Source organism: Rickettsia endosymbiont of Ceutorhynchus obstrictus (assembly GCF_964026565.1).
Lineage (GTDB): Bacteria > Pseudomonadota > Alphaproteobacteria > Rickettsiales > Rickettsiaceae > Rickettsia.
Genome location: NZ_OZ032162.1, coordinates 1,658,436 through 1,838,929 on the forward strand (window position 1 = coordinate 1,658,436; position 180,494 = coordinate 1,838,929).

Below are 180,494 nucleotides of genomic sequence, written 5' to 3' on the forward strand. Positions count from 1 at the left end.
TTCTTTATCCTTAATGGCGCCGATTCTTCTTATATCAAGCCGTATGGATGCATAAAATTTTAACGCGTTACCGCCGGTCGTAGTTTCCGGGCTACCAAACATAACGCCGATTTTCATCCTGATCTGATTGATAAAAATAACAATACAATTTGTTCTGGAAATCGAAGCCGTAAGTTTCCGCAGTGCCTGACTCATGAGCCTTGCTTGCGAAGCCATATGAGAATCGCCCATTTCTCCCTCTATTTCCGCTTTCGGCACTAACGCCGCCACGCTATCTATTACTACCATGTCAATAGCTCCGGAGCGTACTAAAGTGTCGGTAATCTCAAGAGCTTGCTCGCCGGTATCGGGTTGAGAGATAATCAGCTCGTCGATATTTACCCCTAGTTTCTTGGCATAAGCCGGGTCTAACGCATGTTCGGCATCGATAAAAGCACATGTGCCGCCTTTTTTTTGTGCTTCGGCAATTAAATGAAGTGTTAACGTAGTTTTTCCCGAACTTTCAGGTCCAAAAATTTCAATAACTCTGCCTTTCGGTACGCCTCCTATCCCAAGCGCAATATCAAGCCCAAGTGAACCGGTGGATATAGCTTCGATATCAACATTCGGACGTTCGCCGAGCTTCATTACCGAGCCTTTACCGTAACTTTTTTCGATTTGCGCAAGCGCCGCCGCAATAGCTTTGTCTTTATCCATATTTATCCATTAATATAATTTAGGTGCATAGAACCTCGATTTAAAATATAGGTTAAGCTATAAAAAATCAAATTTATAATTGATATAACATAAAAAAAGTCATGCTAAGGTAAACTTAACATGACTTTTTAGTTATTGTAAAACGAGGCGTTGTTGCGTGGCTACAAATTTATAGCAAATTCCACGATGTCATTCCGTGATTTATTCACGGAATCCAGGAAAATATATAAACAATACCATTATAAGTTGCTTTTCTGGATACCGTGGACAAGCCACGGTATGACAGTTGAGGTCTTTTTAAGAGCCATGCCACGCCGCTTAACAGCGGCTCGCAATGATGAGTATAAATATTTTCTGGATGCCGTGATCAAGTCACAGCATGACAGTTTACCTTAGAAATTCACCCTAATTTTTACACTACCTTGTTGAGCGAAATACTTACTTGCGATATTCGCGTCGTAATTAATGCCGTATTCCATCATCTTATACTTAGCAGTCACGCCGGCACCAACATTCCAAGTAGTTCTAACAGGCTTAAATTTACTTGCCGGGAAAGGAGTAGTCATTCCTTGCAATCTTGCATCAGGAGTTGGCAGTTTGTTCTTAAAGCCATAGTCTAACATCCCATAAATTTCAGGGGTTAATATCATATGACCCGTATTAATATCTTTTGACAGTTTTACTCCAGCAAGACCATTCACAAGATTATAGTTTTTGCCTTTAACAATTAGATTTTGCAGCGTTGTACCTGTTTCGGTGTAACCACTATCCTTAACTTTAGAATATCTAAGCCCTACCATCGGCGTTAACTTAACTGCTTGCGGTGCTACATAATCATACCCCGCCATAATCTGCCCGGTAAAGCCACGTGACTTGTAATTACCATTTGCTATTTGCGTAGCTAGGGTATTACGCGCTACCGGTTGATAACGCTGTGAGTAGCTCTTTATTCTACTATCACTATATGAACCTACAGCTTGGAAGAATAAATTATTATTTGGTAAGTTATATAATCCATAAATAGAGTAAATATTACTTTTTACTTTACTGCTATCACCAATTTTATCATTCTTCTGCTTAATCTTAGTCCCCGCTCTAGTATACGCAACCCCAAGAACTACTTGATCATTTATCATACCGTCAAAACCAACTGTGGCACCGCCAAAGTTAGTTTTGTTACCATTTATATTGTTACGCATTTTTTGCGTACTATTACCTACAAACGGCGTAGCCCATACACCGAATTTAGCTTCATCTTCATCACCGGAAGCAACCGCTATAGGTTGGTTAACAGCTTGGAAACTATTCATCCTAGAGTTTAATGAACCCATTGCACTTACAACAGTATTAGTAACTGCAACTGTCGTATTATTAACTGCATCACTAGATGGAACTTGGTCTTGGCTATCACCCACAGCTTTCATTACCTTGGTTGTTAACTCTTCATTATCCAAAATATTTCCCATAGTTACTTTAAACTTGAAACCTTCTGAATTAGGATCAGTAGCAGTCTCTAAAGCTCTAATATCTGCTTTCACCCCTAGCGACGCATCTTTCAAGTCTCCTGTGGTTAGTTCCTCTTCTATTCTATCATTTACGTTATCCACAATAGAAGGTGATAACACTAAAGATGTCGGATTAAGAGTCCATTTAAGGAATTGGTTTTCCTGAGCCCCAATATCAGTTTCGATAGCATCGGCTGATGCTAATTGCTTTAAAGTACCCTCAGATGCAGCCGCAGCTAAAGTATACTGAGTGTTTGGATTTATGTTATTAAGATCAAAATTTGTGGTAGAAATAACTACTTTTAATTTTGTTACCCCTGATAAATCCATTTCACTACCAGCACCAGTAATTAAGATATTACCGCCGGTATTTGCTGTTCCATCAAAATTGGTATTTAAAGTTAATTGATCGGTAAAGGCCGCCTGAGTTCCCGCTGATAATAGCAGCTGATTTGAACCAAGAGTAATAGTAGTACCGCTACCGGTTAAATTAGTACCGCTAATTGGCATAGGTGCATTAATTATCATAGTAGCATTATTTGCTACCATGCTAGTTGCTGTTATTTGCTTATTAAATGTATTTATCGATTGTGCCGCTAAAGTAACTGCTCCCGTATTATTAAATGTATCGGCAAAACTTGTTGTTCCGCCAAATGTCGCAGTACCTTTTGCATTAACGCTGCTTGCAAAACTTGTAACACCCGCCGTGGTAATATCACCAACCGAATTAGCCGCAGTCCCTACAACGCCGCTGACGCTACCACCGTTAGTAAAGTTCAGCTTTAATGCTTTCCCCCCGGTCGAGTTTATGCTACCTGTTAACTTAAAGTCCGGTCCCAAGGTTAAAGTATCAGTGCCGGTTCCTTGAATTTCAGTGATTACGGTAGGACCGCCGGCCGTAAGAGTTACCGCTCCGGCTCCGACTTTTAACATAGCAAGGCCGGTAATATTACCGCCGATCGTGCCGGTACCCTCAAAATTTATGGTTCCGTTGTTAGTAGGAGGTGCAACAGTGTTGGTTACGGCGCCGGTAATATTTGTGCCGTTAGCCATATTTATGATGGCATTCTTACCTTTGAAATCTACGCTAGCAATGTTTCCGGTCTCTGTTAATATTGTGTCTCCACTAAACTCTAAATGCTGAGGAACATCGTCAAGTGTTACTGCCTTAACGCTTAAGTCAAGATTTGTAGCAAAATATTTTGTTCCTGTTAGCACAATCTCTCCGTTACCGGAAAGCTTCAAGGTTTGTAACTTATTTGCATTAGTACCAAGAGTTTTTCCGCCGTTAATAGTTAATTTGTTAGTAGCGGCATTAAGCTCAACTATACCACCAGCTCCGTTTGGAACATTTCCTTCTATACTATTAGTCAAAGTTACAGTTTTATCAAACGCAACAGTATTCTGTATTTTCAATGTTGAACCGGCATCTTTAAAGATAACGTTATCACCTAAAAGATTAACCGCCGCACCCGCTGCAGTACTTACATCGATCACATGCACTGCTGCTCCGGTTGCAGCTCCGCCTGCAAGATCAGCGCCAATATTTATTGCTGCTATTGTTGCGGATGTTGCGCTTTTATCGGTAAATGTAGCACCATTATAAACATCTAATACCTGGGTATTGCTTATATCCACCGCTTTGCCCGCTGTACCTACTATTGTAACCTTACCGACAATACCCAGTGCTGATAATGCATTTCCACCAGCACCGAATGTCTCTCCGCCGGTCTTACTTTGAACTGTTAATGTATTTGCATTAGTGCTAGTAAGAAACACTTTACCACCATTGTTCGCTGCGTTGCCTGCATCGTCATCATATCCGCCAGCAAGCGTATTCTGTAATGTCACCGTAGTATCTTGAGCATTTACTAAATTTTGTATTTCATATGCTGAATTTGGATCTCTAAACACGATTTGATCCGCTACTGTTAATAAATTTATTGCGCCCGCCGGAGCATAGCTTACATCTATTGCATGAGCTGCTGGACCTGGGGTATCACCAGCCTGCCCACGGTTTTCACCAATAAATATATTTCCTGCTATTAAATCTGAAGTAGCACTTTGATCAATAAATGTAGCACCATTAAATACGTTTAATATAGGAGTTCCGCTGATGTCTAGTTTATTATAAGTAGCTGCTCCTGGAGTAGGATTACCAGTAACTGTAACTTTTCCAGCAATATCAAGTACTGTTAAATCGTTAATATCACCGATCTTTGCTTTTATAGTATTTTCACCACTTACTGTTAAAGTGCCACCACCGCTGCTCTCTAAGAAAACTCGACCACCGCCGCCAGCAACACCTACTACGTGATTCTGGAAAATCACTTGTTGATCTGCTGCTACTGTATTGTAAATAGAAAATGTCGAAGCAGCATTAAGAAAGGTTAAAACATTTGCTGCCCCACCATTATTTAAAAGATTAATTGCAGCTGGAACACCTGCTACTGCCGCTAAAGCTGCTTTCGTGCTCACATCAAGTCTATATTCTCCATCTCCATCAATATTTATTGTTTTTATTGATGCTGAAGTACTACTCCGGTCAATAAAAAATGAATCATTACCAACAGTTAATAAATCAGACCTGCTAACATCCAGTGCATTATAATTGACTCCAGCAGTATAATTACCAGTGACTATAACATTTCCGGTAATATTAAGCTCTGCTAGATTATTGGTATTGCCAAGCTGTGCTTTCTTTGTATCAGCACCACTTACTGTTAAAGTACCCCCATTATCGCTGATTAAGCTTACTGTACCACCACCATTGCCGGCGTTATTAATACCTATTACGTGATTTTGGAAAATCACTTTCTGATCTTCTGCTGCTACATTCAGAATACCAAATATCGAATCAGCACTTAAGAAGGTTAAAACATTTGCTGGATCTGCGGCTGATAAAAGATTAATGTCAATTGGTACTCCTCCTGCCGCTACTGCTGCTGCTCCTGCTACTGCTGTTGAACTCACGTTAAGGCCATAGATAGCTTTTCCGGCACCACCTCCGGCAGGAAGCGCTCCACCGATATTTATTTTTTTTATGCTTCCTGATGTAGCACTTTCATCAACAAATGTTGCGTCTTTATAGATACTTAATAAATCAGATCTACTAAGATCAAGTGCATTATAACCGGCTCCAGGAGCATAATTTCCTAAAACTTGAACTTTTCCTGTGATATTAAGCTGTGCTATATTATTGGTATTACCAAGTTGTGCTTTCTTAGCATCAGCACCACTTACTATTAAAGTAGTAGCAGCATCAGTATTGATTAAGTTTACTATCCCCCCCCCAGCTGCTCCACCTGTATCAAAGCCTTTTACGTGATTTTGGAAAATCACTAGTTGATCTGCTGCTGCTGTATTTTGAATAGTAAATTCTGAAGCAGCAGATAAAAAGCTTAACACATTGTTATTAGCAGCATTTGATAGAAGATTGATTGGTGCTGCTGCATTTGCTGCCGCAAAACTACTCACATCGAGGATATATTTAGCTGTTCCGACAGGCAGAGCAGGACCGGTAGCAGCGCTGATGGGTCTTGCCGCACCGACATTTATCGTGGCTATTCCTCCTGAGCTAGCGCCTTCATCCGTAAATGTTGCACCGTTATAGAGATTTAATAGATCGGCACCGCTTACGTCTAGTCTATTCTGCCCGGCACCGGGAAAAACCCCTGAAATCGTAACTTGCCCATCGACATTTAATGCTTTGAAATTAGCTCCGGTTCCAAGTTTTTTAGTCCCGTCAATACTATTTAATGTTAATAACTTATTTCCCTTACTTTGTAGCGTGACTATTCCTACATTTCCACCAGGATCTAAATCATCATTAAAGGTAATTGTTCTATCATCAGTAGTGCTACTATTAGTTAAGACTAACTGAGAATTGTTTCCTACAAAACTAAAGTCAGTTATTACAAACGCAACATTTCCTAGTTTTGCATCTACTGCAAAAGCCTTCTGATCATTTATTTTAACTCTACCGATAAAACCGATAGAGCTATCTGTTGCTGTTAAAAGAGCAGTATTAACAGTTATTTGACCATTGTCTGCATTCTCCGCTCCTGTAAGAGTAGCGGCAAATGTATGGCTTGCATTAGCGGTAGCATCATTAAATTCAATAATACCACCGTCACCAAAAGCAGCACCATTTCCCGTAAATGTTACTGCACCTGCAAAGTTACCGGTAATTTTTACTGTTGCTGCTTCATTTGCAGCATTTTGAGTAAATTTTAAAATTTGTGTATTAACATTACCTTGCAGTATTACTGCTGTATTATTATCACCCTGGATATCAATATAATTAATAGCCTTCGTAGCTCCAATATCCTGAGTTACAGTACCATCTCCTATAAATACCAATTTACCTAAATTACCGGCTCCTGTACTACTATCAACTGTACCGGTAATAGTTTGCTCATCTTCTAAAGTAACTGTTCCATCTTGCCCATTAAAATCCACATTACCGGTTATGCCGTTATTAGCTGTTAACGCACCATCAGCTGCAAAATTCACTGCCCCGGTTATCGCTCCGGCTTTTACTAGCGAAGCATTATTTCCTGCATCCTCTCCTATAGTTACTGTCGTTGCAAATATATTGCCTGCCGTACTTCCTCCAGCAGCATTTCCGTTATTAAACGTTACAGCCAGCAAAGTTTTGGTTCCACCTATTACACCGGTAAAGTTTGTTGGCGTAGTAACTGTTACTTCGCCGTGATCATTGGCATCACCATCTATAGTCCCGGCAAGTTTTGTTACTACTGCCGGAGCAGCTGAGGTAATAGTTAATCCTGCAGTTGCTCCTCCGAGTGTTATATTACCAAGACCGGTATAAGTTTGAGCAGCTACGCCAGCGCCGGCAGTACCGGTTAAGGTTAACGTAAAGGTATCACTAACAGTAACAGGGAACGCAGCACCACCAGCAGCAACACTACCAACAGCACCTAAAGAAATAACTTCATTTACCGTAAATAAGCCAGGTGCTTTACCGTTTACATCTATTGCTGCAATATTTACTGCTAAATTAGCATTCACTGTAAAAGCGTCATCTGCATATTGTAATGTAGAGTCAGTGACAAAAACCCCACCACCATTAAGACCTACCCCTGTACTAAATGTTGCATCTGCATCTACGGTTCTTGCACCAGCACCCAATGCACCAGTACTACCTAGCATTAATGCTGCGGTTGAGGCGGATACTAGCCCGGTTTTAAGTATTTTATGAAAAAGTTTTGAAGAATTGTCGGTCATTATTATATACCTTATATTGTTGAATTCTTGACAAAAGTTAATTTGTTTATTAAAAAATAACATAATATTACTATATAAGAGTTGTTTTGTCTATATATAAAGGTAAGGTATAGGATAAATTTCTAAGATTGTGTTAATAATGTTATCAAATTTTAAATATTAAGTACGGCAGGGAAGAGGCTGGGGTATGGTTAAAATCGCTTAAAATTGTCATACCGAGGCCCCTCCCACGGTATCCAGAAAAAATCTTAGTAAAAGACTGGATACCGTGGTCAAGCCGGCGTTGTTGCGTGGCTCGAATTTTCGATGTCATTCTAGCTAAAGGCGGGAATCCAGAAAAATTATAGTCATCCTGAATTTATTTCAGGATCTTTGTGTAATGGCTTTGTTGCGTGGCTACCAGAATCGTCATTGCGAGGAGGCATTTATGCCGACGCGGCAATCAAGTATAAACATATTTTTATACTAAACTTGTTTAGTATTCTAATTAAATCCCTCATTACATTCGGGATAGCCTGGATTGCCGCAACCACTTCGTGGCTTCGCAATGACGAGTTTTTTATTAATTTTCGAGCCATGCAACAACGCCGGTCAAGCCCACTACTGTACGAACGTTTAAATAAAGAGGTAAAAATTCTGTCATTCCGTGGCTACGACCACGGAATCCAGCTTATAATATCATAAAAAGATTCTAAAATAAGTCTAATATGGCTTTATTTTCCTGGATGCCGTGATCAAGTCACGGCATGACACAGCCTTTTTTCAACGTTCGTACAGTAGTGGGTCAAGCCACGGTATGACACCGAAACACTTTGCAAAAATTTGAGCCATGCAACAACGTCGAAATAAATTCAGGATGACAGAAAAGTGTTTTTTCCCGGATTGCCGCGTCGGGACTACGTCCCTCCTCGCAATGACGATTCCGGGAGCCACGCAACAACGCCTGCAGTCGCTCGCAATGACGATTCCGGTAGCCATGTGAGCATTGCCTCCTCGCAATGGCGTCATCAAATTACATCAAATCGCCGATATTTTCTAAAAACAACCTCGCTCTATGCGATGCCGGTTTAACAAAAAATTCCTTAACGGGTTGATTTGCTAAAATTTGTCCTTGATCCATGAAAATTATCCGATCGGCTATGGCTTTAGCAAATTTAAGATGATGGGTTACAACTACCATCTTCATTTGTTCTTTTAATAAAGTTATATTTTCTATAACGTCTTTAATATTTTCCGGGTCTAATGCCGAAGTCGGCTCATCAAATAAAATGATTTCGGGATTCATCATCAACGCCCTAGCTATTGCCACTCTTTGTTTTTGACCGCCCGATAAATTAGTCGGGAAATAGGTAATTTTTTGCTTCAAACCGAATTTCCCAAGCAAATCTTCCGCCTTAAGGGTAGCCTCAGCTTTTTGCATCTTTAAAACATTAATCGGTGCATAAATTAAATTATCGCAAACATTTAAATGCGGAAAAAGATTAAAATTTTGAAAAACCATCCCGACTTTTAGCCGAAGTTTTCTTCGAGCTTTCGGGACTAATCTTTTACCGTCCACTAATAAATAACCGTTAGTCGGCTCTTCTAAATTATTTAAAATACGTAGCAAAGTTGATTTTCCGCTACCGGAAGGTCCAATTATTACCACGGTTTCTTTAACGCTAAAATCTAAACTAATATTTTTAAGTGCGTAAGCTTTACCGTAACGCTTACAAACTTTATCAAGAGCAATCATATATATCTTCCTGTACAATGAAAAACCGGTATACTCACCCCGCTTGAAGAAAGTAAGGTGCTTCGGAGCGGCGTTGTTGCATGGTTCTAAAAAAGTGCCGTATGTCATTCCCGCGCAGGCGGGAATCCAGAAAAATTATAGTCATCCTGAATTTATTTCAGGATCTTTGTGTAATAGATGCTGAAACAAGTTCAGCATGACAAGGATGGATTCCCGACTGCGCGGGAATGACATCGAAAATTCGAGCCATGCAGCAAAGCCCTTCAAATGGTGCGAGTATACTAAATCGTAAATTTATAGCCGTCATAAAGCGGTTTGATGTTACTCGGTAAAATTTCCGTAATTTTATGATAATCGATTTCATGGCGCATATTAGTTAACAATATTTGCCCCGGTTTATAGATTTCATTCCATTCTAAAACTTTATCAAGTCCCGCGTGATTTATATTAGAGGTATAATCCATACAATCTATAACCCATATTTTTATATCTTTTAAAAATTCCTTTGCTTCGGGAGGAAAATCGCTTACATCGCAAGAATAAACAAAATTTCCTATCCTTAAACCCAAACTATTAATAGCTCCATGATATTGTTTAAAAAACTGTATTTCTATGGTTTTGATCTTAATTTTTTCAAAAAAATCAATAGGCTTAGTTATTAGCTGTCCGGTAGTAAATAAATATTCATATCGTTTGTGTAATACCATAGAAGTAGCATTATCGGTAAAAATTTCTAAAGGCTTATTTTGAATAAAAGAAAATACTCGCAAATCATCTATACCGTTAACATGATCCGAATGATCATGTGTTAATATCGCAGCGTCTAAAGCTTTTATCTTTTCGCGAACTAGCTGATATTTAATATCATAGCCGAAATCAACAAGAATTTGACTATTTTCGTCATTAATATATATTGCCGATCTAGTTCTTTTGTTATAATTTGAGCTTGAAAGGCACACATTGCAATCGCAGCCGATAACCGGTACGCCGATAGATGCCCCACACCCTAATATTGTTACTTGCAACATAAAATATTTAAATATAGGTTAATTTTGGAATGGTAGAAGCTTTTTATAATTTTCACGGCTTAAATCAAGAAATATTTTTATTTCTTAATAGAATAACAAATATCGGCATATTACCATATTTTTTGCAAATTATATCCTTTTGTTTTAATATTACAAATTTTGCCGTAATATATATTTTATATTGTATATATTTTTATATTCAATTAAAGAAAATTAAAAATTTAAATGAATTGCACAAGATATACTCAAATGATTTGGATAATTGGAACGTAAAACGAGAGGTGAGCGCGCGCAGCCTAGATAAACTAGGTGAGTACGCGAATTCCTTAAAGTTTTACGGAGCCGATTCTTCAAAGCAGAAGAGTATGTTTTGGGATAAATATAATAAACTAATAGAGATTGGGATAGTTTATACAATCTTTGGTCTAACATTTACCGCGCTAAAATTTTTGAGTAACTTCCCTAGACCTTTTTGTAGCCTAGCTTTAGATAATTTTGTAACAATTACAAATGTGCAGCTTGAAAGATGCTTATCGAGCTTTCCAAGCAGTCATGCAGGTCTTGCCGTGTTGGTTACTTACTTTGCTTGGTCTTATATTAATTTGCCGTTAAAAATAATCATGGTTTTTGTTGTTATGCTGGTATCATTGGCACGTATAAGTTTAGCCATGCATTACCCGGCCGATATAATTTACGGGATTATTATTACGGCTATAGTTATAGTAATCGGTAAACAAATTTATAAAATTTTTGCCGGTAATATAGTAAGGTCTTTAGGGGAATTTATTGAAACGTCAATTTAAAACAAAAATGAAGTTATAACCGGCTTGCAAGCCGCGTTATCGTGAGGAGGCAATAATCTGTGTGGATAGGCTTTGTTGTATGGCTCGAATTTTCGATGTCATTCCCACACCCCATTATGTCATTCCCACACCCCATTATGTCATTCCCGCGTAGGCGGGAATCCAGAGAAATACTTAAAATAAGTAAAATTATATAATAAATTACTATTTAATTTGCTCATATTAACTTTTTAACTTTCTGGATTCCCGCCTACGCGGGAATGACACCCTTTTCATGGCAATTTTCGATCCATGCAACAACGCCGGCTTGACCACGGCATCCAGTCTTTTTATTAAGGTTTTTCTGGATGCCGTGGTCAAGCCCACTACTGTACGAACGTTTAAATAAAGAGGTAAAAATTCTGTCATTCCGTGGCTACGACCACTTCAGTCCAGCTTATAATATCATAAAAAGATTCTAAAATAAGTCTAATATGGCTTTATTTTCCTGGATGCCGTGACCAAGTCACGGCATGACACAGCCTTTTTTCAACGTTCGTACAGTAGTGGGTCAAGCCACGGTATGACATCGTACTTATAATAACCATAATACGGTAAATTATTAGCCATGCAACAAAGCTATTGCCACGCGAGAATGACATTTTGGATAGTTTCGTCCAATACATAACAAAAAAGGAGCCTTGTTTAAGACTCCCTTTTATAGTTTCGGTTAGAGAATAATATATAATATTATATATCGAATCTTATACCTGCTGTTAAGCTATTACCCTTATAGCGTGTACTGCCTGTTTGGAAAGTTGTATTTTCAAATTGAACATTTTTAGATTTTGTTTTACCGTTATCTAGATAGCTATAAACTAGCTCCGCTTTTACGCCGTCGACAACTTCAGCTGAAGCTCCTAAAGATGCTTGCCAGGCAAAATTATATGTTTTCTTGCTAGAAGTAGAAGCAGTTACATTATTTACCGTCCAAGTAATTTTATCTTGTAGCGAAGCAACACCGATACCGGCACCTGCAAAAAGTTTAAACATACTTACGTCAACAAAATCTACATAGCCGTTAAGTAATAGATTGGCAAAATTATTAAGCTTATGCTTAACTGAGGCGGTAGAACCGTTATATCTTCCTGTAGTTACAGTAGCGGTTTTTTTCAATTGCCCGCTAGCTATTGTACCGAGTGTTAAATCGGTTCTTACATTTTCCATGATGTAGTAACCTGCGCCGATTGAACCGGTAAATGCAGTATTAGACTTCATTTTTACACCTGTAGAGCCGTCTTTTGCTTTATCAAAAATTATTGCACCGGCATTGGCTTTAAGATACCATTTATTTTCATTTTGAGATTGATTTGTATCCATTGCACAGTCTGCAAATGATAAAGTAGATGATAAAATTGTTGCACTTGCTGCGGCAATTAAAAGTAATTTTTTCATATTGTAGTTGTCTCCTTAAATATTATTAGTTTTATATTGTTATTATATATCGAATCTTATACCTGCTGTTAAGCTATTACCCTTATAGCGTGTACTGCCTGTTTGGAAAGTTGTATTTTCAAATTGAACATTTTTAGATTTTGTTTTACCGTTATCTAGATAGCTATAAACTAGCTCCGCTTTTACGCCGTCGGCAACTTCAGCTGAAGCTCCTAAAGATGCTTGCCAGGCAAAATTATATGTTTTCTTGCTAGAAGTAGAAGCAGTTACATTATTTACCGTCCAAGTAATTTTATCTTGTAGCGAAGCAACACCGATACCGGCACCTGCAAAAAGTTTAAACATACTTACGTCAACAAAATCTACATAGCCGTTAAGTAATAGATTGGCAAAATTATTAAGCTTATGCTTAACTGAGGCGGTAGAACCGTTATATCTTCCTGTAGTTACAGTAGCGGTTTTTTTCAATTGCCCGCTAGCTATTGTACCGAGTGTTAAATCGGTTCTTACATTTTCCATGATGTAGTAACCTGCGCCGATTGAACCGGTAAATGCAGTATTAGACTTCATTTTTACGCCTGTAGAGCCGTCTTTTGCTTTATCAAAAATTATTGCACCGGCATTGGCTTTAAGATACCATTGGTTATCATCCATCCCGTCGGCAAATGAAAGAGTAGAAGATAAAATTGTTGCGCTTGCGGCAGCGATTAAAAGTAATTTTTTCATATTAGTACCTCTGATTTATTAATTAATTATATTTAACTTATTAAGTATGTTAAGTAAAATTTTTTTATTTTAATCTTATCTCATGCAGATATAACATAACATATTTTCTATTGCTAGGTTAATTGAGGAATAAACTTATATATATGATAATTATAAAAAGATTTGTGATAATAAAAACACAATTATTGAAATCTCAATTAAGCATTGATCACTAAAGGTTAGTAACTTGGAAATTCTACGTCATTGCGAGCGTTGTTGCATGGCTCGAATTTTCGATGTCATTCCCGTGAAAACGGGGCGTTGTTGCATGGCTACCAGAATCGTCATTGCGAGGAGGCATTTATGCCGACGTGGCAATCCAGTTAAACATATTTTTATACTAAACTTGTTTAGTATTCTAATTAAATCCCTCATTACATTCGGGATAGCCTGGATTGCCGCAGCCACTTCGTGGCTTCGCAATGACGAGTTTTTTATTAATTTTCGAGCCATGCAACAACGCCTGAAAACGGGAATCCAGGTTTTTTTTGTCATGCTGAACTTGTTTCAGCATCTCTATAATAGATCCTGAAATAAATTCAGAATGACATACAGCACTTTTTTAGAACCATGCAACAAAGCCGGCTTGACCCACTACTGTACGAACGTTGAAAAAAGGCTGTGTCATGCCGTGACTTGATCACGGCATCCAGGAAAATAAAGCCATATTAGACTTATTTTAGAATCTTTTTATGATATTATAAGCTGGACTGAAGTGGTCGTAGCCACGGAATGACAGAATTTTTACCTCTTTATTTAAACGTTCGTACAGTAGTGGGCTTGACCACGGCATCTAGTCTTTTTACTAAGATTTTTCTGGATACCGCGGGAGGGCCACGGTATGACACCGGATTGCTTTGCAAAAATTTGAGCCATACAACAACGCTTGCAGCGGCTCGCAATGACGATATCTATCTTTAGTTAGCAATGCTTACAATTAAGTCCTTACTTATATATTTATCGAATTTATCTTTTTCATTTTTATATTTATCTGCTTCGGGTAACGGCAGTTTTTCTTTGGTAATGTTTGGCCACTTACTAGCAAATAATTTAGCTCTTTCTACCCATTCGATTAACTCCTCTGATTCCGGTTTTATAGCATCAATGGGACATTCCGGTTCGCATACGCCGCAATCGATGCATTCTTCGGGGTTAATAACTAACATAAACTCACCCTCATAAAAGCAATCTACGGGACACACTTCTACACAGCTAGTATATTTGCATTTTACGCATTCATCGGTTACGACATAAGTCATTTTATCGCCGGTTTTTAAGTTTAGTAATTAATGTAGAAGTTTGTAATGTCAATATAAGCAAGAAATACAATATAAAGCTTATAAACATAATGATTAGAGGTTGTAACATAGAATTATGAATAGTAGGCGCTCCGAGCCTTAAAACGCTTGCAGGCTGGTGCAGACTATACCAAATATTTACCGAAAATTTTACAATCGGGATATTTACGGCGCCGATAATAGCAATAACGGCAGCCGGTTTTTCGGCGCGTCTTATATCATCAGCGCTATTAACTATGATAATATAACTTAAATATAGTAAAAATAATATCAACATAGAGGTTAGTCTTGCGTCCCAAACCCACCATGTTCCCCAAATCGGCTTTCCCCATAAGGAACCGGTTACTAAACTAATCAAAGTAAAACCGGCTCCCGCATAGCTACTAGCAACGGCGAGTAAATAAGACATTTTAGTTTTCCACACCAAGCTAGTAAAACTACATATTGCTATGAAAGTATAAATCCCAAGCGCCATCCACGAAGCCGGCACGTGGACATACATAATTCTGACCGTTTCACCTTGTTGATAATCCGGCGGTGAGACTATTAGGCTTAAGTAAAGCCCGATGCTCATCGATAAAAGCGTAGATACTGCCAAAATAGGTATTAAAATGCTTGATATTTTACTGAAATAATAAGGATTTAGTAACTTTAACACCATAAGAATTACTTACGACCGAATAAACGTTCAATATCTTTTAGCTTAAGTTCTATATAAGTCGGTCTTCCGTGATTACATTGACCGGAAAACGGCGTAGCTTCCATTTGTCGCAGTAAGGCGTTCATTTCTTCCCCCGATAATTTTCGCCCCGCTCTGATGGAATAATGGCAAGCATATGTTTCCGTTACGTGTTCGATTAGTTCAATTAATGAAATATTTTCGTTTGTATCTAGTAAATGATCGGCAAGGTCGTGTATTAGCTGCCGGACGTTGATATCTCCGAGCAAGCTTGGAATTTCCGTAACTATAATTGATTTTTCGCTGAATTTTTCTATAGTTAAACCGAGCTTAGTTAACCTTTCTTTATTCTTATGTAAATAATCGGCTCTTTTTTCATCGGGTAATTCAACTATTTCCGGTATAAGTAACCGTTGTTTAATTAATTCTTCTTTTGCTAGAAATTGTTTGATTTTTTCATAACCTAGACGTTCATGTGCCGCGTGTTGATCGGTTATAACTATACTATCCTCTGTTTGGGAAATAATATAAGTAGTATGTAATTGAGCCTTCGCCGCTCCGAGTCTAAAACTATCTTTTTGAGATATTTCCGACTCTTTTTGCAAATGCCGCTCTACTGCTATTTCGATTTTGGCATGCGGTAGTGTATCGATCAGTTTCTGACAAGAATTATCTTGTGGGGTCTGAGCTTGAGGTCTGTAACTACTTGGCTTATCCGCAACACGGTTTGTAGCGTTGTTGCTTGGAGCTTTTGCGGTAACATTATTATTAGTAAACGGGTTTTTAAACAATTGCAAAGTGCTATCGGCAATGGCGGTAGAAGCTATATGGCTTTTGCTGCGCAGTGCATCTTTAATCGCATTAATTAATAAGTTTCGCACCGTATTCGGATCGTGAAATCTTACTTCCGCTTTCGCCGGGTGGACATTTACGTCGACTAATTGCGGATCGATTTGCAAAAATACGGCGCATAACGGGTGTCTATCTCTAGCTAAATAATCTTGATAGGCTATCCTTAAAGCTACTTGTAATAATTTATCTTTTACCGGTCTGTTATTAATAAACAAAAATTGATCTTCAGTCGAAGCTCTGTTAAATGTCGGGATAGTTGTATAACCGTAAATAGATAATTCGGGAGTTTTAAAGTCAAGATAAGCGGCATTTTGGATAAAATCCTGTCCGATTATCTCGATTATTCTTTGCTTTAGGTTACTATCAAAATCTTTATTTTGCCCTTTTACTTTTATAAGGGTTTTGCCTTCATGCGATAAGCTAATAGAAATCTCCGGATGAGCCAAGGCAATTTTTTTGATGACATCAATTGAAGCTACCAGCTCGGTTTTATCGGTTCTTAAAAATTTAAGCCTAGCGGGCGTTGCAAAAAACAAATCGCGTATCTCAATTTTAGTACCTTCGTTATGAATAGACGTAGTAACTTGTTTCTCTCTGCCGCCGATTAGTTTAATTTGATATGCTTTATCGCTGCCTTTCGGTCTTGAACTGATAAGCATCTTGCTAATAGCACCGATAGAAGGCAGGGCTTCACCGCGAAAGCCGAAAGTATGAATGTTTAAAAGATCACTTTCATCAAGTTTAGAAGTAGTATGACGTTCAACGGCAAGCTCTAAGTCCTTATCCGACATCCCGACGCCGTCATCCGAGATAATAATTAAATTTTTCCCTGCTCGCTCTAAAATTACATCTATTTTTGTGCTACCGGCATCAACGGCGTTTTCAACAAGTTCTTTAACAACGGAAGCAGGGCGCTCAATAACCTCACCAGCGGCTATTCGATTTATGGTATTTTCAGAAAGTAATTTTATAATCATTTTTTAGCTCTTTTCAACAATCTTTGCAACTAATTGAAATTTTTTACTGCAATAAGGGCAAATAATATACTGCTCCTTTGGATCAATTTCCAAATAAACTTTTGGATGATCATACGGAGGTTCTTTGCCCACACAAGATACAGACGTAAAAAAACTATCAACAATTTCCATGAATTTATCAAATATTTCTTTAAGTAATGTCTAGCATAAGTTACTTTTATAGAAAATACAAATATGAATTTATCAATAGGCAAAACATGAAAGATAAAATAGTAATTATTACCGGTTCAACTAGCGGAATTGGGCTTGAAATAGCCAGGCACTTCGCGAAACTGCAAGCAAAAATTATTATTAACGGTTTTGCTGCCGTAGAAGAAGTCGAAAAAATATCGGCAGAGCTAAAAGCTTTAGGCGCTAGTGCAATTAATTATCAAGGGGCAAATCTTGCAAATCCGACTGAGATAGCTAAAATGTTTGAAGAGATAATAAAAGAGTTCGGTAAAATAGATATATTAATCAATAACGCGGGCATCCAGCACGTCGCTCCAATCGAAGATTTTCCGGCAGATAAATGGGAGCAAATCTTGCGCATAGATTTAATAGCGTCTTTTTATACTATAAAATATGCGCTGCCTAGTATGAAAAAAAACGGCTTCGGACGTATCGTAAATATTGCTTCGGCGCATGCTTACGTCGCCTCGCCCTTTAAATCGGCATATGTTGCAGCAAAGCACGGGATTCTCGGTCTTACCAAAACCGTGGCACTAGAAGTAGCAGAGAATAATATTACCGTAAACGCTATTTGTCCGGGCTATGTAAAAACCCCGTTAGTGATGAATCAAATAGCGGATACCGCCAAGGCAAGGCATATAACTGAAGAATCGGCATTAAGAGACGTAATACTTAAAACGCAAGCTACCAAAAAATTTGTCGAAGCCGACGAAATAGCCAATTTAGTAGTATTTTTATGTGACGAAAAAGCCTCGTCGATAACAGGTAGCGGATTGCTGATAGACGGGGGTTGGACGGCGCAATAAATAATTCTCGTACAGCTAAATTCAGAAAGCATAAGAGCTGATGAATTTAAAGACGAGCCTGCGCAAGCAGTCAAAAGTACGTGAGCACAGACGAGTTCTGAGAAATTCGCTTGCATCAAGCTTTCCGAATTTAGCTGTACCGTCTTAGTGTCGGCTAATAAATAGGTTATTAATAATATTATTAATAACCTATTTGAGTTTAAAGAGATGGTTGCGGATATTAGATTTGTTAGAGAATTGAAAATTAGGTTACATAAATTAAATTTAAACTTGCCGGCTGATAAAGAGACATATGAATTAATTTTATTAAGCTTTATAAAAGCCAATGAAGGGGAACGGTTATACGTATATTTAGATATTAAAAAAAATCATACGATAGGAATCGGTTTTAATATGGATAGCCCTTATGCCGAAAGAATTTGGCAAGAAATATTCGGCTATGCTATTTCTTTTTACCGAGTTAAAGAGGGAAAACAACCAATTACTAAAGAACAGTCACGGTTATTATTTTCATATGTCAAAACCAGTAACCGCTTAGAGTTAATAACTCTTTACCAAGTAGCGTGGCATCGGCTTAAAGCTAATGAACAAGCGATGATTGAAGATTTATATTGGAATGGCGGCGGTAAGTTAGTCGGGAAAAAGACTAATTTTTATAAAAATATAATTTTGTATATAACAAGTTCAGAATTAAAATATTTAAAGACCGCCTTATTAGAAGTAAGAGAAAATTCTAACCCGGAACGTAATCGCGGCATACAAAACCGCCGAAACATACAAGCCGAGATGGGCGAACCTTATAATAACTTCGATCATTAAGGTCTATACATAGTTTCAGGAATAAAATGTAGGTCGTCATTGCGAGCGACCAAAGACCTTGTTGCGTGGCTCGAAATCGTTACAAAAAACACCGTCATTGCGAGGAGGTGCGGGCTTTGTTGCATGGATCGAAAATTGCTATATTTTGGGTATTCTTTAAAAGTACCGCGGTGTCATGCCGTGGCTTGACCACGGCATCCAGACAGGCTTTTTAATTTTTTCTGGATACCGTGGTCAAGCCACGGTATGACAAGTTTTAAGCGATTTTAACCATCCATGCAACAACGCCGCCGCTGTAAGCGGCGTGGCAATCTAGAGAAAAAATTAGCAAAAAATGCTATGAAAATTATTATTTTCTAGATTGCCGCGCTCCTTTCAGTCGCTCGCAATGACGTTTGGGGTATCCACGCAACAATGCCTGTCAAGCCAGGGCATGACACCGCGGTACTTTTAAAGAATACCCGAAATATAGTAATTTTCGATCCACACGGGCATTGCCTCCTAGTAATGACGGAATTTAGAAGCCTTTCCTAAAGTTACTGATTTTTATTGGTTGGATAAAAACGACATAATAGCTATAATAGAATCTGCAAAGTAATTAGTTAAAAAAATTTATATGAACTTTATTGATGAAGCTAAAATATATATAAAGGGCGGTAACGGCGGCAATGGCTGCGTTAGTTTCCATAGAGAAAAATTTATTGATAGAGGAGGACCGGACGGCGGAGACGGCGGTCGCGGCGGCAGTATTATTTTCAGAAGTAATTACCACCTTAATACTTTAGTGAATTTTAGATATAAGCAACATTTTTTGGCCACAAGCGGTGAGAACGGCAAAGGTTCAAATAAAAGCGGTAAATCCGGTAAATCCTTAATTCTTGACGTGCCAATAGGTACGCAAATATTTTCGGAAAACGGCGATATATTATTATATGATTTTACGGCAGACGGGCAAAGCTTTGAAATAATTAAAGGCGGTAACGGCGGGCTTGGTAATAGCCATTTCAAAACATCGGTCAATCAGGCTCCAAGGCGTCGAACGGAAGGTGAAATAGCCGAGGAAATGTGGATTAATTTAAGTCTTAAATTACTCTCCGACGTTGGGCTTGTCGGCTTGCCGAATGCCGGTAAATCCACCTTCTTATCAGTTGCTACTGCGGCAAAACCTAAAATAGCCGATTATCCGTTTACTACTTTAGTGCCTTATCTTGGAGTAGTATATGTTGATGAGGAGGAATTTGTGCTAGCCGATATTCCGGGATTAATCGAAGGTGCGCATCAAGGGCATGGGCTTGGAGATAAATTTTTAAAGCATATTGAGCGATGTAACGTATTAATTCATTTGATAGACGGAAGTAGCACGAATGTTGAAACGGATTATAAAACCATTCGGCAGGAATTAGAGTCATATTCCGATTTATTAAAGGATAAAATCGAGATTATTTGCCTTAATAAGTGCGATATTTTAACCGATGAGGAAATCCACGAGAAGGTAAAGAGCTTACAAAAAATTACCGACAAAGAAATTTTTCCTATTTCTACTTATACTAAAACCGGTACCGATAAAATAATTAAATTAGCCCTTAGGACTATAAAGGATCAAAGATTGTAATTTTATTTTAAACGAGAAGTAGAAAATACCAAATAGTATATAACGGTTATACAGCTAAATTCAGAAAGCTTTAGACAAGATAAATTTAAAGACGAGCTAAGCTACCGTACTAAAATACGTGAGTACAGGCGAATGTCGAAAAATTTGCTTGTATCACGCTTTCTGAATTTAGCTGTACGTCACTATCTAACATAAAATTAATTATAACTTTAAACTTATTTAAATTTAGAGTAAAATCCCCGTTACGGGATTTTAAATAAAAAATAATAGCCTTAATGTTTTACGATACTATATTTAGCAGCCATATAGATAAAATTAAAAGCGAAGGAAGATATCGAGAATTTAAGGCGGTAAGAAGGCAAGCCGATAATTTCCCGTTCGCTCGGTGCGGCGATAAAGATATAGTAATGTGGTGCATTAACGATTATTTAGGTATGAGTCGGCACAAAAGCGTTATTGAAGCTTCTATGGATGCTTTAGCAAAATACGGCGTCGGTTCCGGCGGTACGCGAAATATCGGCGGCAATAACAGCTCTATCATTGAATTAGAGCTAGAACTTGCCGATCTACACGCTAAAGAATCAGCGTTAGTTTTTACCTCCGGTTATGTAGCAAATGATACAACGCTTGCTAGCCTTGCTAAAATCATGCCTAATTTGGTATTTTTTTCAGATAAGTTAAACCACGCCTCTATTATTGCCGGAATTTCAAACGCTAAAGCGGAGAAGCATATATATCGGCATTTAGATATCGATCATCTTGAAGAATTGATACAAGCAGTAGATATTAATAGACCGAAAATCATTGTTTTTGAATCTGCTTATTCTATGGACGGTCTTTTTTCCCCCATTAAAGATATAATCCGCTTAGCTAAAAAATATAACGCTTTAACTTTTATCGATGAAGTTCACACTGTCGGGCTATACGGTAAACGAGGCGGCGGCATTGCCGAGCTACTAGATTGCAGCAATGAGATTGATATTATTCAAGGTACGCTCGGTAAAGCTTACGGCACTATCGGTGGGTATATTACGGCAAATTATCATTTAGTGGATGCTATAAGGCTTACGGCTCCGGGTTTTATTTTTACGACTTCATTGCCGCCGGTAATTTCTGCGGCTGCCGCGACTAGTATCAGACATCTTAAAGAATCGAGTGAAGAACGCCAAAAACATCAAGAAGTGGTTTTCAAGCTTAAAAATTCTTTTGACCGTTTTAATATCCCGTATTTAAAAAATGAAAGCCATATTATCCCGATAATTATCGGTGACCCGATCAAAACTAGCAAAGCTTCCGATATGTTGCTTACCGAATACGGTATTTACGTTCAGCATATTAATTTTCCAACCGTGCCAAGAGGTACGGAGCGTTTAAGAATTATCCCAACGCCTGCGCATACGGATAAAATGATTAATGATTTATCTGTCGCCTTGGTTAAAATATTCTTCGCTCTCGGTATAGAACTATCTTCTACTAGAGAGCTTAATGAAGAAATCCTCTTAAATCTTACCGCTTGAGAAGCCGGTGTCATACCGTGGCTTGACCGGTGTTGTTGCATGGATGGTTAAAAACGCTCTCGACGTCATTGCGAGGAGGGACGTAGTCCCGACGCGGCAATCCAGACTATCCGGAATGTAATGAGGGATTTAATGAGAATGCCAAAAAGTTTATAAGGTGGCAAGTTTAGTATAAAAATATGTTTATACTTGATTGCCGCGTCGGCACTTTGTGCCTCCTCGCAATGACGATCCTTACTTCGCAGGAATAACATTAAAAAATTGTAAATACTATATGGAACTAGGTAATAAATTATTAAACTACAATAGCAACTACCCTGCAGAAATTAATAATAAAATAAAAATGCTGGAGTTTTTGAATAATTATAAGAATCCGTTTAGCAGAAAATTAGCAATCGGACATTTTACCGCATCGGCTTTTTTGCTTAATTCCGATAAAACTAAATTTCTATTAATGCATCATAACAAGTTAAACAAATGGATTCAACTAGGCGGGCATTGTAACGGTGATAGCGACGTATTAGCGGTAGCGATTAAAGAGGCTAAAGAGGAATCGGGTATTGAGGAAATTGAACCGATAAGCACGGAAATTTACGATCTAGATATTCATTATATACCTGAAAGACATCAGGAATTAGCACATTATCATTATGATGTAAGATTTTTATTAAAAACAATTGATAATGATAATTTTGTCAAAAATGATGAAGCAAGTGAATTAAGATGGATCGAATTTTCCTCTTATTCTCTTAAAGATTTTTCTTTAGAGGAGTCCGTTACTAGGATGATAGAAAAATATCAAAAAATGAAGTCAAAAATAGAACAAGTAAATTTGTAATTTAATTACAAGCTTTATAAAAAATCAAGTTGGCTTGTGTAAATATTTAGCTAAAATCACGATTGGAATAGCTGCAAGGCTGTTCCGGGGTGCCACAACTCCTGTCAGTAGGCGTTATTGTAAAAAGTATTGCCTTGAGTATTTAAGGTTTCTGCTTTCTGATCATTTTCTTTGGCTAACTTAATATTTCTTTGTACATATCCCTTAATTTCCTTATCTCCTGCTATCCTATTTGGTTATCCCCAAGATTAAAGATAGGTGAGAATAGTATTGGTTTTTAAGGCTTCAGCGATAACCTTAGCCCCTGCAGCTCCTATATTTATGTCATAAAGGTTAAGAGTAGTTGCTCCGCTCCTTAAACTATTAGCTTGCTCGGTCAATCCTTGATTTTCTAACCACTCTATTAATTTCTCATGCGGCGTTTTCGTTTTTGTTAACATCTCCCATAAAAACATAACTACCTCCTTAGCTTGTATATTAATATTTTCTAAAATAATTATAAGTATATCGGTAACAAGTCAAATAAAAAAAGATTAACAAATTAAATATAACGTTAAAAAGTAAGGCAATAACCGGAGAATATTATGTTAAGATGTCATTTGGGTTAGCTTAATCTAAATACTCGGCTAGTTGTTTCTGTGAGGAATAAGCCGTAAAGTTCAGGATATTCAGCTTTGGTAAGGTCTAGGCTGCTACGTACGCAGTTTTTCCATGAGATGAGGGGTTTTTGTTAAGGGTTAGCAGGCTATATAACACCGGGTATCTTCTAGTTAAAAATTATGCTTTCTCAGAAAACCTTTTAACCAGATGCATGTAAATATCTAAAGTATCCCGTTCGTCTTTATTAAAAATATATGGAATCTTCGGGTAAATAAGAGTTTTTTGATTCTTTTGATTTATTTTATCGCGAGGCAAAAATACGTATAACCTGTGAACATACGCAGGTTCAGTATTTAATTTTCGGTCTAAAACTTTGTATAAAGCCTTTATATCCCCTTCTGGTTCAGATAAAAAGGCAGCAATAGAAGTATCTAATTTCTCTTTAAATAAAAAACTTAGCTCTTTATCCTTATCCAGTTCTTGAACCGATATTATTCTCGCATCATCTAATTTAAAATAAAATTTAATGTCTTCAAAAAAAGAATCAGGGCATTCTTACTACGATTCGATTAAGCCACGCTTCATTTTTTTATCGCGGAATGCGATATTTTTTATTGACTTTCAATAGAAAATATTTAATTTCATTTATAATTTAACTAAAATGTAAAGAAATGTTAGGCTATCAAAAAGAACAGAGAAGTTTAACAAAAGAAGAAAAAGAAGCTATTGGATTATTATCTATTGGTACCTTCCTTGAATATTTTGACTTTATGCTTTACGTACATATGGCGGTACTGCTTAATCAATTATTTTTTCCCGAATACGATTCTCGTACTGCCTCAATGCTCTCTGCTTCTATTTTTTGTATAACATTTGTAGTTCGCCCCCTAGGCGCTCTTATATTTGGTTGGATAGGTGATAATATCGGACGTAAAGCAACAGTAGTTATAACTACCATTATGATGGCTTGTTCTTGTGTAATAATGGCAATATTACCGACTTATAATCAAGTAGGGGTAACGGCTTCATGTATAATGGTAATCTGTCGTATAGTCCAAGGGATGTCTTCTATGGGAGAAATAACAGGAGCAGAAATTTATTTTACTGAAACAATAAAACCACCATTACAATATGTAGTCGTATCAATCTTAGCTTTCTTAGCCGCCTTAGGAGGTGTGGCAGCCCTAGGTATAGCATCTTTTAGTACTGTTGAAGGATTTAATTGGCGATATGCTTTTGGGATTGGCGCAGTAATTGCCTTAGTAGGTGGAGTAGCACGTACTCGACTTAGAGAAACACCGGAATTTGCAGATGCAAAACGTAGAGTGCAAAGTATTTTAGAGCAGTTTGGAAAAAATCCAAAGTTAGTCAATAATAATTATATAGTAAAAGAAAAAGTTAATAAAAAAACTATTCTTGCTTTACTTTTAATAAATTGCGGGTGGCCGGTATGTTTTTATATTGCATTCATTCATTGCGGTAATATACTTCAGAATTCTTTTGGTTATACTCCGGATCAAGTAATCCATAATAATTTTTTTGTCGGATTAGTAGAAATGCTAGGAATTTTACCCCTAATATACTTAGGATACTATATTTCTCCCTTACTTATATTAAAAATCAGGTTAATAATCTATTCTATATTTATTTTAGCATGTCCTTATTTATTAAATAATATTAGTACTCCTTCAGGAATATTTTATTTTCAATGTTTTGCTATGTTTTTTGTTCTAGACACTACACCAGCAAAATCAATTTTCTATCAGTATATACCAATTTTTAAAAGATTTACTTATACGTGAGCGTTCACGCCAATTTTAGTAAATGGCAGAAAGGGTTAATGCCTTGGAGTTTAGAAGTAGCATAAAGTGACTTAATCCTTTCTAAGAATCTGTCGCCCCTTAGTGACCATGTAAAAAAAGAATTCTTTCGATATTTAACAAAATGCTTTATCTGTCGTTCTGCCAAGTTATTAGTTAGCTCTATTTGTGAATCATCTAAAAAGAGCCATATCATATCGAATGATTTTAGTATATTATTTGCTACTCTTTGGGCTTGTAAGTATTCAGTATTAGCGACATCTTGCAAGTAATACAGCATAATCTTTTTAATTTTCTGCATTACTGCTAAATATCGAGGTTTATCTAACTTATTTTCTTTATGTAAATTATAAAGCCTAAATATCGTATCAGTTACGCAAAGAAGGTCTGAACCAATTTTAGCAAGAGAGGCATTGTGACTATGAGCGAATCTTTTAAAATCTCTACGCAAATGAGCTAAACATATTTGACGATTGCTGCTGTCAAACATATTATAAGCCGCATATCTATCGCTTATTATTTTCCCTTCATATTCAGGTAAAAAACTTTCTAATATCTTTTGTCCTCTTGAATTAGCTAGCTTAAATACCGTAAAAGCTTTGTTCGTAGCTACCCAGCACCAATGTCTACTGCCTTTATTATTAGAACTTGTCTCGTCTAAATGAAGGTAACTGCTTTCTTCAATTTTATTCAATAATTCATTATATTTATCTTCTAACTTAACTGATATTCTGTTCTCAGTATTAGAGATCAAGCCAAGACTAATATCAAGGTTAAATATTTGGTTTAATATTGATTGTACTTCTCTCTTACTATTATTAAAGAATCCACTTAAAGAACTAATTATACTTTCAGCGTTCTTCCCTAATAATCGGTAATTATCTAGTTTTGCTTTATATCTTCTATTACATAAAGAGCATACTTTCCTATACAACCTATATTCCGTAACAACAGGTTTGATAACAGGAATTTCTATTTTTTGATGGGTTCTATATTTTTCTTCTAATAACAATGAACCACCGCACTTACAAATCTCTTCATCGGGCATAATATCAACATTGATATCTGACGTTTTTATTTGATAAGCGTTATATTTATGACCTGCTTGTCCCCCGGGATTTTTATCACTCTTGGGTCTTGTCTTCTTCTCTATCCGGTATATATCTTTAGAGCTAGGAAGACCAGAATTGCTAGAATTCTTATTTAGCCTATCTTCCAACTCTATTAGCTTAATCTTTAATTCTTTATTTTCTTGTAAAAGCCGTTGATTGGTTACTTCTAGTAATTCTACTAGCTTTTCTAACTCTATAATTCGATCGGATAGAACATTATTCATTGATGCTGCTACTTATTCTTGTCCTATCTATTTCTATACAATTCTATAACCTTTTTCAACTCCTTATTTATTTTTTATTTATATCCGTGAACGCTCACACTTATACTTGTTTTACAATTGCTATATCAAGAGCTATTACTTATGTAATTACCTCTTTTGGAATTATTTATTTAGTAAAGTATTTTAATAACTTTGGATTACTAATTATCATGATTCCTATAGCTTTAGGCACTGCGTTTGCTATAAATCATTTTGAAACGTTAGGAAAGAAAACTAACAACTATTAATAATAGATTTTGCAAAATTTAGCTGTTTCTTGTGCTATGTGAGGTAGTTTTAAATATTCCGCGAGAATTAAAAAGTCCTCTAGAGTTTCATCTATTATTTTTTTAGCTTTTTCAGGAGACTTTACTTTCAAAGTTTGGATATTATGAAATCTATCAAATAATTTAATAATTAGTAACTTTTTCTCTAAATTATGATATAATAATTTTAACATTTCTGCCGAGGTTATTTTCCCGTGTGGTTTGATTCGAGTTAAACCTTCTACTTGAATAGCTATCTCTCTTCCAAAAATTTTTGTAATCATTTCTTCGTTAAGCTCCGTATCCTCAATAGTATCATGAAGCAAACTAGTAATGATTATATCAGCAGTAAAAAAATTTTGCTCCATGTAAGCCGTATACTCCGCTACCATATATGCAACTTCTATCGGGTGAGAGTAATACGGGTCGCCTGATTGTCGCATTTGTGCGCCGTGATATTTCCGTGCGTAGTAAATGCCCTTCTTAACTTCTCGAATGTCTATTGGATATTGTACTAATTTGTTTAAAGAAGTAATTTTATCCAATAGCCTTGCGGCATAACCGCACATATCAAACTTTTCTTCCCAGCAATTGATATCTTCCACAAAAATTAATCCAAATTTATTAGATCAATCTTTATAACATTTTCTATTAATAATTTAAAGTAATAAATTGCAATGAGCAGTATTTTTTTAATCCTGCAATTTAATAATAATTTTTAAATAATACGAAATATAAAGCTTGAGTTATGTTAATATAATCTAAAATCCTACGAAGTTGTATATTATCTGCTTTATTTTCGCAACAAAAAATTTTGTAATTTAATTTAAAATATTATTTTAGCTTTTCAGCCGCTTCTTCTGCGTCTAGCTCGGCTTCTATTTGTTGCTCTTCTAATGCCATTTCTTTAGCGTGTCTTTCTATTAAATAACTATTGAGTATCCGCATGGGAATCATAACAACAATTAAAGCCGGTATAATAATTTTAAACATATCTTTGCTGTCTTTCCAAACTCGTGCATTTCTTTGCCTTTTTTCTTCCCTATATTCTTCCTCTGACTCTTCTTCTACAACAGAAATAGTGTCAAATTATTTAAGTTGCAAAAGTAAGTTAAAACATAGCTAACAATTATATTAATTATTCTTAATAAAAAAGTGCGGCGTTATTGTATGGCTACCGGAATCGTCATTGCGAGCATTTGCGCGGAGCGCGGCAATCCAGGAAATAATAGTCATCCTGAATTTATTTCAGGATCTTTTGCAAGAGATGCTGAAACAAGTTCAGCATGACAAAGACTCGATTGCTGCTCTAGACTACGTCCCTCCTCGCAATGACGGTGTTTTTTATAAGGATTTCGAGCCATGCAAACAATGCCTCGAAAAATGGCGAATGGCGTACCCTAGTGTATGATTTTCTAACCTCTGATAAATCTTTTAAAGTTAATATTGCTCTCTTTTATATTAAACAAAATTATAACGATAGGTCAACAATATGTTGACCTAAGTCAATTAAATATTATATACTATAAATAATTCTTATTGTATTTTACCATGGCTTATAAGTTAAGTTTTTCTAAAACTGCATTAAAAAATTTGCTCAAGATTTCTGCAAATAAAAGGAGCATTATATTAGAAAAGTTAGAGGTACTAAAATTAGACCCATATAAGGAAAATAATAATATAAAAAAGTTGACAAGTTATGATGGTTATAGATTAAGGATTGGGAATTACCGTGTTATATACAGGATAGATAAAGGAAAGGTAGAAATTCTAGTAATCAATATTGATGTTAGAGGATAAATATATAAATGAGCAATAAACATATAATAGAGTATCAGGGGAAGCCTGCTTTTGTGGTCATACCTTTTAGCGAATATCAGGAGCTTATAAACTTTAAAAAGCACCATATTACCGATGAAGAATTATATGCTGAAGGAATAGCTAAAAATGAGGAATATTTTCCTGAAGAATTAGTGCAAAAAATTCTAAACGGTGAGAATCCAATTAAAGTTTATAGAAAGTACCGTGAGCTTTCTCAAGAGCAACTAGCAATCAAAATCGGTAAAACTAAGCAATATATCTCAGCTATTGAAAAAGGTACAAGACAAGGCACAATAGATACTCTAAAAAAGCTCAGTACTGTTCTAAATATTGATTTGGATATGCTTAGCTAAACAAAATATTATTAGCGCGCCGTAGCGGACAATTTTAGACAAATTTACGAGCTTCGTATAGTCATTATTTACTTGTCTGCGGATATTAATTATATTGCTAACTAATAAAATCTATTCAACAAGCGGGGGCAAACTGCCCCTTTCTTTATATAGTACTATCACCCCCAATATAGTAGCATCATCATTTATATTTTGATGGTCTATTGTTTCGTCAAGCTGCTCTTCTACCGCAATAAGCTTTGACTTCATAAGCTCTTGCATATTATTTGTTATCTGCTCTATATCGGTTTTATTTACTAGAGCTTGTTCTTCATATTTCTTTGCTGCATTTGTTTTATTAGTAACGTACAAAGGCTTTTTGCTAGTGGCTATTGCCTCGTTATATTTTTCTATTGCCTTGTCATATTCACCTTTATTGGGCGTTGTTGTATGGCTCAGAAATTAATACAAAGTTAAAGGGGTAAATAATATACTAATATCATCTACCGTGAGCTTAGAAGACGTTTGAGCTGTAGGGTCAAACAGATTATTCATTAATTCTGCTTTTTTCTTTTGCATTTCTATGATTTTTTCTTCGACCGTTCCTGCAGTGATAATTTTATATACAAATACCGGTTTATCTTGTCCGATGCGGTGAGCGCGGTCGGTAGCTTGGTTTTCTACTGCCGGATTCCACCAAGGATCATAATGAATTATTGTATCGGCAGCAGTAAGATTAAGCCCGGTACCTCCGGCTTTTAAGCTGATTAAGAATAAAGGTACTGAGCCTTCTTGAAAGCTTCTTATAGGTGTTTCTCGGTCTTTGGTTTGTCCGGTAAGTTTAACATATGATATTCCTCTCAAGTTTAATTGTTCTTCTATTATTTGTAACATACTAGTGAATTGTGAAAATAATAATATTTTACGTCCTTCTTCCAGCATTTCCGTTAACATATTTATTAACTCCAACCGCTTTGCGGATTCGGTTATATTTTTTGCAGCATCCATCTTAAGTAAACTTGGATCACAACAAACTTGCCTGAGTTTTAGTAAAGCATCAAGTACTATAATATGGCTTTTTTCCATACCGTGCCGTGCTATTTCTTTTTGCACTCTTTCATGCATACTTACACGAATAGTTTCATATAAATCACGTTGCGCACCTTCGAGTTCTACGGTGCGAATGATTTCGGTTTTAGGGGGAAGCTCCGTTAATACTTCTTGTTTAGTACGGCGTAAAATAAAAGGTTTTATTCTTTCCGTTAGAATTTTTAATTTTTGATTATTGCCGTCTTTTTCAATGGGATTGCGAAATAAAGTAGTAAATTGTTTACTAGTTCCAAGGTATCCCGGTAATAGAAAATTAAATAACGACCATAATTCTCCTAAATGATTTTCTAAAGGAGTACCTGTTAGGCATACTCGATGAGTAGCCTTTATCTGACTAACTATTTGAGTAATTTTCGCATTGGAATTTTTAATAGTTTGTGCTTCATCAAGAATAATTGTATGATATTCATGAGATAAAAGAATATCTTTATCACGCAGCAATAAAGGATAAGTAGTTAGTATTAAGTTATATTTACTTATATCATTAAAATGTATTTTACGCTTAGCACCATGCAGAGTTAATACTTTGAGGTCGGGTACAAATTTTTCTGCTTCTAGCCGCCAATTACTCATAAGACTAGTAGGCGCAATAACTAAAAAAGGGTTGTTCAAGGATTTTTCAGCTTTTTCGGTGGCAATATGGACAAGCAGCTGAACGGTTTTTCCAAGTCCCATATCATCTGCAAGTATTCCGGCTAATTGATATTCACGTAAAAACTGTAACCAATTTAATCCTTCCTGTTGATAATTACGTAACTTCCCTTGAAAATTTGGAGGAATTGTTATCGGTGTAATACTGTTAAAATTTTTAAGTTTTTTTCCTAATTCCCGTATTTTATCTCCGCCGAACCAACGTATATTCAGAGCTTGCAACGCAGCTTCCATTTCTGCAAGCAGTGCTGCTTCTGAAAACTGCATTTTGAGTATGCCGTTTTCATCAATGTTATTTTGAAAACTAAATAAATATTGAATAGTACTAAGCAATGTTTTAATACGTTCAGGAGGAAGTGCTAAACGCTTACCGTCGGACAAAGGAATTAGAAAAGGTTTTTCGTTAGAAAAATTTTCAAGGTTAGCATAAATATTATTATCTTTTTTTAGCAAATTTAATAATATCGGTATTAGATTTAACTTATTACCTTCAATACTTACACCTAGCTCAACGTTAAACCATTGATTATCATTATCTTGGATTTCTCCATACCATTCTTTATCTGCATATACTATATTATACGGGAAAGACGGTAGCATTTTAATTTGCCAACCTTGCTCTTTAAGGCGTGTTATATCTTGCTTAACAAATTTTTCCCAAGCTTGTGCTATAATTTTATCTTTATGAAAATTTTCTTTCTTCTCTCCTATAGTTATATAGTCATAATAATCCTTTCTTATATTATAATAATTAGTGATATTCTTATATTTAATACCAAAACCTAAAAGCTGCAAGTAATCCATTATTCCTTTTTCTATTGAGATTTTACGAGGAATAATTTGTACCTCTCCTCCTTTAAAACGGCTGAATTCTAGACTTGGATCATCGCAAGCAATAATTTTCCCTCCATAATCAAAGGATAAACTAGCAGCTGCTACAGTAACAGGCTCTCCTATAGCACGTGCAGTCCAGCCGTTAGATTTTTGTGGTTGGATCGTAATTCCCATAAGCTTTAATATCGGTATCGGCTCTATATCTAATTTAGATATAGGAAGTTTTGTTGGGAGCAGCTCACCTGCATTATTCCCGAATATAGATATTAGTTTCTCGGTTAAGGCTTCCACTTGCTGTGGTTTAATATTAGGTGCTTTCAGAAGGTGAATTATTTGTTTATCAGGAATATCTAGCTTTATATCTACTATTCCTATTTTTCTTGAGATAGGACATATATAATGAAGCGGAGCTAAAGAAAGTATAACAGGTGCAGTAATATTCTCTACGGTAATATTTAAAGTTTGCGTACCGTCTGATTGCGTTTTCCAAATTAATTTAGCACTACGAGTTTCTCCAAATCTTAAGAAATTTTTGGGTGATTCCTCATCTTTTAAATAACAGCGTTCTGATTCAATAAGAAGCTTGAGTAAAAATAATACTTCCTCACCGCCTGAAATTGTATAGCTAGATCTAGAGCTATAGCTAGGAGTAGAAGTTAAGCCTGAAATTAAACGCAATATCACTAGATCATTATCATTAATATAATTGGGACGACCATATGACCAAGTGGTATCCAATCCACAACTTTTTCTACTACCAAATACACCTATTTTTTTAATATAAGCGATAGTAGGTGATACGGTAAGTGTTCCATGATTTCTAGAAAATTCTAAACTATAAATTAAAGTGTTTTGGGAATTAGAATCTAACTGTTTTTTATCCGCTTCTTTAAAACTTTCTAGCCATATGTTTAAATTTTGATCAAATGCTGAAGAGTCAATATTTGGAGATTCCGAAAATAATTTCTTTCCTTCTAACAATGTTGCAACTATATGCTTACAATCAAAGCCTACAGGACAAGAACAAATTCCTTCAAATATTTTACTGTTATCCTCACCTGTAATAATCTCGACTTCTACTTGATAAGGTTCATCTCTTGACCCCTGTACATCAGCTAATAACTTACCGTTATTAAATGATAGATTTTTTACGTATCCTTGTTTTGCATATGCACTGCCGCGCAAATAATCTTTATCCGGGAAATTATTGATAATATCTTCGGTAGTATAAAATTTTTTAAATGACATATTTTATTCTCTTTACTTATTATTAAATCTTTCTGCTGTTGTAATTTTTACTTTAATATTCTAATTGTTTTCAAAGATAGTAAAATAATATTTTCAGAGTTTTTCATTATCTATAATAAAATGGTTAATTACCGTTTATTTATAAAAATAAATTTTAGCACATTAGGTAAAATTTTTTAAACTCAATTCTCTGTTTGCAATAAAACTATGATTCTTTCTTTTCGTAGTGGCGTTGTTGCATGGCTCGACATCCTTATAAAAAAACACTGTCATTGCGAGGAGGGACATAGTCCCGACGTGGCAATCCAGGAAAAAATAGCAAAAAATGCTATGAAATTTATTATTTTCTAGATTGCCGCGCTCCTTGCAGTCGCTCGCAATGACGTTTGGGGTATCCACGCAACAATGCCTTCCGTAGTTCAAAAAGAAAATTTTTATATAATAAATGAAATTTTGTACCTAATACTCGAAATTTCATGATATAATTTATCTATGTAGATAATTATACTAAAAGGCATAAAAATTATGAAAGCTATTATTAAACGTGAACATTACCTACAAAAGATAGAAACACAATTTCTAAGTCATATAATAGTAGCTCTCTTAGGGCCAAGGCAATGCGGTAAAACTACTTTAGCCCATCAATTTGCTCATGCAAAAGAAGAAGTACATTTTTTTGATTTAGAAGATACAAGAGATTTAGCTGCATTAGAAAATCCTTATATAACATTAAAAGATAAAAAAGGCTTAATTATTATTGATGAAATTCAACGCTTACCCAATTTATTTCCTACACTACGAGTGCTAGCGGATGAACAGAAAGAACGATATTTCCTAATATTAGGAAGTGCTTCAAGAGATTTAATTAAGCAAGGCTCTGAAACACTTGCAGGCAGGATATCTTATATAGAAGTACATCCTTTTTCTTTATTAGAAGTTAGTAATATCAATCATCTTCATTTGCTTGGCGGGTTCCCTAAAAGCTATCTTTACCCGAAAACAGGTTTTGATTGGTTAGAACAATATATCAGAACATTTTTAGAGCGTGATATTCCAAATCTTGGTTTTTCTATACCGCCGATCACATTACGACGTTTTTGGACAATGCTTGCTCATTACCATGGAAATATTTTTAACGCTTCTGAAATTGGAAAATCCCTAGGAGTAAGCGATCATACCATAAAAAATTATTTAGATATTTTAACCGGTACTTTTATGGTACGCCAATTATATCCTTGGTTTGAAAATATTTCTAAACGTCAAAAGAAACGACCTAAAATATACTTCACCGATTCAGGTATATTTCATCATTTGATTGACATACACTCACAAGAGCAATTATTAAAACATCCGAAATTAGGTGCTAGCTTTGAAGGATTTGCCTTAGAACAAATAATACGACTTTTTGATAAACGAAGTGAAGATTGTTATTACTGGGGAATACATCAAGAAGGAGAACTAGATTTATTTATAAGATATAAAGGTTTAAAGCTGGGTTTTGAATTTAAGTTTAACGATGCTCCTACCCTTACCTCTTCAATGTATAAAGCAATAGAATATTTAGCCCTAGATAAACTATTTGTTATATACCCCGGTGAAAAAAAATATCAATTAGCGGATAATATAACTATTATTCCTATTAAGGAAATAAAAACAATTTTATAATATTGTTGATTACAATTTAACCCCAACTACGGATAAGGAATTATCCATAGTTGGCGTTATTTATTGAGATAAAAATTAATAATAACTAAATATCATTTCATTTAAGCTTAAAGGATGCGAATACCCTCCTAATCATACTCGGAATTTTAAATATTAATTCTTTCTTATCTCAATGATCAATGAAGCATTTTAAGTTAATGCTTCATTCTTTTTCTTGTCTAACATAAAATTTCTATTGACTTTTAATAGAAAAATCATAAATCTTTACAGCTAGAAATTTAGAATAGTAAAATAATAGTAAAAATATTATGAAAAAATATATATTAGTAATAATTATGCTTTTAACGAATAAGGTTGTATCTGCACAAGAGCAAATAAATAATCTTGTTGTACCGGTTAGTTATTTTATTAATCACGTATCGCAATTGGAAAAGCTGGGAAGTAATCTAACTAAATATAAGCAGTCTAGCATAGTAGGGATAAGCGGTATGGGTAAAACGCAGCTTGCTAGAATGTATGCTTACGAAAATAAAGCAAATTATGATCTTATTTGGTTTATTGATTGCAATCTAGATATTGAGCAACAATTACTAAGATTAGCAAAATCTATTAATACCCAATTAAAATCTCCGATGATTTCAGAAGATGTCGCAATAGTAAGGAAGGATTTAATGACTTATCTAGCAAGTAAAGATAGATGGTTATTGGTGTTTGATAATTTAAAAATAAAGGAAAATAAGAAAGTAGCAGATTTTATTAATTGGGAGCATAACGGGAATGTTATATTCTGTTCTCAAGATAGTGAGCTATTACCTCATATAATAAAAGTAAACGCTTTTAGTAAAACAGAGTCTATAGCACTTGCAAAAAATATTTTAGAAAATAAAAACCCGGAATCAATAGAGTTTTTAGCCCAGGAATTCGGAGGTTATCCGATACTTATGGTTCAAGGTGCCCAACTATTAAATCAGGTACAAGGTTTAAACCTCGAGGAATATAAGAAAAAGATACGGGCATCCGATGATAAAATTGAGCTAAATATAAAGCTTGCCATTAATGAATTAAAGCCAACTGCTAAAAAATTATTAAATGAAATAGCTTTAATAAATAATCAAAGTTTTTCAAAAGAATTATTAAACTCTATTACTGAAGATAAAAATACTCTAGATGATGACATTTATCAGCTTTCTAAATTTGCATTGATCTCAAATATTGATCCTAATGAGGTTAACCCGGTATTTGAGATGCATGATATTATAGTTGAAAAAATATTACAAATAAATGGAAGTAAAGAGAACAAAAAACATCTTGAGCAGCTTGCTACTAACCTATTAAATTCTATACCTAAAAGTGTAGTGAAGGGTCGTATTTTTAGGAATGCTAAAACTGTGTCAGAAAATATCGAAATAATCACAAAAAATGCAGAAAAGTATGATGTCTCAATATATAAGCTTCTAGAATTAAAATTACATCTAATTGTACAAGCTATTAATTCTTCTAATTTAAATAATGCTAAAAAATTAGTAGATTGGTTGGATAACAAGGATCAAGAAAAGAAGTTTAAACTATGGAAAATGAATAATGAAGAAAAACGTGACTATGCGGCATATTTAGGGCTTATAGGATGGTATTATAGAAATTGTGCAGATCATCAGGAGGCAATTAAGTATGATAAGAGAGCAAAAGAAGTATTTGATGAAGTTAAAGGATATGATTCTTTTAAATGTAATGTAATTTATGGTTCAGCTATATCTAACATTGAGCGTGGAGATATTAATGAGGCAGAAAAAAATATTCAAATAATAGAAAATATGTTTAATCAAAATTTAGTAGATAAAGCCGATATTGCAACTTTATATTATGCCAAAGCTAAATTATTTTTTATTCAAGGTAAATATGATGAAGCATTAAAGCAAATTGATAATTCTATAAATATATGTGTGGAAAATGGAGTGAATTCTAAAGACTTATTCCTGACAGGATATTATATATTTAAAGTAGAGATATTAAATAATCTTGGTAGATATCAAGAAGCTTATTCGCAGGCAGAGCAAGTATATAATATGAATAAGCCGAGCAAGAAAGAAGACCATCAAATATTTGGGCGTATTTTTACTCAGATGTCTAGAGCTGAACTAGGACTTAAGAAAGCTAAAGAAGCTTTAGAATATGCCAGAAAAGCTAAAACAATCTACATTAATGATCCAATGAGACCTAACAGTAATATTATTACATCGCCGGACATATATTTAGCCAAGGCATTTGTTGCAGAAGGGGATGCTTTAGCCGCTCTTAATAAAAATGAAGAAGCAGTTACGTCTTATGCAACAGCAGAAAATATATATTGGAATAACTATCGAGATAATATGAAAAATGTCGATGAAATAAGTATTATGTATCTTGCAGCTGCTAAAGCTAGTTGCGGCGTACCTAAAGACAGTGCTATACCTCAAAAATTTTGGTACAAGAAATTTCGTAATCATCATATAGAAAAATTTGGAGGTGATCACCCACGAAGTAGAGAAATTTTAAATTTGAAATGTTATAGCCCAAGTTACTAATATATTAAAAAATCTAATTGACTTTTAGTGGCGTTGTTGCATGGCTCGAAATCCTTATAAAAAAACACCGTCATTGCGAGGAAGGGCGTAGTCTAACATACCTTAGATATAAGTATATCCTGCTTTGAAAGTTATAAAATTCTTACCTCGAATAAATGTTATTTATCTAAGAATTATTTCGTAAATGTAACATGCTTACAAACGATTGAATCTCTACTTAAGTATTACACCGGCTTTATACCTCAAAATATTACCTTATTATTTTTCATTATGCTTTTCAGTTAGTTTCTTTTCTAGATAACACCGATTTACAAAAATTTTTTAAATATCGATTAAAGCACGCTTTAAGTAGACATATAACAGATTATACCTTAGGTAATTTAAACTCTTACTTAAGGTACCAACTAAAAATAAGGATAATATTTTTATGAATAGGGTAGAAACAAGAATTTTTAACTATGGAAAAAATATAGATGCAAATTTAAAAAACATTTCTAAACAAATAGATGAAATAAAGGAATTACTAGATATACAGCTAAATTCAGAAAGCTTCAGACAAGATAAATTTAAAGACGAGCTAAGCTACCGTACTAAAGTAGGTGAGTACAGGCGAATGTCAAAAAATTTGCTTGTATCAAGCGATCGAGATGACGCGGTATTTCCGGCAGATAAAGGGTTTATAAGTGAATGGGATGATGAAGATGATGAGGATTACTTAGATGATAAAGGATGGATAAAACTTCCACCGGCAAAATCAGAATGAATCTATATTTTTTCATGCTTTACAAAAGCTTCTATTAAGATGATGAATAATAGATAACTAGAACTCATAGAGAGATTATACACTTATTATCCATAGATACTCCTATACGTGTTATCATGGTTCCTTCACCATTATCTTTTTGATTTAATAAACGCAACTTTAGCACAATATTTATCTACTATATAAAATAATACAACTAAATCAGTGTTTAAAAATATTTCCTTTACTTTATAAATAATTAATATGTAATGTGCGTTTTTAATTTAATAAAAAATTAACAATTCTAGCACCTAAACTAGAATGGTGACCCCTACGGGAATCGAACCCGTGTTACCACCGTGAAAGGGTGGTGTCCTAACCGCTAGACGAAGGGGCCTTTATTTAAAGGATAACAAGCTAAAGTTTTATACATCATCCTTGAAAATATTGCAAGCATGAAATTATGGGTATTTAGGAGCTATGTTAACACGAACTATGGATAAGTTCTTATCCTAAATTCGCGTTATTAAGGTCTATACATCAAATTTCGCGAGTCTCGCTTGTACTCAACTAGTAATCTAACGCGAACTATGGATAAGTTTTAGCTCAAAAACTTATCCATAGTTGGTTACTCTACGCGTAGCGTACGGCTAAATTCAGAAAGCTTCAGACAAGATGAATTTAAAGGTGAGCCTGCGCTAGCCGTTAATAATAGGTGAACACAGGCGAATCCAGAAAAATTCGCTTGTATCAAGCGATCGCGATGACGCTGTAGCTCGCTCTAAAATTTAACGTCTATACCTTTAACGTTGACGTATTGAGGATGATCTCACATTATTAGGAGTGCTAGGCGGCATGAGTGAGGTAGAGATGTCTACGGCAGCAGGATGATCCGTCCGAATTTTACGGATAATTTGTTGTTGTTTAAGATTATTAATTTTTTGTATCCCGGCATTTGCTATGGATTTAGTGATTTTAGCAGTTTCTGCTAATAATTCCTTTGAGCTTTGTAGTCGGTCGATTTGTTCATAATGATTTTTAAGAAATTTTTCTTTAACCCTATTATCGACTCCTTTCAATTCGGCATATGTTTTGTATAATCCCTTTAAATTTGCTTTAGTTGTTACCATTTGTTTTTCAGGAGATTCTTTAAAGATTGACTTAATAGAATTTATAAAAATACTACCTATTTCTTTGATTATATCTATTGCAGGTGATACTATTTCCTTTATTCCTTCGTAAATTTTTTGTAAGCCATTAGTAATAATGTTTGATACTTTAGCTTCGTATTCTTGAGGTATAGGAGATATGTTAGCAATTATATTACTCATTTCTTCAAGTTTACTAGCTAGATTAGTTAATGATTTCTTTTCTTGTACATCGTTATATTGATGAGCAAATGCATCAGCTATACCCGTTTGTACGTCAAGGTTAGCTGTGATGATTGATTTAGTATCATCAAAGGAAAATCCTACAGGTGTTTTTTTGTTAGTCTCATTAGAAGGATTATGAGTGATATATGATAAGTCTGTTGCTGATGTTTTTTGTCTTATGGGACTATCAGCTTTTAGTCTGTTCAGTCTATCACGTAGTGCTTGATCTTGTCGGTTACCTAATTCTTTACTTTTTGCTTCGAGTTTAACCTCCGACTGTATTTGCGCTAGTAATTTATCTACTTCATCATCGGAATGCGAATCTTTACCCCATAATTTATCTAATCTTGCATTAAATTGATCAAAGTTGTTCATCTCATTTTGTAAATCTTTTTCTGATCGTTCTGTAAGTTTTGCCACTCTTGCTTCCAATTCTTGCAATGATCTAGCATTAAATATTTCATTATTTCTTTTAGACATTTGTTACCTTTAATATTACTATTTATTCAACCTAAAGTAGCTATTTAAGTCGAATCAAAAAATCAATTAACTATTTTATATCATTAATATTTATTATTTGTAATAAATATCAGCTAAGTTCTATAATTAAGTTTTGTCGGTATTGACCATTATTATACTTTTTATTAGTTGTGGCGTTGTTGCATGGCTACCGGAATCGTCATGGCGAGCAACTGCAAGGAGCGCGGCAATCTAGTGTTTGTCATGCTGAACTTGTTTCAGCATCTATTAAAAAGATCCTGAAATAAATTCAGGATGACAGAAAAGTATTTTTCCTGGATTGCCACGTCGGCACTTTGTGCCTCCTCGCAATGACGGGGTAAGATCGAGCCATACAACAAGGCTCTTAATAACTAATATAGTAATTTTGATCTTTAAGACTACCTAAATGGTAAGAACGGTTATATATTACCGACGGTGCGGTGTTCTTCCGCTTCTAAAAACTTCTCTAATTCATTTCTAGTATATTTTTTTTCAACAAGCTTTACTTCCTTATCAAAAATATGCCGAACGGCTTTTTCTTCTAGAGCCGGTCCTTTAAGCTGTTCAACTGCCTTTTGATTATTTTTATAAAATTCAAATATCATATTTTCTTGCCCCGGGAAGTTTCTAGCTTGGGACATAATCACGTTTCTAAGATCATCCGACTCTATCCGTAAATCTTTAATTTTTACGTACTTTGCTAGCATTAAGCCGATTTTCACACGGCGCAGCGCTAGTTTATTATAATATTCGTTTATTTCTTCCGGCGATTTACCTTTAAATAACGATTCTTCGCCATCGCTTCCGTTGGTTTCATTCTTGTCGGTTTCGGACTTTAAAATATTCTTTTCTTGAACAAGTAAAGATTCCGGTACATCAAAATTTAACAATTTATCTAGCTGATCGAATAAACTCATTTTCATGATAGTATTAATAGCTTCTTCCGCTTCGCTTTCTATTTTTTTCGTGAAATGCCCACGTAATTCTTCTAAACTATTAGCGTGAAATTTTTTGGCGAATTCATCATTGACAACGGTAGGCTCGGCGGTATGCACCGCTTTTATCTGTACTACAAAACGAGCCGGTTTACCGGCAATATCTTTTGCATGGTAATCTTCCGGAAAAGTTACGTTTACTTCTACTTCGCTTCCTACTTTTGAGCCGATTAGTTGTTTTTCAAAACCGGGAATAAGACTATTACTACCGATTACTAATTTATAATCGGTAAGTTTACTACCTTCAAAAATTTTATCGTCTATATATCCGATCGCATCAATAGTAGCTTGATCGCCTTTTTTAATTTTCGCCGTGCTTTCTTTACTATAGCTTTTTGTTAATTCGGCAAGTTTGTTGATTTGTTCGTTAACATCATTTTCTTGCACTATCAATTTTGGTCTATCAATAGAAATTTTTGTAAAATCAGGAATTGCAATTTCAGGTAATAACTCTAGTTTTAAAGTAAATTCTAGGTCTTTGTTATTCTCATTTTGTAAATCTTCAATCTTTGGATTACCGATAATATTTAACTTCTTATCTTCAATAACATGGCTAACATTATGGTTAATTTTATGTTCGACTATGTCTTGCCTAACTGATTTTTCGTATTTTTGTTTAACGATGGCAATAGGTACTTTACCGGCGCGAAAGCCCGCAAGCTTAACTTTTTTTGTTAAATTAAGTAACTCTTTTTGAATCTCATCGTTAATTTCATTTGAAGGAATTGAAATTTTTGCATGAAAATCCAATCCTTCGCTTTTCAGTACGGTAACTTGCATTCTATTAATCTCGTCAACTAAATATTATAAATTTATGGTACGCCGTAGTGTACAGCTTGCTAACCAATATAGACCAAAGAATAGGAATTTGCAACACTTTTAGCATGAAAGAAGGTTATACGTAATTGTAACAAAAACCTATTCAACAAGCGGGGGCAAATTGCCCCTTCTCTTTATATAGTACTATCCACGCCCAATATAGTAACGTCATCATTTATATTTTGCGGCTCTATTAATTTGTCAATTTGGTTTTCTATAATCATAAGCTTTAATTTTGTAGATTTATCAACTATAAGCTCTTGCATATTAGCAGTTATTTTCTCTATATCGGTTATATTATTAAGTTCTTTAGCTTTGTGTATTATATCCTTTATAGTGTCTTTTATTATAGCTTTATCTTTTGCATTTATTACAATATTAGTAGCTACTTTATCGTTTATTCCATCAGCCAACTTTTGAAAACTCATTAAATTTTTATTTCGCTGTAGGTATTTCTCAATTATAACTTCGTTTTGTTGACCTATATTATTTTGTCCTAAATCTAAATCCGTAATAATAATATTTTCTCTCAAAGCTTTTATAATTGCTTTTGTCCCTTCATAAGTTATATTATTCAATGCAATAACGAGATACTTTAAACTATTGTTGTTTTTCAGGAATTCACTTATTAGCTTTGCTCCTTCATCACCTATATTATTATTGTGTAAATCTAAATATACAATAGTATTATTTAATTTTAGGGCTTCAATAATTGCCTTAATTCCTGTAATACCTATCTTATTTTCGCCAAGGTAAATATGTGTAAGAGTATTAACCTGTAAAATTTCAGCTAATATCGATATTTTTTGATCGCCTAAGTCACTACAACTAAAACTAAATTTTTCTAGCCGCTTATTTGCTAAAGCTTCGGTAATGATTTTTATACCTTTATCGCTTATTTGAGTACCAAAAAAACTAACCTTAGTGATTGTAGCAATATTTCTTAATTTATTCGCCATTAGTTTTGCTGCTTCATCACTTATTGTTGGAAAACAAATATTTACAGAAATATCATTATTAGAAAAACTATTTACTAATTCGTTAAGCTCATTATTTAAGGAATCTGTAAGTATTTGTGCGTGTTGTTCTTCATATTTCTTTACTGCATTTGTTTTATTAACTAGATTATCTTTTTTATTCGTTAATAAATCACATATATTTTTAAAGCCATTTTTTGTAGCTAAACTTAAAGCTGTATCACCATTTTTATTTACGTGATTAATAGCTTCATTAGACATTTTAAGAATAAGCAATTCACAAACTTTGTCTAAACTATTACTAGCAGCCCAAGTTAAAGCCGTATTGCCATTATTATTAACTTGATTAATAGCCTGATCGGTCATTTTAAGAATAAGCAATTCACAAACTTTGTCTAATCCCTTATGTGCAGCCAAAATTAATGCCGTATAGCCGTTATTATTAACTTGATTAATAGCCTGATTAGACATTTTAGGGATTAATAGCTTACAAACCTTTTCTAAGCTCTTACTGGCAGCAAAAGTTAAAGCCGTATCGCCATTGCCATCAATTTTGTTAAGTATATCACCATTTAGCTTTTTAACTAAATTTTCTACTTCTTCTGCTTTACCTTTTTTTATTGCTAAAATTAGTTGATTATATTTTAGAGCTTGTTGTTCTTCATGTTTCTTTTCTGTGTCTGCTTTATTAGCTAAATTATCTTTTTTATTTGTCAATAAATCACATATATTTTTAAAACCGTTTTTTGTAGCTAAACTTAAAGCTGTGTTACCAGTATTATTAATCTGATTAATAGCTTGCTCCGTCATTTTCGGCATAAGCAGCTCGCATACCTTTTCTAATCCTTTATTTGCAGCCCGAGTTAAAGCCGTTTCACCATTACTAGTAGTAACCTGATTAATAGCCTGAACAGACATTTTAGGTATTAGCATTTCGCAAACATTACTTAAGCCGCTACCCGCAGCCAAAGTTAAAGCTGTAACGCCATTACCATTAACGTTATTAATAGCCTGATCGGTCATTTTAGGTATTAGTAGCTCACAAACCTTTTCTAAGCCTTTCCCAGCAGCTGCAGTTAAAGCCGTTTCACCGTTACTATTAACGTGATTAATAGCCTGATCAGTCATTTTAGGTATTAGTAGCTCACAAACCTTTTCTAAGCCATGACCTGCAGCCGAAGTTAAAGCCGTATCGCCGTCTTTATCAATCTGATTAATAGCCTGGTCGGACATTTTATCAATAAGTAATTCACAAACTTTGCCTAAACTATTACTAGCAGCCAAAATTAGAGCCGTATCGCCGTTACTATTAACGTGATTAATAGCCTGATCGGTCATTTTAGGTATAAGTAGCTCACAAACCTTTTCTAATCCCTTACCGGCAGCCAAAGTTAATGCCGTATTGCCGTTACTATTAACGTGATTAATAGCCTGATCGGTCATTTTAGGTATTAGTAGCTCACAAACCTTTTCTAAGCCTTTATTAGCAGCCAAAGTTAATGCCGTACTGCCGTTATTAGTAACCTGATTAATAGCCTGATCGGTCATTTTAGGTATTAGTAGCTCACAAACCTTTTCTAATCCCTTACCGGCAGCCAAAGTTAATGCCGTATTGCCGTTACTATTAACGTGATTAATAGCCTGATCGGTCATTTTAGGTATTAGTAGCTCACAAACCTTTTCTAAGCCTTTATTAGCAGCCAAAGTTAATGCCGTACTGCCGTTATTAGTAACCTGATTAATAGCCTGATCGGTCATTTTAGGTATTAGTAGCTCACAAACCTTTTCTAAGCCATGACCTGCAGCCGAAGTTAAAGCCGTATCGCCGTCTTTATCAATCTGATTAATAGCCTGGTCGGACATTTTATCAATAAGTAATTCACAAACTTTGCCTAAACTATTACTAGCAGCCAAAATTAGAGCCGTATCGCCGTTACTATTAACGTGATTAATAGCCTGATCGGTCATTTTAGGTATAAGTAGCTCACAAACCTTTTCTAATCCCTTACCGGCAGCCAAAGTTAATGCCGTATTGCCGTTACTATTAACGTGATTAATAGCCTGATCGGTCATTTTAGGTATTAGTAGCTCACAAACCTTTTCTAAGCCTTTATTAGCAGCCAAAGTTAATGCCGTACTGCCGTTATTAGTAACGTGATTAATAGCCTGATCGGTCATTTTAGGTATTAGTAGCTCACAAATCTTTTCTAAGCCTTTACTAGCAGCATAAGTTAATGCCGTATTGCCATTGTCTTTAGTAACAACATTAATAGCGTGATCGGTCATTTTAGATATTAGTAGCTCACAAACCTTTTCTAAGCCATTACTTGCAGCCAAAGTTAATGCCGTATTGCCATTGCCTTTAGTAACAACATTAATAGCCTGATCGGTCATTTTAGGTATTAGTAGCTCACAAACCTTTTCTAAGCCTTCACTAGCAGCATAAGTTAATGCCGTATTGCCGTGATCTTTTTCAATAGCATTAATAGCCTGGTCAGACATTTTAGAAATAAGCATTTCACAAACTTTTTCTAAGCCTTTATAGGCAGCCCAAATTAAAGCCGTATCACCGTTATTATCAACTTTACTTAATTGAGTAATATCCATTTGTGCAATTAAGTTTTGCGCTTCTGTTATATTTTTTTCCTTTATAGCTTCTATTAGTCTCTCATGTGACGTTTTTGTTAACGTATTCCATAAAAACATAACTACCTCTTTAGCTTGTATTTATTAATATCTGTTAACCATAAGTTAACCTTTATATTTGCTAAAATAATTACAAGTATACCGGCAACAAGTCAAATAAAAAAGGTTAAAAAATTAAATATAACGTTAAAAAGTGAGATAATAACTAGAGAATATTATTGTAAGATTTCATTTGATTAGCTTAATCTAAATACTCTACTAGTCGTTTCTGTGAGAAACAGCCCGTAAAGTTCGTGATATTCGGCTTTGAAAGCTGCAAGGTCTAGACTGCTACGAGTGCAGTTTTTCCATGAGATGAGGGGTTTGGTGTTAATGGTTAAAATGGTGTGTAGCCCCATATAATTTGTAACGATATCTTTTAAGTCATCTTCTTTAGCATGTAGTATTTGCTTTAGCTCCTGGAGTTTGTGGAGGTCTTGGACTATTTTAGCTATTTCTTTACTAGCTTCGATTATATTATCATCTATATTTGTTTGCGGCTCCGGTAGCTTATCAGACATATCAAACGGCATTATTGCATTGCATGAATCAATTGAAGCTTCAATTGTCTCTTCTGTTGCTTCTAACAATCTATCCATTTGTTATTTATGCCCCAAAGCAGGAGCAACCCCTTTGAATCTGCCGAACAAACCTTTTATTGAACTCGCAATAATACCGGTTATGCTATTGCCGTAATGCTTACTATCGTCTTGCATATTGTCCCTAGTTATCGCTCTTCTATAGCTCGGCAAATATAAATTCACCTCATTTAAGAATACTGCTCGCTCTAATGCTCGCCGTTTCACTAAGCCGTTAAGCCTGACACCTCCAGAGTGAACCCACTTAAGCAGCTCATCGGCAGCACTAGAATATTCACCGCGATTGAGCTTTTGCCGCAAGGTTGATGCCTGAAACGCCCCGCTGCCGCAATTAAAGATAAACGAGATTAAGGCGGCTTTTTGGGGTATGCTTAAATAAACGCTGCAATATTTATATAATATTCTTTGCGCTTGTGTTACGTCTTCCTCAAGTAACCGCTCGGCTTGTTCTTTGCTGATACTCTCACCTATTTTGGCTTGTTCATGCGGCTTTATCACATGCCCGTAGCCGATTGTTTTAACCCCCGCAGGACAGAGGTAAGCGTTAAGCCTCAAACCTTCAAATTGTTTAATTAAATCTTTGGCGTGTTTTCTAGAAGCCATTAATATTGTCCTTATTTCTTATATTTGCTAATGGCACGATTGCCGAACCAGAAGCATATAACAGTGTTAAATATTCCCTGATCTTCTTCCGTCCATATTTCGACTATCGTACCTTGATATTTATGTTTAAAATAAACATACGATAAAACGAACATGAAAGTAATTAAAGGACGCACTAAAGCCGCTAACGCATCAACCCACTTAACACTGCTAGGCGCGGCATGTAAGTATAAATATTTACTTTCCTCCGTATCCGCTTGGATTTTCACCGCGGCCAGTTTTGAAGTTTGGTTTGCTTTTGCCGCTTCTATTTGTAAATTGATTAGCTTTAGCTCATGCTCTTTGTCCTTCTTGTCCTTAACGAAATTTAAAATTTCCGGCACAAAGCTACTAAGGAAGCCTATTAAACTGCCGATAATTGTTAACATATTAATTTACCCGTTATTTTCATCATTGATATTTTTATACTATTAGCTTATTATATTGCTCTTGAGATCGCCATATTTGAAAATGTTTATTATCAAAATTAGCATCTCTATAAACTCTAAATGAACCGGTAAACCATCTTACCCTAAATTGTACGGCATCGCCTAAATCGGAACACATATACACCTCTCCGCCTTGCCTTATCATATCTAACTTATATTTAGCATCGAGAAATTTACGATTATTAACGTCAGCTTCATACTGTATATTTCGTATTTGCTGCGTTAAATTATTAGTTTGGGTTTGCACCGAAGCAAGTTGATTAGATATATTAGTATATTGATTATTTTTTTGACTAAGCTGATTATTTAAATTACTTATTTCCAGCTGTTTTTGATTTATTTGTCCGTTTAGGTTATTTATTTGTATTTGTAAATTGCTAATTTGGCGATTCTTGGCGGTTACGTCATTTGCCGCATTATTATAATTGTTTTTTGTACTCTCTAACTCCTGCCGCAACTTATCTATTTCGGTTAATAACATTTCTTCGTTATCTTCCGAGAAACTGCTACCCGTCCAACTATAATCTTCCATGACTTCGGTAATTACTTCCGGTTGTTCCGTTGCCGGTAATGGGGATTGCGGTATAATTGCCGGCTCCCTAGCGGTGCTTTGAGTAGTATCAAGATAACTTTGATTACTACCCTAATTGATATTAACATGTATCGTATAAGTTAAACTTATCGGCAGCAGCGGAATTTTACTAGTTAAACTTTTTAATGCTTCCCTGCCTCCGTTTGAACTAATAGACCAGGGCAATACTATATATTGATCTTCTATAACGCTATTATTATCGACTTGCGAAAAAGGCGGAGTAGCACCGGTTAAAAATGTTAATGAGTTATGGGGAAGGGTAATTAATTCTTTACCGATTAAGCTGTTAATTTCTATCTCAATTTTTTCTACGTCTTTCGGTATAATATTCTTCTTAAGATTTAATTTGGCTATTTCCGCTAAGTGGTTCGATTTGGCTTTATAAACATCTTTCATTAGCTTTTTAAGCTTTCTGATCTTTAGCGGTGATTTAAATGTTTTAGTTATCTTACGCATGGCAAACTTCCCCTTAACTATCTGTATTTATATAACTTTATTTATAGTTTTATTATACCATAAACAGGGGGGATTTGCATTAAATAAAACACTTATAGGTAGTATTATTTTAAGTAATTCTCAACCGTAAACAAGGCGGGAGTAAGGTAAAACAAATTACGCCCCGGGACGTTTCTTTTCAGCATTCTAGTTAATAATTCTTGTGCTTTCGGGTCGCCGTTTCTTGCCATCGTATAGATTTTGCCGATATCGATTAAATCGCCGCCGATCGGTCCGGCTAAGCTTTCTACTAGATTATGCCCGTAACGATCATATTCGCCAAAGATAAAATCACCGTATAAACCAAGCCCGCCGCCTTTCATTAGAGAAGCAGCAAATACGCCTTCCTCGTTTAAACCTACCGGCTCTTGACCCTTTAATAACCTTCCGGCGTTAAGCGATAAATAACCAAGCCCCGTAGTACCGAGCATTAGCTGCGGAAATATCTTAAGAGTAGTGGGGTTACGCATTGTTTTAGCTACGTCTTGCCAGGTGCCTTTGTCAAATAACCCATAGCCTCGTTGCTCATGAATCGGTATTTGATCAATCGTTACAGCTTTTAATGGACGAATTACATAACTATAAGGAAAAGTTTTAAACTGCATCAAACACTTAATAACTGCCGCCATCGGTGAGCCCGGTTTTATGCCAAGACCTGCCAACTGCATTGCGCTTTGTTCTGCCGTATGAGGGGTAGGAATAGCGGTATCTACTCGGTCAATAAAATATCGTTGTAAATTGTTGGTTAGGTCTTGTTTTAATCTTGTTCTATTTAGTTCATTTACTATTTTGCCTTGCGCTTTTAAATGTAGGTCTATTATATTATCAGGTAACAAATTAATATCCGGTATTATATATTGATTGCCCTTGACGCTTTGGATAAGATTTTTATATAAATGCCAATTACTTTCACCAATTCCGTAACGTGTAAGGAGAGTTTGCAAATTTTGCTGTATCTCGTTAAAAGATTTGGCAGTTGATATTTTTTTAGCCAAATTATGCGATAATAAAATACCCATTCTTTCTTTTCCTTTGGATTAAAAGCGTTAGTTAGTATTTTAAGACTACTAGCGTAAGACTCAAGGAAAGGCATACCGTTATTTTGTAGCTCGGTTATAAAAGTAGCAATATCGGGGAATGAACTAATAAGCGTGCTGCCTAAACTCGACATGCATTTTAACGATCGGTAATTACCTAAAATACTGTCAACTAAAGGTATCTCCGGACGTACCCCCAGCATCAACTGTAACTGGTTATCAAATTTACCTGCTCTTTTTAAAGTTTTAAACTGGCTAAAAAAACCGTGATTCACGGTTGCTTTTTCTTGCAACTCTCTAATAGAACTATTACGTAACGAGGTCAGCATTTCCTGCGGCTTAGAACCCATCACCTCCATTATGCCGATAGCTCGCCCCATTTTAGTTAAGTCGCTTACAATTGACTCGGCTAAAAAAGACCTTTCAGGTAAAAGCGGGCTTAAAACTTTATCGACAATATTAGGTTTGGAATAATTACCGAACTCATATAAATATTTTAATTCTGCTTCAGCAGTTTTAAAACGTAACTCTCTATTTGCTGAAACTACCTTAGCAATGTTAGCGCCGTTACTTCCCGGAATATTTTTACTAAACGACGTACTTAAATGTTCGTCTAAATCTTTTAAATGCGTGCTAGTAGCTAGATCATTATATATTTGCCTAAAATCAACTTCCCCGGTTTTTTTCAAATCAAGCAGCGGCGTTATAAATTCAAGCCATTTGTTAAAGCCTGCCGCTCTTAGTTTCTCGGCGTTATGAGTGCGCTTTGTTATATAACCGGGCAAAAAATTTATGTGTGCGCCGCCGAGATTTGCCCTATTAGCTGCGTATGTGTGCCATTTATGGATTATTCCCGCCGCCGCTTTAGCTTGATTGCTGCCGCTATCTATTTTATCCGGATGGGTGATATTCCATAATTCTTGCGCTATTGCTTGCTCAAAATTTTTATCTCTATATATTTCAACTAATTTAGCTTTTTCTAAGTCGTGGATAAAGCCGTGTAATATTTCTCTCTCGACGGCGTTTTGTCTTAAATCTACTTGCTTTAAATATTCAAAAATACCTTTAATTTTATTGGTAAATCTACGTACAAAGCTCTCACTATCCGCTAGCTTGATTAAATTTAATGCCGTATTTCTTCGCTGTAGAAAATTCTTACTTCTTAAATTAATGCTAATTGTCTCTAAAGTTTTATTCCGCTCTAATTTGCTTAATTTCTTTTCGCCGATATGTTTTTTATAAATACTAGTTAATTCCCCGGCTAACTCCGCATCAATTCGTGATAGCGCATTAAGTAGCTTCTCAATATCTTTTTCCTTACGACCTTGTTTTATTTTTGTTATAGCTTCGTCGACTATTTTAATTGTTGCATCTAGAGTAAACAGCTCTTTATTATATTCTGCTATATATTCTTGCGGCAAAGTTGCTATATCATTCTCAAGCGATGCTAGTTGTTCCGGTAAACTTGTCGTTTCCGTATTAACAATTTTATCGTCTACCTTGCCGCCTCCCTCATAAAACGATTCGGCATTTTCAGGATTGTCTAAATTTATATGCTTACCCTCGTTTAATTGCGATCTTGCAATATATAAATCTTCTATAGATAAATTATAGCCTTTTAAATCAAATTGCTCTTTTCTTAAATTAACTATTATTGCCTTGTCTAATTCCCCTGCTTTATTTAAATATTCTAAAAATGCCGGTTCATTAACATATTGCTCTTTTAATAGCTCTAATTTTGTTTGCTCATTTTGTAGCCTTGCCTTTAAATGACTAGGTACGGCTTTAATGTTATTATCGGTGTAAAACTTTTCATGTAAATTTTGCTCTAAAATTGCTACTTTCTTATATTGATTAAAATACTCGGGAAAATGCCTATCGGCTTTTAACGTTAATTCTAATTTTGCCGCTTGTAACTGATGCAGAGTAGAACCGCTTAACGGCGCAGTCGATAATTGCCCAGGATCGGATTCATTAAGTACTGCCTGAATATTTGCCTTAAATTGACTATCTACTACCGCATGACCGGTTTTTATTTCCGGGGCTAAAGTTTCAGGGGTGGCAAAATAACGATTTTTTAAATATTTAGCTGAATAGCCGAGACCGTGCAAAGCTGAACCGAATAAACCGCTTTGTAAAATATTTATGGCACTATCCTTTAAGCTATATTCCCTTTGTTCAAAATTTCGCTCTTTATATAAAAAAGGCTCTATTGCCGCTTGTCCTATAGCTCCGCCGATAAATCCTTTAACTAAACCGGTTTTAAATCCGCCATATTTAAACGCTGCAACTGCCCATCTAGCTTGTCCGCCGATCGGCATAAAAGAAGCCGCTATATTTATCGGTGATAAGTTGCTTGCCACCACCTCCACGCCAAATTTGCCGATCGCCTCAACTACTCCGCCTTTGCCTTTAGCAATGATATACTCGTTAATCTCTCGTTGTTTGCGTCGCTCTAAAATATCGTCTATTTTTTCTTTAGTAAAATTAGCGTCATACTCTAATCCCGAATCTTTATAATCTGCTGTAAACTCTTCCTTAGTGATTCTTTTCTTATCAAAATACCCGTCTTGTCCTAATTGTTGAATGTCGGCAAACTCCGGATCGCTAAGATATTTTAAATTCTCGGGATCCCACAAACTGCTTATGCTTGGACTATCCGCGTAAGCTTGACGTGCTGCAGCCTCCCACACATCCATTTTGCTAACGCTTAAAATATCAAATACGTTGCGATGTGCTGCCGATTCAGGTATTAAAAGTTGTGGATGTCTTCCGAACATTATTAAATCTATTAAATTATTATTACTATTAAACTTTCGCTTTATTGGCCAAATTTATTATATATCTCTAAACTCATTTGCTCAAATTCCCGCTTTTGTCTCTCTAATCCTTGCGGGTTATTTAAATCTATCAAATCAAATGTTAATATTTTTCCTTCTTTCTCCATTAATGGCTGATAAGTACCTTCTTCAGTTAAAAAGGTAAAATATGCACTTTTCCCGTCAGGCGTTAATTTCCATTGACCTTGTTGTAATGCCTTTACTATGAGACTCTGCCCATCTTGCCAATTTGCGCCAAAATTAATATGATAATCGTAATTAATATTGCCGTTAATAATATTACTGTGCCGCTCCGCAAGATTAGCCTCAATATAATCTTCATCCAAATTATGGATCATATTATTTGTTATTAACTGTTGCGGTATTTGTAGCTTATCCTTGGTAACCGACATATATCGCTGCTTAATAACGATCTCGGTAGCTTTTTCTATTGCCTCTTTAGGCTTTAATTGCCCGTTTCTAGCGTAATGCAGAGCTAAATATTTGATTTCTTGTTTTCTTTCGCTGATTTCATTAGTATTTTGCTCACCTTGCCGGAATATATTACTTTGCCATTCTTGCAGCGTTTTATTTTCAGCAATAAATTTATTATATTCTCTTTCTTCGCCGGCATTAAATAACTGCCCTTTATAAGGAATCATCTTTAAAAATATATCGGCAATATTGCGGTTATATAATCTATTATCGGCGTAAAGGCTTATAAATAATTCGCTATCCGTGCCGCTAAAAATCTCCTCCATAATAGTTAATCCGTAATTATTGCCGTTCTCGTCTTTCAGTCCGATAATACTATCGATAGTATTTTTTACCTGATTAATATTGTTGCCGCCGCCTTCAATTCTTCTTAAAAACTCCGCTTTCTCATCATTGGTTAAACATCTTTGCGCATATTCCGGTATGCCTTTTTGTTGCTGATATTGCTTGCGTACTACACAACGCTCCGCTAATGATGAGCTTTGCGGCATTTCTTCACTAAATAACTCTTCTATATATTTTGCGGGATCGCTTAAGGCAGTCTTAAGCCCGTCATGATGATTTTGTACTAATATATGATGCATTCGTTCCCTATCTAGATAATCAATTTCACCGCCTTTGGGCGCAATCTCGGCTAATATCTTATTCCCTTCGCTTAAAGGTGCTTTTTTTAGTTGCTCGGCTACCTCTGATGCTTGTTTATATAAAGCTTCATCCCGTTTAATCTTTAACAAATTCGGATCATTCGGCGCAAAGCTACTATTAAGTAAATTCTCAAAACCGGTAACGCCCGAACCTGTTTTAAGGATGCTAGCATAGTGAGAGGGTAAGGCAGATTTTATTTGCTGTTGTTTTATAGCTTGTTTTTGCTGTAATATATTATCGGCGTTATTGCCTAATTTTATTTTTTGTTCTAAACTTAAATGCTGTAACCATAAAGGTTGTGCTTCAGGCGGTAATCTGCTTTGATTAATTAAAGTTTCCGGCGATCTCTTTAGCATACTATTTGCTGAAGCTGCCGCTAATGCCGATTGTGATTGATATATTAGCTGCTCTTTCTCTTGTAGCGGTAGCGATAATAAATTTATTGCCGTAAAAGAATCTTGTAAAAAACTCCCGTAAAGTTCAGGATTATTATAAACTGCGTTTTTTGATTTCTCTATTGATTCAATCGCCATATGGTGACGCTTGCCGTCAATTAATTTTATTTCCGTATGATTGATTTGATTAGTTAGGTGTATGCGGTAATCGCCGATCTTGCTTTGTAGAGATCTCCGAGTAAAAGGATTTTTAACATTTGCCAGATACCCCACCGCTCTTTGATCGTATTTATCTAACGCATAATTAATAAATTGCTTACCGCTTTCCAGATGATCGGGGTGTAACTCGTCAAATTTAGTTACTACGGCAAAACCGCCTGTTTTACCGCTCGGCGATATTTCAATATTACTTTGTGAATTGTGTAAATGCCCGCTAGTCTCGGTAATAAAATCAGCCCATAAATGCGGCACTTCAGCGCTCGCGTCCTTTTCAAGCTTACGAACTAAATAGCCCTTAGCTTCTTCGTTAATTTGACCGGTAACATTGGCGATTGCTTGCCATTTCATTTGTCTATTCTCCAACCTTTGCAATACTAGCTAAATCTCTAATGCCGCCGACAATACTACCTAATTGTTGCCAAGGCGCAGCTGATTTAATACCGGCAATATTGCGGTTTATTGCCTCATTATTAAGCCCTAACATTGCCGGATTTATGTTTGATCGCGGTCTATTACTATAATATTCGGCTTCAACGCTTCTAGCTTTCATCTCGTCCATATAAGCCTGATGACGCAATAATAAACCTGCCGAATCCGTAGCAGTAATACCGATACCGCTTTTGAGGATATTAAACCCTAATTGCTGCCGATTCGATAATTGGTTTTGTCGCAGCATATCGACGTGATAGTTGCATATTTCGCTATATTCCGCTTCTCTTTCCTTTAACTGTCGTGCGTCAAATCTATAATGTTCTTGGTTAGCCCTTAAAGCGTGTTGCTGTTCATATAAAGCTTGCCGATTCCTCTCCTTATTAGCTCGTAATTGCGCATAGCTGTTAACTAACGAACTACCTACCGCAAACACTCCCGCACCGCCGGAACTGCCGAAAAAATCTAAAAAGTTAAACATTTTCCTACTTGCATAATAAATTATTATATTATAGATTAAAATTGAGCTAAAAACTCAAACCTAAAGTACAAGCGTTATAGTTCTTTTTTCCTATGAGAGCTATAACGTTTATTGTTGTTACTCTACTTTCTTGTCTTATTTATTATTTTGCTATATTATTTATATTGGACTGGGGAACTCGGTTGGCATCTAACCACTGTGGATTGCGGTGGTTTTTTGCTTTTTAATAAATTTCTTTATTTTCCCCTCACTTTATAATCCCTTATAACTAGCTAGTATTTTCGCCTTGGCATATATCTTTAAAATACTTGCCGGATAAGGCTTATTGACGACAAAAGTAAAATCTACGTCGGTGTTAATTTGACTATTTAAAACAAAATTTACCCAGCCTGATTTGTACGGCGTGGCAAGGTTACTCGTTACTTCCTTAATAGCTAAATATTTCTTACCATTGGCAAACCTGACTAAATTGTCGGTATCTAAATAGCTACTATTAATATGCTGCTTGTTAATTTCGCCGTTGGCTAGCTTTTCCTCGATATAACCGCCTTTACTGTTAAAAACTTTCAAACCGATCTCAACGCTGCTTTTAGGCGCATGCTCAACCTCATCCGGAAAGATAAACGGAAATGTCTGTAACACCGAACTATAATTAAAGTCTACCGATAAAAACCTTACCGGCTGTTTTAGCTTTATCAGCTCGTTATCGATAATTTTAATATCTTGTAACTCTTCATCGCCGACAATCGCCGCCATATTATTTTGATAAATCGGCAGTAACCAGGACGCGCTAATTTGATCAAAGGACGGCAGACAATGCCGAGCTATTACGCCAAGCTCATACTGCCCGATATTTGGCAACATCTTTTTAAATAACGGCATATATTTTTTCGATAGCAATAAATACTTTTCTAGCTTAATGCTTTTTTCGTCTTCTAATATGCTTTTCAGCAATATCGGGTGAGTATTCGGCATAATTAACGTACAATACTCAATTATCGTACTATGAAAGCTTTTTAAATTCTGCCGCATATCTTGCATTAAATTATATACTTTAACGCTTATTGCTTGTTCCTCGTCGGTCTCGCTTTCTACTCCCTTTGATCTATCGCTTGCGTCACTCTCATAATTAAGGGATGTATCGTTTTCAATAACTTCTTCAATATGTTCGTTTAACTTATCGGTCAGTAAAAAATTCTTACTTCTTTCCTCTAAATTTTTCTCTAGAAGAATACTACGTAATAACTCGCAAATCTCTTCTTGTCGTTTACCGGTAACAATCTCCTCGGCTCTTCTTGCTTTATGTTTTTCTTCTAATTTTCTAACTAGCTGTTTTACTATTAAAGTAATTTTTTCTTGCAGCTGTTCCTTATTAGTATTTTGGTTAATCGTTATTGCTTGTTGTTTTATTAATTCTTTTAGCTCATTACTAAATAAATATTTTGTTAAAGTCGGATGAGTAACATCTAGCATTGCGCCGTAAAAGCCTATAGCCTGATGATTAAAGAATTTCTTTAAATTAACTAACAGTTCTTTTTTATTATCATTATTTTTATTAGCATAATATAACAGTAATTTATTATTAAGCTCGGCAACGCTCTTATGCATTTCCTTTAGCTCCTTAGCTTCTTCAAATTTTATATCGATAACGCTTTTGGCGGCTTTTATGATTTCTTTACTTACTGTTACTATGGATTTAATCAAATTTATATCTAGCTGTTTAATCTTCTCACAAATAGTTACATTAAATGAAAAGGCATTATTAGCTACATACTCAATTATTCCGCCGTTATTATTATCATTAAAGATTTGCGCAATATTTAAGTTTTGTGCCGTTATATTATTTATTGTTTGTATTATATCGTTGCTAAGCCTTTCCCCGTCATTAACTAGCTGCTCCGCTATTGCCAGACTTTCAGGCTCACCGCCAAAAATATTCTCAAATGTTACGTAAAAACTGCTAAATATCCGATAAAAAGCAAATGAAGCTCCCATAAGCTCCATAATTGCCGGCATTTGCTCCTTATAGTATTTCGTTAGAAAAGTTTTTATTGCTTCACTCTCAACGCCGTAATCTCTAACTAATTTATTGCCGTATTTAAAATTATTATCGATATCAATATTGTCGATGTTGAGTTTTAAAATATTCGCCGCTTGTGATTGTATTATATTCTCAAGCTTAGTAGTGTCGCCGCGAAACTCGACGCTGCTATCATCTTTTATAGCTTGCATAATATTATGATTTAATGCCTCTTCATCGGGGCGGGTAATATTAACGTAACAATCTAGATAAACCGGCTTATGCATCTCATTATTTTTGGCAGTAAAATATTTAGGATGTAACACTTCTAGATATTCTTTGCTGCCTTTACCTATATCATCCGAACGCCGAACGTGAAAATATAACTTATCTTCATTATCGCCGTAAATGGGAGTAATACTTAGCACTGTAGCGTTATTACCGCCGAGCATTTGCGGCGTCCAGCCCATGATTTTTAAATCTTGCGAATAGGTAAAGCTAGCAAAAGAGCCGTCCTTAAGTACCGCGAAAATCATCGAGAACGGGCTATTAATGCCCACTATTTGCCTGATGCCGCTAGTAAATATATGTTCCGCATAAGCTGTTATATCGTATAACTGAAAGCCGCCCTTTTCTTGCGAGTAATAGAGGCTATTGATTTTCGAGCCGCTACCTTCAACGAAAAATATCGTTTTACCGATGATAACCGGCTTTATCGGCGATACGGGTATATCTAGCTCTTTCTGGATTTTGATAAATTCGCCTTTACTCCGATCACCTTCTTTAATTAAATAAATGCCGTCGCTAGTACCGAGTAATAGCTCACTAGAGAAAGGAATAGACCATAAGACGTTATCAAAGGTAGCCGATGAGAAAGTCGCGGAAAATGAAGTTAACGGATTACGTGCCTCAAGCAAAGTTTTATATGCCATACGAAAATCGTTAAAATCGCCTTTATAGCTTGCCCAAATTGCATGAATATTTTTATTAGCTCCGAAACACCATAAACGATTTTCAAAAGTAACGACTGAACTACAATATAATTGTTGTTGTTGCTGTTCATAGACGTTGTTACTTGCTTGACTATGTAGTCTTTTAAGCTCATCGTTTATTTTATCGATTTCGGCGTTATAAATAACTTCATTAAAAGGTCTTTGTATTGTCTTATTATTTTGTATTTGCTTATAATAATTTACATGTGCCTTTAGCGGCTCAATAATAAATAGCTTATCCTTTTCTAGAAAATTTGCCGCCGTTTCAGGAGCTGCTGCTATAGTACCGCTAGCAGGGGTTAATTGTTGTTGTGCTGCTAAATGAGTATAAAACTTTTCGACAATTTCCGGATCGACTGAAAACTTAAATATCGGTCTGTTAATGCCGCTTTCACCGCTACCGAAATTTATATAAGCTATTCCTTGAAAGCAACAATAAGAAAAATCTTTAATCCTAAAACGAAAATCCTGACCTTGATCCTTTAATATTTTAGTCGTTAAAAACAAGCTGCCGTTAACAAAAAACGAACAACTAGTTTTAAGCGGATGAGCCTCGAAAACTAATAAATATGATAACTTCCTTGAGAACATTATACTTATTATTTTCCGCGGCACATTCTCCTTAAACAAATGCACAAAAGGCGTGCCGTGTCTGCGCATAATACCGCCGGAAGGCAAAATTACGTAATTTAATAATTTCTTTGCGCCGTTTTGATATAGTCCAAGCTCGGTGCGTCCTTCAATGGTCGGCGTTAGTTCCCCGCCTGAAAAATTGTTTTTTTGTGAATAGATAAATTGCTCGCCCATAAGACTTTTTTAAAATTACACTTCACCGGAGTTAACTAGATTGTAACCGATAGAGTGGATACGCCTTGCTTCCTCCAGCCTGATTAAATATTGCCTTTTTAAGCCGTCGGCAAATAAACTATCCGAATACATCGCAAAAGCTACTTGCGCAGCTAAACCGAGACTAGCAAGGAGTTTAAAACTCTGCGGTACGTTTTGCCAAGCTATGCCGTCACCGGTAAGTAGTAACTCAATCACTTTGCCGGAATAGTAAAAAATTGAAGTAAGGCGATTACCTTTAAAATATATTCTACCCGCTTCAATATAAAATTCCAAATTAGACGGCACTATCACCGCTACTTTGACACAGTCGGTAATATCCGGGAGTAACTTAAACCCTGTTGCTTCTCCTTCGATATTATCAATTCGCTTTAAAGCAAATCCCCATTTAACCGATAATATACTTTCCTCAATAGAAGCTTCTACAAACTCCTCGCAAAGATTTTCCGCCTTACTGGCAGCATTACCGTTTTGGATACTACTCTGAATGTTGCTACTTGACCCCAAAACTACTATAGCCTTGCGGATTATTTCTTGTTTCATTTTAACATCACTTCAATAATAGCGCTTCTAAAGCCTCAACTGCAATATTTGCCGTATTATCGACATTACGACATTGCGCTCCTATCATCTGCTGTGGGACGATACTTGCATGTACTGCGCCGTTAAAATGTGCATTGTCTGCTGCCGCCTTCCAATGATCGCCCACATGTCCCGCGCTATCTGCAGGCTCTAAACATTTAATGCAAACAATTTGCCCCTCTTCGGTTCTAGTTGCGCCGAAACTCTCGGAATAGTATAAGCTAGGTGCATAATGATATTGCACTAACCTATCTATTTGCCGCTCCACCGATCCCGTAACAGTGCCGAACCTTATAGAGCTTTCCGTAAAGGCGTAACAATCTCTTATGGAGTTTGTCGTGCCGCTAATACCCCCTAGCATCTCGGTAATGATAAAGTTGAATCCGGCAAAGCTATTTACCTCACCGCTAACCAGTGCTTTAACGCTGTTATAGTCATAGCTTGTTACTTGACTGTCTCGTAGCAAATTGCCTATTTGATGAGAGGAGCAAACTAAATAATATTTTTCATCAGCCCCGAAACTATGTTTTTTAAGTAATTGATGAGCTTTAAGTAGCTTCTCGACTGTTAACCCGCCGGCTTGCATTGCTTCCTTGGCGTTTGCTCCCTGCTGTCCGTTATGAACTCCTGCCAAACTATTTGCATGCAGTGCAAGGGTAGTATCAACAAGCTTAGCACCGACCGGAATAACGTTATTTACTACGTCAAAGTAAATAATATTTTGCCCCGTTCTGCCGCCGTTAACAGCTCCGGCAAAGCTATTTATAATTATCCGGTCTTGTTTTCTGCCGATCGCCCAGCCGGCAAGTTTCGGGAATTTACTAGTCGGATCGCTAAGCAGATTAAGCTTATCGTTTCTATCCATGGCAGCCGTCCAATAATAGGCTTGCGCTGTTGCTTGGCGTCTAGTAATTCTTGGAGTTTTAAATTCGGTTAGTTTTTCAAGTTTATTCTCATTACCGTCACCGGGTTCATGATAGCCTGCCGCCGTTCTATGTCTCGGCAAAGCTTCGTGGGTGTGCATCGTTTCAAATTGGATGACTTCCGTATCCTGTGACTCGTTCGTAACGAATTTACGGAGTTTTGAACCTTCTTGCTGGATGACTAGTTGAATGTTGCGGGCGAATTCTTCTTTTAGCCCTTCGGTAATTTGTTCCATATTTGTAACCTTTTAAAAATTTGTTAACCTTAAATAAATATCTTCTTTAATATTATTCGTGGCTTCTTTTTAAAAGGTTACCGCTATGTTTGCGACCTAATCGAAGTTATCACTCGTGAATATTATCACTTCTTATTAAAAGCGATATCGTATAATTGCCGCCTTTGGGTCACTGCTTCACTGTGTCCCGTATGGCTTTTATCCTTTAATTTTATCATAAAACCCTCATCGGATTCAAGTCTTTTTATCTCTTTTAATGCCGATTCTGCTCCTGTAATTACGGCTTTTTCGCTACCTGTGACAAGTGAGTCGGATTTTAACGTTTCACCGACTTTAACAAGTAAATCAACCAGCGGCGGACTGTAATGTGATTCCTCTATTAAACCGGCTAATTCTTTCGTGCCGAATTTACTAAGTGCCGCTTGCATCACCTGCATTTTACTATCAAAGCCGTCGTTATAATGTTTCTTTAACCACTCAACATTTGAATTGCGCAAGCCCTCTAGCTCTTCCTGCTGTTTCTTCTGCAAATCCATAGAATAATTATATAACCCTGCAAGCAACTTCTCGCCTTGCCGCTTACTTAAGCCGCTTTGATAAAACATTTCTTCATATTGTTTTACATATGGCTCATCTTCTGCCGTTCGATTATCCGTATATTTTTTATCTTCCGGCAAGCCTAAACGAGCATAAAATTTATGCCAATCTTCATCGGCTGCCTCGGCTTTCGGAATCGCCACACGGCTATTTAAGCTTTTCTCTGCTTCTAAATAGCTACTTGCTAGTGCCGGTATATCCTTGAATTTGCTTAAAGATTCAGAACTGCGTAAATTATCCGGTAAAGAAGAAAGCCAAGAGGTCGCAGCTTCCCCTATATTATCGTCTTGTAATGTATTTTGTTCTTCTAGCATATTTTTTATTCCTCATTAAAAGAAGGTTATTTTTTCAACCTATCTATAAAATAATTCTTGTGGGTTGAATTGTTTAGTATTATAATAAATCTATGTCGTGACTGCGTCGTTTTGCAGGTTTGGGCTTTTTTGCTCAACACGGCATCCTTTTATGGTCGTTTTACTGCGTAGCGGGGAGCGACCTACCTAAATATAAGTTATTACTCTTTTAGCTCCTTTATTTCCTCTACCGATAACCCTGTTATTTCCGATATGGTATTTATATCTATATTTTTAACTAATAAATTCTTTACTATTCTTATTTTCTCTTCAGCTATTCCTTTCTCAATACCTTCTTCAACACCCTTTTCAAAATGTTCAGCTAAAGCGATTTCTTCAGCATCTTCTAATAATTTTGCTCTTATATATGCGTCGTACTCTTCAGGAGTAAGGTTATGTAATTCTATAGCGTGATAAGCCTCTAACACCTTCTTGCTTTTAATATTTGCCGGGGGTTTATGTTCTTTTTCTGCACATTTAAATAAATGTAACCACTCATCGGCAATATTAGTTAATTGATCTTTCTTAAACTTTTTAAGCTCAATAAATACATATGAAAAATCAAATAAATATTGTTTATTCGTTTTAGTTTCTGTCATTTTATGAAAACTTATATAAGGTACTTCATTGTCAAATACTTTAGTCTTCATTAAGGAAATAACTACCACCGGCAATAAATCTTTATGTGTTATTCCTGCCGTAAGTTGTTGAGTATATGAATGAGCGGAATAATATTGTACTCTTTTTAAATAATCGCTTTCGTTTCTTTTTTGCATCTCAATAATATACCAATTACCCGATTCATCTTTTACTTTTAAATCAAATACGCTCCTCTTTCCTCTGTCAATATTAGGTAATTGCTCTACCGGTATAAATTCTATTTCTTTAATTCTATAACCTTCCGGCAAATCAAGTATATTATTGATAAATTCCTTTAGTCTTCCCAAATCATGAAAAATTTTTTTAAATAAGCTATCATTTGTAGGGTCTAAATATCTTTGTGTTTGCGTATTCATAAATTACCTTCCATATTATTTATATCATTTTCCAGCTGCGAACAGATATATAAGAACAAAGCCCTCTGTCCTTCTAAATAAGCCGTGTCCCTATCATTATCGACTATAAAGTTGCTGCGATACATGCCGCTCATATTTGCCAAATCCTCTAAGATCATTATACCATCCTTTGAGGTAAATATTCTACTATAAATTTCAGTTAAATCTTTGGCTTTTTTTATAGTAAGGTTAATATCTGAATTATCTAGCTCCGTACTAGCTGCTTCAATTAAAATTTTCATTGCCTGCTTGTCCCATTTGTTGTTGTTGCATCTGCAATTTACGTTGCTGCCTTAGCTGCATTACTTCCCGGTCGCTCTTTAATACCGATTGCGGCGCGCCTCGTAGCTCAAAGAATAATTTAAAACATAAATCCCAGTTGATATTGTCGTAAACTTCGGGGCATAAATTAATAATGCCGCTCCGTTGGAAAAATCCTATAACCTGCTCCATACTGCTAATTGCCGATGACTTTTGCGCTCTCGTTAGCGGTGAAGTATAAGCAATATCTATTTGCGTATTCTCTACGCCTTCCAATAACGGCAATTTATTATATTTAAGCAATATCCCGTAAATAGTTCTAATTAGCGGATTTAAAAACTCCGTTTCAATTCTGCCGACCATCGGCGACATTAGCCGCATTTGTTCCTCATTCCTTATTTGCACTTCTAAAGCGGTCATTTCTTTATTTTCTTTCTGCATGCGAAAGATATCAATATAGAAGGCTTTAAATACGGCATCCCGACATTGGTTTTGTTCTATCTCGGTCGGTAAGATATTCTCCATACCGGTAAGCGGTACTATTTTATCCGCCATGCCGTTACGATAGAAATTAACCGATCCCGGTGTAGTATAGAGAGGCAAATAATAGCCATCCTTAGGCACTAATAAAGGCGGGTCTAGTTGCTTCTGCGCTACTTTCAGCGTAATTTGTCTCAAGGAGTTTAACAGCTTAACATCCGGCAACACGTGATGAGCAGGAGCATAGCCGTATACTTCCCCTTCTTCCTTGATCCAGCGTGTTACAAAGAATGGAAAATATGAATATCCCCCTTCCGAAATTACTTGTTGTTCGGCTAAATAAATATATTGTGATGTATAAGCTAAACTTTTCTTTTTACCGCTGTCATCTGCGGGGGCGACGATATGCAATATCTCTATTTGTTCGTCAGGGCTTTTAAGCAGCTTATCCTTAAACGGTGCAAAATCTGCCCATTTGCTAGCGGCTGTTTTAACGTTCATATTAAACAAACGATACATCGAATTAACAAAACCGTATTTATCTTCCTCAAAATAACATTCTCTTAAACTGATATTGCGAAAGAATAAACCCGATTGCAAGCTCGGCTCTTCTTCAACGTAAAATATACTTGTCCCGAATGCCGCTAAATTTAAAAAAAACTCGTGTATTTGATTATAAAAATTTGATCCGGGATTATTAAAAACATTTAATATATTATTCTCTACTATCTCCAGCCATAATTTAACTTCCGGTAGCTCGTTTAATTGTTGTTCGTCTTCGCCGCCCCCGCTTTGTTCTAACAAATTAATACTAAACCATTTAATAGCTCGATTAACCATTAAGCTTTGTAGTCCTGAAGCTAATTGCTCCCTTGACCATATGGCAGTAGAGTCAAATATTTCCTTATTAGTTGCGGTTTGCGGGCAGACATATTTTTTTAGCTCGTCCCAGACAGTTCCCCATTTTTCCCGTTTGGTCTTTATTGTCTCAAAATATTCTATTTTACTACTTAATTCATCACGCATAAATTACATTACTCCTATTATTATTTGCCGCTGCTATATTTCCCTTTAAATACGGCACTCCTAATTTGTGCGAGACTTTTTTAAGTTTCTTGAGAAAATCCGCACTATATAACACTTCCGAGCTGTATTTTTTGCCGTCCGCCGAAGTCATTTGCGGTAGTCCTAAACTTAAAGTTTCAATATCTCCGAGTGAGGTAATTTTACCTAAAGACTCGCTTAATTGCGGCAAGTCCTGTATCTTCGGTATAGTCGGCATATTAAAATGCGATAGCGATTGTTTTAAGCCGCCAAGTTCAGGAATAGCGATTTTGTTACCGAATAACCCGTATTGCCCTAAGGAAGCGGAATTATTATAGCCTCCTGCTCCTCCGCCGTCCAATATTGTTCTATCCCACCCCCCAAGGCTTTTGCCTTTATTCATCATATTTATATAATGACCGATACCAAGCAAAGGCGCGGCATATTGTAAGCCCGTTCCGAGTGACCCAAGCATAGAAGCACCGAAAGACCCGGATGTAGCAGCTCCGGTTGCGGCAGCTCCGGCACCGGTTGCAGCTGCTCCGGTCGCACTACCCGCGGCAGCGGCAGGAGCTAGATACATACCCGCACCGAATGTTAAAGCTGCAAGTGCTGCTCCTTGAGTTAAACCGGTTAGCCTGTTAGCTTTCTTAAGTTTATTTGCCCGAAAACCTACCGCATTCCCCAAATTATCTAAATGCGTTTGCGCTTCATTAGTATAATTATCTAGCTGACTATTTAGGCTTTCAGTCTGCGACTTATGACTGTTATATTCATTTTCTAATTTTTGTTGTTCATTCTGATAATTTCGGATAACACTCGCTAATTGAGTACGGGCATTATTAAAATTGCCGGTATCTTGCAATAGCCTATTTTGCTGCGAGCTATAGGAGGACAACCTATTTTCTAAATTAGCTTTTTCACTCTCAAGCCCTGTATGCTCTTTGGTTATGGCGTCCATCTGCCGGCGTATATTATTCTCTGCTTGTTCCCTCTGCTTCTTTAAATTATCCACGCTAGCGTGATATTTATTTATCTCGCCGCCTGCTTCTTCTTCGGTTAAGCCCCTAAGCCTATCCTTTTGCTGCAAAACCGACTCGAACATCTGCCGGAAATTATCGGGGAGTTTCTGCATCTCGCTTATTTTGCCGGCAAGCGACGGAGCTTTACTTTTAAAAGCTTCAAAAGCTGCCTGCAATTCGTTTGCTTCAGACCCTAGACCCATCTTTTGCTGCTCTAAACTCTGTAAGCCTTGTTGATATTGCTCCACCTGATTATGTAAGTGTCCGCTATTCTGTCCATGCTGATATTTCTGTTGCTCGATACTTTGCAGTCGCTGCGCCGATTCGTGTAATTGCTTGTTTAAATTATCAATAGCTGCTTGCGCCTCCGTTGCATAACTATTATAAGCATTTAAGGCATTGTTATAATGGAATTTTTGCCTTTCGGTTTCTCGACCGGTTAAATATTTTCCGCCGGGAACAAATTTACTTACCGCTCCGGTAATTGCCTTAAGAGGATTTTTAAAGAATCCCATATTTTTAATCCTTTTATTTATTATCTCTTATCTTTCTAAAGCGTTATAGTCACTAATTACCTTATTATAGCGTAATATGTTAATGCTAAACATTTCTTTCTCTTTCCCTGTTTTTGCGTCCATTGCTAAGTAACAAAAGCTTTCCGCTATGTCCGTGCATCTAGTCGAACTTGCATGTGTACCTCGCTTACTGGCGTCAAACTCATAAAGTCCGTTAATACCATCACGGCATTTTCTGTTATCTATCCGGCAGTAATTACTGCTTAATAACTTCCGTGCCTCATTGATCATTTCCTCCCGTAAATATTTTCTTCCTAAATCGAAAGGCGCAAAACCTAGCTTCTCGGCTATTTCGTTTGCTTGGCTAAGCCTGGTGTCTAGGGTCGGCATTTGTCGCCTGCTCATGTCGTGCGGTAAGACGTTCCGCCCGTATTGATAGGGACGTAGTCGCAAATGATTTAAATAGAACTCTAAGCCTTTGCCGCGATTAATATAAAAATCAATAATATCAATCGACTCTTGTTTTTCCTGCACAAACCAGATTGCCGTATAATCGACTATGCCGATATCCCAGTAGGTGTTGACCTTATAAGCCGCATCATGCGGCACGTAATTTATGCGTCCTTCGGCTTCGGCAAGCCTTAATTGCTCAACAAACGTCCCGCCCTGATCGGCGCGTTTGTAACGATAAGCTTCAAAGTCGCAATAAAATTCTCGCCGTATTTCTTCAATGGTCATATCCACCGACTTTAAACTTTCCGTTTTTACTAACGGCTTATTGTCGTGGTCGGTAGTATCTTCTATTGTTTTGATTTCGCAAAATGCCGTTTCATCGTCTTTATATTTTAAATATAGCTCTTCACCGTGCGTTAGCTTTGCGTCATCGGCAGGGGTATATAAATATAATAACCACGCATTGTTACGGATTGCCATCGGCTCAATTACCGAACTCATCGCCCTTGGATCGTGATAAGAATATTCAGAGATTACCGCCCCTTTGATACCGCTACCCCTGATACTAGCGTAGCGATCACTCCCGACAAATTGAATTACCGAACCGTTTTTAAATACTATTCGCTGTTTATATTGTTGGCTTTTAGCAATTGCCGCCGGCGGAATAAACGACATATACGCCCGACCTTCTAAAGTCATGCCGTCCCAGACCGACATTTTAGCCTGGTTGTAGGTCGGGTAGACATACCAGTAAATGCCGACTTCTCTAAGAGCTGCCGCCGTAATCCAGTTAATGCCCATAATATCCTTGCCGGCTCTTCTATGCCAGACGGCTATAGCTTTCTTGCCGCCCTTATATAAATAACGCCACAAAGGTAATTGAAACGGATAAGGCGACCAATTTACCGGAAATTTAAAGCTTTTATTATTCCGTCCTTGTTTCTGTATCGTTGTCACTATCCGCTCCGTATGCCTCCACTTCAAAATTACCGATCTCGCTTAATTGTGATGTCTTGCCGTTATCCTGCGTTTTAGTATTAATAGCCTTGTTATTTTTATTGCCGCCTTGATATTTAGGAGAATTAGCCTTTAGATATTCCAGCAAGCTTTTAGGGCAATATTTCTTTTTGCGGGCGATACATTCCCCTTGCTCATTGTAGGTTAGTTCCTCATAGCCGTTAATAGCTCGATCGTATAAAACCGCCTCCGCCATTTCTGCCGAGTAATTTTTAGCCAGTCTAACGCATTTGCTTAAATGTCGATCATTGTGAATAACTTTATGTAGCAGCAGTGGAGAGACTAACGGCGACAAGTCAGTTATCTTTTTCGCCGCCAGCCCCACGTGACCGGTATCGCATAGCTCTTGCAGAAAAATTATAACATTCTCCAGTGAGCCGAATTTATCAATAGTAGCTTTAGAGATTTTACTTAAATATTTATCAAACAAGCCGTAGTTTTTAGAGCCGTATTTTACACTCATAAAAATATCATATTAAAACTTTAAGTTGTAACTATATAAATTTTATTTATTGTATTTATTATAGCTGCTTTATGAGCTTTTTACAAATGATATTAACAGGGATTTGCTACTTTTAGTGTAATTAATTTAATATTAAAAAATAATTGTTTCATTTACAAATTATGGTATAAGTCAGTAGTAATAACTAAATGAATAAAAACATGAAAAGAATTACAAAAGCTGAAGATGCTTACGAATTTAGGGGGGCAGTTGTCGCATTTACACCTAAAAGCTATTATTACGGTAATAGCAAAGGAAGCATATTTAATAATGGAGTAGTATTTGCAAAAAATGAAATAGAATTAGCACATATTGATAAAATACATACACTTGATATTTTAAATAACATTTTAATTTTTGTCCCTAAATCTCTGACACATATTTCACCTATAGGATTAAAAATCGTTGACGATTACGTTACATACATTAAAGTATATGAAAATAAAGAATTAAAACCTACTAACTTAATCGGTGAAAATCTAATTGATTTTTTATAAAAGTATTTAAATATTAATTAAAGTCACTTAGGGTTTTATTAGCAAATTGTACTATTCTAAACGATAAAACAAAAAACTAGAAAATTTTGTTATTAAACGATTAATCTCCTTAAAACCACTGCTGCAACTTTCCCCCCTATACCCCTACTTTAAGCACTCTACCCCCCTATCTATTAGCTACACGGAATTCTGACAAAAACCGCCCCGAAACGCCCCGAAACGGCGGAAAAACACCGCGAAATGCGGGGGATTTGTTAAGGCGTACTAGCATATGAATAGCGCAGATAATAATTTACGAGTTACTTATGCCCTTTAAACCCCTAGAGATAAGGGAAACTAGCGAGAAATATCTATTAACTAGTATTCCTGCCTAGAACCTAAGGGATGTTTACACAATGGTTAAGAAACGTTAATAATATGGGCAGGGGGTGGCTTTTCTGCCAATAGTACAATTATGTTATTACCGATTAGTTATATAAGTAATAGGCGTAAATTGGAGTTATAAAGCTATTTATAGATGCAACTTAAGTAGTTAAAGTAGGTATGTAGCTGTTGGACGTAAAAGGATATAAAAAGGCTATTTATGTGAATTGTCCAGATAACCGATTTATGTTATAGAATGCTGCAAGGATAATAACAAAAACTTACAAGGGAGTTAATAATATATCGGCTTGTTTTCTTGAGCCTGGAAGATAAATATAACACTGATAAGAAGGAGCGCGGTAATATTATGAATACCGAATATGAACGAATAAGTCGAAAGCTACAGGCATCTATCAGGCGGCTACATTGCCGTATGCATATGTATTAAGCGAGTGTACGACCGTCTCGGACATTTCCCGCATTTTAATAAGACCGGCTAACGAATCGTTATTAATAAGATGATTAAAGGATGACTCGCTTAGTATTTTGCTAATGGTGTTACTACTGTCGCTTATAGATTGGCGTAACTGTCGGAATAAATCGTTATCTTGCGGCTTGGTGCCGCTAAATACTGCCATTGCGTTTGTAGTTACGTCTCTAAACTTTTTTACCGCTACACTCTCGATAATATCGTATATCTCTGTAGTTTTCAGAGCTTCATGGCCTAAAACTATGCCGATTACTTCACGATCAGCGTTTGCTGCTAGCCTCATCCATGTCCCGTAAGTTCTACGCAAATCGTGAACTATTATTTTTTTAAGACCGGCAGCGTTACACAGCTTACTCCAAGCATATTGCGAGCTTTCTATATGTCCGCTTTTGCTTTTTTTGCTTGGAAAGACAAAACCATTATCGTTAATGTTTGGGTCATTAGCGTTTTCTTGCCGTCTTCGGCGTAATATCTCAACTACTGCCGGCGATAAATGTATTTCTTGCGGCTTGCCGTTCTTAGTGCGTTCTATTTGCCACACCGAACCGGCAAAACTGATATTATCCCAACGCATCGCCGCAACGTTGCCGCGTCTGCAACCCGTAAATAATGCCATTAAGAAAAAGTCCGCCATAATGCGGTTCTTCCCTTCTTCTACGGCTTTAAAAAACTTCGGCATTTCTTCCTTGGTAATATAACGGATACGAGGTTTATTTGCCCGATGACGTTCAACCGAAATAGCCGGATTCTTCTCAAGCAGTCGCCACTTAACGCCTTTATTCAATACCGCATTTATTAACGTTAAAAACCTATTAGCCGTTACTTTGCTTATCCTCACGGTCAAGTCATTAAAAACGCTTTGTATGTCTTCCGTCGTGATATCTAACAACTTCCTATCATACAAAGTTTTTGCTTGCCTATTCATCTGCAACACAAGGCGTTCCCAGGTTACGACGTTATGCTTAGCGTAATCATCAATATACCGATTAAAAAGCTCTCTCAAACTCAAGGTACCCTGCAACGCGGCTTTTTGGGCTTTCTTCTCCTTTACGGGATTGATGCCTCTTGCTACTTGGGTTTTTAGCTCAATTGCTTTTATTCTCGCTTCATCGATGGTAATGTAAGGGAATTCACCGAGCTTTATCCTTTCAGGCTTACCGTCAATGGTTTTGTACAGATAAAAAACTTTACTACCGCCGTACGATGCAATAAGGATAAGCCCACGCTCTTTGCTGTCCCTGTAAACCCGTATACCGGTTGCAGGTATAGCAATCTTCGTAAGCCTTTCTTTGGTAAAGTTTATTAATTCCGACATTGCCGCGCTCTTAGTTGATTTCGTTGTTTATTCTTCCCTAGATTGTAAAATGCTAGCAGCTTTTATTTTCAATGTCTAGTAGAAAATACAATAATTTTTAAAAATTTTTTTGTTACGCGAAATAACCCGTTTACGTAGTATAGGGACTTTTACAGTCCTATATACTTTTAAGTATAGGGTGTTATTTTCCAAACTTGAAACACCCCCTTTAAACCCTAATACTAATAAGCTTTGCAGCAGTTCCAAACTTGATTTTTTGCATATAAATATTTCCTAAACTTGAATCCCTGTAAGCTGTTGATTTTCTGGGGTTTTTTAAGGTTTCAAGTTTTGGTTAAGTTTGGGTACTTTCCTAAACTTGATTTCCTTAGTTTTCCTTATCTTCTTGCCTATTCCAGGGCTTTTTTACTATATTTTAATTTCAAGTTTGGGAAACTTCCTAAACTTAAACATAAACTTAAAACCTAAACTTGAATTTTCCTTATTCTTAAGCATGTTCCACGGTTTTCAAGTTATGTTCCACAATTCTAAACTTAAAATTCTTCATTTTCCTCTTCGTTTATTTCTTCTTCGTAAACTCTCCATATTTTAGGGTTTTCTATCGGATGTAATTCCTCGAATTCATGATGTAAATAATGAGTAGGCAAAACTTTTTTTCTGTGTTTCTTACCTAACTGCATATTTTCAAAACACATTAAACCATAATTTGATGTACATTTACCAAAACCATAATCCATAGTGTTTTTAAAAAACTTAATATCCCCTTTCCTTGTTAAAACTTTAATTCTCGACCTAATAGAGTCCTTACTACCTAAACCCTTCTCGCCGTCAAATGCTTCACAAAAGGCATTAATTGAATATGCACGCCCCTTAACGGCTTCTTCCTCCAAGATATCCATAATTAGTTGTTCACGGCGATCGCGCTCGGCATTTAATTTGCTACTATAATGCTGCTTTATAAGCGGTATATTTAAAGGATTTACCTCAACCCATACGCCATTAGTTTTATTAATTATCTTAGTAGGAATTTCTTTGCCGTTACGTAGCTCAAATATTAGGTGCTTGTTATCATTTTCCGGTTCCGGCTTATATAACAATGCTCCGGTAGTGTAGTATCCTCGCAAACTACTTGCGCCGCTAAAAGCTTGAAACGGATCATCTTCAAACTGCATGCGGTTAATCTTTTTTGTATGATGAACTAAAATAACGCCTGCCTTAGGGTTTAATTGATCCCTTAAGGCTTCTATTCTTTCCCGAAGGAAAAACAGCATTGCGTCGTTTTCATTCTCTGTTGCTCCGTCTCTACCGCCGTCAAAAACATTGCGCAATGGATCAACGGCGATGATATCGGGAGCATCATTTAAAACTTTCTTTACGTCTGCCGCTATTATATTTATTCCTTCAGCATCTAATAACAACTTACTAGCCGGTGTAATGTATAAGTTAACTCGTGCCTTATCCATTAACTCCTTAGGTAATTGCATATTTTGTAATCTTTCACGCAAATAGTCATATTCTACTTCCGTTTGATAATAAAATATCTTTAATGGACGAACGGGCTTAAAGCCTAAAAACTCTTGCCCTGCTGCCAAATGCACAAATAACGACAACAAAAAATCACTCTTACCGACCTTAGGCGCACCGCCGAAGACTAATATACCGCGAGGCGTTAATATACGTGGTGCTATTAAATCTTGCGGCAATTCGCTTTGATCTTCTAAAAATCGACCTAGCTGAAATATACTAATTGTTCGACGAGATGCATTATTAGTAATCTTTTTAGCTTCTCCGTATTTCTGTAAATGCAACTTCCATAAGCCGTTAACCTCTTGTTTTATTTTCTCTAACGACCAAGAAGGAACAACATTGGCTAAATTATAGCTATGTATTTCCTCTAAGGTTTGTGCTTCAGTAATTAACCCGTCATGGCAGCGGCGCAACCAGTAGCCTATTATCCTGCTTAACCGGTTGAAACGGCTAGCTTCAACGCTGCCGCCTTCATACACTTTGCTTGTCAAAATATTATTTAAAGGTAAGGAAATATTGTTAATGTTTGGTAAGTTTTTAGTAAAATTCTGGAGATCTAAAGTATTAACACCAATTAACTTTTTAATTCCCTCTACTAATTCCTCAAGCGTATACTCCATGCGACTATATGACCTAATTTTAACAAGCTTCGCAACTCCGCCTTTGTAATAAACCGAGCCTGCTACCCTAATTGGTTGATGCGCTAGCTTAAAATGTAAATCACCGCCCACGGCTAAAGCTATTTTGTGCCGCAACTCTAATAAAATTTTTAAATCCTCACCGCTCGCAGCCTCCATTAATTGCCAATAAACATGCAGCTTAGTATGTCCCTCGCTAGTCATACCTCCCGACTCAACAACCATGCTAGCCTTACCTAAAGCGTTTTCAAGTAATGCTAACTTGCTTTCGGTATCCCCGTCGTCAATATCAATCAGTAGAACCTGCATTTGCTTTATATTGATACTTCCTGCTTCCCCTGTATTTTCAACCACTCCAGGAATTACGTAAAATGCCGTTTGTCGTTGGTTTGTTGTCATAGCAAAATTTAGAGCATTAACAGCCATATCGTCATTTGCTTCAATCCAGATATTGGCAGGGGGCTTATGACTAGCCCCGCCTTTCTCTGCAAATGATCGCAACGGAATTAACCCGTCTAAATAACCGAAGACCAGCCAAAAATAACCTTTAATGTCATCTTTTACGGGTAAAATATCACTCACGGCTTAATCCCCCCAGCATTTAGTTTGATAAGGGCATATTTTGCAGTCAAAAACCTCCTTACTACTAAAGCCCCTAGGTAATGTTTCCCCCGCTTCGGTAGCTTTGATAATGTTAACAGCCTTATCGCTCATCCTTTGCGCTAACTCGGCATCAAACGGGATCAGCTCGGCGTATATTTCGGCAGTATCCTTATTAATTGCCGTAAATAAACAAGGATTCTTAGAAATACCGCAAATTGTTTCCTCCATATAAGCCTGATATAAAGCAATTTGTGCAGCATAGACGGGCTTAGATAATACTAAACCCTTTGTAAATGTCTCTCGCCAGCTCTTATTATTCATGCTTTTAGTTTCCCATAACATCGGGCAAGATATTTTTAAATCTTTATTTTCACGATTTAAATCTTTTATATCAACCGGAACATCTAATATAATGCCGTCAATATGTCCGGCTATTTTGCCGCCTGCTACTGCAAAGCCCAATTGCTTTCCTTGTTCGTCATAAATCAAAAGTTTAAAGCCTGAAAGCTTTAGCCAATCTATCATTAAACGCTCGAATAAATGCCCTATCTCAAAGTTACGTATACGATCGGCATCGTCAATAATTCTAACCTCGCCATTAACTGCTTCAAGATATTCATATTGCAAAGCTCTAAAGCAAGGCACGCCAAGACGTGACGCACCTAAATATTTACGTAGCGGCTCTAAGCTTTTTTCATAACTAAGAGCTTGATTAAGTAACATATTCAAAGTTATCATTACGCCGTTATTTTTAGCGTAATATTTTAAAATCCGGTTAAAATCTAATCTTGTCATATGCGCACCTCTTACCTCCACCCTGCTATGTCTGTTATATTGGCGTTGTTATCCATAAACTTAACATAATCCTTATGGCATGGGTCTAAAGCAACCTTAATAACGTTTTTTTCATTGCCCGACTGATCGACTTCTATATCAATTCTAACTATAAAAAACTCTAACTTCTCTAAATCACCGAAATTGTTAATCTTACGGGCATATTTGGCATGTTCCGAATCCTCCTTATCGCTAAACCCTCTAGCAGAGTTGAGAATAGAGCGTATAAAGCTCCTACCTATCTCGCCCCAGCGGTTATTATTCTTCTCGCTATAAAGTCCGATCATGCTCCAAACTCGACGCTTAGCATATTCACCTGTTAAAATGGTAAATTCGCAATCTAAGTAAATCGCTCCGCTTATATCGTTTTTAGTGGCGTAGCCGCCCGTCCAACCGCTTTCGGCATCGTTATAACCGCCGCGTTTTATTCTAAGATTTACCTTGGCTATTGTCCCTTTCGGGATTAAATCAAAGTTTGCTTGATTAGTCGCAGTATTAAAATCGTAATAGTCCATAATGTTACTCCTTGATTAATTGTTGTTTTTAAAAGCTCGTCATTGCGAGGAGCGTAGCGACGTGGCAATCTAGTTTTAATTTTATGAGATTGCCACGCTCCCTTTAGTCGCTCGCAATGACGACGGGTTATGTGATTTGATTTTGTCCATTAAATTACCCAAATGCGGCGGCTCGATCATTTCCAGCTTCCCCGACCGATCTTTAGCAGGGTAGCCGTAAGGGTTTAAAGTGTGATTAATGAAAGCCCGCGATTCCCCGTTTTCGGTTTTTACCTGTGCCATAGTAATAACCTGGTCAACTATCCCCGGTAACTCATTAGCCGTTTTGCTGCCGTCTATCTGCAAGCCGAATGTCCGACGATTATATTCGTCTTGCTTCTCTTCCAATATCCCGACAAACCAGATATTTTTATTTCTGGCATGTTGTAGATGCGTTAGCCAGGTGATCATTTCTTGACCGTGCAAGCCGTACATACTCCGCACATCTTCCCTGCCGGTTTTCTCACTAATGGCTTGCGGTTGAGATTTACACCATTGCAAACATAAGCGTCCTGCAACTGTTATCGAGTCAATAAAAATAGTCTCGTATTTATCAATAGCGGCAGAATCCCCAAACCTACGGCAAACATCTTCATAATGTGCTTTGCCATAAATGCCGTTGTCCTTAACAGAAGGATTAGCACCGCCGATAAATACCGCAAAGTCTCGGCATCCCTGCCAGGTGCGAGGTCTAACAGAATCACCTTGCCAGCCTTCAACTGCTAAATCCCCAGCCTCAAGATCGAAGAATAACGTAGTTTCCGCCGGTAGAGTCCAGAGAAGGCTAGTTTTGCCGATGCCGTACCCGCCAAATATACAACCCTTAATCCCTCGTTTTTCCGCTAAACGCTCGTCGGCACTAATAATAGGTAATTTACTCATGGCTTACCCCCCATTCCGACATAAGTTGATCTAGCGTAACTGTTTCAAACTTATCATCCTTTAGTTTGGTAAGCTTATAAACAGGGTTGCCGTGTCTAATTATTCTGGCCGGTAGCAGCATATCCTTAAATACCGGCGGTAAGCTGTTATATTTAGCTTCCGGCACGTGGTAATGTACCTCAATATAATCCGATAACTTTCCGCCTCTGGCGAGTATATTGCCGGCAATTTTACTAAGTACGCTTTGCCGCCACTCAACTTGTTTCGGTACGTCGCTAGTTACCTTAAAGCCTCTATCCTCAAGAGAAATAACGCCGGTATCCTCCCCGCAATAGTTACGTTTATTTTGTATACGTGCCTTATATTTAAGAGCTATTGCCCCTTGTAGCCATTGTTTAAGCCGCTTAGCTTTTTCTAGCTCCTCGATAGCTTTCACTAAATGGCGGTGTAAGTCTTCAACGTCATATTTTATTAGTAACCCAATGGGTACTTTTAAAATATTTACTTTTAAAATATTGATGTCGGCTAGTTCTTTCTTCATGTGTTACCTATTTTTAATTGAATTGCGGTAACCGATAGAATGCCGATTTTTTAAAACTTTTCAACCACATGTCAGTTTAATTGACGGAGCTTTCCCTAACGGAAGCCAAATTACCCCCTGAATCTGTCAATTAAATTGACAGATTCACACAAAGTGATTTTTTTAGTTTATATATGATTACAAGGAGGGCAGTACATAGTTGTAAAAGTTGTAAAACGAAAGGTTTTAAAAACTTGTAGGTGTAGTAGATAAGTATCACTGGTTAAATTCCTTAACCTGCAACTAAAATTAAGGTGATTATGAATCTATTAACGTATGCGGACATATATAAGTTGAAACCTTTAGAAGTAGCAAGGTCGCTTGATATGTCACATAGCGAAACTTATAACTACATGTATGAAGGAGTAATACCCAGGCGTATTCCTATGCTAAAGATTGCCGTAAAAACACATGGGTTAGTCGATGCTAATGGTTTTTACGGGATTACTGAACAATTTTTAACGAGAGCATTAAAAGACCCTGAATTTTTAGAAAAGGTATTAAACGACCCAAGATATTTAGACGAAGTATTTAAAGAATAATCAAGAAAATCAAAAGGAGGATTAACATTATGAACCACAAAACAATATTAGCCCTAGACCTCGGCACTATAACCGGCTGGGCTTTACACTACAATAACGGCAGCATTACCTCGGGTACGGAAAACTTTAAAATGGATAATTTTGAAGGCGGCGGGATGGTATTTGTACGCTTGCAACGATGGCTTTCAGAGCTTAGAAGCACTACAAAGGGGTTTGATGAAGTTTATTTTGAACAGGTACGCAGTCACAAGGGAACAGATGCCGCTCATAAATACGGCGGTTTCGTAGCCCACGTAATGGCTTTTTGTGAAATTCATCAAATACCTTATAGAGGTGTGCCGGTCGGTACTATCAAGAAACATATAACAGGCAAAGGCAACGCTACCAAATACGCCGTAATCGATGCAGTCAAAAGCAAGGGCTTTAGTCCCAAGGATGACAACGAAGCCGATAGCTTGGCTTTATTACACTGCATTTTAGCAAAATATAACAAAGGGGAATTATGAAAAACGACAATATAACCACATATGAACAAGCTAGGCAAGATAAACCGGATGGGCGTAGTAGGGAAGAAATTTACGAGTCGATCGTTGAAAATATAAGGAAAATGTATAACGGCAAATTATCGGAAGTAGAAGCACACGAAGCAGCAAGAAGATTAATAGAGTTTTGTAAAATTCTTATGAAGGTACACATTAGATTAAAAAAAGAAAAAAAATAATAAAGCTTAATTGACTTTTTAGGGGAGTTGTATAAAATCATACTCGGAGTAGTTGTAAAACTATTCTGGGGTGTAAGAACCTTAGCATAACCGGTTATAACATCAACCGTATAAAATGATGTTATCCTAGACTTTCTTAGGGTCTGGGAGATAATAGTCATACCAGGGTTTAAGGTACTATACTTTAGACCTAAAAACTATTATAGCTGTGTTATGCGGTTTTCTTAACTCCCCGACCACCTTAAAGCAATTTTTGGTGGTTAAAACTTAATAACTTTAAGTTTAATCAAAATGGGGATATCCAAATGACCGATCAAAATAATCAATCAAATCTAATAACTCCAAAACCTATATTTTCAGCTCCCAAAGCTATAATTTTCTTACACCCTCCTTATGGGCTTGAAAGTGATAAGCTTAGGCAAGGTATTTCTATCAGCTGCAAAAAAGGAAAGCTAAAAATATTAAAAATTATCCAATCTAAAGACTCTTACGATTACCGCGCTTTTTGTAAATTAGTCCGTCGTATAAGCACCTGCCATAACAAACCCGTCACAGTTATAATTGACGACGAGCTTTTAAATACTCCGGTTAATACCATAATGTGGGCGGTATTCGGTACTTTACTCGCCGCAAAGCTCATTACAGTCGTTACTTATAACAAGGATGGCTCTGATATAATATTACGTAAATTAACCAAGTATGAAAGTCGTTTTTTACATCAGGCTACAGCTTATTTTGAAAAATATTATTGTTTTAATTGGAATAAAACTATGGGGAGGGGGTAATAATATGTACGAAAGAAAAAAAGCAACTGAAGCAATTATATTATGTAGGGTATCCTCTAAAGAGCAGGAAGAAGGCTATTCAACCAATGCCCAAAAATATCGTTCACAAGAATATTGTACCCGTAAAGGGTTAGGGATTTTAAAAATCTTTGAATTTACTGAATCGTCCACCGTAGGCAATCGTAAAAAATTTATGGAAGCCATAGAGTTTGCTAAAAAGCAGAAAAAAATAATTGCAGTGGTAACGGATAAGGTGGACAGGCTACAACGTAGTTATAAGGAGACTCCTTTATTAAACAACCTTATCGAAAAAGAAAAAATAGAGCTACATTTTCACACGGAAAATTGTATTATCCATAAATATTCTACATCACAGGAGCGTATGATGTGGAATTTGTTTACTATGATGGCGCAAAATTACGTTGATAGCCTTAAGGATAACATAAACCGCAGTATAGCGCAAAAATTACGAGAAGGTAAATGGGTAAGTACTGCTCCCATGGGTTATCTGCATACTAACGATAAAAAGGGAACCATAGTAATTGACCTTGATAGATCACCTTTGATAAAAAAGATATTTGAAACCTACGCAACAGGCAATTATAACTTACCGGAAATATTGAAAAAAACCAAAGAGTGGGGACTTACTAATGCAAGAGGCAATAAAGGTTATTTAAGTAGATCGCAAATTTTCGAGCTTATTAAGAATCCTTTTTATTATGGAGTAATGAGATTAAAAAAACAGGGCAAAGATTCCCTCATATTTACCCACCAATTATAAACAAAGAGTTATTTGATAAATGCCAAAAGGTACGGCTAGGATGGAAAAGAACGCCGTATAAATTCAGGAATAAGGAATCAATATTTAGAGGCTTAATTAAATGCGCTAATACCGGTAGGGTAGCAACTCCTGACATACGGAGCAAAACTTACAAGAATGGAGAAACTGCAGAGTGGCGATATTTAAGAATATGGGTATCAAAGGAATCTACACAGGCAATATATGTGCCGGAAGAGATAGCCTTAAAGGAAGTGGAAAAAGTCTTTGCATCAATGCAATTATCGCCGCAGATGTTAAGCGAAGTAATAACATATACTAAAGCTAGCGCAAATGCGGAAAAAGATTTTCATAAACGCCGTGTAAGTGAACTTTATAGCGAAGATACAAAAATTAAAACGCGTATGGATAATTTAATGAATTTATTACTTGATGGTGAAATAGACAAAAAAACGCACGAAGAAAAACGCCAGCAATTAATAGAACGACGCAACGATGTAATGAGAGAAATCGGAGCTTATCACAATGCAGATGATGAGTTTACAAAAACGCTAATTTCCTTGGTAGAATTAGCTTCTGACGCCCATAACAAGTTTATAGGTTCAACTGTCGAGGACAAAAGGAGTTTAGTAAATTTAGTATTTGCTAACCTAACATTGAGCAGCGAAAAACTTGATTACTCTCTACGTCCGCCGTTCAATACCGTCGTAAATTTGTCCGAAAATGTCGAATGGTACGGGTGGAGGGACTTGAACCCCCACGCCTTGCGGCACAAGAACCTAAATCTTGCACGTCTACCAGTTCCATCACACCCGCAAAACTTCTTAAGTTAGGAATTTTGTCAAAGAATTATAATACACATCGTATAATTTTTGTAAATCAGTAATTTTTGTATATTCATTAATTTTATGAGCTGTTTCGGATAATAAACCGAATTCAACAACCGGGCAATAGCTTTTAACAAATCTAGCATCGGAAGTACCGCCGCTAGTTGAGAATTTAGGTTTTATATTAGTTGTGCTTGCAACTATTTCGGCGAAATCGGCTATTCTGTCTATAGGGTCTTGAATAAAGCTTTCGGCTGAACTTTTAGCGGTTAATTCATAATTTAATTTATATTCGGTACAATATTTTTCGACAATTCGCTTTATTAGATTTGTTAGACTCTCAGCTGAATGTAGCTCATTAAACCGAATATTAAATCGTGCGGAAGCTTCACCCGGAATTACGTTAGTTATATTATTACCGACATCAATTGAGGTAACGCAACTATTCGAGTGATCAAAAAATGCACCGCCTTCATCAAGTTTAATATTGATAATATCATGCATTATTTTTATTAAACAAGGAAGAGGGTTACGTGCTTTTTGTGGATAAGCAACGTGCCCCTGTTTGCCGTGTAAGTTTAAGTTAAAATTTACGCTACCGCGCCTACCTATTTTAATCGTATCACCTATTTCTTCTTCATTTGTCGGCTCACCGACAATAGCAAAATCAATTTTATGACCTTGATTATAGATGTGTTTTAACATTTCTTTAGTGCCGTATTTTGCTTCACCTTCTTCATCGCCGGTAATTAAAAAACTAATCGAGCCGTTAAGGTTCGGATTATGCTTTATAAAATCCAAACTTGCCGCTAAAAAACAGGCTATCGCCCCTTTCATGTCAACAGCTCCTCTGCCGTATATTTTATCGCCAATTATGTGAGCCGAGAAAGGCGAAGCGTGCCAAAGAGTAAAATCACCGGCAGGTACGACGTCTACATGCCCGACAAAACAAATATTCGGTTTTTTATTGCCGTAAAATCCGTAAAGATTTGTAACTTGCGAGGAGGAGCCACCGAATAATTTTATTTCGGTTTGAAAGCCGTTCTCTTGGAGGAACTTGTCAATATACTCAATAGCTCCGTCACTCTGAGGAGTTACAGACTTAAAACCGATCAAATCTTTTAGGTAGTTAATGTACATCTTTTATTGCCAAAGTGAATCTAGTTTGGTTTTTAATTTTTCTTCAAAAAGCTTTATGGTTTCTTTATTTGCTTCGATCATTGTACGTTCCTTCTCAATTTGCTCTATTATTTCTTGTTGAATATGTAAGGGAGGAATTGGAATTCTATAATTTGATATTTCAGGCACTGTTAATTGTGGCGTACTCGTGCCTAATAATTTAAAATCCATTTTGTTCAAAATATATTCTAGATATTTTACTTCAACATCTTTTTTAGGTATTAATACAATTAATCTAATTATAGGACAAAAAGCCTCATTACGTGCTACTGCATACCCTATAGTTCCTCTCGCAGAAATTGTTACGCATGGTTTATCTACTTTTATAATATTTGTATATCCATATAAACCTTTATTAGTAGTTCCATTTGAATAAATTGGTATTTTATATTTTATAGTTTTATCTTTTGAATAATTATCTTTTGGAACATCACCGCCAGCTTTTAAACTTTCTGCTATATCTGAAATTTTTAACACCTGCCATTCAGAACTTATTTTAAAATTAGGTTTCCAATTATCTATTGCTTGCTTAAGCCCATCTATTATTTTTTGATAACTATCCAATTCCTCAACTATTTTTTGTTGTTCTTCAAAAGGAGGAAGAGGAAGTTGTAGGTTTTGTAAAAAATCAATTCTAATTGAAGGGTAGCTGTCATTTAATATGATATTTTTTGCATCAACACCGACTAATAGGTAAAACAAAAATGCTATCAGAATTTTTGTTTTGTCTACAGTAATGATTGCTAAGTGCGAAGTAACATATCCATCACAGCCCATAATTGCACGATGATTGAGTAAAGTTGAGGCACCACTTTTAGGAAAAAGAATAGAACTTTTTTTAAATAATTTTAATCCTTTTACTCCTTCGTCGTTTAACTTATCAGCAGTTTCTAAAAGGTTGCCAGATATATGAGGCTTTGCAATATCTGAAACCCTGAAAAACGGGTAAATACCATTTTCAAATAAATTATTATTTTGAGGTGCAGAGTTACCGCTTTCAACCTTACTTATCTCTCCAAGTTTTACAAATTTATATTTATTGTTTTTCTGTAATTCCTTATAAAAACTTCCAACCAAATTATACCCGTTATTCTTCACTTTCTCTAAATCTATTATTTCAAACCCGAGTTCAAACATATTAGTCTTTAAGTCAGGATTTTTGTCTACTTTACCAATATCCGAGGAATCAATTTTGTTTAAATCATTTATGCCGTTAATTTTTCTTTTCTTATTGTCTAAGGTAATCCCAATATTTTTGACTTCATAAAACCAATATTCTTTTTGATTATTTGGTTTATGTGCATCGGTAAAATAAAGTATCGATGTTTTTACTCCTGTATAAGGTAAAAAAGTACCTTGCGGCAGAGAAATAACGGCTTGTAGTTTTACTTTCGATAATAAAAATTGTCGTACGGCAGCAATATCTTTTCTGAATAGAAACCCTTCAGGTACTACTAACGCCATCCTGCCGCCTTCTTTCAAATTATGAAGACAATGTAAAACGCAAGCAGCATCACCGTTATTTTTAGCAATACCGTTATAATAAAGAGGAGCTATATAATTCTCTGTTACGGTTTTGCCGTTTTTAATAGTCTTTTTAGTAATTTCCTGGGAGAAAGGCATATTAGTAACGATTATATCAAACTTTAACTGCTGATTAGTTAAAGGTTTAATATAATTAGGATTTTCAAGACTATTTATTTGTTGAATTCCGCTATGTCCGTCACCATGCAAAATCATATTCATTTTGGCGATTCTAGCGGTTGTAGTTATTTCTCGCCCATATAACGTATCAAATTTTAGTCTTTCTAAATCTTCTTGAGTATTAATTATAGTATTTTCTTTAATATAGTTAAAAGCTTCGGTTAAAAACCCACCTGTACCGCAAAAAGGATCATAAATTGTTTCTTTAAATTTAGGATCCACAAGGTTAATAATGGTTTTAACAACATTTCTAGGGGTAAAATATTCTCCTAAGTCATTCTCGGTTGAGGTAGTTTTTTCAAGGAAATATTCAAATGCATCGCCTTTTATATCCGTGTCTATTGTCGATAAAATAAGAGGATCGATTGCATCGATAATATGCCGAAGCGTTTGAGGGTTACCGATAGAAATAGGCGTAAAAACGTCACCGCCATACTTATTTTTAATTTGTTCTATGACATAGCCGTTTATGTAACCGATAATATCTTCATTTGACTGTGCTTTAATAGTATTCCACCAAGATTTTTCATTATTCTCACTAAGCAATTTCAGGAATAATATATTAGCAAATTCACCAAATCTTTCTATTCCGGCTCGCAAGCCTTCGCTTCTTAAAATATTATTTAGATTTTTGAATATCGATATCAACTCATCTCGTGAAACTTTAACTTCCTTAGGGATCGTCCAAGCTTCATTACTATTTGCTTCTAAAAAAGTTAATATCTCTTTTTCTCGCAGTAACTCTCTTACTTCTTCGCCGTTTAATATAAGTTCTTTATTATTTGGAACAAAACGAGCTTCACAATAAGCGCCGTTCATAGCAAATACTAACGGTACATTCAGGGCTTTTGCATATTCCGTAGCTTGTTCTAATGCTAATTTTAAGTCTATTCCGCCTTTTTTCGCTTCAATAATTGCAATCGGTATATCCGTATTACTTTATATATAGTATATAATCCGGTTTTTTTCTGTTTAATTTTTTTCGTTCTGTTTCTAGTTTCGGCTTTTGAAAATAAACATTTTTTTTATTACTATTATCTATATGCCAACCTTTATTTACAAGATTGTTGTTTATAATCCACTCGGTTTGTTGTTCTGCTAGCATGAAATAGCCTGTTTTATGGTAAATTAAACTGTAATATAAAGCATCCTTCTCTACAAGAAACCCTATATACTTTGACAATAATACTTTATTAATCTAAATAATGAGGATTACTATATAGATAATTAAAATTATCTCACCATTATATAAAATATGATTATAAAAGCATAGTAGCTTTGACTTTTTCAATAAACTTAAAATATTATCTAAACTAACAAAGATTACCGATAATAAATATGTCTATAAACAACAAATTAAGAGAATTAATTAAATCCGGTAGTTTTGCCGGTATATTACTCATTATAACATTTGCCTTGGCACTCGTCATTAGCAATAACAGTTTTTTAAATAAATATTATGTTGCATTTGTCTATAGCAATATATTCTTATCGGTAGGGAATTTAAGCCTGCAAACCACTTTTATAGAATTGATTAATGACGGTTTCATGACATTTTTCTTTTTATTAATCGGTTTGGAGATGAAATTTCACTTAGTAGAAGGAGAATATAAAAACAAGAAGAAATTAATATTACCGAGTGCAGCAGCTTTAGGGGGAGTAGTAGCACCGGCATTAATTTACGTATATTTTAATTTTGATCAATCAACGTTAAAAGGCTGGGCTATTCCGATAGCAACCGATACAGCTTTTGTACTCGGTATTTTATCTTTTTTTCATCGTTATACTTCTTTAGAACTTCGAGCTTTTATTATCGGTTTCTCGCTAATTGACGATGCTTTTGCTTTAATTATACTTGCTTTATTTTATACTAAAACAATCTATATGGTGGCCTTATGCGCTTCCTTAGGAATTATAGTTATTTTATCGATACTTAACTATTATCAAGTACAAAAAACCCTTTATTATATGGCAATAGGATTATTGTTATGGATTAGCATGGTTGAGGCCGGTATTCACGGCACATTATGCGGTGCTATTATCGCCCTCTTTATCCCTGTTAACACGGGTAACGTTATTAATAGTTCTTTTAAAAAATTAGAAGAATTAATACGTCCTTTTGTAAATTATTTTATTTTACCTCTATTTGTGTTTATGAATTCCGGTATCGTTTTAAAACATTTTTCGTTTAAGAGCGTATGTTCTAACGTAACCTTTGGAGTAATATTCGGGTTATTTATCGGGAAACAATTAGGTATTATGCTATTTTCATATCCGTTTATTCGGTTAAAATTTTGTGCTTTACCAAAAGATACGTCATGGTTAAAATTCTATGCCATAGCAATTCTCGGCGGCATCGGTTTTACTTTAAGCTTATTTATCGGTAGTATAACTTTTGAATCGGGTTGCCCTTCTAATGCTATGAGAATAGCCGTAATAATAGCCTCTTTGCTATCTGCTTTATTTGGCGTTATAATTTTAAATTATGCCGTTAAATACTCTGCCGATTCAAAATTAGAATAATTTTTTAGATTAGACTTCTTTTCAAACTCGCTTATAGGGAGGAATTTGAAGGAGACACGGAGCGCAGAACCGCAGCATACACGCAAGTAACGTGAGGATTCGAGCCTAGGTGCGACGTACAAATTACCCCTAGAAGTAGAGTTTCGGAAGAAGTCTATTGACAAATTTTTATTTGCTTAATAAAATTCCCCTTATAAAACTTAAATTTCAAAACTTAAATTAAGGCAAATAATTATGCGTTCAACACTTATTACTTTTACATTAATAGCAGTAGCCTTTTTAACCAGCGCCTGCAATACCATGCAAGGTATGGGAAAAGATATGCAAGCAGGCGGGAAAAAGCTTGAGGATTCTGCCGAGAAAAATAAAGGTAAAACGAGTTGTGGCTGCCCAAGGCAATAATTCTATTTTTTAGGGCATGGCTTTCGTTAAGTATTCAAAAGCATTCTTGCAAGAGCAATGTTTGCGTGAAACACAAGCGTTGCAAAAACACCGTCATTGCTAGGAAGCATTGTTGCGTGGATAGGAAATTAATAAAAATCCGTCATGGCGAAGCCACGAAGTGGCTGTGGCCATCCAGGCTATCCCGAATATAATGAGGGATTTGATTAGAATACTAAATAAGTTTAGTATAAAAATATGTTTAACTGGATGGCCACGGCGCCAAAAGGCGCCTCGCCATGACGGTTTGAGTATCCACGCAACAATGCCTAGCGAGAATGACATCGAACACGCTTTAACTTATCCATGCAACAATGCCTTTGCAAGCATAACATCATAAGGTTTATTGTGTAGAAACGCTGTTTTCTTCCCTAAATTCTACAAATCATCCTTATCTTTATCCTTCATACCGTCTTTAAAGGCTTTAAGGCCTTTGGCTAAATCTGCCATAACCTGCGGTAATTTACCAGCACCGAATAATACAAAAATAATCAATAAAATTATTAGAAGGTGGCTAAAACTCATTCCCATTATATTAATTTTCTATTAGAGTTATAAAAAGTTATTATATAACCATTATATAACGAGTTAAGATTAAATATCAATAGAGAAAGAAATGTTTACTAAAAAACAAATAGCAGAGTTTTTTGCAACTTTTTTTTATATAGGCAAAATAAAATACTGCCCGGGTACTTTCGGCTCTCTGGCGGCTTTTCCGCTATGTTACGCCGTTATGTATTTTATTATTACTAGTAAAATCATCTTTTCATTTCCTGCACTTACCCTTGGTGAAGCACAGCTTATAACCTTATTTATAATAACTTTCGGTATATGGGTGATATTATTAATACTAGGCTGTTATTTTACTAAAATATATATAGAATATACAGGACGAGAAGACCCGCAAGAGGTAGTAATAGACGAAGTAGTCGGGCAAATGTTAACTTTAACCCTTTGTTTTTTCTCGGTAGTATTTGTCAACGAATCAAACATAATAAAATATTTAAGTCCTTTAAAAATTAATTTAATTGTACTTTTTATTTTACCGTTTTGTCTATTTCGCATTTTTGATATAATAAAACCATGGCCGATTAATTGGCTTGACCGCAATATTCACGGTGCTACCGGTGTTATGCTGGACGATATAGTAGCCGCAATATTTGCTGCGGTAATGCAATATGCTATTATATTCGTATTAATAGATTGGGCGTAATATACGTCCATTTTCATAGGGCAATTTAAAAGTCGCAATCAATGTAAACCTCGATGTCATTCCGGCAACAAAGCTTCCAGTCGCTCGCAATGACGATCTCTTAAATTAACACCCATGCGCCTGCGCGGAAATAACCCCGGAAATAGTAAAAGTAATGTCGATCAACTTTAGAATAAGACAGCTTATTAAGCAAAGCGGCTATATTAGCTGCGATCAATTAATGCGTGAGGCGCTTTCCTTGAACCCGTCTTCTTACTATCAACATAAGGATATTTTAGGTATCGAGGGAGATTTTATAACCGCTCCTGAAATTTCGCAGTTATTCGGTGAAATTATAGGCTTATGGTGTATAAAAGAATGGCAGAAAATTGGTTGCCCTTCAAGAATTAGTTTAATTGAACTCGGTCCTGGTAGAGGACTATTAATGCGTGATTTACTACGAACGGCAAAGTTAGTACCGGAATTTTATCAAGCTCTGACGATAGAATTCATTGAAATTAACCCCAATTTTATTGCTCATCAGCAAACAAATTTACAAGATATTAATTTACCGATTAATCATTATACAACTATAGAAGATATAGTAAAAATCCCTTCTATAATCATAGCTAATGAGTTCTTTGATACCATGCCGGTAAAACAATATATTAAAGTTAAAGAATTATGGTATGAGTCGGTACTCGTTATAGAACCGATAGATAATAAAATTAAATTTGATAAAATTGCCGTTAATAAAAACTTACAAGATTATTTGTTACAAACCCACTTAGAAGCAAATGACGGCGCAATAATAGAAGAATCTTACGAATCTATAAAAATTATGCAATTTATTAGCAATCATCTAAAAAAATTCAGCGGTAGCTGCTTGGTTATAGATTACGGTTATGATATAAATCCAAATCAGAGAACTAGAAATCAATATAACGCAACTATTCAAGCTATAAAAAATCATAAATATTATCCGCTTCTTGAGAGTTTAGGGTCAGCTGATCTTTCGGCGCATGTTGATTTTTACGCCTTAAAAGCAGTAGCAAAAAATACCGGTTTAAATATATCCGAAACAATGTCGCAACGGGATTTCCTAACTCAAAACGGTATTTTATTGCGTAGTAAAATATTGCAGGATAAAATTACTCCTAACCACGCAGCTATAATAGAGCGGCAAGTGGATAAATTAATCTCACCTAAGCAAATGGGAACATTATTTAAAGTGCTGCAGGTTAGTAGTCACCATTAACCAATATTGTCGTATAGATAGGGTAAAAGCCGTCTCTATGTCATTCCCGTGAAAACGGGGCGTTGTTGCATGGCTACCGGAATCGTTATGGCGAGGCGCCTCTTGGTGCCGTGGCCATCTAAGTATAAACATATTTTTATACTAAACTTGTTTAGTATTCTAATTAAATCCCGAATGTAATTCGGGATAGCCTGGATGGCCACAGCCACTTCGCGGCTTCGCCATGACGGATTTTTATTACTTTTTGAGCCATGCAACAACGCCCTAAGAAAGTGAGAATGACATCGGAAACGTTTTGATTATCAACGTGAAATACCTCTTTTAACTTAGAAACTAAAAATTATGATTATACTCGGTATCGATCCGGCTCTTACTAACCTCGGCTGGGGAGTGGTTCGTAAAGAAGCGACAAAGCTAACATATATAAATAGCGGCGTGATAAAAACAAATAGCAAAGATGCCCTGCATATAAGACTTGCTTTTATTACTACTTGTTTAGAAAAAGTAATATTAGAACATAAACCAAACGCGGTAGCCCTTGAAGAAACTTTTGTTAATATGAATAATTTAACATCTTTAAAACTCGGCTATGCAAGGGGTGCTATTATGGCACTTATCGGCAGATATAATATTGATTTTCGAGAATTTAAACCTAATACGGTAAAAAAAACGGTAACGGGTTACGGGCATGCTCAGAAACATCAAATTCTACATATGATTAAACTGCTCCTGCCCGGCACTTATTTAATTACTAGTGCCGACGAAGCCGATGCCGTTGCAATTGCCTATACTGCTCTTGTAATAAAAATTTAGACTATAAGATGACCGAAGAAAATAAATTTTCTAAACCTATAATAATCTTAGTCTGTCCTCAAATGGGAGAGAATATCGGAGCTACGGCGAGAGCAATGAAAAATTTTGGTGTAGACGAGCTAAGAATAGTTAACCCACGAGACGGCTGGCCGAATGAGCAAGCAAGAAGCACTGCCGTCGGTGCGGTTAACGTTATAGATAACGCAAAAATTTATGATACTCTAGAAGAAAGCATTAAAGATATTGAGTATCTCTACGCTACAACTTGTACAAAACGCACCATGAATAAAAATTATGTATTCTCACAAGATTTATCGTTAAGCTATCCATTAGCGCAGAAAGTGGGAATAATGTTCGGACGAGAAAATAACGGACTGAGTAATGAGGAGGTTTCTCTTGCTCATAAAATTATTACTATTAATACAAGTGAGTTTAGCTCTTTAAATATTGCCCAGGCGGTTATTATAATATGTTATGAGTTATTTCGTAATAAGCCTTATGATGGTAATATATCTATTTGTAATACTCAAAAACTTGCAACTAGAGGAGAACTTAATTATTTCTTAGAACATTTATTTAATGAGCTAGGTAAGAAAAACTTTTTTAAAGTTCCGGAAAAAACCTTAATGATGCAACAAAATATTACTAATATTTTCACTCGTATAGATAAATTATCCCGCGCAGAAGTTCAAACGCTACGCGGTATTATAAAAGCGTTAGATTCTTAATATCTAAATTTTTTTATTAAATTTTGTTTCAAAAATTTCATTTATTTTTTTGCGAACTTTATCTATTAGTACTTCATAATCTTTTTCCGGATTAACTAAAATTCTCTGATTCCAAATACTACAATATAGTTCATCATCATTATCTACTTTTTTAATATAGTCTACTAATTCATCTTGCGTAGAAAAATCTCCGCCAAAAATAACCGCTTTACTATTTATATCTTCTAGAACACTTCTATCTGCGTTATATATCGGTATAGAGCCTGCGAACCAAGCTTGAAAAGCTTTTTCGGTAATGTATCCCGGATAATATTGATTTTCATAAGCTATAGTGAATTTACATTGTGATAACCAATCTTCTGTTTTTTCTTGCTCAAACGACACTCTTTCTCCTATATTATTTAAAAGCTTTCCGCCGCTTAAAACTTTTTTATATAAAGATAGTCTATGAAATAACTTAGCACGCTCTCTCGCTCCATCAAATGTAGGTAGCCATTCGCCGTCATTACTAGCTAGAAAACATGCAAAATATTTTTTTTCGGAAGGGTTACATTCTCCTCGTTTTCTATCATAGTCATGTCGCATTCTTTCCTTATGGCGATGATAAGAAAAAGGGAATCTTATATAATTAGGTTGATCTATATAATCAAATCCTAATACTAAATCTTGAGTTTGTAATTGATCTTGTACACTTCCTGTATATAGTTCAGAAGTATAATATATTTTAATTACTTTAGGATTTTTTGTAATCGGTTCTCTACTTAAGCAACCGTTTAGCAATACATCTTCATTCTTATTTACAAATTTCAAATTATAATTTTCTTCAAGTATTTTTGTTAAAAATGGATTGGCATCATTTTGATTTTCTGCGTCAAAATTTATTGCTTTTACTCTTAAAGTTGGTTTGGTTGACTTATTATTTAATTTATAAAACCCTAACCCAACCGTAATAACGGTTATCAGAGTTATTATATAAAAAAGGTAACGTTTCATAAATTTAATCCGAATAAGAAGTTACTTATAGGCTTCAATTTTGAGTAAGTCTAGTCAACTCAAGTAATTTCTTTACTTTTTCTTCAGGACTATTCACTATTATTAATTTATTTGGGTCTGTTTTTTTATCAAAAGAATATTTATTTTTTTGATCTATAATAATCCAATCCGAGTTCTGGATAAGATAATTATGCTCTAAGCTTTTTATATGATTGTTATCAACATATTCATATATAATTAATATGTTATTAAAATGCTTTTTTAAAGCAAAAACATCCTTACATATAGTTTTATCCAGGCATTGGATAATAAATAAAGAATTTTGTAAAAATTTCTTATACCTAGCTTCAAAATCAGCTATTGAAAAATATTTATAATAAAGCAATTCTAGTAATGTATGATCAGTATTAAAGAATAATGCGTTTCTTTTCACGGTATTTTTAGCAGTGATTGTAGAAGATATAGTGTTAAAGTTGATAAAAAAAGTTTTATAATTATTTTCAATAAATTTTAAAACTTTTTCCCTGTTATCTTTTCCTTTATTTAAATTATCAATGCTCGTACCGGAAAGGATAAAGCATAAACCTTTAATATTTCTTTTAGTTATTTCAATTTCTGCTTGTTTTTGCAAAAATTTCTTATAATTCTTTTTTAATATATTCCATTGCCAACCCAAGTTTATATTTGGCTCAAGAATATAACTAGAATAGAAATATGGCCATAATCCTAATTCAAAATTAGCAATCATATAATTAAATAATTTCTTTTTCGTGGCTTCTAACGTTGTTGGATGTTCCCATAATAGAAAAGCTTTCTTATTAAAGACCCAAGTTTTAGATTCTTTTTTATATTTATAGCAAAATAACGTATCTTCTCCGGCATATGTTAGATATTCCGGATATTTTCCAATTTTTAATGCTATGTCTTTTTTATACACTAAACAGGCGCCATAAGGTTCTACGCGAAATTCAAAATGCTTAACCGGCGATAAATAAACGGACCAAGTATATTTATGTTTAGGATAGTGTACACCACTTACTAAATCTAAATCTTTGTATTTATAAAATGGTCCTATAGTATTAGCAGCATAGTTTTTATTTAAATAAGTTCCTGCATCAACATTCATTAATAAATTATTTCGGGAATGATCTATTGCCATATTTCTTTGATGACCGATATTTTGTTCGGATGAGAATAATAACAAAATATCTAACTTAGATGATTCTTTATATAAATTTATTTTTTTTACTGTTTGATCGGAAGAACCTCCATCAACAATAATAACTTGATCTGGTTTTAAACTTTGTTCTTCAATAGATTTTAATACTTCAATAATATTATTTTCTTCATTTAGCACCGGAGTAATAATAGTGTATTTCGGGAATTGATCATTGACTGAATAATCTTTATCTATAATATGTATTTTTAGATCATTTGAATAAAGTGAGATATGCTCATAGATATTGGGATAAGTATGGATAAATATTTTAAGTATTTTTTTAATAAATGCATGAGCGTATTTTGCATATCGGTAAAAAATATAATAACAGTGTACAAATAATACTTTTAAATATTTCAGTAATATTCGTTTTAGTATAATTTTTAAATTTTGTATCTGCATTTATTGTTACGTATTTAAGTTTATACTTTCATTAATACTCAACTCTTTTGTCAAAATTTTCATTATATATTCAGTCGCTTTACCGTCCCCATAGGGGTTGTGTGTTTCCGCCATTGTCTTATAATAATCGTTATTATCTAACAATTTTGTTGTTTCGTTCAAAATATTTTCTATATTCGTCCCGACTAATTTAGCGGTACCAGCCGTTACTCCTTCCATCCTTTCGGTTACATCACGAGTAACCAAAAGCGGTTTGCCGAGAGTCGGAGCTTCTTCTTGCAAACCGCCCGAATCGGTAATAATGATATAGGCTTTCTCCATTAACCAAATCATAAAAGAATAATCAAGGGGATAAATAAGAAAAATATTTTTGATATTAGCGAGTCTATTATTGACTATATTCTCCACATTGGGGTTAGGGTGTACCGGATAAACAAACTGCACATCTCGGTATTTTGCCGCTAATAATTCTAAGGCAACACAAATATTTTCTAGCGGCTTCCCAAAACTTTCCCTTCTATGCATAGTAATAAGGATAATTTTTTTGCTAAAATCTAAAAACCTAAAATAATCATAATATTTTTCTTCGCCGCTATTTTTAATTAAGCCTAAACCCAGTAGTAAAGCGTCTATTACGGTACTACCGGTAACATATATATTATTTTTAATATTTTCTTTTTGCAAATTAAGTTTAGAATTTCCGGTCGGTACAAAATGATACTCGGCCAAGTCGGCGGTAAGAGTTCTATACATTTCTTCAGGATAAGGGGAAAATTTATCACCGCTTCTAAGACCCGCCTCAATATGAGCAACCGGTACTTTATGATAAAAAGCCGAAAGCGCTCCGATAAATGCCGTAGTAGTGTCACCTTGCACTAGGATTAAATCCGGTTTTACCTCTGTAATTACTGATTTGAGTTTATTTATAGCGTTACTAGTTAAGTCAGATAAATCTTGATTAGGTAGCATTAAATTAAGATCGTAATTGGGGATAATTTCAAAAAAATTTAAAACTTGATCAAGCATTTCACGATGTTGAGCAGTTACGCAAACTATAGTTTCAAAATTTTTATTTTTCTGAGATTTTTTAATCAACGGCGTCATTTTTATGGCTTCCGGTCTAGTCCCAAAAATGAAAAGTAGTTTTTTTGCCATCTTTAATTTACCACCTTACTAACGCGCTTCCCCAGGTTAAGCCGGCACCGATGGCAGTAAAAAGAATAATATCACCTTTTTTTAAGTTTCCCGAAGCTTTTAGCTCACTTAGAGCTAGAGGAATAGAGGCGGCTGAGCAATTAGCATGATTTTTTATCGTTTTTACTATTTTGCTTTGCTCCAAATTTAAGGCTTCAGCAAGTTTATCGATAATTCTAATATTAGCTTGATGAGGAACAAAATAATCAATATCATTCACCGTAAGGTTATTGTCTTTTAATATTTCCTCTACCGATTGCCCCATTTTCTCGACTGCATGGCGAAATAATGCTTGCCCCTGCATGACGATTTTACCGCTATTACCGTTCATACTTACGCCGCCGTTCGTATAAAGCATTTCGGCATAGCTACCGTTTGAGTAAATTTTACTATCTATTATACCGGAGCTATCTTCACTACGCCGTAATATCACGCTCCCTGCTCCGTCGCCGAATAAAACACAAGTCGATCTATCTTGGAAGTCAAGCAAAGAGGTCATTTTTTCGGCTCCTATAAGCAAGATAGTCTTATATTTACCTGAATCAATAAAAGCATTTGCTACTTGCAACCCGTACACAAAGCCGGCACATACCGCTTGTAAATCAAAAGAAGGGATATTATTCGTAAAACCGAGATATCCCTGCAATTTGGTAGATACGGAGGGAAAGCTGTTATCCGGCGTAGTAGTGCAGGTAATAATCAAATCTATATCGGATACTGCTATATTAGCGTCTAATATAGCTTTTTCTGCAGCTTTTAAAGCAAGGTGGGAGGTATATTCATCACTTGCCGCAATATGGCGCTGCGATATACCCGTTCTTGTCTTAATCCACTCGTCGTTAGTGTCTACATACTTTGCCAGCTCGTCGTTACTAACTACTCGCTCCGGTAAATATCCACCGCAACCGATAATTTTACAGGTCATATATAATAAGCTTTATGCTACTTCTTCTTCGTCGACTTCTTTTTTCTTCACGACAACTTGACGACCGTTATATGTACCGTCAACTGCGGATATATGGTGAGGAAGTTTATATTCTCCGGTTTGTGAGTCAACTATTACGTTAACTTTACCGACCGCTAAGTGAGAACGACGCATATTACGTCTTGATTTAGATGTTTTTTTCTTTGGAACTGCCATATTAGCCCTATCTTTAATAAATCTATGATATGTAAAAAAAAGTATTTGTCAAATTAGCAGAGCAGTATATTATAATCCGGTAATAAAATCTAGGTATTTCAAATTAAATTTATGAAATCTTTTATAATTCATGCTTTCGGTATATTGATTTTCCTACTGCTCAGCGGTTGTCAGACCATTGAAACCAGAGGTCAATTTATAGACAATACTTTACTTTCCCGCCTAGAAACTCAAAAACTTAATAAATCTGAAGTAACGGAATTAATCGGCAGCCCGACGATTATACCCGATTATTCTCCAAATAGTTGGTATTATATCGAGAGAACTATGTCGAAGCGGGCTTGGTTTAATCCAAAAGTCGAGCAGCAAAGAATAGTAAAAGTTACGTTCGATACTCGTAATTCAGTACAAGAAGTTATAGTAATTAACGATTCTCATAAGGAAGATATCGAAGTGATTCGAGAATATACTAAAACATACGGTACGGAACTTAACGGGCTACAAAAATTTGTTAAAAATTTCGGCAGATTTAATGCAACTACTAAGAGCAGCAAGAAAAAGAAATAAAAGTTGTTGTTTGCTAAGAAATTGTTAAGGTTATTGCGATCCCAAACGTCATTGCTATGGAAGCTATATTTTATCAAGGAAGAATTAACCGTAGATGCCTCGACGGTGAGCCGACAATTCAAAAAACGTTTCGGTATGACCTGTGTGGAATATGCGGCGTTGTTGCATGGCATCCAGTCTTTTTACTAAGGTTTTTTCTGGATACTGCGGGAGGGGCCCACTACTGTACGAACGTTTAAATAAAGAGGTAAAAATTCTGTCATTCCGTGGCTACGACCACGGAATCCAGCTTATAATATCATAAAAAGATTCTAAAATAAGTCTAATATGGCTTTATTTTCCTGGATGCCGTGATCAAGTCACGGCATGACACAGCCTTTTTTCAACGTTCGTACAATAGTGGGAGGGGCCTCGGTATGACACCGTACTTGTAATAACTATAATGCGGTAAATCATGAGCCACGCAACAATGCCTCCTCGCAATGACGGTGTTTTTTTATAAGGATTTCGAGCCATGCAACAACGCCGGAACATGCACAAGCAAGAAGAATGGGGATTGCCATGAAGCAAATTCGGGAAGGAAAAGCGGTAATTGATACGCAACTTAATATGGGCTATGAATCAAGCAGCGGTTTTAGAGATGCTTTTTCTAAAATTATGGGGGCAGCACCGACAAAATTCAATAATCATCATAATATCCTAAAAGCCGACCGGTTAGATACGTCGCTCGGTCCTATGCTTGCTATTGCCGATGAATATGCATTATATCTTTTAGAATTTGTCGATAGGCGCGGGTTAGAGCGCGAAATAGAAAAATTACGTATCAAAACCAAAGCGGCTATTATCCCCGGTAGCAACGCTCCGCTGAAATCAATTAAAACAGAACTCAAATTTTATTTTGCAGGTAGTTTAAAAGAGTTTAAAACTCCCTTACATCTTTTAGGTAGCCCGTTTCAACAACTCGTTTGGCAGGAATTAATGCGTATTCCTTACGGCGAAACAAGAAGTTATGGCAAACAGGCTACGGCAATCGGTAAACAAAATGCCTATAGAGCCGTAGCGAACGCCAACGGTGCCAATCAACTTGCTATCGTGATCCCTTGCCACCGCATTATCAATAGCAATGGAGAACTCGGCGGATATGGCGGCGGCATTGCTCGTAAAAAATGGCTTATTGAGCATGAACAACGAAATTAAAATATTTAGATTTCCTAAAGTTTTACAACTAATTTTATTAAAAATGCCGAAATATTTATTTGCTATTTTTTTTATAATATATACTACTATGTCATTTGCAAATGAGTACCTAGAACAAGCTAACAATTTAGTTAAAGCCGAAAAATATGATTTAGCTTTAGAAACTTATAATAAAGCTATAGAGCTAGAGCCGAATAATTATATTATACATTTTTATAAAGGACTTACTTTAAGGAAAATAAATAAGGATGAGGAGGCTATAAAGGCTTATGATAAAGCAATTGAATTAAATCCTCAAAATTCCCGATTATATTTTGTAAAATTTGATTCTTTAAATAATTTAGGTAAAAGGGATTTAGCTTTAGAAACTATTGATAAAGCTATCAAACTTAATCCAACTGATGCTACTGCATATTATAATAAAGGTATTATTTTAGAAGATTTAGATAAAGACGACTTAGCTTTAATAGCTTATGACAAAGCTATTGAGATTGATCCTAATTATGCTTTAGCTTATGTTAATAAAGGTGTAATATTAAATAAACTAGGGAAAATTGATCTAGCTTTAAAGGCTTATGACAAAGCTATCGAGATTGATCCTAATTATTACGGAACTTATTATAATAAAGGTTTAATTTTATACAAATTAGACAAGTATGAAGAAGCTTTTGAAATATTTGATAAAGGTATAAAAGTAGCTTTATCTGATTCCTCTACTCCTGAGACCTACATAAAAGCTATGTCATATGCAAAAGCTGCTATTTTAAATAAATTAGGAAAATATGAACAAGCAGTAGAAGCCTATGATGAAACTATTAAACTTGATCCTAATAATTTTGAATTATATTATCAAAAAGGTTTAGTTCTAAGTATTTTAAAAAATAACGAAGAGGTTATAAAAGCATTCGATAAAGTTATTGAACTTAATCCTAATGACCCTGAAATTTATTATCATAAAGGTGAGGCACTTGAAGAACTAGGTAAATTTACCTTAGCTCTGGAATCATATAATAAAGCTATAGAGCTAGACCCTACAATGTATTTACCTTATCACGGTATAGCTACTACTTTAATGCAGCTAGGTAAATATGATTTATCATTAGAAGCTTATAATAAAGCTATTGATATTAATCCTAATGACTATAGAATTTATTATAATAAAGGCATAGCCTTAGAGTCTATCAGTAAATAAGTGTTAACAAATCAGTTTATTAAGCATTAACCGAATCATAGCAATATAAATCTGATTAGTAGCAGATTTGACAGTATGTTCGTAATGTTTACTTAACCTTCTGAAATGAGAGTATTTTTTTAACTGTGTCATAGTAAAAAAGTCACTGTTTAAAATTTAGTCTATCCGGGAAGAAAATATCGAGTTGTGATATAGTCAAAGCCCAGTTTTGCAGAGGCTGACTCCATTTAGCAGTTATCTGTTTTATAGCACAAAAAACTAGCTTAAATAAAGCATTTTCTGAAGTAAAAGCTCCCTTGGTTTTGGTATATTTTCGTATCTGCCTATGGAATCCTTCCACTACATTAGTCGTATAAATTAGCCTCCTGATGTCGCTAGAATACTTAAAATAAGTAGATAAATTTCCCCAATTTTGTTGCCAAGATTTTATTACCATTGGGTATTTATTGCCCCATTTTTCATCCAATCTTAACAAGTTATATTCAGCTAAATCCTTTGTTTCCGCTTTGTAAATTGTCTTTAAATCAGCCATAAATTCTTTTTGGTTCTTACTTGCTACATACCTTAAAGAATTACGAATTTGATGTATAACACAAAGTTGTACTTCAGCCTCAGGAAAACAAGCATTTATTGCCTCAGGAAAACCCTTTAATCCATCAACACAGGCAATCAAAATATCCTTTACTCCTCTTGCTTTTAAATCATTTAATACTGATAACCAAAAGTGCGATGCTTCGCTTTCACAGCTATAAAACCCCAATATATCCTTATGTCCAAATTCGTTTATACCCATTACATTATATAACACTTTAGTACTTACCTTACCGTCCTGCCTTGCTTTAAAAAACATTGCATCTAAAAATAATATTGGATAAACAGATTCAAGCGGTCTATTACGCCACTCGGTTATTTGCGGTAATAACCTATCTGTTATCGCTGCAATGGTACTTGTTGATACGTCTACTCCATATATTTCCTGTAAATGAGCGGTAATATCATCATAGCTTGTGCCTAAACCATAAAGGGCTAATATCTTATTATCTAATTCTTCGTTTAATATTGTTTGACGCTTCTTAATGATTTGCGGTTCAAAACTCGAATTGCGATCCCTTGGTACTTCTAAATCAAATGAACCGCTACCGCTTCGAATTCTCTTACTGCTTATTCCATTACGCCTGTTCCCGCCTTCTTCTAAGCTATTCTCCTGAAGATGAGCAGACATCTCTCCTTGTAATGCTACTTTGGTTAAATCTTTTACCAAGTTTGTAAGTAAACCTTGATTCCCAAGTAATGGCTTCCCTTGATATATACCTTTTATTATTTCTTCTAATGCTCCGTTTTGTATCGATGGCAGCACTTTTACTTGCTGCTCTATCCTTTCTAATTTTCTTTCTTCTGTCATTGTCAAACCTTTTTTTATCTGTATTTTTTATTTATTCTAAATACTTTTTTTCAGTTTGACACAGTTTTTTAAACACTACCTCTGAAATTATTTAACCAACCAAAAGTACGCTCTACTATCCATCTAATCGGTAAGATTTCAAATTTTTCTGATTTTCTCTTTACTACAGATAACAATGATTTTGTATTCAAAAAACACCAATTTTGTAAATTACCACTATAGCCTCCATCTGCAAAAAATCTTTCAATTGATGGATATTTATTCTTTGCTACAAGCAAGCTTTCTTTAGCACCGTCCCTATCTTGTATACTTGCTGAATGTACATTAACAGCTAGTAATAAACCATTTGCATCTGTTACTATATGACGCTTTATTCCTTTTATCTTTTTACCGGCATCATACCCTTTTACTTCACTTCTTTGCGTATTCTTAATTGATTGCGAATCAATTATTCCAATTCTCGGATTTGCTTTTTTTCCCCATTGATTCTCGGCATCTTGAAACCAGTTCTTCATTTATCTTTTGCCATAATCCTCTACGATTCCATTTATTATAATATTCATTAACTATTTTATAATTTGGATATTCTTTTGGTAAATATTGCCACTGACACCCTGTACGGCTCTGATAAAATATTGCATTTACTATTGATCTTCTATCTATTTTTATTTTCCTGCCTTTCTTCTTATAGGCAAAATATTCTTTTATTATTTCCCACTCTTCATCCCGTAATTCACTTGGATAGCTCATAGTTCTTTTGCTTTTTTGCTACCTTATATAACATTTCTTCTTCTATTTTTCTACTCTTTATTCTTTAATTTTTATTTACTGATAGGCTCTTAGAGAAATTAGGTAAATATGACCTTGCAACGGAAACCTTTAGTAAAGCTACCTCGTTAGTACCTGCCGGAATTAAGATAGAAAGAGTAAATGATACGTTTTTTAAAGTTTACACAATGAAAAATTAATTATTCTCTTCTTCTGTTGGGACCTTTCTACCTATTACTTCATCCATAGAGCAGTTAAAATAGTCGGCTATTTTTAATATCGTATCTATTTCGGGATTAAATTCTCGACCGGTTCCAGCTTCGGCTTTCATAATTCTAGTAACGGTAGTATAAGGAACACCACTTTCCTTAGCAAAATCCTTACGGCTTAATTCATATTCTTTAAATTTTTCTTTTAAAAATTTTTTTATTTTAGTAGCGAGTGACATATGAAATTTCCATTTTTATTAATTTAATTTCAAAAAACGAGCGTATAAGTTACCAAGCGTTTTTAATAATTATCGGCAATTTGTAGGGTCTAACAATTATTAAATCAAACCTAACGTTATAACTGCTATATTTAGAGTTATTGCTTAAAAATAGTTCGGCAGCTCGTTTAATTCTTTTTTGTTGCATTAAAGATAGAAATCTATCGTCAATTTTAGAACTCCTAGCTTTTACCTCAATAAAAACAATTTCTTTATTGCGCAATGCTATAATATCAATTTCTCCGACATAATAACGTTTGCGGTGATGAAGAATTTGATAAAATTTTAACTTATAGATAATTATACATATATATTCGGCTATTAGACCGAAATAATTCTTATTCATATTGCTGCTCGTCTTTCAAAAATTGCTCTTTCATTTTATCGGAGATTCACGTCCTCACCTATTAAGTATAGGCTGCGGGCGCTCACTCCTCAAAATAAAATGAGGGTTCTTGAAATACTTCACTCATACTACTCACTCTATGTCATTCCCGCGAAAACGGGAATCCAGCCTTTTTTGCTTTTGTCATGCTGAACAAGTTTTGCGCATCTCTTATAGTAGATCCTGAAATAAATTCAGGATGACTTATAATAGTGTTTTTCTGGATTCCCGTTTTCACGGGAATGACATCGAAAATTCGAGCCACGCGAGCATTGCCTCGCAGAAATGACATCGACATCCCTATTTTTTCGGTAGTAATATTTGGACAAACTCGGTTCTAGATAAATCAACAGCCATATCAACGACAACTTCTTTTTCCGTTACTTTACCGGCATAACCTACTAAAATTCCGGAAGGATAAATATTACCGTGTCCGGAGGTTATTATTTTTTCGTCTTTTTGAATTAAATGATTGTCGGGTAAATAGAGTATTTTACTGCTATTGCCGTTACCTGCTAAAATGCCTTTTTCTCTTGATGAGCCGGCAGTGATAGGAACCCTAGAATTAACGTCGTTAATTAGCATAATTTTCGAGTAATTATTACTTACTTCCGTTATTCGCCCTACTAGTCCTTCAGCATTGGTAACAATTTGATCAACCTCTATACCGTGATTTTTTCCGGCAAATATTAAAGCGGTTTTAGAAAAAGGATTTAATGAAACGCTTAATAATTTGGCAGTTACATATTCAAATTCTTCTTCTCTGGTTACAGTTAAAAGATCCCGCAAAGCGGTATTTTCGGCTCTTATAGAATCTATATTATTTTGCATACGTTGTAATCTTGCAATTTCAAGCTGCAATTCGACATTTTTTTTGGCTAAGTCCTGAAAATAAACTAATTTTTGAGATATCGAATTTATATATTCAAATATATTTTCATAAATTATTAAGCCGGTCGATAAAAAACCTCCCGTTACTTCAAGCGATATATTAGAAATTTTTTTTGGAGCGGCAATAAACAAATATAATGATAAAGTAAGAAAAAATAAAATAAGAAGACGTTTAGCAAGAATTACTATAGATTTAATAAATTCCGAAATATTTGACGAAGTTCTTACTCTATTCGCAATTATTGCCATCTTTAATCCTGCTTAAATAATACATGCTTTAATTTTGCAAAATCCTCAAGTACTTTTCCGGTACCAAGTGCCACACATGATAGAGCTTGATCTGCTACTATCACCGGTAGTTTAGTGGCTTCACTTAGTACATAATCAAGATTTCTTAGCAACGCCCCACCGCCCGTTAAAACAATTCCTTTATCGACAATATCGGAAGATAATTCCGGAGGGGTACATTCTAGTGCTACCTTTACCGCTTCAATAATTTGGTTCACCGGCTCAACTAAACTATCGGCAATTTGTCTTTCGTTCAATACCATTTCTTTAGGTATACCGTAAATTAAGTCACGTCCTTTAATTTCCATCATTCTAGGCTCGACATTTTCGTCTACGTAAGCCGTGCCGATTTCCTGTTTTATTTTTTCTGCGGTAGCTTCGCCGATTAATAAATTATAATGTCTTCTAATATAGGAAATAATGGCTTCGTCCATTTTATCACCGCCTACCCTTACCGATCTTGCGTAAACTATGCCGCCAAGCGATAAAACGGCTACTTCCGTCGTACCTCCTCCGATATCGACGATCATTGAGCCGGTGGCTTCCGTAACCGGCAATCCTGCCCCGATTGCGGCGGCCATAGGTTCTTCAATCAAATATACATCTCTACCGCCTGCACTTTCAGCTGCCTCTTGAATGGCTCTACGCTCAACCGGAGTGGAACCTGAAGGAACGCATATTACGATTATCGGACCGAAAAAAGATCGACGATTATGAACTGTTTTAATAAAGTACTTAATCATTTCTTCAGCACCTTTAAAATCGGCAATAACTCCGTCTTTCAGCGGTCTTTTTGCTTCAATATCGGTTGGGGTACGTCCTAGCATCATTTTAGCTTCATGACCGAAGGCGTAAGGCTCAAAAGAACCTTTCTTCTTTATTAAAGCTATTACGGACGGTTCGTTAAGCACGATGCCCCGACCCTTTGCGTATACGATGGTATTAGCCGTGCCTAGGTCTATAGCCATATCTGAGGAAAATCTTCCCCAAAATTTTGTGAACATATTTATTTTTTCTCCACAGTTTTAACTTTAATTACAGAATAAAATATTACTCTAATGTTTCAATAAAAATAAAGTAAAATTTTACTTTATTTTAGGCGTTGCCTAGTACCGTGTCATTGCCAGCATTTGTGCCTCCTCGCAATGACGATTCCGGTAGCCATGCAACAACGCCTTTGGTCGCTCGCAATGACGTAGAGTTTTTAATCCGCACAACAACACCTCCTAGCAATAGTTTTTTCTAAATTTCCTTATAATGTAAAATAATAAAATTACTAATAAAGAATACTAGCATACTAGGTAATAAAATAGCCGCAATAAGAGAAAGATTATTATAAGCAAGTATTTTAAGCAAAATTTCCGATAATGAATATACTATAAAGCCGATAAATAAACCGATTATTAGTATTTTTTCTTGAGAATTATCGCGTTGCCTAAGGCTAATAAAACAACTTGCTAAAATAACCGTCGCAACCATCATTATAGGCTTAAATAATTGTTTATAATAGTAAATTTGATAATTAATAACCGGTACGCCGGAATTTAATAACTGTTTAATTAACTTCGGTAATCTCCAAATAGAAACCATTTCGGGCAAGGCAAATTTTTCAGCTAAATGGTCAATTGATAAATTTGTCGGAATAGTCAAGTTATCATAGGTCTTAAGGGTTCCATTAGTAAAAGCTTTTACGGTTTTTAAGCTTAAGTTACCCTTATTTGCTATAGCATATTTCGCATCAATTCTTTTAAGGAACGAATTATTGTCGCTAATAAATAAGATCGTAATATTATTTAACTTTTTCTCCGGCAAATTAATAGATTGAGTTTGAATTATTTGATTATTGCCTTGATAAGATTCAAAAAATAATAAGCCTGATTTAGATATCGTAACTTCAGTAGCTTTTTTCTTTAATAATTTTGTTTCTAACAGTTCATATTTTTGTAGTCCTAAGGCTCCTATAGGATTTAGTATAGCCGTAAACCCTATACCTAAAATTAATGCCGTAAAGGCCGGTATGATCAGAATGCGCCAAATATGGATCCCGCTAGATAAAATTGCTATTAACTCATTGTTTTTCGTTAAATTTTTAAGAAAAAACAACATAGCGGTGAAGCTTATCAAGGAAGCTATTTGATTTAATAAGTAAGGAATTTTATATAACGTGAATCGCCAAAAAAAGTGAAACGGAACATAAATATTTTTAAATTTCTGTAAAAGATCAAAAATATTTGAGATAATTAATATGCCGATTAAAAGGAATAAAATAGTAAGAAAATACCCGCAATATGATCTAAAAAGATACCAAGAAAGTGTTTTAAGATTAATCATTTTGAATATTAAAAGGATGATCAGGCATAGTCTACGGTTTGCTAATCACTATAACCCACAGAACCGAAATATACAACACTTTTTCCATCAAACAAGGTTATACGTAACTGTAACAAAACCTAGTCACAAGATGGGAGCAATTTGCCCCTTTCTTTAATATAGTACTATCCTATACCCAGTATAGTAGCATCATTTATATTTGTATGGTCTATTAATTCATTAAGTTCATTATTCTCAAAAGTTATAAGTATTTTTGTTGGCTGTGCTTCATAATCCTTTTCTATATTTGTTTTATTTTGTTCATTTGATTTTAAAGTTAATAAATCACATATATTTTTAAAATTGTTTTTTATAGCTAAACTTAAAGCAGTTTCACCGTTATTATTAATGTGATTAATAACCTGATCAGACATTTTAGGAATAAGTAGCTCACAAACTTTTTCTAAGCCTTTCTCGGCAGCCCAAGTTAATGCTATATCGCCGTTACTATCGATTTTGCTTAACTCGCTCTGACTCATGCGTTCGATTAAGTTTTGCGCTTCTTCTACCTTACTTGCCCTTATCGCTGTTATTAATTCTTCACATCATGGTTGTATTAATCCTTTAAATAAAAACATAATTCCCTCCTTAGCTTGCATTTATTAATATTTGCTAACCATGAGTTAACCTTTATATTTACTAAAATAACTACAAGTATATCAGTAACAAGTCAAATAAAAAAGATTAACAAATTAAATATAGCGTTAAAAAGTGAGCTAATAACTAGGGAATGTATAAGATTTCAGATGTGTTAGCTTAATCTAAACACGCGGCTAGTTGTTTCTGTGAGAAACAATCGGCATTGTTACGTGGATCAAAATTCCCCGTCATTGCGAGGAGGGACGTAGTCCCGACGTGGCAATCTAGGAAAATAGTCATCCTGAATTTATTTCAGGATCTTTTTATATTAGATGCTGAAACAAGTTCAGCATGACAAGAGTTAGATGGCCACAACGTCAAGAGGCGCCGGCGTTGTTGCATGGCTCCAAATTTATAGCAAATTCCACTATGTCATTCCGTGATTTATTCACGGAATCCAGGAAAATATATAAATAATACCATTATAATTTGCTTTTCTGGATACCGTGGTCAAGCCCACTACTGTACGAACGTTTAAATAAAGAGGTAAAAATTCTGTCATTCCGTGGCTACGACCACGGAATCCGGCTTATAATATCATAAAAAGATTCTAAAATAAGTCTAATATGGCTTTATTTTCCTGGATGCCGTGATCAAGTCACGGCATGACACAGCCTTTTTTCAACGTTCGTACAGTAGTGGGTCAAGCCACGGTATGACAAATTTGGCACTTTCTGAAGCCTAGCAACAACGCTAGAGGGGCCTCGCAATGATGAGCTTGGTAGCCATGCAAATGCCGTTTCGCCATGACGATTCTAGTAGGGTTGAGTAGCTACTAATTTCTCCCCACTTGCGTCTTTTTTGTGGATTGGCTAGTTAATAAATCTTGCCACGATGTATTATTGTCTTTCTTTACTCCTTTCATGCTTATCATTCCTGCAGGTACCGGTTTAGAACTATTTAAAGCTTTTTGCGTGAATTTTCTAGGTATATGGCTAACTCCTGTATCATGTTTCTGCCGGCTTTCTAGAGCTTTTTCTAGATTAGTTACGTGGTTAGTGCCGACGCTAGCAATTACATTATACCCTTTACTGCGAACTTCACTAATTACGTCCGTCATATATTGTTCACGATTTTCATTATATAAAGCAGAATCTTTTGTATGCTCTAAATTTCCACCTTCCAAGCTTATAACCTTAATCCCTTTTTCTTTAGCTACTTTATATAAAAGCGCATCTTGGAATATAGGAGCATTCTCTAACTCTTCAGGCAGTTTTAAAGGGTTGTCAGGATTTTTTTCGTTATGTTCTAGTATATTAGCTATTTTAATTACGTCCTTCATACCGAGATTTTCGCCATATTGCTTGCGCTCAATAGCTATTACCGTATTTTTATCAATTGTACCCGCTTGAATTTCTGCAATTAAAGCCTGATTGTTATTACCGTGATCGGTTGAATGATTATGCTCCGGTCTAATTTCTACGGAACCGGTTTTTTCGGTTTCTGCAGATTTTTTCGCATCGATTACCTTAAAATCTATATTTGCCGTAATTACCGCTTCCCTATCAAACTTATTCAGTAACGCCCGGTTATCATTTACGGCGGCTAAACGATCATTTAAGTTATATTTTCCATTGCCGTTTAGTTCTTCTTGTAGTATGAGGTTTGTGAGGTTTTCTTTTTCAGTGTGAGTGAGATGTTGGTTACCTGTAGTTGCTGTAATACCACTAGATATTGAGTTATTATTGATATTAGCTAAATTTAAAGAAGCAGAGTAATTTTCAATAATTTTTCGTACTGCTATATAATGACCTTCATAATATTGTTTTTTAGCTTCTTTAGAAGCTTGCATGGCACTATTAGTAACCTCCATCAACTTTGATAAACTTGAAATTTTATTGTTTGTGATTTTTGCAATATTTTCATTTATTGCATTTTCTTTTTTTTTGTATTGCTCATTAATTGGTTTGAATATATTTGAGAGATTTTTTTCTTCCTTTTCTATTTCTGCCGTTAATTCATTTTTTTTATTTTCAAATTCAGTATTACTAGCTTTAAGAGTATTATTACTCTCACTACGCTCGTCTATAGCACCTTGCGCTCTACGTTGGTTTGCAGAACCTGGTTTCATGTGCTTCATTTCTTCATTTTTAGTCTGTATTGCATTATTATTGTCTTTAATAATTGAGTGGTTATTGCTAATAGTTAAGGATGCTTTAAAATTTTTTTTATATAATTCTTCAAGCTTATTAGTAGAAGCTTCTATCTGAGAATAATTTTTAAAAATTTTCGACTGTAATTCTTTTCTGCTTTTCCTTAAATTATTTATTTCTTGTTCATTATCTTTTATTGCGTTACTTAAATTTTCAGCTTGTTTTTTATTACCTACCCCTTCTTCTATGCTCTTGTCATACTCTTTTTTAACCTGATCCTTTAATAAATGCTTTATTTTTTCATTAATTGTATTATGCTCATCTATATTGCTTACTCGCTGCAAAAACATATCAAAACTTGGTATTATTTCTTTTGCGTTCTTTTCGAGATTTTTATATCCTGTAATTTCATTTCCTAAATCTGAAATTATATTGTGAGCCACTGCCTGTTGTTTAAGCATTTCGATATTGGATTGCTTTAAGCTTACTATTTCTTCTTGAGCTTTAGACACATCAATAGCAAATTTATTTAAGGTAGTATTCTTAAACATCTTAATTTCAACCATGGTTACTGGATCTTGATTCTTAAGTAAAATGTTTATTTCCTCTTTAACCTCCTCAATTTTTTTATCTTTGTTGTCTTTGCTTAATGTATTATCCTTTTCTATTTCATGTATTTTGCTTTGTAAGTATATTTTGTTTAGGTTTGATTCATCTTTAATTATTTCCTTAAGTTCTTGCAAACTCTTTTCAAGATATTGGCAATAACTATCCAAGTATTTAGGGTTATTTTTTATAAAATCCGGTATTTTATAATCCTTATCACCTGGAAAGTTAGTAGGGGTATGAAACTTAACACTAATATTATAACCATTAGCATTTAGGGTTTTAATAATTGCTGTACAAGCTGCACAACTAGCAGGATCCTGACCTATTAGAGTTAACTTATCATTGAAAGCAGCTAATCCTAAATACATTGATTTAGATAGTTCGTCATTCATTTCTCCAAACTCATGTTCGGTAAGCATCTTGATAGGCTCAGCAATTGCTATTGCATCTGGATGATTTCCTGTAGGTCTATAACGCTTGATTTCAATCTTCAATTCTTGAACATTTAACTCTGTTAGCAACTTCTGAAAAGCAGGCTTTTCTTTCAGTTTTTCTGGATCTATTTTAGGGACTTCCTGCCCTTCTTTACCGCTACTCTGAGCAATGTATATTGTATTATCTCTAAGCACTAGAGCCGAATAAGGAAAAGAAGGAACCTCTTTTGCTAGCTCATTTAATTTCGTTAATATTGGTGAGTTTTGATTTTCCCCAAGCCCTAGTCTTTTAGTCGATTTTCCGGCTTCTCTTAAACCAAACTTTGGAATAAAATCTATCCCATTCTCACCAACTGGATTCAAATTTGGCAAATCACTATCTATCAAAGGTTTACTTTTACTCATATATCCACTCCTTTTATTAAGCTTTGTATAGTTATTTATAAAAATTGAAGTGCGAAGCAACTTGTATTTTAAATGTAGTAACTATTCATCCACTCCTCGTCCAATTCTCCTATCAATTTTTCTATACTTTCTTCTGCATATATAGGAGTAAAAATTTTTTTTACAATTGCCCAAGGGTATTTCTCATAACTAGCTTCATGCATTACTTGAGAAATTCTTTTTATGGAATCATCGTCAAGCACAAACTTCTTTGTTAAAATTGTAGGGTTTATTTCTGGAGCTATATCTATAAAGGTTCTAATTGCTTCTATGCATACATCTTGTTTTAAAGCATAATAAATAGGAGTGTTACCATACTTATCTGTTGTTACTATCGATTCAAGATTAAATTTTTCTTTAAAATATAATAATTTTCTTGGAAGATGGAATAATATTTTTGTATCTAAGTTTACATCATAACTATTAATAAATTTACTTAAACCAATGCTAATTACATCCTCATCATTTAAAAAATTATATGTTTTTTTATATTCAGTAATAAATTCTTCTAATTTATCGCTTTCTACCGCTTTCAATAATTTATTATAATCTTCATCTGACATTTCCATATTTAATTTAGGAGGGAGTATTCCATTATTTTTAAAGGAGGGTATTTCATTATTTGTTGTATTTATTGGCATATGTTTAATCCTTAAGTGTTTATGTTAATTAATAAAATTAGCTATCTTACTATTTGATATTTAACGAAAAACTTAAACTTAGATTTTAAAGAAGATGTATTGAAAATGTTATATTTTGCCTTTGATGTTTATTTACGAAACAATTTCAAAGCAGGCGTATTTATGCTTATAAAAGTTGAGTAGTTTCGTAAAGAATAGTGCAAAATATAAATTAATTAGGAACTTTCGAGGAGATTAAACAAGTTAGTAAATAATTATTTATACAGCTATCTTCTTTTTATTATTTATTAAAAAGTGAAACGTGATTAATTAATTTTTGAGTTACTAAACTTAATTTATAAGCTAATCGTTAATTATTAAATAGTAAAGGCACCATACTTGATTTTACCCGAAAAATCAATAACTGTTTCAGATATGTCACATAAGATATTTTAGAGGAATTGCTTTGTAAGCTTGTTGGGGAAAGGAAATAAAAGAGGTTTTCGTAGTGAATATAAAGATGATTTATATATTAGAATCAGAAATGCGTAGTCAATAGTTATAGAACTAAGCTTTGCCGGCTATTTTTTCCAATAGACCTTTCTGTTCCTTATCTTGTACGAGAAGCTTGGGGGGAAGCTGATCTACTACGAACACGATCAGTGAATGATTCTTGCTTACCGGCAGACTTTGCGGTGTTATCTACCTGTTTCTCGATAGGTTGTTCTAATTTAGCAGCTAAAGCTGGCGCTGATCTGGAGCTAGGTATTGAATTTATAATTATTTGATATTCTTCACGAGTAGGTATTAGCTTTCCATATTCAGGTAAATGTTCTTTTATATGATCTGTAAATTCTTGATTAACTTTTGCTAATATCTGTTGTTCAGGGATAGTTATCTTTTCTGGTTCGTTAAAATTTATTATTTTCATTCCAAGAACTAAATCTTCTAAATTATCTCTTAATTTATCATCTTTCATTATAGTTTCATCTTCTTTAAATTTATTAACTACTACTTCTACGAATGAAACTATATTATCTTTTGTAACAGAAGCTGCTTCTCGTTTTCTTTCTTCATCCCTATAATTTGTAAATTTAGTGAGTAACTCTGGATTTATTTCTGAAGCACTATCAATAATTTGTGACCATGTCCCTTGAATACATGCACTATTATCCTCACCATAAGTTGTAGCTGCTACATAAAGCTGCTTAGCAAGCTTAAACCTTTGTTGCTCTTTCCAAGTTTCATCTATATTAAGACCACTGACATCATTAAATAATTTACTTAATTTATCCTCACTAATATTATTTAGTAATTTATGTAGCTCGGGTCTATCCTTTATCTGTTCTAAGGAAAGATTAGAATCATTAAAGACTTTTTTTACTTCAGGGAATTTTTCTTTAACTAATTCGGGATTTTTTTCTAAAAGAGTGACGCATAATTCCTGTTTATCTTTTCTAGAAATATTTGCGGTATCTATTAATTGGTCTATTAAACCAATAGATTCAGGTATAGTAATTTTTTTCTCCGCTCCCTCCGTCCAATCATATTGCAGAAGAGCAGTTGAATAGCCGCTTCGGTATTCGCCGTTACTTTTGCTTAAATACTTGCTTTCTAATACATTTAATGACTTCTCTTTTACTTGCTGAACAAAGCTTTGATCATCCGGTATTTTATTACTTCCTAAAGTCTTCTCCATTACACTCTTTTTTTCTGCTTCAGTTAACTCAAGAAGCTTAATAGTTAAAGGATTTTGATCCTTAAATAATTCAGGAAGTATTTTATCTTTGTATTCTTCCGCTTTTTCTTGCAGCTTACCTGTTGATAGCTGAGCCGATTGTACTAACTCATTAGTAATAAAATTTGTCTTTTTCACAGCGTCACTATGGTGTACGGATTGTTGCCCCTGAGCCATCTCCCGTAATGTTGGATCCTGCTCCTTAGACTCAGGCTTTGGAACCATGCCGTGATTAAACAAAAATTGTTGCATTTCAGGAGAATGAGTATAAAAATCAGCTAAATCATATTCATCTTTAACTGAATTGATTGCAAAATGGTACTTTGCTGAATTTTCTATTATATACTTGATTACGTTACCTTGCTCATCAGCCGGTGCTATATTAAACACCATATCTTTTACAGCTTCTTCTAATTTAAAACCTGCTTTATCCTTATTATCTCTGATTTTACATAAGCCGTCGTAAAGTTTTTGCTCATTTATTGGAAATCTGATATTTTTAAATGGGTTTTTTTCTACGAACATCTCTATTGTAGTGCCGGTTATATTACAGCGAAACAAATCAAGATCAGTAAGATTTTTTAAATACTCAGAGCCTACTAAAAACTTTATACCTTCATCGGTTATATTATCACAATAGGCCAAATCAAGATTAGTAAGATTTGTGAAATTCTTAGAAACCGCTAAAGCCTCTAAACCTTTATCAGTTATATTATAACAGCTAGTTAACTTAAGATTAGTAAGATTTTTGAAATTCTCAGAAGCGGCTATTGCCTTTATACTTTCATCTGTTATACCATTACAAAGGGATGAATCAAGATTAGTAATATTTCTAAAATTCTCAGAAGCAGCTATTGCCTTTATACTTTCATCTGTTATCTTATTACAACCAGTTAGCTTAAGATTGGTAATATTTTCGAGATTCTTAGAAGCGGCTATTGCTTTTATACTTTCATCGGTTATACCTCTGCAAAAGGATAAATCAAGATTAGTAATCTCAGAATGTTTATTTAAATATTCTAATAGATTTGGGATATCGGTATCATTTAATTTACCTTTAAAATCTAGCACTTCACCGTTTTTATAATCATCAAAATTCATATAATTACCTAATTTTGTTTTCAGTATTTATTTAACTAAATGTTAACTATAATTAATTTAGCGATCCAATTTTATTGCTTATTATTTGTTTTAGAAGCTTAAAAATATTTTTTTTGTAATAAAAATGCAATTGCAGCGAAGTAATTTACGCTCAATTTAACTTGTATATACTACCGGAATCGTCATTGCGAGGGGGGAGTAGTCTAGAGCGGCAATCTAGAGAATAATACTTTTATTGTCATGCTGAACAAGTTTGCCGCATCTATTAGACTTCTTTTGAAACTCTCTACTTCTAGGGGTAATTTGTACGTCGAGCCGGTACTCGAATCCTCACATACACTAGAGTACGCTGCGGTTCAAGGTGAAGTGTCTCCTTCAAATTCCTCCCTATAAGCGAGTTTGGAAAGAAGTCTATTGAAAAATATCCTGAAATAAATTCAGGATGACTATTTTTCCTAGATTGCCACAGCTACTCCGTGGCTTCGCAATGACGGGGTTTTTATTAATTTTTGAGCCATGCAACAAGGCTAGTCCGATACGTGCATGAATTTGCTGAAAAACGCTGGTGGGCTCGGCAGGACTTGAACCTGCGACCACACCGTTATGAGCGGCGTGCTCTAACCAACTGAGCTACGAGCCCTTCTATTTTAAAATAACCTACTTAACGCGAACTATGGATAAGAATTATCCATAGTTGGGGTTACTTACTGTCAAAGTTTATATAATTATTATATTCCCAAGTCCAGAAAAATTTTTAAATCTTGGCAAACATTTTTAAGTAATTGTAAAGGTTAGATAATTCGTTGATGATAAGGGTTACCTCAAAACTAAATCTTTGAAATACTTGCTATATTTATTACTTAGTATCGGTATTTTCATCTCCATGATTTTTTGCTGAAGAAAGCTCTAATTGTGCTATTATTTTGTTTAATTCTACTTGGCTGCATATCCCAAGCAACACGGGATCACGCGCGTGGATACTTTTCATATTCCAGTGACTGCGATCTCTAATAGCCGCTATAGTAGATTTAGTAGTACCGATTAATTTAATTATTTGATTATCCAGGATCGTCGGATAATTTCGCAATAACCAATAAATTGCATCCGGCTTATCTTGACGCCTAGCAATGGGGATATATTTGGCGCGTTGTTTTTTCTTACTATCCATCAACTCATAAGCCGAGCTAATCAGAATTTGTAAACTACTCTGCGGATCTTTACTGCAACGCTCAATCTCTTCTAAAGTCAACTGACCGTTGGCGACAGGGTCTAGTCCTTTAATAGATTGCGCCACTTCCCCGTCCGCCATACCTTTTATTTCAAATTCATGAATACCGCAAAAATCAGCAATTTGTTTAAAAGTTAAAGAAGTATTTTCAATTAACCATATAGCTGTGGCTTTCGGAAGAAGAGGGAGTATTTTTTGCGCATTCATGATAGTTAATGTTAATTTAAAAAATGTTTGTGAGTATACTGTTCATAATTGATATCATTCCCGCGTAGGCGAGGCGTCGTTGCATGGTTAATAATTTACCGTATTATAGTTATTATAAGAAGTGTCATACCGTGGTCAAGCCCACTACTGTACGAACGTTGAAAAAAGGCTGTGTCATGCCGTGACTTGATCACGGCATCCAGGAAAATAAAGCCATATTAGACTTATTTTAGAATCTTTTTATGATATTATAAGCTGGATTCCGTGGTCGTAGCCACGGAATGACAGAATTTTTACCTCTTTATTTAAACGTTCGTACAGTAGTGGGTCAAGCCACGGTATGACACTTCTTCAGATTAACAATAGTTATATACTTTTAACAAAACATTAGCTTCAAGTCAATCATCATTTAAAAACTTAACGATGTCTTCAATAACTTTCTTAGCATCTCCGAATAACATTAAAGTATTATCATGATAGAATAATTCATTTTCTATGCCGGCATAGCCTGGGGCCATTGAACGTTTTATAAATAAAATTATTCGAGCTTTTTCTACGTCAAGTACCGGCATCCCATAAATCGGACTAGCCGGATCATTCTTAGCGGCAGGATTTGTTACGTCATTTGCGCCGATCACTAGCACCACGTCGGTATTGGCAAAATCTCGGTTAATTTCTTCAAGCTCTAATACCTTTTCATAATCGATATTAGCCTCGGCAAGTAGCACATTCATATGGCCGGGCATTCTACCCGCAACCGGATGTACGGCAAATCTTACGTTAATATCCGCACGCTCTAATATATCAACCATTTCTTTTATAATATGCTGTGATTGAGCAACCGCCATCCCGTAACCCGGAACTATTATAATAGATGAGGCATTACGTAATAAACCGGCAGCATCTTCGGGACAGCTTACTTTTGCCACTTTATCGTTATCGATGTTACCGCCGGAACTTTTGGGCGGTGATAAAAAAGCGCCGAAAATAACTTTAATAAGCGAGCGATTCATCGCCTTACACATTATATAACTAAGTATCGCGCCGCTACTGCCTACCAATGCACCGGTAATAATTAATAAGCTATTACTCAGCGTAAAACCGATTCCCGCCGCCGCAAAACCGGAATAAGAATTTAACATTGAGACGATAACAGGCATATCGGCCCCACTGACCGGTATTATTAATAATACGCCCGCTAGTAATGATAAAATTATTATCAGGTTAAATAAAAATATATTTTCCGAACGAATAAATAATATTATTAAAATTAATAACATTCCGATTGCTAGCAAACATATATATTGTTGACCGTCAAATTTTATCGGCGCACTTCTCATTAATCCTTGTAATTTCAGGAAGGCTATTATCGAGCCGCTAAAAGTTAAAGCACCGATAGATACACCTAAAGAAATTTCTATCAACGAACTAATCGGTAAATTGCCGGCTATGCCGATCGCAAAATTTTCCGGAGATAATATTGCGGCATAAGCTACAAATACCGCAGCGAGACCGACAAAAGAATGAAAACCGGCAACTAATTGCGGCATTGCCGTCATTGAGATTTTTTTAGCGATACTACCGCCGACCATTCCGCCGGCTAGAATAATTATTATAATAGGAAGTTTATGAGCAAAATCGGGAAGAAAAAAAGTAATACCGACCGCTATTATCATACCGCCGATACCGACATAACTTCCAAGACGAGCTTGTTTCGGTGATGATAAAAACTTTAACGATAAAATAAAGCAAACGGCAGAAACTAAATATAATAACTGGATAATTTGTAATGACATATTTAGATATTCCTTGTACGCTGTCATACCGTGGCTTGACCCACTATTGTACGAACGTTTAAATAAAGAGGTAAAAATTCTGTCATTCCGTGGCTACGACCACTTCAGTCCAGCTTATAATATCATAAAAAGATTCTAAAATAAGTCTAATATGGCTTTATTTTCCTGGATGCCGTGATCAAGTCACGGCATGACACAGCCTTTTTTCAACGTTCGTACAGTAGTGGGCTTGACCACGGTATCCAGTTCTTACTTTCTGGACCCCGTGATCAAGTCGGCGTTGTTGCATGGATGGTTAAAATCGCTTAAAACTTGTCATACCGTGGCTTGACCACGGTATCCAGAAAAAATTAAAAAGCCTGACTGGATGCCGTGGTCAAGCCACGGCATGACAGCGCGGTACTTTTAAAGAATACCCAAAATATAGCAATTTTCGATCCATGCAACAAAGCCGGTCAAGCCACGGGGTGACAGCGAAACACTTTGCAAAAATTCGAGCCATACAACAACGCCGCATTTGTGCGGAACGCGGCAATCTAGAAAATAATAAGTTTCATAACATTTTTTGCTATTTTTTCCTGGATTGCCACGTCGGGACTACGTCCCTCCTCGCAATGACGATTCTAGTATCTACGCAACAATGCCTCCTCGCAATGACGAACTTTATGGACCTTTATCGCTTAAGTTGATACCCCCATCCGTCTTTAGCTAGAACGACATAAAGAACGTTCTTATCGATCCACACATTAAAAATTAAAGCCTATACCTGCTGAAATTACTAGGGGATTAAGCTTAACCTTAGAAGTTACGTTATTAGTGCCGACTAAATTTGATTTATAAGTAACTTTCGGACTTAAGAAAAATTGCCTTACATCTAAATTGATTAACGTATCATCCTTAGCATAGAAATCTATTCCTATTTGCGCGACTGCTCCGTGACCGTTTTTAATTTTAAAAACTTTTGATTGAGTAAGTAAATAAGAACCGTGATAACCGACTCCTACATAAGGTCTTACACCTCCGTAAGGTGCAATATGATATTGTCCGGTAACGGTTGCCGGAATCATATATAAATCTTTTCTTTTTCCAAGGTCGCTATTAACGCCGTAATTATTTGCTATATTACCTAAAGAAGAATATTTAGTACGTAAGACATTTACCCCTAGTGACAGCTCTGCGGCAAGATAGCTATTAAAGAATATAGTAGTCGAGGCATCTCCGCCATAACCGTTTTCAACAAATTTGCCGACTGAAACCGGCGTGCTACTCGTCGGAGGCGGTAAATTTTTCTGCGATGCACTAGACTGTATTCCCGCTAGCCGGACTTTGAACGTTAGGCTTCCTTCATTTTCATAATAATCCGTATCATAATTCGATGTAGAATCTACATCATCATAACTTGTAGATTTTGCAAAACTATTAATACTTATACACGCAACAAATACAAATATCCCCAATTTTTTAACTATTCTTATCATAAATTACAACCTTTTCTTGCTTAAAATAGATTGCTGTATTATACATAACCTTTTTGAAATTTTTATATAAACACACGGCAATTGTCATAAAAGATAAAATTCTTCTATCATAAAAGCAAGACATTTAAATAAAAATAATTATAAATTGAGAGTAGATTAATGAATAGTGCGCTAAAAACATATCTTACCGGTATTAGCTGGTTTTTATTAAGCTTGATAAGTAGCGCTGCCAACGATATAACTACTAAATATCTCGGTATCCGCTTACATAGTTTTGAAGTAGCTTTTTTCCGTTTTCTTTTCAGCGCACTAATTTTATTACCGTTTGTTGCGTATTACGGCAAGGATACCTTAAAAACTAGCCGCCCGTTCGTTCATATATTAAGAGGAGTGTTATTATTTTTCGGTATGACGTCTTGGACTTACGGTCTTAGCATTGCTCCGGTAACTACCGCAACCGTTATTAGCTTCTCAATACCTTTATTCACCTTAGTACTTGCTATATTTTTTCTTAACGAAAATATTATTTGGCAGCGATGGGTAGTAACTTTAATCGGTCTTCTCGGCGTTGTAATAACTTTAAAACCGCATACTAGCGACTTTAATCCTGAAATATTATTTTTTGTTCTGGCGGCTATATCATTTGCCATGCTGGATATTATCAATAAAAAATTCGTAGTAAAAGAATCGATGATTAGTATGTTATTTTATTCGGCGATAGTTACCGCCATAGTGTCCGTACCGCCTGCAGTACAATATTGGCAAACTCCGACAATGTTTGAGTTACTATTATTATTTATTTTGGGATGCGGCGGCAGTTTAATTTTATTCTTTTTACTTAAAGCATTTAGCTTAGTAGATGCTACCGCTACTGCTCCTTATAGATATTTAGAATTAATAATTTCAGCTCTAGCGGCTTATTTAGTATTTAACGAATTGCCTGAAAAAAGTACTTTGCAAGGTGCTTTAATAATAATTCCCGCAACACTCTTTATAATATATTCAGAAAAGAAAGTTATGAGTAAGAAAAATAAAGATATGGCGTAACTTAGAACTATGTCATTCTCGCCTGCGCGGGGCTTTGTTGCATGGCTCGATAAAAGCAGCAGTATGTCATTCTAGCTAAAAGCGGGAATCCAGAAAATAATAATTCCCATAGCATTCCTGGCTATTTTTTTCCTAGATTGCCACGTCGGGACTTTGTCCCTCCTCGCAATGACGATTCCGGTAGCCATGCAACAATGCCTGCACTTCCTCGCAATGACGGCTTACGTTTTTGCTCCTTAAGGTGACATCCATGCGCGAGGGAATGACATAGTTGTATTTTTTAACTAAGAACCACATCAAAATGTAAAAAATGTAATAATAATGAATAAAAGTAAGTTAATTTTTTCTACCGGTATTGCCAATACCTTTGAGTGGTATGATTATTTTTTATTTGGACATTTTGCACCTATTATAGGAGTCAAATTTTTTCCGAATAATGATCCGAATGTTTCATTACTGCAAGCTTTCTTCGTATTTGCGGTAGGTTATTTAATGAGACCGGTCGGAGGGATATTTTTCGGCATTATCGGCGATAAATTCGGCAGAAAAATAGCCTTAACTAGTGCTATATTTTGTATGTCCGTCCCGACCGTATTAATCGGCATATTACCGACTTACCACATGTATGGACCTCCCCAATAATGCAAGAAAAAAATAATATTTAATAGTCAACAAGCAAATGCAGTCATGTATTCGGCTTATAATTGATAAATTACTTTAAATTTATCACTTTAAATTTATCAATTAGCCCTGATGGAATTCGCTACCTACTAACTTTTACTTATCACTTTTCCGGCTTCATTAGAGCCTGTGCGGTAATCAGTTTTTTTGTAGGTTAAGGTTTGTCTTATTTACCATCAATATTATTATCTCACGCATATTTCAGGTTGGAATATATTAGTCTCTATTTTAGAGTAATACTTATTAATATTTTATTTACTAAATTTTGTTAACTTATCAGTTACAAACTTTAGTTTCATTATAATCATTGCCGGTGCGTAATACTGCAAATACTACTCGTGCTAATTTATTCGCTATTGCAACAGTAGTTTTATTATGCCCACATCGTTCTAATAAATTAAACATCCATTTAGTAAATTTACTAAAATCTTTTTTATTTTTTTGTGCTTCAGTTGTAAACCTTAGCTTAGCATTTAATACCGCTCTTGCTCCTTGAATTAATAAAGTACGTAAATAAGTATCACCTCTCTTGCTTATACTAAGTAACCTTTCTTTACCTCCACTCGAATATTGTTTTGGTACTAAACCAAGCCAAGTTGATAATTGTCTACCATTACTAAAATTTTTTGCATTACCTATCGAAGCTATTAATGCTGTAGCAGTAATTAAACCTATACCGGGTATAGCTGTTAATCGTTTATATTCTTCTAACTCACCTGCTAGTATTTTTAATCTTTTTTCTAACTCTATTATTTTTTTATCATTATCTACAAATTCTTCTTTCAACTCGCTAAACGTTTGATAACTAAGACGGCTTAAAGTTTCACTATCTAAAATCTCTGTTAATTTACTGATAACTTTATTTATCCCTTGTGGAATAATTAAGCCAAATTCATACAATAATCCTCTAATCTCATTAGCTAGTGCAGTACGATTTCTTACTAGCCTTGCTCTTATTCTATGAATTGATAAAATATCCTGCTGCTCTACACTTTTGATTGGTACAAATCTCATATTTGGTCTCGCTACTGCTTCGCATATTGCTTCTGCATCAGCTTGGTCGTTCTTATTAGTTTTAACATATGGTTTTACAAATTGTGGTGCTATCAATTTAACCTCATGTCCTAATTTTGTTATTTCTCTTCCCCAATAATTAGCTCCGCCGCATGCCTCCATTCCTACTAAACATTTTGGTAAATTAGCTATAAAGCTTAATACTTGATCCCTAATCAATTTTTTCTTTAATATTGTCTTGCCGTTTTTATCTACTCCATGTATTTGAAAAATTCTTTTTGCAATATCTATGCCAATTGTGTTAACTTCCATTTGGACCTCCTTATTGTTGTCTAGGATTAATTTCCTATTCTAGAACTATAACTACTGTTATTGATTCTGTATATAGGGAGGTCCATTCCATTACTATAGGTATTACGGCAACTATATTAATGTTCCTGGTACGCATACTGCAGGGTCTTTCAATGGGCGGCGCGCTTACTGGTTCTATTTCCTTTGTTATTGAACATACGAATAAAAAACAACGAGGTTTTACCGGCAGTATTTCGATGTCTAGTATTTGTACGGGGTTATTACTCGGCTCTTTTGTTTCCTACCTCACTAAAAATGTTTTAACTACCGCTCAATTTGACAATTTCGGTTGGAGAATCCCGTTCTTGCTAGGCTTTTTTATCTTATTTGCCGGACTTTATATCCAAAAACATACTCCTGAAACTCCGGATTTTAAAAATCTCAAAAAACATCATAAAATTTTAAATTCTCCTCTAAAAAGAGTTATCGTTAAGCATTGGTTCGATATATTAATATCTATATTTATTAATGCGCCCGGGTCATTAATATTTTATCTGCATGCAATTTATTTGGTATCATTTTTAAAAATTAACCGCGGCTTTACGGAAAATGAAGTAAATAGCCTTGCTAGCATATGCTATATAATTATGATAGTTATAACTCTGCTTAGCGGCTATTTATCGGACTTAATAGGACGCAGACGAATTTTTGTCATAAATTTATTCATTATTATTGCAGCAACACCGTTTTTGATTAAAATATTTGAAACCGGCAGTTTTACCGAAGTAATTATTTCACAAATGATAATGGCGGTTTTAGCAGGTAGCTATATCGGACCGGAGCCGGCCTTACAAGCAGAATTTTATCCAATAAATATCCGTAATACTGCGCTTTCCTTGTCTTATAACACGGCAACTAGTATTTTTGGCGGAACTGCTCCGCTTGTTGTAGAGTATTTAGTACAAAAAACAGGGCATGTAACTTCGGCGGTTTACTATATAATGTTATTAAGTATATTGGGACTAGTTGCATTATCTTTTTATAAAGATCGTTCAGAAATGGAAGAATTATAAAAATAAATGATTTTCAATTAATTTTTCCTTGACCTATATAATAATATATGGCAAAAGAGTTTTAATTGATGTTATTCTCATGGGGTGTTGTTGGGGGATAAATTTAAAGCAGTTGGAATGTCATTCCCGTAACCTTTTATGTCATTCCCGCGCGGGCGCATGGCTCATAATTTACTGTATTATGGTTATTACAAGTATGGTGTCATCTAGTTGCTTGACCCACTACTGTACGAACGTTGAAAAAAGGCTGTGTCATGCCGTGACTTGATCACGGCATCCAGGAAAATAAAGCCATATTAGACTTATTTTAGAATCTTTTTATGATATTATAAGCTGGATTCCGTGGTCGTAGCCACGGAATGACAGAATTTTTACCTCTTTATTTAAACGTTCGTACAGTAGTGGGCTTGACCACGGTATCCAGAAAAAATTAAAAAGCCTAACTGGATGCCGTGGTCAAGCCACGGCATGACACCGCGGTACTTTTAAAAAATACTCAAAATATAGTAATTTTTGATCCATGCAACAAGACCGGCTCGCAATGACGCCTTTCTTAAATTTCAGCTGCCATAGCTCAGCGGTAGAGCACATCATTGGTAATGATGAGGTCGGGGGTTCAAATCCCCCTGGCAGCACCAGTTCCTATCGGGTTTTCAGGGCTTTTTTATTCTCTTTCAAATTTCATATGTTCCTTTTATTCGCCTTTCGGCTTAATTTTCGATCTAGGTAATACCTCGCCAAGCCTCTTCTTAACTGGGTTTCAGAAGGAGGGCGTATGCAAAAAATAGTTACACCTTTTCCTACTTCCACAACTGTAAATGATACTATTTTTTATAATTTAGTCGGTAATTTTATACCGCCTGAATGGCGTAATTTGACTTCTAGCGACGGTAAAGTTTTAAGTAAAACCGCTCGGCAAGTTTTATCATTGATAGTTTCGCTATTACAAAATGATCAGATTTTAGAGAGGGCAAATGATGAATTAAATGAATTGCAAAAAAGTTATTATTATTTTGAGCAACTACTCGGAGTTTGTCAGCGTCGTATTAGGCAGTGCTTGCTGGAATTGCGTGACGGCGTTTTATTCAACTTACTTTAAATACGGTGATAAAAAATTACGTAAAATGCCGTAACGTGCCATGTATAAAACTTGTAAAAAATTTTGAGCCTTACCGACAAAATTTTTCAGCTGAACCTGAAAAAAATTGCAGCTGTGCCTGTAAAAATTTTTACCCAGACAATATAATAGATAATAGTATATCTATAAATAAATCTAGATATCTCGGCGAATCTAATTTTATAAATAAAAATTTAGAAATAAATAATAAAAATGACCTTGCCGAGAATCCTCTACCTTCACCGGAGGCTAATCCTCATTCAGCCGATTCGGCTATTTCCTCTAATCCGATTTCTACGCTTATCGATAAGGCAAAACAATGGTGCGGCGGTAAGAAATTATCCGAATTCCATCCGTTAACCGAAGAAGATATAGGCATATTACAACTTAGATCAAACCGAGAATTTAATTTAAATTTCACTAATCAATTACTGCTGAAACTTGCTGAGCAATACCCAAATAATAAATTTTATAACAAAAAAGCAGTTTTAAATTACATGGCTAAAGCTTTAACTTATGAGCTGCGACAAGCTCCGGTTGTGAATAACGACGGCTTTAAGTTTAAAGTGGATGAGGTTACTAAAGCACGAGATGAATATTTAGCTGAAAAAGAATATAGCTTGGATACGAGTCAAAAGGCGTTATTAGAGCGAAAGATAGCGGCAGTTTTTGAACCGGATATCGCTGACCATTTATTACGCTCTTGTGAGTTTTCTAAAATTGCCTCGGAGGCTTATCAACTAAAATTAACAAAAAATATTACTTTGTCCGATTATGTTAAAACTCGATTGCTTCAAGAAATACAAGCGGTGTATGGGCGGGAAATACAGCGTTTGGAAATCTTACCTTTTACCGGCAATGCGCCTAAACAAACAGCAAAAACGCTTAGCAACGGCTATATCGGGCTTGCGGGGTTAAATCCTAATTCGATATGGTATAAAGTAAGGCAATATTTGATAGCACATTACGGCGAGGCTGTGGATAAATCTTGGTTTAGTAGATTAGAAGCGGTTGAAGAAAATAACGATTCAAAACAAATAAAACTTAAACCGGAAACCCCTTTTATAGGGGCGTGGATCATCGGTAAATACTCTACGGCATTAAGGCTAGCTTGTGAAAGTTATAATTTTACTTTTGAATTAGTAAAAGCCTAATTCTCTTTAGTTTTATTGTTAAGAGTTTTTGATACTTTTAAATATATTTTTAGGATTTTCTCGGCTAGGTTTTTGTCCATAAGATTTTTGAAATTCTTAGAAATCTTACCCGTAGAGGTAAAAAAGTTACCTCGGTTATTAATTATAATGTTCGCTAATAATTCATAATTTCCTAGCCAAGCGATTAACTCCATTCCATAACAGGGCGAAGCTAACATACCCTTTTTATTATATTTAATAGGTATTAAGTCGCATTCAAAAGCTATTATTTCGTTGAAAATTAAAGGTTCAAAACATATATGATAATCTAAGTTATTACTACAAAATATTAAATCAAGCCTATCCTCCGGCGAATTATTCTTATTAGTTATTTCCGGCTTGTCTTTGTAATACGTAGTAATTAATTCGTCGTTATATTCTAACGCTTCAGCCTTGCCATTAGTTGTAAAGTCTATTTTACGTTCTTTAGAAATAATCATAAATTAACCTCGTTTTTTATTGTTAATTATTAATTGTTAAGTTTATTAAAGTTTTAAATTTCACAATTTATTAATAGTTAAGTTGTTATTGTGATCTATTTACTTCATAACGATAAAAAAATATTTTTTTATAAATTTATTTATTACTATTGTTAGTGTAATTTTTTTACTTATATATAATTATTAGTTTTTTTGTCGTTATCCTATCGATGTCATGAAGTAATTTTGAAGTCAAGGCGGGAAATCATTATTTTTATTATTATTGTAATTATTTTTACTACTGTCTCTTTTTGGCGGTAAAAGGGTAAAAACCTGATAAGAATAAGGATTTGTAAGTTTGTTACAAACTTTATAAAGTAGGAAAGATAAGTATTTACGATTTTTTATTACTATTTTATTGTTATTATAATTATTTTTATTAGTGTCTCTTTCTTGCGGCAAAGTTAGGGAATTTAAATATTTGGGCTATATTTTATTATAAAAACTATAAAATAATAAATTTGCTATTTTTCGTTAGCAATTAAATATAGCTAGCAATTATTAATTACTAGCTATATTAATACTAATTATTATTTAACTTATAATTTTTTATTTTTAAAAGAAGAATTAGAAGATTTTTATTAAGAAATGTTTAATATTTAATTACTAAACATAATAAGGATATTATTTATATTAATAGTTAATGATAAGTAATTCATAAATTACTTATCTGTTTATAGATTAATTGTATTACTTAAGTAAAAAAATAATTAGGTTACTACCCCCGAAACAATAACAACGCTTATATAATATTTTGTGCTAATTAAATTATTATTATTAAATAAAGCTTAAATTAAACTTATATAGTGCTTATAAAAGAAAAGTTAAGCTTATAAATTAGCTTAACTTTAGGCTTTTTTTATCAACGATAGCTATTTAAATAAAATACTTTATCATTGTAAACTTCGGTACTTTTTTTAGTTACTTGTTGAGCGTATTTTTCTAATTGCGTTTCGTAACAGTGAAACCAACCATCATTTAAATCTCTACATAAAGCGATCAAGTTTTTACCCTCATAACTAAAAGGAAGAAAACCTTGCTTCATAATTAATTCTTCTTTAAAAGTTTGGGTTTCATGTGGTTCATAATATATATTCCAAGCAGTCAAATCCTCATAAATTTTTTGGTATATATTATTAAAATGTTTATTTTTTCTGTAATATTCTATTATTAATTTAAAATTAAATTCTACTTCGCCTTGAAAAAAAGCTCTAGTCAAATCATGTTTGTCAATATTATGAAGCTTATAAAAATTAGTACCGTCAATTTTAACGTTAAACATAAAAAACCTATTATTAATTGTTAAGTTTATAGTTAGTAATTATTAATATATAAAACGTTATTAGTTAATTAACGCTTTAGACCACCATTACCGTGGGAAATTTTGGAAGTACAGCGGATAAAATAATAATTTTTATAATTTTTTTAATATTTACCAAAATTATAAAAATTTTGTGACTTTTCAACGGCAATAAGAGGAACATTGAACAAAACAACGAAATAATAAAGAATAATACTAATTATTATTAACTTATAATTTTTTATTTTTTGAAAGAAAATCAGAAGAGTTTTATTAGGAAATATTTAATATTTAATTATTAAATATAATAAAGATATTATTTATATAAATAGTTAATAATAAGTAAGTAGTTATTTATATATTTATAGATTAATTGTATGAGCAGGAAGAAATTATAGTAATTATAATATTTATTTTCCCCGTTATTCGTTGCCCGGAACATATAAGGAGCATATGAAACTAAAAGCCTAATCAAATCCTTATAGTTATTAGGGTTCTAAGTGTTTAGCCCTCTGATGGAGCAGCAGAGGGCTAAGGATAATTTAACAAATTAAGGCAAATATTGTTGTTTTTTAGCCACTTTTTGCCGTTTTTTCTTATTTTTTTGCCGGATCTGAGACTTAAATCTACGGTAGGGGGTAGTTTGGCTTTAGGAAGGGGGTTGGGGGGAGTTTGAAAAAATTTTTGCGGAGGGAATTAATCGGTTAATAAAAAAAAATTTTCCGTTTTTTGATAAATTTATATTTTTGTAAATAGCTAATCTATTCAAATAATAATTTAACATTCAACCTTGCTATAAAACAGATAATTAACAGCTAAAATTGCTTGGATAAGGTTATGTTTATTTAAAGCAAAATTCCGATGGTTAATTTCAGTAAATAATTCGTTCTTATTCTTTTGTATTCCAAAGCCGTTAAGTGTCGTTTCTAAAAATTTTTGTCTAGCAGGAGAGTCCAATGCATATCCTGATTGCTCTAAATCTTCAAGAGTATAACTATCATCAGTCAGGATATAATAGTCTTTTTCCTGCTTTAGATAAATTTGGATATAATCATTATGTCGATCAAGGTAGGGAGTAGTGATCTCTATGCAATTTGTTAATTGCTGCCAATCTGTTTTATCTTTTAACCATGTATGATAATCATCTATAAGAGTTCTAATGTCCCTAGCCATACAAATACCCCTCTTTAGAAGTGTGGTAACTCAATTTAGTAAGTATATTATTTATCCAAGTTTACTGTAACCCCTTTTACTTGCAGCTAGTTCTTCTTTTGCTTTTAAAAGCTGCTCAGTAATATCTTCAGCAGGTACTCCACTATCATAACTCATCCACCATTCATCATCTTCTATATACTCTTCATCATTTTCTGCTGCAGTATTTTTTAATTCATCTATATTTTTTGTTTCGTCTTTAGAAGGTTTCTGCATTTCTCATTCATTATTACAATTTACAGATGAATTATAACACAAACGCAGTTTAATAAATAGAATAATTTAAGGCAATAACTATAAGTTAGCATATAATTAGCTCTTCCATTTGTAATCCATGGTAAAAACCTCTATAATACAGGGATTGGAGGTATTTTTGTGATTAAAAATTATAGCTCAAAAAATTACAAATTATTTGATAAACATTTAAATAAAATAGCAGCTAGCACGATTGATAAATTCGGCTCTAAGGATAATATTATAATTTTTCTGCAAGAGCTATGCGAAATAGGCAATATCGGTCTTGCTGCTAAGAAGGTAATAGTCGGGTCTCCTATACATTTACACAAACTAATTCATGATGACAAATATTTAACTAAATGCGTCAGTCTTGCGCTTAGATACGCATCCGAAAGAGCTGAAGCCGTACTCTATGATCGGGCTATTAACGGCTATGAAGAGGTAACCTATAACCAAGACGGCGAATGTATAGTCCGCAAAAAGAAATATTGTTCTAAGAGTTTACTAGAATATCTTAAGGCTAATTCGCCTAAATATCAAAGCAGCGGTAAGAACGGCAACGCAGTTGAGAATAAGAAACACGATAACGATAAGACAAAACAATTAAGCGAAATCGGTAATTTTGAAGTAGAATCTTACGGAGCGGATAGTGACAACGATACAAAAACAAACACGGACTAATAAAGAAGAAAATAAGCAAAACTTAAAGAATAATAAAAGCTTAAAATTTCCGGTTGATTGGTCGCCCTATCCGTTTCAATTGCCTTTATGGCGTTATTTATATAAGGGAGGTAAGAAGGCAATAGCCGTGTGGCATAGAAGAGCCGGTAAGGATATTATGGGCATTAACTGGATAACAGCTAGCGCATTGCGGGAAGTCGGCATATACTGGTATGTTTACCCGACCTATAACCAGGCTAAAATGTCGGTCTGGGACGGCATGACCTTAGCGGGACGCTCTTATATGTCATTTATTCCGGAGGCAGCTATTGCTAAATCACAGCAATATAAACAGCGAATAGTATTTAAAAACGGTTCGGTAATTCAGTTTGTCGGTAGTGATCGCTATAGTAGTATTAGGGGAAGCGGTATTAAAGGAGCAGTGATTTCCGAATATTCTTATCACGACCCAAGGGCGATGAGTTCGGTAATAGAGCCGATGGTAATACGCAATAATTCGTGGCTGCTTTATTTATATACGCCTGCCGATGATCCAAAATTAATACACGGCGAAGAGTTATATTTAAAATATAAAGATGATGAAAACGCTTTTTGTGAGATTAAAACCATTGAAGATACTACGGATCATGATAGCAAGCCTTTAGTGGCGGTTGCAAGCCTTAAATCAGTAGACATGACAACTGAAGAAATCCGCCGAGAATTTTATTGCGACTTTGAAGCCTATCGTTACAAACGCGCCGATCAAGGCGGTACGTTTGTCGAGCAGTTAAGACTTGCCGAAGCGGAAGGACGCATAACTCAGCTGCCTTACGATCCGGCTTACAAGGTGAATACTTATTGGGATATCGGCATAGTTGATTACACTAGTATTTGGTTTGTACAGGAAAAGAAAAAGGGTCTAGATATTATAGATTTCTATATTAACCGAGGCAAAGGCTTAGAGTTTTATTTAAATCATTTAAGGCTTCGCCCCTATAATTATGGAAGAAATGTGCTGCCTCATGATATGGCTAGGCGTCAAATGCCGACCTTGGATACACGATTACAACAAGCAAACGAGATAGCGGAAAAGCTAGGCTTTGTACCTTTTGAGCTAGGACGAAAATACTTACGGGAAGAAATGATAAACAAAGCCCGTAATTTACTTACGGCGAGTTATTTACGAATAGACGAGAGAAAATGCCGAGAAGGGTTAAACGGCTTATATGAGTTTGATGCGAGTAAGCGTGGTACTCATTCAAGCTCGACTAGATGTACCGATATAGTAGAGAGTTTTTGTTATCTGGCAATGGATGCTAAAACCGGCACGCAGCAGGAAAGCATAAGTCGCAATTATTTACGTTATAATAAAGTTATTAGTGATTATAACGCTTTAGAAAGATAAAAAATAATAAATAAAAGAGATTTAAAAAATGGGAGGAATATTTAAAAAGCCGTTTAAGGCAATTACCGGAGCGATAAGTAAATACGTACCGGGCGGCAAGTACTTAACCGGTAGAGAAACCGAGAGGCAAAAATTCCATTATAACAATGCCTTAAATGAATATAACAGCTATGCCTCGGAAGCACAAACTGCTATTGATAATTTAAGCAACCAATTATACGAATCGGCACAGAGATTGCAAAGTATCGAACAACAAAAATATCAGCATGGACAAAGTAGCGGGCATTTACACCGGCAGGCGGAGCAATATCAACGAGGCTTACAAAATCTAGAGCAGCAAAAGGCAAGTTTAGGATCGGAAGCAAACGAATTGCAGGCAGCCTTTGAAGCTTTTAAAAGTAAAGCCCCATCGCTTGCCGGTAAAATAAGCGAAATGCAGAAGCTGCCGGGTAATTTCCAATCAATGTTCGAGTCGGTTTTACAGCAAAAGGATAGGCTTAGAGGTTTAACCGAAGAAGAAGCCGGCGGCGAGATAAATAAATATCACGCTAGCGTGGATAATTTAAAGAAGCAGCGAGAGCAAGCAGAGAATAACATACGTCAGCAGATGGATGCTATAACCAAAGAACATACGGGGCTTGAGAGTGAAAAAGCTAATTTAGAAAATAGATTGTCCTCCTATAGCTCGCAACAAAATAGGCTATTACAAGATACCGGCAATTTTAATAATGCTCGCAGTACACTAGAGAATGTTATCCGAAATTATCAGAATGAACAACAAAGATTAGAAAATGAATATAACAGCCATAAATCACAGACTGAAAACCTAAATAGTCAGCTAGATAATTACAGCAATAGCGCCCAAGCACATTTAGATAATTTGGGAAATGCGGTAGGTTTTCGGGCAAATAAACTTAAAAAAGCTAGCAGACTAACGGGTTTGACGCAAGGAGCAGCACTTGCAGCTTTAACATTCGGTGCAGGTATGTATCTTGCTCCTGCCGCTGCCGCGGGTAGTGCGACCGGAGCAGCAGCAACCGGTGCCGGAGCTACGGCAGGTGCAGCCGCTACATCCGGGTCTTTCGGTGCTTCTATGCTTGGGTCACTCGGAACGGGCTTACAATATGCCGCGCCTTTGCTCGGTATCGGTCATTATATGAATATGATGAATAAAGGCAAAAGTCTTGGAGGGCTTGAGAGAGTAACGTTTGAGAGAGGAGCAAGAGGATACGGTAATACGCCTTTCTCACGGCAGCAGGATTTATTCGGTAACAAAACCGCAATTCCGGAGCTTGGCGGCTTAAAACAATCGCTATCGCATTTTAATATGCCGACAATACCGAAGCTGCAAGATTTACCGCAGCTTGGGGAGTCGTTAGGTAAAATTACCTAACTCGGAGATCTTGAAACTCTAAGTTTAGGTTTACCGCAAATGACTTCGGCAGACGGCAAAAAATACAGCTCGGAAGTATTATATGATATGAATTTTTTGAAGAAACTTAAAAAAGTATCGAGAAGTTTAGGAACACCTTATTTAAGAGCAAATACAAATTATCCCTATTCCCAAAGAGTAAATAGTTATGCGTGATGAATTAAGTAATAAAATAGAATATTTTGAGACGCTAAAGACCAAACGAGAGAAATGGAACGCCGTGTGGGACGAATTAAAAAAATATGTCTGTCCGCAAACCACCGGCAATAAGGAAATATTTGATTCAACCTCTATTTGGTCAAGGGAGCAATTAGCTTCAGGCTTGCAAAGTTTAATGGTTAATCGAGCTATTAAATGGTTTAATATTAATTTGTTAGAGCAAGAAGGTAGCGAGGATGAACAACCATTAAACGAGCTACCGGAAGTTAAATTATGGTTGGAGACGATAGAAAACACTATCTTAAATATTTTTAATAATCCGGGATCGAATTTTTATAATCAAATACACGAGTTTTTTTTAAATCTTGCTGCATTTGGCACTAGTATATTTTATGTCGAAGAAGAGCCGGATTTGCGGTCAGGGCTGTTTTTTCGCAATATTAGTCTAAAAGAATGTTATTTTGAAGAAGATAAATACGGCTTTGTTAATTCGATGTATCGACTTTTTACGGTGAACGTCAAGACGGCGGCAAACAAATGGTCTGACTTTGCGCCGTTTAAAGAGAAGCTACTAAAAGACCCCGATGAACAAATAGAGATATTACATATCGTAGCTCCTGCCAATGAAAAGAGCAAAACTAATCGTAAAACCAATCAGCACGGCTATAGCTCGGAATATATTTATTTAGCTGAGCAAAAAATTATCTCCGAGTCCGGTTATTCCTACTTTCCGTTTTTCGTCACCAGGTGGATTAAGGAGGAAGGTGAAGTATACGGCTATGCGCCTGCTCATCACGTTTTACCGGATATTAAGCTGTTAAATTCCTTTAGAAAAACCGGCATACAAGTTGTACAAAAACAGGAGCAACCTTCTTGGTTAATACCGAAGGACGGCTATCACTTGCCGCTTCGTGATACGCCGGGAGCGAGTAATTTTTTTCGCAACGGCACGCTTGACAAGATAAGCCCGCTAAATAGAGTGGAAAATCCTATGTGTACGGAGCTGCAACAAGATAAATGCCGAGATGCGATATTTAAGGCTTCTTATATTGATATATTTCGCATGCAGAAAGAAAATAAAGAAATGACGGCTACGGAGGTGCAAATAAGGAATGAGGAGCAAATGCGGATGATGTCGCCGATGGTCGGCAGAATTGAAACGGAGTTTTTAAATCCGCTAATTAGAGCTATTTACGGGATATTAGCCAAATATAACAAATTACCGATATTAGAAGGAATAAATGCTCTACCCGACATTGAAGTTAGTTATGTCTCACCTTTAACTAGGGCGCAAAAATCATCGGCGGTTAATAGTATTGAGCAAGTAATAGGATTCTTCCAACGTAGCGGTATTAGTAATTTCTGCCCGGAGATTTACGACAATATCAACTGGGATTTATGTTTTAAACTACTTGCCGAACATAGAGGGATACCGCAATCGATCCTTAGACCCGACAAAGAAGTAATGCAAATCAGACAGCAGAGAAAAGCAGCGCAAATGCAACAACAAATGCAGCAAATGGGAGCGGGAAATGAAAATTTTAATTGAAGCAGGTAAAGCAAACGAACTAGATGAAACCGATATTAATCTTACTATAAAAAAGGCAAATGATTTAATTAAAATTTATAGTAGAATTTTTACCTCAAATGATGGTAAAATGATCTTAGAAGATCTAGCGAATATGAGCGGCATGTATCGCAGTAACTTTATAGCCGATAATGATAGGCACACCGCTTATTTAGAAGGACAGAGGGCTTTGTTTTTATATATCTGTTCGCAGTTGGAAAATAACATTAATAATATGGAAGAAAATTTATGAGTAATATAGTCAGTTTTGATTACGCTATTAAAAATTTATTAAGAAATAAAGGCGATTATGACATAGTCGAGGGGTTTATTTCGATTATTCTTAAAGATGCAGGATATAGTGCAGTAAAAATAACAGCAGTACTTGAAAGTGAAAGTAATAAGGAAAAAGAAACATTAAAGTCTAGTGTAGCAGACGTCGTAGTTGAAGACGAGCAAGGGCATAAATATATAGTGGAAATAGATCGCTCACATACTGATCTTTTCCTAAAAAAAGCTTGTTTTAACAGCAGCCGTTTAATCGTCGATAGTATTTCTAAAAGCGAGGACTACTCTACTATCAAAAAAGTATTCCATATTAATTTATTATATTTTCCGTTTGCCAATATGAAAGTACCGTTATATCACGGAAAAACTGTTTTTAGAGAGGTTGACCACAAACATCCTATGCACTTGCACTTAGCCGACATGGGCGGCAGAATATTTGACAATTATAATTTGTTTCCGGAGTATTTTGTAATATCTGTACCTTTATTTGATGATGTTGTAAAAGATGAAATGGATGAATGGCTATATATGGCAAAACATTCAGAAGTAAGAGAAGATTTTAAATCACCTTACATGAAGAAAATAGCCGAGAAGCTTAGCATACTTAAGATGACTCCTAAAGAATTAAAAGCTTATCGAGACTATATGAACAAAACCTTAAAGGAGCGTGATTATATTGTTTCTGCTGAAGAAAAAGGGAAAACTGATTTAATAAAAATTATGTTACAAAAAGGTAATTCGGTTGAAAAAATATCTGAACTTACAGATATACCAATAGAAGAAATAGAGAAGCTAAAAGAGGAAAGAGATGAGTGAAAACCAAGATACTATACAAAACGATTTTGAGGCGGAGGGTGTTACCTCATGGCTTTCCACTTTGCCGGAAGATCTGCAAAAAGCAGAATCGTTGAGTAAGTTTAAAGATGTTTCTTCTTTGGCAAGCAGCTATTTGGAAGCCGAGAAGGGCTTAAATAGTCGTGTTGCTATTCCAAAGAATGATGCAGCTGATGAAGAATGGAATAAGTTTTATGCTCGTTTAGGTTTGCCTGAAGATAAAAAATATACTGATAAAAGAACTACGGAAGATGAAGAGTATCTGAGTAAATACGAAGAGATGTTTTACCAAAGCGGCTTAAGTAAAAGACAAGGAGAGAAGCTACTTAATAGTCTATATAATTATTCTGTAGATATTCAGAAAAAACAGCAGGAAGAGCTAGAAGGATTACGCAATTCAAATGTTGAGTGGTTAAAGAAACATTACCAGGGCGGGTTTGATAGTAAAATGCAGGTGATGCAGGCGGCTTTGTCTAAATTCGGCACGAAAGAATTGGCGGGATTAATAGAAGAATCAAGCTACTCTCCTGCCCTGGTAGATCTGTTAGTTAAAGTCGGCGAAACGTTAAAATCCGATTCACTTATAACAGGAGCAGAGAAGCCTATAATTACAGGAGCGGAATCGGCATTAAAAGAGATTAAAAGACTTGAATCCGATGAGGGTTTTATGGTAAAATTTAAAGATAAAAATCATACCGGTCACACTGAAGCAGTGAATCAGATGGAGCAATTATACGATATTGCTTACAATAAGAAGTGATAAATCACGAGTGATAACTTCTCGTAAGGTCGCTAACATAGCGGTAACCTTTTAAAAAGAAGCCACAAATAATTATCAACGTATTAATATCAAGATATTTTAATATCCGGATATTTAATTATTTAGGTTTAACAATTTTAAGAGGTTACAGACATGGAACAAATTACCGATGGTCTAAAAGAGCAATTCGCTCGCAATATCGGACTCGTTATTCAACAAGAAGGCTCAAAACTCCGTAAGTTCGTTACAAATGAAACTCAAGAGACGGAAGTAATATATTTTGAGACGATGCACACCCACGAAGCTTTGCCGAGGCATAGAACGGCAGCAGGCTATCATGAACCCGGTGACGGTAATGAGAATAAACTTGAAAAACTAACCGAATTTAAAACTCCAAGAATTACTAGACGCCAAGCAACGGCGCAAGCCTATTATTGGACGGCTGCCATGGATAGAAACGATAAGCTTAATTTGCTTAGCGATCCGACGTCTAAATTCCCAAAACTTGCAGGCTGGGCAATAGGTAGGAAACAAGATCAAATTATTATCAATAGCTTTGCCTCGCCTGTTAACGGCGGTAGAACGGGGCAAAATCTCATCTACTTTGACGTAGCAAATAACGTTATTCCGGTAGGAGTAAAACTTGTTGATGCGACGCTTGCACTGCATGCAAATAGCTTAGCAGGCGTTCATAACGGGCAGCAAGGAGCAAACGCCAAGGAAGCAATGCGAACCGGCGGATTAACAGTCGAGAAACTACTTAAAACTCAACAATTACTTAAAAAACACAGTTTCGGTGCAGATGAAAAATATTATTTAGTTTGCTCCTCTCATCAAATCGGCAATTTACTCCGAGATAGCCAAGTAACAAGCTACGATTATAACAGCGTTAAAGCCTTAGTAAGCGGGGAAATAAACTCATTTGTCGGCTTTAATTTTATCATTACCGAGATGCTAGGAGGCATAAGAGGTACGACCAACTCCATAAGAGATTGTTACGCCTTTACGGAAAGTTCTATAAGATTCGGTAGTGTTACCGGTTCAGTTGAGCGGCAAATAGATAGGTTAGTGCAATATCACTATGCACCGAGTTTATACTATTCCGAAAGCTTTGGGGCTACTCGTACCGAAGAGGGGCAAATAGTTTGCATTAAATGCTTAGAGCCGGCTGATGTTGCAGGACATACGGGAGAACATTGGCAGGCAGCAGCAGATGATGCGCATTTTAACGGTGCAGTGCATGCAAGTATCGTCCCACGGCAGATGATTGGAGCGCAATGTCGTAATGTCGATAATACGGCAAATATTGTAGTTGATGCATTAGAGCCGTTACTATTGAAATAAAAAGCCGTAAATTATGAAAGAAGAAATAATCCGCAAAGCATTAGTATTGTTAGGTTCAAATAGTAATATTCAGGGTAATATTTCCGGCGGCAATGCTGCTAATAAAGCCGAGAATCTTTGTGAAGAGTTTGTAGAAGCTTCTATTGAGGAAAATGTCTTGTCGGTTAAATGGGGATTTGCATTAAAACGTATTGATAACATCGAAGGGGAAGAAAGTAGCTTTAAGCCGATACCGGGGATAAATGACTGTGTAAAAGTAGCAGTGATAGTTCCTTCTAACTTAGAGTTTTATATTGAGAGTGGAAGAGTATATTTTAAAGGCGGCAAATTGACTTCGATTTTTTATTACTCGCAGCAGAGCATAGAGCTTTTACTTGATAATGATAAAACGGCTTGGCGTCAGATACCGCAAAGCTTCAAATTGCTTTGTAGTTTAGGACTTGCCTCGCAAGTAGCTTTTGCGATGTATTCAGATAGTTTATTTGCCGACGGCTTAAAAAGACAATATTTAATCAGGCTTGAGGAAGCAAGACGTATCCACTCTATCGGTTACAATTTAATCAATTCCGGTGAAATATAAAACCGTATTTCATGGATAATTTCAAACTATCAATATTCTTATTTGCGTAACTGATAAATAACTTTTATGCCTGAGCAATTCATCTATTCACAAAAAAATAATTTTTCGGGTGGGGAACTAACGCCGACTATTGAAGGACGCACGGAGCTTGGACTATATCAAAACGGCGTGAAGAAATTAATTAACTTCATGCTGTTACCTTCAGGCGGTATTATGCGCCGGCACGGTACGCAGTTTGTACATTTATTTAAGGATAATGTACCACGGAAAATAATAAGTATAATGTTCTCAAGGAAGTTATCTTATTTGCTGATTTTTGAGGCTCATCGAGATAAAACGATCTGCTCGTTTTTTGTCGGCGGTGAACTGTTTTTAACAACTAAAATACTTAAAGATAACGGCGTAGATTTTACCTTCCGAATTAAGGATTTTTCCTATTGCTGCTTTCAAGGAATAGCCTATATAAGTTTTGGTATCAATAGACCAATATTTAAATTCTCAGTCGATCCAGCAATTGTTGAAAAGTTTTATACTCATATTCAAAATTCAAATCAAGCAACGCAGGAAGCGGGTTATAACAGTAGCATAGATAGAGCTATAAATTTCCCTGATAAAGATAAGATGTTTATAATCGAACCGCTTAAATGTCATGTGAATTATTATAAGCAAAATAACCAAGCAATACAAAAACCGTTTAACGAAGTAATATATAATGCTGAAATTGATAAAATAAACGATGAACTAAAAAAGCTGCATAGCCAAAGTGCCGCTAATATCTATGAACAACAGCAAGCACAAATATATGCCACTCACCTAGTAACATTTGAGAATCGCTTATGGTGCTTTGGCGTTAATAAAAATATTCACTCAATTTGGGCAAGCTATAAGGGCGACTTTAGCGATTTTCGTATGGCGTATAAAACTTTGCTAGAAGCCCGTAATCCGTTAACAGCCTTCTCTGCTACTTTTTCCTCTGCGACCTTTGATAACGTCTTATGGTCAATTCCTTTTTCTTCGGAGTTATTGCTGGGGACAACAGACGGCATATATTTAGTAAAAGAAGGGGATCGAGCTAAAGGCGAGTTTATCAAAATCAACAAGGAGCTAGACATACCCGTCTCACCTATAAAACCGATAGTGGTAGGCAAGACTATATTTTTTGTCGAAGGCAGTAATTGTAAAATTAACAGTCTCTATTACTCACAGGAAAAAGGCGGCTTTCAACTATCCGATATTACCGCTTATGCCGAGCATATATTTAGTAGCGGTATCAGGCAAATAATAGGAATTAACAGCCCGTTTTCAATGATTTTCGCAGTACTTAAAAACGGCTCATTTGCTAGTTTTACCTATTCGCAAGATTTAAAAATTATGGGCTGGACACCCCAATTACTCGGCGGTAACAATGCTCTCGTACTAAGTGTTGCACCAATTTATGGCGATAATGAAGATAAATTATATTTTCACGTACGAAGAAATGACGATATAGGTGTTGGCACAAAAGAATATCTAGAAGCACTACACCCTAAATATTTTACTGCTAAAAATAATGAGATGCATAAGCCTATATATGCAGACTGTCATATTAATATTAGTAGACCCGGCGAGCAATTAATAGATCATACTATCATGCAAGCTTTAAAGGATGATAGTAGTGTAGAATTTAGAGGCGGCATTACTAAGCTGGAAACTATAGTCCAATCTCAAGCAGCAAATATTTTAAAGCTAAATATTGATAATATCGATATCGATAATAATTTTAAATACGGCAATAAATTAGTGAGAGATTACGGCGTTGAGAGTGAAGCAATAAAAACTTTTCTAACGAAATACTACAAAGAGCAAATGCCGGCAATTATGGAGCTGCTTGGCGTTTCTTTTGCCTTTTATCGTATTTTCTCAAAAATCTATGCCAATTTAGAAAATGTTTTTAGCGGTGAGCCTGCAAGTTTAGCTGAAGCCGAGCAATTACTTTATGAAGGGGAAAAACTTGTCGGTGATATAATCCAAACTATAAATAATATAATACAACAAAATTGGCAAGTTCCAACAAGTTTGAGTAATAACGAATTAATCGAATATCTACCGAATAGTGCATTTGCATTTTATCCTGCCATCTGTCTAAAAATCAAACAATTAAATCTTGATTCTATAAAAGCTACTTTACGACTTGCGAAAGAAATAATTAAAGCCGCAAAAACTGTTATTAATCTACAGTTTGAGCAGGAACACGAATTAAACGAACTACGTAGAAGCGTTGCAAAATTAAATAAAAAATTACTGCTATATTATGCAAATCGGGATCATGATAATAAGCAGGAGTTATCGGTTAATATAAAAAAATTCTTTAAACAAAAAACGATCGGTTTTTATAGTGAGTTGTTAAATATCACTCATCCGACATTAACGGAGTATTTATTTGGTAGTGATATTAAGAAGTTTATAACGGAGCATTTGACAGATATTGATCAAAATACCAACGAAGAGCAGTTAAAGGAAAAAATTACCGCAATAGTTAAACAGCTCCTTACCAAGCTTGAACAAGGATACGGCAATAGAAAATTTGAGGAAATAGTATCTGATAAAAGACGGGAAGAGATATATAAGTTATTGCAGTCAATAATGCTAGAGAAAAACTTAAATGAAAAAAATAAAGAGTTTTTACTTAATGATCAATTAAGCGAAATTATCAATGAAATAGTTGAAAGTTATGAATTTGTTGAACCAATTTATGGCAGTGAAAGAAGTGACGGGTCAGAAAATGCCCAAAGCGGAGATGATGAAGAGGAAAAAATAAGCGATGAAGTATATACTTTCATGCAAGAGCTAAAGGAAAATTTAAGTAATTTTCAGCGAAGTATCATTGAATATTGCGGGCTGATTATGCCAAATAACAATGCTGCTTTACTTAAAAATATCTTAGAAGATGAAAATAGCATCAAGCTTGAGAAGTATTTATTACTATCCAAAAAATATATGCCGTTATTTAAAAAGATGTTCCCACGCTTAGGACAACATGAAATAGGAGTAATAGCCAAGCATTGCCTGCCGTCTTTTCAGCAAGTTCAGCTTTCGGGTATTTTACAGATCTATCAAAATAACCTAGTTGCTATTATCGGCGATGAAGAACTGCACGGCATAAAGATTTTAGATAATGAACTAATTAAACTAAAATATCCTGTTAGGTTTTTGTCATTAGGATTTAACTATTCTTCGGTGTTACAGACATTTCCGTTTATTTTCCCTGATGAAGTTGAGCATGCGCCTAAAGGCAGCGTTGAGATCGGCTTGAAGCTATTTAACACTAAAGGCGGCTATATTGAGGAAAAACTACCTAACGGCGAGATTAATAAGCAGCATATTAACAGTAGCTACTTAGATACCGACAATTTAATCAGATTCGTCAATGAAAAGAAATACTTAGCTACCAAGGAAGTTACAAATGTCCTTGCAACGCCTTATAAATCTGGGTGGGTAAATTTTGTTTTAAATTCCGGAATTCAAACCGATGTAGATTTTACTTTTGTCGTCAATAAACCTTATCCTGCCAGCATTCTAAAAATATATGCTAAGGCAAAAATATTAGCTAATTATAAGGGGTTATGAAAAATAACTAATCGTCATTGCGAGGAGACATTTATGTCGACGTGGCAATCTAGAAAATATTATGAAACAACCAGTAGTATATATTATTGCAAACAAAAGAAATGGTACTCTCTATACTGGTGTAACTTCTAATCTTATAAAACGCATATATGAGCATAAAAACGGACTTTTAGAGGGATTTTCTAAAAAGTATAATTGTAAAATTCTAGTATTTTATGAGTTACATGACTCTATGGAATCAGCCATAACAAGAGAAAAACAAATTAAAGCAGGTTCAAGAAAAAGGAAAATGGAATTTATTGAGCAACTGAATTCAGAATGGAGAGATTTATATGAGGAAGTTATTTAACTGGATTGCCGCGTCGGTACTTACGTACCTCCTCGCAATGACAGGTATGCATAAGGTTAATTTTTATGTTTAATTTTCTGGAATTTTTTGGCGGCGGTGCAGGGGTGTTTGCCACGGGAGCGTCTTTACTTAATAGCTATGCACAATTAAGGGCTAATAAGGAGCAAGCAGCAAATGCTTTATACAGCCAAAGACATGCGTTAAGAGTATTGAGAGAACAAGAAAGATTTGACTCAAGGCAATCACAGGAGCGTAAAGCAGAATATAGCGAGATCTGTAATTATCACGTTGATATGCTTCGGCAAAACCAATTATCGAATCGGCAGCAGCTAGGGTATAATATCCTCAAAAGCGGTATCGGTATTACTAGCACGGATTCGGCAGGTTTATTATTGCGTCATCAGGCTTATATGGACGAAATGAAAGCTCGGTCTGTCGAAGCCGAATATTATAGTGGCAGGCCAAGATCAAATATCAATTCAGCAATGTCAGATTTAAACAAAGAGTTAATAAACCGCAATATAAGCGGCATAAAATCAGCTGCACCTTGGCAAAATTTGGGTACACTTATTGGCGGTGTTAGGGATTTGGCGAGTATTGCTAGAACCGGAGAGTAGATCAATGAAATGGCAAGCAATAGCGGGTGTTACAAGTCAACTTAACGAGGAAGCTAGGGGCTATTTAGTCCGTAAGCTTGAGAAAGACGCTGCTGTTCAAATTCCGGATATTTGGTCGGATTTTATTAATGATACTACCAAACATTTACATCAATCACAAAGCAATCTTGAAATCGCTAATGATGAGAAGACAGGCAGTTTAACTGCTCTGACACAATTTGATGAGCTACATCCGGATTTTTTAGAAAATAACAAGCCGTTTTTGAAATATACTCTTGATAAATACGATCAAAGAGCGGCGGGGTATCTAGCGAATGTTAAAAATCCAATTACTAAGAAAATCCTACAAAGCAAAATCGGTGATTATCGAGTAAATTTGGCAGATAAGTTTAGCAATACCGAAGTAAGGTTAATTGACGGCAAACGTCATAATATGGCTATTGAAGCAATAGAGAAATCAAAAAGTGCTACTTACGATAATCCACAGCTTTACGAGAGTCACTTACAGGACTGCTCCATTGCCGTAAATTCATTATCCTTACTACCGCAAGAGAAAGAGCAGTTATTACACCAAGCCAAAGAAGAACTAGCGGGAGCGGCAGCAATGGGAGTAGTAGCACATTCACCGGAAGCTATAATACGTGGACACGCTCTGCCACCTGAAGCCCAGCCGTTATGGCAACAGCATCTATCATTTGAGCAAAGAATAAAGCTAGAGAATCAAGCAAATAACCTAATTCATCATAAACAATTAATGTTGCAACAGGAGGTAAAATCATCATGGAAGCCTCATTTAGCTAGCATTCTTGAAACCGGCCAAGGTATTAAAGCCATAGATAACCTTTTGCGGGTAGCTTTCAGTAGTGATGATCCGAATCTTTATAAGCTAAAGCAGGATGAAGCAGTTTATAAACAAGCATTTCTTATAACGCAGCATTTAAAGACAGCTCCTTTAAGCGAAGGGGATAATATTTTAGCGGCTATTGCTCCTAAAGCCGGTGATCTTGATTACGACAGTAAAGAGAGAATGCATCATACGTTAGTAAAATACCACCACGAGCAGATGAGACTAGCCGGTACTGACCCAGCTGCTTTTGTCGAGCAATTATTTAAAGATGAGATACCGCAAAATTTATCTATGGAACAGCGTTATATACTCCGCAAGCAATTACAAGAGCAGAAAGGTATACCTTCTTATGCACAGAAATATTTAATAAATGCCGAGAGTAATGCGTTTTTAAGAAAATTAAATAGTGGTGATATTAACGAAATAAAAAATACGGTAAATAGTATTATTGGCCTTCGTGATGATAACGGCAACCGGTATGGGCTTGAGGTTATGGATGAACTTTTAGCTACTAATAAAAATGATAAGTTAGCATTGTTAATACATCACTATGCCGAGAATAAGTTATTTAACCGTGATACTGCCGAGGCGTTTATGGAGATGATAGGAGCAAATAATTTATTTAGCAAAACTGAAGAGAAAGAGTTTACCAAAATCATCGAGAATGATGAGAATGTAGAAAAATGGTCTAATAATTTAAAATGGCAAAATATCCAAAGCGGTTCGGAAATAGAACAAATGAAACACGGCATTAAATACTTAGCGGCTTATTATCATTCACAGCAAAGTTTATCAGCGGAAGATGCGGTAAAGAAAGCACGAGAAAAACTTATTGATAAAGTATATATGAATATCGAAAACAAACAATTACAGATCCCAAGGCAAATAATAGCCGGTAATATGATCCATAATTTGGATGAAGATTATATTGAAGCAAATCTTGTTGAACTGCAAAGAGGAATTATTAACGGCACTGTGCCATATGATTACCCTACTTGCTTTGGAATATCCGGGGAGGATGCTATAGGTGAAGAGGCAGCTAGCCGTATAAGAGCAGAAGTATTGCGGCAAGGTAGATGGAAAATGACCCCTGACAAAAAGAGTGTCTATTATACTTATTTAACGAAAGACGGCAGCTATTTACCGGTAATGGCAGCACCAAATAAAATATTAAAATTTGATTTAGTTGATTTAAATAATCCGGCTAGCTTAGAGAGACAAAAGCAAAATTTTTTAAACGCCATCTCCAATACCCCTTATGAAAATTAAAGGAAATAGCCATGTTTGGTAAGTACCTGCAAGTTTATATTCCTGATTTACCGGAGCATAAAAGCATAATTGATATTGCCGGCAGTAGCAAAATGGACGTCTGGCGAGCCGCAGCACATCAGGCTTACGATGATAGCCCGAGCTTAAGCAGTGTATTTAATCCGGAAAATATAGAATATTTTACCGGTCTTCAGCTACGAAGTATGAGGATATTAGTTTCAGACGATTACTCTTATGAGAAAAAAATTACCCAAGAAGAATTTGAAGCAAAATATAAAGATACAAGATTAAAATACGATCCTAATTTTACTGAAGATGAAATAAAAAGTATTTTAGAGAAAGACAAGCAGCGAGAAATAAACGAATATATCATCTCAAGAGGCAAAGGGGGACTCGTTGAAGCAATCGGCAAGTTTGGCGTAGAAATAGTGGCAAGCAATTTATCGCCGATAAATATAGCGGCGTCTTTTGTGCCGATCGGCGGGCAAGCTAGATGGGCGGCAGCAGCCTTAAAATACGGAGCGTTAAAAACAACACTCGCTAAAGGTGTTGTAGGCGGAGCGGCAGGACAAGTATTTCTTGAACCTATTACACATTATGAGCGAAATCGCGAGCAAAGAGAATACGGCTTAAAGGATAGTGTCGTTAATATTCTGCAAAGCGGTTTATTCGGCGGGGCATTACATGGTCTAGGCTATTCGGCTAAATATTTAAAAAACCGTTATTTTGTCACGAGCGAAACTTTAGCTCCGGAAGTTAAAACCGATCATCCCATAGTAGATAGTCAATTTAAAGAAAATACTTTAGCAGTACTTGCAGAAAGCGATCCACAACAATTAGCTACCGAACCCCACAATACTGAATCTTATAACCTTGATTCAAATAATTCTGCTTTAAATGATTCTACTACTCTTTCACCCGTTCCTATTCTTGCAAAATTACAGGCGGCAAAATTAAAATTAATAGGCAAAGCCGAAAAACAATTTCCGCAGTATTTTAATCAATATAAGAAACTTGCTACTCTAGAGCAATCGTTACATGAACAGTTTTATACCGGCAATAAGACAGAGAAGTTGCCGAAACATTTAAAGAAGAGTTTACAACAGGAAAAGGCAAAGTTGAAAACATTGAAGGAGCAATATATTAACCGGCCTGAATTTCAGAAATATTTAACTGAAGAAAAGAAATTAAACAACCGGATAAAAGTTAATCTAAGAAAAGAGCAGTATGAGCTGCGAGCTTATGATTTATCACCTGAAAATTTATATATAGCACGTAACCAAATAAACGAGGGAAAACATATAAATCTAGATAATCCACACGAGGCAGTGTCTATTTATGAAGGAGATGGATCAGTAGAAGGAGAAAGAACAGCAAGAAAAACAAGAAAAAAAAGAGGAGCAGAAGAAGAAACAACTATAGACAATGCTACAAATACTGAAATAGCTAGCTTAGCAGAGCAAGTAGCTTCGCTTAAAGATGAAGTAGCAAATTTACCTGAAGAGCATAAAGCTAGCTATAAGGAAGAGCTAATTACCGAGGAACAAATTGAAAAGCTCGTCGGTGAAGTAATTAACAGAATAAAAAAACGAGGAAATGAAAAATCACTAGCAGCTCTTTTAAATACTCTTTCGATAGTTGATAAGGAGTTAGTCGGGAAATTAAAAACTCTTCATAAGGATTATACCGGGAACAGAAAATTAGCACTATTGGAGCGAAATAAAGAGATCGACATGTTTGTAAGTGACTTTAAAGAAAAAAGTTTTTTAAGAAAAAGAGATAATGCTTTAAAATTAATTAAGCAAGCTGAAGGAGAGAGTTTTATTCGTAGGTTTGTCAACAAGACCAGAGGCACTCTAGAGTATTTGCGACAAGTGTGTTTAAGGCAAGTAGCAGTAGAGCGGGAGTTTTTATACGGATTGCTGCGAGATTTAGAACAAGCCGGCTTAACTGCCGATTTCAGCAACAAAAAATATGAGGCTGATATAGTGCAGGAGTTGTGGAATATAACCCATCCAAACAAAAAAGATACCCGTAGTTATAGAGCTAAAGATATTGCATCTATTATTTATAAATGGCAAATGAAAGCAATTAATCGTGCCAATTTGGCGGGAGCTTATATTATCCCGTACGAGGGCTATATTACCAGGCGAACTCATGATGCAAAAAAGCTACTGGAAGCAGGCTTTGAGAAGTGGTTAAAGTTTATAGAGCCGTTACTTGACCGTGAAAAGACCGGTAAAGTAGATTTTAGGAAAATATATAATAATCTAGCAACTGAAACGCATTTAAACGATGTAGACGAATATTTAGTGTTCACTTTTAAACGAGATAAAGGCAAGAATAAAAATAGTACCAAGGATAATATAGCCGATATGACTCCGGAAGACAGAAAGCTACATTTTAAAAATGAGCAGTGGAAAGCGGAATTATCGTTTAAAAGCAATAAAACAGCAAATAAAAGCGGCGGCATCGGTAATGTAGCCAACAAGGTATCGGCATGTCGAAAGCTACATTTTAAAACTGCCGAAGCAGAACTAAAATATTTATATGAGTTCGGTAATTACTCTCCTCCTAATGTTGTTGACAAAGTTTTAAATCCCCTAATACCTACAAAATCATTTATAGCTGAATCTATTGTTAGTAACTTAAGCAAACTTAGTAAAAGCATCGGCATTTTAGAAACTATGGGATCAAATCCACAAGAAATGTTAAATACTTTAAGAGAAACTGCTACCGGCGAATTACAAGCAGCCGCCACTAAAAATGCCGGCAAGTTGCAAGCAGCTTCCACTAAAAATACCGCCATATTTAAGGATTTAGAAGGGTTAAAGGGTAATAGCAAATTTGATAATCAACTAGCTTTAATGTTAGGGGTGCGTTCTGAAGTGCCGCGAGTAGATAGGATACTCGGAGCTTACCGTGCTTGGAAATGTATCAGTAATCTCGGCAGTACGGTAATCAGCTCTTTTGCCGATGCTGCTACTTTTGTTGCTGAATTACAAAATAACGGCATCCCCTTCCTTGAGTCCTATCGTAATATTATTCAAGTGTTTAGCTCTAGTTTTAACCCTAAACAAAAGAAGGAATTTGGTATGCTACTCGGTGTAGGGGTCGACTCACTATTCGGCGGTATTTATTCAAGACTAAGCGGCGAGGGAGAAGTAGCGGGCAGTATAACAAAATTAATGAACGCTTTTTTTAAGTTAAATTGTATGGAATGGTGGGACAATGCTTGGAAGGGGGCTGTTGCTAACGTACTATCTCATAATTTGGCTATGGAGTTGTCAGTAGAAAAACCATTTAGAGCTTTATATACAGGACTACAAACTTTATTAGAGCGATATAATATTAACGAAAATAATTGGCATTTATATAAAGAGCTTATCCAAACTGTCGAAGGTAAAAAATATTTAATCCCCGATGTTAATTTATTAAATTCATTACCCGATAAGCTCATTAACGCCCATTTAATACTTGAGGGCAAGGGAATAAACGAACTTAATAGGACAAGATTTAAGCAGAATATAACCAATAACCTTCGTAGATACTTAATTGATCGAGTAGATACGGCAATTCCTACCCCTCATACTGCGGAAAGGAACGCCGTGCAACTCGGCAATCTCGGCATACAGCAAGGTACACCGATAGCGGCGGTCGTTAAATGTCTGATGCAGTTTAAAACCTTTGCTTATACTTATGCGGCAAGATCACTTAAAGCTGCAACTATCGATCAAATCCCGATTCATGAGCAACGAGGCTACGGCTTATTTGATAAGGGTACTTGGCAAGATTTAGGTAAATCTTTAGAAAACCCTACTACTTTAAAAATACTTTCGCAGTTATTAATGGGTACTACCGGACTTGGCTATTTATCGATTAATGCCGGAAGGTTACTACGAGGGCAAGAATTACTCGCTCCAAACGATGAAGGAGCATTTACTGCTTCTGTACTTAAAGGCGGCGGGCTTGGCATATATGGGGATTTTCTCTTTGGGGAATATAATCGTTATAACCATAATTTACTTCAAGAGTTAGCCGGACCGTTCGGCGGCGATTTAATAGATTTCGGCAAATTATCTGTGATGGCAAAAAGCGGCGATCCTAAAGCCCAAGAATTGTTAACTAGAACTCTAAAAAGAAACATCCCCGGACGAAACTTATTTTACCTACTACCCGCTCTATTTGCGATTGAAAAAATGAGCAAATAATGCGATCTAAATGTGATTAATCTGATGCAAATACATTTTTTCCATGTTATAATAACAGCTCTAAATGCTGATATTATAGAGGTTTTGAGATGCATAAGATTATTAAAACATTCAAATCAAGAAAGAAAATTATTAAGTTAAAAGATATCATGAAGGCTGTTTATTCGGCAGCGTCAAATCAAATAGCCGATATTGCTAAACTGAATCTAAAGAAGGCTTTAATTCCGCATCAAGTAGAGCGAGCCGAGATTGAGATAAAAAGCCTAACTCATAAAGAGTTAATTACCGTGCCAAAAAACTCCCTAACATTTTTAAGCGGCACTGAACTGCCTTTTACTATAATTGATAACGACTCAAATTTGGCAGGTGAATATATCGTCTTACCTTGGGAGCTTAATAGTAGAGAAGGCAAAGATATCTTAAAGAATATCATCAAAAAAATCCCCTTCATACCTCAAAGCCTGACTTATACGTTATATATTAATCTTGAGGAAAATACTAACCCGGTACCGCAAGCTAACCAAGATATAACTCAAGCTCTAAGCGTGGTTACTCAGTCGGTAGAAGATTATAGTTGGTCTGATGATAGTTTTACCGAAGATAATGTTGAAGGGTTATTACAGGAACTAGAAAAATTGAAGAAGGAAGTAGAAGCATTAAAGCAAGAAAGAGATTATAAAAAAAGATTAGAATTTAATAAGGAACTAGAATTTCATCAAGGAGTAGCACCGAAAAACGGCGATTGGACTATCGAGTTACCTTCAAAATTTATAGGCAAGAGGCTTAATACAAAATCTCTATATTCCCCAAGTGGCATTGAGATTACTGAGGGTGCTAATAAGGACTATGTATTTACTTCTACGACGCCGATGAGTGTACCCGATATTAAACATAAAATTACAATTGATAATGTAGCGGGTAATATCATCTGCGATATTGATAACAAAAAATTAATTATAGGCGGTAGTAGTTTCGGTAACCTTTCTGCGCAGTAATTAATAAATAAAAGTATAAATACAGCAAAAAATAAATGAAGCATAAATGATAAATATAATAAAAATAACGGGTAAATCAATATGTTAGCAATTATCGGCAGTTTAGTAGGTTTCTTTAGTAGCTTTGTGCCGGAAGTTTTTAATTTCTTCAAGGATAAGAAAGACAAGGAACACGAATTAAAACTAATCAATTTGCAAATAGAAGCAGCGAAAGCCAACGAAAACACTAAGCTCGAAGCGGTGAAGATTCAAGCGGATACGGAAGAAAGTAAATATTTATATTTGCATGCCGCCCCTAGTAAAGTGAAATGGGTTGATGCGTTTGCTGCTTTAGTGCGTCCCTTTATTACTTACGCCTTTTTTGGTCTGTATGTTTACTTGAAAATTATCCTTTTCGGAGGAGGTGATGACGTGGCTATAGCCGAAATATGGAATGATGAAGATCGCGGCATATTCGGTACGGTTATAGGCTTCTGGTTCGGCAATCGAGCCTTTAACAAAAATAAGCAATAAGGGCAATGCTAATGGGTACTAGAAAACTAGCAAAAGAACTAATCAAGCAGTTTGAGGGCTTGAGCCTAACCGCTTATCGCTGTCCTGCAGGTTTAAGAACAATCGGCTACGGGCATGTGATAAAACGGCATGAACAAGCACAAATAGGTAATAAAATCACCAAAGAGCAAGCCGAGCTATTACTTGAGGAAGATGTAAAACAGGCACAAGCGGTGCTATATAGATATTGCAGTGTCTATTTAAGCATACCGCAAAAAGTCGCCTTGATCTCGTTTATTTTTAATTGTGGATCCGGAGCGTTTCAAGCGTCGACGTTGCGGCAAAAATTAAACCGAGAGGAATACTACGAAGCTGCTAATCAGCTACTTAGATGGGTGCATGATTCTAAAGGTGTAAGGTTGCGGGGACTCGTTAAACGCCGAGAAGTAGAGAAAGCAGTGTTTTTAGAGGAAGTACCAGCATATTTGCCGAATAATGTAACAAGTTTTGCAAGAAATACGAATAGCTTACCCCTTCATTCTGCTTCTAACACTCCATTATTAAACATTATTGCTAATGCAATTAAAGGCTTTTTCAAGAAAATTAAACCGGCTTGAAATGTTTAAACATAAATATTAATTAAAGAGAAATATTAAATAAAAATTACCGAAGGTTAAGATGAGCGTTATAATCACTACTAAACTTGAAAATTTACCGGAAGCTTTAAAGGTTCTGGATCAAGAGTTAAACACCGCAAAAGTCTCTACTAAGTCCCATGCAGCAAAAGTCCGCGAACCGATAACAACGAATGAAGCGCGGGATCTGTATAGCAACGCATTAGATAGTACCATCGAAGCTACTAAGGAGATCGTTACCATAGTGGAAGATCTGAATAAATTAGAAGAGTTAAAAAAACAATTGCTGGAAAAAGAAGATATTTTAAAGGTGAGCGTCATGAATTACATGCAATTACATAGCAAACTAACCTTTAACAATAAATGCCTTGTTACTTGGAAAAGCCACAGCCGCAGCAGCTTCGACCTTGCCTCTTTCAAAACCGAATTCCCCGATATGTATGGGTTATTTCAGAAAGAAAATACCAGCAGGATATTTCGGTTGGGCTAATATTTACAATTAGCGGCGTTGTTGCATGGCTCGAAAATTAATAAAAAACTCGTCATTGCGAAGCCACGAAGTGGCTGCGGCAATCTAGTTTTTGTCATGCTGAACTTGTTTCAGCATCTATTAAAAAGATACTGAAATAAATTCAGGATGACAGAAAAGTATTTTTCCTGGATTGCCGCGTCGGCATAAATGTCTCCTCGCAATGACGATTCCGGTAGCCATGCAACAACGCCAATAACATCAGCTGTAGATCATTCGTTGTTATTTCCTTAATTACCTATAACTATCCAAGTAATAAAGGAACTTCCCCAATTAATAGAGAAGAATCAACCAAATAGTCTGTAATATTGTTTGTAGGTAAGTTATCTGCATCAGCATATAATATAGGCTGCATATTATCTGCTTGAACTTGAGGAGCTAGATCATTTAGCATTTCTATATTTTTAACAGTACCAAACTGCACTTGCGGCAAGTTTTCTAGTGCTTGATTTGTGCCTGCGAGTTCCGCTTTAATATAAGATAAAACTAGGTTGCCCTCTCCTTGTTGTTTGACAAATTCGTTTAAATCCTTAGCTAAAACTTTAACATTTTCAAAATAACTCGCTAAAAGTTCTTGCGTGATAACAGGTTTATCTAATAACTGCTGCCCCTGCACTTTATGTTCTAGAAGTGATTTTTTAAGCCAGCTTAACAGGTTTTGATTTGTAAGAGTAACCGGCTCTAGCTGCTCTATAATATACTCTAATTTCTGAGAAACATTATTATAACCATTCAAAGCCTCTGCTGCTTGCTCGATAGAAATCAGTTTTTGAGTTGTAGTAACTTGTTCATCACTATTTTTTCCCTGAAACCAGTTTACAATTTCATTATAGCCGTGTTTAAGCAAATGAACTCCCACCTGAATTAGTGGAATTTGTGCTGCATGTATAACAGGTATACTGTGCCACATAGGCTCTGCATTAGAGCTATCATAAGCTGAATCAGTATCACGACCTAAACGAGCATGAGCATTATTATCAACATCGGGTAGCTTATAACCGGCAATGTCTATTGATTTATCATTATGATCTTGCTGAAAAGAGTCTATTTTTTTACCGGTAGAAGTAGCTGCCTTTTTTGTAGTACTTTTAGCTTTGCCGGTACTGCCAACTTTACCAGTACTGCCAACAGGTAATACATTAAGATTATCAATCTTTTGTAAGTCATGCCCGTGACCGTTTTGAAAAAAGTCCACCCCCTCATCAGTAGGAGTAATTATTTTTGGAGTACTTGTAATAGTATTTGTTTCAGTGCTTGATTTATCCTCATGAGCCGTAGAGACTTTTGAAGCTTTAGTGGTTTTATGTTTACTTTTAATTACTTTTATCGATGATAAAGCTATGCTACTTGAGCTAATAACAAGGCTTGGGCTAGATGAATCACTAGGCGACGGTGATAGTGACGGACTAGGACTTAGCGAAGCACTCGGTGACGGCGATGGTGACGGACTAAGGCTTGGTGAATCACTAGGTGACGGCGATAACGACGGGCTAGAGCTTAGCGAATCACTAGGCGACGGCGATAACGACGGACTAGGACTTAGCGAATCACTAGGCGACGGTGATAATGACGGGCTAGGACTTAGCGAATCACTAGGCGACGGTGATGGCGACGGGCTAGGACTTAGCGACGGACTAGGCGACGGTGATAGCGACGGACTAGGACTTGGCGAATCACTAGGCGATGGCGATAACGACGGGCTAGGACTTAGCGAAGCACTAGGCGATGGCGATAACGACGGGCTAGGACTTAGCGAAGCACTAGGCGATGGCGATGGCGACGGACTAGGGCTCGGTGAAGGACTAGACGACAGTGATGGGCTTGGGCAAGGTAATAGATTTGCTCCCGATATTACATACGTTGCTCCTTGAGAATTTCCGCTAGGATAGCCTATTGCCCCAACAAGCAGTTCCTGTTTACCATCACCATCTAAATCTCCTACTGCCCCTACAGCAATGCCTGATTGGTCATTGTTGTTTTCACCCACTAACCTGCCGATACTACCGGCAGTCGGAGTAAGAGAGAAGCTACCTCCTAATGCCAAGTTAATACTGTTTCCCGATACTATATACGTTGCTCCTTGGAAATTTCCGCTAGGGTAGCCCAATGCACCAATAAGCAGTTCGGATTTACCATCACCGTTTAAGTCTCCTATGCTACTTATAGAAAAGCTTGAGTAGTCATTGTTATTTTCACCTACAAACCTGATAATACCGGCAGCTGGAGTAAGAGAGAAGCTGCCACCTAATGCCAAGTTAATACTGTTTCCCGATACTACATATGTTGCTCCTTGCCGAGTCCCGCTAAGATAGCTTTCTGCCCCAATAAGCAGTTCGGATTTACCGTCACCGTTTAAGTCTCCTATGCTACTCACGGAAACCCCTGATCTGTCACTATTGTTTTCTCCTACAAACCTGACAATACCAGCAGCTGGAGTAAGAGAAAAGCTGCCTCCTGCAGCAAGGTTGATACTAGCTCCTGATACTACATATGTTGCTCCTTGTAAATTCGAGCTAGGATATCCGTATGCACCGATAAGCAGTTCGGATTTACCGTCACCGTTTAAGTCTCCTATGCTACTCACGGAAACACCTGATCCGTCGCTATTGTTTTCTCCTACAAACCTGACAATACCAGCAGCTGGAGTAAGGGAAAAGCTGCCTCCTGCAGCAAGGTTGATAGTGCTTCCTGATACTATATACGTTGCTCCTTGAGCACTTCCGCTAGGATAGCCTTCTGCTCCAATAAGCAGTTCGGATTTACCGTCACCGTCTAAATCTCCTATGCTATTTACAGAGCGGCCTGAAACGTCATTATTGTTTTCCCCTACAAACCTAACAATACCGCTACCTGCAATCGCATAATTAGCTAACGGAATATTACCGCCTGCAGCCAAATTAATAGTGCTTCCCGATACTATATACGTTGCTCCTTGGGCATTTAAGCTAGGATAGAAGTATGCACCAATAAGCAGTTCGGATTTACCATCACCGTCTAAATCTCCTATACTATTCACGGAAACGCTTGATTGGTCATTGTTGTTTTCCCCTACAAACCTAACAATACCAGCAGCTGGAGTAAGAGAAATACTACCTCCTGTACTCAAGTTAATATTGTTTCCCGATACTACATATGTTGCTCCTTGCTGAGTTCCGCTAGGGTAGGTGTATGCACCAATAAGCAGTTCGGATTTACCATCACCGTCTAAATCTCCTATGCTACCCACGATAACACCTGAAGCGTCATTGTTGTTTTCTCCTATTATAATTGTGTTATTATGGCATTTTCCTATAGTGCCTAACGTAAAACTTTCTGGAAACATATACTACTCCTTGATTAATTGATAATTAAACTAAATATTAAATTTATGCATTAATTAGAAATCTAAATAAACTATTATAAGCATCTAATAATTATTGATATCCTAACAGTTAGTTAATAAGTAAAAGTTGCTTAAAATATAGTTTAATCAAACTATCTAATAAAATAACAAGTATAGAATGTTAAAAAGGTAGAAGTTATAATGAGCTTTAAATTAGAAATTTTTGCCTTTAGAAATTTCTAAACTTATGATTATTGAAAACACTAGAATAATAAATTTAACTTTGCAACTGAAATTTTATAAATTTTCAACTTTTAATATTTAATAAAATTACGAGTGGAAAAGTGACAAACAAGGATGAAAATTATCCTCAAAAATAGCCATAGGAAAATTTTGAAGCAAAGAGTGATTTTTTGCTAAATACCTATTACATAAGCTCTTTAGTTGCCTCTCTATTACCGGCATATTTAACTGAGCAGCTAAGGGTATAAAGGAATTCCTTGTTTCGTCGATAATTTTTTGGGCTTTTTCAGGCGATTTGATACCGAGAGTTTGCAGATTATCGATTCGATCGAAGAATTTAATTATTATCGTATCATATTTCCGGCTTGCCGCTAATATATTTAAAATTTCTTCAGAGCTGATTTTTTTGTCTTTTTTATTTCTACTTAAAGATTCAACCTGATTTGCTATTTTGTAGCCAAAGCCTTCGGCTATTAGTTTTTCTGTAAGCTCCGTGTCTTCAATTGTGTCATGAAGAATTGGCGTTATTAGCATATAGGTTTGGAAAAGTTCCGGTATTATGGTAGCGGTATAATTCGCTACCATATAAGCTACTTCTAAAGGGTGGGAGTAATAAGGCTCACCGGTTTGCCTTATCTGATTGCCGTGGTATTTCCTAGCATAATAAATAGCTTTGTTAATTTGGCTAATATCTATTTGCTGCGTGCTTGTTTTATTCAAATGAAAAATTTTATTTAATAGCCGAGTTGAATAAAAGCAGCTTTTAAATTCTAATTCTAAATTATTTTGTTTTTTCATAAATTTATGCCTTTTTTATATTAATTATAACATGTAATTGTAAAATTCTCTATTATCCTAACCATAAGTTACTTCTTATATAACTTTACCGGTATATAGCAGAAAAAACTTGTACCTTTCTCATTGCTTGTAACTTCAATTTCGCCGTTCAGATCAAAAATAAACTGCTTAACTAATGCTAGCTCAGACCCGATTGTTTTAGATTTATTCTCAAAAAAACGGCTAAAAGAAATAAATCGATCTTTTAAAGCTTTTTGCTCTTCTTTTGCAAGAATTAAGCCGCTATTACGAAATATTATCTGTAAGGTAAAATCGTCGTTATCTTTTCCTTGGTCGCTTTTAAAGAAATTAATAGTTAAAAAAATACTATTTTTATTACTAGACTTAACGGCATCTTTAATTAAATATTCTAATATGGACTGTAATCTATATTTATCGCTTATTATTAAATCAGGCATATCGCTTGCTAATTTAAAATCAAGCCGCAATTGTTTATAAGAGGCTATGGGTCTTGCATTAGTAATTAGCGTATCAACTAATTCTTTTAAATTAATTTCTTGGCAGGTTACGGGAATTAACCCAAGAGAAGCTTTATATAAAATTTCTAAGCCGTTATAGTAATCAAGGATTTTCCCGACCAGAAAGGCACTTTCTATTAAATCTTTTTTCTCATCTAAATCCTTTGCATCTATAAAGAGAAGATGTAAGTCTTTATAAACGGCAAGACAATGAACTTTTATATTGTTTACAATATCGGTAAAAAATTGGGGTTGTTGCCGGTTGTTGTTTTGGAGCTTTTTCTCGGCTTCTTCAACTTGGTGAAATAGTAAGTGTAGTTTTTCAATAATACCGCTAGGATCGCTATCATCCTTATTTACATTATAATTAAGCGTATTAACTTCCGGAAAACTAGACTTTAAAGCAGGAAAGGTCGTATGTAAATAATTGTGAGGCTTTTGTATCACACCGGAAGAATTTGTTTTATTAGTAGGATTATTAATTTTATTTTTCTGTTGTGCCTGATGATTATTCGGCATAGTATTTACCTCGCTGTTTTGTAATGAATGGCACGCAGGAGTTAGCTGATTTTGCGATGAGTCTAACTTCTGTGTTTTTCTATTAATATTACACCATGTAATATCATCTCACACATTTAGCCTTACTATTCCTTGAAGTACAGGGGATTTTTTACTTGTACGAAAATATCCTTATTAAAATTTCCCAAGAGTGGCAAAGTCGAGACAGTAGTTAAACTATAGGCTCTAATTAGTTAAAAGTAATTAACATTAATCGCCCCTTATTTATTTAATAAAATTACCTGCCTTCGTCCTCAAACCCTCTATTGTTCATGGTATTTAAGCTTTAATTATGATATAATTATTGTTTAATAATAAATAATATAGATTGAGAATGCCTAAAACTATTGCTAAGCCTAACATTAAACCGTTTATCAACTGGGTCGGCGGCAAAAGAAAACTTGCCGATAAATTACTATCATATATTCCTTCAGATCTAAATAATTACTATGAGCCTTTTCTTGGAGGAGGGGCTTTATTCTTTGCCGTTAAAGATAGATTTAAAAAATGTTTTTTATCCGATATTAATCAAGAACTCGTAACCTCTTATAATGCCGTAAAAAAGAATCCTAGCGAAGTAGCTAAATTATATAGCTCCTATACCGAAAATCACTCAAAGGAATATTACTATAAAATCAGAAATAACGATTGTAATAATAACCCGACGGCAATTACTGCTAGGTTTTTATATCTCAATAGATATGCGTTTAAGGGAATTTACCGAATTAACAAACGAGGGGATTTTGCTTCTTCCTTTTCTACTAAAAAAATTAATAATGATAATTTAGAGGAAAGGTTAAAACAATGTAGTAGCTTTTTAAGTGGCGTACCCGTTTATACGATAGATTTTTCTTTTATCGAACCGCAAAAAGACGATTTTGTTTATTTTGACCCGCCTTACCATAAAGTAGGAGAGAGGTTTTATACCAGGTTACCATTTGATGAAAATGAGCAAATGAGACTAAAAGATTTTGCTACGGAGCTAGATAGCAAAACCATAAAATTTATGATTTCTAATAGTGATACGCCGTTTATTAGAAATCTTTATAAAAATTACAACATTCGCACTGTTGAAATTAAATATTTAATAAGCGGTCAAACAAAAACCTCTACAGAAGTTGTAGTAACTAATTATTAGATAAATTGATCTTCTTAGCAGATTTAGCCGGTTTTTTAGCTTTTGAATCTGTTATAGAGTTAGTAGCTTTTTCCATAAATTCTCTTACCGGATCGATGCTAAGCCTTGCGTAAATTTCAGTTGATTTGTAGCTTTTATGGTTAAGGGCTTTGCCGATTATATACTGACTTGCGCCGTTAATCGCCATCCAGCTTCCCATAGTTCTACGAATATCATGTATTCTTACATCCGGAATACCGGCTTTTTGTCTAATCTTATGCCACGATTTTTGTGGTTCTTCAAAATGTCCGCTTTTACTTTTTCGAGGGCTTGGAAATACCCACTTATTATTCTTCTTTTCTTTTTTCCTTTTACTTAAAATCTTAATAGCTTTTTCAGTAAGAGGTAATAAGTGAGGAATGCCGTTTTTACTTTTATGCGCCGGTATATGCCAAGTTTTATCCGTTAGGTTAATTTCCGGCCATTCCATTGATAATACGTTGCTTTTTCTTGCACCGGTATATAAAGAGATAAGAAGATAATCTTTCATAAGTGGATTTGCTTCTTTCTCAACTATTTCAAAGAAAGCCGGTTTTTCTTCGGAAGTTATATATCTGTCACGTTCTACTTCCTTATGTTGAGCTATACCGATTGCCGGATTTTTCTCTAATAATTCCCATTCAATAGCTTTGTTAAATATTCTTTTAAATCTTTGAATAGCTAAATTTGCCGTTCTGAATTTACCCTCCTTGGTAAGGTTATTAAAGATTTCTTGCATATCCTCTCTCTGTATAGTAGATATTTTTCTTTCAAAAAGATGACTTGCTTGTCTTTTCATATCCGCAATAATATCTTTATAGCGTTCTATTTTATATTGAGCGTGGTCGTTTACATATCTATCAAAAAGCTCTTTAAAAGTTAACTCGGTAGTTACTTCTTCCGGTAAAGGGCTAGGCTTTTCCGTGGGATCAATACCATTAGCAATTAGAGTTTTAAATTCAGTTGCTTTCTTTCTAGCGTCTGCAATCGATACCTCAGGGAAATGTCCTATCCATAGTAATTTATAGTCTCCGTCTATTTTTTTACCGTAATAAAAAACCTTACTACCGCCGTAAGACGCTATTAATACTAACCCTTGCTCTTTAGCATCTTTATATTTTTCTCGACCTTTTTTAGGAGGTTTTATTTTCATAAGTTCATTGTGGGTAAAATTAAATAAATTTTTTTTCATTTTGTAAACTCCTAATATTGTTGTTATTATTTAAATTACTTTAAAATCCGCATTTAATACTTAATTGCGGATTGCATAGATACCGCTGTTAAAAAAAGTCTGCAAGTCTTAATTTAAATAATAAAAAAAATATTATTTTTGATGTTCCAAATATGTTCCGTTTAATTGAAATTTAGGACGATATTTAATAATAATTGACAGATAAGACAATATTAAATAGTCTACGGGTATTAATTGTAATAAGAGGCTAAAAGGTTATGAGTACTAACGATTCAACACAATTAAGGTATAAATTATGCAAAATATTATATGTAATATTAATTTCGCCCCTTTCATTGGTAATGATGAGGTCGGGGGTTCAAATCCCCCTGGCAGCACCACAACAAATGCCTTACGAGAATACTTCCATCATCTTCATTAACACACGATAGTTTTTATCGTAATTGCATGTAGTTTTGTATTTAATATTTCTCTAAGAGCATTTTTCACTAATTTATGCTGGTTAATTAAAGTAAGCCCTTTAAACTTACTATCGGATATCTCAACTGCATAATGATCTTGATCCCCTACTAAGTCGGTAATTTTTATTATACTATCCGGAAAGGTTTCTCGAAGGACTTTTTCTAATTCTTCTATAGATATTGCCATTATTTTTTGCTTTTTTTAGTTAAGGTAAAATTTTATATCGAATTCTATTATAAAATCTTAAACATTTATTGATAAAATACATTCTTAAGCATATAATTATTATCAACTAATTTAATTCTATATATTAATACCAATATGACAAAAGATACAGAAGAATTAAAAGAATTTATTCTTGCTTGTTTAGAAGAAAAGAAAGCCGATAACATTGATGTAATAGATTTAAGGGGCAGAAATAAATTAGCGGATTATATTATATTTGCCAGCGGTCGTTCTACTAAAAATGTCGGAGCAATAGCGGAATATGTAGCTTTAGAGCTAAAACAAAAAGCTAATATAAATACTAGTATTGAAGGCTTAGGCAAGTCAGAATGGGTATTAATAGATGCACGAACTATCTTAATTAATATTTTTTATCCGGAAGCACGAACACATTTTAAATTGGAAGAAATGTGGAAAGTTAAAACGTAACTAGCAGCGAGTAGGGATTGTGGCGTGAGTAAGGTGTCATTCCGTGGTTTGACCCACTACTGTACGAACGTTTAAATAAAGAGGTAAAAATTCTGTCATTCCGTGGCTACGACCACGGAATCCAGCTTATAATATCATAAAAAGATTCTAAAATAAGTCTAATATGGCTTTATTTTCCTGGATGCCGTGATCAAGTCACGGCATGACACAGCCTTTTTCAACGTTCGTACAGTAGTGGGTCAAGCCGGCTTTGTTGCATGGCTCGAATTTTCGATGTCATTCTAGCTAAAGGCGGGAATCCAGAAAAATTACTGTCATCCTGAATTTATTTTAGGATATCTTTTAATAGATGCTGAAACAAGTTCAGCATGACAAAGAAAAGTCTGGATTCCCGCCTTTAGCTAGAATGACATTATAGAGTGCAGGGAATGACATATTAACGCTTTTATCGAGCCATAACAACGCCTACTTGACTTTTCATTATTTAATCACAAACCGGTATTTATAAGGTATAAATGAACGAACATATTCTTATTAACGTTATAATTTTACTTGCTACCGCAGTTTTTGTCGTGGCGGTACTTAAACGTTTTAAGCTAAGTCCGGTGTTAGGCTATCTAATTGCCGGTGCGGCAATCGGTGATCACGGATTTAAAATAGTAACTTACGATCAGACCAGACTACTAGGCGAATTAGGGGTTGTTTTCTTGCTTTTTGCCATCGGTCTCGAACTATCTTTTGAGCGGTTAAAAGCCATGCGAAGATATGTGTTTGGTCTTGGGTCTTTGCAAGTTTTAACGACCGCTATAGTAATTGCCGGCGCGATGGTACTTATTGACGGGAATAGTAGCGCGGCAATTATTACCGGCGGCGGTCTTGCACTTTCTTCCACTGCTCTGGTTATGCAGGTAATTGAGGAAAATCGTAGTCAATCAACGCAAGTAGGAAGAATTTCTTTAGCAATTCTCTTACTGCAAGATTTAGCGGTAGTACCTTTACTTGTGATAGTACCGCTACTTACCGGTAATAACACGACTTCACTTGCTACAGCTCTAGGTATTGCCCTATTAAAAGCCATTACTGCACTACTAACTATATTTATAGCCGGTCGAGTGCTGTTACGCCCTTTATTTTCCTTGATTTCTTCAGAAAGCAATAGTGCTAACGAGTTGCCGATCGCCATGACTCTATTAATCGTATTATCTGCGGCTTGGGCTACCGAGATTTTTGGTTTGTCGTTAGCACTTGGGGCATTTGTAGCCGGTGTATTGGTTGCGGAAACCGAGTTTAGATTGCAGGCGGAAGAGAGTATTTATCCTTTCAAAAGTTTACTTTTAGGGCTATTTTTCATGACCGTCGGTATGAATATCGATGCATTAGAGATGTATAATAAAATATCTCATATTATTACTTTATCCATTGCCTTAATCGCTATAAAAACTTTGATTATTACCGCTTTTTGTATTTTATTCGGTTTCAATAAAGGGGTAGCATTTTATTCGGGTTTGTTATTATCGCAAGGCGGTGAGTTTGCTTTTATTTTATTCAGTTTAGGTAAAGAAAACGGAATATTAGAAAAAAATACCGCAAATATACTGTTACTGGTCGTTACCTTTACTATGGCACTTACTCCTTTACTCGCGGCTTTAGGAAGAAAGCTCGCGGAAAAAATTGATAAGGGACTCGGTAAAACGCCAACGCAAATAATTGAACTCGGAGCAAGAGATTTAACTAATCATATTATAATCGCGGGCCTCGGTAGCGTCGGTAAAATGGTAGCGAGAGTTTTAGAAGCCGAAGGAACGAGTTACGTAATATTAGACTTAAACGACGAGCGCATTAAAGAAGAAGCCTCCAACGGTTTCCCGGTATTTAAAGGCGACGTATCGCAAGCCGATACGTTAAAGGCAATCGGAACAGACAGAGCCTTAGCGATCATACTTACGATGAATAACCAAGTAACTATTAAGAAGTCATTAAAGACGATCTCAAATAATTTTACGGATATGCAGGTCGTCGTTAAGCTAAAAAATTTAAAGAATGCTAGAGAATTTTATGATCTCGGCGCAACGACTATCATTCCCGAAAGTTATGAGACCGGCTTACAATTGGGTGGAATGGTTTTAAAACTAATAGGTATTAGCGACCAAGAAATTAATCGCATTAAAGGGCAATTTAGATTAGGCAATTACATCGTTGCCAAAAGAGAAGATATATTAGCTGAAGCGGAAGAAAATGACTAGTATACTCAGGGTAACTTTTATTTTTATCAATGATTGTTGAGCAATGCTAAAAACTTTTATTTTATTAATTATCATAGCGTTATCGTTTACGGCTAAGGCAGAGAATAAAAAATTACCTATCCCTCGTTTCGCTTCAATAAAGTCTAATGAAGTGAATGCGAGGAGCGGTCCGACGATAAAATCCTTAATAGAATGGATTTTTATTAAAAAAGGTGAACCGGTAGAAATCATTGCAGAATATGAGCAATGGCGGCAAGTTCGCGATATTAACGGCGAAGGCGGTTGGATACATTCTAGCGTTTTATCGGGAAAAAGATCGGTAATTATTATCGGCGATAAAGAAGCAGAGTTTACTAGAACTGCTAATCCTAATAGTAAAATTATTGCTAAATTAATGCCGAATGTGCGTTGCGCTCTTGATAAATGTAAAGAAGATTATTGCCGGATTCGCTGCAAAGATTATATCGGCTGGGTGTCTAAAAAAGTAATCTGGGGAGTTTATAAGGATGAAAAGAATTATTAGATAATTATAATACGTAGCAACATTGTTTGCGTAGATGGTAAAAGCGTCTTCGATGTCATGCAACAATGCCGGCTTGCTAACTAGGTCCGGAAAAGTAAGAACTAGATACCGTGGGAGGGGCCTCGGTATGACACAACGGCAAAAAAATATAAATATATGATTTCTATATTTAGTAAATTAAAGCAAAGTTTATCTAAAACTTCTAATAAAATATCAGAAGGCGTAGATAAAATTTTTTATAAAAAGAAGTTAGATAAGGAAACATTAGAAGAATTAGAGGAATTGCTAATTGCTTCAGATATGGGAGCTTTAGTCGCAACTAAGATTATTGAAGATTTGAAATCCATAAAATTCGATAAAGCAGTAAATAGCAGTGTTATTAAAGAAACTTTAGCAAAACTAATTCGGCAATTACTCCTAAAATCCGAAATTCCTTTTACTTTAAACGAAAATAAATTAAACGTAATTTTAGTTTGCGGAGTTAACGGTGCCGGCAAAACTACAACTATCGGTAAACTTGCTTCTATTTATCAAGCACAAGGGAAAAAAGTAGCTATTGCCGCTTGCGATACTTTTAGAGCCGCCGCCGTAAATCAGCTAAGTAACTGGGCAGCTAAAGCCAAGGCTTTATTAATTACCGGTACCGAGGCGGCAGATCCTGCAAGCGTTGCTTACCTTGCTATGCAAGAATCGATAAAGCAAAATATCGATATACTTTTTATCGATACGGCCGGTAGGCTACATAACAAAAAAAATCTTATGGATGAATTAACTAAGATTATCAAGGTTATTAAAAAAGTAGATGAGAACGCTCCCGCTCATAGTATTTTAGTGATAGATGCCGTTACCGGTCAAAATGTTTATAATCAAGTAGAGCAATTTAATAGCAGTGCTAATTTAACCGGTCTTATTGTTACTAAATTAGACGGCAGTGCTAAAGCCGGCGTAATTGTCGGTATAGTTCAAAAATTTTCTTTGCCTATATATTTTATCGGCATAGGTGAGCAAATAGACGATTTGAAGATATTTGATCATAATGATTTTGTAAATAGTTTAGTCGGGCGATAAGAGATATATAGCGGCTTTGTATATCAATAATGCCTCCCTTCGCATCTATGGGGCTTTTTTTGTTGCATGGCTCGAAAATTAATAAAAAACTCGTCATTGTGAGGAGGCAATCCAGGAAAAAATAGCAAAAAATGCTATGAAACTTATTATTATCTAGATTGCCGCGCTCCGCACAAATGCTCGCAATGACGATTCTGGTAGCCATGCAACAACGCCGAATCTATGCGGGAATAACATAAAACAATGCCAAACCAACTAACCCAAAATGCATATTATAAAAAAATCATTACAAATTTCCTCTAAAAGCTATAAAAGGATTTTAGCGCAGCTTCAGGCAGGCGGCGGGAAAGCTCGGCTTATCGGCGGATGCGTGCGCGATGCATTGCTTAATAAAGCTAGTTACGATATTGACATAGCAACTAGCTTGTTGCCTAACGAGGTAATTAATATTTTATCAAAAGCAGGCATAAAAGTTATACCTACCGGTATAAAATTCGGTACTGTCACGGCTATTTTGAATAAGGAGAAATTTGAAATTACTACCCTTAGGAAAGATATTGATTGTAACGGACGGCATGCAAAAGTGCTTTTTACCGATGATTTTGCCGAAGATGCCGCAAGGCGAGATTTTACTATTAACGCCTTAAGCTACTGCCCCTTTGAAAATAAAATATATGATTATTTTAACGGTCTACTAGATTTGAAGTTAAAAAAAGTAATATTTATCGGTCAAGCAAGCCAAAGAATTAAAGAGGATTATTTAAGGATTTTACGCTTCTTCCGCTTTTCTAGTTATTACGCCGACCATATCGACAATGAAGGGCTAAAGGCTTGTGAGAATTTGCAGGATGGTTTAAAGATACTTTCGCGGGAAAGGATAAAAAGTGAAATGGATAAAGTAATAATATCAACGAATGCTAGCAAAGTTTTGGAAAGAATGTTTACTTGCGAGATATTACCGCTAATATTTTCCGTAAAATATTATGAATCAAAACTTTTTGAACAAGCTAATTTTTTTAAACTGCAATTATCTACGCGCTATGCATTTTTATTTTATAAATTAGAAAATTTAAAGTTTAATACACTAATAAGCTGGAAATATTCAAAACAAGAAACAACGGCGATATTATCGATAATTAATTTTATTAATTTATATCAGATAACTGAATTTGATATGAAGAAAATTTGGTTAGAAAATACGGATTACAAAGAATATTTATTTGCTGCCCACATAATAGATAAGTTAGATTTACCGCACATACAAAGATTTATTGATAAATATGATAAGTTACAGCGTCTTAATTTTCCGGTAACCGGTCATGATTTACTAAGAATGAATATAGAAAATAAAGAAATCGGCAAACAATTAGAGCATTTAAAAAATATTTGGCTAGAAAATGATTTTGCTCAAACTAAATTAGAGTTATTGGATATTTTAAAAAAATAAAAAGCGTCATTGCAAGGAGGTATTGCCTGCGTGGATACCGGAATCGTCATTGCGAGGAGGGACGAAGTCCCGACGCGGCAATCTAGAAAAAAATAGCAAAAAATGCTATGAAACTTATTATTATCTAGATTGCCGCGCTCCACACAAATGCAGCGTTGTTGCATGGATGGTTAAAAACGCTTAAAACTTGTCATACCGTGGCTTGACCCACTACTGTACGAACGTTTAAATAAAGAGGTAAAAATTCTGTCATTCCGTGGCTACGACCACGGAATCCAGCTTATAATATCATAAAAAGATTCTAAAATAAGTCTAATATGGCTTTATTTTCCTGGATGCCGTGATCAAGTCACGGCATGACACAGCCTTTTTTCAACGTTCGTACAATAGTGGGCTTGACCACGGTATCCAGAAAAAATTAAAAAGCCTGACTGGATGCCGTGGTCAAGCCACGGCATGACATCGCGGTACTTTTAAAGAATACCCAAAATATAGCAATTTCCGATCCATGCAACAACGCCGGTCGAGCCATGGAGTGACACTGTACAGTAGTTTTAAAGAATACTAAAAATGCAACATTATGAAAATTAAAATTTTCTTTCTGATATTTTTCTTACTATTAAATTCCGTTAGCTACGGTGAAATACATAAATCTAAAATAGTTACGAGTATTACGCCTATTGCTAGCATTGTTGCGATGTTAGTTAAAGACGAAGCCGTTATAGATAGCTTAGCCGTAAATAGCGGTTGCCCTCACCATTATCATCTAAAACCTAGTGACCTTGCAAAAGTAAAAAATGCCGATATAGCTATTTATATAGATGAACAGTTTGATAGTTTTGCCGAGAAATTAATGCAAGGTCATAGCAAAAATATTATCAAAATTAGCGATATTAAATCTTTAAAAATCATTGAAGATAATAACGAACCGAACTGGCATATTTGGTTAGACCTTGAGAATGTTAAAATTTTGTTACAAGAATTATCGTTAGTATTAGCACAAAAACTACCTCACTTACGTGTAGATATTAATAAAAATCTTCATATAGCGTTAAAGCAGCTAGAAGATTTAAACAAAATGAAAAACCGTAAATTTGAAGGATTGCAAGACGTGATTTTACTAAGCGATAGCGCAGAATATTTTTTTATTAATACAAAAATTAAAACTCAGAAATTATATAGCGTAAATCAAAAAAGTTTAAAATATGTAAGTAAATTGGAAAAGTTATTAAGCAAATCTACTAATAAATGCTTAATTTTGGATACGCAGCAAGATGCAAGACTTTATAAAAAACTAAATGCTAATATAGTGACGTTGGAAAGCGAAAATTGGTCGATAGTCGATATTAATCACCGGATATTTTACAAGCAATATTTACAAATGATTAATCAATTTGAGCCATGCAACAACGACACGTCATTGCGAGGAGGTACGTAGTACCGACGTGGCAATCCAGGCTATCTCGAATGTAATGAGGGATTTAATTAGAATACTAAACTTGTTTAGTATAAAAATATGTTTATACTTGATTGCCACGTCGGCACTTTGTGCCTCCTCGCAATGACGATTCCGGTAGCCATGCAACAACACTCCGCCTTTAGCTAGAATGACATACGGCACTTTTTTAGCCATGCAACAATGCCGGTTTGAGCCACGGCATAACAGCAAGGCATTTTTAAAACCTTATCCTTGTAATTGATAAATGAGCGGTAGGTTGAAATTAAGCCGATTCAGATAAAGATTCAGTTTGTTCTGTTTTACTTTCCAGTAAAAAGCTTTGGGATTCGGATTCAGACCTTGCAACAATTACTTTAACCCATGTACTAAGCTCAGCATGTAGCCTTACCTCAATTGCAAAAACTCCCGTAGATTTTATTTGCTTATCAAGTATTACGTTTAAGTGCGAGATAGGATGAGCTGTAATTTCAGTCAATTTTTCTGCAATTTCTTTGTTACTAACTGATCCAAAAAGCTTCCCGTCATCCGCTGACTGTCTTATAAAAATTAATTTTTGATCTTTTATAAGATTATTAACTTTTTCTACTTCTTCTTTTATTGTCTTATCTTTTTTTTCAAGCTCATGTTTTTGTTGAACAATTAACTCTTTATTGAGTTCAGTAGCTCTAACTGCCAATTTTTGCGGTAGAAGATAATTACGACCGAATCCATCGGCTACTTTAAGAATTTCACCGATTCTTCCTAATTTTCTTACCGGCTTAATTAAAATAATTTCCATTTAATACCTTTCAGTTACCCTATAGTTGTTCTTCAGCTATCCTGAAGAGTTTGGATCGATATCATTCCCGCGGTTGCTCATGAGTGTCTAAGAGATCGTCATTGCGAGCAACTGCAGACGTTGTTGCATGGCTAATAATTTACCGTATTATGGTTATTATAAGTACGGTGTCATACCGAAACACTTTGCAAAAATTCGAGCCATGCAACAAGGCCCGCCTTTAGCTAGAATGACATCGAAAAACAGTATATTTAAATTTGAAATACAAAAGGTAATAATGCTAAAATTCTTGCGACTTTAATAGCATTTTTTAATTTTCTTTGTTTTTTTGCACAAACATTTGTGATTCTACTCGGTAACATTCTTCCACCTTCAGACAAAAATTTTACGAGTAAATCAGGGTTTTTATAATCAATACTCGGTGTGCCGGGAACAGAAAGAGGACACCCTTTACGTCTTCTAAAAAATACTTTTTTAGCAGGTTTTTCACCAATTTTTCGATTTCTTGTTTCTCCTAGGTTATTTCCTAACATTCTTTACCTTAAGTAATTCTATGATATTTTAAAACTAATCCTTACTAACCGTTACGTCAATCACCGGTTCATTTTCTACATTGTGATTTTTTAATATCGGTGAAGGTTCACTACTAATTGATTCCACTTTAATAGTAAGGAATCTAATAATATTTTCGTTAAGTCGCATTTTTCTTTCTAATTCTTTTATTACTTCCGAACTAGTGTCTAAACCTAAAAAGATATAATGTCCTTTTTTGTTATTACCTATTTTATAGGCCAAAGTTCTTAAATCCCAATATTCGGTTTTAACAACGGTACCTTTATTATCTTTAACAATTTTAACAAAATCATCGGTAATTTTATCTATATCATTTAGCGATACATCTTGACGTACTATAAAAATTGATTCGTAAAAGCTCATAATATATAAGAATCTCCAGCAAGCAAACTTAAAAATAAAGGTTATTTATAACAATTAAAACTATTTAATTCAAGTATTATCTTTAACTAAAATAATATTTCTTGATTTCTTTTTGTATAAAATTTGCTATAAAGCCTTTATAATTTGCTATAATAACTTAAAAATGCCTAAATAAAATTTTCAATAAGGCAATTTTTGAGTATAATTAACTATATTTAATGGAGATTACTTTAAGTGCTTGATAAATTACTGCCTCAAGTTTTAATCATCGAACATAAAGAAAATATCAATATTTCTTTATATAATATTATCGAGAGAGCAGGATTTGATATAATAAAAGCTAATACTCTAGAAAAAGCACTTTCTCTTGCTATTACACCGGCTATAATTATAATCAGTATGCAATTGCAGGAGGAGCCGGCGGTGGTAATAACCGCAATTAGAAAAGTCGATAAATTATTAAAAATACCGATAATTTTTCTATCCGCCTCAAAAGAATCAAATTTAAGTCAGACTGAAATGGATAATCTTATTTCATTTTTGCACAAGCCTTTCTCTTCAGATCAATTAATAAATACGATAAAAAATTTATTAAGGCGTTCTAAAACGATTTTGCAAGATAATGTTGTTAAATTTAAAAATATAAATATCGATCTAAATACCCAAAAACTTTATAAAAACGGTAAGATTGTTCGGCTCGGTCCTACGGAATTTAAAATTTTGCAACTTTTCCTACAATTTCCAACGACTATTTTTTCTCGTCAAAAAATGATAACATATTTATGGGAAGACGATAAAGATTTTAATCCACGTGTTATAGACGTCCATATAAACAGGATCAGAGAGGCACTAGGTGATATCGGCGAGGAAAAAAAATTTATAAAAACGGTACGTTTTGTCGGTTATGGTCTTAACCTGCAAAATAGCGATAGCGAAGAAATATAACTATGCGCTAGGGCAATTAATTTACTAAATAATATATTGAAATTAAGAATTCCTTTGTGTCATGCCGATAAATATGTTAATATAACTTGATAAAAGAAACTTATTACTAAACTAATTTAGGTTGAGTTATGCTAAGTAAAATCAATAAGCCTGCGTTATTTGCTTTAATTTTTTACCCTCTTTTACTTATATTACTTTTGATAAAATACTGGACTAATTACGCAATAGGGTGGACTGAAATTACTTTAACGGTTAGTAGTTATTATATTTACAACATTACGGTAGGAGTCGGTTTACATCGATTATGGTCACATAACGCCTTTAAAATAAATAAATTTGTAGAGTTTATTTTAGTCATGCTGTCGGCAGGAACGCTGCAAGGACCGGCTTTATCGTGGGCATCAAATCATTACAAACATCATGCTTATACCGATAAAGCTCAAGATCCTCATAGTCCTTCAAAATTTGATAGTAAGTTAATGGGGTTTTTATGGTCTCATCTCGGTTGGATGCTTATCGGAGAAGGTAGCTACAAATCTATTGATCGCATAACATGGGTAAAGCACGGTAGAAATAAACTATTAAAATGGCAATTAAAATATTATTGGCAAATAGCTGTTTTTATGAATGTTATTGTGCCTTTATTTATCGGTTATTTAATCGGCGGAACGCTTGCATCAGCCTATATGGCGTTTCTATTTATCGGGATAGGTAGAGCTTTGCAACAGCAAGCAACTTTCTGCGTTAATTCTTTATGCCATTTTGCCGGTAGTAAGAAATACTATAAAGGAACAGCCGGAGATGTTTGGTGGATGGCTTTATTCTTATTAGGAGAGAATTGGCATAATTACCATCATGCTTTTCCATCGGATTATCGTAACGGCGTAAAATGGTACCATTTTGACGTTCATAAGTGGATAATATACTTAATGAGTAAAGTAGGTTTAGTATGGGAGCTAGATCGTACGGCAAAAGTAAGAATACAGGCAAAAATGCAAGAAACTTTTAGCTATCTTGCCGACGGACGTAAGCAGCAGCTAAATTTAATGCAAAATAAAGTAGATCAATTAATAGAAAATCTTTGTTTAAAAATTAAAGAACTTGAAGAGTCTTCTATCTCAATTAAAGAGCAATTTAAAAAATCTTTTATTGAACTTCAAGATTCTCTTAAAAATTTAGCGGAGCAGCTACATTCATCAATTCAAGTGACCGAAAAATCTTCGGAAAAATTATTGAAAATGGTGAATAGAAAAATTAGTAGCACGGAGCAAGCTATTTATAAATTATGTAATAAGTTAAATTCTATGCAGGTTTCTAATTAATTTAAAAAACTTAACTCCTGATTGTTACCTTCAAATATTTTCTGGATTCCCGCTTTTAGCTAGAATGACATCAAAAATTCGAGCCATGCAACAACGCCTCTACGCGTATGGGTATCAACTTAAGCGATAAAAATCCATAAAGTCCGTCATTGCGAGGAGGGACGTAGTCCCGACGTGGCAATCTAGTTAAATCCCGAATGTAATTCGGGATAGCCTGGATTGCCACGTCGGGACTACGTCCCTCCTCGCAATGACGATTCCGGTAGCCATGCAACAAAGCCTTCAGTCGCTCGCAATGATGGACTTTATAGACCTTTATCGCTTAAGTTGACACTCATACACCTACGCAGGAATGACCATAAACCACAACTCTTCCCAACTATACCTTTCAATAAATATATTATAATAATTTATAATTGACGTTTTTTTGTAGACATACTTAAATAAAATATTACTATAAGTTTAACTATAGCTAATAAAGATAAATATGGCAGAAGTTAAAAAAAATCCGGAAGAAGTTAAAAAATTCGCTGACCAAATAAAAGAAGCTTTAGTAGGTATTAGCGATGAATATGAACTTGAATCCGAAGAAGCGGAAAAAATCTTTGAAGAACTTAGCGGGAATGAGCAATTTGAGCAAGATATCGAACAGATACTAGCACTTTTAAATGAACAAACTATGGATTTAACTAAATTACAATCACAAATTATTTTATTGATTCGTAAGTATTTTGGCGGGATGAAAAATTTCAACTTTAAAATTAATGAGAAAGTTATTAATAAAAATGTTGCCGATGTAAGTAATTATTTAATGCAACAACATTCTAAGCTTGTCAAGGATGCTACCAAAGGACTTGCTAATCCAAAAGATAAACTGCAAGGCATTAGCAAGGAATCTAGAATAAATTTAAAACGGTTGATGAAAAGTTTCGCTGTTTATCAAATTTATATGTTTATGAATCCCAAAAGAATAGCAGGCGAAACAAAAAAAATGAACTTTGCTTATAATATGATAAAGGGAGGAATGGATTTAGCTAAAAAATATGAAGGCGGTAAACCGCGTGATATAAAAACATATTCCCCCAAGCTGATTAAAAAACTTGAGCAAACTCATATCGGCTTTAGTAAAAAAGGCGGAAGATCGATTTTTTAAGCTAAGAATTAGCAATATTGAAACTATCGGGTTATTTACTTAAAACGGCATTTTAAAGCCGGGCGGCAAATTTAAGCCGTCTAAAGCGCCTGATAAAGAATTCTGAGAATCCTGATCACATTTTTGCTTTGCATCATTAATAGCAACCTTGATTAAATCCTCTAAAATTTCTTTTTCTTCTTCCTTTAATAAAGATGCATCTATTGAAACTTTTTCAATTTCCCCGCGCCCTGTTGCAACTATTTCTACAAGCCCGCCGCCTGCTTTACCGGTATATTTAGTATTTGCCATCTGCTCTTGAGCTTCCTGCATTTTCTTTTGCATTACTTGAGCTTGTTTAAAAAACTGATTAATATTTACCATAATTTTACCCTTTAATTTTTAAGCAATATATCCGAAATTATTGCACTTGGAAAATGTTTTTTAATTAATTCTAAGTCTTTACTTGCTTCTATTTTGTTAGTTAATTGACTTTTTAAATTTTGAATTTCTAACTGTTTAGTAACTAGCACCTCAAATTGTTCGTTGCTCCAACTAAATAGCAATTCGCTAATTTGTTGTTTTACTTTGCTAGTAATATTAGGACCGACGATTCTTAGTTTATTATTAGCAAAACTTTTTATTTCAACTTCATTTAATAATAAATAATAAATTTCCATTTCATTACTTTGATGGAGATATTTAAGGAAATCTATAATTTTATAATCTTCTTTAATCTGAAGTACCTGGTGAGTATTAACAGGGGTGCTAACACTTGCTAGCTCCTCCATAGACGGCAGAGATTGGGAATAAATAGATTTTATTACTAGCATCTCCGTTTCAGTTAATTGATTATAGGAAATTTTAACCTCCTGAATAGCTTTGCTATATATCTGCCAAAGAACCGATAAACGCGAGAAACTAATTTTAGCTAAAATATCTTTAATTTCGCTAAAAGATTCATATATCGGCAAACTATAATTAGGTAACATTTTTATCTTATTAAGATAAGCTATAAAATCCGCTACCGATTCAATAAAAATTTCAAGATTAGCGGAAGACATATAGAGTTTATCCACTAAGGTAATGGCGCTTGTTACGTCTCTATTAATTATGTAATTAAAAAATTCTATGATAACGGCAATATCGACTAACCCAAGTATTCGGTTAATCATTTGGCAAGTGATTAAACTGTCCGACTTTGCCGACATACCGGCAGCTTGATCTAAAATAGAAACCGCATCTCTTGCTGACCCATCGGATTTGGCGGCAATTATTTTTAAAGCTGCAGGCTCTACTTTTAAACCTTCCTTATCTGCAATAAAGGTAAGTAAATTGAAAATTTCCTCAAATGTTAGCCTTCTTAAATCATATCTTTGGCATCTTGAAATAATAGTAGAAGGAATTTTTTGTACTTCGGTGGTCGCAAAAATAAATATTATATGAGGCGGCGGCTCCTCTAAAGTTTTAAGTAGTGCGTTAAAAGCACCTTTAGAAAGCATATGCACTTCATCGATAATGAAGATTTTATATTGCGAGAGCAAAGGTTTATATTCAGCCGATTCTATTATTTTACGTATATCCTCAACGCTAGTGCGGCTTGCGGCATCAATCTCGATTATATCAGGATGGTTATGGTTATTAAAGCTGATGCAATTAGAACATAGCTCACATGTTCTAATATTTACGCCTTCGGTAATTAAGTCGGTGCAGTTAACGGTTTTGGCAATAATACGTGCCGAGCTAGTTTTACCGACTCCTCGAATACCTGTTAAAAGATAACCTTGAGCAAGCCGATTACTAAGAATAGTATGGCTTAAAATTTTTACTAATACTTCTTGCCCTTGCAGCTCAAAGAAGTTGCTAGGACGATATTTTCTAGCAAAAGGAATATATTGAACGGATGATTTCACAGTTAAAACTTTTTGGTATTGCGTACGCAACTTCATTATGCGGATTACCCAAACGTCATTGCAAAGCCACGAAGTGGTTGCAACAAAGCCTATCCCACGCGGGAATGACATCCCGACCAATTCTTGAAAGGCGAGCAGTATACTACTAGCAGTGACCCACTAAATCTTACTTTGGCTGCTTTCTTCCGAACCTGACCACCTGAATAAAACCAATGCCCACCGCTAGCATAAATAACATAACTTGTTTGTTTTAAAGAAACAAGTATTAACTAACAACAGCATATTTTTTTTCTATCGCAGATTTATCTAATCGCTCCGGCGGACCGAATATTTCAGGGCTTCTTAGCTTAAATAAATCATCGGCAAATTTTTGTACTTTAACGATTTTATTGAATGTAATAGTAATAATATTGCCGTCTTCAAATATTTTCATCATTTGCAGCTGTTTCGTAGACTTATTAAAAGTGATCTCGCTACGACGTTCCGTTAAACTATGATAAATGGTAATTTTAAAAATATTGTCTTTATCTATTGCCGATTTAAAAGTGAAATGCTTGTCAAACCCTTCTTTATCTTCTAACAAAAAATTAAATATATTTTCAGTCGTCTTAACTCGGCTTACTTGTTGCATATCATAATCATATACCGATACGTAATTTTTATTGCCGATAATAACAAGTGGAAAAGGTAGATAATAATTACAACGAAATTTATGAGGCTTATTTATTAATAATTTCCCGTCGGCTTTATTGCCGTGCGAATCTTCTTGAGTAAAATCTATGGCTACGGATTTTATTTCGCGTAAATATGTTTTAAATTGTGAAATAGCTTCGTTATTTACGGCACTTGCGGTAGATATATTCACCAAGAAACAAAGAATAATTAAAGAAAATAGTTTTTTCATTTTGATATTTAGGTGTTTTATTTTACAATGTAAAGAAATGCTTTAAAGTGCCGGCTTCCCGCCGCAGCGGCGTTGTTGCATGGCTACCGGAATCGTCTGAGCTAAGGAGGGGCGTAGTCCCGACGCGGCAATCCGGTATAAACATATTTTTATACTAAACTTGTTTAGTATTCTAATTAAATCCCGAATATAATTCGGGATAGCCTGGATTGCCGCAGCCACTTCGTGGCTTCGCAATGACGGGTTTTTTATTAATTTTAGAGCCAAGCAGCAACGCCCGCCGCCGCTAGGAAGGACATAAATCTCAATTTCCTAGGTTAGCCTAGTATACACAATACCGATATATAATTCAAACTTAAATATTTTATGAAAATTACCGCCAAAATTGCTGCCTTAAAAGAAAGAGCCGAGAATGAAACGCGTACCGCTATTACCCCTGAAGTAGCAGGGCTTTTGGTTAAAAAAGGCTTTTTGGTTGTAGTGGAAAAGGAAATCGGCTTGCTTGCCGGTTTTTTAGATAAAGACTATAGCGATGTCGGAGCAAAAATTTCGGCAGTTCCTCTTGAGATTATTTCAGATGCCGACATTATATTAAAAGTACAGCCATCGCCTTTAACTGATAAATATAGTGAACTAGTATTTGCCAAACCAAACGCAATTATTATCGGACTATTATCTCCTTATTTAAATCATGATTATCTTGCGCAATTAGCAAAAAAAAATCTGATCGGTATTGCTATGGAGTTAGTACCGCGGATTACTAAAGCACAAAATATGGATGCTTTATCATCTCAAAGTAATTTAGCCGGTTACAGAGCCGTAATTGAAGCAAGTTATCATTTCACTAGGGGCTTCCCGATGATGATGACGGCAGCCGGCACAATCACACCGTGTAAAACGCTGGTGCTTGGCATCGGCGTTGCAGGATTGCAAGCTATTGCCACCGCTAAAAGGCTTGGTAGCGCCGTTGCCGGCTATGATGTACGAATAGCAACAAAAGAGCAGGTAGAAAGTTTGGGAGCAAAATTTGTCTCGCCGGAACTAAGTAATGATTTGCAAGATAAATCTGGTTATGCTTCGGAAGCGTCAAGTGATGACAAAGTTAAACAGGAAGAATTCTTAGCAAAAATAATTAAAAATTACGATATAGTTATTACTACGGCACAGATTCCGGGGAAAAAAGCACCTATATTAGTCACGGAGCAAATGGTTGCTTCCATGAAATACGGCACGGTAATTGTTGATATTGCAACTTCTACCGGCGGCAATGTTGAAGGTTCAAAATTCGACCAAATTATTGTTAAAAACGGCGTTACGATAATAGGATTGTCAAATTTAGCCGGCAAGATCGCGACTGACGCTTCTAAATTATATTCTAAAAATTTATATAATTTATTAATTTATGCATTTCAGAACGGTAAATTTAATATCGACGATGAATTAGTGCAACAAATGCTACTTACTAACGGCGGTCAAATCGTTCATGAAAAATTCCGTATATAAATTAACGCGAACTATGGATAATTCTTATCCATAGTTCGCGTTAATTTAGTATATACTGCTTGCATTTATTCTAATTTTTGTAATTTTTCTTGTAAGGAATTTTGTTGCAATCGATTTTTTAGGCTTGGAAAATCAATTATCTCAGCATTTTGATCTTGGCAGCTACATACAAAAATATAACTTTTATCGCCTTTAACTTTTTGCACGCATTGCCCGCAAACTCCTTTCATCATACATTGCATTGAAGCATTAACGCTAACGATCAATTCGGCACTTTTACCGAATACTTCATCCTTTATATTACTTACCGCTTCCATCATCTCGGCAGAACCGATAGCTATTATCCTATCTATTTGAGGAAATTCCGCTTTTTGATTTTGCACATATTTAATGCCGTCTATCACGGTGCCTTTGATGCATAGATTCCCGCCTGCGCGGGAATGACATTTTTGTTCCTCCTCATAACACCAAATTACTCTGTCCGCTATTTCTTCAATTTTTTCTGCATAAAATCTATCGGCTAATTTCTTATAACCGGCAAAATAGGTAATTCGGCAATTATTTTTCTTCAAAGCTTGACCGATACTTAACAATACTGCATTACCAAGCCCGCCGCCGACTAGCACTACATTACTATCTTTTAATATTTCGGTCGGCGCGCCGGTGGGTCCCATCAAAGCAATAGATTCACCTATGGAAAGATGCCTACATAAATTACTAGACTGCCCACTTTCGAGAATTATTAAATGAATTAAATTTTTCTCCAAATCAACATACGCACCGGTAAGCGCTAACGGCTCCATTAATTTGGTTACGTCATCCGAATAATTTTGTAGGCGGAAAAATTGCCCCGGCTTAAAATTTTGCGCAGCTAGCGGCGAGTGGATTACTAACTCGACTATTTTATCCGATAAAATATTTATTTTTTCAATTTTACTATTTAATAAATAATCAAGCTTTCCAAAAAACTCCTTATAATCCCCTGTATACTCGGCTAACCTGAAAAGTTTGTCATTCCGTGACCCCGCCACGGCATCCAGTCTCTTATTTATATTTTCATATCCTTCTTTACTACTAGCAAGTGCCTTAACTACACTGCCGGCATATTTTCGATCACAATCACCAAAGTAACTATATCTTTCTTCTTGCGGTTCTATTTCTGCATTTTCAGTGCCGACTGCCATAATCACGGTTCTGGCTTGTACTTGTACAGCGTCATCTCGATCGCTTGATACAAGCGAATTTTTCTGGATTCGCCTGTGCTCACGTATTATTATACGCTGCGCAGGCTCACCTTTAAATTCACATTGTCTAAATCTTTCTGAATTTAGCTGTATAATGTCATTCCGGCAACGGCGGGAATCCATATACATTTTTTCCGGATTCCCGCCTTCGTGGGAATGACATTGAGAGCGGGTATGACATCGATATTCCACAGATTCAACATAATCATATTTATCAACGTTAATAGCGCGCAGCTGCATATTTTCGACAAAATTTATGCCTACCGCCATAGCATGCAGTAATTCCTCATGATTTAATTTATAAGCAGGGGAATTTTTTAACTCTCCGCGATAATAAATAGTAATTCCTCCGAGCTTAGTAAAAATTTCTCTTATCGCTTGGCGGCTATTTGCTTCTTTAAATAATTTTGCATGGCTAATAAATTCCTCGGCTATTTCTTTGTCCTCTAATGTCCAATCTTTTTCGACATAAGCTTTGCCGTGTTTTTTAACCGCTAACTCATAATTAGCAAAAAACTTTACTACTTGCATTTTATAGTAATAAAAACTTTCCGTTGCCGCATCGAGAGAAGTAAGCCCGCCGCCAATTATCACTATCGGCATCCTAATTACCATATTAGTAATAGATTTCTCTAAAAATGCTCCGCTACTTTGCAGCGTCATAAGAAAATCGGAAGCCGTTTTAACTCCCTTGGGCATAAAATTTGCGGTAAAATTATCCGTTTCCGGAATTTTAGGCTGTCCTGCTCCGCTGCAAAAAGCTATATGATCAAAACCGAGTTCAAACGCTTGGGAGGTGGTTATATTACTGCCAAGGCGCACCGCACCGTAATATTTAAAATTATTATTTCGTTCTAATATTAACCGTAATATATCCAAATTATTTTTATCCCACCGGCTAGTAATTCCGTATTCTGCTACTCCGCCGAAACCTTTCGGGATTCTTTCTGATAATCGCTGTTTATATTCAGCCCAATATTTTACAGGTTCATTAACATCAAAAGGCAGGGGGCTAATTTTTAAGCCGTCTATCGCGACCACATTATGACCGGAGCGTAATAAATAATAACTAAGGCTAAAGCCCGCCGGACCCAGCCCCGTGACTAAAACATTATAGCCGGTTGATTCTTGCGGCAAAGGAACAATAATATTCAGAGGATTCCAACGGGTAAGGAGTAAATATATCTCAAGCCCGTAAGGTAAATTAAGCGTTTCTTCTAAAATATTTGACTCAATTAACGGAATATTTACCGGTTCTTGTTTTTGATAAATACAAGATTTTGCACAATCATTACAAATTTTATGACCCGTAGCTGCCACCATCGGGTTATCGATAACAATAATCGCCAGAGCCGCTAAATTAAAGCCTTGCGCTTTAACGTAATTCATCTCGGAAATTTTTTGTTTTAACGGGCAGCCTTGTTTTTGGATGTCATTCCTGTCCCTTTTTATGCCATTCCCGCATTCCCTTATGTCATCCCCGCCTTCTCTTATGTCATTCCAGCGCAGGCGGGAATCCATCTCGTCATGCTGAAATCGTTTCAGCATCTCTTTATTAGCTCCTGAAACAAGTTCAGTATGACTATAATTTTCCTGAATTACCGCGTCGGCACTTTGTGCCTCCTCGCAATGACGATTGCGGACAAAACCTTTAGAACAGGAGTCTTTTTCTTGTTTATGGCAATAAATGCAATAATGAGCATGATTTAAAGCTGCATTTAAATTAATAGAAGGATCGAAATAATCAAAACCCTCTCTGACGTTTGTTTGATATTTCGCTATTTTTTTAGGGTCGATTAGGTTATCTTTATCGAGTTTTTGGGGGATGGTGAATAATACACTCTCGTCATTGCGAGGAGGTACGTAAGTACCGACGCGGCAATCTAAAGAGGACTTAACATTCCAAGTGGTGAAATTATTATTTTTCTGGATTGCCACGTCGATGCTATCGCATCTCCTCGCAATGACGGAGAATGATGAACCACTCTCCGATTCCTCACCATAAACCCTACACACCGCATACTGAGCTGCTACATCTAATTCTTTTGAAAACTTCTCTTCCTCTAATTGCCATTTAATTACTTGCTTGGCAAATTCTTTGGAAGTAAAATTTTCTCCTAAAAGCTTAGTTAATGCCGTAAAAATATTCTCAAAATCAATTTCTTTTATTTTTTCGATAGGATATTTCTTTAACGCATAACGTTGAATGAATTTCCTCTTACATTCATAAATTACGTCAAATTCTTTATGCTGCTGTCTTAATTCACTAACCGCTTTAGAAATATTAAATAATTCAGCTAAAAAATCGTCTAAAAAAGGTGCAATTTTTAATAAAAAATCTGAATAATGCTTTGTAGCTATACAATGAGAATTAGATCGCAAAAATAAAATATCGTTATATAGAGACTTATCACCTTCAAGAAGAAAACTTAAAAATATCTGATCTAATTTTTTAAGACCTTCTAAATCTAAATTGTTAAAATCTAGATTAAAACTGAGCTTCATAAGTAATAAATAACTTTTTTAGAAAAGCGTTTATAGATAAGATAGCTTATACAAACGGTAATAAATGCCACTATAATAGATTTAATAACTAGTATTAAATCCGGTAATCTTCCTTCACTTACTAAAGACTGCGCCGGTCTAATAACCAAAAAGAACGGATTAAGCTCAAAGAATATCTTTTTAGATTCCGGTATCATAGAATACGGATAGATGATCGGAATAGTCCAGTAAACTACACTTAAAATAACGTTTAATATCTGTGGAATATCTCGGATATAGGGAGTTAAAAACGCCACCGCAATAGAACCGCTAACTACGCAGACTATTAACGGTAATATAAGGATCGGCATAAAAATTATTTGCCAACTAAATTTTTCCGGAAATAATAAAATAAACGCAAAATACATCGCCGAGAATGAACAAATTAAATTGTAAACTTGCGCTAAACTATCAGCTACCGGAAAGAAAGTTTTTGAAATTCCGACCTTTTTAACTATTTGATCACGCGTTACTAGTGAATTTGATGAGATAGTTAGGCTACTTACTATAAAAGTCCATAAAGGGATACCTCCTACTAAATTCATTATCATGAATTCCCTTGGCTGTTTTAATAGAAAAGCAAAAAAGTAAGAAATTACCATTATATGGACAAAAGGCTGTATCAAACTCCATAAAGAACCCAAAAAAGAATCTTTATTTTGGCGGCTTATAGAAGTTTTAACTAATAATATTACTGATCGCCAGTATTTTTTGGAAAAAAAATACTTTATCATGTATGAGTTTCTCTATTAAAAATTTTAAATATTTCAGTCGGATCACCGTCACCGACAATACTACCCTCTTGTAATAAAATACATCTATTACAATTATCCTTAATAATATCTTCTTGATGACTGACGATTATTGAAATAGGCGTATTTTTAAATTTATTTTTCATCAAACTAAGTGACTTCTCTATAAAATAATTATCACCTGCCGCAAAAATTTCGTCAAGTAAAAGAATCTGAGGATTTTGAAATATTGATACCGAAAAAGCAAGGCGTGATAGCATTCCGGAACTATAATTTTTTATCGGTAAATCAATTTTACTACCAAGCTCGGAAAATTCTATAATTTCTTGCTCAACCTTTTTGCTATATTTATCTAACATGTTACTATATAGCATCAGCATTTTAATATTTTCACGACCCGTTTGCTCAGGTTCAAAACCGACTCCCATATCAATAATTGCCGCAATATTTCCGTGAACTTTTATTTTACCGGATTTTAACGGGTAAATTCCCGCTATTACCTTTAGAAGAGAGCTTTTACCGGAACCGTTACTACCGATAAAAGCTATTTTTTCCCCTTGATAACAAGAAAAATTAATATCATGTAATATAGGAATATTTAAAGAAAATAATTCTCCTTTGCCTAAAAAAAAATGTTTTAACCCTTGTGCTCGTTTTCTGGTGTCAATCCCTTCAACGCAACCATCCGTTATTTCTATAAATACATTTGAATGTTTAGGTAACATAATAACGCTAATTAGTATTAAATAGATTTATTAATCCATTCTAAAATAGATTTTTTTTCTGACGCGCCTATTTTAATATCGGCTTGTTTACCTTCTTTAAACAGGATCAGCGTCGGGATACTACGTATTCCGTATTTTGAAGGTGTTTCCGGATTCTCTTCAATATCCATTTTTAGAATTTTTACCTTACCCTGCAATTCTTGGCTTAATTGTTCTATTATCGGTGTTAGCATCTTACATGGACCGCACCATTCTGCCCAAAAATCAACCAATACCGGTAGATCGGATTTTAATACTTCTTCTTCAAAAGACTTGTCCGTTACGTTATTTGCCATAATTACCTTGATTTTTAAATTTTCGATATCGTTCTCGCACGTCCTTGTTGCATGGTTACCAGAATCGTCATGGCGAGCGACCGGAGGCTTTGTTGCCTGGCTCAAATTTTTGATGTCATTCCCGCGAAGGCGGGAATCCAGTCCTTGTCATGCTGAACTTGTTTCAGCATCTTTTTTTAGTAGATCCTGAAATAAATTCAGGATGACAGAAAAGTGTTTTTTCTAGATTCCCGCCTGCGCGGGAATGACATCTTTACCTAAACTCAAATTATAAGGCACCCTTTCATAGTTGTAAATAATGAAAATTTTTTATTTTGCATAGATAGTTTTTTTTTGATTATAATATATCTTCATTATTAAGGCCGCTGTTTCTTCTATTGATTTTGTCGATACGTCTATTACCGGCCAATTTTTCTGCTGACAAATTCTTTTAACTTCTAAACATTCTTCTTGAACTATTTTAAAATCCGTATAGTTAGTATTTTCATTAATTTGTAATAGATTCATTCGTGCCTCACGTATTTGAATAAGTCTATTAGGATTAATAACAAGTCCTACTACTAATTGCTCGGTAACTTTTTCCAAAAAATCAGGAAAAGGGCAGTTATAAACATAAGGGATATTTGCCGTTTTTAAGCCGTTATAAGCTAAATATACGGAAGTAGGGGTTTTTGAAGTTCTCGAGGGTCCTATTAAAATAACATCGGCCTCTGCTAGTTCGCTAAGCATTTGCCCGTCGTCATGCCTAATAGCGTAATCAATAGCATTAACCGTATCAAAATAGGTCTTATCGAATTTATATCTATAACTTTGTTCTTTTTCTATTTCTATTCCTGAAAATGCCGACACTTCTTTAATAATTTTACCTATTATCGAAATACACGGAATTTTTAGCTCATAACAAAATTTCATTAATGTTTTACGTAATTCTTGATCTGCAATAGTGTACAAAACCATACCGTGCTTGGAGTCAATTTTATTTAATACCTCTTTCAATAATTCTAGATTTCTAATCATCGGCCAATGATATAATTTTGGTCTAATAGTAGCAAATTGAGCAAGAGCAGAATTTGCTGCATATTTAGCAGTTTGTACGGAAGAGTCTGAAACAAGGTGAATAATCAGCTTTGTCATGGGTTGCATATGTTATTGTGGATAATTTTCTTAATAACTTCTTATTATTGTATTAATTTCCATCAAAATAAGCTCTAAACCCTTATTGGATAAAGCTTTTCAGTACTAATTTTTCTTTAGTGGTTAATTTGTGGATAAAATTGTGAATAAATACCCAAATGCTTTGTAAAATACAGTTCTCAAGAGGTATAAACAAATCTTACACTTAGTTATCCACTATATAGAAGCTACTGTAAATTTATGTGAATAATTATTATAATCACTAAATAACTTAAGGTAATTTGAAAAAGAATTTTGTTGATAACTATGTTGAAAAGAATTAATCTACATAATATCGTTCCCATATACAACTATAAAGAATATATTTAATATAGTTATTTAGTAGTAAC

182 protein-coding genes, 4 tRNA genes, 1 other RNA gene and 5 pseudogenes (1 of these 192 only partly in view) are annotated in these 180,494 nt (G+C 35.3%); 80 read left to right on the top strand and 112 right to left on the bottom strand.

Features of this window, described 5'->3' with window-relative positions; genetic code table 11:
• Positions 1–696: the 5' portion of a recombinase RecA gene (recA, locus tag AAGD64_RS09575; RefSeq protein WP_253308360.1), read on the bottom strand. The gene continues 318 nt to the left of window position 1, outside the view; the window shows 696 of its 1,014 coding nt (coding positions 1–696); the start codon lies at positions 694–696; its stop codon lies off the left edge, out of view.
• 153 nt (positions 697–849) lie between these two features.
• On the opposite strand from recA, the gene AAGD64_RS09580 reads away from it, so the two are divergent.
• Positions 850–1,092, top strand: coding sequence for a hypothetical protein (locus AAGD64_RS09580; protein WP_341793254.1), 243 nt, complete (start codon positions 850–852; stop codon positions 1,090–1,092).
• On the opposite strand, the gene AAGD64_RS09585 is transcribed toward AAGD64_RS09580, so the two are convergent.
• From AAGD64_RS09585 to AAGD64_RS09595, 3 genes are all read right to left on the bottom strand, one after another.
• Positions 1,089–7,451, bottom strand: a complete 6,363-nt coding sequence (locus tag AAGD64_RS09585; protein ID WP_341793255.1) for an autotransporter outer membrane beta-barrel domain-containing protein — start codon at positions 7,449–7,451, stop codon at positions 1,089–1,091. The two genes, AAGD64_RS09580 and AAGD64_RS09585, sit on opposite strands and share 4 nt — an antisense overlap.
• Before the next feature lie 145 nt (positions 7,452–7,596).
• Positions 7,597–7,764, bottom strand: a complete 168-nt coding sequence (locus tag AAGD64_RS09590; protein WP_341793256.1) for a hypothetical protein — start codon at positions 7,762–7,764, stop codon at positions 7,597–7,599.
• A gap of 112 nt (positions 7,765–7,876) precedes the next feature.
• On the bottom strand, positions 7,877–8,029 hold the full coding sequence (locus AAGD64_RS09595) for a hypothetical protein (RefSeq protein ID WP_341793257.1): 153 nt from the start codon (positions 8,027–8,029) through the stop codon (positions 7,877–7,879).
• Between the two features lie 278 nt (positions 8,030–8,307).
• On the opposite strand from AAGD64_RS09595, the gene AAGD64_RS09600 reads away from it, so the two are divergent.
• Positions 8,308–8,433: a hypothetical protein gene (locus tag AAGD64_RS09600; protein WP_341793258.1), complete on the top strand. Its 126-nt coding sequence runs from the start codon at positions 8,308–8,310 to the stop codon at positions 8,431–8,433.
• 30 nt (positions 8,434–8,463) lie between these two features.
• On the opposite strand, the gene AAGD64_RS09605 is transcribed toward AAGD64_RS09600, so the two are convergent.
• Both AAGD64_RS09605 and AAGD64_RS09610 read right to left on the bottom strand, forming a co-directional pair.
• Positions 8,464–9,186, bottom strand: coding sequence for an amino acid ABC transporter ATP-binding protein (locus AAGD64_RS09605; protein WP_253308357.1), 723 nt, complete (start codon positions 9,184–9,186; stop codon positions 8,464–8,466).
• 281 nt (positions 9,187–9,467) lie between these two features.
• The gene (locus tag AAGD64_RS09610) at positions 9,468–10,214 is read right to left on the bottom strand and encodes an MBL fold metallo-hydrolase (RefSeq protein ID WP_253308356.1); all 747 of its coding nucleotides are present in this window, start codon (positions 10,212–10,214) and stop codon (positions 9,468–9,470) included.
• 29 nt (positions 10,215–10,243) lie between these two features.
• Between AAGD64_RS09610 and AAGD64_RS09615 the strand changes: the two genes are divergently transcribed.
• Positions 10,244–11,017 (top strand): phosphatase PAP2 family protein, encoded by a 774-nt coding sequence (locus AAGD64_RS09615; RefSeq protein WP_253308355.1) that lies wholly within the window; start codon positions 10,244–10,246, stop codon positions 11,015–11,017.
• Between the two features lie 59 nt (positions 11,018–11,076).
• The gene (locus AAGD64_RS09620; protein WP_341793259.1) at positions 11,077–11,214 is read left to right on the top strand and encodes a hypothetical protein; all 138 of its coding nucleotides are present in this window, start codon (positions 11,077–11,079) and stop codon (positions 11,212–11,214) included.
• Between the two features lie 25 nt (positions 11,215–11,239).
• Here the strand turns inward: AAGD64_RS09620 and AAGD64_RS09625 are convergent, their stop codons facing one another.
• The 9 genes from AAGD64_RS09625 to AAGD64_RS09665 all read right to left on the bottom strand — a co-directional run bounded on the left by AAGD64_RS09625 (position 11,240) and on the right by AAGD64_RS09665 (position 17,193).
• Positions 11,240–11,377, bottom strand: coding sequence for a hypothetical protein (locus AAGD64_RS09625; protein WP_341793260.1), 138 nt, complete (start codon positions 11,375–11,377; stop codon positions 11,240–11,242).
• Positions 11,378–11,496: 119 nt separating this feature from the next.
• Entirely contained in the window at positions 11,497–11,682 is a 186-nt protein-coding gene (locus AAGD64_RS09630; RefSeq protein WP_341793261.1) for a hypothetical protein, read from the bottom strand.
• Between the two features lie 64 nt (positions 11,683–11,746).
• On the bottom strand, positions 11,747–12,451 hold the full coding sequence (locus AAGD64_RS09635; protein WP_341793262.1) for an outer membrane protein: 705 nt from the start codon (positions 12,449–12,451) through the stop codon (positions 11,747–11,749).
• Positions 12,452–12,493: 42 nt separating this feature from the next.
• On the bottom strand, positions 12,494–13,177 hold the full coding sequence (locus AAGD64_RS09640) for an outer membrane protein (protein WP_341793263.1): 684 nt from the start codon (positions 13,175–13,177) through the stop codon (positions 12,494–12,496).
• A 240-nt stretch (positions 13,178–13,417) separates the two neighbouring features.
• Positions 13,418–13,669: a hypothetical protein gene (locus AAGD64_RS09645; protein ID WP_341793264.1), complete on the bottom strand. Its 252-nt coding sequence runs from the start codon at positions 13,667–13,669 to the stop codon at positions 13,418–13,420.
• A gap of 464 nt (positions 13,670–14,133) precedes the next feature.
• Positions 14,134–14,475 carry a ferredoxin FdxA gene (gene fdxA, locus AAGD64_RS09650; RefSeq protein WP_253308352.1) on the bottom strand — a complete coding sequence of 114 codons (342 nt, stop codon included), beginning with the start codon at positions 14,473–14,475 and terminating at the stop codon, positions 14,134–14,136.
• A 1-nt stretch (position 14,476) separates the two neighbouring features.
• Entirely contained in the window at positions 14,477–15,172 is a 696-nt protein-coding gene (locus AAGD64_RS09655; protein WP_341794201.1) for a heme ABC transporter permease, read from the bottom strand.
• Between the two features lie 8 nt (positions 15,173–15,180).
• On the bottom strand, positions 15,181–17,022 hold the full coding sequence (gene mutL, locus AAGD64_RS09660) for a DNA mismatch repair endonuclease MutL (RefSeq protein WP_341793265.1): 1,842 nt from the start codon (positions 17,020–17,022) through the stop codon (positions 15,181–15,183).
• Positions 17,023–17,025: 3 nt separating this feature from the next.
• Positions 17,026–17,193, bottom strand: coding sequence for a zinc-finger domain-containing protein (locus AAGD64_RS09665; RefSeq protein WP_253308350.1), 168 nt, complete (start codon positions 17,191–17,193; stop codon positions 17,026–17,028).
• Between the two features lie 86 nt (positions 17,194–17,279).
• On the opposite strand from AAGD64_RS09665, the gene AAGD64_RS09670 reads away from it, so the two are divergent.
• Together AAGD64_RS09670 and AAGD64_RS09675 are read left to right on the top strand one after the other, a co-directional pair.
• The gene (locus AAGD64_RS09670; RefSeq protein WP_253308349.1) at positions 17,280–18,059 is read left to right on the top strand and encodes a 3-hydroxybutyrate dehydrogenase; all 780 of its coding nucleotides are present in this window, start codon (positions 17,280–17,282) and stop codon (positions 18,057–18,059) included.
• 207 nt (positions 18,060–18,266) lie between these two features.
• On the top strand, positions 18,267–18,878 hold the full coding sequence (locus tag AAGD64_RS09675) for a hypothetical protein (protein WP_341793266.1): 612 nt from the start codon (positions 18,267–18,269) through the stop codon (positions 18,876–18,878).
• On the opposite strand, the gene AAGD64_RS09680 is transcribed toward AAGD64_RS09675, so the two are convergent.
• Positions 18,875–19,003, bottom strand: a complete 129-nt coding sequence (locus AAGD64_RS09680; protein WP_341793267.1) for a hypothetical protein — start codon at positions 19,001–19,003, stop codon at positions 18,875–18,877. The genes AAGD64_RS09675 and AAGD64_RS09680 overlap by 4 nt on opposite strands.
• A gap of 491 nt (positions 19,004–19,494) precedes the next feature.
• Here AAGD64_RS09680 and obgE point away from each other — a divergent pair, with 491 nt between their 5' ends.
• The 3 genes from obgE (at position 19,495) to AAGD64_RS09700 (ending at position 22,845) form a co-directional block, all read left to right on the top strand.
• Complete coding sequence (gene obgE, locus AAGD64_RS09685; RefSeq protein ID WP_253308347.1) at positions 19,495–20,490, top strand: GTPase ObgE; 996 nt, start codon at positions 19,495–19,497, stop codon at positions 20,488–20,490.
• Positions 20,491–20,765: 275 nt separating this feature from the next.
• On the top strand, positions 20,766–22,007 hold the full coding sequence (gene hemA / locus AAGD64_RS09695; RefSeq protein ID WP_253308346.1) for a 5-aminolevulinate synthase: 1,242 nt from the start codon (positions 20,766–20,768) through the stop codon (positions 22,005–22,007).
• Positions 22,008–22,218: 211 nt separating this feature from the next.
• On the top strand, positions 22,219–22,845 hold the full coding sequence (locus tag AAGD64_RS09700) for an NUDIX hydrolase (RefSeq protein ID WP_341793268.1): 627 nt from the start codon (positions 22,219–22,221) through the stop codon (positions 22,843–22,845).
• 248 nt (positions 22,846–23,093) lie between these two features.
• Here the strand turns inward: AAGD64_RS09700 and AAGD64_RS09705 are convergent, their stop codons facing one another.
• Positions 23,094–23,300, bottom strand: a complete 207-nt coding sequence (locus AAGD64_RS09705) for a hypothetical protein (protein WP_341793269.1) — start codon at positions 23,298–23,300, stop codon at positions 23,094–23,096.
• Between the two features lie 816 nt (positions 23,301–24,116).
• Here AAGD64_RS09705 and AAGD64_RS09710 point away from each other — a divergent pair.
• Positions 24,117–25,247 (top strand): MFS transporter, encoded by a 1,131-nt coding sequence (locus AAGD64_RS09710; protein ID WP_341793270.1) that lies wholly within the window; start codon positions 24,117–24,119, stop codon positions 25,245–25,247.
• 4 nt (positions 25,248–25,251) lie between these two features.
• On the opposite strand, the gene tnpC is transcribed toward AAGD64_RS09710, so the two are convergent.
• The 3 genes from tnpC to AAGD64_RS09725 form a co-directional block, all read right to left on the bottom strand.
• On the bottom strand, positions 25,252–26,601 hold the full coding sequence (gene tnpC, locus AAGD64_RS09715) for an IS66 family transposase (RefSeq protein WP_341792665.1): 1,350 nt from the start codon (positions 26,599–26,601) through the stop codon (positions 25,252–25,254).
• A gap of 283 nt (positions 26,602–26,884) precedes the next feature.
• The gene (locus AAGD64_RS09720; protein ID WP_341793271.1) at positions 26,885–27,511 is read right to left on the bottom strand and encodes an HD domain-containing protein; all 627 of its coding nucleotides are present in this window, start codon (positions 27,509–27,511) and stop codon (positions 26,885–26,887) included.
• A gap of 229 nt (positions 27,512–27,740) precedes the next feature.
• A complete protein-coding gene (locus tag AAGD64_RS09725; RefSeq protein ID WP_341793272.1) occupies positions 27,741–27,899 on the bottom strand; it encodes a hypothetical protein in 159 nt (52 codons plus the stop codon).
• 274 nt (positions 27,900–28,173) lie between these two features.
• On the opposite strand from AAGD64_RS09725, the gene AAGD64_RS09730 reads away from it, so the two are divergent.
• From AAGD64_RS09730 to AAGD64_RS09740, 3 genes are all read left to right on the top strand, one after another.
• On the top strand, positions 28,174–28,317 hold the full coding sequence (locus AAGD64_RS09730; protein ID WP_341793273.1) for a hypothetical protein: 144 nt from the start codon (positions 28,174–28,176) through the stop codon (positions 28,315–28,317).
• A 140-nt stretch (positions 28,318–28,457) separates the two neighbouring features.
• Positions 28,458–28,706, top strand: a complete 249-nt coding sequence (locus AAGD64_RS09735) for a type II toxin-antitoxin system RelE/ParE family toxin (protein ID WP_341793274.1) — start codon at positions 28,458–28,460, stop codon at positions 28,704–28,706.
• An 8-nt stretch (positions 28,707–28,714) separates the two neighbouring features.
• The gene (locus tag AAGD64_RS09740) at positions 28,715–29,080 is read left to right on the top strand and encodes a helix-turn-helix transcriptional regulator (RefSeq protein WP_253308340.1); all 366 of its coding nucleotides are present in this window, start codon (positions 28,715–28,717) and stop codon (positions 29,078–29,080) included.
• A 111-nt stretch (positions 29,081–29,191) separates the two neighbouring features.
• Here AAGD64_RS09740 and AAGD64_RS09745 read toward each other — a convergent pair whose 3' ends face one another.
• The 3 genes from AAGD64_RS09745 to AAGD64_RS09755 all read right to left on the bottom strand — a co-directional run bounded on the left by AAGD64_RS09745 (position 29,192) and on the right by AAGD64_RS09755 (position 33,301).
• Entirely contained in the window at positions 29,192–29,431 is a 240-nt protein-coding gene (locus AAGD64_RS09745) for a hypothetical protein (RefSeq protein WP_341793275.1), read from the bottom strand.
• A 90-nt stretch (positions 29,432–29,521) separates the two neighbouring features.
• Positions 29,522–32,902 carry a DEAD/DEAH box helicase gene (locus AAGD64_RS09750; RefSeq protein WP_341793276.1) on the bottom strand — a complete coding sequence of 1,127 codons (3,381 nt, stop codon included), beginning with the start codon at positions 32,900–32,902 and terminating at the stop codon, positions 29,522–29,524.
• Positions 32,903–33,064: 162 nt separating this feature from the next.
• Positions 33,065–33,301, bottom strand: coding sequence for a hypothetical protein (locus AAGD64_RS09755; RefSeq protein WP_341793277.1), 237 nt, complete (start codon positions 33,299–33,301; stop codon positions 33,065–33,067).
• Positions 33,302–33,427: 126 nt separating this feature from the next.
• On the opposite strand from AAGD64_RS09755, the gene AAGD64_RS09760 reads away from it, so the two are divergent.
• From AAGD64_RS09760 to AAGD64_RS09770, 3 genes are all read left to right on the top strand, one after another.
• Entirely contained in the window at positions 33,428–34,567 is a 1,140-nt protein-coding gene (locus AAGD64_RS09760) for an ATP-binding protein (protein ID WP_341793278.1), read from the top strand.
• Between the two features lie 308 nt (positions 34,568–34,875).
• A complete protein-coding gene (locus AAGD64_RS09765; RefSeq protein ID WP_341793279.1) occupies positions 34,876–37,128 on the top strand; it encodes a tetratricopeptide repeat protein in 2,253 nt (750 codons plus the stop codon).
• A 427-nt stretch (positions 37,129–37,555) separates the two neighbouring features.
• Positions 37,556–37,891, top strand: coding sequence for a palindromic element RPE3 domain-containing protein (locus AAGD64_RS09770; protein WP_341793280.1), 336 nt, complete (start codon positions 37,556–37,558; stop codon positions 37,889–37,891).
• 301 nt (positions 37,892–38,192) lie between these two features.
• Here AAGD64_RS09770 and AAGD64_RS09775 read toward each other — a convergent pair.
• Positions 38,193–38,267 (bottom strand) — tRNA-Glu (locus AAGD64_RS09775).
• A gap of 244 nt (positions 38,268–38,511) precedes the next feature.
• Here AAGD64_RS09775 and AAGD64_RS10670 point away from each other — a divergent pair.
• A pseudogene (locus AAGD64_RS10670) lies at positions 38,512–38,647 on the top strand (palindromic element RPE3 domain-containing protein); the annotation flags it as partial.
• Positions 38,648–38,673: 26 nt separating this feature from the next.
• Here AAGD64_RS10670 and AAGD64_RS09785 read toward each other — a convergent pair.
• From AAGD64_RS09785 to AAGD64_RS09890, 22 genes and pseudogenes are all read right to left on the bottom strand, one after another.
• Complete coding sequence (locus AAGD64_RS09785) at positions 38,674–39,723, bottom strand: hypothetical protein (protein ID WP_341793281.1); 1,050 nt, start codon at positions 39,721–39,723, stop codon at positions 38,674–38,676.
• A gap of 440 nt (positions 39,724–40,163) precedes the next feature.
• A complete protein-coding gene (gene tig, locus AAGD64_RS09790) occupies positions 40,164–41,519 on the bottom strand; it encodes a trigger factor (protein WP_341793282.1) in 1,356 nt (451 codons plus the stop codon).
• A 173-nt stretch (positions 41,520–41,692) separates the two neighbouring features.
• Positions 41,693–45,241, bottom strand: coding sequence for an ankyrin repeat domain-containing protein (locus AAGD64_RS09795; RefSeq protein ID WP_341793283.1), 3,549 nt, complete (start codon positions 45,239–45,241; stop codon positions 41,693–41,695).
• 176 nt (positions 45,242–45,417) lie between these two features.
• Positions 45,418–45,819: a hypothetical protein gene (locus AAGD64_RS09800; protein ID WP_341793284.1), complete on the bottom strand. Its 402-nt coding sequence runs from the start codon at positions 45,817–45,819 to the stop codon at positions 45,418–45,420.
• A 183-nt stretch (positions 45,820–46,002) separates the two neighbouring features.
• A pseudogene (locus AAGD64_RS09805) lies at positions 46,003–46,422 on the bottom strand (lysozyme); the annotation flags it as partial.
• Positions 46,423–46,433: 11 nt separating this feature from the next.
• Positions 46,434–46,850 carry a hypothetical protein gene (locus AAGD64_RS09810; RefSeq protein ID WP_341793286.1) on the bottom strand — a complete coding sequence of 139 codons (417 nt, stop codon included), beginning with the start codon at positions 46,848–46,850 and terminating at the stop codon, positions 46,434–46,436.
• 34 nt (positions 46,851–46,884) lie between these two features.
• Positions 46,885–47,442 carry a hypothetical protein gene (locus tag AAGD64_RS09815; protein WP_341793287.1) on the bottom strand — a complete coding sequence of 186 codons (558 nt, stop codon included), beginning with the start codon at positions 47,440–47,442 and terminating at the stop codon, positions 46,885–46,887.
• A 111-nt stretch (positions 47,443–47,553) separates the two neighbouring features.
• The gene (locus tag AAGD64_RS09820; protein ID WP_341793288.1) at positions 47,554–47,958 is read right to left on the bottom strand and encodes a hypothetical protein; all 405 of its coding nucleotides are present in this window, start codon (positions 47,956–47,958) and stop codon (positions 47,554–47,556) included.
• Between the two features lie 104 nt (positions 47,959–48,062).
• Positions 48,063–48,833 (bottom strand): hypothetical protein, encoded by a 771-nt coding sequence (locus tag AAGD64_RS09825; protein ID WP_341793289.1) that lies wholly within the window; start codon positions 48,831–48,833, stop codon positions 48,063–48,065.
• Between the two features lie 14 nt (positions 48,834–48,847).
• Positions 48,848–51,814 (bottom strand): hypothetical protein, encoded by a 2,967-nt coding sequence (locus tag AAGD64_RS09830; RefSeq protein WP_341793290.1) that lies wholly within the window; start codon positions 51,812–51,814, stop codon positions 48,848–48,850.
• A gap of 41 nt (positions 51,815–51,855) precedes the next feature.
• Positions 51,856–53,955, bottom strand: a complete 2,100-nt coding sequence (locus tag AAGD64_RS09835) for a hypothetical protein (RefSeq protein ID WP_341793291.1) — start codon at positions 53,953–53,955, stop codon at positions 51,856–51,858.
• Between the two features lie 4 nt (positions 53,956–53,959).
• Positions 53,960–54,517 carry a hypothetical protein gene (locus tag AAGD64_RS09840; protein ID WP_253307822.1) on the bottom strand — a complete coding sequence of 186 codons (558 nt, stop codon included), beginning with the start codon at positions 54,515–54,517 and terminating at the stop codon, positions 53,960–53,962.
• A gap of 252 nt (positions 54,518–54,769) precedes the next feature.
• On the bottom strand, positions 54,770–58,336 hold the full coding sequence (locus AAGD64_RS09845; RefSeq protein WP_341793292.1) for a hypothetical protein: 3,567 nt from the start codon (positions 58,334–58,336) through the stop codon (positions 54,770–54,772).
• Between the two features lie 15 nt (positions 58,337–58,351).
• A complete protein-coding gene (locus AAGD64_RS09850; RefSeq protein ID WP_341793293.1) occupies positions 58,352–58,918 on the bottom strand; it encodes a hypothetical protein in 567 nt (188 codons plus the stop codon).
• A gap of 7 nt (positions 58,919–58,925) precedes the next feature.
• On the bottom strand, positions 58,926–60,116 hold the full coding sequence (locus AAGD64_RS09855) for a phage capsid protein (RefSeq protein ID WP_341793294.1): 1,191 nt from the start codon (positions 60,114–60,116) through the stop codon (positions 58,926–58,928).
• A gap of 125 nt (positions 60,117–60,241) precedes the next feature.
• Positions 60,242–61,027, bottom strand: coding sequence for a hypothetical protein (locus tag AAGD64_RS09860; protein ID WP_341793295.1), 786 nt, complete (start codon positions 61,025–61,027; stop codon positions 60,242–60,244).
• A 200-nt stretch (positions 61,028–61,227) separates the two neighbouring features.
• A complete protein-coding gene (locus tag AAGD64_RS09865; RefSeq protein WP_341793296.1) occupies positions 61,228–62,082 on the bottom strand; it encodes an Rpn family recombination-promoting nuclease/putative transposase in 855 nt (284 codons plus the stop codon).
• Positions 62,079–62,363, bottom strand: coding sequence for a hypothetical protein (locus tag AAGD64_RS09870; protein ID WP_341793297.1), 285 nt, complete (start codon positions 62,361–62,363; stop codon positions 62,079–62,081). Before AAGD64_RS09870 ends, AAGD64_RS09865 begins: the two co-directional genes overlap by 4 nt.
• On the bottom strand, positions 62,347–63,888 hold the full coding sequence (locus AAGD64_RS09875; protein WP_341793298.1) for a portal protein: 1,542 nt from the start codon (positions 63,886–63,888) through the stop codon (positions 62,347–62,349). The genes AAGD64_RS09870 and AAGD64_RS09875 overlap by 17 nt, the downstream gene beginning before the upstream one ends.
• Positions 63,881–65,443 (bottom strand): hypothetical protein, encoded by a 1,563-nt coding sequence (locus AAGD64_RS09880; RefSeq protein WP_341793299.1) that lies wholly within the window; start codon positions 65,441–65,443, stop codon positions 63,881–63,883. The genes AAGD64_RS09875 and AAGD64_RS09880 overlap by 8 nt, the downstream gene beginning before the upstream one ends.
• A 27-nt stretch (positions 65,444–65,470) precedes the next feature.
• Complete coding sequence (locus tag AAGD64_RS09885) at positions 65,471–66,853, bottom strand: hypothetical protein (protein WP_341793300.1); 1,383 nt, start codon at positions 66,851–66,853, stop codon at positions 65,471–65,473.
• The gene (locus tag AAGD64_RS09890; protein WP_341793301.1) at positions 66,822–67,376 is read right to left on the bottom strand and encodes a hypothetical protein; all 555 of its coding nucleotides are present in this window, start codon (positions 67,374–67,376) and stop codon (positions 66,822–66,824) included. The genes AAGD64_RS09885 and AAGD64_RS09890 overlap by 32 nt, the downstream gene beginning before the upstream one ends.
• Positions 67,377–67,576: 200 nt before the next feature.
• On the opposite strand from AAGD64_RS09890, the gene AAGD64_RS09895 reads away from it, so the two are divergent.
• The gene (locus AAGD64_RS09895; protein ID WP_341793302.1) at positions 67,577–67,912 is read left to right on the top strand and encodes a hypothetical protein; all 336 of its coding nucleotides are present in this window, start codon (positions 67,577–67,579) and stop codon (positions 67,910–67,912) included.
• 776 nt (positions 67,913–68,688) lie between these two features.
• On the opposite strand, the gene AAGD64_RS09900 is transcribed toward AAGD64_RS09895, so the two are convergent.
• The 6 genes from AAGD64_RS09900 to AAGD64_RS09925 all read right to left on the bottom strand — a co-directional run bounded on the left by AAGD64_RS09900 (position 68,689) and on the right by AAGD64_RS09925 (position 75,659).
• Entirely contained in the window at positions 68,689–70,080 is a 1,392-nt protein-coding gene (locus tag AAGD64_RS09900; RefSeq protein WP_341793303.1) for a tyrosine-type recombinase/integrase, read from the bottom strand.
• A 533-nt stretch (positions 70,081–70,613) separates the two neighbouring features.
• On the bottom strand, positions 70,614–72,827 hold the full coding sequence (locus AAGD64_RS09905) for an AAA family ATPase (protein WP_341793304.1): 2,214 nt from the start codon (positions 72,825–72,827) through the stop codon (positions 70,614–70,616).
• 3 nt (positions 72,828–72,830) lie between these two features.
• A complete protein-coding gene (locus AAGD64_RS09910; RefSeq protein ID WP_341793305.1) occupies positions 72,831–73,643 on the bottom strand; it encodes a hypothetical protein in 813 nt (270 codons plus the stop codon).
• 11 nt (positions 73,644–73,654) lie between these two features.
• Positions 73,655–74,197: a hypothetical protein gene (locus tag AAGD64_RS09915; protein ID WP_341793306.1), complete on the bottom strand. Its 543-nt coding sequence runs from the start codon at positions 74,195–74,197 to the stop codon at positions 73,655–73,657.
• Between the two features lie 81 nt (positions 74,198–74,278).
• On the bottom strand, positions 74,279–75,118 hold the full coding sequence (locus AAGD64_RS09920; protein WP_341793307.1) for an ATP-binding protein: 840 nt from the start codon (positions 75,116–75,118) through the stop codon (positions 74,279–74,281).
• Positions 75,111–75,659 (bottom strand): hypothetical protein, encoded by a 549-nt coding sequence (locus AAGD64_RS09925; protein ID WP_341793308.1) that lies wholly within the window; start codon positions 75,657–75,659, stop codon positions 75,111–75,113. The genes AAGD64_RS09920 and AAGD64_RS09925 overlap by 8 nt, the downstream gene beginning before the upstream one ends.
• 299 nt (positions 75,660–75,958) lie before the next feature.
• Here AAGD64_RS09925 and AAGD64_RS09930 point away from each other — a divergent pair, with 299 nt between their 5' ends.
• The 5 genes from AAGD64_RS09930 to AAGD64_RS09950 all read left to right on the top strand — a co-directional run bounded on the left by AAGD64_RS09930 (position 75,959) and on the right by AAGD64_RS09950 (position 78,527).
• Positions 75,959–76,240: a hypothetical protein gene (locus tag AAGD64_RS09930; protein ID WP_341793309.1), complete on the top strand. Its 282-nt coding sequence runs from the start codon at positions 75,959–75,961 to the stop codon at positions 76,238–76,240.
• Between the two features lie 29 nt (positions 76,241–76,269).
• The gene (locus tag AAGD64_RS09935) at positions 76,270–76,746 is read left to right on the top strand and encodes a hypothetical protein (protein WP_341793310.1); all 477 of its coding nucleotides are present in this window, start codon (positions 76,270–76,272) and stop codon (positions 76,744–76,746) included.
• Complete coding sequence (locus AAGD64_RS09940; protein ID WP_341793311.1) at positions 76,743–76,961, top strand: hypothetical protein; 219 nt, start codon at positions 76,743–76,745, stop codon at positions 76,959–76,961. Before AAGD64_RS09935 ends, AAGD64_RS09940 begins: the two co-directional genes overlap by 4 nt.
• A 305-nt stretch (positions 76,962–77,266) precedes the next feature.
• A complete protein-coding gene (locus AAGD64_RS09945; RefSeq protein ID WP_341793312.1) occupies positions 77,267–77,746 on the top strand; it encodes a hypothetical protein in 480 nt (159 codons plus the stop codon).
• A 4-nt stretch (positions 77,747–77,750) separates the two neighbouring features.
• Entirely contained in the window at positions 77,751–78,527 is a 777-nt protein-coding gene (locus AAGD64_RS09950) for a recombinase family protein (protein WP_341793313.1), read from the top strand.
• A 728-nt stretch (positions 78,528–79,255) separates the two neighbouring features.
• Here the strand turns inward: AAGD64_RS09950 and AAGD64_RS09955 are convergent.
• From AAGD64_RS09955 to AAGD64_RS09970, 4 genes are all read right to left on the bottom strand, one after another.
• Positions 79,256–79,340, bottom strand: a tRNA-Leu gene (locus AAGD64_RS09955).
• 8 nt (positions 79,341–79,348) lie between these two features.
• A complete protein-coding gene (dapE, locus tag AAGD64_RS09960; protein ID WP_341793314.1) occupies positions 79,349–80,491 on the bottom strand; it encodes a succinyl-diaminopimelate desuccinylase in 1,143 nt (380 codons plus the stop codon).
• Positions 80,492–80,494: 3 nt separating this feature from the next.
• Complete coding sequence (locus AAGD64_RS09965; RefSeq protein ID WP_341793315.1) at positions 80,495–83,053, bottom strand: N-6 DNA methylase; 2,559 nt, start codon at positions 83,051–83,053, stop codon at positions 80,495–80,497.
• 115 nt (positions 83,054–83,168) lie between these two features.
• Positions 83,169–83,417 carry a hypothetical protein gene (locus tag AAGD64_RS09970; protein ID WP_341793316.1) on the bottom strand — a complete coding sequence of 83 codons (249 nt, stop codon included), beginning with the start codon at positions 83,415–83,417 and terminating at the stop codon, positions 83,169–83,171.
• Positions 83,418–83,572: 155 nt separating this feature from the next.
• Here AAGD64_RS09970 and nhaA point away from each other — a divergent pair, with 155 nt between their 5' ends.
• The 4 genes and pseudogenes from nhaA (at position 83,573) to AAGD64_RS09990 (ending at position 85,538) form a co-directional block, all read left to right on the top strand.
• The gene (nhaA, locus tag AAGD64_RS09975) at positions 83,573–84,757 is read left to right on the top strand and encodes a Na+/H+ antiporter NhaA (RefSeq protein ID WP_341793317.1); all 1,185 of its coding nucleotides are present in this window, start codon (positions 83,573–83,575) and stop codon (positions 84,755–84,757) included.
• Positions 84,758–84,768: 11 nt separating this feature from the next.
• A pseudogene (locus AAGD64_RS09980) lies at positions 84,769–84,919 on the top strand (palindromic element RPE1 domain-containing protein); the annotation flags it as partial.
• Positions 84,920–84,991: 72 nt separating this feature from the next.
• Positions 84,992–85,159, top strand: coding sequence for an entericidin A/B family lipoprotein (locus AAGD64_RS09985; RefSeq protein WP_253308328.1), 168 nt, complete (start codon positions 84,992–84,994; stop codon positions 85,157–85,159).
• A gap of 160 nt (positions 85,160–85,319) precedes the next feature.
• Entirely contained in the window at positions 85,320–85,538 is a 219-nt protein-coding gene (locus AAGD64_RS09990) for a hypothetical protein (RefSeq protein ID WP_341793318.1), read from the top strand.
• A gap of 38 nt (positions 85,539–85,576) precedes the next feature.
• On the opposite strand, the gene tatA is transcribed toward AAGD64_RS09990, so the two are convergent.
• Positions 85,577–85,729 carry a twin-arginine translocase TatA/TatE family subunit gene (tatA, locus tag AAGD64_RS09995; protein ID WP_341793319.1) on the bottom strand — a complete coding sequence of 51 codons (153 nt, stop codon included), beginning with the start codon at positions 85,727–85,729 and terminating at the stop codon, positions 85,577–85,579.
• 85 nt (positions 85,730–85,814) lie between these two features.
• Here tatA and AAGD64_RS10000 point away from each other — a divergent pair, with 85 nt between their 5' ends.
• Together AAGD64_RS10000 and AAGD64_RS10005 are read left to right on the top strand one after the other, a co-directional pair.
• Positions 85,815–86,411, top strand: coding sequence for a phosphatidylglycerophosphatase A (locus AAGD64_RS10000; RefSeq protein WP_253308326.1), 597 nt, complete (start codon positions 85,815–85,817; stop codon positions 86,409–86,411).
• 154 nt (positions 86,412–86,565) lie between these two features.
• Complete coding sequence (locus AAGD64_RS10005) at positions 86,566–87,648, top strand: class I SAM-dependent methyltransferase (protein WP_341793320.1); 1,083 nt, start codon at positions 86,566–86,568, stop codon at positions 87,646–87,648.
• A gap of 35 nt (positions 87,649–87,683) precedes the next feature.
• Here AAGD64_RS10005 and AAGD64_RS10010 read toward each other — a convergent pair whose 3' ends face one another.
• The gene (locus AAGD64_RS10010; RefSeq protein ID WP_341793321.1) at positions 87,684–87,905 is read right to left on the bottom strand and encodes a hypothetical protein; all 222 of its coding nucleotides are present in this window, start codon (positions 87,903–87,905) and stop codon (positions 87,684–87,686) included.
• Between the two features lie 85 nt (positions 87,906–87,990).
• On the opposite strand from AAGD64_RS10010, the gene ruvC reads away from it, so the two are divergent.
• Complete coding sequence (gene ruvC / locus AAGD64_RS10015) at positions 87,991–88,461, top strand: crossover junction endodeoxyribonuclease RuvC (RefSeq protein WP_253308324.1); 471 nt, start codon at positions 87,991–87,993, stop codon at positions 88,459–88,461.
• A gap of 8 nt (positions 88,462–88,469) precedes the next feature.
• Positions 88,470–89,189 carry an RNA methyltransferase gene (locus AAGD64_RS10020; protein ID WP_341793322.1) on the top strand — a complete coding sequence of 240 codons (720 nt, stop codon included), beginning with the start codon at positions 88,470–88,472 and terminating at the stop codon, positions 89,187–89,189.
• 3 nt (positions 89,190–89,192) lie between these two features.
• On the opposite strand, the gene AAGD64_RS10025 is transcribed toward AAGD64_RS10020, so the two are convergent.
• Genes AAGD64_RS10025 through rpmF form a run of 5 tightly spaced genes read right to left on the bottom strand, consistent with a single transcriptional unit; the run spans position 89,193 to position 94,138 of the window.
• Positions 89,193–90,182 (bottom strand): glycosyltransferase family 10 domain-containing protein, encoded by a 990-nt coding sequence (locus tag AAGD64_RS10025; protein ID WP_341793323.1) that lies wholly within the window; start codon positions 90,180–90,182, stop codon positions 89,193–89,195.
• Positions 90,183–90,216: 34 nt separating this feature from the next.
• The gene (locus AAGD64_RS10030) at positions 90,217–91,803 is read right to left on the bottom strand and encodes a glycosyltransferase family A protein (protein WP_341793324.1); all 1,587 of its coding nucleotides are present in this window, start codon (positions 91,801–91,803) and stop codon (positions 90,217–90,219) included.
• Positions 91,804–91,809: 6 nt separating this feature from the next.
• Positions 91,810–92,958 carry a non-hydrolyzing UDP-N-acetylglucosamine 2-epimerase gene (wecB, locus tag AAGD64_RS10035; protein WP_341793325.1) on the bottom strand — a complete coding sequence of 383 codons (1,149 nt, stop codon included), beginning with the start codon at positions 92,956–92,958 and terminating at the stop codon, positions 91,810–91,812.
• Between the two features lie 7 nt (positions 92,959–92,965).
• Positions 92,966–93,922 (bottom strand): beta-ketoacyl-ACP synthase III, encoded by a 957-nt coding sequence (locus tag AAGD64_RS10040; protein WP_253308319.1) that lies wholly within the window; start codon positions 93,920–93,922, stop codon positions 92,966–92,968.
• 12 nt (positions 93,923–93,934) lie between these two features.
• Entirely contained in the window at positions 93,935–94,138 is a 204-nt protein-coding gene (gene rpmF / locus AAGD64_RS10045) for a 50S ribosomal protein L32 (protein WP_253308318.1), read from the bottom strand.
• Between the two features lie 111 nt (positions 94,139–94,249).
• Here rpmF and AAGD64_RS10050 point away from each other — a divergent pair, with 111 nt between their 5' ends.
• From AAGD64_RS10050 to AAGD64_RS10060, 3 genes are read left to right on the top strand one after another with little or no spacing between them, the layout of a single operon-like run.
• Complete coding sequence (locus AAGD64_RS10050) at positions 94,250–94,705, top strand: outer membrane protein assembly factor BamE (protein ID WP_341793326.1); 456 nt, start codon at positions 94,250–94,252, stop codon at positions 94,703–94,705.
• Positions 94,706–94,711: 6 nt separating this feature from the next.
• Positions 94,712–94,894, top strand: a complete 183-nt coding sequence (locus AAGD64_RS10055) for a hypothetical protein (RefSeq protein ID WP_341793327.1) — start codon at positions 94,712–94,714, stop codon at positions 94,892–94,894.
• On the top strand, positions 94,872–95,009 hold the full coding sequence (locus AAGD64_RS10060; protein WP_341793328.1) for a hypothetical protein: 138 nt from the start codon (positions 94,872–94,874) through the stop codon (positions 95,007–95,009). The genes AAGD64_RS10055 and AAGD64_RS10060 overlap by 23 nt, the downstream gene beginning before the upstream one ends.
• Positions 95,010–95,059: 50 nt before the next feature.
• Here AAGD64_RS10060 and AAGD64_RS10065 read toward each other — a convergent pair whose 3' ends face one another.
• A complete protein-coding gene (locus AAGD64_RS10065; RefSeq protein ID WP_341793329.1) occupies positions 95,060–95,221 on the bottom strand; it encodes a hypothetical protein in 162 nt (53 codons plus the stop codon).
• A gap of 141 nt (positions 95,222–95,362) precedes the next feature.
• Here AAGD64_RS10065 and AAGD64_RS10070 point away from each other — a divergent pair, with 141 nt between their 5' ends.
• Together AAGD64_RS10070 and AAGD64_RS10075 are read left to right on the top strand one after the other, a co-directional pair.
• Positions 95,363–95,902: a methylated-DNA--[protein]-cysteine S-methyltransferase gene (locus AAGD64_RS10070; protein ID WP_341794204.1), complete on the top strand. Its 540-nt coding sequence runs from the start codon at positions 95,363–95,365 to the stop codon at positions 95,900–95,902.
• A complete protein-coding gene (locus AAGD64_RS10075) occupies positions 95,886–97,094 on the top strand; it encodes a tetratricopeptide repeat protein (RefSeq protein WP_341793330.1) in 1,209 nt (402 codons plus the stop codon). Before AAGD64_RS10070 ends, AAGD64_RS10075 begins: the two co-directional genes overlap by 17 nt.
• A 142-nt stretch (positions 97,095–97,236) precedes the next feature.
• On the opposite strand, the gene AAGD64_RS10080 is transcribed toward AAGD64_RS10075, so the two are convergent.
• From AAGD64_RS10080 to AAGD64_RS10130, 11 genes are all read right to left on the bottom strand, one after another.
• On the bottom strand, positions 97,237–98,496 hold the full coding sequence (locus AAGD64_RS10080) for an IS256 family transposase (RefSeq protein ID WP_341793331.1): 1,260 nt from the start codon (positions 98,494–98,496) through the stop codon (positions 97,237–97,239).
• A 68-nt stretch (positions 98,497–98,564) separates the two neighbouring features.
• Positions 98,565–99,011, bottom strand: coding sequence for a transposase (locus AAGD64_RS10085; protein WP_341793332.1), 447 nt, complete (start codon positions 99,009–99,011; stop codon positions 98,565–98,567).
• Positions 98,941–99,246 (bottom strand): transposase, encoded by a 306-nt coding sequence (locus AAGD64_RS10090; RefSeq protein WP_341792942.1) that lies wholly within the window; start codon positions 99,244–99,246, stop codon positions 98,941–98,943. The genes AAGD64_RS10085 and AAGD64_RS10090 overlap by 71 nt, the downstream gene beginning before the upstream one ends.
• Before the next feature lie 214 nt (positions 99,247–99,460).
• Positions 99,461–99,712: a helix-turn-helix transcriptional regulator gene (locus AAGD64_RS10095; RefSeq protein WP_253308315.1), complete on the bottom strand. Its 252-nt coding sequence runs from the start codon at positions 99,710–99,712 to the stop codon at positions 99,461–99,463.
• A 49-nt stretch (positions 99,713–99,761) separates the two neighbouring features.
• Positions 99,762–100,097 carry a YraN family protein gene (locus AAGD64_RS10100; protein WP_253308314.1) on the bottom strand — a complete coding sequence of 112 codons (336 nt, stop codon included), beginning with the start codon at positions 100,095–100,097 and terminating at the stop codon, positions 99,762–99,764.
• A 142-nt stretch (positions 100,098–100,239) separates the two neighbouring features.
• A complete protein-coding gene (locus AAGD64_RS10105) occupies positions 100,240–100,401 on the bottom strand; it encodes a hypothetical protein (RefSeq protein ID WP_341793333.1) in 162 nt (53 codons plus the stop codon).
• Between the two features lie 35 nt (positions 100,402–100,436).
• Entirely contained in the window at positions 100,437–101,276 is an 840-nt protein-coding gene (gene mreC / locus AAGD64_RS10110) for a rod shape-determining protein MreC (protein ID WP_341793334.1), read from the bottom strand.
• Positions 101,277–101,278: 2 nt separating this feature from the next.
• On the bottom strand, positions 101,279–102,319 hold the full coding sequence (locus AAGD64_RS10115) for a rod shape-determining protein (RefSeq protein WP_253308312.1): 1,041 nt from the start codon (positions 102,317–102,319) through the stop codon (positions 101,279–101,281).
• Positions 102,320–102,557: 238 nt separating this feature from the next.
• Complete coding sequence (locus tag AAGD64_RS10120) at positions 102,558–103,646, bottom strand: LptF/LptG family permease (RefSeq protein ID WP_341793335.1); 1,089 nt, start codon at positions 103,644–103,646, stop codon at positions 102,558–102,560.
• A 164-nt stretch (positions 103,647–103,810) separates the two neighbouring features.
• Positions 103,811–104,164, bottom strand: coding sequence for an ankyrin repeat domain-containing protein (locus AAGD64_RS10125; RefSeq protein ID WP_341793336.1), 354 nt, complete (start codon positions 104,162–104,164; stop codon positions 103,811–103,813).
• Between the two features lie 277 nt (positions 104,165–104,441).
• Positions 104,442–104,564: a hypothetical protein gene (locus tag AAGD64_RS10130; protein ID WP_341793337.1), complete on the bottom strand. Its 123-nt coding sequence runs from the start codon at positions 104,562–104,564 to the stop codon at positions 104,442–104,444.
• 51 nt (positions 104,565–104,615) lie between these two features.
• Here AAGD64_RS10130 and AAGD64_RS10135 point away from each other — a divergent pair, with 51 nt between their 5' ends.
• Positions 104,616–104,741, top strand: a complete 126-nt coding sequence (locus AAGD64_RS10135; protein ID WP_341793338.1) for a hypothetical protein — start codon at positions 104,616–104,618, stop codon at positions 104,739–104,741.
• Between the two features lie 358 nt (positions 104,742–105,099).
• Here AAGD64_RS10135 and AAGD64_RS10140 read toward each other — a convergent pair whose 3' ends face one another.
• The 7 genes and pseudogenes from AAGD64_RS10140 to AAGD64_RS10170 form a co-directional block, all read right to left on the bottom strand.
• Positions 105,100–107,865, bottom strand: coding sequence for a hypothetical protein (locus AAGD64_RS10140; RefSeq protein WP_341793339.1), 2,766 nt, complete (start codon positions 107,863–107,865; stop codon positions 105,100–105,102).
• Between the two features lie 68 nt (positions 107,866–107,933).
• A complete protein-coding gene (locus AAGD64_RS10145; protein ID WP_341793340.1) occupies positions 107,934–108,545 on the bottom strand; it encodes a hypothetical protein in 612 nt (203 codons plus the stop codon).
• Between the two features lie 589 nt (positions 108,546–109,134).
• Complete coding sequence (locus AAGD64_RS10150; protein WP_341793341.1) at positions 109,135–111,363, bottom strand: hypothetical protein; 2,229 nt, start codon at positions 111,361–111,363, stop codon at positions 109,135–109,137.
• A 203-nt stretch (positions 111,364–111,566) separates the two neighbouring features.
• Positions 111,567–111,800 (bottom strand): annotated as a pseudogene (locus tag AAGD64_RS10155) (palindromic element RPE1 domain-containing protein).
• Between the two features lie 126 nt (positions 111,801–111,926).
• Positions 111,927–112,003: transfer RNA gene (locus AAGD64_RS10160), tRNA-Ile, on the bottom strand.
• Between the two features lie 216 nt (positions 112,004–112,219).
• Positions 112,220–112,798: a cell cycle transcriptional regulator TrcR gene (locus AAGD64_RS10165; protein ID WP_253308306.1), complete on the bottom strand. Its 579-nt coding sequence runs from the start codon at positions 112,796–112,798 to the stop codon at positions 112,220–112,222.
• Between the two features lie 398 nt (positions 112,799–113,196).
• Positions 113,197–114,594, bottom strand: a complete 1,398-nt coding sequence (locus tag AAGD64_RS10170) for an NAD(P)(+) transhydrogenase (Re/Si-specific) subunit beta (protein WP_341793342.1) — start codon at positions 114,592–114,594, stop codon at positions 113,197–113,199.
• 13 nt (positions 114,595–114,607) lie between these two features.
• Here AAGD64_RS10170 and AAGD64_RS10175 point away from each other — a divergent pair, with 13 nt between their 5' ends.
• The 3 genes from AAGD64_RS10175 to AAGD64_RS10185 all read left to right on the top strand — a co-directional run bounded on the left by AAGD64_RS10175 (position 114,608) and on the right by AAGD64_RS10185 (position 115,283).
• Positions 114,608–114,733 (top strand): hypothetical protein, encoded by a 126-nt coding sequence (locus tag AAGD64_RS10175; protein ID WP_341793343.1) that lies wholly within the window; start codon positions 114,608–114,610, stop codon positions 114,731–114,733.
• A gap of 35 nt (positions 114,734–114,768) precedes the next feature.
• Positions 114,769–114,903: a hypothetical protein gene (locus AAGD64_RS10180; RefSeq protein WP_341793344.1), complete on the top strand. Its 135-nt coding sequence runs from the start codon at positions 114,769–114,771 to the stop codon at positions 114,901–114,903.
• A 131-nt stretch (positions 114,904–115,034) separates the two neighbouring features.
• Positions 115,035–115,283 (top strand): hypothetical protein, encoded by a 249-nt coding sequence (locus AAGD64_RS10185; RefSeq protein ID WP_341793345.1) that lies wholly within the window; start codon positions 115,035–115,037, stop codon positions 115,281–115,283.
• A gap of 57 nt (positions 115,284–115,340) precedes the next feature.
• Here the strand turns inward: AAGD64_RS10185 and AAGD64_RS10190 are convergent, their stop codons facing one another.
• A complete protein-coding gene (locus tag AAGD64_RS10190) occupies positions 115,341–116,072 on the bottom strand; it encodes an OmpW family outer membrane protein (RefSeq protein WP_341793346.1) in 732 nt (243 codons plus the stop codon).
• A gap of 159 nt (positions 116,073–116,231) precedes the next feature.
• Here AAGD64_RS10190 and AAGD64_RS10195 point away from each other — a divergent pair, with 159 nt between their 5' ends.
• Entirely contained in the window at positions 116,232–117,119 is an 888-nt protein-coding gene (locus AAGD64_RS10195; RefSeq protein ID WP_253308303.1) for a DMT family transporter, read from the top strand.
• Positions 117,120–117,251: 132 nt separating this feature from the next.
• Here AAGD64_RS10195 and AAGD64_RS10200 read toward each other — a convergent pair whose 3' ends face one another.
• The gene (locus AAGD64_RS10200) at positions 117,252–117,416 is read right to left on the bottom strand and encodes a hypothetical protein (protein ID WP_341793347.1); all 165 of its coding nucleotides are present in this window, start codon (positions 117,414–117,416) and stop codon (positions 117,252–117,254) included.
• A gap of 24 nt (positions 117,417–117,440) precedes the next feature.
• Between AAGD64_RS10200 and AAGD64_RS10205 the strand changes: the two are divergent.
• A pseudogene (locus AAGD64_RS10205) lies at positions 117,441–117,749 on the top strand (MFS transporter); the annotation flags it as partial.
• Positions 117,750–118,076: 327 nt separating this feature from the next.
• Here the strand turns inward: AAGD64_RS10205 and AAGD64_RS10210 are convergent.
• Positions 118,077–119,126 (bottom strand): IS110 family transposase, encoded by a 1,050-nt coding sequence (locus tag AAGD64_RS10210; protein WP_341792650.1) that lies wholly within the window; start codon positions 119,124–119,126, stop codon positions 118,077–118,079.
• Positions 119,127–119,173: 47 nt separating this feature from the next.
• Here AAGD64_RS10210 and AAGD64_RS10215 point away from each other — a divergent pair, with 47 nt between their 5' ends.
• From AAGD64_RS10215 to AAGD64_RS10235, 5 genes are all read left to right on the top strand, one after another.
• On the top strand, positions 119,174–120,178 hold the full coding sequence (locus tag AAGD64_RS10215) for an MFS transporter (RefSeq protein WP_341794205.1): 1,005 nt from the start codon (positions 119,174–119,176) through the stop codon (positions 120,176–120,178).
• Positions 120,179–120,206: 28 nt separating this feature from the next.
• Positions 120,207–120,446, top strand: a complete 240-nt coding sequence (locus AAGD64_RS10220; protein ID WP_341793348.1) for a hypothetical protein — start codon at positions 120,207–120,209, stop codon at positions 120,444–120,446.
• A gap of 295 nt (positions 120,447–120,741) precedes the next feature.
• Positions 120,742–120,816 (top strand) — tRNA-Thr (locus tag AAGD64_RS10225).
• Between the two features lie 137 nt (positions 120,817–120,953).
• A complete protein-coding gene (locus tag AAGD64_RS10230) occupies positions 120,954–121,277 on the top strand; it encodes a hypothetical protein (protein ID WP_341793349.1) in 324 nt (107 codons plus the stop codon).
• A gap of 35 nt (positions 121,278–121,312) precedes the next feature.
• Entirely contained in the window at positions 121,313–122,449 is a 1,137-nt protein-coding gene (locus AAGD64_RS10235; protein ID WP_341793350.1) for a DnaA N-terminal domain-containing protein, read from the top strand.
• Here the strand turns inward: AAGD64_RS10235 and AAGD64_RS10240 are convergent.
• The 5 genes from AAGD64_RS10240 to AAGD64_RS10260 form a co-directional block, all read right to left on the bottom strand.
• Positions 122,446–122,928 (bottom strand): hypothetical protein, encoded by a 483-nt coding sequence (locus AAGD64_RS10240; protein ID WP_341793351.1) that lies wholly within the window; start codon positions 122,926–122,928, stop codon positions 122,446–122,448. The two genes, AAGD64_RS10235 and AAGD64_RS10240, sit on opposite strands and share 4 nt — an antisense overlap.
• Positions 122,929–123,159: 231 nt before the next feature.
• Positions 123,160–123,369 carry a hypothetical protein gene (locus AAGD64_RS10245; RefSeq protein ID WP_341792618.1) on the bottom strand — a complete coding sequence of 70 codons (210 nt, stop codon included), beginning with the start codon at positions 123,367–123,369 and terminating at the stop codon, positions 123,160–123,162.
• A gap of 460 nt (positions 123,370–123,829) precedes the next feature.
• Positions 123,830–124,249, bottom strand: a complete 420-nt coding sequence (locus tag AAGD64_RS10250; RefSeq protein WP_341792617.1) for a hypothetical protein — start codon at positions 124,247–124,249, stop codon at positions 123,830–123,832.
• A gap of 795 nt (positions 124,250–125,044) precedes the next feature.
• Complete coding sequence (locus AAGD64_RS10255; RefSeq protein WP_341793352.1) at positions 125,045–125,440, bottom strand: DUF1828 domain-containing protein; 396 nt, start codon at positions 125,438–125,440, stop codon at positions 125,045–125,047.
• A gap of 51 nt (positions 125,441–125,491) precedes the next feature.
• Entirely contained in the window at positions 125,492–125,695 is a 204-nt protein-coding gene (locus AAGD64_RS10260) for a hypothetical protein (RefSeq protein ID WP_253307670.1), read from the bottom strand.
• Between the two features lie 159 nt (positions 125,696–125,854).
• Between AAGD64_RS10260 and AAGD64_RS10265 the strand changes: the two genes are divergently transcribed.
• The 19 genes from AAGD64_RS10265 to AAGD64_RS10355 all read left to right on the top strand — a co-directional run bounded on the left by AAGD64_RS10265 (position 125,855) and on the right by AAGD64_RS10355 (position 148,256).
• The gene (locus AAGD64_RS10265; protein ID WP_341793353.1) at positions 125,855–126,397 is read left to right on the top strand and encodes a hypothetical protein; all 543 of its coding nucleotides are present in this window, start codon (positions 125,855–125,857) and stop codon (positions 126,395–126,397) included.
• On the top strand, positions 126,366–127,781 hold the full coding sequence (locus AAGD64_RS10270) for a hypothetical protein (RefSeq protein WP_341793354.1): 1,416 nt from the start codon (positions 126,366–126,368) through the stop codon (positions 127,779–127,781). The genes AAGD64_RS10265 and AAGD64_RS10270 overlap by 32 nt, the downstream gene beginning before the upstream one ends.
• 28 nt (positions 127,782–127,809) lie before the next feature.
• Entirely contained in the window at positions 127,810–129,174 is a 1,365-nt protein-coding gene (locus AAGD64_RS10275; RefSeq protein ID WP_341793355.1) for a hypothetical protein, read from the top strand.
• A gap of 39 nt (positions 129,175–129,213) precedes the next feature.
• Positions 129,214–129,369, top strand: a complete 156-nt coding sequence (locus AAGD64_RS10280; RefSeq protein ID WP_341793356.1) for a hypothetical protein — start codon at positions 129,214–129,216, stop codon at positions 129,367–129,369.
• The gene (locus AAGD64_RS10285; protein WP_341793357.1) at positions 129,362–130,921 is read left to right on the top strand and encodes a portal protein; all 1,560 of its coding nucleotides are present in this window, start codon (positions 129,362–129,364) and stop codon (positions 130,919–130,921) included. The genes AAGD64_RS10280 and AAGD64_RS10285 overlap by 8 nt, the downstream gene beginning before the upstream one ends.
• Positions 130,905–131,192, top strand: coding sequence for a hypothetical protein (locus AAGD64_RS10290; protein WP_341793358.1), 288 nt, complete (start codon positions 130,905–130,907; stop codon positions 131,190–131,192). Before AAGD64_RS10285 ends, AAGD64_RS10290 begins: the two co-directional genes overlap by 17 nt.
• Entirely contained in the window at positions 131,189–132,043 is an 855-nt protein-coding gene (locus tag AAGD64_RS10295) for a PD-(D/E)XK nuclease family transposase (protein ID WP_341793359.1), read from the top strand. Before AAGD64_RS10290 ends, AAGD64_RS10295 begins: the two co-directional genes overlap by 4 nt.
• Positions 132,036–132,821: a hypothetical protein gene (locus tag AAGD64_RS10300; RefSeq protein ID WP_341793360.1), complete on the top strand. Its 786-nt coding sequence runs from the start codon at positions 132,036–132,038 to the stop codon at positions 132,819–132,821. The genes AAGD64_RS10295 and AAGD64_RS10300 overlap by 8 nt, the downstream gene beginning before the upstream one ends.
• 153 nt (positions 132,822–132,974) lie before the next feature.
• A complete protein-coding gene (locus AAGD64_RS10305; RefSeq protein ID WP_341793361.1) occupies positions 132,975–134,165 on the top strand; it encodes a phage capsid protein in 1,191 nt (396 codons plus the stop codon).
• Between the two features lie 13 nt (positions 134,166–134,178).
• Complete coding sequence (locus AAGD64_RS10310; protein ID WP_341793362.1) at positions 134,179–134,745, top strand: hypothetical protein; 567 nt, start codon at positions 134,179–134,181, stop codon at positions 134,743–134,745.
• A 66-nt stretch (positions 134,746–134,811) separates the two neighbouring features.
• Positions 134,812–138,351: a hypothetical protein gene (locus AAGD64_RS10315; RefSeq protein WP_341793363.1), complete on the top strand. Its 3,540-nt coding sequence runs from the start codon at positions 134,812–134,814 to the stop codon at positions 138,349–138,351.
• 61 nt (positions 138,352–138,412) lie between these two features.
• Entirely contained in the window at positions 138,413–138,700 is a 288-nt protein-coding gene (locus AAGD64_RS10320; protein WP_341793364.1) for a GIY-YIG nuclease family protein, read from the top strand.
• A gap of 65 nt (positions 138,701–138,765) precedes the next feature.
• Positions 138,766–139,317: a hypothetical protein gene (locus AAGD64_RS10325; RefSeq protein WP_341793365.1), complete on the top strand. Its 552-nt coding sequence runs from the start codon at positions 138,766–138,768 to the stop codon at positions 139,315–139,317.
• Positions 139,318–139,321: 4 nt separating this feature from the next.
• Complete coding sequence (locus AAGD64_RS10330; protein WP_341793366.1) at positions 139,322–141,433, top strand: hypothetical protein; 2,112 nt, start codon at positions 139,322–139,324, stop codon at positions 141,431–141,433.
• An 11-nt stretch (positions 141,434–141,444) separates the two neighbouring features.
• Entirely contained in the window at positions 141,445–145,644 is a 4,200-nt protein-coding gene (locus AAGD64_RS10335) for a hypothetical protein (RefSeq protein WP_341793367.1), read from the top strand.
• Between the two features lie 89 nt (positions 145,645–145,733).
• Positions 145,734–146,639 (top strand): hypothetical protein, encoded by a 906-nt coding sequence (locus AAGD64_RS10340; RefSeq protein WP_341793368.1) that lies wholly within the window; start codon positions 145,734–145,736, stop codon positions 146,637–146,639.
• A gap of 81 nt (positions 146,640–146,720) precedes the next feature.
• Positions 146,721–147,152: a hypothetical protein gene (locus AAGD64_RS10345; RefSeq protein WP_253308254.1), complete on the top strand. Its 432-nt coding sequence runs from the start codon at positions 146,721–146,723 to the stop codon at positions 147,150–147,152.
• An 11-nt stretch (positions 147,153–147,163) separates the two neighbouring features.
• On the top strand, positions 147,164–147,748 hold the full coding sequence (locus tag AAGD64_RS10350; protein ID WP_341793369.1) for a lysozyme: 585 nt from the start codon (positions 147,164–147,166) through the stop codon (positions 147,746–147,748).
• Positions 147,749–147,809: 61 nt separating this feature from the next.
• On the top strand, positions 147,810–148,256 hold the full coding sequence (locus AAGD64_RS10355; RefSeq protein ID WP_341793370.1) for a hypothetical protein: 447 nt from the start codon (positions 147,810–147,812) through the stop codon (positions 148,254–148,256).
• A gap of 283 nt (positions 148,257–148,539) precedes the next feature.
• On the opposite strand, the gene AAGD64_RS10360 is transcribed toward AAGD64_RS10355, so the two are convergent.
• The 3 genes from AAGD64_RS10360 to AAGD64_RS10370 all read right to left on the bottom strand — a co-directional run bounded on the left by AAGD64_RS10360 (position 148,540) and on the right by AAGD64_RS10370 (position 153,695).
• Positions 148,540–151,617 (bottom strand): integrin alpha, encoded by a 3,078-nt coding sequence (locus tag AAGD64_RS10360; protein ID WP_341793371.1) that lies wholly within the window; start codon positions 151,615–151,617, stop codon positions 148,540–148,542.
• A 330-nt stretch (positions 151,618–151,947) separates the two neighbouring features.
• Positions 151,948–152,658 carry an HD domain-containing protein gene (locus AAGD64_RS10365; RefSeq protein WP_341793372.1) on the bottom strand — a complete coding sequence of 237 codons (711 nt, stop codon included), beginning with the start codon at positions 152,656–152,658 and terminating at the stop codon, positions 151,948–151,950.
• Between the two features lie 68 nt (positions 152,659–152,726).
• Positions 152,727–153,695, bottom strand: coding sequence for a sensor histidine kinase (locus AAGD64_RS10370; protein WP_341793373.1), 969 nt, complete (start codon positions 153,693–153,695; stop codon positions 152,727–152,729).
• Positions 153,696–154,068: 373 nt separating this feature from the next.
• Here AAGD64_RS10370 and AAGD64_RS10375 point away from each other — a divergent pair, with 373 nt between their 5' ends.
• On the top strand, positions 154,069–154,872 hold the full coding sequence (locus AAGD64_RS10375; protein WP_341793374.1) for a Dam family site-specific DNA-(adenine-N6)-methyltransferase: 804 nt from the start codon (positions 154,069–154,071) through the stop codon (positions 154,870–154,872).
• Here the strand turns inward: AAGD64_RS10375 and AAGD64_RS10380 are convergent.
• Together AAGD64_RS10380 and AAGD64_RS10385 are read right to left on the bottom strand one after the other, a co-directional pair.
• The gene (locus AAGD64_RS10380; protein WP_341793375.1) at positions 154,862–156,082 is read right to left on the bottom strand and encodes a tyrosine-type recombinase/integrase; all 1,221 of its coding nucleotides are present in this window, start codon (positions 156,080–156,082) and stop codon (positions 154,862–154,864) included. The genes AAGD64_RS10375 and AAGD64_RS10380 overlap by 11 nt on opposite strands.
• Positions 156,083–156,499: 417 nt before the next feature.
• Positions 156,500–156,730: a BolA/IbaG family iron-sulfur metabolism protein gene (locus AAGD64_RS10385; RefSeq protein ID WP_253308301.1), complete on the bottom strand. Its 231-nt coding sequence runs from the start codon at positions 156,728–156,730 to the stop codon at positions 156,500–156,502.
• A gap of 135 nt (positions 156,731–156,865) precedes the next feature.
• On the opposite strand from AAGD64_RS10385, the gene rsfS reads away from it, so the two are divergent.
• The 5 genes from rsfS to ftsY all read left to right on the top strand — a co-directional run bounded on the left by rsfS (position 156,866) and on the right by ftsY (position 161,032).
• Positions 156,866–157,198, top strand: coding sequence for a ribosome silencing factor (gene rsfS / locus AAGD64_RS10390; RefSeq protein ID WP_341793376.1), 333 nt, complete (start codon positions 156,866–156,868; stop codon positions 157,196–157,198).
• A 515-nt stretch (positions 157,199–157,713) separates the two neighbouring features.
• Positions 157,714–159,441, top strand: coding sequence for a cation:proton antiporter (locus AAGD64_RS10395; RefSeq protein ID WP_253308299.1), 1,728 nt, complete (start codon positions 157,714–157,716; stop codon positions 159,439–159,441).
• A gap of 43 nt (positions 159,442–159,484) precedes the next feature.
• Entirely contained in the window at positions 159,485–159,964 is a 480-nt protein-coding gene (locus tag AAGD64_RS10400; RefSeq protein ID WP_253308298.1) for an SH3 domain-containing protein, read from the top strand.
• Positions 159,965–159,998: 34 nt separating this feature from the next.
• The gene (locus AAGD64_RS10405) at positions 159,999–160,124 is read left to right on the top strand and encodes a hypothetical protein (protein WP_341793377.1); all 126 of its coding nucleotides are present in this window, start codon (positions 159,999–160,001) and stop codon (positions 160,122–160,124) included.
• Positions 160,121–161,032, top strand: coding sequence for a signal recognition particle-docking protein FtsY (gene ftsY, locus AAGD64_RS10410; RefSeq protein WP_341793378.1), 912 nt, complete (start codon positions 160,121–160,123; stop codon positions 161,030–161,032). The genes AAGD64_RS10405 and ftsY overlap by 4 nt, the downstream gene beginning before the upstream one ends.
• Here ftsY and AAGD64_RS10415 read toward each other — a convergent pair.
• Positions 160,953–161,237 (bottom strand): hypothetical protein, encoded by a 285-nt coding sequence (locus AAGD64_RS10415; RefSeq protein ID WP_341793379.1) that lies wholly within the window; start codon positions 161,235–161,237, stop codon positions 160,953–160,955. The genes ftsY and AAGD64_RS10415 overlap by 80 nt on opposite strands.
• Positions 161,238–161,297: 60 nt before the next feature.
• On the opposite strand from AAGD64_RS10415, the gene AAGD64_RS10420 reads away from it, so the two are divergent.
• On the top strand, positions 161,298–162,479 hold the full coding sequence (locus tag AAGD64_RS10420; protein WP_341793380.1) for a CCA tRNA nucleotidyltransferase: 1,182 nt from the start codon (positions 161,298–161,300) through the stop codon (positions 162,477–162,479).
• Here the strand turns inward: AAGD64_RS10420 and AAGD64_RS10425 are convergent.
• Complete coding sequence (locus AAGD64_RS10425) at positions 162,440–162,643, bottom strand: hypothetical protein (RefSeq protein WP_341793381.1); 204 nt, start codon at positions 162,641–162,643, stop codon at positions 162,440–162,442. The genes AAGD64_RS10420 and AAGD64_RS10425 overlap by 40 nt on opposite strands.
• Before the next feature lie 416 nt (positions 162,644–163,059).
• On the opposite strand from AAGD64_RS10425, the gene AAGD64_RS10430 reads away from it, so the two are divergent.
• The gene (locus AAGD64_RS10430; RefSeq protein WP_341793382.1) at positions 163,060–163,917 is read left to right on the top strand and encodes a metal ABC transporter substrate-binding protein; all 858 of its coding nucleotides are present in this window, start codon (positions 163,060–163,062) and stop codon (positions 163,915–163,917) included.
• Here AAGD64_RS10430 and AAGD64_RS10435 read toward each other — a convergent pair.
• Both AAGD64_RS10435 and rplI read right to left on the bottom strand, forming a co-directional pair.
• Positions 163,897–164,148: a hypothetical protein gene (locus AAGD64_RS10435; RefSeq protein ID WP_341793383.1), complete on the bottom strand. Its 252-nt coding sequence runs from the start codon at positions 164,146–164,148 to the stop codon at positions 163,897–163,899. The two genes, AAGD64_RS10430 and AAGD64_RS10435, sit on opposite strands and share 21 nt — an antisense overlap.
• A gap of 52 nt (positions 164,149–164,200) precedes the next feature.
• On the bottom strand, positions 164,201–164,716 hold the full coding sequence (rplI, locus tag AAGD64_RS10440) for a 50S ribosomal protein L9 (protein WP_253308294.1): 516 nt from the start codon (positions 164,714–164,716) through the stop codon (positions 164,201–164,203).
• Between the two features lie 127 nt (positions 164,717–164,843).
• Here rplI and AAGD64_RS10445 point away from each other — a divergent pair, with 127 nt between their 5' ends.
• On the top strand, positions 164,844–165,017 hold the full coding sequence (locus AAGD64_RS10445) for a hypothetical protein (RefSeq protein WP_341793384.1): 174 nt from the start codon (positions 164,844–164,846) through the stop codon (positions 165,015–165,017).
• On the opposite strand, the gene rpsR is transcribed toward AAGD64_RS10445, so the two are convergent.
• Positions 164,968–165,249 carry a 30S ribosomal protein S18 gene (rpsR, locus tag AAGD64_RS10450; RefSeq protein WP_253308293.1) on the bottom strand — a complete coding sequence of 94 codons (282 nt, stop codon included), beginning with the start codon at positions 165,247–165,249 and terminating at the stop codon, positions 164,968–164,970. The two genes, AAGD64_RS10445 and rpsR, sit on opposite strands and share 50 nt — an antisense overlap.
• Positions 165,250–165,283: 34 nt before the next feature.
• A complete protein-coding gene (gene rpsF / locus AAGD64_RS10455; protein ID WP_341793385.1) occupies positions 165,284–165,652 on the bottom strand; it encodes a 30S ribosomal protein S6 in 369 nt (122 codons plus the stop codon).
• Positions 165,653–165,886: 234 nt separating this feature from the next.
• On the opposite strand from rpsF, the gene AAGD64_RS10460 reads away from it, so the two are divergent.
• Together AAGD64_RS10460 and AAGD64_RS10465 are read left to right on the top strand one after the other, a co-directional pair.
• Positions 165,887–166,597, top strand: coding sequence for a response regulator transcription factor (locus tag AAGD64_RS10460; RefSeq protein ID WP_341793386.1), 711 nt, complete (start codon positions 165,887–165,889; stop codon positions 166,595–166,597).
• A 128-nt stretch (positions 166,598–166,725) separates the two neighbouring features.
• Positions 166,726–167,919, top strand: a complete 1,194-nt coding sequence (locus tag AAGD64_RS10465; protein ID WP_341793387.1) for an acyl-CoA desaturase — start codon at positions 166,726–166,728, stop codon at positions 167,917–167,919.
• A gap of 70 nt (positions 167,920–167,989) precedes the next feature.
• Here the strand turns inward: AAGD64_RS10465 and AAGD64_RS10470 are convergent, their stop codons facing one another.
• On the bottom strand, positions 167,990–168,193 hold the full coding sequence (locus AAGD64_RS10470) for a hypothetical protein (RefSeq protein ID WP_341793388.1): 204 nt from the start codon (positions 168,191–168,193) through the stop codon (positions 167,990–167,992).
• 213 nt (positions 168,194–168,406) lie between these two features.
• Here AAGD64_RS10470 and AAGD64_RS10475 point away from each other — a divergent pair, with 213 nt between their 5' ends.
• Complete coding sequence (locus AAGD64_RS10475; RefSeq protein ID WP_253308289.1) at positions 168,407–169,072, top strand: DUF5394 family protein; 666 nt, start codon at positions 168,407–168,409, stop codon at positions 169,070–169,072.
• A 39-nt stretch (positions 169,073–169,111) separates the two neighbouring features.
• Here the strand turns inward: AAGD64_RS10475 and AAGD64_RS10480 are convergent, their stop codons facing one another.
• The 5 genes from AAGD64_RS10480 to AAGD64_RS10500 form a co-directional block, all read right to left on the bottom strand.
• Positions 169,112–169,435, bottom strand: a complete 324-nt coding sequence (locus tag AAGD64_RS10480; protein ID WP_341793389.1) for a YbaB/EbfC family nucleoid-associated protein — start codon at positions 169,433–169,435, stop codon at positions 169,112–169,114.
• 11 nt (positions 169,436–169,446) lie between these two features.
• Complete coding sequence (gene dnaX, locus AAGD64_RS10485; RefSeq protein WP_341794206.1) at positions 169,447–171,000, bottom strand: DNA polymerase III subunit gamma/tau; 1,554 nt, start codon at positions 170,998–171,000, stop codon at positions 169,447–169,449.
• A gap of 101 nt (positions 171,001–171,101) precedes the next feature.
• Positions 171,102–171,195, bottom strand: an RNA gene (ffs, locus tag AAGD64_RS10490) — signal recognition particle sRNA small type.
• Positions 171,196–171,229: 34 nt separating this feature from the next.
• A complete protein-coding gene (locus tag AAGD64_RS10495) occupies positions 171,230–171,868 on the bottom strand; it encodes an outer-membrane lipoprotein carrier protein LolA (protein WP_341793390.1) in 639 nt (212 codons plus the stop codon).
• A 42-nt stretch (positions 171,869–171,910) separates the two neighbouring features.
• Complete coding sequence (locus AAGD64_RS10500) at positions 171,911–172,135, bottom strand: hypothetical protein (protein WP_341793391.1); 225 nt, start codon at positions 172,133–172,135, stop codon at positions 171,911–171,913.
• A 99-nt stretch (positions 172,136–172,234) separates the two neighbouring features.
• Between AAGD64_RS10500 and AAGD64_RS10505 the strand changes: the two genes are divergently transcribed.
• Positions 172,235–173,371, top strand: a complete 1,137-nt coding sequence (locus AAGD64_RS10505; RefSeq protein ID WP_341793392.1) for an NAD(P) transhydrogenase subunit alpha — start codon at positions 172,235–172,237, stop codon at positions 173,369–173,371.
• 65 nt (positions 173,372–173,436) lie between these two features.
• On the opposite strand, the gene AAGD64_RS10510 is transcribed toward AAGD64_RS10505, so the two are convergent.
• From AAGD64_RS10510 to trxA, 4 genes are read right to left on the bottom strand one after another with little or no spacing between them, the layout of a single operon-like run.
• On the bottom strand, positions 173,437–177,120 hold the full coding sequence (locus tag AAGD64_RS10510) for a palindromic element RPE3 domain-containing protein (protein WP_341793393.1): 3,684 nt from the start codon (positions 177,118–177,120) through the stop codon (positions 173,437–173,439).
• Positions 177,117–177,893, bottom strand: a complete 777-nt coding sequence (locus AAGD64_RS10515) for an ABC transporter permease (RefSeq protein ID WP_253308283.1) — start codon at positions 177,891–177,893, stop codon at positions 177,117–177,119. The genes AAGD64_RS10510 and AAGD64_RS10515 overlap by 4 nt, the downstream gene beginning before the upstream one ends.
• On the bottom strand, positions 177,890–178,636 hold the full coding sequence (locus AAGD64_RS10520; RefSeq protein WP_253308282.1) for an ABC transporter ATP-binding protein: 747 nt from the start codon (positions 178,634–178,636) through the stop codon (positions 177,890–177,892). Before AAGD64_RS10520 ends, AAGD64_RS10515 begins: the two co-directional genes overlap by 4 nt.
• Before the next feature lie 17 nt (positions 178,637–178,653).
• Positions 178,654–178,971, bottom strand: a complete 318-nt coding sequence (trxA, locus tag AAGD64_RS10525) for a thioredoxin (protein ID WP_253310091.1) — start codon at positions 178,969–178,971, stop codon at positions 178,654–178,656.
• Between the two features lie 7 nt (positions 178,972–178,978).
• Between trxA and AAGD64_RS10530 the strand changes: the two genes are divergently transcribed.
• Entirely contained in the window at positions 178,979–179,161 is a 183-nt protein-coding gene (locus AAGD64_RS10530; protein ID WP_341793394.1) for a hypothetical protein, read from the top strand.
• Positions 179,162–179,280: 119 nt separating this feature from the next.
• On the opposite strand, the gene AAGD64_RS10535 is transcribed toward AAGD64_RS10530, so the two are convergent.
• A complete protein-coding gene (locus AAGD64_RS10535) occupies positions 179,281–180,105 on the bottom strand; it encodes a pyruvate, water dikinase regulatory protein (RefSeq protein ID WP_341793395.1) in 825 nt (274 codons plus the stop codon).
• Between the last annotated feature and the right edge of the window lie 389 nt (positions 180,106–180,494).

Coding starts and splice junctions, on each gene's coding strand:
- AAGD64_RS09585 (WP_341793255.1), bottom strand. CDS start 7,451: ATGACCGACAATTCTTCAAAACTTTTTCATAAAATACTTAAAACCGGG.
- AAGD64_RS09590 (WP_341793256.1), bottom strand. CDS start 7,764: ATGACATCGAAAATTCGAGCCACGCAACAACGCCGGCTTGACCACGGT.
- AAGD64_RS09595 (WP_341793257.1), bottom strand. CDS start 8,029: ATGGCTCGAAAATTAATAAAAAACTCGTCATTGCGAAGCCACGAAGTG.
- AAGD64_RS09600 (WP_341793258.1), top strand. CDS start 8,308: ATGACAGAAAAGTGTTTTTTCCCGGATTGCCGCGTCGGGACTACGTCC.
- AAGD64_RS09605 (WP_253308357.1), bottom strand. CDS start 9,186: ATGATTGCTCTTGATAAAGTTTGTAAGCGTTACGGTAAAGCTTACGCA.
- AAGD64_RS09610 (WP_253308356.1), bottom strand. CDS start 10,214: ATGTTGCAAGTAACAATATTAGGGTGTGGGGCATCTATCGGCGTACCG.
- AAGD64_RS09615 (WP_253308355.1), top strand. CDS start 10,244: ATGGTAGAAGCTTTTTATAATTTTCACGGCTTAAATCAAGAAATATTT.
- AAGD64_RS09630 (WP_341793261.1), bottom strand. CDS start 11,682: ATGTATTGGACGAAACTATCCAAAATGTCATTCTCGCGTGGCAATAGC.
- AAGD64_RS09635 (WP_341793262.1), bottom strand. CDS start 12,451: ATGAAAAAATTACTTTTAATTGCCGCAGCAAGTGCAACAATTTTATCA.
- AAGD64_RS09640 (WP_341793263.1), bottom strand. CDS start 13,177: ATGAAAAAATTACTTTTAATCGCTGCCGCAAGCGCAACAATTTTATCT.
- AAGD64_RS09645 (WP_341793264.1), bottom strand. CDS start 13,669: ATGGCTCGAAAATTAATAAAAAACTCGTCATTGCGAAGCCACGAAGTG.
- fdxA (WP_253308352.1), bottom strand. CDS start 14,475: ATGACTTATGTCGTAACCGATGAATGCGTAAAATGCAAATATACTAGC.
- mutL (WP_341793265.1), bottom strand. CDS start 17,022: ATGATTATAAAATTACTTTCTGAAAATACCATAAATCGAATAGCCGCT.
- AAGD64_RS09665 (WP_253308350.1), bottom strand. CDS start 17,193: ATGGAAATTGTTGATAGTTTTTTTACGTCTGTATCTTGTGTGGGCAAA.
- AAGD64_RS09670 (WP_253308349.1), top strand. CDS start 17,280: ATGAAAGATAAAATAGTAATTATTACCGGTTCAACTAGCGGAATTGGG.
- AAGD64_RS09675 (WP_341793266.1), top strand. CDS start 18,267: ATGGTTGCGGATATTAGATTTGTTAGAGAATTGAAAATTAGGTTACAT.
- AAGD64_RS09680 (WP_341793267.1), bottom strand. CDS start 19,003: ATGCAACAAAGCCCGCACCTCCTCGCAATGACGGTGTTTTTTGTAACG.
- obgE (WP_253308347.1), top strand. CDS start 19,495: ATGAACTTTATTGATGAAGCTAAAATATATATAAAGGGCGGTAACGGC.
- hemA (WP_253308346.1), top strand. CDS start 20,766: ATGTTTTACGATACTATATTTAGCAGCCATATAGATAAAATTAAAAGC.
- AAGD64_RS09705 (WP_341793269.1), bottom strand. CDS start 23,300: ATGTTTTTATGGGAGATGTTAACAAAAACGAAAACGCCGCATGAGAAA.
- AAGD64_RS09710 (WP_341793270.1), top strand. CDS start 24,117: ATGTTAGGCTATCAAAAAGAACAGAGAAGTTTAACAAAAGAAGAAAAA.
- tnpC (WP_341792665.1), bottom strand. CDS start 26,601: ATGAATAATGTTCTATCCGATCGAATTATAGAGTTAGAAAAGCTAGTA.
- AAGD64_RS09725 (WP_341793272.1), bottom strand. CDS start 27,899: ATGTTTAAAATTATTATACCGGCTTTAATTGTTGTTATGATTCCCATG.
- AAGD64_RS09730 (WP_341793273.1), top strand. CDS start 28,174: ATGCTGAAACAAGTTCAGCATGACAAAGACTCGATTGCTGCTCTAGAC.
- AAGD64_RS09735 (WP_341793274.1), top strand. CDS start 28,458: ATGGCTTATAAGTTAAGTTTTTCTAAAACTGCATTAAAAAATTTGCTC.
- AAGD64_RS09740 (WP_253308340.1), top strand. CDS start 28,715: ATGAGCAATAAACATATAATAGAGTATCAGGGGAAGCCTGCTTTTGTG.
- AAGD64_RS09750 (WP_341793276.1), bottom strand. CDS start 32,902: ATGTCATTTAAAAAATTTTATACTACCGAAGATATTATCAATAATTTC.
- AAGD64_RS09760 (WP_341793278.1), top strand. CDS start 33,428: ATGAAAGCTATTATTAAACGTGAACATTACCTACAAAAGATAGAAACA.
- AAGD64_RS09765 (WP_341793279.1), top strand. CDS start 34,876: ATGAAAAAATATATATTAGTAATAATTATGCTTTTAACGAATAAGGTT.
- AAGD64_RS09770 (WP_341793280.1), top strand. CDS start 37,556: ATGAATAGGGTAGAAACAAGAATTTTTAACTATGGAAAAAATATAGAT.
- AAGD64_RS09785 (WP_341793281.1), bottom strand. CDS start 39,723: ATGTCTAAAAGAAATAATGAAATATTTAATGCTAGATCATTGCAAGAA.
- tig (WP_341793282.1), bottom strand. CDS start 41,519: ATGCAAGTTACCGTACTGAAAAGCGAAGGATTGGATTTTCATGCAAAA.
- AAGD64_RS09795 (WP_341793283.1), bottom strand. CDS start 45,241: ATGTTTTTATGGAATACGTTAACAAAAACGTCACATGAGAGACTAATA.
- AAGD64_RS09800 (WP_341793284.1), bottom strand. CDS start 45,819: ATGGATAGATTGTTAGAAGCAACAGAAGAGACAATTGAAGCTTCAATT.
- AAGD64_RS09810 (WP_341793286.1), bottom strand. CDS start 46,850: ATGTTAACAATTATCGGCAGTTTAATAGGCTTCCTTAGTAGCTTTGTG.
- AAGD64_RS09815 (WP_341793287.1), bottom strand. CDS start 47,442: ATGGAAGATTATAGTTGGACGGGTAGCAGTTTCTCGGAAGATAACGAA.
- AAGD64_RS09820 (WP_341793288.1), bottom strand. CDS start 47,958: ATGCGTAAGATAACTAAAACATTTAAATCACCGCTAAAGATCAGAAAG.
- AAGD64_RS09830 (WP_341793290.1), bottom strand. CDS start 51,814: ATGTTCGGAAGACATCCACAACTTTTAATACCTGAATCGGCAGCACAT.
- AAGD64_RS09835 (WP_341793291.1), bottom strand. CDS start 53,955: ATGAAATGGCAAGCAATCGCCAATGTTACCGGTCAAATTAACGAAGAA.
- AAGD64_RS09840 (WP_253307822.1), bottom strand. CDS start 54,517: ATGTTTAACTTTTTAGATTTTTTCGGCAGTTCCGGCGGTGCGGGAGTG.
- AAGD64_RS09845 (WP_341793292.1), bottom strand. CDS start 58,336: ATGGGCGAGCAATTTATCTATTCACAAAAAAACAATTTTTCAGGCGGG.
- AAGD64_RS09850 (WP_341793293.1), bottom strand. CDS start 58,918: ATGAAACAAGAAATAATCCGCAAGGCTATAGTAGTTTTGGGGTCAAGT.
- AAGD64_RS09855 (WP_341793294.1), bottom strand. CDS start 60,116: ATGGAACAAATTACCGAAGGGCTAAAAGAAGAATTCGCCCGCAACATT.
- AAGD64_RS09860 (WP_341793295.1), bottom strand. CDS start 61,027: ATGCTAGAAGAACAAAATACATTACAAGACGATAATATAGGGGAAGCT.
- AAGD64_RS09865 (WP_341793296.1), bottom strand. CDS start 62,082: ATGAATACGCAAACACAAAGATATTTAGACCCTACAAATGATAGCTTA.
- AAGD64_RS09870 (WP_341793297.1), bottom strand. CDS start 62,363: ATGAAAATTTTAATTGAAGCAGCTAGTACGGAGCTAGATAATTCAGAT.
- AAGD64_RS09875 (WP_341793298.1), bottom strand. CDS start 63,888: ATGCGTGATGAATTAAGTAGTAAAATAGAATATTTTGAGACAATAAAG.
- AAGD64_RS09880 (WP_341793299.1), bottom strand. CDS start 65,443: ATGGGATTCTTTAAAAATCCTCTTAAGGCAATTACCGGAGCGGTAAGT.
- AAGD64_RS09890 (WP_341793301.1), bottom strand. CDS start 67,376: ATGAGTGTAAAATACGGCTCTAAAAACTACGGCTTGTTTGATAAATAT.
- AAGD64_RS09895 (WP_341793302.1), top strand. CDS start 67,577: ATGAAAAGAATTACAAAAGCTGAAGATGCTTACGAATTTAGGGGGGCA.
- AAGD64_RS09900 (WP_341793303.1), bottom strand. CDS start 70,080: ATGTCGGAATTAATAAACTTTACCAAAGAAAGGCTTACGAAGATTGCT.
- AAGD64_RS09910 (WP_341793305.1), bottom strand. CDS start 73,643: ATGACAAGATTAGATTTTAACCGGATTTTAAAATATTACGCTAAAAAT.
- AAGD64_RS09915 (WP_341793306.1), bottom strand. CDS start 74,197: ATGGACTATTACGATTTTAATACTGCGACTAATCAAGCAAACTTTGAT.
- AAGD64_RS09920 (WP_341793307.1), bottom strand. CDS start 75,118: ATGAGTAAATTACCTATTATTAGTGCCGACGAGCGTTTAGCGGAAAAA.
- AAGD64_RS09925 (WP_341793308.1), bottom strand. CDS start 75,659: ATGAAGAAAGAACTAGCCGACATCAATATTTTAAAAGTAAATATTTTA.
- AAGD64_RS09930 (WP_341793309.1), top strand. CDS start 75,959: ATGAATCTATTAACGTATGCGGACATATATAAGTTGAAACCTTTAGAA.
- AAGD64_RS09935 (WP_341793310.1), top strand. CDS start 76,270: ATGAACCACAAAACAATATTAGCCCTAGACCTCGGCACTATAACCGGC.
- AAGD64_RS09940 (WP_341793311.1), top strand. CDS start 76,743: ATGAAAAACGACAATATAACCACATATGAACAAGCTAGGCAAGATAAA.
- AAGD64_RS09945 (WP_341793312.1), top strand. CDS start 77,267: ATGACCGATCAAAATAATCAATCAAATCTAATAACTCCAAAACCTATA.
- AAGD64_RS09950 (WP_341793313.1), top strand. CDS start 77,751: ATGTACGAAAGAAAAAAAGCAACTGAAGCAATTATATTATGTAGGGTA.
- dapE (WP_341793314.1), bottom strand. CDS start 80,491: ATGTACATTAACTACCTAAAAGATTTGATCGGTTTTAAGTCTGTAACT.
- AAGD64_RS09965 (WP_341793315.1), bottom strand. CDS start 83,053: ATGAACGGCGCTTATTGTGAAGCTCGTTTTGTTCCAAATAATAAAGAA.
- nhaA (WP_341793317.1), top strand. CDS start 83,573: ATGTCTATAAACAACAAATTAAGAGAATTAATTAAATCCGGTAGTTTT.
- AAGD64_RS09985 (WP_253308328.1), top strand. CDS start 84,992: ATGCGTTCAACACTTATTACTTTTACATTAATAGCAGTAGCCTTTTTA.
- tatA (WP_341793319.1), bottom strand. CDS start 85,729: ATGGGAATGAGTTTTAGCCACCTTCTAATAATTTTATTGATTATTTTT.
- AAGD64_RS10000 (WP_253308326.1), top strand. CDS start 85,815: ATGTTTACTAAAAAACAAATAGCAGAGTTTTTTGCAACTTTTTTTTAT.
- AAGD64_RS10005 (WP_341793320.1), top strand. CDS start 86,566: ATGTCGATCAACTTTAGAATAAGACAGCTTATTAAGCAAAGCGGCTAT.
- ruvC (WP_253308324.1), top strand. CDS start 87,991: ATGATTATACTCGGTATCGATCCGGCTCTTACTAACCTCGGCTGGGGA.
- AAGD64_RS10020 (WP_341793322.1), top strand. CDS start 88,470: ATGACCGAAGAAAATAAATTTTCTAAACCTATAATAATCTTAGTCTGT.
- AAGD64_RS10025 (WP_341793323.1), bottom strand. CDS start 90,182: ATGAAACGTTACCTTTTTTATATAATAACTCTGATAACCGTTATTACG.
- AAGD64_RS10030 (WP_341793324.1), bottom strand. CDS start 91,803: ATGCAGATACAAAATTTAAAAATTATACTAAAACGAATATTACTGAAA.
- wecB (WP_341793325.1), bottom strand. CDS start 92,958: ATGGCAAAAAAACTACTTTTCATTTTTGGGACTAGACCGGAAGCCATA.
- AAGD64_RS10040 (WP_253308319.1), bottom strand. CDS start 93,922: ATGACCTGTAAAATTATCGGTTGCGGTGGATATTTACCGGAGCGAGTA.
- rpmF (WP_253308318.1), bottom strand. CDS start 94,138: ATGGCAGTTCCAAAGAAAAAAACATCTAAATCAAGACGTAATATGCGT.
- AAGD64_RS10050 (WP_341793326.1), top strand. CDS start 94,250: ATGAAATCTTTTATAATTCATGCTTTCGGTATATTGATTTTCCTACTG.
- AAGD64_RS10060 (WP_341793328.1), top strand. CDS start 94,872: ATGGCATCCAGTCTTTTTACTAAGGTTTTTTCTGGATACTGCGGGAGG.
- AAGD64_RS10065 (WP_341793329.1), bottom strand. CDS start 95,221: ATGGCTCGAAATCCTTATAAAAAAACACCGTCATTGCGAGGAGGCATT.
- AAGD64_RS10070 (WP_341794204.1), top strand. CDS start 95,363: ATGGGGGCAGCACCGACAAAATTCAATAATCATCATAATATCCTAAAA.
- AAGD64_RS10075 (WP_341793330.1), top strand. CDS start 95,886: ATGAACAACGAAATTAAAATATTTAGATTTCCTAAAGTTTTACAACTA.
- AAGD64_RS10080 (WP_341793331.1), bottom strand. CDS start 98,496: ATGACAGAAGAAAGAAAATTAGAAAGGATAGAGCAGCAAGTAAAAGTG.
- AAGD64_RS10085 (WP_341793332.1), bottom strand. CDS start 99,011: ATGAAGAACTGGTTTCAAGATGCCGAGAATCAATGGGGAAAAAAAGCA.
- AAGD64_RS10090 (WP_341792942.1), bottom strand. CDS start 99,246: ATGAGCTATCCAAGTGAATTACGGGATGAAGAGTGGGAAATAATAAAA.
- AAGD64_RS10095 (WP_253308315.1), bottom strand. CDS start 99,712: ATGTCACTCGCTACTAAAATAAAAAAATTTTTAAAAGAAAAATTTAAA.
- AAGD64_RS10100 (WP_253308314.1), bottom strand. CDS start 100,097: ATGAATAAGAATTATTTCGGTCTAATAGCCGAATATATATGTATAATT.
- mreC (WP_341793334.1), bottom strand. CDS start 101,276: ATGGCAATAATTGCGAATAGAGTAAGAACTTCGTCAAATATTTCGGAA.
- AAGD64_RS10115 (WP_253308312.1), bottom strand. CDS start 102,319: ATGTTCACAAAATTTTGGGGAAGATTTTCCTCAGATATGGCTATAGAC.
- AAGD64_RS10120 (WP_341793335.1), bottom strand. CDS start 103,646: ATGATTAATCTTAAAACACTTTCTTGGTATCTTTTTAGATCATATTGC.
- AAGD64_RS10125 (WP_341793336.1), bottom strand. CDS start 104,164: ATGAGTCAGAGCGAGTTAAGCAAAATCGATAGTAACGGCGATATAGCA.
- AAGD64_RS10130 (WP_341793337.1), bottom strand. CDS start 104,564: ATGACTATTTTCCTAGATTGCCACGTCGGGACTACGTCCCTCCTCGCA.
- AAGD64_RS10135 (WP_341793338.1), top strand. CDS start 104,616: ATGACAAGAGTTAGATGGCCACAACGTCAAGAGGCGCCGGCGTTGTTG.
- AAGD64_RS10140 (WP_341793339.1), bottom strand. CDS start 107,865: ATGAGTAAAAGTAAACCTTTGATAGATAGTGATTTGCCAAATTTGAAT.
- AAGD64_RS10145 (WP_341793340.1), bottom strand. CDS start 108,545: ATGCCAATAAATACAACAAATAATGAAATACCCTCCTTTAAAAATAAT.
- AAGD64_RS10150 (WP_341793341.1), bottom strand. CDS start 111,363: ATGAATTTTGATGATTATAAAAACGGTGAAGTGCTAGATTTTAAAGGT.
- AAGD64_RS10165 (WP_253308306.1), bottom strand. CDS start 112,798: ATGAATGCGCAAAAAATACTCCCTCTTCTTCCGAAAGCCACAGCTATA.
- AAGD64_RS10170 (WP_341793342.1), bottom strand. CDS start 114,594: ATGTCATTACAAATTATCCAGTTATTATATTTAGTTTCTGCCGTTTGC.
- AAGD64_RS10185 (WP_341793345.1), top strand. CDS start 115,035: ATGCAACAAAGCCGGTCAAGCCACGGGGTGACAGCGAAACACTTTGCA.
- AAGD64_RS10190 (WP_341793346.1), bottom strand. CDS start 116,072: ATGATAAGAATAGTTAAAAAATTGGGGATATTTGTATTTGTTGCGTGT.
- AAGD64_RS10195 (WP_253308303.1), top strand. CDS start 116,232: ATGAATAGTGCGCTAAAAACATATCTTACCGGTATTAGCTGGTTTTTA.
- AAGD64_RS10200 (WP_341793347.1), bottom strand. CDS start 117,416: ATGTGGTTCTTAGTTAAAAAATACAACTATGTCATTCCCTCGCGCATG.
- AAGD64_RS10210 (WP_341792650.1), bottom strand. CDS start 119,126: ATGGAAGTTAACACAATTGGCATAGATATTGCAAAAAGAATTTTTCAA.
- AAGD64_RS10230 (WP_341793349.1), top strand. CDS start 120,954: ATGCAAAAAATAGTTACACCTTTTCCTACTTCCACAACTGTAAATGAT.
- AAGD64_RS10240 (WP_341793351.1), bottom strand. CDS start 122,928: ATGATTATTTCTAAAGAACGTAAAATAGACTTTACAACTAATGGCAAG.
- AAGD64_RS10250 (WP_341792617.1), bottom strand. CDS start 124,249: ATGTTTAACGTTAAAATTGACGGTACTAATTTTTATAAGCTTCATAAT.
- AAGD64_RS10255 (WP_341793352.1), bottom strand. CDS start 125,440: ATGGCTAGGGACATTAGAACTCTTATAGATGATTATCATACATGGTTA.
- AAGD64_RS10260 (WP_253307670.1), bottom strand. CDS start 125,695: ATGCAGAAACCTTCTAAAGACGAAACAAAAAATATAGATGAATTAAAA.
- AAGD64_RS10275 (WP_341793355.1), top strand. CDS start 127,810: ATGGGAGGAATATTTAAAAAGCCGTTTAAGGCAATTACCGGAGCGATA.
- AAGD64_RS10280 (WP_341793356.1), top strand. CDS start 129,214: ATGACTTCGGCAGACGGCAAAAAATACAGCTCGGAAGTATTATATGAT.
- AAGD64_RS10285 (WP_341793357.1), top strand. CDS start 129,362: ATGCGTGATGAATTAAGTAATAAAATAGAATATTTTGAGACGCTAAAG.
- AAGD64_RS10290 (WP_341793358.1), top strand. CDS start 130,905: ATGAAAATTTTAATTGAAGCAGGTAAAGCAAACGAACTAGATGAAACC.
- AAGD64_RS10295 (WP_341793359.1), top strand. CDS start 131,189: ATGAGTAATATAGTCAGTTTTGATTACGCTATTAAAAATTTATTAAGA.
- AAGD64_RS10300 (WP_341793360.1), top strand. CDS start 132,036: ATGAGTGAAAACCAAGATACTATACAAAACGATTTTGAGGCGGAGGGT.
- AAGD64_RS10305 (WP_341793361.1), top strand. CDS start 132,975: ATGGAACAAATTACCGATGGTCTAAAAGAGCAATTCGCTCGCAATATC.
- AAGD64_RS10310 (WP_341793362.1), top strand. CDS start 134,179: ATGAAAGAAGAAATAATCCGCAAAGCATTAGTATTGTTAGGTTCAAAT.
- AAGD64_RS10315 (WP_341793363.1), top strand. CDS start 134,812: ATGCCTGAGCAATTCATCTATTCACAAAAAAATAATTTTTCGGGTGGG.
- AAGD64_RS10320 (WP_341793364.1), top strand. CDS start 138,413: ATGAAACAACCAGTAGTATATATTATTGCAAACAAAAGAAATGGTACT.
- AAGD64_RS10325 (WP_341793365.1), top strand. CDS start 138,766: ATGTTTAATTTTCTGGAATTTTTTGGCGGCGGTGCAGGGGTGTTTGCC.
- AAGD64_RS10330 (WP_341793366.1), top strand. CDS start 139,322: ATGAAATGGCAAGCAATAGCGGGTGTTACAAGTCAACTTAACGAGGAA.
- AAGD64_RS10335 (WP_341793367.1), top strand. CDS start 141,445: ATGTTTGGTAAGTACCTGCAAGTTTATATTCCTGATTTACCGGAGCAT.
- AAGD64_RS10340 (WP_341793368.1), top strand. CDS start 145,734: ATGCATAAGATTATTAAAACATTCAAATCAAGAAAGAAAATTATTAAG.
- AAGD64_RS10345 (WP_253308254.1), top strand. CDS start 146,721: ATGTTAGCAATTATCGGCAGTTTAGTAGGTTTCTTTAGTAGCTTTGTG.
- AAGD64_RS10350 (WP_341793369.1), top strand. CDS start 147,164: ATGGGTACTAGAAAACTAGCAAAAGAACTAATCAAGCAGTTTGAGGGC.
- AAGD64_RS10355 (WP_341793370.1), top strand. CDS start 147,810: ATGAGCGTTATAATCACTACTAAACTTGAAAATTTACCGGAAGCTTTA.
- AAGD64_RS10360 (WP_341793371.1), bottom strand. CDS start 151,617: ATGTTTCCAGAAAGTTTTACGTTAGGCACTATAGGAAAATGCCATAAT.
- AAGD64_RS10365 (WP_341793372.1), bottom strand. CDS start 152,658: ATGAAAAAACAAAATAATTTAGAATTAGAATTTAAAAGCTGCTTTTAT.
- AAGD64_RS10370 (WP_341793373.1), bottom strand. CDS start 153,695: ATGCCGAATAATCATCAGGCACAACAGAAAAATAAAATTAATAATCCT.
- AAGD64_RS10375 (WP_341793374.1), top strand. CDS start 154,069: ATGCCTAAAACTATTGCTAAGCCTAACATTAAACCGTTTATCAACTGG.
- AAGD64_RS10380 (WP_341793375.1), bottom strand. CDS start 156,082: ATGAAAAAAAATTTATTTAATTTTACCCACAATGAACTTATGAAAATA.
- AAGD64_RS10385 (WP_253308301.1), bottom strand. CDS start 156,730: ATGGCAATATCTATAGAAGAATTAGAAAAAGTCCTTCGAGAAACCTTT.
- rsfS (WP_341793376.1), top strand. CDS start 156,866: ATGACAAAAGATACAGAAGAATTAAAAGAATTTATTCTTGCTTGTTTA.
- AAGD64_RS10395 (WP_253308299.1), top strand. CDS start 157,714: ATGAACGAACATATTCTTATTAACGTTATAATTTTACTTGCTACCGCA.
- AAGD64_RS10400 (WP_253308298.1), top strand. CDS start 159,485: ATGCTAAAAACTTTTATTTTATTAATTATCATAGCGTTATCGTTTACG.
- AAGD64_RS10405 (WP_341793377.1), top strand. CDS start 159,999: ATGGTAAAAGCGTCTTCGATGTCATGCAACAATGCCGGCTTGCTAACT.
- ftsY (WP_341793378.1), top strand. CDS start 160,121: ATGATTTCTATATTTAGTAAATTAAAGCAAAGTTTATCTAAAACTTCT.
- AAGD64_RS10415 (WP_341793379.1), bottom strand. CDS start 161,237: ATGGCTACCAGAATCGTCATTGCGAGCATTTGTGCGGAGCGCGGCAAT.
- AAGD64_RS10420 (WP_341793380.1), top strand. CDS start 161,298: ATGCATATTATAAAAAAATCATTACAAATTTCCTCTAAAAGCTATAAA.
- AAGD64_RS10425 (WP_341793381.1), bottom strand. CDS start 162,643: ATGCAACAACGCTGCATTTGTGTGGAGCGCGGCAATCTAGATAATAAT.
- AAGD64_RS10430 (WP_341793382.1), top strand. CDS start 163,060: ATGAAAATTAAAATTTTCTTTCTGATATTTTTCTTACTATTAAATTCC.
- rplI (WP_253308294.1), bottom strand. CDS start 164,716: ATGGAAATTATTTTAATTAAGCCGGTAAGAAAATTAGGAAGAATCGGT.
- AAGD64_RS10445 (WP_341793384.1), top strand. CDS start 164,844: ATGGCTAATAATTTACCGTATTATGGTTATTATAAGTACGGTGTCATA.
- rpsR (WP_253308293.1), bottom strand. CDS start 165,249: ATGTTAGGAAATAACCTAGGAGAAACAAGAAATCGAAAAATTGGTGAA.
- rpsF (WP_341793385.1), bottom strand. CDS start 165,652: ATGAGCTTTTACGAATCAATTTTTATAGTACGTCAAGATGTATCGCTA.
- AAGD64_RS10465 (WP_341793387.1), top strand. CDS start 166,726: ATGCTAAGTAAAATCAATAAGCCTGCGTTATTTGCTTTAATTTTTTAC.
- AAGD64_RS10475 (WP_253308289.1), top strand. CDS start 168,407: ATGGCAGAAGTTAAAAAAAATCCGGAAGAAGTTAAAAAATTCGCTGAC.
- AAGD64_RS10480 (WP_341793389.1), bottom strand. CDS start 169,435: ATGGTAAATATTAATCAGTTTTTTAAACAAGCTCAAGTAATGCAAAAG.
- dnaX (WP_341794206.1), bottom strand. CDS start 171,000: ATGAAGTTGCGTACGCAATACCAAAAAGTTTTAACTGTGAAATCATCC.
- AAGD64_RS10495 (WP_341793390.1), bottom strand. CDS start 171,868: ATGAAAAAACTATTTTCTTTAATTATTCTTTGTTTCTTGGTGAATATA.
- AAGD64_RS10505 (WP_341793392.1), top strand. CDS start 172,235: ATGAAAATTACCGCCAAAATTGCTGCCTTAAAAGAAAGAGCCGAGAAT.
- AAGD64_RS10510 (WP_341793393.1), bottom strand. CDS start 177,120: ATGAAGCTCAGTTTTAATCTAGATTTTAACAATTTAGATTTAGAAGGT.
- AAGD64_RS10515 (WP_253308283.1), bottom strand. CDS start 177,893: ATGATAAAGTATTTTTTTTCCAAAAAATACTGGCGATCAGTAATATTA.
- AAGD64_RS10520 (WP_253308282.1), bottom strand. CDS start 178,636: ATGTTACCTAAACATTCAAATGTATTTATAGAAATAACGGATGGTTGC.
- trxA (WP_253310091.1), bottom strand. CDS start 178,971: ATGGCAAATAACGTAACGGACAAGTCTTTTGAAGAAGAAGTATTAAAA.
- AAGD64_RS10535 (WP_341793395.1), bottom strand. CDS start 180,105: ATGACAAAGCTGATTATTCACCTTGTTTCAGACTCTTCCGTACAAACT.